This window comes from Eisenibacter elegans DSM 3317 (assembly GCF_000430505.1).
Taxonomy (GTDB): Bacteria; Bacteroidota; Bacteroidia; order Cytophagales; family Microscillaceae; genus Eisenibacter; species Eisenibacter elegans.
In genome coordinates this window covers 115,344-346,029 of record NZ_AUMD01000011.1, presented here as the reverse complement: position 1 = coordinate 346,029, position 230,686 = coordinate 115,344, and the positions used below count along the sequence as shown (strand labels likewise).

Here is a 230,686-nt window from a genome sequence, read left to right as displayed (position 1 = left end):
TTCGATTTCGAGCTGCATCAGCTTGCGTTGCACTTCGTCTAGCTCTTCGGGCATAGAGTCGATTTCGATACGGAGTTTGGCGGCGGCCTCGTCCATCAAGTCGATGGCCTTGTCGGGCAAGAACCGCTCAGAGATGTAGCGGTTGGACAGCTCTACAGAAGCGATGATGGCATCGTCCTTGATGCGTACGCCGTGGTGTAGCTCATACTTCTCTTTCAGTCCGCGCAGGATTGAGATGGCATCTTGCACATCTGGTTCTTCGACCATAACGGCCTGAAAGCGACGCTCCAGCGCCTTATCTTTTTCAATGTATTTTTGATACTCTTTGAGCGTAGTAGCGCCGATGGTATGCAGCTCTCCACGTGCCAGCGCGGGCTTGAGTAGGTTGGCCGCATCCATGGCGCTATCGCCCCCTGCGCCGGCACCAATAAGGGTGTGTATCTCGTCGATAAAGAGGATTATTTCCCCGTCAGAGTCAATCACTTCTTTGATGACAGCCTTGAGACGCTCTTCAAACTCCCCTTTGTACTTTGCTCCGGCTACGAGCAAGCCCATATCGAGGGAGACAATCTGCTTTGACTGCAAGTTTTCGGGTACATCGCCTTCTACAATCCGCTGTGCGAGCCCTTCTACGATAGCTGTTTTGCCCACTCCCGGCTCACCGAGCAGCATCGGGTTGTTTTTGGTACGTCGGGAGAGAATCTGTAGTACCCGCCGGATTTCATCGTCGCGGCCAATGACGGGGTCGAGTTTGCCTTTTTTGGCCAAATCATTGAGGTTTTTGGAGTAGCGCTCCAAGGACTTGTATTTGGCCTCGGCATTGGGGTCGTTTACTTTTTGCCCACCGCGCAGCTCGTGGATACCTTTTTGGAGCGCCTCTTCTGTTACGCCTGTTTCTTTGAGCAGAGAGGCCGTACGGTCATTGCCTCGCAACATCGCCCAAAGCAGATGCTCTGCGGCAATAAACTCGTCCTTTTGCTCTTGGGCTATTTTTTCAGCCTGCCGAAACACATTGCCCATACTATTGGCCCAAAAAGGCTCTCCGTTGTTACGGGGAAACAACTGCAAAATACTTTCTAATTTCTGTTGTAGGTGTGTGGGGTTAATTTGCATTTTTTGTAGCAAAAACTTTATCCCGTCCTCTCCTTCTTGGAGCATCGCCTGAAGCAAGTGAGCCGCTTCTACAGCTGTATGCTGATGGCCTGCAGCAATTTGTGTGGATTTTTGAATCAGCTCCTGAGCTTTGATGGTATATTTGTTCAAGTTCATAGGTTTGTAATTTTTAGTGGGTATATCATCATCTGTACTCAATAGAAATTAGTCTGGGGGCTACACATCATTGAGCATCAAATACATCTTGGTACAAAGTCGTACGGTTACCGTTTTAGCTCCCTATTACAAGCCTTAGGCCAATACCTCAACAAGGAATAGAAGCGGTTATTTTGTCATTGATACCTTTGGAGAAAGTGTTTTTATCGGAAAAAATGGCATTTCAGCCAAACCCAAGCCTCTAATGACTGTCTTATTGGCTTACTCACGATGTAAGGGTGATGAGGGTATCAAGACTTCAAAAAAACAGCCCCTCAACACGTGGTTTTGGGGCTATGGTATTTTTTGTGGAGCGCTGTTCCTCAGTTTTACAAACCTCTAAACATTCGTCCGGCTTCGTTCCAAGGAATACGCGACAACACCAGCAAAAAGCCGATAGCATAAAAAATGAAAGCTGTACGGTGCTTGGCGGCGGCCTCACGCATACGTTTAGAGCGGCTTCGGCCTATTTGAATAACCACCGCCCCGATAATCATCATCGTAATGTGCTCTACGGCCCAGTAACGCACTGCGCTGTTACTCATCACAGCACCCATTCCTCCTTGGAAAGCCTGCAGACCAAGGGGGCTAAAGGCAAAATAAAGTACCAGCCCAATGAGGAGTTGTAGGTGGATAGTGCCTACAAAAGAAGCGCTGAGGGCGTTGTCGGCCTTGGTATACTTACCTCCGCCCAGCCACCCGGCCAGCGACTTAAAAATAACAATAGCGGCCAAAATCAACACTACCCAACGGAGCCAAGAGTGTGTTGTAAGTAATAGAGGGTACATAAGGTTTGGGTTAATGAAACAACTGGAAGTAAAACTTCAGATTCGGCCTAAAGGTTTCCCTTTTAGCGAATACTGCTATATTGGGAAGAGGTGCGGTCTTGCTCCAGATCATCGAGGCTGACCTTTACGGCATAGTTGGCGGTATCTTCCAATATTTTATCAAAGGCATACTTGATACGGTTGACCTCGTCGAGGGTAACAAAGGCACCCCCCAGGGTGAGGTATTCGAGTAGGGCGCGTATTTGGGAGAGTTTGTACGAGGTTTCGGTGTATTTGGCGCGCAATGCATCCGAGTCATAAAAAGCGCGTAAATCGCTCAATACAGTCAGAAATGCACTGATGACCAAGGCTATGGTATTGATAAACCAGTCTACCTTCAGACCCAGAATAATTTCGTGTGTGGCCAAGACTCCGGTAATATTAATCCCCAACAGAATCGTAACCAAGGCCGCCAAAGCGGTAGAAATCAGCCTGAAGAATAATGCTCCGAGCCTAGTTTTGTGTCGGCGGCGGTCGTAGAGCTTATGCATTTTAGCTATTTCTTCTTGTAAGAATTTAATCTTCCGCTCAATCTCAGCGCGCTCTTCAGGATCTTCTACAGGAACACGGTCTTTCTTGCCCAAGAGTTCGTCGGCCAGTTGGCGGATGTCGCTCTTGCCGGAGTCAAGGTGCTCGCGGTATTGCCTTGTGGTGGCGGTAGCCCCATAGTTTTGCTGTGCTGCTGCCAGTAGTTGTTGTATGGCCGACGTATCGAGGGCTTGATACGGCATCCCAAAATGTTGTTGTGCACTGCCGCCGCCAGCCATCCCTACCCCGAGTGTATTTTGGCAGTATGGGCAGCTTTGGCCGGGGGTGCTTTGTTGGCCAAACCCTTCCGGAGGAGGAATGGCCTGCTGCCCTTCACCGGCAGCCGAGGCAAGGGCTTGGAAAGGGTCTTGGTCTACACTCCCAGAGCTTTGATCGGGATTGGTTGTCGAACTATCCTCAAATTGGCGGGCAAATGCCTGTATTGGATCCTCTTCAGGATTGGGGTTGGTAGGGTCTGTTGTTTGGCTCATAGGCTTCAATGGGCACAAGCGATGTTAAAAAAATAGCTTTTGCGAAGTTAAGCTTTTTTCGTGGTCTTGCAAGATTCGTTATCCAAGAGCGGGCGCTATTTTGGAAAAATCCACCTAAGTCTTGTATATTTGCGAAATTATGCCAAAATTTATTTGATTTAAGGATTACTTGATTTGGTTTTCTTGATTCTCAAGAATTTTCAGCGTGGATATTCCCCAAATTAATTTTGGTTGGGTATAATGATTTTTAGAACATCAATTCCCAAAACTAGTTTCTGTTACGTCTATCACACACATATGCTGCTTTTTAGGTTGATATAACTTTATTTTTAGCCAATGCAGCCCTGCCAAAAAACCGCTCCAAAAATAGTATTATGAATATATTTGTTGTAGGTGCTACCGGCTATGTAGGACTACCCTTATGTGAGGCGCTGCTCGCCGCCGGTCATCAAGTACGAGCGCTTTGCCGCTCTGAAGCCAAAGCCGCCCCGCTCAAAGCCTTAGGCATCACCTGTATCAGCGGGGACTTGTCGGACGTAGAGAGCCTGCGTCGTGGGATGGAAGGCTGTCAACAAGCCTATCATTTGGCCGCTTTTGCCTCGGCTTGGCACAAAAACCCGCAGGTGTTTTATGACATCAATGTTCAAGGGACGCTCAACGTGCTCGAAGCCGCCCTAAGTACTGGGTTGGAAAAGGTCGTTTTGACTTCTACAGCAGGGGTGATTGGCGCTTCGCCTTCCGCTCAAAGCAGCGTACACGAAGCCAGCAACCCTAACGTACAACCCACCACCCTATACGAAATCACCAAGCTCAAGGCCGAGCGTGAGGCCATCGCCTTTGCCAACCGTAGCGGTCTAGCGGTTACGATTGTCAACCCCAGCCGTATCTATGGCCCCGGACAACTGACTGAAAGCAATGCCGCTACCAAGCTCATCAAGAGGTGTTATGAAGGTAAATGGCGCATTCTGCCCGGCAATGGAGAGAGTATGGGCAATTATGTTTACATAGATGATGTGGTACAAGGCCACTTACAGGCGATGCAATATGGCCAAAGTGGGCATCGTTATATCTTGGGTGGAGAAAATGTGTCGTTCAAGGAATTTTTTGGCCTGATTCGTGAACTCTCTCCCCACAACAAACGTCTTTACAAGCTGCCTGTGCCTATTATGATGGGATTTGCCCACAGCCAACTGCTAATGGCCGAGTGGTTTGGCCGTCATCCGCTCATTATCCCTGCTTTTGTTCGCAAATACAATTATCATTGGAATCTCAGCAGCCAAAAGGCTATACAGGAGCTTGGGTATCAGATTACCCCCCTGCGTCAAGGCGTGATGCAAACAATCGAATGGTTCAATCAAAATCAGTACGAACGTGTCTAGAAGCAAAAAATATGCGCTCATTACCGGCGCTAGTGCGGGTATTGGCAAAGCCCTCGCCGTCGCTTGCGCACAACAAGGCCGAAATGTCATTTTGGTCGCGCTGCCGGGAGCGCTTTTGGAAGAGGCAGCCCGCGAAATTCAGACCCAATACTCCGTAAAAGTACAGTACTACGGCATTGACTTGAGTAGCCAAGGAGCAGCGCTCGAAATATACCAGTGGTGCAAACAAGAGCGGCTGTCTGTAGACTTGCTCATCAACAACGCCGGTATGGGTGCCGCCGGAGCCTTCGATGAGTTTGATTACCGTTTTTATGAGACGATGCTCCAGCTCAATGTGATGACCTTGGTGCTGCTCACACGCCTATTTTTAGATGATCTCAAGGCACAACCCAAGGCCGGTATCATCAACCTTGGCAGTGCGGCATCGTTTTTTGATGTGCCTTATAAGCTGGTCTATTCTTCAAGCAAGAGCTTCATCTACTCCTTCTCTCGCGCCCTACGCCAAGAGCTGCGGGGCAGCAATATCCAGGTAACCGTTGTGTGTCCGGGAGGGGTCAATACCAGCCCCGAGGTGATGCAACGCACCAAAGAGGCCGGTAAATTTGCAGAGGCGATGTTGTTAGAGCCTTCTTTTGTAGCCGAAAAAGCGCTCAGCGCTCTTGCCAAAGGCAGGGCTGTATCTACTCCAGGGTTTATTGGTACGGTATACCGCTGGGCGAGCTGGATAGTACCCTACAACCTACAGATGCGCTGGCTGTCGGCGATCTTCTCCAAAAGCAAGAAAAATACGCCTGTAAAGGCTGTTCCTGAAGGGCTCCAAGCACCCAATGCAGCGCTGATGCCACAGCCCGTAGAAATCACTAATTCTCAAAAACAGGCTCTAAACTAACACCTGTCGAAAGAAATCTGCCGTAGCAGCACATAGCTGCTCAGCCAAAGGCGGCAAGGAAGTCTGGTCGTAGGGGTGATATCCCCCAAAAGTATGGGCTGCCTCCGGAATAAGCAGCAGGCGGCTGTCGGGCTTCCAGCGATGTAACTCGTGGGCAAAATCCACCGGCACAGAGGTATCCGCAGTGCCATGGGCAAATAGCACAGGAATACGCAAACGCCTCACTGCTGCCTCCACGTCTAGTCGCTCGGCATTGTCTAACACATCTTGGTAATAAGCCTTGTAAAGGGGCAGTTGCTGTTTGGTGCGCCCATTGTGCACATAGACTACCCCATTTTTTTCTACTTCTGCGATGTTGGCGGGAGTCCAAAAATGCCGGCTTGACTTGATAGCCGCCCAAGTAGCCACAGCCTTGATACGAGCATCTTCGCCTGCCTTGAGCAATACCAAGGCTCCCCCACGGCTATGGCCTATCAGTGCTACCTTCGAAGCATCGAGGGCAGCGGCAAAAGGCCGCTCTGCTTGTGTTAAAAAATCAATGGCTGCACCAATATCATCCAAATCTACCGAAAACAAATCGTTGCCATAAGCCTGCAAGTCTACTATCTGTTGGGGGCGTAGTAGGGTTGTTCCGTTGCGCGAAAGATTCATCCGCACAGCCACAAAGCCAGCTTCGGCCAAATACTCCGTTATCAGAGGGAAGTGTCCCCAATCTTTGAAGGCATTGAAACCATGTACAAAAAGCACTAAAGGGCGTTTTTTTGCTCCGTCTTGGTGTTGTATGTCTAGCGTAAAAGGCCGTCCGTCACTCGGAGAGCGTAATACGAGATTGTTGTATGAGGTATGTAGCATAAGTTTGGATTGACGAGTTTAGATTGACGATTGACGAGTTTGGATTTTGACGATTAAATCGTAAGTCCCAAATCGTAAATCATAAGCTGTTTTATTGCGTCGAGAGCCGTAAGGGGTAAGCCTATATGTGGGGCTTCTATTTCGGGGTAATCAGGGTTGATGCGTATGACTAAGGCTTCTTGTTGGCGCATCAGTCGCTGACTAAAAGCCCTGATTGCTTTGATGTGGATGCCAGCCCCAATTTCGAGCGCCACCCAGCGCTTATGGGCGTGTAGGTCCAAAAAACGTTCCCAAACTTGTTTTTGTGCTTCTACCCTTTCCCTGACAAACGTGTCGTCTTGGAAGAGTAAGACATTGGGTCGAGCTAAGGCTCCACAGTTAGGACAATGTGGAAGGTCTGAGAGTTCAAGCCTTGGAGCCTCTGGATCAAACCGGAAGTTTGCCTTCCAGTAGGTGGGTTGGCAAGGCCTACTACACTGCCAAAAAGCACCGCTACCGTGTATTTCGTAGATGTGTATAGGATCAAAACCAGCCTTGGCAAACAAGCCGTCGACATTGGAGGTGATGCAGAAGTGAGGCAAGTCTCGCTGTTCGACATAGGCTTTGAGCCAAGCAAAGCCCTCGTGCGGGTCAATACTGAGACTACGACGGTAGCCCTTGGCAAACCTACGCCACATATACAGCGGGTGTTCGAGGATGTAGGCCGGAGTCATTAGGTGTCGGATATCGCCTTGGCGCTCCCCTTCGAGCTGCCCCCACAAACCGTTGTTGCCCCTGTAGGTTGGGATTCCGGAGTCGGCACTCATCCCTGCGCCAGTATTGATCAACAATACCTCGGCTTGCGCCAGATATTCCCTAGCTTCTTGAACAAGTACCTGAGTTGTTTGGTGGTTGTGCATACGCTACTTTTGTAGTATCTTGAAGACGTTTTGGTCAATTGCTCCTATTTGAACAAATGTTGTGCAATGAAATACTCCCATTTGCCATTTTTTTGTCTGATATTGCTCCTTGGGCTGTCGGGTTTGCAAGGTTGTAAATTTCGCGCCGACAGCACCGATGTGTTGGCCCGCAAAGTATTTGAGGCATTCCAAGAAGATAACTTTGAGATACTCGAACCCATTTTGCCCGACAAGCGGGTGTTGGAATTGATGTATTATCAGCTCCAAGCCACCCAAGAGGCAGAGGTTACCCTCCAACATAATGATATGGAGCAGCTATCGCAAATTGTTCTTCAGGGGCTGAAACGAGGCTTTCAACAACTACAACGGGAAAGCATAACCAAAGGACTGAATACGACCCAGTGCCGATACTTAGAAAGCAAGGCCCGCGCCACCAACAGTCAAGGAATAGAGACGACAGAGGTTACGGTTTTTTTTCAATATGGTAACGAGCAGCTTAGCCTACTCTTTACGGCGGTAAAGGTGTATGATGGGTGGTATTTGTGGGAAGGGCTACGCCCCGGTTATTGGTATAGCGTCTCCTAAATTTTGATTTTCTATTTATAGCCCAAAGCATACTTCCTTTATGAACGAACCCTCTCGCCGTCGATTTATCCGCCAAACAGCCCTGAGCGGCGCTGCCTTGGCTGCCGCAGGCTTGGGCGCGTGCCAGAGCAACAGCAGCCCCGCCGAGAAACAAGTCAATATCCAAACCTCCGACAAGAAGTACCAATGGCGGATGGTAACTACTTGGCCGCCCAAATTCCCCGTATTGGGAGAAGGCCTAGAGTTGTTGTCGCAATGGGTTCGGGAGGCTTCTGGCGGGCGGCTCGAAATCAAAGTATACGGCGGTGGAGAGCTAGTGCCGATTTTGGAGTGTTTTGATGCTGTCAGCCAAGGCGCAGCACAGATGGCCAGCGGCGTTTCGTATTATTGGGCAGGCAAAGCCCCCGCTGCGCAGTTTTTTGCAGCCATTCCTTTTGGGCTTAATGCCCAACAAATGAACGCTTGGCTCATCAATGGCGGCGGGCTGGCGCTATGGGAAGAACTGTATGCCAACTTTAACCTGATTCCTTTTCCCGGGGGCAATACCGGAATGCAGATGGGCGGATGGTTTCGGAAAGAAATCAAAACAGCTGCCGACCTCAAAGGACTGAAAATGCGCATCCCCGGCCTCGGCGGTAAAGTTTTGGCCAAGGCTGGCGGTACGGCAGTGCTCTCTCCGGCTACCGAGCTGTATACCAACTTAGAGCGGGGTATCATTGATGCCACAGAGTGGATAGGCCCCTATCACGACTACCTGATGGGCTTCTATAATGTGGCCAAGTACTACTACTACCCCGGCTGGCACGAGACCGGCCCTACCCTCGAAGTCTTTGTCAACAAAAAACAAATGGAAGCCCTACCACTTGACCTACAGGCCATCCTGCGGGCTGCTATCTATCGCCTAAACTTGTGGACTTTGGGTGAGTTTGAGGCCAAAAACAATTTCTACCTCAACAAACTCATCCGCGAAGAAGGAGTCCAATTGAGGGCCTACCCCAAGCCGGTGCTCGATACCCTGTACACCCATACCCAAACTGTATTGGAAGAACTAACCTCCAAAGACCCTTTCAGCAAAAAGGTCTATGCTTCGCTAGAGCGCTTCCGCCAAGATATTCGGCCTTGGAGCGAAATTACAGAAAAGGTTTTCTACAATCAGATCCAACGCTAAGCAGGAAGGATTTGAATGCAATAGTGCCAAATTTTGACGAACTTGACTATCTTTGTAAGGGAGGCATCGGCTACTCTGCCTTGTGGTAGTGCTAATGGGCACAATCCTTGCACTTTCTCCCCCCAACACAGACTTTTGATGCAAGCGCAACAACAGTATATATGAAACAGATTCGTGGGATACGTTTGTTATTTCGGAAAAATGCCGTTACAGCGCGGCTTTTCTGGCTGTTTTTTGTCTTATTCGTTATGTATCTCAGTGCGGCTTCGGTCATGTGGGTACGGGTAGGAGAAATCAACGCCAAAGCCAAAAACATACGCCAAAAAAGCTTGCTGATTAGCAATTACAGCCTCCGGCTGAATATTGCGATTGGGCGCGGGGTGTATTTTGCCCAAAACAACCTCATTACCGAAGATATTCTAAGCATAACAACCTACCAACAACTATGGGGCAACCAAGTCATCCCCTTGGCCGACTCGCTTGTCAATACAGCCGCAACGCTACAGAGCCTCGACCTCCAGCAGCGCGTCCAACAGCTCCGCGAAGATATTATTTTGCTCCAAGGTGAGATAGACCGTTTCCTCAATACCCCCCGCAACAATACCACCCGCCTTCGACAAACAGACAACCGCATCAATATCCTCTTCAAAAATATCAACAAAGAACTGGTCGACATTTACCAACTCGAAGAAGAAAGTGTACGGACAGATATTACTGAAATCGAAAACGAAAGCTGGCGCATCATCTATGTCTCGCTCTTGGTAGTGTTTGTGATTATCTTGGTAGGGGTGATTGCCTCCAACCTCATTATCAGCCGTGTAAACAAAGGCATGCGTACTATCGACGAATACCTCAAGATATTGATTGGTGGCAATATCCCTACCGAGGCTATCGACCAGCAAGTCTATGAGCTTTCGGTGATAGACCAAAGCCTATCCCGACTGACACGGCGCTTCCAACGCCTCAAAGTATTTGCCGAAGAAGTAAGCCAGGGCTATTACAACACCGAAGCCATTGTGTTTGACAATGAGGGGGAGCTAGGGCAAATCATCGCTTCTATGCGCAATAGCCTCCACCAAATTTCTATCGAAAACAGCGAACGCAACTGGATTAACGAAGGTTTTGCCAAGTTTAGTGAAATCTTACGTTATGATGATCAAGACTCTCAGGGCTTTTATGATCGTATCATTGCCGCCATTGTAGATTATTTGGACATCAACCAAGGGGGGATTTTCACGGTAGAATCTAAAACCATTAGCGAAGGCGAAGGCCGCAATCAAACAACCCGCCAAGAGCATTATATGCGCCTACAGGCAGCCTATGCTTTTCAAAGACATAAATTTTTGCAAAAACAAATCGCCGAAGGCGAAGGCCTCGTCGGCAGGGCTTGGCGCGAACGCGATAAGGTATACCTCACCGAAATACCTGAAGACTACGCCCACATCACCTCGGGCTTGGGCGGCTCACGCCCTAAGAGCATCTTGATTATGCCTCTTATCAGCAACGAGCAAGTTTTTGGTGTATTAGAGTTAGCCGCCTTTGAGGTACTCCCTGCCTACAAAATTCAGTTTGTGGAGCGTGTCAGCGAGAGTATCGCCATCGCTATTGCCAAGGCCCAAACGGATGCCAACAACCGCCGTATGATGAACGAGTCAAATGTAATGTTGACCCAAATGCGCATCCAAGAACGTCAGTTCAAGAAAATTGTGGAGCAGCTCCAACGCTCCGAAAAAGAAACCAAGCACGCCCGTATGGAGCTAGAAAGCGAACGTGCCGCCCTAGACCAAGTGTTCTCTATTGCCGAAATCGATAAGAATGGGCGATTCCGCACCGTCAATGATGTGCTCAAGCGCCTGTCGGGGTATAGCCAACAAGAACTCATCGGCCAACACTTTGAAATACTGCTCGGAGATGCCAAAAATAGCATAGAACTGAGCCGCAGACACTGGACTCAGGTGCTGGATGGCCAAATACTCAAAAGCGAGTTTGTTCGCTTCAACAAAAACGGCAAACCTTTCTGGATGTATGAGGTCGTTTATCCAGTAATAGATACAGAGGGAAAGGTCGAAAAAATATACTCTATCGGCTATGACATCACCAAGCAAAAAGAACAAGAGATGGAAATCAAACGCCAGCTCGAAGAACTGCAAGAGGCCGAAGAACAAGCCCACTTTGAAATCGCTCAGCTCAAACTAGAGTATGAAACCCGCTTGGGAGAAAAAGAAAAACAATTGCAGGAGCTCAAAAAACAAGTCAATATCGACTAAGGAAATGTATGGAAGCAGACAAGCAAGCGCTAAATCCCTCTAAAGATATGCTGGCACAGTTGTGGCAGCCTAGAGCCATCTTGTCTATCCGGCAACGTATCTGGATTGGGATGGGAGCGGTGTTGGTGCTGATTGTGCTCTTTATAGGCATTATCTACACACAAGGGATGTTGGTACGCCAACAAACCTTGCGCTACGAACAACTCTTTGACCGTGTGCCAACCAACTCCGCACAAATCCAGCTAGCGCTGTCAGATATTCGCTATCAACTTCAGGGGCGCATTTTTGTGCCCCCCGACGAGAAGCCTAGTGTCAGGGTTGGTGTTCGGAACAAACTAGAAGAAATCTGGGAAGAGCAAGTCCGGCAATATTTCAATACCAATGACCAGTGTTTTGCCCAACATACCCTGCCCGCCCACCTTCATACCCAACACCAACAAGTAGCCAAGCTGCTCAACCAACTCTACTTGGTATTAGAAAAAGCCAAACCCTTGGTGGCTCACCCGCCCTCTACGGCCATCAGCAATACAGACAGCAGCACAGCGGCCATTGTTCGGTATTACCATGCTCCCCTCGACTCGCTCTACCAATCGGAGTTTTTGCCTATACTGCAACAATGGCAAATAGCACAACAAAAGTCTCTCAACCAACTTGATACACAGCGCAACATCGAAGCCCAAAGTATGGCTACAAGCCTTTGGATGTTGCGTTTTTTGGCCATCATCTGCTGGGTATTGATTTTTGCTGTTTTGGGTGCAATGGGCTACTTTTTGAGTAAGCAAATCCGGGATGAGGTACAGCGTTATGAAATCTATACCCAACAACTCATCCACGGCCATATCCCTGATACCTTACATACACACAGCGCCGAATTTGCTACCCTTACCCAACAACTCAATATCCTACAGCAAAATTTTGCGCAGCTAAGCCACTACGCCCACGACATCAGCCAAGGCCGATACAATACCCAAGCCCTACAATGGGGAAATCAGGGTACGCTGGGACAGGCGCTCTGGGAAATGCACAGCAGCTTTGCCCAAACCGCTACCCAAAATGAAATGCGCCTTTGGCGCAACCAAGGCCTGGCTATCTTTGCCGAATTACTCCGCACCTACCAAGATAACCTCGTGAACCTTGCCGAGCGCCTCATCACCCGCTTGGTAGCTTATCTGGAAGTAGAGCAAGGGCTGTTTTATTTGCTCGAAACAGAAACCTTTGAGACCAAAGAAAAAGATGGCGGCTCGCTTAGGTTTGTTGCCTCTTATGGCTTCGAACAACCGGTGGACTTCCGTGAGTTTGTACGCCTAGGGCAAGGCCTGGTAGGCCAAGCTTGGCAAGAAGGGCAAACACTATACACCGAAAACATTCCGGCAAGCTACCTCCATAACATCAGCTCCAGCCTCGGCAATGCCACCCCTGCCTGCCTATTGGTAGTACCCCTGCGTTACAATGAACAGACCTACGGTGCGATAGAACTCAGTAGCTTCAAGCAAATTCCGGCAGCGCGGGTAGCTTTTGTAGAAGAAATTGCCGAAGATATTGCCTCTACCATAGCTGCCTCCAAAAGCTACCAACAAACCCGCGAGCTGCTCACAGCCTCTCAGCAGCTGACCAAAAACCTACGCACCAAAGAACTCGAAACCCAACAGACACTCCACGAACTGCAAGAAACCCAAGAACGGATGGCTATCGCCCAGCGTACACTGGCCGAAAAAGAAGCCAACCTCGATGCACTTATCAACAACACCTCTCACGCTATCTTGGCCTTCGATACCCGATACAATATCACGGTGCTCAACAAGGCGATGAAAGAAATATATGCGGCTGAAGGCATTCACCTCAATCCCGGCAAAAACTTATTGCGAGACCTGCCTTCACAGGATATCAACCGACACCGCCAAGAGTATGAACGCGCACTTGCTGGTGAGAAGTTTGACGTAACCCGTGTATCTCAACAAAAAGGATATCCCCGTTTTCATAAATTGAGCTACAACCCCATCCACGACGACAGCCAGCGCGTTATTGGGGCTTCGATATTCATCGAAAATATCACCCAACAGATGAGCGCCGAAATAGCGCTCAAAAAAACAGAAGCCAGCCTACAGTCGCTCATCAATGATACCGAAGACCTGATTCTGTCGCTTGATAGCCAATACCAAATCATCGTAGCCAATGAGGCCTTTATCAACTACTACAAACACCTAGGCCGAACTGTAAAGCTAAATCGAAACTTGCTGGACATAGCCCTCGATGAGCGCGAACGCCGCTTTTGGAAACGAAACCTACAACGCGCCCTCAAAGGTGAACGCTTTGTAAAGCAAATCAGCTTCAAAGAACAACAACGAAAGCAGTATTGGGACTATTGGTTTAACCCTATCCACGACGAAAACCAGCAAATAAGTGGCGTTTCGGTGTTTGTACGCAATGTAACTAGCCACAAAGAAGCCGAAGTAATGCTCAAATATCTTTTGCTCGAATCATTAGAAAACGACCCTGGCTTCCATAACCCACACCCTGATACTCCTTCGTCCATCAACGACGGCAGTCAAGGCTAGCGCCCCCTACTCAGCCAGCCCCAAGCATTTCCATAGGGTTTGTTTTGGCCTATTTTTTTAGTATGTTAGCTGTTCAAACTTGTATTTTGATTACACTAACCTACCCACTGCCCTATGACCCGTTTTATTACCCCCAAAAATAACCCTACCCAACTCCAAGCCCAACAATCAGAAGCTATGCCTGATGTGTTGGAAGATGAGGTGCTTTTTCGAATAGAGAAATATGCGCTTACGGCCAATAACTTGACTTATGCTGTGATGGGCGAACGACTACGCTACTGGGAGTTTTTCCCTGAAGCCGATACCGCCAACGGTGTCATCCCAGTATGGGGATTTGCTGAAGTGATGGCCTCCAATCATCCCGACATCAGCGAAGGCGAACGGTTTTATGGCTATTTTCCAATGGCCAAGTACCTCAAAGTGTTGCCCGGACACGTCAGCGATTTTGGCTTTACAGATACGGCTCCCCACCGTCGAGAATTGGCCTCTGTATACAATTATTACAACCAAATCCACCACGACCCCAGTTACCAAGCGGAAGTAGAAGATTATCTGCCAGTGCTGAAACCGCTATTTGTAACCTCCTTTCTGAACTATCACTTCCTTTATGACCAAGGGTTCAAAGGCGCTACCCAAATACTATTGACCAGCGCCTCGTCCAAAACTGCCCTCGGCTTGGCTTTTATGCTCAAACAACAGCAAGTATACCACAACAAACTCATCATCGGACTGACCTCAGAGGCTAACCTTGATTTTGTCCGACAAACAGGTTATTATGACCAAGTATATACTTACCAACAATGGGCAGATATTGCGCTAAAGCCTAGCCTTATTGTCGATTTTGCGGGCAATGCTGAGCGGCTACAGCAGCTCTCACTACACCTTGGCGAACTCCTCAAGTATATTTCTCTGATAGGCTTGGCCGACTGGCAAGCCGCGCATAATTTCAAGACCCTGCCACAGTCTGAGTTTTTCTTTGCGCCTACTGTGGCCAAACAAAAGTTTGCCGAGTGGGGAATTGTCGAAGCCAATCAAAAAATAGCCACTCAGTTTTTGGCCTTTGTAGACCAAGCCAAGCAATCGTTAGCCATACACTATCTGCAAACGCCCGCAGCCGTCGCAGAGGTCTACACCCAATTGGTCGAGGGTACTGTAGATCCATCCAAAGCCTATATCGTGCAGATTTGAGCAATCGTTGCGAGTAACTCCTCAAGGGTTTACCTTCCTCGAAAGTTGCTCATCGACCCCTAAGTTCTCAAAATATCTTGTGCGTCAAGCACTTACTCATATGTCCAACCCAATCTAATACAAAAAAGCTGATGTTCAAAGAACGTCAGCTTTCCACATACTAAACCTTTTTCAAAACTAAACCTCAAATGAAAACTCTACTCTACGCTTGCGTGAAGCAGAAGAACTTTGCACTAACTTGGCAAAACTCTTCTGATTACTCTACAAAGTTAGGGATTGTCGCCCTCTGGTACTATCGGGCAAAAAACGTAATTTGAGTGGCTAAAGGCTGGAGATGTTTTAGGGGAAATACCCTATGCTGGCCCTATTCTTGGCTGAGCTAGTCCTGAAACCCTACGCGCTTCCGTTCATTGGCTAATTTCCCTCTCAAAATATAAGGCGCATACACAGCCCCAATGAGCAGGTCATCTTTGTAACGTACTGCCGTACTAGCGCCGGAGAGCAGCTCTCCGGTATCAATAAACACTTCTTCTATGTCATATTTTGCGCTTCCCGGCTGCGGGGTGATGCGCAATACCTGCGAGGGCGAGGGCTTGGCTGCGTCCTTGGCGTGTGCAAGGAAAGACAACATCTTGGGATGAGCCGCCACCCATAGCTCTCCTTCGGGCGTAACGTGGATATTGTCCACTCCTGTATTACAATAAATCCGGCTTTTGAAGGACAGCTCCCCTGTAAAGGGCTTGCGGTCGAAGATTAGGATACGCCTGCCGGTCGAAGAGGCTACATAAATCTCTTTGCCATTGGGGCTGACCCCAATCCCGTTGGCGTGTAAGATGCCGCTGGCCGCACGGCTAAAAGACAGCCCGTCGTAATAATACACCGAAGCAAGAGGGAGGCGCAAAAAATCCTCGACCCGGCGCATCCAGCGTGGGTTGCTGGCGTGGTCATTGGTAATATAAAATTGCCTAGGGCCGACGGCAATCACACTGTTGGGATGAATGAGCGCCTCGCTGCGGATGGTTTCGCGGTGTTGTAGCGTTTCCCCATCCCAAGCAAAAATCTCGATACTATGGCTAGGTTGCTCCTCTTGGTAGAGATGATTGACAACGAAGAGATACTGCGTGCCATCGCCGGCTCTATAGAACGACAGGCCCTGTGGGTGAAATTCCCGCTGCATCGTTTCGCTGACCCATTCTGGGCGCGCTTCGGGTGCATTGAGATCCAACACAAAAATCCCTCCCTGTGTCTCGTGTCGTTGGTTGTTGGCGCGGCGGTCATCGCAGGAGATAAAGGCCAAACCCGACTCGTGGTCTATTTCGATATCGCCAGGGCCGGGCTCGGTGACAATTTTGACCAAACTATCCCCCTGAAAGTAGGGTGTGATTTTTTTGAACCCACCGGCATCATAAAGTGTTTGTAAGACCAAATAATTGCCTAGCAACACCAATGCACCAAAGGCATACAGCCATTGTCGATAACGTGATATATTTTGCATACGGGTGGGGTAAGGTATCTTTGAAGTATACAAGATGCGAAATATTTTTGGTTTGCAATATGTATTCAAGCTTAGTTTTAGAGATTACTCCTCAAATTCAACTTTATTACCAGTGTCTCCTATTTTTAGGAGAATCTTGTGAGGTTTCCTAAATACTACCCAAAATGCGTATCTTGCGTGTGCATACTAACCCTTATACATCATGAAAAAACTCCCTTACGGCCTTATCCTCAGCGCGATATTGCTACTGACCAACCCCCTGACAACTATGGCACAACAGTCTATGCCGCCCAAGGCGGCCAAGAAGCCCTTCACAATCACTGCCCACGGCCACGAACGCGTGGATGATTATTACTGGCTGCGTGAGCGCGAGAACCCCGAAGTCATCGCGTATCTTGAAGCCGAAAACGCCTATACCGAAGCCAGTACAAGCAGCTGGAAGCCCCTACAAGAGAAAATCTACCAAGAGATTGTAGACCGTATTGTCCAAAAAGACGAATCTGTCCCCTACAGCCGCGAAGGGTATTTCTTCTACAACCGCTACGAAGAAGGCAAGGAGTATCCTATCTACTGCCGCAAAAAAGGCAGCTTAGAAGCCCCCGAAGAAATTTTGCTTGATGTCAACGTATTGGCCGAAGGGCTTGATTTCTGTGCCGTAGATGGGCTGACCATCAGCGACGATGGCAAAATACTGGCCTATTTTATCGACACTGTAGGCCGTCGACAGTATGTCGTCCGGTTTAAAGACCTGAGCACTGGTGTGCTCCTGCCCGATGAGGTTCCCAACGCTACATCTTTCGCTTGGAGCGCCGACAACCAACACTATTTTGTGGGTACTCAAGATACCGAAACACTGCGCGGCGATAAAATCTGGCGCAATAAGCTGGGGCAAGATTTTGCCAAAGCCAGCCTAGTATTTGACGAAAAAGATGCTACCTTCAATGTACGCGTTGGACGCGGCGCTTCTAAAGAGTATATCTACATCTCTACCAGCACGACCCTCTCCTCAGAAACTCGCTACTTGCCTGCTAACCAACCCTTGGGGGAGTTCAAAGTTTTCTTGCCCCGCGAAGAAAAACACGAATATGCTGTGGCCGATGTTGCCGGTGAGTTTTATATCCATACCAACTGGCAAGCCGAAAACTTCCGTATTATGAAGGCATCTGAGGCCGACAGCCAAAATAAAAATGCTTGGAAGGAAGTCATTGCCCATAACCCTGACATCCTCATTGAGGGGCTAAAGGTCTTCAAAGACTACTTGGTGCTTTCGGTTCGTAAAGATGGTTTTACCAAGCTCGAAATACGCCCTTGGGATACCCAAAAAACGCCTCACTACATCGATATGGGCGAAGAAGCCTGTACCATTTACCGAGGTACCAACTTCGATTTCGATACCGAGGTTTTGCGCATAGGCTATACCTCTATGACCACGCCTTCGTCAGTATATGATTACAATATGCGCACTCGCGAAAAAACCTTGCTCAAGCAACAACAAGTACTGGGTGGCTTTGATGCGTCTGCATATGCTTCGGAAGTGCTCTATGCCAAGGCTGCCGACGGTACGAGCATCCCCATCTCGATTGTATACAAGAAAGGAATGATGCGCAATGGCCAAAACCCTGTTTTGCTTTATGGATATGGCTCTTATGGCGCATCTATGGATCCGGGCTTTGGGCTTTCACGTTTGAGCTTGCTTGACAGAGGGTTTATTTTTGCGATAGCTCATATTCGTGGGGGCTCCGAAATGGGTCGACAGTGGTACGAAAACGGTAAGATGTTCAAAAAAATCAATACTTTTACCGACTTCATTGCCTGTGCTGAGCATCTTATTGCCGAAGAGCTTACCAATCCCCAACGCCTCTTTGCCGAAGGCGGCAGCGCCGGTGGTTTGTTAATGGGCGCTATCATCAATATGCGTCCCGACTTGTTCAAGGGCGTAATTGCTGCTGTGCCGTTTGTAGATGTCGTAACTACGATGCTCGACGAAACCATCCCACTGACTACCTTTGAGTATGACGAATGGGGCAACCCCAACAACAAAGACTCTTATGAGTATATGCTCTCATACTCGCCCTACGACCAAGTAAGCGCGAAAAATTATCCCAATCTCCTCGTTACTACAGGTCTACACGACTCGCAGGTACAGTATTGGGAGCCGGCCAAATGGGTAGCCAAATTGCGCGAACTTAAAACCGACCAAAACCTGCTCTTGCTCAAAACAGATATGAGCGCCGGGCATAGCGGCAAAACAGGCCGTTTCAAATACTATGAAGATACTGCTTTTGACTATACCTTTTTGTTACACCTAGCCGGTATCAAGGAGTAATAAGCTCTTCGGCATTGCACTATATTATAAGCCATCCGATTTTTTGGATGGCTTTTTATGTGTTCTGTGTTTGCAAACCTACCACCTGTGCTGCTAGTGGATATTTTTGGGAAATGTTTGCGCTGAAAGCCCTGTAAGTCCTCAAACCTTGTGAATCTTGGGATAGTCATACGCCATCCTCCCTCTAGCACACTTGGCATTGCGGCTGATAAGTGGTATTTTTAGACCATACAAAACCGCAAAGAGCCTATGCAAGCTATTTTGATCAGACAACCCGGCGATGCAACCCAACTCTACCTTGGGGAGTATGAACGCCCCAAACCCGCTCCCGACGAAGTGTTGGTGCGGGTAGCGGCTACAGCCCTCAACCGCGCCGATATCCTACAGCGCGAAGGCAAATACCCTCCTCCTGCCGGAGCCAGCCCCATACTGGGCTTAGAGGTTGCCGGAGAAGTCGCCGCTATAGGCAGCCAAGTAAGTCAATTCAGCCCCGGCGACCGTGTGTTTGGGTTGCTACCCGGCGGAGCTTATGCACAATATGCCACTATTAAAGCATCGATGGCGCTACCCATTCCCCAAAACTGGAGTTTTGAAGAAGCAGCAGCCATTCCAGAGGTATTTCTGACCGCCTATCAAGCCTTGATGTGGTTGGCCAAACTCCAAGCCGAAGAAACCATACTCATCCACGCCGGAGCCAGCGGGGTAGGTACTGCCGCCATCCAACTAGCCAAGCTCATAGGTGCAAAGGTAGCCGTTACGGCTTCCGCCGCCAAGCACGAAACGTGTCGGCAGCTGGGGGCAGACCTCTGCATCGATTATCACCACCAAGATTTTGTGTACGAAATACGCCAACATCTCCGCCCCTCTGGAGTCGATGTGGTGCTTGATTTTATGGCTGCCGCTTATTTTGAGCATAATTTACAGGTGCTCAATACCGATGGCCGTTTGGTGATGTTGGCACTCTTGGGTGGCCATCGCCTCGGCGAAACCAATCTAGCACCCATATTGAGCAAACGCCTGAGTATTTTGGGCAGCACTTTACGCTCTCGAAGCCTGAGCTACCAAAGCCAGCTCACCACAGATTTTTGGCGGTTCTGCGCCAAAGCTTTTGCCCAAGGCCAATTGCGCCCCGTGATAGACAGTGTCTACCCTTGGCAGCAAGTCCAAGAGGCTCACCAGCGGATGGAGCAGAACCTCAATGTGGGTAAAATAATCCTGAAAGTTGCGCATTGATAAAGGGAAGGAGCTATACCCAATCAAAATTGGTTTGGGAAGTTTATCGGCTAAAAACCTTTGAACAACAAGAAAATCAATCTTGTGAATCCTCCAATCAAGCAGACCTTGGTATAAAAATCATTCTTGATGTTAGCTTTGTATGTTCTTATCCACAAATCAGTCTACTAAACAATGCATCTACTCCGTATTTACTGTTTTTTAGTGTTGGGCTTATTGTTATCGACAAAAGGCCACAGCCAGAACCTAAGCCTCCAAGGCCGCCTCACAGATACCCAAGGTATGGGGCTTCCCTATGCCAATGTGTATGTGCAGGGCAGCAGCCGTGGCGTAACGACCAATGAGCAGGGATTTTACAGCCTAAGCCTTCCGGCAGGCACCCACACAGTGGTCTTTCAATACATTGGCTACCGCGCCGAAACCCGTACGGTTATGCTTCAAGCTGGTAATCAGACCCTGAATGTCAGCCTAGCTGATGAGAGTTTGACCCTCAAGGAAGTTACGGTCAATGCCAAAGACCCTGACCCTGCCTATGCCATTATTCGAGAAGCGCAGCGGCAGCGCAAACGCTACCTACGTGAAGTATCAAGCTACCGCAGTATGGCCTACCTCAAGGGTTTGAATAGGCTTACCAAAGCACCCAAAAAAATACTGGGTGTAGAGCTGGAGCTGGATACGGGAGTTGTATACCTCTCAGAATCGGTTTCGGAGTTGAGTTTCCAACAACCTGACCGTATCAAAGAAGTGATGCTTTCGTCGAAGGTCAGTGGAGATAGCCGGGGGTTTAGCTTCAATCAAGCCTCACAGATGAATTTTAACCTCTATGAGGCCGTCATCGCCAACGATGATTTCAGCCGCCAAGGGCTGGTATCGCCTATTGCCCCTGATGCGATGAGCTATTATGACTATCAGCTCGAAGGAGTCATCCAAGAGGGGGGCTTGCTACTCAATAAAATCCGTATTACGCCCAAGCGCGACCAAGCCCCAGCCTTTCACGGCCACATCTATATCATCGAAGACAGCTGGCGTATCCACAGTACGGATATACATCTCAAAAAAGGCATCATCGATTTTATCGATTCCGTACGGATTCAACAAACCTATATGCCCCTCGACAATGGGCGGGTTTGGGTGTTGGCCTCCCAAAAACTTGACTTCACCTTCAGTGTGTTGGGGATTGTGGGCGACGGCTATTTTGTCTGTCTCTATTCCGACTATGTGTTGGAGCCTATCTGGGAGCGCCGATTTTTCAACAACGAGGTGTTACGGGTAGATGCACAGGCCAACAAACGAGACTCGCTGTATTGGGAAAGCGTTCGGCCTATCCCCTTGACAAGCGAGGAGCAGCGGGACTATTTGCAAAAAGACAGTGTGGAGTTGGTCAAAAAAAGTAAGCCTTATCTCGACTCTGTAGACCGTGCCAACAACAAACTGACCTTCGATAAGGCTCTCAGCACAGGCTACAATTACCAAAATAGCCACAAAGATATTTCTTGGATAGTTCCGGGGCTAAGCTCTTGGGTACAGTTCAATACGGTGGAAGGTTGGTTGGCCGAAGCAGATGTCCAGTTCCGAAAGACGTGGGAAAATAAACAAGTCTTGCGCCTCAACCCTAGGCTGCGCTATAGTTTTGATAGCCCGCTATGGAACGCGTCTTTGGCAGGCTCTTGGGACTTTGCACCCAAATCTTTTGGTCGTCTGTCCCTCGAAGGGGGGCAGTATATCGAGCAACTCAGCCGTGACAACTCCATCGCCCCTTGGGTCAATACCCTCTATACGCTGGCATTGCAAGAAAACTACCTCAAGATTTACCAAAAACAATATCTCAAAGCAAGCTATCGGCAGGAACTGCACAACGGGATTTTGTTCAACACTTCGGTAGAATATGCGCGACGTAATCCATTGGAAAATCTAGAAAACCCTTTTCGGCTGACTTATTTTCGCAACCAGCCCTACAGCCCCAATACACCTCTGAGGCCACAAGGAGAATTGCTTGAAAATGAAGTATTTACCCCTCATAGCGCTTTGGTATGGTCAGCAGGGCTGCGGTTTCGTTTCCGACAAAGCTATCTCAACTATCCTGACCGTAAGTACTTGGGGGATTCTAAATACCCTACCCTCCGTCTGCAATACCGCAAGGGCCTGCCTTGGGCAGATAGTGATGTTGATTATGACTTGGTAATCGTTGGTGCCAACCAAAGCTACCGACTTGGGCGTTTGGGTATGGGGCAATGGGAGGCCGAAGCCGGATGGTTTTGGCGACAGGAGCGTCTCTTTTTTCCAGATTATCGACACTTTTTGGGCAACCAAACGATTTTCCGCAGGCTCAACTTTGGCTTGGGCGATTATCAATTACTGGACTATTATGCCTTCAGTACCGACCGCTATTATCTCAAAGGCCACTGGGAGCACCAGCTCAACGGCTTCTTCCTAAAGGCTATTCCGCTCATCCGCAAGCTGCGCCTGCGTGAGGTCGTCGGCATCAATTACCTCTATACCCCCGACCTTCCACACTACTTCGAAGGCATCATTGGCTTAGCCAATATCTTCAAAGTAATTCGTGTAGATTATGTGCGCAGCTACGAGCAAACCCGCTTTTTGCAGCAAGGCCTACGTGTAGGGATTGGGTTTTAGTGTTGGTAGTTTTCTTTACAGCGGGTACTTTGCCACGAATGTACGAGTGTATTTTATTCGTGTATTCGTGGCCGATTTTGATGCGTTTTATTTTTGCGGGGGCTTTCTCTTTCGGTTGCGGAGCTTTTTGTCGTCTACAGCTTTGTTCAGAAATTCGTTAAGTTGGTCGATGCTATAATTCGACAAAATTTCCCCAAAGCTATTGATTTGAATATCGAGCACATCATCGTTGGGGTCGAAAGGCCGGGTATCTTCCGGCTGTTCCGCCTCAGGGAGTTTGGGTTCTTCCTTACTTTTGGAGTTATTTTTCTTTGGAGTTGCCATACATTTAGGGAGTCAAAGTTACTGCATTACGTCTGAGAAATAGGTAGAGCACAGGGGTTACACCATCTTTTTGTTCGCTAAGGGTAACAAAAGCATCTTGATCAGCACTCCATGCGATACTTTCGCCCTGCGGCTCAGGCATATAAGGGATGCGAAAGGGAGGCTCATTTTTGAGCCATTGTGGGAGGCTGCGGTTGTTGCGGTCTTTATAACAATAGATGTTGTCATAGTCTTTTAGTAGGAGTATGTACCCGTTTACACTGATGTCGGCCCCGACAATTTTATGAAAAGGCAACTCTTGTTCAAAAACCAAGGTATGTTGTTGTTGATTTTTGAAAGGAAGCGGGCAACTATACAGGCGGATACTTTTTTCTCTCTTGGTAAAGAGGTAGAGTTTCTTGTCGATTGGGTCTAGGACAAAAGCCTCTGCATCACGTGCGCCATCGGGGTATGTCAGATGATACCTTTCAATGTTGGCCGCCTTGATGTGCTGCTGGATTAGCTGATTGGTGTTTTTAGGGCCTTGCTCCTCTTCTTCTTCAGGCCGAAGATTTTCGGCTTTGAAAGCTCCTGTATCCCCTTTTTCAAACTTTTGCATTGCTTCATCAAATCGTTTGCGGGCTGCTTCGATTTTGGCCAAGTCCTTCTGAAGTTCTTCGGTCAATGCCTGGGGCTCAGGAAATTCGGTGTTGTTTTTTTTACTAGCTTTAGCCGGCTTGCGGGCGTTTTCCAGCTCTTTTGGGCTAATAAGGGGCACACTGAGTGTTGGTTCTTCGATACGATAAAGCGTAATCTGCTTGTGTTTGGCCGCATTGTCCCCTATTTCGCCTATGTAGAGATAGGATTTGCGGCTAACGGAATCTTGGTAATACCCTAGTTCTTCCCAATCGCGGTTTTTCAACCCTTCTAGTGTAAGGGTAGCTAGGTGTTGAGCCTGCTCATTGATAAGATACAACGCTGCTTCACCGCCGCTGTCGTTGTGTACCCAATAGTAGCCCGGCATCGTTCGGCTGGCGATGATGCCCGATATTTCATCAAGTTTGGGGTTGGCGATTGTCCCCATTGCCTTCTGAGGCTCAAAATAGCTGCTATTGACATATATCGTCTCCTGAGCGCTTGGTTGGCTACAACTTACCAAGAGCGTTATTATCAACACAATAGCCGAGATTTTTTTCATCTTTGAGTCGCGTCTTTGAGTGATGGCGTGTTTAGACCTTATGGGTATAGCCCTGTATTACACCTTTTCGGAAGGAACATTAGGGCGGTGTTCGCAGCTTTGGCGGTTACACTTACCATAAAAAATCAGGGAATGGTGCATAATTTGAAACTCCAACAACTCCCCCACCATACTCTGGATATTCTGGACGCGAGGGTCGCAAAACTCCACCACACGGTGGCAGTCGGTACAGATTAGGTGGTCGTGTTGTTTGTATCCATACGATTTTTCGTATTGCGCGATATTTTGGCCAAACTGATGCTTGGTTACCAAATCACAATCTACAAGAATATCAAGGGTATTGTAGACCGTAGCACGGCTGACGCGGTAGTTTTTGTTTTTCATATTGATATACAAAGACTCTACGTCGAAGTGCCCTCCGCGTTGGTATATTTCTTCCAAAATAGCAAAACGCTCGGGGGTTTTGCGCAGCGCTTTATTTTCGAGATAAGCCGTAAAAATTTTTTTTACTTCTTCGAGAATGTTACGTTCGGTAGTAGGGGGGGTGTGTTCCATAGAAGAGGGTATTTGAGAGCGCCACGCAGCAAAAAAGCTAGCCACTTGACCTCTTGTTGCTGCCAAACAATCGTGCTCTTGTTGGTTTGATTATACCTAATCAACATTGGTTTGGGAAATGTTTGCGCTGAGAGGTCTTGAGAATCAAGAAAATCAAATCGAGCAAGTCCTCAAATCAAATAAATCTTGGTATATTTTTGTACGGCCAAAAGTTAAGAAGCCGTTTTGGACGATGTTGGCTTGGTTCTAAAATATAAGGTTTCGTTGATAAAACAAAAAATCTTGGGGGCTAATTCCCTCAAAGTGGAGGGTGTTTATGAATTTAAAACAAATATCAGTATTCAACTTCAAAAATTACGCATCATTGGCGCTTGTTTTTAGTGCCGATATTAACTGTCTGGTGGGGGAAAACGGCAGCGGTAAGACCAATTTGCTCGATGCCATTCATTATTTGACCTTGACCAAGAGCGCCTTTAATGCCATAGATGGGCAGAATATCCGCCACGAAGAGGAGTTTTTTGTCGTCAAAGGCATTTTTGAGCAACCCCAAGCCCGTCCTACAGAGGTCGCCTGTAGTGTCCAACAAGGGCAGAAAAAAACGTTTTTGGCCAATCAAAAGCCTTATGAGCGTATCAGTGAGCATATTGGTAGATTTCCTGTGGTGATGATTGCCCCACAGGATATGGCTCTCATCCAAGAAGGGAGCGAACAGCGGCGTAGTTTTTTTGACAATATGCTCTGCCAAATCGATGCCGAATACCTAGCGCGACTAATGCGTTACAATTATGCGTTACGCCAACGCAATGCGCTACTCAAGCAGATAGCCGAACAACCCCGCGCTGACCTCACCCTCATAGAGGTCTATGACCAGACGATCTTGCAAGAAGGTGCCATACTCTACGCCCAAAGAGCGGCTTTTGTCGCGGAGTTCGTCCCTATATTTGCCACACATTACCAAACGCTGAGCCTTGGAAAAGAAGATGTCAAGATAGATTATCGCTCTGATTTTGCTGCCCAAGACTATGAAGCACAATACCATAAGGCCTTGCTCAAAGACCGTGTGTTGCAACGCACCACTCAGGGAATACACAAAGATGAGTACCAGCTACTGATGGATGGCTATGCCCTCAAAAAGTTTGGCTCACAGGGGCAGCAAAAATCTTTTTTGATTGCTCTCAAGCTCGCTCAGTTTGACTGTATGGCCGCTGCCAAAGGCCAAAAACCCCTCCTGCTCTTAGATGATATTTTTGATAAACTCGATGATCACCGAATGCAGCAGCTCATCGCGCTGGTAGCCGGCGGGCATTTTGGGCAGATTTTCATTACCGATGCCCGCCCCGAGCGTACCCGAACCCTACTTCAAACTGTAGCCGCCGAAAAACGCCTTTTTACCCTCCAAAAAGGAGCACTAACGGGGCAGGAGATACTGTAAATCAATACGTTATTTGCACTTGTGGATATGACAAGGCCGCCACAAATCGGTATTTTGGTGCAGAAACCCGCCCCCATCTCCTGCCCTAACGGTATTATTGCTAACTTTTTGTATGTTTGCGGCCTATCTGACAAAATAATATGATGGTTCTTTCTACACTGGACTGGTGGGTGTTGGGGGTTTTTGTGTGCTTCTCGGTGGGCTTGGGCGCTTGGTTTGCCCGTAGCGCCGGGCGTGATATCCAAAGTTTTTTCTTGGGCAATCGGAACTTGCCTTGGTGGATTGCCGGCACCTCGATGGTCGCCACGACCTTTGCCGCCGATACCCCATTGCTCATCACCGAACTCGTAGCCAACTACGGCATCAGCGGCAACTGGATTTGGTGGAATGGATTGATTGGGGGGATGCTAACGGTGTTCTTTTTTGCCCGACTCTGGCACAAGGCCGACATCCTGACAGATGTAGAGCTGACCGAGATACGCTATTCGGGGAAGGAAGCCCGCTTTTTGCGCGGTTTCAGGGCACTCTACTTGGGTATTTTTCTCAATGCAGTGATTATTGCTTGGGTCAATGTGGCCTTGGGAGCCATTCTGACCGTTTTTTTTGATATTCCGCCCAAAGAAACGCTCTACTACGTGGCGGGGGCGATGTTGGTCGTAGCGGCTTACTCCAGCCTATCGGGTTTGTTGGGCGTGGCTTTTACAGATTTTTTCCAGTTCTGGATTGCGATGGGTGGAACGATTGTCTTGGCTTTTGTCGTCTTACAATCGCCCGAAGTAGGGGGCATCAGTGGATTACAGGCCAAACTTCCGGCGGCTACATTTCAGTTTTTGCCCCAGCTCAGCTGGAGCAGCACCAGCCTCCAAGAGGGCGCACAGGTATTCAGCATCAGTTTGAGTACTTTTTTGGCCTATGTGGGCTTTCAGTGGTGGGCCAGTTGGTATCCGGGAGCCGAGCCGGGTGGGGGCGGCTATGTAGCCCAGCGGATGATGAGCGCCAAAAGCCCTACCGAAGCCCTCAAGGCTACCCTTTGGTTTCAGATAGCGCACTATGCCGTGCGGCCTTTGCCCTGGGTGTTGGTTGCGTTGGCGGCCATGGTCTTGTACCCCGATTTAGCCCCCGAAGACAAAAAGCTGGGCTATGTAATGGCGATGAAGGACTTCCTCCCTAGTGGGCTGCGGGGGTTGCTGTTGGCGGCCTTTTTGGCGGCATATATGAGTACTATTTCTACCCAGCTCAATTGGGGGACGGGCTACCTCATCAATGATGTTTATGCGCGCTTTATCGCTCCCCAAGCCTCTGCACGGGGCTTGGTATTGGCCTCGCGTTTAGCTACTTTCTTGGTCATGGCTGCCGGGCTGTGGGTTACGGCCCAACTCAGCACAATGGAGCAGGCCTTCAAGCTGATGATTCAGGCCGGAGCCGGGCTTGGCGGGGTGCTTATCCTGCGCTGGTATTGGTGGCGTGTCAATGCTTGGAGTGAAATAGCCGCTACGCTTGCCCCCTTTGTGGGGATATGGCTTAGCAGCTATGTATGGCCGCTGCCCGAGCCTTACGGCTTTTTCTTTACAGTGGCTTTCACTACGGTGGTCTGGTTGTTGGTTACTTATCTTACTCCCCCTACAGATGCGGCGGTTTTACAACAGTTTTATGCCCGCGTGCGCCCCGAAGGCTGGTGGGAACCCATAAGACTACAAACTGGCCTGAGTGCCCAAAAACCCCAATGGCCCTTGCTTTGGAGCGGGTTTTTAGGAGCTATGTTACTGGCCTACAGTCTATTATTTGCTTTAGGGAAATGGATTTTTGCGGCTTATACCGAGGCTTTATGTTATACGCTATTGGCCTTAGTAGGCCTGTGGCTGGTGAGGCGTTGCTTGCAAAAATTGGCGCTGTCCTAAGTACAGCTACAGATTGGCAGCGCAGCCGATGCCAGAAGACAACATTTTTGGTCGTTCGCACCACTGAATAAAGCATTATCACCGACAACAAAAGGATACTTATCGCGGTATAGCCTCGCCGGAGGGTTTTGGTATGGTGACCGCAAGCCGTTGCCAACAACCCCAAGGTACACAAGTACAAACCTGGCACCAACACAGCAGCAAAGCGCTCTAAATCAGAAAAATAGAGTGCATAAGGCTTGATTAAGACCAAGCCCAACACATATATGGCGTGGGTAATGAATAGTAGTTGGTAGCTGCGGGGGGCTGTCTGCCAAGCCCACGCTATCAGGCTTGTCAACCATACCAGCACAAGGCTGGCTCGCAGCCACTCCGGCCAGGCCAGAGGCAGCCACCAACTCCCTAGGTGGGCACTCAAAATAAAGCTGCTTTGGCCAATGGCCTCCACGAAGTCCCAACCCGGCCGGTGTTGATACGAGCCGCTGATACGGTATTGTATCCACCAGCCATAGCCCAAAAGACCAAAGACAAACAAACCCAGCACAGCCTGATAGGTCCAATGTTTCAGTTTGCCTTGATGCCATACCCATACCCCAGCCCCTATGCTCCACCAAATTCCGGCGTGGCGCTGTGCCATCAACAGCATACAGGCAGCTAGAAAAAAGACAACATGCCTTGACTGCCAATGTGCAGGGCTTCGATACAAGTAATAAAAGTTACCCCAGAGGAGTGTAACAAACAAGGCCTCGGACCACAAGAAGCTGTGTATTAGCAAAAAAGGAGTACTCAAGACCAACAACCATACAAACGCTAGGCTGAGATAATAATTTGCCAGCAGTCGGTGCGCCCAGTATCCCCACAGCCCAAGGTTAAGGAGGTACAAGAAGCCCTGTAGCCAAATCACCAAGGAGAGGCGTGTGTTGCCCAACGCCGCCAATACGAGCGGATAAAGCCAGGGGTAATCTCTAAAGGGGCTGCCATCGGCCATTCGGGGAGCTTGGCCGGCGGCTAAATCTTGCGCGGCTTGTAGGTATTGGAGCGAGTCGAAGGTCATCCCCAACCCACACTTACCCGCATACACATAGGCTATCAGACCCACCAACAGTGGCAGGCTATAGGCCAAAAAGCTCGGGACAGTAGTAGGGAAAACCTTAGCGAACAAAAATCAGATTGATTTCTATAGTAGCCCGAATTGGGATAAGAAACCCTTCGGGCTGTATGGTCTGCTCCACACTGGTTTGGAGATGTAGGCGACTTGCGGACAAGCTTATGATCTTCAGCCGGTCGAGTTGTTGGCCTTCAAAAAGCTCTATCGGGACATCCGTCTGAAGCAATATTTGGCGCTCCCGCTCATCTACTTGCCATCTAAATGTAACCGACTCCTGTGGGCTGATAAGCGCGCCCGTGCCGTCATTGTTCAACAATAGATTTAGCGAATCAATAGACTGAGGCTCCAGCAGTTCGTTGATTGCTCCGGCATCTGCCGAAAACTGCGCCAGTTGCGTAATCGATATTCCATTGGCGCTCAGGCCTAGGCGCAGCGTATCGCCTTGCCAGAGGTGCGCCAGTTGTTCTTTGAGTGAGGGGGTGCGGTCTTTGGTGTTACAGCCGGCCAAAAACATCAGCAGTATTGCGCTGTACAACAGCCCATAATATGGCCATCTGTTATTAAAAAATAAAGTAAAAGCTTGCATAAGAGACAAGTTTTTAGACTGATTTAGAGGGCATTAAGGTACTCAAATAAACGGATGAGGTCTTCATCGTTGTTGAAGCTGAGCTTTTCGGCTTTGATAAAGCGTTCAGCCGCCGTTTGCGTTTCACCAGACAAGAGCGCCAATACTTGCTTTTTGTTGGGCTTAAATTTTTGCAACTCCGTTGTATGGATATAATAATAGCTCTGTTCGTCGATTAGCTGGTCATAAGGTCTGTTGGCATTATAAGCCCCCTGATAATCAGCAGGCAGGAGGCGTTTGCCGTGCCTAATGCCGATGGTGTGCGTTCCTGTTACCAAGATTCTCAAATAGGTAGGCCTTAGTTTTTGCCCTTCGAGCATGTAACTTTGGTCAAACTTGCTAAAATAATAGACTTTATTATTCTGCAGAATCTCAAAGCCTTTCACCGCAACCTTGGCGGCCAACACCGAGTCGCCGGCCCTGTTGCGCATTACTAGTTCATCTGCATATCCATCATACTTGACAGTGGTTTGGATGGTGTCTTTGCTCAAAAAAATACGCCCTTCGTACCAAGTGTCGAGCCAATAGGGTGAGCCTTGTATGCCTTGGTAACGGTTGTTGTAGGTGCGGGCTATACCGTTGAGATCACCATTACTGATAGCCTCTAGGTTTTGCTGGCCGTCTATGGTGTTTTCCTGAACAATTTGCGCTGCGAGGTGCTGGCCTAAAATCAGCCAACTCAATAGGGCTATAATCAATGGGATGTGTCTCATAAGTAGGAAGCTTAGGTGTGAGGCATAACGGGTCTAAAAAACGCTTAAAGTTAGTATTTTCTATTGAAAATTCCTTGAAAATTGAGACATCTCCCAAAAAAAACACTGCGAGCGCCAAAGTTATGGGTTTTGTATGCTGTGTAGTGATGCTCAATAGCTCCAGCGCTTTGCCGTGGTGGAAGCCATAAAAAAACCACCCAAGAGATTTGAGTGGCTTCTATCTGTAGTCATACTTATTTTTTTAGTAGCTGTTGTTCAGCATTACTGGCATAATGAGCAGGAGCGTATCCTCATAGTCAGGCTGCTCTTTGGGTTTTACGATGCCAGCCTTACGGGGGGTAGACATTTCCATCGTCATCTCCTTGCAGTCGATATTAGCCAATACATCAGACAAGAGGCGTGCGTTGAAGCCAATCTCCATTTCTTCGCCGTTGTATTCGCAAGCAAGGCGCTCGTTGGCCTCGTTGGCATAATCTTGGTCTTCGGCAAAGATTTGCATCTGTGTTTCTGATACCTTTAGGCGGATTTGGTGGGTAGCTTTGTTGGCATAAATCATTGCTCGTTTGATGGCATTGTAGAAGTCGCCACGCTCAATTTCGAGCTTATTGGGGTTTTCTACAGGGATGGCGTTGCGATAGTCGGGGAAAGTCTCGTCAACGAGGCGGGCTACCAAGTGGTATTGGCCAAAAGAGAAAAAGGCGTTGGAGGTGTCAAACTCAGCGTGTACATCCACATCATTGGGGAGGGCTTTTTCGAGTGTAGCCAATGCTTTTCGGGGCACAATCACGCCAATGGCTTGGCTTGACTGCACATCCTTGCGGGTGTAGCGTACAAGGCGGTGGCCATCGGTAGCGACCAATACCGCCTCTTCGGGGCTGAGGTCAAAATATACCCCTGTCATTGCAGGGCGCAGCTCATCTGTGCTTACGGCAAAGAGCGTATGGTGGAGCGCCTTGCCCAGCACCTCTGAAGGAATTACGAGGCTAGCTTCGCTCTTCTCTGCGCTAGGGATACGCGGGAAGTCTTCGGCACTTTCGCCCGGCAGCTTATAGCGACCGCTGTAAGAAGTGATTTCTACGGCGTGCGTATCAGGGTCTACAGCGAAGGTAATCGGTTGCTCAGGCAGGCTTTTGAGCGTATCAAGCAAAATTTTGGAAGGGACGGCCACACGACCCGTATCCGTAGACTCTACGCTCACACGGGTAGTCATGGATACATTCAGGTCAGAAGCGCTGACTGTCAGCTCATTTTGGTTGAGGTCAAACAGGAAGTTATCCAAAATTGGTACTATCGGATTAGAAGGCACTACGCTACTCAAAGCAGCCAGTTGCTTTTGGAGAACAGCAGAAGAGACGATTAACTTCATATCAGTGGTGGGTTTTCGTATACGGGTAGTCTATGTTACAAAGATACAAACAGAAAGGAGGAGATACAGCCACGCAAAGGCCTGATTTTTCGCCCTATTTTTTACGGAAAAACACTTGAATTGGCACGCCCTCAAAGTCGAAATGCTTGCGGATTTGGTTTTCGAGATAGCGTGCATACGGCTCCTTGATATACTGGGGCAGATTGCAGAAAAAGGCAAACGCCGGGGTAGCCGTCGGCAATTGGGTTACATACTTGATGCGGATGTATTTGCCCTTGGTTGCCGGAGGTGGATAACGCTCTATCTCGGGCAAGAGGGCGTCGTTGAGCGCCGAGGTGGGGATACGCTGGCTGCGAGCTTCGTATACTTCCATCGCCTTTTGGATGCTCTGGAATACGCGTTGCTTGTTGAGCACAGACGTAAACAAAATAGGGACATAGGTCATTGGGGCGATACGTTCATAGATTTCTTTCTTGAACTCATCGGCAGTGCGATGGTCTTTTTCAATCAAATCCCACTTATTGACCATCAATACGATGCCCTTCTTGTTGCGGTCGGCCAGCCCGATGAGGTTTACATCTTGAGAGGCGATACCACGCTCGGCATCTATCATAATGATACAAACGTCTGTGCTTTCGAGCGCACGCAAAGAGCGCATCACGGAATAAAACTCTACGTCTTCGTGTACCTTACTTTTGCGGCGGATACCGGCAGTATCTACCAAGACAAATTCTTGGCCGAAGGCCTTGTATACAGCGTGTACGCTGTCGCGGGTAGTACCGGCGATATTGGTAACAATGCTGCGTTCTTCGCCCAAAAGCAGGTTGACAAACGAGGACTTACCCACATTGGGACGACCTACCACGGCGATATGGGGCAGCTCTAGCGTTTGGGGAATCTCGTCTGGAGAGGGCAACAAACTCACAATCTCGTCGAGCAAGTCACCTGTGCCGGAGCCACTTTGTGCTGCAATGGGGAAAAGCTTATCCCCCAGGCCGAGGGCGTAAAACTCTACTGCCGACTGCTGGGCTTCGTAGTGGTCAGCCTTATTGGCTACAATAATGACCGGCTTGTTGTATTGGCGTACGATATTGGCGAAATCCTTGTCCAAGTCCATCAATCCGGTCGTACAATCGACCATAAACAACACCACATCCGCCTCCTCCATCGCGATGCGTACTTGATTGCGGATGGCATCCTCGAAAGTATCATCAGAGCCAACGACATAGCCGCCCGTGTCTACAAGGGTAAAAAAGTGCCCAGTCCACTGCGCCTGACCATAGATACGGTCGCGGGTAACGCCGCTCTGGTCGTCTATAATCGACTGGCGCTGCTCTATCATGCGGTTAAAAAACGTAGACTTGCCAACGTTGGGGCGGCCTACGATGGCTACAATATTCGACATAAAACAAAGGGGGTATCAACAATGAAAGCGCAAAGATACGAAGCTTTATGATAAAATGTTTTTTTTGTGTACATCTCTTGCCCAACCGATTACCTCTGCTTGTGCAAACTGGCCGTTGGTCGAATAGTATTCTACTTTGATACTGATAAATCAAACTTTTGACGGACAGATTAGGTTTAAATGTGTTGTGATACTGACTGCCACAATGGCAAATATCTCTACAAACTACCTAGCCTATGGGTCCTATCAAGGAAGGCGATGCGCATACCAAGCGTGTTTTCAAAATTCAGCAAATACTCAAACGCCTAGGCCACTACCACGGCACTGTTGATGGCCTCTACGGCCCGCTAACTACTGCTGCCGTACGTACCTTTCAAGAAGTCCAATTTGTAACAGGGCAAGTAGATGCCCATACTTTTGAGGCGCTCTTACAGATTCGCCAAGAATGGGAGCACCCACAAAGTACCACCCTCGACCACAGCCTGACTGCCGAACAGAAGCAAATATTCCTCCAAGAAAAAGGGTATTACTACGGAGCCATTGATGGCGAATATGGGCCTTTTTCGCAAAAAGCAGAAGAAGATTTTTGTAAGGCTCACAGAATAGAAAGCCAAAAAGCATTTATCGAAAAACTACAGCAGCCTGATTACCCAGGTGTAACGCCGGCTTTTTTGCGGGTGGGGCAATATTTTCAGACTGTAAGCGCCAAAAAACAAATTGTCATTCACCATACTGCCGGAAGTGGCTCGGCTTGGAATACCAAGCAGTGGTGGGATATGCACCCTGCCCAAGTAGCGACTGATTTTATCATTGATGCTGACGGCAGCATCCTGCGGGTCATCCCCAAGGGCTACTGGGCTTGGCATTTGGGCGTAGGGCGGATGGATTTGGACTCCCGCGCCATTGGTATCGAGCTTTGCAACTATGGCTTTTTGGTAAAGGCTGGCAATACATACCACAATGACTATGGTGGCATTGTTCCTCCCGAAAGGGTATACACCCTCAAAGAACAATGGAAGGGGCATTGGTATTTTGAAAAATATACCCCCCAACAACTCCAAAGCCTCTACGGTTTGCTCAAGTGTCTGGTTGAAGAATATGGAATCAATTTTGACAAGAACACCTTCCACGATGGTAAAAGCGGAGTTTTTGACTGGAGCCGCGACGCAATGAACGGGCGTGAAGGCATTTATACCCACAACTCTTACCTGCTCTACAAAACGGATGCCTACCCACACCACGAGCTCATAGACCTCTTGCAAGCATTATAACACAAGCATACGGCTGAGTATTTGTATGTGTTATGACCCATCAACGTAGGCGTTTGAAAAAAGCCTGTAAAAGCGCTTTACAGTCCTCTTCTAAAACCCCTGCGATGATTTTGGTTTTAGGGTGCAGCCCCAGCGCTTGGCTTCCAAAGCCGCGCTTTTCGTCGGCAGCGCCATAAATGACAGCGCCAAGCTGAGCCCAATAACAGGCCCCTGCGCACATCACGCAAGGCTCTAGCGTTACATAGAGCGTACACTGTCGTAGGTATTTGGCGCCCAGATGTTGTGCGGCGGCAGTAATGGCCAACATTTCGGCGTGGGCAGTTACGTCTTGCAGGCGCTCGGTTTGGTTATGGGCTTGAGCCACGATGCCCTTGGGCGATAATATGACCGCTCCCACCGGAATCTCTCCAGCTTCGTAGGCCATCTGCGCCTGTTTGAGCGCCAACTGCATATAATATTCGTGGGTAAGTTCGAGCATAGTCGTTTACATTACTTCTGCCGGAGGGATAATCGCCGCCCGCCAAGCCGGCAACACAGTAGCCGCCACATAGGGCACTACCGACAACGCCAAGATAGTCAACCAAGAAGCATAGTCGAGCGTGGGGTGCAAGACATACTGAGGATACAACACGGACCAGCCCATCAGCAGCTGCTTCAGCATAGGTGCGCCAAGCACAAATACATGCCCATAGGCCAACATCATCCCGAGCATTGTGGCTGTAAACGAGAGTACAATTGCCTCCCAAAATTTAACCTGCAGTACATCTGATATTTCCCAACCAATGGCCTTGAGCACGCCCAACTCACGCCGCTCCTCGGCGGTCATTCCGGTAGCCTGTTGCCATATCAAAATCAAAAAAGCTAGGAGTGATAGTAAGGTGCCATACGTAAACAAACCCCCACGCCAACTAAAAAGGGCTGTGTAGGTACTGCGCAGCTCGTCGGCAGTAACAACCCTTATTCCGGCAAATTGTCGGTCTATTTTGCGGCCTATGTTATTGATTTCGTCCGGGTTGTGAATGCTGATGGCTAGGTCTGTAATTTCATCTTCTGCCAAGCCCAACATCTTTCGGGCGCTGTATGGATGGAGCACAATGAGGTCGCGGGTGAGCAAGTCGGCGGCGGCTTCAAAAGCACCTACAATGCGAAAGCTACGAATCTCACCACTATCATCAAAGAGTGTGATATCATCGCCTAGGGCAAGCTCCCTCATTTCGAGCAGCCCCGTGCCCACCCAAGCCGTTTCGGGCTGTAGCCTCTGCCCTTGGGGCAAGGTCTTGAGCAAGCTCAAGCCCTCTGGGGGGAGGGTATCAGCAGCCATGAGGGTAAATACTGCTCCTGTGGGCGAATCGTAATTGTAGCCCCAAAGACGCGGCTGTATCTGGCGCACCCCTCGGATGCCTTGTAGGGAGTCTACCCAGCTTTGCTTCATTGGTACAAGCCGGCCTCCGGCCAGCTGTTGTACCCAAAGCTCAGGCAAATGCCCCAATGCACGGTCGCTCTCTTGTTGGAGCGCATTGACAAAAAACACCACCGACGCATAAAACCCCACCACTAGGGTATATACTCCGATGATGGCCACGACACGCCAAGGCCGCCGCCATAATGATTGAAGCGCATATTGTAAAAAGTACAGCATAGAACAAAGGTACAAAGCCTTTTTGTCTAAAGTTTGTATAGGAGCTGATTTTCTTGAAGCACAAGGATTTTCAGCTCCTCTCCTCAGATACACTGGCTTGGAGAAACCTTATGCCATCAATATGTGTCGCCCATAAGTTAGCCAAAATATGCCGCAAAAGCCTTGGCAATATCTGTAGGACATCGCATCACCTTGCCCGTTTTTTGGTCTACAAAAACGAGTGTTGTGCTTCCGGTATTGAGCAGCACTCCGTCTTGGTTATAGCAGCGGTATTCAAAATCAATTTTGGCACTGGGCATCTGCGCCACCTTGACCTCTAGGCTCAACAAATCATCGTATCGTGCGGCTTGTAGGTATCGGATGTGCATTTCACGGACGGGCAACATCACCCCCGCTGCTTCTAACTCGACATATGGGAACCCCAGCACCCGCAGCGCCTCCGTACGGGCTACTTCGTAGTAGCTAGCATAGTTGCCATAATACACATAGCCCATCTGGTCTGTTTCGGCATATCGTACACGTATCTGGGTTTGATGTATGAACATTGGTTTCAATTTTTTGTAAAAAAACTATACTCCCGTGTAATGAGCACTCGTTTAGGCAGTAACCCTGATCTGTAGCGCTATTGATGCTACAAAGACACGCATTATTTTAGGTTTTTGCAAAAAAGTCGTAACTTGTATTACATACCCATTCTCAAATGAGCAACTTTATGAAACATTTATTAAAAACAACCTTCTTAGCGAGCTTAGCCATCCTGCTAAGCTTTGCTCACAGCTACGCAAACGGCATTACGTTCTTCAAAGGTACTTGGGAACAAGCCTTGGCAGAAGCCAAAAAACAAAACAAACTCTTGTTTGTAGATGCCTACGCCGAGTGGTGTGGCCCCTGCAAAATGATGGACAAAGAAGTGTTTCCTGACAAAGCTGTGGGAGAGTTTTTCAATGCCAACTTTGTGTCTTACAAAATTGATGTAGACGAAGACCGTGGTGGAGAAATTTTCGCAAAATATGGCGGGCAAGCGATGCCTACCTACCTCTTTGTTGATGGAGATGGCACATTGGTTTACAAGCAACTCGGTTCTATGCCTGCGGCTTCATTTATAGAAGTAGGCAAAAAAGCCCTCGAAATGCCCGAATTGAGCAAAAAATACAAAGCAGGCACCCTTAGCGCCGAAGAAAAACTACAATATTGGGTCTTGATGGATGGCGATGAAGCCTACAGTGCGGATGTGATGGCTCATTTTGCCAAGCTCGACAACAAAGCCCTGCTTGAGCCTACCAACTTCAGCCTGATGAAAAGCTATATCAAAGATTCGGACAGCGCTCAATACAAGTACTTCATCCAAAACGCCAGCGCATTCAAAACAGCTTTTGGCGAAGAAACGATGATGTATCTTGAAAGCGTTTTCACCCACGCCTATGAGAACGGCGACAAAGCCAAAACCCTGAGCGTAATAGACGACCTGAAGCTCTTCACTGAGTTTTTGCCCGACGGCTTCAACCTAGAAGAGTTCAAAGAACGCATCAACCAAGAGTTTTAACCAACTCCACTACACAAAATCGCCGGTGTTGCTCTAAAGTACACCGGCTTTTTTTGTGCTAGGCTACAAGCCAGATACCGACCTGTAGACGAAATTTTTCGCCTCTCATTGTCGTTTACCCTCCAAAGAGCCTAACGTATCCGGCATTTGTTGGCAGGCAAAATCAAGCCAACAAAAAAGCCAACTTGTCAGAAGGCCGTACACGTGCATAAAAATTGAAAAGAAAATCGTATCTTTGGAAAGGTCTAGCCTTTGACCGCCTACCTCTAAAACCCTAAGACGGATATGCAGCTGTTCGGAGAAATTCAGAAGTACAAACAAAAGCTTTATACCAATGCCTTGTTGAAAGGTACACTCATTGCAGGAGGCATTGTATTGGCCGCCGTGCTGTTTTTTAGTACCTTAGAATATTTTGGCCGTTTCGACTCTACGGTTCGTGCCGTATTTTTCTATAGTTTTTTGGCCTTGCTTGTGGGAGCGGTCAGCTGGTATGTCTTTACCCCATTGAGCTATCTGCTGAAACTACGCCAGCCTATTTCGGACGAAGAAGCCGCCCAACGGATTGGCCGCCACTTCCCTACTGTGCGCGACAAGCTGCTCAATACCCTACAGCTACACAAAGGCGCCGCACAACTACCCTCTAATATGTTGCTACAGGCCAGCCTCCAACAACGGACAGTGGAGCTTTCGCCCATTCGTTTCACAGAGGCAGTAGACTACAACGAAAACCGCAAATACCTGCGCTATCTGTTGCCCTTGCTGTTGTTGTTTTTGGGAATATGGGTCATCCAGCGGGAGTTTTTTACGGAGAGTGCTCGCCGCATTATCCAATATGAGCGGGAATTTGCTACACCGGCTCCTTTCCAGTTTGTCTTACAAAACAAAAAACTAGAAGCCTACAAAAACGAAGACTTCACCGTTTCGCTCAAGCTTGAAGGCTATGCCCTCCCGCCCGAAGTATACCTGATGAGCAGCGGCAACCGCTACAAAATGCAGGCCGAAGGAGGCGGGCAATACCGCTACACCTTTAGCAAGCTCCAAAAAAATACGGCTTTTTATTTTACGGCAGAGGGCTTCAACTCCGATCAATACGATATCGCCTTGCGCTTGCGCCCCACACTGCTGTCGTTCAAAGCATCGCTCAACTACCCTGCCTACCTAGGCAAGCCAGCTGAGGAGTGGAGTAATATCGGCAACTTGGTAGTACCCGAAGGCACCCAAATCAAGTGGGAGTTTAAAACCGCCGAGGCCGAAAGCCTTAGCCTGCAATTTGGCCAAGCCCAACCCGAAAAGATACAGAAAGTAAGCAACCGAAGCTTTGTATATCAAAAAACCGCCAAAATAGCCGAAAGCTACCAAATCAAGCTTCAAAATCAACATAGCAGCAACAAGGAAGAAATCAGCTATCAGATTACGGTCATCCCCGACCAACACCCCAAAATCAATATGCAGTCCTTTGAGGATAAAGCTATTTTCCAGTACCTCAGCATCGGAGGGAGTGCCTCTGATGACTATGGGCTGAGTGCTTTGCAAATAGGCTTCCGCATCGTACGTAAGGGCCGAGCAGGCGCTTACCAAACCGTCAAGCTGCCTGTCAGCCCCAACCAAACCATCCAAAACTATTATTATCAGATAGACCTGATGCCGCTACAGCTGGCTCCCGGCGATAAGATAGAGTACTATGCGCAAGTATGGGACAACGACGGCGTAAACGGAGCCAAGAGCGCCCGTACAGGCGTGGCAGTGTTCCAGCTACCCGATGAGCAAGCCCTGCGCGAAGAAATCAATACTGCGGCCTCTCAAACTAGCTCCCAAATTCAAAAAACCATCGAGAAAACTCGTAAGGTACAGCAAGACATCAACAAACTCCAGCAAAAACTACTGCAAAAACAGTCGTTGGATTTTCAGGATAAAAAAATGCTCGAAGACCTGCTCAAACAACGCGAAGAGCTGATGGAGGAGCTGCGCCAAATACAAGAAAAAAACCAACTCACCAACCAAAAACAAGAGCGTTTCTCCGAACAAAGCGACGAACTACGCGAGAAAATGGAACAGCTCAACAAGCTAATGGATGAGCTAATGGATGAGGAAACACGCAAACTCTACGAAGAGCTGCAAAAGCTGCTAGAACAAAACCGGCAGAATGATGCCATACTCCAACAACTTGACAAGCTCCAAAACAGCGAACAAAGCCTCGAAAAAGAGCTCGAACGCGCCCTAGAGCTTTTCAAACAATTGCAAGTAGAACAAAAACTCGAACAAACTACCAAAGACCTCAAGCAACTTGCTGAGGAACAAAAAGCCTTGTCCGAAAAAACCGAACAAAAACAAGCTGACCCACAAACACTAGAAAAAGAACAAGAGGCGCTCAACGAACGCTTTGAACAGATACAAGAAGAACTCAACAAGCTCGAAGAGCTCAACAACAGCCTCGAAGACCCCAATGACCTCAAGGACTTCTCAGAGCAAGAGGAGCAAATCAAACAAGAACAACAAAAGAGCTTAGACCAACTACAAAAAAACCAACAGAAAAAAGCAGGAGAATCGCAAAAAAACGCAGGCCAAAAAATGCAGGAAATGGCCGAGGAAATGGAGCAAATGCAGGCCGACATGCAACAAGAGCAAATGCAAGAAAATATGGACGACCTCCGCGCACTGCTCGAAAATATCGTCAAACTCTCTTTTGACCAAGAGTCGCTGATGCAAGACTTTAGGCTTGTGAGTATGTCTGACCCACGCTTCAAAGACCTCACCCAGCGCCAACTCAAGATGAAGGATGATGTCAAAATGGTTGAAGACAGCCTCCAATCGCTGGCCAAGCGTGTCTTCCAGATAGAGTCTTTTGTAACCAAAGAAGTAGAAGCGCTCAAAAATCATCTCAACGAAAGCCTTTACTTCTTGCGCGAACGCAATGTAGGCATGGCCGTGGGCAAACAACAATTTGCCATGACCTCGCTCAATAACCTGGCCCTACTACTCAACGATATCCTCCAGCAGATGCAAAGCCAAGCCCAACAAATGCAACAAAATGCCGGAGGCAAACCCAACAAACAGCAAAAAAGCGGCAAGCCCAATATAAGCCAATTACAACAACAGCTCAACCAACAAATCCAACAATTGAAAGAAAGTGGAAAATCAGGTAGAGAACTTTCAGAGGAACTTGCTAAATTAGCAGCCGAACAGGAGCGCCTACGTCGTGCGCTTCAAGAAGCCGCCAAAAAAATGGGCAAAAACGAAGGAGGAAAAGAACTTGAACAACTCCAAAAACTGATGGAAGAGACCGAGAAAGACTTGGTAAACAAACGCCTCTCTGACGAAACACTGATGCGGCAGAAAAATATCGAAACCCGATTGCTAGAATCAGAAAAAGCCATGCGCGAACAAGACGAAGAAGAAGAACGCAAGGCCGAAACAAGCAAAAACAAAAATAAGCGGACTCCGCCCAACTTAGACCAATACCTCAAACAAAAAGAAAAGCAAGTAGAACTGCTCAAAACCGTACCCCCGGCGCTCTCGCCCTACTACAAAAAAGAGATAGACTTGTACTTCGAAAAAATAGACCAATAGCCCCCTATGCAGACTTTTCAGATACAAATCCCCTCCTTGGTGGAAAACATCCGAATAGTGGAAAGCTTTATTGATAACATCAAAAACCAATGCCATATCAACGATGATATCTATGGCAATATTATGGTTGCCGTTACCGAATCTGTCAATAACGCCATCATTCACGGCAATGCCCAACAAAAAGACAACCTCGTCAGGCTCTCTGTACAAGTCAACCAAAACCAAGTCCGCTTTATGGTAGAGGACGAAGGGCCAGGCTTTGACTACACCAACCTAGCAGACCCTACCGCCCCCGAAAATATCGACAAACCCGGCGGAAGAGGTATTTTCTTGATGAAACACCTCTGCGACGAGGTCAACTTTACCAAAGAAGGGGCTTGTGTTGAAATGATTTTTTATGTCTGAGCAAAATACCCTACCCCCAATTGATTTTTTTGTGGAGGATATTGATTTTGCCCTCCCCAACCCTACCCAAACAGCCGATTGGATTGCCAACGTAGTAGACACCGAAGGCGGGCAGCTCGAAGAGCTGACCTATGTCTTTTGTTCTGATGAGTATCTCCATAAGATAAACCTCGAATACCTCGACCACGATACCTATACCGATATCATCACCTTCGATAATTCGGAGGACGAAGAGGGTATCGTAGGCGATATTTTTATCAGCATAGACCGTGTACGCGAAAACGCCCAGCAACTGCAAGTACCCTTTGAGCAAGAGCTACACCGAGTCCTTATCCACGGTGTACTACATCTCCTAGGCTATCCCGACAAAACTGAGGCCGAAGCACAGGCCATGCGCCAAAAAGAAGACCAGTGCCTAGCCCTGCGTTTTGGCTCCTGAGCGCTGCCTGCGACACCGCTCGCTACAATAGCGCACCTCTTCCCAACATCGCTCCCATTTCTTGCGCCAAGCAAAAGGCCGCCCACAAACAAGGCAGACCTTGGTAGGTAGGTCAGACTTTTTTCTCATAGGCATATAACCAAACCAAGCCCCCAGAGGTTTGCAGCCAAAAGAGATTAAAATACATAAAAAGCCATGTAAGGATGGTGCGAAGTTGGTGCTTTTTTGCTCAAAGCTGCAAAAGTATCGCGCCCTGAGCTAGGAACACTAAAAAATATTTTGTGCGAAAATATTGACTAGCCACTTTTTTTTATATCTTGCATTCAATTGCTTACATCCAACGCACAGCGCCTACCTTTTTTTCTTGTTTTACTGCTAAAGCTGCTAATCCCACTACAATCTTATGGCAAAGCTTAAGAACATCATTCGGCAATTATCACAAGAGGATTTTGAGAAAATCTACCAAATCCTCATGGATAGCAATGCGGAGAAATCGGCTTACTTGCTCAAATTTATGCACCAACAGCAGTTTTCGGATGAGAAAATTATGCAAGAGCTGGATGTGAACCCCAACGCATACTATACTTTGCGCTCACGCCTCAATCAGAAAATAGAAGAATATTTACTTTCTCAAATTGAAAGCCCTCGAACAGACCTACTCAGAAAAGTTGCTAATATCAACGAAATTATCTTCACCAAGAAACGCACAATTGCGATTACTACGCTCAAAAAGCTAGAAAAAGAGCTGATAAACTACGACTTGTCTTACGAACTTACACAAGTCTATAAAGCACTACGAAAGCTAAGTTTACACTCCGAAGAAAGTTTCAACTACTCGCAGGCCTACAATAAAAATGTGGCTTATATGCTTTCGGTAGATAAAGTGGAAGGGATGTTGACGGAGTATTTTAAGAAGTATGGCAACTTCCTGTTTTCGGACAATGACTACGACCGAGAAGAGCTTTCACTGACCAACCAAGAAATTATCAAGATTTGTAAGGCCTATCCCGAATCACACCGCCTTTATATTTACCAAAGCTGTGTGGGTATTTTCCACCGCCTTTTTGTAGAACCCGAAGGCGAAATGATGCCCGATGATGAGATTGAGCCCATAGAAGACATTTTCAATAAGATGGAGCGCATCTTTGGAACATATACCATGGATGCCAGCTATTTTCATCTCAATGTGTTGCTCGACTTCCTGCGCCTAGAATACTACAACCACTACCGCCTCTATCGTAAGGCCGAAAAATATTTTGATGAGGTCAATGATACCTCTGAACGCCTGCTGACCTCCTATAACGCCTACACATACCCTTCGCGCTTCTTGTTGACCAAGCTCGAACGCCACAACCGTATGGGTACTTCTGACAGCCTCTACGCAGAGAATGAGGCCATCTTCGCTGATTTTGAGCCAGACCCTCAGGATGTGGCACAGTATACCATCTATATGTGTTATAGAGCGCTGAGCTGCTACCATGTCAAGCGTTATGACCAAGCCGCCAAATGGATTAACCAACTGCTCGACACGGTCAGCCTCAAAAAATACCCTTATGTATATCTCGAAGTAAAGCTGTTGCTGTCCATTCAGTATTGCCTCATGCGTGAGAGCGACTTGCTGGCGCAACTCATCAACAGCATCCAACGACAAATCCGACAGCTGGGCAAAGAAACCTGCATCCACGTGGTGATGATGGTCAAGATACTCAAAGCCTCTATGCAAAGCAGCCGCAGCGACAAGGAGGGAAAAATCCGCGCCCTGCTCGATAAGCTGCGCAAAACAAGCTACCAAGGCTTCTCAGTAACAACCTATGTCAAGGCTGATGACGACTTCGTGGCCCGTCTCAGCGCATAACTGGATAGATTTTAAAAAAATATTTTTCGATTTTGTTGGAAGTACCCAAAAATAGACCTACCTTTGCAAACCCATTCGGGAAATACCAATGCGCACGTGGTGAAATTGGTAGACACGCCATCTTGAGGGGGTGGTGCCTTAACTGGTGTGGGAGTTCGACTCTCCCCGTGCGCACAATACGTGAAATTAATTTTCACAAAGTGATAAGCAAATACTTGCACCTTTTGTGTGTGAGTATTTGTTTTTTTTTGTTGGCCTGCCATCAATCTCCTTCCGAACAACACACGCGCCAAAGCGCCACCCTACACTATTACTACTGGCGCAGCACATGGCAGCCAAGCCCCTTCGAGCAAACGGCACTCGCCCAAAAGGCCGGCAACCCGCTATATCTGCGTTTTTTTGACGTAGATTATCCACCGAATGCTACACAACCCATTCCTGTAGCGCCCTTGCGCCTGCTAGACAGCCTGCCCGTGGAGCGCGCCTTGATTCCGGTTGTCTTTATTACCAACCGTACCTTTTCCCGGCTTAGCCCTGCGGGAGTAGACAGCCTTGCACAACGGGTAACACACAAGCTCAAGCAGATGCTGCCCACAGCAACTACCTGCCATACAGTACAGTTTGATTGCGACTGGTCGCAGCAGACCCGTGAACGTTATTTTCAATTCCTAAAGGCTTTCGCCCGCTTATGTCCGGAATACCGACTATCGGCTACTGTCAGGCTACATCAGGTCAAGTTTTTTGAGCACACCGGCACGCCTCCTGTGGCTGAGGGCGTATTGATGTTTTATAATATGAGCGATGTGCGCGCCAGCGATACCCAAAACTCTATTCTAGACCTAAAGGCCGCCAAAGGCTACCTCAAAAACTTTGACCGTTACCCGCTCCCCCTACATCTGGCACTGCCTGTGTTTGGCTGGGGAGTAGTACAACGCCAAGGGCAAACCGTACAACTACTACATGCCCTCAGTCCTCTGGCACTCCAAGATAGTCTCCGCTACCAAACTCTCGGAGGCGAACGTTACCGCGTAAGGCAGAGCCATTATCAGCAGGGATATTATTTGTACAAAAACGATGTTATTCGCTTAGAAATGCCTACTTTCGCCATGTTAGAAGAGGCCGTAACGCTGCTCAAACCCCACCTGCGCCAAGACCCACTACAAGTTATTTTTTATCATCTTGACGAACAAAACCTCCGCTATTATGGCACGGATGCACTTCAAACCTTGGTCAACCGCTTTACTGACCCTTAATGCCCTCTTTTTTCCTGTCTTAATGAATGCCATCTGTGGCTATTATGAGGACTATTCGGAGCAATATTACACCTTTGTACAGCCCAAACTACTGCTTGCTGATACTCACAAGCCGCTGTTTTTCACTGTTGACCGGCTCTACGACTACGACTGGAACACGCCCAACGCCCAACGCGCCGATAACTTGGCCGAGTGGCGTAATTTCGTACAAGGCCAAGCCACCACAGAAGACTTGGAACTGCTTATCTACACCGCCGAAGCCGAAACGCTCAGCGCCCTTGCACAAGGCCAAACCCCTACGGGATGGGCTAGCAATAGCGCCGTAAAAGCCATTCGTGCACAGCTCAAAACAGAAGCCTTTGCCTACCTAAGCTATGCCAAACAATGTGAGTCCATCAATGTGATTGAAGAACGCCATTATTGGGAAGAACTACGCACTGACCAACCCAAAGCCAAGGCACTCATTGCCGAAGGCCAGAAACTATACACCACACTCAAAGCCAACTGGCTCAAGTTACGGGTGGCTTACCAAATGGGGCGTTTGGCACATTATCATCATCTAGGCACTGTAGAAAGCCTCTACAAACAATATGCGCAGCCCTTGGCCAAAGAACAAAGCCTGATTCAAGATTGGATATTAAGCGACTTGGCCGGCGCTATCCACGCCGAGCGACCTGCCGAAGCGGTTTATCTATTTGCAAAAATCTATGACCGTTGCCCCAGCCGTCGTGTGCAAGCCTACTATAGCTTCAGAGTCGCAGATGACGATACTTGGAATGCTGCCCTAGCCCTTTGCCAAAACAAACGCGAACAGATTGCGCTCTACTTCCTCAGGGCAATCAAGCCCTTCAGCAACTCTCTCGAAGAGATGGATGCTATTTGGGCACTAGACCCCAACAGCGAATACCTCGAAACCCTGCTAGTGCGCGAAATCAACAAACTCGAATACTTGCTGCTCAATAAATATGACAAGGAGAATTTTTTGTTTATAGACAAAAACACTCAGATGAGTCTCTCCGAAAAAGAACGTTACCTACACCAAACAACCGCCTGGGTGCGTAAGGCCATTGACTCCAAACAACTCCAACGGCAAACGCTTTGGCAAATCGCCCATGGGTACTTACAATACCTCGCACTTGACTATGACAATGCCCAACGAGTACTCGACCAAGCCCTAGCCTCTACCACAAACCCCAAAGTCCAAAAACAAATCCGCTTGTTGCAGCTAGCCATCAAACTCTCGACCCTCGAAAAAACCAGCCCCGAAATCGAAAACCAGTGGTTCCAACAACTGATGGACGACCAAGACCAGGAAAATTTCAGCCTCCAATATTTCTATAAACAACGAATGGCCATCCTCTATGCCCGCGAGGGGCAGGGAGCCAAGGCCTTCCTAAGCAACCCCCAAGTTTGGGGAGATGTATGGACAGCAGGCAAGAACGCAGCGTTTGTGGACGAGCTGCTGGACTTTGTGCGCAAACCTAACAAGACAACCTACGAAGAGGTATTGATGGAACGCCTGCCCACACGTGATGAGGCATATTACATAGAGCTCAAAGCGGCTTACCTCATCCGTGAAGACCGCCTCAAAGAAGCCGCGCAATGGTATGCGCAATACCCTGAGCAAACCCAAGAAGAACGTTTACCAGAAGACCCATTCTACGCCAATTTCAAACACAACAACGTCCGCGAAGAACGACAAGCGCGGTATACCCGCCGCCAATGGCTTCAGAAAATGCTGGAATATATAGCTGAAAGCCAGAAAAATGGCAAAGATGCCGCTCAAGCCGCCCTACTTGTAGGCCACGCTTATTACAACCTGACTTGGTTTGGCAACAGTTGGCACATCCTCAATAACTACCGCAGCAGCGCAGATCTTTGGCTGATACATTACTACAAAAAATACCCCGAAAACGCCTCTGAGCAGCAGCTCTCCGGACATCGATATGACCAAAGCCTAGCCATCCAGTATTACACCCATGCGCTAGAGCTTGCCAAACGCAACAAACAGCCCGAAATAGCTGCCGAGGCGCTCTTTATGATTGCCAAATGCCAACAAAACACTTACTATATCCAATTTGAAAGCGACCCCAACAGCTATGACTATAGCCCCGGGCCACGCGCTCCCCTGAGCGCAAAACCTGCCTTTGAAGCCCTCAAAAACTATCGCAATACCAAGTATGTACAGCAGGCCATTGGCGAGTGTTGGTACTTGGATGAGATGTTTTGACAGAATATTTTACTAAAGGCTTGAATCCCTTGGGAGATTCCCTTATCTTTGCAGTCCTTTTGTAGGAATAAGGCATTAAACACGTATAGCATAATGAAAAGAACGTATCAACCCTCTAACAGAAAGCGCCGTAACAAGCACGGTTTCCGCGCTCGTATGGCTTCTGTCAATGGCAGAAAAGTATTGGCTAGCCGCCGTGCTAAAGGTCGCAAAAGATTGACTGTTTCTAGCGAGCGCCGCCACAAAGGATAAGGATAATGTTGTCCTTAACTCCTTACAAATGCATTTGGTAGGAGTTGGGCGGGTTGGCAACAGCCATAAGTTCAGCTCCCACTTTTTTTCATCCGCTTGTGGTTACACGAGCCTGCAAGCCCCAGTGGTATGACATATCATTTTCCAAAAACACAACGGCTTTGCAGCCAAAAAACCATCGAAGAACTTTTCTCGCAAGGCAAAGTTCTTTTTTTGTACCCCTTCAAGCTCTATTACCTGCCTGCGGCTGTGCCCAGCACTGTTCCCCCTCAGTTGCTCTTTACTGTGCCGCGCAAACGCTTCCGCAAAGCAGTTACACGCAATCTGCTCAAGCGCCGAATGCGCGAGGCATACCGCCTACAACGCACCCTCTTGCAAAACGAACAAGGGCTGTATACCGTTGACTATGTGGCAATGGTCTTGGTAGCCAAGGAGGTCGTTGACTATTCGTTTATCGCTAAAAAAATGGCCAAGTTGCTGAGCCAAACCACCAAAGAAGCAGGAAACTATACCAAGATTGACAAGATTTGATTTTCTTGATTCTCAAGGATTTTCGGCAGACACATTTCCCAAACCAATTTTGATTGGGTATAATTACTAACATAATCGCATATCACATTGAAAATCAAACACTTAAAACAAATAGGCGCTCAAAATTAAAACCCCATAACTACTTACCCCGCCCTAGGTGTGGAAACAATATCGGCTTTTTCCTTCAGCCTCCGAACTCTTGGGTATTGCAAATAGTTCCGTATTTTTGGAGAGGCATTAGACCAATGCCTTAATCTGGCTTTTTACTTTATCCAAAAACTTATGGCACATACCATTGTCAATAGCGCCCAAGCGCCCACGCCTGTAGGCCCTTATAACCACGCCGTTCTAGCACAGGGCGTATTGTATGTTTCGGGGCAAATAGCGCTCGATACTGCCGGCAACTTCCATAACCAAGACATCCGCACCGAAACCACCCAAGTGATGCGCAACCTAGCCGCTATCTTAGAAGCCGCCGGAATGAACTGGAGCAATGTGGTGAAGTGCAGTATTTTTTTGCGCGACCTCAATGATTATGTCGCTGTCAATGAAGTGTATGGCAGCTTTTTTACTGAGCAAGCCCCCGCACGCGAAGCCATGCAGGTAGTACGCCTCCCTAAGGACGCGAATGTGGAGATTTCTTGTATCGCTGTACAAAGCTAGTTGCCGATGCGTCGTGGATGGTGGGCTAGGCAAGGCGAACAAATAAGCCATTGGCGCTTGCAGCGCCCTCAATGGTGGCTCTACCATACCGAAACCTTGGTGCTGCAAATCTCCCCTAACCGGCTAGTGCAGGGGTTAGATGCCGCCTTGGCTACTACTGCTCCCCTTCCACACAATTGGGCACGGCCAGCGCCCCCCTACCGATTTCGTTTTTGGGGTGTTGTCAAGCCTGACAGCTTCAGGCTCTACACCCTCCCTCGTGAGCAAGCACTGTTCGCTCCCTTGGTTTTGGGGCGTATAGAGCCTACCTCCCAAGGCTGTCTGGTATTGGTGCGTTATCGCCTTTTCCCAGATATGCGCTTCTTGTTGGGGATGGGGGCGTGCATTTTGGCCGTATTGTTGTTGCTCTTCGGCACAGACCCCGACCGCCGGCATTATGCCTTGATAGCGGCAATGGTCTCGTTGGCAGGCTATATTGGCATTTGCCTGAGTTTTGCCCAACAATGCCGTATTCACCAAAAAAACTTGCACCAACTTGTCAATCACCTTAACACAAACAACCACTAACGCGCCCCTAGTGCTGAAAGCTAGGCCTTATCAGCCTAGGATGAGAACCCTGTGGGATACGTTTGTACGAAATGCTTACAATGGGCATTTCTTGTTTGAGCGCGCTTACGTCGATTATCACGCAGATCGGTTTGTGGATGCTTCTTGGATGTTTTGGCAAGAGGAGCGCTTGGTCGCTGTATTGCCCGCCAACCAAAAAAACGGAATATTGCACGCCCATAGTGGACTGAGTTTCAGCACCTTTATCTGTCTCAAAGCCCCCGACCCCTTGTTCTTAAAGGCTTGCTGGAGCGCATTGTCTACCGCCTGCCTGTCTTTGGGGCTGGCACGATGCCAATACCGTCCTATCCCTGGCTATTATAATGCGTCGCCCTATGCTTGGGGAGCCGAAACAGCTGCCCTAGCCTTGGTCAATGCTACACGAAATTTGGTACAGACCGGAGCTGTAGTAGACCTACAAAACCCACGACGGATGCAGCAACGCCGCTACAGGGGCTGGCGTAAAGCCCAAAAAGCCGGCCTATACACAGGCCGTAGTTTCGACTTTGAGGGCTACTGGAACGAAGTGTTAGAACCCAATCTACACCAGCGCTATGCAACACATCCCACACATAGCTTGCTAGAAATCAGCACCTTGGCCGCTAACTTTGAGCAACACATCCGCCTTTATGGCACTTGGACAGCCAAGGGACGGTGGCTGGCCGGAGTAGTGATTTATGCCAATGCTGATGTGGCCCACACCCAGTACATCGCCTCTACGCCTCAAGGGAGGGAGCTAGGCGCACTGGACTTGCTGTTGATAACGCTGATACGGCGCTACCAAGATGCGGGCTACCGATGCTTGAGTTTGGGGACTTCCAATAGCCCACCACTGCGCCAAACCCTCAACCAAGGGCTATGGGAGTGGAAACAAAGCTGGGGAGCGGTAGCCTACCCACACGAATGTTATCAGATTGATTTTGACCTTTAACACCATATGGACACAACCAAAATATTGATAGAATTAGCCGGTTGGACTGGCTCTGTTGCCATCGTAGGGGCTTATGCAGGACTTAGCTATGGCAGGCTTTCGCCTCACTCTAGCTTTTATCAGGGGCTGAATTTTTGGGGCAGTATCGGGCTGATTCTCAACACAGGCTACTACAAAGCCTACCCTTCTATGGTAGTCAATATCATCTGGGTGGCTATTGCAGGATGGGCGTGGTATACGCTTTATAAGAAAAAACAATCGGTCGTATAAAGTGAGGCCATAGCCACTCAAAAAACAACCTAAGGGGGTTGGCCTTAGAGTGTACTTACTCAACCCTGATTCCCCTCTTGACAATAACCTATACCTAGCTTTAGCTGATTTGATTCTCAAGGATGTTTGGCACATCCATTTTCCAATTTTCATTGAGTACAATTATGATGATACAAGCAACACAACTATACAAATCCTATCAGGCGCGAGAGGTACTACGCGGGATAGACCTAGAAATCCAGAAAGGCGAAATTGTGTCTATCGTCGGGGCTTCGGGCGCAGGTAAAAGTACGCTGCTACACTTGCTGGGTACACTCGATACGCCCGACAAAGGAAGCGTACAGATAGATGGGGTAGATGTTTGGGGCTTGAAATCGCGCAAGCTGGCCAAGTTTCGCAATGAGCGGATTGGCTTTGTGTTCCAATTTCATAACCTGCTGCCAGAATTTAACGCTCTAGAAAATGTATGCTTACCGGCTTGGATTGCTCAGAAACCCAAAAAAGAGGTGGAAACAAGAGCGATGAGCTTGCTGGAGCGGCTGGGAGTCAATCATATTGCCCAACAAACCCCCGCACAGCTATCAGGCGGAGAGCAGCAACGTGTGGCCATTGCTAGGGCACTCATCAACGCACCCGCAGTAGTATTGGCCGATGAGCCTAGTGGCAACCTTGATGAGCGCAACTCCGAAGAGCTGCACCGCTTGTTTATTGAGCTGCGGGAAGAGTTTGGGCAGACCTTTGTGATTGTAACACACGACAAGCAGCTGGCGGCAATGGCCGACCGCACGCTCGAAATCAAAGCTGGCCAGCTACTGCCCGCTACTCCTTCACCGGCTTAGCGCGAGCTGTACCCAAATTCTTGGGGCTGATAAGGCCATCCAAAAATCCGAGGCCATAGCCTGTCATCTGTACCAATACTGTAGGCACTGCCATCAGACCCACGCTCAGGCTTTGGTTGCTGGTAATGGCATCAGACAGTACCAAGGTCAGATAAAACAATACCGCCGAGAGCTGAATTTGAAAAAAAGAAAAACTCAACAACGGGGTAAAAATCATCGATAGGCAGAAAATAACGAACAAGGTGGGGAAGGTGTGTACCAAGCGCGCTTCTGATGGATATATTTTGGCAATATTGACCCTGCCTTTGCCGAAGGCATATGTCTGAAAGAAAAACTGCCGTAGGCTGGTGCGGCGCTTGTGGTATACAAAGGCCTCGGGGATGAGTACAGTCTCAAAGCCGGCCTTGCGGATACGGATACTGAGGTCGATGTCTTCGCTGACACGCAAGTTGCGGAAGCCGCCGGTGGCCTCATACACCTTTCTCGAAAAACCCATATTGAAGCTGCGGGCTTGATAAGGCCCTATGCGTTTTTTCTTCCCTCTGATGCCGCCGGTAGTGAAGTAAGAGGTCATCGCATAGTTGATGGCCTTTTGGGTCAGCGTAAAGCTGGGCAGGGAGGCATCGGGGCCTCCGAATGATTGTACTTCGTTGTACTTGACGTGCTTGTGGACGATGTTGAAATAGTCGGGTGGGATGAGACAATCAGAGTCAAACATCAGGAAAAAATCGCCTGAAGCCCGCTCAAACCCATAGTTTCGAGCGCTACCCGGCCCTGAGTTGGTCTTGTAAAAATAATGTATATCGAGCCGCTCCGCATATTGAGCAGCCACTGGCTCAGCACGTTGGCGCGAGCCATCATCTACCACAATGACTTCTATCAGCACAGAGGGGTCTTTGAGCGTTTGGCGGGCAAGGCTTTCGAGCAGCTCTGCCAGCTCTTGTGGTCGGTTATATACCGGAATGATGACGGAGTATTTCATAAGAGGGTTTGGGTATGCGCATTTTGAACAAAATACGCAAAATTTAGCATCTTGGCCAATCGGCATTAGGTATTTCGGGCTTGAGTACAAAAATAGTACCCATTAGCCAATGCAAAACAAGCAAGGAATCCGTTTTTTTGCGTAACTTTCAACGCAAATACCTATCTACCAATTGCCCATAGCCTTGTTTCTAAGGTACCTAGGCCTATTGATATGCACCTGAATAAGTACCCATACGCCCTATTTTTTTGCTTGTTGTGTAGTTGTTATGTTTGGTCACTAAGAGCGCAAGCGCAAAACTCGCTGGCTGCTGTTTCGCCCATTCCCGAAAACATTCAACAGATGCCCGCCGACACGGCCAAGGTACTGGCCTTGATAGACTTGAGCACCCAAAGTCTAGGCAAAGAATTTTCCAATGCCTTGATATATGCCAAGGCCGCCTACGAGCTGGCACAACAGCTGGGCTATGCTGATGGCCTTTCGATGGCACAAGACCGCATTTCGAGCGCCTATGAGAACCTTGGTGATTACGAAAAATCGCTAGAATATAAGCTCAAATCCCTTCGTACTTTTGAAGAAACCAACAAGCCCCGTGGCAAGATGAACCAATACAACAACATTGGTGTATGGCATTTCCGACGGGGCAATTACCAAGAAGCGCTGACACACTATCTCAAAGCCTATGAGCTGGCGCAAACTGTAGGGAAGCCCGCAGATATTTCTATCTACCTGCTCAATATCGGAGAGGTGTACCAAGTATTGGGAGATAACGAAAAAGCACTAGACTATGAGCAACGCTGTATCGAGCTGAGCCAAAAGCTAGGCATTGAGGACAATATCGCCTATGCCAAAGGCATTATGGGCAAGGTATACGAAAGCCAAGGCAAATGGAATCAGGCACTGGAGTACCAACAAGAAGCTTTACGCATTTTTCGCGAACTCGACGACCCGCTTGGCGTGGTAGAATACCTCATCAGCATCGCTGAGCTGCACCAACGCCAAGCCCGGCCTATGCTGGCCGAGCGTTATGCGCAAGAAGCTGTAACCCTAGCCGATGAGCTAGGGAGTATGTACTGGAAAGTGAAAGCCCTGCAAGTATTGGCTCAAACCGCTGTCACTCGTGGCGACTTTGGCGCGGCCTACCGCTACCAAACAGACTATGTTGCGCTACAGGACAGCCTAGAAGGTATCGAAAAACAGAAAAACATCCAACGCCTACACGCCCTCTACGAGGTAGAACAAAAAGAAACCCAAATAGCGCTACTCCAACAACAGGCCGAGCTGGCGATGGCTGCTCAACAGCGTGCTGCGCTCCGAACACGGATTATAGCCCTTGTGGCTGCCGGGGTGATGCTCCTACTGGTGTTGAGCTTGGTGTTTATGTCGCTGCTCCGTAAGAATATCCAAAAACGTAAGGAAGCCCATCAGGCTTTGTTTGAAAAAAATCAAACCTTGCAAAAGCTCTACGCGGAGCTCAACCAACAAAAAGAAGAAATAGCCGCCCAACGCGACAATATCGAGCAACAAAACAAACTGCTCTCCGAAAAAAATCACCGCATACAGTCCCAAGCCTTACAGCTACAACACAAAAACGAGGACATTATGGCCGGCATCCAATATGCTAGACGCATCCAAGAGGCGATTTTGCCTCCGGCCTCCCAGCTCAAAAACTGGCTGCAAGATGGGTTTGCTTGGGTAAAGCCCCGCGATATGGTCAGTGGCGATTTTTATTGGTTTAGCCAAGTTAGTGCTACGCCCACCGAGCTGCTGGGAGTGGCTCCAGCAGCCACCAAGGTTGAGGGGCTACGCACACAGGCGCGCAGCGCTCAAATCAATGCCATAAGCAAGCCCCGTACCCCCATCGGCACGCCCACAGAAGTCAGCAAGATTTCAGGTGGGCAACCCCCTCTCGCTCATAATACCATCCGCAAAACCATCGTGGCCGCTGTAGATTGTACAGGACACGGCGTACCGGGGGCATTAATGAGTATGATTGGGGACGTGTTCCTCAACCAAATTGTCCATACTCAGCAGATTAGTTCACCCGAGCATATCTTGGGTGAGCTACACCGGCTGGTGCGCAAATCTTTGCACCAAGAGCAAAACCAAAACCGCGACGGGATGGATATCGCCCTCGTAACCATAGACCATGCCACCAACCTGATGGAGTTTGCCGGAGCCCGAAGCCCGATAGTATACATCCAAAATAAGGAACTACACTACCTCAAAGGAGATTTACACCCTATCGGCGGCCACGAACGCGGCGCAGAACGATACTACACCAAACATCAAATCGTACTTACACCTGATACAGTGGTATATTTGTTTTCGGACGGTTTTCAAGACCAGTTTGGCGGCAAAAACGACCGCAAATTTATGAGCAGGCGCTTCCGTGAGCTACTCCTAGAAATACACGAGCTGCCATTGGCCGAGCAACAAAAAACCCTCGAACATACTTTTAGCCAGTGGATGGGCGCACGTTTTCAGGTAGACGACGTCTTGGTTATTGGCTTTAAACCCTACACCCCTCAAACTACTGTATAGCTTATGAGCTTTGACGAAATCGCCCAGCAACTGCAACAAGCCTTCACTGATGTTGCCTTTGAGTTGCCCGACACCAAGGCGCTACAGCCAGCCTTGACCCTGCCCCCACACGCGCTACCACTAGTAGCCGCATACCTACACGATACCCAAGGGCTTTATTTCGACTTCTTGTCTTGCTTGACAGCACTCGACAATGGTTCGCAAAAAAACAGCTTAGAGGTGCTTTATCATCTATATTCTATTCCATATCACCACCAATTCGTGTTGCGTGTGTTGTTGCCACGCAATGCCCCCGATGCTGCGTTGCCGAGCGTCCCTACGGTCAGCACGGTATGGCGCAGCGCCCTTTGGCACGAGCGCGAAGCCTATGACTTGGTCGGCATCCATTTTGAAAATCACCCCGACCTGCGCCGCATACTTCTCCCCGAAGATTGGGAAGGCCACCCTCTCCGAAAAGACTACCAACACCAAGACTATTACCACGGTATCAGGGTGGCATATTGAGCCTGCCATAGCACAGGCTGAAAACGGGGCTAGATTGCCATGCATTTTTATGCCCAATCACCATTGGTTTGGGAAATCAAATCCTGTAAATCTCCAAGTCTTGTGCATCTTGGTATAAAAATGCTGCCTAATTTGGGCTGCGACCTATGAGCAACAGGCGCAACCCCTGAAAAGCCATCACAACTGCCCATAAAGCCAATAACAGCCACTTGAGCTGTGTAGACAAGCTCGCCCAAATTACCACATTGGGGTACTGGATTGGGTATTGGGCTGTTAAATAGAGCATACAGAGGTTTTCGCTCATATCAACAAACGCAATCAGAAAGGGTAAATACACCCAAGACCGAGCGCGCACCCCCACCAATAAAAATGCAAACAAAAACGCATATACCACAGGGTAGAGTGTGTCGAGCAGTAAGGTAGTATAAAAATAAACCTGCCGCCCTGATTCGCCAAAGGCCTCTAGCCACGCATACAGTTGGACTTGGGTATAGCCAAAGCTGATGTCAGGGATGTGTGCATCAGTAGCCCCTACAATCTTGGGGGTCAGGAAGGCAAAACATAGGTTGATGGCTATCACCACCAAAAATAACAACCCTGTTTTGCGCCAAGTGAATTGTTGGATGAGATAGGTTTGCATAGTGTATTGGGTTAAAATCGACCGCCATAGCCGATGTGTATTTGGAAAGGACTGTGCTTAAATCTATCACATTTGTAGCGTTTTCTGATGAGCACTCGCTAATTTACACCAAGATTCACAAGATTGGAGAATACAGGGTTTGATTTACCTGCTCGTCAATGATTCCCACAGGCACGATTGAGCACTTGAGGAGCCACAAGATTTGATTTTCAAGTATCCACACATTCACTCTCATTACGTATAAGTCAGTCTGTACTACATCTACGAACACTCAAAGCAAGAGATGCCCTACAGCGCATTCTCCAAGCTAGTGGCTGTCAATGGGAGTATTGTGGCTGCGCCTGCACTGAATAGCCCCTTAAGAGGTATACCTTCTATTTTTGTGAGCTGCGTATCATACAACAGATTGAGGATATCGATGGGCGTAGGCAGCAAACCAAAGAGGTTTGGCACGAACGCCAATATGTGCCTTTTGCCATCAGCGATGGTAAGCTACAAATAGCCATAGAAATACCCCATACAGAAAAAGACATCCTGAAAGAACTCAAAACCCACTCCTATTTACACCAAGTAGAAGACACACACCTAAAGTTGGCTGAGGGCAAACATATCAAACTTCCCTCGCCTCCGGAGCTATTCTTACACAAAAACTACCGAACAGAAGAGCACACCGTTCAGCTGGATTGCCAAATGTTTGTTTTTGGGGAGCTACACAATCGCCAAGGATTCCTTCAAATAAGCCCGCCCTCGCAATTCTTAGCCCCCTTGTATATGAGCAGCTACAACCACGAAAACACCATCGAAGTCAAAAAACAACTGCACATGTTTGGCCTAATCATTTAGCTGGACAATCCTTGGCTACTGACTTCATCGCCGGAGGTGTTTAGTGCTTTTTTTAGCAGTTGATTCGAAGATTCACAGGGTTTGATGCTCAAGGATTTTCAGGATACACATTTCCCAAACCTATTTTGATGTGGTATAATGAGCAGATGAGTAGATTTTCGCCCCATTTTGACAATTATATTAGCAAATAGCGCTCAAATAATTTTCAAATGACAAGATTAAGCTGTATGTTTGTCAAAGTTTAGGGCGGCCGTTTTAGGCTTGACTCATTAGACAAAAAATACCAATAATTTTGTAGATTGCAACTACATACCCTTATCAAGCTGTCAACTAAGTGACTATCTTTTTTGGACTTGTGGCTCTACGCTTTCGCTTCGAGGAAGCGCAAAATGGACTACGTACCACTCCACACAAAGACTATCTAAATCGACTACACTTAGCTTGCAGCGCATTATAGCACTTACCCATTGCAGAATTAAAAACCGCACCCCCCCATGGACAAGGCAGAAAAACTCAAATCTCTCCAAACCACTATCGACAAGCTCGAAAAGACCTATGGTAAAGGCACCGTGATGAAGCTCAGCGACGAGAAAGTAGTGCCTGTAGAAGTTATCCCAACCGGCTCGCTCGGCCTTGATTTGGCCTTGGGCGTGGGCGGTATCCCACGTGGCCGTGTGATAGAGGTATATGGCCCCGAATCATCCGGTAAAACAACACTAGCGCTTCACTGTATCGCAGAGGCGCAAAAAAGAGGCGGCATTGCAGCCTTTATTGATGCTGAGCACGCCTTCGACCGCAGCTATGCCGAGAAGCTGGGCATCGATACCGACAACTTGCTCATCGCCCAACCTGACCACGGCGAGCAGGCGCTCGAAATAGCCGAACACCTTATCCGCTCTAGCGCCATCGATATCATCGTGATTGACTCGGTAGCCGCCCTCGTTCCGAAGAGTGAGCTCGAAGGCGATATGGGCGACAGCAAGATGGGGCTGCAAGCCCGCCTAATGTCACAGGCGCTTCGCAAAATCACCGGCGCACTGAACAAAACACACTGCTCTTGTATTTTCATCAACCAATTGCGTGAGAAAATCGGGGTAATGTTTGGCAACCCCGAAACTACTACAGGCGGTAATGCGCTCAAGTTTTATGCTTCGGTGCGCCTTGACATCCGCCGCATCAGCCAAATCAAAGAAGGTACTGACAACATCATCGGTAACCGCACCCGGGTGAAGGTAGTCAAGAATAAAGTAGCGCCTCCTTTCAAAACAGTAGAGTTTGACATCATCTACGGTGAGGGGGTTTCTAAAGTCGGTGAAATCCTTGACCTTGGGGTAGATATGGATATCATCAAGAAATCAGGTTCTTGGTTTTCGTACAATGACTCTAAGCTGGGCCAAGGCCGTGAGGCAGTCAAACAAATCATAAAAGACAACCCTGAGTTGATGGAAGAGTTGGAAAACCGCATCAAGGCCGAAATTCACGGCGGGAATGCCTCTTTGCAAGAAATCCCTGTTGAGGAGCGTGAGCTAGACGAAGACGAAGAATAGGACTTATATTGCTTATTTGAAAACACCCTAAAGGTCTTGTAAGACTTTTAGGGTGTTATTTTTTATGCGCCTCTGGGCTGTTGGGTATTCCTTAGGAAGCTTTTTGAGGCTGGAAAATCCGCAACAACACCGATACAGCGTTAGTGCTATTGTCTTTGAGGCCTAGGTGTATGGTCGCATTAGCCTTGCCTTGTGCGTCTATTCCAGAAGCGCCAAAGGTCAGAAAAGTCATTTCTTCTGCCATTCGTTTGCTAGCGCCTTTGGTTTCTTTATTGAGGTTGAGCGCATCGTCCAGCTCCGGTAGTAGTTGGGGGATATTGATATATAGCGCCACCGTACTGTTGCCTACGGCAGCTTGGAAGCTTTGAGGCAATGGAGCACCCTTGGCCATCAGGGTCTTTTCGGAGAGCGCCATATTGATAGAAGTAGGCGTTTGGCGGGCGTTGAGCATCACCCCAAAGCTAATCGGTAGGGTGAAAAGCTCCCCTCGTTTCTGTAAGACCCCTGCTTTGCTGAAGCCATTCAGGGCTTTTTGGGCTTGGGCTTCGCTAGAAGTTCCTAGGCTAATGGCCGCATCAGCACCCATAAACAAGCTGGAAGGGCTGAGCTGTTGAGCACTCAAAAGCAGGCTACCGTCGAGGGTCTGTAGTATGTCGGTGGCTGATAGGCCGATAAATTTAGCAAACATTTCAAAATTCGTCCAGGAGGCCTTATCCTCCTGCAATACCTTGGTTAGGGTCGGGATGTCCGTTTGTAAACCCAACAACAAAGCAGGGCTATCATAAGGCATTTGCTTCAAAACAGTAGATTGAGCTAAAGGCTTTGCGGCTATCTTGCCATACTTCTGCACAAACAGCTCACTGAATTGGACTTCGAGCTGTACCAGCGTCTCCCCTTTTTCAAAAGAAACCCCGCCCGTCAGGTGGGCTAGGTTTTCGCTGGCGCTTTTCAGCCCTTCGGTATTGATTACTCCACGTCCGGCAGACTTCATCCCGACATTGTCGGCTAGGCCTGCGGCCAACACCCAGTAGCTGATATCATAGTTTTTGGCTAAGAGCGCCTGGTAGGCGGGGTGTTGGAGCTGGGCTTCAGGCTGGACATCGAGCTGGCTTATCAGCTCGGCTAAGAGCGCCTTTGCTTCAAGCTTTTCTCCGTCTTGCTTCATCAGCAGGTATGCTGTCCCCTTGCGCCAAGCCACCAGCGTATTATCAGAGAGGGCATAGTTATATCCTTCGGCTTTTTGGGGAGTTATTTTGAGTTGGTCTTTGAGCATTTTGACAAAACTGCTCTCGCTCTTGAGCTGTATGCCCAATAGTGCACTTTTGGAAGTAGTATAGAAGGTTGCGGTAGTTTTAAAATCAATCCCCGAATATAAGATTTTCTGTAGGCTTTCGTTGGCATTGCCAGTACTCCAAGCCCCGATATAGTCTAGGATATTTTGCCAGTCATTGGCTTTTCCCGAAATCTGTTTGAAGTCAATATGTACTACTGCTAGTGCATCTTTGGGGACGAGCAGCGGATCTTCTTGCTTCTCAGTACTACAGGCAGACAAGCAAGTGATACAGCATAATAGGCAGTAAAAGCCTGCCAATAAGCCTTGAGAGCGGGGTGGTTGATTCATGGTTGCGCAGGGTTTATGGGGTATCTGATAAAAATAGCGGACAAACAGCCTTTGCAAAGCTACTAATTTGTCAAGGAAAATTAATACACACAAACCCCATTTGCAAGTACCTAGCCACATTATACGCCATTGGCTGTCAATCTTTCGTATAAATGATTAATTTTGCCCCTTATCACAACCTATACAAGCCTTAGCGTAACTATGATTGTAGTAACAGGAGCCTCAGGCTTCATCGGCAGCTACTTGGTCGCTGCCCTGAACGCTGCTAATTTTAAGGATATCATCGCAGTAGATGATTTTTCGGCCAGCCCCCGGAACGCCTCTAAACTAGCCAACCTCGAAGGAAAAACCATCCGCCAACGTGTAGACAGAATGGCTTTTTTTGATTGGCTTGCGCAAAACCACAGCGCTGTGGAGTTTATTTTTCACCTTGGCGCTAGGACAGACACGACAGAGTTTGACCAAGCCATTTTTGATACGCTCAACCTGCATTATTCTCAACAGATATGGCAAGATTGCTGCCGGTATCAAATTCCTTTGGTGTATGCTTCCTCAGCCGCTACCTATGGCAACGGTGAGCTAGGTTATGATGACAACGAGCAGATTATCAGCCAGCTACAGCCACTCAACCCCTACGGACGCTCCAAAAATGATTTTGATATTTGGGCTTTGGCTCAAGCCGAAAAACCTTTGTTTTGGGCAGGTTTGAAGTTTTTCAATGTCTATGGCCCCAACGAATACCACAAGGGCAGGATGGCCTCGGTCGTGTTTCACGCCTACCAACAAATCAAGAAGACTGGCAGTATGCGTTTGTTTCGCTCACACAACCCCGAGTTTAAGGATGGCGAGCAGTCCCGCGACTTTGTGTATGTCAAAGATGTGGCGAGTGTGATGATGTTTTTGATGCAACACCGTCAAAATTCCGGCCTTTACAACCTTGGCAGCGGCCAAGCCCGTACCTTCTTAGACCTTACCCGCAGCACATTCAAGGCGATGGGTGTGGCCGAAGATATTGGTTTTATTGATACCCCCGAAGACATCCGCGACAAGTATCAGTATTTTACACAAGCCAATATGGAAAAGCTGAAAAACATAGGCTATAATACTCCTTTCCATACCTTAGAAGAAGGGGTTACTGATTATGTACAGCAATACTTGATGACTGAGCGCTTTCATTAGTCGCTGCTGTAATCAATATATACGCCCGCCCTAAAAACCCCGACAAAGCTTGCTGCTTTAGTCGGGCAAATAAAAGTGAGGCGCTGTGGTCTTAGTATGGCCATCATTTTATGTCGTCTCCCACTCGGTCATACTATCTTCGCCCAACAGCCATTCTTTGGCTTGAGCATCATCTTCAAAATACCAGATGACGTGTTTGGTGTTTTTTTGGCTGATTTTTTTGGCGACTACCTTACTGGCTACATTCACAAATAGTTTGGGCGAAGCCACAATGGCAAAGTAGGCATTGGTATCGAGGCTGCGCTCCATACGTGGAAACCACACTACAGACAGCCAGGCCTGTGCTGCCGAGCCTACATACTCTAGGGCAGATTGGTCTACCAAAAAGCGGCTGACCTTATGTCCGATAGCATAATCTGCACAAGCCGTCAAGGCTTCCTTGTATACCTCCAGCTCTACAGTGCCCTGCCAGAGGAGGTGTATGTAGTCTGCCTTGGGGCAATGCTCGATAGTAATGGTATGGTGGGTGAATATAGTTTTCATACGGCATAAAAGTTTAGCGAGTTTTGGTAAGAAAAAAGCCCTTCAAACGTTTGACGGTGAAGGGCTTATGTTTGTAATCCAAATGAACGATAATTAGCGGTTATCGTTGTTTTAGGTCAGAAAACGGCGGATAGCCGCGACCATATCTTTTGCCCCTTGCCCATAGAGCATCGTTTGGTGATTGCCGGCTACCTCTATGTATTGGCAGCTAGGCATAAGGGCTACTGTTTCGAGCGCCAACTCCTTGGGCAAGAGCGAGGGTGCGGTAGGCCCTCCGTAGGGAGCTGTCGCATTGAACAAAATAGCCTCGTGTGGAATTTCGCGCATATATTCTAGCCAAGGCACTTCGCCTAGCGCATTGATGGCTTGTAGAATATGTTCGGGCTTGGAGTTGGTCGTAACCTGCCCACCGTCAATCGTTTGTGTATCGGCTTGATAATAACTCAGCATCGCCTCGTCCCACTCATCCCCGATATAAGGAGCCGCCTTCATCTTTTCGATATAGGCTTCAAAAGAGGGGAAAACTTGCCCCAAACGGCTCAAGGTTGGGATCAGTAGCTCACGCGTATCGGGGTGCATTTGTGCGGCAGCATCCATCAGTACCATCTTTCGGACACGGCCGGGATAATGTTTGGCCAGATAGAAGGTCATAAACGCCCCGTATGAATGCCCGCCGACGTGGCATTGGTCGATGTGTAACGCATCCATCAGTCCGATGATGTCGCGGGCTTGTGAAGCAAAGCTATAATCATTGTCGGGCTTGTCGCTTTGGCCTCTACCGCGCAAATCTACCGAGATAACGCGAAAACTATCGCCCAATCCAGCCTCCATTAGCCCATCGAAGGCATGAGCGTTGGCCGTTAGGCCGTGCATCAGTAGTAGGGTGGGGCGGTTGTTCTCGCTATCGAGGTAGTGTAGGCGGATGCCGTTGGTCTGTACATATTGGTCGGTGGTGGTGAGCATAATCTAGCAGTTTTTGGGTAAGCAATGGCCTCAAGTTACAAAAAAAGAGGCTGTTTTTGAAAAAATACCTGTGGCAAAAATTGCCACAAGTATTTGAGCTATGAATAGTCAGTGTACTCCAAACAAGGTCTTAATCTCCCCAAGAGATAATCCTTGGGGAGGGGTGGGTTAGCGTTTTTTCTGGAATAAATCGAAACGCACTTCGGCAGAGTACAAGCGGCCAATGGCAGGAGACCCAACAAATTCGCGCTGCTCTACATTGAAGAGGTTAGATACCCCTGCTCCGATGGTGAGCCAAGGCTGAGCCTTGAAGCCAGCGCTCAAGTCGACAGTGGTAAAGCCACCTAGTGCACCGTGATCAAAGTTTTTGAGAATCTGCGTCGCACGTGGTAAACCCGTTACAGGGTTGATTCCGGGTTCTACTGCTACTACCCCACGTCTACCTTTGCCCTCCCGTGTACCGATTTGGCTACCTGAGTAAAAATCAAATTCTTGTACCCAACGAACGCTCAAGTTGGCGTATAAGCGGCCTTGGGCTAAATTTTGTACTCCAAGGCTGAATACTGCGCGATGCTCAGGGGCATTGAGTGAGGCTTCTTCGGCAGATACGTATCCATCTTTGTTTGCGTCGTTTTTAATGTTGTTTCGGTCAGTGATATCCGAGCCAAACCAAGAGTATTTCACCCCAATGTTGAGGTACTTGTTGGGGTAGTAGTTCAAGCCCAAGTCTGTGCCATAAGAGGCTACTTCGCCGTAGTTGAAGTAGGTCAAGAAGAATGCAGGGCTGGCAGGAGTAACCGGACGATCCCCTACACGCAGCGCTGTGCCAAAGAGTGTGATGGCAGGACTGAGGAAGTTGCGTGAGTTGCCATAGTAGCCGTTCAAGTCAATAAAGAGTTTTTTGTTGGCTACTACGCCTTTGTACCCAATTTCGAAAGTGCCGATTTCTTCAGGCTTCAGCGGCTCTGTCACGCGCTCTACTCCACCAGCATCGCGGTAAGTAACTCCAAAACCATTGCCAAATACGAGGTTAAACACGTTGGCAGATTGGAACAAAATAAGCGGTGCGGCAAAGGCACGGCCATAAGAAAAGCGGAAGCTACCACCAAGTGCATTGTATACCAAGGCAGCCTTTGGTGCAAATAGATTGCCAAATACACTGTGATTATCCAAGCGAGTCGAGGCCACAATCTTGAGGTTGTTCACTACTTCGCGGTCTACTTGTACTACCCCACCAAACTGAGATACGGTGATGAGGTCTTGTGTGCCGTCAGGTCTCCGTCCATCTACGAGCGATGTGCCAAAAGTATTGGGGCGGTCGAGTTGATAGCTCAAGCCTGCGATGACATTAAAACCACCAAAGTTATTATTGTACTGTACTTCGGCATTGAGACGCTGAGACATTTCGGCAAATTGGTTGCCCGGGCGGAGTGCAAAAGCCTCTGCCTGTTCTTCGGTATTGCCCAAAGCACGTCGTGTTGTATAATCACGGGTATACGGGAAGATGCCATATGTCCGCCCTACTTCTGTCCAAGTATTGTAGACTTGTGCAAACCAACGAGGGGATACAAAGCGCAATTGTGCATAAGAGAACGCCCAATCACGGATTTGGTTACGACCTACATTGTTAACAGCCAAAAAATTATTGATGCTTCCTCCCCAAGAGGCAATAATATCCATATCATTATTGATGCTATAATATGCTGCAACTTCACCACGGATATGGCGGAAATTGAGGTCTACATTACGCTCTGGCACTGCTGCGGCAAACCCCGCTACATATACACTGTCTTGAAAGTCGAAATCGCGCCCAGAGGTGTATTCGCCTGTTACTTTAAAAGCAAATCGGTCGCTGACTACTTGCCCGTGGCGCAAACGTGCAGACACGACGTTTTGGTTGCCCGCGCCCAACGCTACGGTAGTACCTTGGTATTTGCGGGGGTCTTTGGTCAAGGTATTGACAATACCGTTGTGTGCATTAGGCCCATAGAGTGATGATGAGGGGCCGAGCACTACTTCTACTCGCTCAATGTCTTCTTTGATGACTGTATTCATAATACCCGCAGGCAAGCCGCTACCACCGGCCATCATAGAATTACGACCATCGGTCATGGATAAGATTTTGGCATTAAAAGCATTGTTGAAGCCCCTAGCATTGATCCCTACCCCGTTAACACCAGTGCGTACAAACTCTACTCCTTGGAGCTTGGAGGCTAGTTCTCCTACGTTGAAAGACGCCAAACGGTCAAAATCAGTAGCCGTCAAGACACTAATTTGTGAAGGCGACTCAGTAAGCTTCTCGGGACGACGCGAAGCAGAAATTACCACCTCATCACCCATAATGACAGAAGGGCTTAGCTGAACACGGATATCACTAGTAGATCCACTAATGGTTTGCTCAAAAGAACCAAAACCTACACTAGAAACGATGATTTTGAAGGGGGGAGTCATCGTAGTCTGAAGGCTAAAATTTCCCTGCACATCCGTAATAGTACCTTGCGAAGAGCCCTTTACTACGATACTAGCGCCAATCAATCCCTCGCCGGTTTCGGCATCGGTAATTCTACCCGAAACGGTAGTTTGCGCCCAAGCTGAGGCGCTCCAGAGGCTTAGCAGCAATACCAGCGCTGCCAGCTGTGTGAGTTGTGTAAATCGTTTTTTCATGATAGTTGTACAATTTGAATGGAATTTGATTCGACCGAAGTTGAGATGTATCAAGTGTGATAAAATTTATCCGACTACAGTACCGGGGTTTGGCTAAGGACACGGGAGGCTTGGCGTTTGCGCACTACCAGCCAGACAGTCCATGCCACCACTACCGAGGCCACAATGGCCAAGGCCGAAGCCACACCGGGGTTACGCACCGCCCCTTGGGTATAGGGCGTAAGGCCGCCATAATACACACTAAAGTGTACCACTACTGCCGTTATCGAAGCACTCACCGGCACGGCCAAGGTGATATGCTTCGCAAAAATACCTACCAATACCGGCACAAAGGCGGCTGAAAAGTAGGCATAGACACCATTTTGGGCAAAGATTCCCACGCTTAGATTGGGGGCAAGGATTTGCTCGTAAGACAGCCATACTGCCGCCACACCCAAGAGTACTATCACCAAACGGTTGAGCACCATTTCGGCTATCAGGCCGCGCCCGGCTTCGTCACGGATAAGGCGATTGCCAAACAAGGGCTTCAGGATGTCTGCCGTAATCGTAGTAGAAAGGGACTGTATCAGGCCTTCGAGGGTAGACAAGCCAGCGAAAATCAGCCCCAGTACTACGACCAAACCAATGTATACCGGAAAGCGCGCCACAACATAAGTAGACATAATCTCGTCCATCTTGAGCGCCTGCCCACCTAGGGTCAGGTCGGGGAATTGCAGACGGGCATACAAACCCACAAACACCACGAAGAAGAAAATAACCTGAGCGCTCATACCCGTAAGGAGATAGCGGTTTACTTCCTGTTCTTCTTTGAGTATAAGGGATTTGGTGATGATATGAGGCTGACAAACAATGGCCACCCCTACTACTATCTGGCAGAAGATGACCTCGAAATAGTCTCTGAAGAGCAGGCTCTGTGGGTTGGTCCAGCCCACGAGGTTAGTATCGATGGCCGCCAACTTGGCTACAAAGCCTTGTACACCTTGGCTAAAGTGCTCATAGCCTGAGCCTAGCAGAACAAACGACACTACTAGCATCAATACGGCTTGGATGGTATTGGTGTAGACCATCGCATTGGCACCGCCAAACATCATGTACCCAAACACAAACACCACAATCCCAATCAACACATACAGGGGCGCTACATTGAGCGACTTAGAGAGGATGGTTGTCAGCCCAACACATATTAACACAATAAAGGTGAGCAAGAGCAAAGACAAAAAAGCAAAAAACATCGCATAGCCTTGGCTACCATAGCGGCTGCCCATCCATTGCGCCATCGTAAGAGCGCGAACTACCTGCCCTTGAGAACGAAAGCGCTTCGTCAGGACATACAACGACAACATCGCCGCCGCCGGCAATACCACCGCCAATGATAAAAAGCCACTCAGGCCATACAATGCGATAAAGCCCGGATTGATGATAAAGGTGGCTGCACTTGTCATCGAAGCGGCCAACGATAACCCTACGGCTACAGGAGAAAAATGCGTACTGCCTACGGCATAATCAGCCATACTGCCGGTGCGGCGCGCCGCCCTGATAGTCAAGACCAATACTACCGCTGCATAGAGCGAAATCAAAATCCAAGTAGCTATGATGAGTTCGTTAGAAGCCATAATTTTCGTAATTGCATTCAGCCTACACAGGGCTGTACCTTTTAATGTTTTTCACGGAATAGTTTTATCCCATATGATTATGATTCAAAGGTAGCTTGTACAAAAACAAGGATTTTTAGAACTTTAGTAAACAGCCTGTTTTTTGAGGTGAACGGATGATTTTTGCTGGGTGAATGGAGATTCTAAAGAGGGATAATATCGACTATAAGGCCTATTAGCCATATAAATAACAATATATACCGGCCAACACCCATTATTTAATTGTCAAATATCACTCAAACAAGCATTTTATCGCACTGATGGTTATCCCAAAAATAATGTATCTTTGCAAAGGTCTCCCCGAGGACTTCACACCTTACTAAACCCTCACTAGGCTTCCGTTTTGTGTATGAAAATAGTTTGTTATCGCCCACCTTTTGTCGTGTTATTGGCCTTAGGCTGTTTTTTTGGGAAGCTGCTCTCTGCACAAACCATGCTCAGCGAGCAGGAGCTACACCAACAAAAGTATGTCAACAGTTTGGCCGAGGCGCTCCAAGCGCCCGAAAAAGTATATCGCTTGCGCCTAGTGGGGCAAGAGCTAAAGACCTTCCCCCGCGAAATACTGCTTTTGCCCAACCTACAAGAGCTAGACTTGAGCAACAATGCGCTGCGAACCCTGCCCGACGATTTCTACAAACTACATAAGCTTGAGTACCTCAACCTTTCGTTCAACTCTCTACGGTATTTGCCTAAGGTGTTAGACAGCCTCGAACACCTGCGAGAGCTGGAGCTCAACAACAATATCTTCGATAGCCTACCTGCCCAATTGGCACAGCTACCCGCTCTAAAGTCGCTTTCTGTCAATGCCAACCGCCTGCGCCATTTCCCCCCGGTATTGGCCAAGATGGAACATCTGGTGGCTTTGTCCTTGGCCGACAACCAAATCAGTGAAATCCCTGAAACACTCAACCAACTACGCCACCTAGAGCGCCTACAGCTAAGCGGCAACAAGCTGATGACCCTACCTCATACCATCGGAGGGCTGAGCCGCCTACAAAGCTTAGACCTTAGCCGCAACCTGCTCCGAGCGCTCCCTGGCGACATCGGTACTTTGCAACAGCTGCGCTCCTTGTACCTCCAAAACAACCGCCTCCAGCAATTGCCCGAAAGTATTGTCAACCTCAGGCTACTCGAAGGACTGTACTTATCCGAAAATCACCTCCCCCGACTGCCCGAAGGCTGGGCACAACTCCAAGAACTACAAATACTAGACCTGGCCCATAACCAGCTCACGGCCTTGCCCGCAGGGCTGATGCGTACCCCAAAGCTGCAGAAACTATCGCTCAACCACAATAAAATCAGCCAACTCCCTGCTTGGACCGAAGCTTGGCCACAGATGCGCTTTTTGGACATTGGCTACAACCAACTCAGCCAACTCCCCGATTGTTGGAAGCTTTGCCCCAATCTGCAACAACTCTCTGCGCCCGAAAATGCCCTTAGCACACTCCCCCCCAGCCTGACAGAGGTCAGTACCTTGCAGTACCTTGTGTTGTACAACAATCAACTCACGGCCTTGCCCGAAAACCTCGGACAGCTACAACAACTGCTGTACCTAAGCCTCACCAACAATCAGATTACGGAGTTGCCCAAACGCTTTATCCAGCTCGAAAATCTCAACTACCTAGAGCTGAGCTACAACCAGTTGGCAGCCTTGCCCAAAAATTTTAGCCGCCTCAACAAGCTACAAACACTTGGCCTTGGACATAACCGGCTCAATCAACTCCCTAGTGATTTTTTTAAGAAAATGACCGGCCTACAACAGCTCTTCCTTGATGGCAATCAACTCAGCCAACTCCCCGACGGATATCAAGGACTAAGCGCGCTACGAGAGCTGTATATAGGCCAAAACAACCTCAGCGAACGAGACAAAAACCGCCTCACACAGGCATTACCACAAACTATGGTGGTTTTTTAACCCCCCATCACAATGCCTTCTGTGTGATATTGCCCTATTCACCACCCCTTAGCCCTCTCTCCCACAATGTCGCTTCATATTTTAGAGCACCACTCCCTATTGCCTTACAATACCTTTGGCATTGATGTCAAAGCACGCTATTTTGTGTCTGTACATACCCTCGACGACCTCCGTGATGCCTTACGTCATTTTAGCCAAACACCCACCTTGATTCTGGGCGGCGGAAGCAATGTGTTATTTACCCAAGATTTTGAAGGCCTTGTGTTGCACATTTGTCTCAAGGGCATCGATTTACTCGAAACCGGCGAAAATGGACGGGTATGGGTATCGGCAGCTGCCGGAGAGCCTTGGCATCCCTTCGTACAACATTGCTTGGCGCAGGGCTGGGCTGGTTTGGAGAATCTGTCACTCATCCCGGGGACTGTTGGGGCTGCCCCTCTACAAAATATAGGTGCTTATGGTATGGAGTTGAAGGATGCCGTCTATCAGGTCAAAGCCCTCAATAGGCAAAGCCTTGAGATAGAGGTTTTTGAGGTCAAAGACTGTGCCTTTGCTTATCGTGAAAGCGTTTTCAAACGCCAACTCAAAGACCAATATGTGATTACGGAAGTGGTGTTTGAGCTGACAACAGGCATCCCTACCCTACGCCTTGGCTACGGTGATATTCAGGCAACTTTGGAGGCGATGGGCTGCCAAGACCCTAGCCCTCTAGAAGTAAGCGAGGCTGTTTGTCGGATTCGCCGGAGCAAGCTCCCTGACCCGGCAGAGATTGGTAATGCAGGTAGCTTTTTCAAAAACCCCATTATCCAAACAACACAATTTCTAAAGATTTCCCAACAATACCCTCAGATGCCTTCTTATCTGCTAAACCCGATGGAGGTCAAAGTACCTGCCGGATGGTTGATTGAGCAAGCCGGATGGAAAGGGAAGCGCCTTGGGGCTATCGGGGTACACCCCAAGCAAGCACTGGTATTGGTCAACTATGGTGGCGCGGCCGGACGGGAAATAGCTGCTTTGTCTGCTGATATTCAGGCGGATGTGATGCAAAAATTTGGCATCCAATTGCAGCCCGAAATCAATATTATCGGCTGATTGTGTCTAGATATTTTTGTACCCCACAGTTCGATGGAACATAGCCTCGTAGCCTATACACAAGCCGGTCTGGAGTGCTAGGTTACCTTTCCGAAATGTCCGCTGCCCAGTGCATCACCTTAGCCCAAAACACATGAAAATCAACAGCGTAACCCTAACAACTAGCAAATTAGCAGCTTTGCGGTCTTTTTATGCCGATACCTTGGGCTTGCCCTTGTGCTTGGACGAGGCGCAACGTTTTGCTGTAGTCATAGGTCAAAGTACGCTTTGTTTTGAGCATAGCCCTGAGGCTGCTTCGTATCATTTGGCTTTCAATATTCCTGAAAATCAACTGGAGGCAGGGCTTCTTTGGCTCCAACAACAAGGTGTCTCAGCGCTGGATTTTGAGCAAAACATCATCATCGACTTCCCCAATTGGAACGCCCACGCGCTGTATTTTGTAGACCCTGCCGGTAATGTGTTGGAATTGATTGCCCGCCACGATTTGGACAATGCCCAAACCAAGGCATTCTCAGCGGACAGCTTGCTCAATATCAGCGAAGTAGGCCTTCCTTGTCCTGATGTAGGCCAACTCTATGCGTGGTTATCAGATTTTTGCCGCGTGCCGGTCTATAGCCATATCAGCAATATGACCAAGTTTTGCGCAGCCGGCGATCCCCAAGGCTTGTTCATCATTGTTCCTTTGGAGCGGCCTTGGTTTCCGACCTCTGTGCTCAACGGCCTGTATCCCTTGAGGGTTACGATTGAGGGGACGGAGGCTGTAAAGGCGATGCCTCCTGGGCTTCCGTATCAATTTGAGTTGCTTGCCCCTGCGCAAAAATAGGCAAGATGATATAAAAACAAGTTCCTTTGCCTACCTCGCTCTCTAGGCGTATCTGCCCGCCCATCGATTCTACCTGAGAGCGGATAAGGTACAGCCCCATCCCGCGCCCCTCGCGATGGAGGTGAAAGCGTTTGTAGAGCTTGAACAAGTGCGGCCCAGCAGCCTTGAGGTCAATCCCGAGGCCATTGTCGCGAAAGGTCAACTCGAAACGTGTCTCATCAGCCCGTCGGAGATTGACTTGTATATGGGGCGGCTTACCCTCTTGGCGGTATTTGAGCGCATTGCTGAGCAAATTGAGGAAAATACTGCGCAAATAAGGGCGTACAGACTGGATGATTTTGAGCTCAAATACTGCCTCAATACAGGCGTTGGTCTGCTCGATATCAGATTTCAGGTTGAAGCAAGCCTCATCAAAAACCTCTTCCGGATCTAGTGCCTCAAAGGCTGTGCTCAAGCCTTTTTTGACTTCGAGCAACATATTGAGGTCTCGGATGATATTATCAAGGCCTACGGCTTCGTCGTGTATTTTTTGGGTAATAAATCGGCTGTCTTCATTGAGCGTTGTGGGGTCAAGGATGCGTGAGAGTCCGATAATGCGCGCTACAGGTGCTCGCAGGTTGTGTGCCATCAAGAAGCCCGATTGTTCGAGCTGATAATTTTGCTGCATCAGCTCATCATTGATAAGCCGGATTTGATGTAAGCGTTCGGCTACTTCTTTTTCGAGGTTTTCGTTATATTGTTGGAGCAGTTGGTTTTGTGCCTCAATGGTATCCTTGGCTGACAGGAGTTGCTGGTGTTGGCGCTCAAAGATGTCATATTGTGTTCGTAGCTCTTGGCTATATTGGAACAGCTCCTCGTTTTGGGCAGTGATTTCTTCGTTTTGCTTCTGAATCTCCTCCTCCCTATTTTTGAGCATCAAGTAGGCCTTGCGCAGCACTCCTTCGCTGGCTTGGATACGCTTATACAAGAGTTCCAGCTCTTCTTGTTTGGCACTGATAAGGTAGTTTTGCTCTAGGAGATGTTTGTTTTGTTCGGCTATTTCGATTTGTGAGGCTTCTAGGGCTTGGGTACGTTCGCGCACTTTTTGCTCAAGTATTTGTTGTTGTTGGGTAAGCGAGTCGAGGGCCTCCTTCCGGTCGTGCGCCATTTGTTTTTGGTGAATGTACAGCTGCGACGAAACACTCAAACCCAAAAGCACTAATTCTACAAAAAAGCCCAACTGCGGCACCTGAAGCATCAGTTCTGTGCTAGGAATCACTCCCGTTCTGCTAAGAATAATGATGATGATGGCCAGCAAATAGGTGAGCCTTGAGGCCAAGAAAAGCCCATTTTGAAAGGGGTTCTTGGGCACTAGGTAGGCCGATTGGATTGTCATCACCAGAATGGTGATGAATATCGGCCAAACCGTTGGGATGGGGGCATTGACAAACACCGCGTTGTATGCGGCCAAACCTAATAAAATCAAAGCCCAAGCGCCAAGCCCTCGGTGAATGATTGGGGTGTGTCTCTGTGTTTCTAGCAAACTGACCATCAAACCCATTGCCGGAATAAGGCAAATCAAATACAGACTCAACCGGTAAGCTTGGAGCCATTGTGCCAGTGCCGGCCATATATACATCAGCTGATTGGTATACAAGCCTGTAAGTGTGGTAAAGCTAACAATATGGAGGCAATACCAGCCCAAACTTGCCCTAGGCCGGTACAAAAACAACAATAAGTAATACAGCAACATCACCAATACCAGACCCCAGTACATCCCTTGCCTTAAAATATCACGCTGTAGATAGCGTAGTGTTTGGGCTTCGGTACGGAAGCTAGAGGTCAGGACACCCACATCTTTGACCCAAATACGGACATAATAGGTTTGGATATTGGGGGGAATGGGGAAAAATAATCCACTATGTGGCAGGTATCTTTCGGACAAAGGCCAGTAAGCCCCACCTTCATACTGGTGTAACTGCCCATCTTGAGTCAGTGCATAGATACTGACACTATCCGTGGTAGAGAGCGCCAGATGAAAATAGGTCAAGGGTTCTTGGGTATTGGGCCAGTGGCTGATTCTGAGCCAAAGGACATCGGTAGGTTTTTGTTTATTAAACACCAAACTCTTATTGCGTTTCAGCGACTCAAAGCCGGTTTGCGCATCAGTAAGGCCTTGTAATTCTTGCCACGAGAGCGCCGCAGGAGCCGAACTCCAAACGTATATTTTGGCTCCGGCAGCCTGTAATCCATCCAATGTATAGGGCTGCGCCGAGAGCTCGTGCTTTCCCAACCAAGTTATCAACCCCACACAACATATCCCATAACACAGCAAGCAGAGTATCCCCTCGGCCGGTCGTCTGGCCGGCGTTTTGGGAGATCTGTGCGCATCTAGGTTATCCATTTGTTGTATCATAGGGTCAATAGTCATTCCGAACTGCTAGGTGGTGCAATGTTGGATAAATAACAAACGACTTTTTGAGGAGAAACATACACCCAAACATCCATACCATACAAATACACCGCCTAAGACAGGGACAAAACTCACTGCTTGGCCATCGTCTGGCTATGTATGCCTACATTGCCAAGAGCTGATTACAAGGGTAAATCTACCAAATACCTTTGACTAAAACGCACAACTTAGTCAAAAACTTACGTCAAAAGCCTTATAAAACTACGCAAACATTTGGTATTTGCGCAATAAGTACGAATGTTATCACATTCAAGTACACTTTTTGCTATATCTTTGCTTGCTCTACAACAGCCTTGTATATTCGTCAAAATACCAATTCCAAAAGTCGCATAAGAGGCAACTATCAAGCACTGGCCAAAACTGTTTATGTGGGTAAAAAAAATATTGCTTTTGTATCTATTTGTTGCGCTAAGTTGGGGAGCCCTTTGGGCGCAAAACCCCTACGTAGACAGCCTACAAGCCCGCCTAGCCTCCAGTAGCCCTTCGCGCCAGAGTATAGATTTGCTCAATGAGTTGGCGGAGATTTTTATGGCGATAGACCCTCGCAACAGCAGGGACTTCTTACAACAAAGCACCCAACTACACGACCAACTGTCTCAAAAAGGAGATTCCTATGCCGCAGGCAAAGGTTATTCGCTCAATCTTTGGGCCTTACTGGCCATTTATGAGGGCGACTACGCCAAGGCCGAAAGCTATACTTACCGCGCCAACCAGCAGGCCATCCAAAGCCGCAGTACCAAGCTCGAAGCCAAGATATACCAAACACGCGCCCAGCTCAAAATCGTGCAAGGGGATTATGCTGATGCTTTTGACTATGCCTTGACGGCGCTCAGGCTGAGTGAGCAGCTACAAGACCGCCTCTTGCAGGCCGAAGCACACTACACCCTCGGAAAGGTATACAATGCGCTCCAAAAATATCCCGAAGCCCTCAAGGCTTTTCAGCAGGTACTGAGGCTACTGCCCCACAAGCAGTCGCCAGTCTTATTGGCCAAAACTTATAACAATATCGGCGATACACACCTGCGCCAAAAACAATACCACCAAGCGCGCACAGCGCTCAATACGGCTTTTCAGCTCAATGACAGCCTTGGCTATCAAGCGGGCAAAGCGGCCAACCTTATCACTATTGGCGAAATATATGCAGCACAAGAAAACCACTACAAAGCCCTAGAGTATTACCAAAAAGCTTTTGAGCTTGACCAAGCCCGCAATAGCCGCTACGAAATCATCTACGACTACAACAACTTTGGTGAAGCATACCAAGCGCTCAATGACTACACACGCGCCATAGAATACCACCAACGCGCACGCCGCGCCGCCGAGGAGATAGGGCTGCGTAATGAGCTGCTTCGCGCCTCCAAAGGGCTGGCCGATAGCTATGCCGCACAAAATAACTACCGTCAGGCCTATTATCATCACAAGCAATATACAGCGCTGAGAGAGCAGATTTTTGGCAAAGATGCCACCGAGCAGCTACTAGACCTCCGCAGCAGGCTCGATAAAGCTTCGCTCAAAGAAAAAATAAAAAGCCTAGAGCAAGAAAAAACCTTACAACAAGCCAACGAGCGCCAACAAACCACATTGGCCTACAGCGCCCTGATTGGCTTAGGGCTGGCGCTCATTATTGTAGTGTTGTTGGTATTGAACATCAGGCAGGCCAAACGCTCCAATCAGTTACTCGAAACCCAAAAGGCAGCTATAGAAGCACAGCGTGCAGATATTTTACAAAAAAATATTGAAATAGAAGCCCAACGCGACATTTTGAGGGATAAAAACGACGAAATCGAACGCCAAAACCTTGATATTACCAATAGCCTGCGTTATGCACAGCATATCCAACAGGCGATGTTGCCCTTGCCCGAGCGCATCAGCCGCCTGATTCCCGAGTTTTTTATCTTGCTAAAGCCCAAGGCCATTGTCAGTGGTGATTTTTATTGGTATAGCGAAATCGACCCCTCACCCATATTTACCCCCGCTCCGGCCAATACACCTGCCTCTGTGCAAAGTATTTTCCAAGGCTTCGATGGGCGCAAATGCCTCATAGCCTGTGTAGACTGCACCGGCCACGGTGTGCCCGGCGCTTTTATGAGTATGATAGGCAATGAGTTGCTACACCAGATTGTCAATGATCGGCGCATTCATTGTCCAAAGCAAATTTTGGAGGCATTGCACACTGGGGTGCGCGCCGCCCTCAAACAAGAGGACTCCGGCAATGATGATGGCATGGACATCGCCCTCTGCCTCATCGACCCAAGTAACCAAACCTTAGAGTTTGCTGGTGCTAAAAGCCGTATCTTGCTCGTAAGCCCCTCTAGAGTACAGGAGGTCAAAGGTGGGCATAAACCCGTAGGCGGTAGGCAGCGCGAAACATACCGGCAGTTCGAAAAACAGACCTTGGCCATTGCCCCAGATACGACGCTGTATATGTTTACGGATGGTTATGAAGACCAGTTTGGAGGAGCCAATGGGAAAAAATTTATGCGCAACCAACTCAAAGAATTGCTCGTGTCTATTGCCCCACTACCGATGCCCGAGCAGCGCAAACGCCTTGAGCAGCGCTTCACCCACTGGCGGCAAGGGCACGAACAGATGGATGATGTGTTGGTAATGGGCTTTAGAATGCAATTCAATCACATAGACGATGAAGAGCTATAACTCCTTCTTTTGTGTCAGCTGGGTGCTGGCAACCCTAGTTTGGCCTTATGTTACCCTGACTGCGCAAAGCGCGCAACCGCATTTTGGCGCGGCCCAATACCAAGGGCTGCCCTATCGGATTTACTCGCCCTCACACCAAGATGAGGCGGTAAAATACCCCTTGATTGTGTTTTTGCACGGCGCGGGAGAGCGCGGCCACGACAACAACGCACAACTCACACACGCAGCGGCTTGGCTCACCCTCACACAGCTACAAGCCAAGCCTTGTTTTGTGTTGGTTCCTCAATGCCCTCCCAATGCCCGGTGGGTCGAAACAGACTGGGGAGCCGAACATCACACCCAGCCCATAGCCCCCTCAATCCCTCTCGGCTGTACAATGGAGCTGCTCGATTCTCTCCTGACGGCCTTGCCTATCGATACCAACAGGCTATACTTGGTCGGCTTGTCAATGGGTGGATTTGGTACTTGGGACTGGATTGCGCGCCAACCTCATCGCTTTGCCGCCGCTGTACCCATCTGTGGAGGGGCTGACGAACAAACCGCCGCCCGGCTAACACATTTACCCATCTGGGCTTTTCACGGTGCGCTAGACAATGTCGTCAAAGTAGCCCGCAGCCGCAGGATGATTGCTGCCATCCGACAGTATGGCGGCCAACCTATCTATACCGAATACCCCGAGGTCAAGCACGGTAGTTGGATACCGGCACTCCAAGACCCCAAACTACTGCATTGGCTGTTTGCCCAACAAAAAAACTAATGCCACATTACTCTTCCTCCTCCTCTTCTTCTGGTGCTATCCAAACAGTTTTTTTCCAAAAATCAGCCCACACCTTGGCAATATCTACCTGATTATCAGTCATTAGTACAAAGTGATACTGTTGATTCAGGCTAAAAAAAATACAGTGCCATAGGCGGTACAGTTCCTCCCCCCGCTGCCAATCATAGCGCAAGGTGAGGGCTTCATAGGCCTCAATGAGGGTGTCTGTAGTCGATACCAAACGCAAACCCTCCTCCTTCATCTGCCGGGCAATCTGTTGTCGCATTTTTTGCAGATAACGTTTATGAAACTTGGGGTGATAGCTTTTCTGTACTTCATTGTAGCTCAACAACAATAGGCTGTGTTCGTCCTTGGCTTTCAGGCTATGTTTGCCCTCGACAAGCTGCCACGAGGTATCTGCCGGTACCCACACCTGAAGCTCTCCAGACAGTATCACGGATACAGTGGTGTTATTTTGCCCCTGTACTCTTAGGGAGCCCCCCAAAAACATACCGGCAATGATAAGACAAAAGAGCTGCTTCATAAATCGAAATAGGGGTTTCATAAAAATGCCGTAACCTTTACCTACCTAGCTATCGTACAAACGAGCGTAAGTAAGGGACAAGTAATCATACTGACGAGAGCCCTCAAGCTCCAAAGATGATTGTTCATTTGTGAAGTATATGCTCAAAACTTCTGCCACCCAATGGGTAGCAGAAGTTTTTATTTTATGTTTCCTCTATTTTTGGGTCTATTCCCAAGTAAAGAGAGGGAAAGTTTGCATCCACTCGTTTACTTCGTGTTTGAGCAAACCAAGCTTGGCCTCATTGTCGTGATTCATCAAGGCTTGGTCAATCAAATCAGCGATTCGAGCCATATCCGTTTCCTTGAGCCCTCGTGAGGTAACAGCAGCCGTACCGAGGCGCATCCCAGAGGTTACAAACGGCGACTTGTCGTCAAAAGGAACCATATTTTTGTTGATGGTAATATCAGCTTGAATCAGAGAGTTTTCGGCCAGTTTGCCGTTCAAACCCTTAGAGCGCAGGTCAATCAACATCAAGTGATTGTCTGTCCCGTTGGAGATGATTTGGTAGCCTTTGTTGAGCATCGCCGTGGCCAAAGCTTGGGCATTGCGGCGCACCTGCTGCGCATAGAGGCCAAAATTATCAGAGAGCGCTTCGCCATAGGCGATAGCCTTGGCAGCAATAACGTGCTCCAGAGGGCCGCCTTGGGTACCGGGGAACACCGCAGAGTCTAATAGTGCCGACAACATACGCAGGTTGCCCTTAGGGTCTTTGATGCCGAAGGGGTTCTCGATGTCGTGGCGGAGCATAATCATCCCGCCGCGAGGGCCGCGCAAGGTCTTGTGAGTTGTGGTAGTTACGATATGGCAGTACTCCAGCGGGTCGTTGAGCAAACCCTTGGCAATCAAGCCGGCAGGGTGTGCAATATCGGCCAAGAGCAAGGCACCCACTTGGTCGGCAATACGGCGTAGGCGGGCATAATCCCAATCACGCGAATAAGCCGAAGCACCACAGATAATCAGCTTAGGCTGCTCTTTGCGGGCAGTAGCCTCCACCTTGTCCCAATCAATCAGGCCTGTTTCGGGCTCTACTCCATAAAAGGAAGGCTGATACAGCTTACCCGAGAAGTTTACGGGCGAACCGTGTGTCAAGTGCCCGCCGTGCGAAAGGTCAAAGCCAAGGATTTTGTCGCCTGCATTCAGTATGGCCAGCATCACGGCCGCATTGGCCTGCGCGCCAGAGTGTGGCTGTACATTCACCCAAGTAGCACCAAACAGCTCCTTGGCACGGTCGATGGCCAACTGCTCTATCTGATCTACAACTTCGCAGCCACCATAATAACGCTTGTTAGGAAGCCCTTCGGCATACTTGTTGGTCAAGACAGTACCCATCGCCTCTATCACTTGCGGAGAGGCAAAGTTCTCAGAAGCAATCAGCTCAATCCCGTGAGTTTGGCGATGGCGCTCCTGCTCAATAAGGTCAAATATTTGGGTGTCTCGTGTAATAGAGACGGGTGTGAGGGTAGACATAAGCAAAGGGGGATAATTTTAGCCAAAAATACAAAAAAAATCCTAGAGCTGAAGGGTATCCCTCGCCACACTAGGGCTTCCACACCAAAAATACAGCCTTGTAGGCTTCCCATTATCAAGCATTCGCCCCCTTCCCAAACACTCAAAATCGAGGTATTTGACTTTCGTAGAGCGTTTTGATGCACAAACCCTGCCTCCATACAAGAATCTACCAAGGAATCTCTTCCACACACGAGGCTAGTACACACAAATTCACTAACTTTGCTCTCCAAAAACAAGCCGTCAAAGGCGCTTGTCTTTGTTTGTTTTGGGGCTTCCCCTTCGGGGTCGGGCTATCACCAGTAGCTTGCGGCAAGCCGCAAGGCTACTTGGCAGGGCTAGCGCCTGCATCCTTCGCACTCTCGTGCTCGGATGTCCCTAAGCCGCTTGCGCACGCATAGGGGGCGCACACCCCTAGGCTTTTGCATACAACTGTGTAGCCCACCCCACACAAGCCCCCTCTGGTACAAACGCATTTCATAGTTCATCCGTCCTACTTCATACTCAATAAAAAATGTTGCTCAGCGAACAAGAAATCGTCCGACGCGAAAAACTCGAACAACTCCGCGCCCTAGGCATCGAACCCTACCCGGCAGCGCTTTATCCCGTATCAGCCCTTAGCCAAGACCTCAAACAGGCCCTTGAGCCACAGCTCCAGCCCGGCGAGCAGAGCCAAGACCCTCAGTACCAAGAGGTGTGTATGGCCGGTAGGCTGATGAGCTTCCGTATTCAGGGCAAGGCTTCTTTTGCAGAGTTGCAAGATGCCCAAGGGCGCATCCAGATTTATGTCAACCGCGACGAAATCTGCCCCGGCGAAGACAAAGAGCTGTACAACACCGTTTTCAAAAAACTGCTCGACCTTGGCGACTTTATCGGCGTGCGTGGGTTTATGTTCAAAACACAAATGGGCGAGTTGACCCTACACGTCCGCGAGCTACACCTGCTGAGCAAGTCTTTGCGCCCCTTACCCCTGCCCCGAACTGACAAAGACGGCAATGTATATGATGCCTTCACCGACCCTGAGCTACGCTATCGCCAGCGCTACGCCGACTTGGTCGTAAACCCACAGGTCAAAGAGGTATTCCTGAAGCGTACCAAGATTATGCAGGCCATGCGCCGCTTTTTCGATGAGCGCGGCTACCTCGAAGTCGATACGCCCGTCTTGCAGCCCATTCCCGGAGGAGCCAGCGCCCGCCCCTTTATCACCCACCACAACACGCTCGATATGCCCCTCTACCTGCGTATCGCCAACGAGCTGTACCTCAAGCGCCTTATCGTAGGCGGATTGGATGCGGTGTATGAATTTTCGCGCAACTTCCGCAACGAAGGGATGGACCGCACCCACAACCCCGAGTTTACTGTCATGGAGCTATATGTAGCCTACAAAGACTACCGCTGGATGATGGAGCTCACCGAAGAGCTACTCGAAACAGTGGCCTTGGCCGTACACGGCACTACCGAAGTACAGCTCGGCGACAAGGTCATCAACTATCAACGTCCCTACCGCCGCGTGTCTATGTATGATGCCATCAAGGAATATACCGGCATCGACATCAGCCAGATGGACGAAACCCAGCTGCGCCAAACTTGCCAGCAACTCCAAATCGAAGTAGACGATACAATGGGCAAAGGCAAACTGATAGATGCCATCTTTGGCGAAAAGTGCGAGCCTCATTTTATCCAGCCTACCTTCATCATCGATTACCCCATCGAAATGTCGCCGCTCTGCAAACGCCACCGCGACAACCCCGACCTCACCGAACGCTTCGAGCTGATGGTCAACGGGAAGGAGCTGGCCAATGCCTACACCGAACTCAACGACCCCATCGACCAACGCGCCCGTTTCGAAGAACAACTCAAGCTCCAAGACCGAGGCGATGATGAGGCGATGTTTATCGACCAGGACTTCCTGCGCGCCCTCGAATACGGTATGCCCCCTACCTCAGGGATTGGGATTGGTATCGACCGTCTGACGATGTTTATGACCAATCAGGCCTCTATCCAAGAAGTGCTCTTCTTCCCACAAATGCGCCCTGAGAAGTTTGCCAGCGTTGCCAAAGTCGAAGACTATGTGGCCGTCGGCGTGCGTGAAGAGTTAGTCCCCATTCTGCAAAAACTTAAACTCCTGACCATCGAGGAGTTGCGCAAACAAGACCCCAACAAGCTCCACCAAGAGGTATGTGGAATGCGCAAAAAACTCAAACTCAACGATGTACAAAACCCCAGCAAAGAAGAGGTCGCTGCTTGGCTACAGGCATAGCCCCTCGACACAGCGCAGGGCTTGATCTATAACAACCTACCATCCCTCAAGGCTCGATTGCCTTGGGGGATTTTTTGTGTGCCGACAGATTAGGGGCTATTCCACGCCACTAGACATTTTCCAAACCCTATACTAGTTAAAACTACGGGTTAAGTCTCATTTTACCCCCAAAAATAGGGCCTCAGCTTGTCTCGGAGCTGGAGCACCGAGCCACCTTTCCAAGAATGTTCAGTAGCAGATAACCACTCTTTACTTCTTTGGTTTTTGTAGAGATTGTATTGCTAAAAATCTACAAAAATCAATTTATGTGAAATTTTAGCCGATTAATAGGAACTATTGCATAGATTTTGTTTGTTCAATATTGAATTAGAAATTACACACCTACATCTTAGCTCCTCAATGTTATGGTTCGTGTCATCAATAGCAAAAACTTAAACTCTGCGCTCCCTGAAGTACTCCAAAACTACCAACAGATTTGTGACAAGCAAGCGCAACGTATCCAGAAAATCCAAGCAAAAAAGGCTACTTTCTCCAGATAACAAGTTCTCACACTGTTTTGTACCAATCCAGTTCTAGAATAGTCACCTCTCAAAAGGTGGCTTTTTTGTCATTGGGGAGGGTAAGAGGCTGGTGCTGATTTTGGACTTTTTCTTTTTTAAATGTTAGCTTTTTTATGTAGACTTGTGCCATCAATCGGAGGGGCTTTGGCCTCTCCTGCTCATTTGAACCACAAGATACGATGGACATAACATTCAACAAAAACGAAGATGCTAACAAACAACTGGTCTTTCAGTTGCGCCAAAAATTCAAACAAGTAGCGCTTGGCGGGGGCGAAAAAAAAATAGCCCAACAACACGCCAAGGGCAAACTCACCGCCCGAGAGCGTATTGACTACCTACGGGATGAGGGAAGCGATTTTTTAGAGATTGGCGCTTTTGCCGGCGAAAAGATGTACCCCGACGAAGGAGATGTGCCCGCCGGGGGCGTGATTGCCGGCATCACCAAGGTCAGCGGGAGAACGTGTGTGGTACTGGCCAATGATGCGACAGTGAAGGCTGGAGCTTGGTTTCCGATTACAGCCAAAAAAAACCTACGCGCCCAAGAAGTAGCTATCGAAAACCGCCTACCTATTATCTACCTTGTAGATAGCGCCGGGGTATACCTCCCGCTACAGGCCGAGGTTTTTGCAGATAAAGAGCACTTCGGGCGAATGTTTCGTAACAACGCCCAGATGTCGGCCAAGGGTATTGTACAAGTAGCCGCCATTATGGGCAGCTGTGTGGCCGGCGGGGCATACCTACCCATTATGTCAGATGAAGCACTGATTGTCGAAGGAACAGGCTCCATTTTTTTGGCAGGCCCTTATCTTGTCAAAGCCTCTATTGGCGAAGAGGTAGATGCCGAAACACTGGGCGGAGCTACCACCCAATCTGAAATCTCGGGCGTAACGGACAATAAGTATCCTGATGATAAGAGCTGCCTCGATGCCATCAAAAAAATATTTGACAAACTGGGCGAAAACCCCAAGGCTGGGTTCAATCGCGTTGCCCCGCAGCCCCCTGCGGCCAATCCTGCGGATATTTATGGCATCCTACCCGACGACCGCGTGAAGCCCTACGAAATGCGCGAAATCATCAAACGCTTGGTAGACAATTCCGAGTTTGAAGAATATAAGGCAGGCTATGGGCAAACCATCCTCTGTGTACGCGCTCGCATCGAGGGCTGGGCCGTGGGGATTGTGGCCAACCAACGGACAGTGGTCAAGTCCAAAAAAGGAGAAATGCAGATGGGCGGTGTAATTTACTCTGATTCGGCTGACAAGGCAGCCCGGTTTATCATGCTCTGCAACCAACAAAAAATACCCTTGGTGTTTTTGCAAGACGTTACGGGCTTTATGGTCGGTAGCCGCTCCGAGCAGGGCGGTATCATCAAAGACGGGGCGAAGATGGTCAGCGCGATGGCCAACTCTGTCGTCCCCAAATTTACCATTGTGGTGGGCAACTCGTATGGAGCAGGCAACTATGCCATGTGTGGCAAAGCTTATGACCCCCGCCTGATTTATGCTTGGCCTACGGCTCAAATGGCTGTAATGAGTGGCGCTTCGGCAGCCAAAACCCTACTCCAGATACAGGTAGCCGGGCAGAAAGCCAAGGGCGAAACCCTTAACCCTGAAGCCGAAAAACAACTGCTTGACGAAATCACACAGCGCTACCAAGAGCAACTCAGCCCCTACTATGCTGCTGCACGCCTTTGGGTAGATGGCATCATAGACCCTCTCGAAACCCGCCGCGTCATTGCTACAGGGATAGAAGCAGCCAATCACGCCCCCATCACAGAGCAGTTCAATGTAGGCGTTATTCAAACATAAGCCCTACAACACTGTATTGACTAAAAACCCACGGTTTCACCGTGGGTTCATTCTGTTTATTGTAAGGCTCCGACCAAGTAATTGAGTACGGGGTTTTCGGGTTTTTGGGGTGTTACAAAAGGCAGGGTTTTGTAAGTAGGAGGCAAAATAAGTTGGCGCTCGACCATTTCGTTGATGGTCTCGATATAGCGGATATTGGTCTTGCCTACCAGCAAGTTATCTAGCGACTTGCCTGCTTCAAAATGATTCAACAACTCTTTAAAGCCTTTGAGATAGAGGTAGTCTTTGGTAAATCCTCCCCCCCGATATACCCTCGTGGTAAGATAATAGGCCTTGTCGGCTTCCATTTTGTGCTCTTCGTGGAGGCGCAAGAAAGTTTCTTTGAAACTAAATCCTCTGATCATCAGCGAGATAGCCACTACCCTCAGCGCCAGCTCCTTGAGCCGAATGGTGCTGAGATTGTCGGAGAGGTATTCGCTCAAAATCGCCAAGCCCTCTTGTGTTTGGGTATTGACAGGCAGGCCGATGCGGAAGATAGACAGCGGTTGCTCGCGGGCGTTCATCGTCGTAACCATATGTACGCCTATCTCGTGGTGTACGAGTGCACGGAGGTTACGCTTCGAGAATACAATCCCCTTTTTGAGCAGTAGTAGTTTCTTGCTGCTATTCACCTCGGCCTTGGCCGATAGTTGGTCTGAGATGCGGATGCTGAAATCGAAGTTGTAGTCTTTGGCGCTTTCCATAAAAATATGCTTGGCTTCTTCGGCAGGCACCACCTCTTCATCTTCCGCGTCTCGAATATCGGGTGCATAAAGAAGAAAATAGGCGTTGTTGAGCGTATGCTCGTCAGGCTCCCCAAAATAGCGCAGGCAGTTGTACAAAAACCGTGGTGTTCCCAAAGACGAAAGCAGATCCACCTTGTCGGCATAGGCGTTGATTACATCGATGTAGAGCTGTCGGATGCTGACATCCGAGATATTTTGCACGGGCAGCTGATAAAACTGCCGCTTTAGCTCATACGGATTGATCACAATAGGCCGATAGCGAAACTCAGGGTCACGTTTAAACTTAGAGGCAAAAAACCGCTTTTTCTCTGTTTCTGTATTCATTGGGTTGACATAGGCCAAGACCTCAAAGTTCTTGACTAATTTCAGCAAAGCCTCATCCACTTTCAGAATAGCGCTATCCATCTCCGATGAAAGCAAGGAGCTCTTTTTGGTGATTTTGAGACTGGTTTGTTTGCGCACAAAAAACGACGCATTATTGACAATAGCCCCTTTGAGCGCCTTGGTCAGCTCCTCGATCACTAGCGGGTAGGGCTGGCTAGTGTCGGGGTTGCTGTATACCTTTTTGAGGTGTGTAGAGAGCACCAAGGTCTTGTGGAAGTGTTGTAAGAGATACTGCTGTAGATACCCCTCCCCTTTGAACCGCTGATTGATGGCTGCTCCGGCCTGAAAATTACGCCCTTCGATGCCGGCCAGCTCCTCGTACCAGTGGGCAATAAACTTGGCAAATTTTTTCTGCAGCTTAGGACTAGCCCCTATATCAAACAATGGCGGTTCGGTGGGCAAGTGTTGATAGGTATAGGCCTGAAAGTCATAGACCAAACAGGCCTTGAACTTCTGCTCCAGCTTTTGTACGAGGGCTTGCAAGACCCTATAAAATCCATTATGCCGCAGCAATGTGCGCTCTTGTGTGTGCTTATTGGGGGCAGGATGCCACACGGCCTGTTCTCGGTATTTTTGGAGCAAGGCATACTCAGGTGGCAGGTCAAGGTTGCACTCAAAAAGCGATACCCGCCCTACAATACTGATGGGAAGCGAGGCAACAAATGTGGCCGTATGCGGAGCCTGCGCCTGATTGCGAACGGCTTCTTCGAGCATAAAAGCTTTTTCGAGCGAGGGGTGCATCCCTTGCCCTGCGTGCAACGCCACACAGACAAAGGGCGCATACTCTTCTATTTTGAGGGTAAAGGTCTGAAGCTCATCACTGACCTCCATAGGTTCTTCGGCGGCAATGCGTGCCAGTATTTCATCAATGGGCAGTAGTTCCATAGAAGCGGGGGGTGTTACGTTGGATGCTGAAAAGTAGCAATAAAAACGTAAATCCCGGTGGTTTGGATATGGTTATTAGCTACAACACCTGCCTCAGCCACAAGTAGGCCTTATGCTGCTCTTCGGCAGTGCCAAAAAAGAGCAAGTGATAAGCATAATTGCGGCGATGAATGGGAGAAGGGTCAAGGGTGAGCAGCCGCTCATAAACCAAAGACTTGAGGTGTGGAGGCAATGCCGCCAAGGTCTTGTCACATTCAATCTTATCAAGCAAGGCTTTGGGTGTTTCACACTGCCCTAAGGCCTGTATGAAGGCCTGTTCGGTACTCTGCTCGGTGTAGGCAGTCAAAAATTTTTGGCGGCAGAGGGTATAGAGTAGTTGTTCGGCTACCCCACTGCGGGAGAGGGTATCGTGTGTGTTCATATCCGCACAGTCTAAGTCAATACTACGACGCACGTGCCTTGAGGGGAGGCAAGGTTAGTGAGTCAAAAATTGCGCCCAATTTTGTACCTGTGAGCGCTGCTCGGGCAATGGCTGCTGGAAAATAACTTGGCGGCGTGCTTGCTGTATTTTGAGCATCCATTCGCGCACGGTGGCGTATTGGGGGTGTGCCCAAGTGTATAGTGTTCCATTGCGTAGGCACAACACCAACTGGTGCCGGGTTGCCGCATTGCCTGCCCAGCCTAGGCCTATAAAAAACAGACTCACCCCAAGCAAGGGATTGAGCAATACGCCTATCAGCCCTAGGATAATCAGTACGATAGCCGGGTAGTTGGTGCTCCGAACCACATTGTACTCCACCGAGTCCAAGTCTGCTAGTAAGATACGCTGATTGTCCAGCCACAAATAGCCTTTATCTAGTTTTAAATCAACAGGAGGAGTGTTTTGAGTTTGCATTTGATGAGTAGTTTTGTTCAACCATTGGTACAAAACTAAAGAGCCGGTGCGCACTCTATTTGCACACCGGCTCAGGGGGGAGAATTACTTGTGATTTTTTACAAAGCTTGTGACTCTTTTTGGAGGCTTTCGATCATTTTGCGCAAATCTTTTTCATCTTTGAAGACATTGGCATAGACAGCGCGAATCATTCCCTGCCCGTCGATTAGATAGGTAATGCGGCGGGTGAACTTGATGAGGGGGTCAAACGCATCGTAGCTGCTGGCTACCCGACCGTCTACGTCGGCCAAGAGCGGAAAGGGGATGTTGTGGGCTTCGATAAAACGATGGTGAGTCTCCAAATCGTCCGTACTGATACCCACGACAGCCACTCCGAGATTGTTGAAAAACTCGAAGGTATCACGAAAAATACAGGTTTCTACCGTACACAAAGGCGTAAAGTCTTTGGGGTAAAAATATAGAATCAGAGCCTTGCCCCGTAGGGCTTCTGAGAGCTGGAAGTCGCTGCCGGCAGTAGAAGGCAGCCTAAAATCAGGGGCGGGAGTGTTGATGGTGAGTGCCATAGTTTGGGAAGTGTTAAGTATCTGTGTGATAAAAAAAGCTATTGAAAAATGAAACGGTGATGCCAACCAATCGCACCAAAGACTATTGTAGCCAAGAAGCCAACATCCACGAGACCTTTTCTTGTTCCCTAATATAGTCGCTCAACATCGCCGTTGTTCCCTCATCGCTCAAGGCTTGGGCTTCTTCGAGCAAGCTACGTTCTAGCTCCAACAAAGCCGACAGATTTTCTACTACCAAGTCCACCGCTTCTCGCGCTTCGCTGATGTCTTTGCCAATACGCAAACGGTTGAGCGATAGGTATGCCTCGAAAGTATGGACAGGGCGCGCACTCAAGGTCAAGATACGCTCAGCGGTCTCATCGATTTTTAGCTGTGTATCGGTATACAGCTCTTCAAACTTAGTGTGGAGTTGAAAAAAATGCTCTCCTTTGATATTCCAATGTAAGCCACGCAAATTCTGATAGTATATCTGCATATTGGCCAAAAGTTGGTTGAGACCTTCAGCTAATTTGCTTGCTTTTTCGGGGTTAAGACCAATGTGGTTGATATTTTTGCTTGTGTTCATAAAATTAGACGTTTGTTTAGTGATATTGATAGGCAAGATGTTTCGCTCCTGAGGAGGCATACACTTGCTTGATTAACACTACAAAGGTAGCACAAATTAAGATATAATAAAAATCGATAGTTATTATAAAAAAATAGATTTTGATTATATTTGCCAGCTAAAGCTTGAAACATATGCTCACTTCTGCCCAATTCACACTCATACAACTAGAGTATATCATTGCCCTAGATACCTACCGGCATTTTGTAACCGCCTCCGAAAAATGTTTCGTAACCCAACCTACGCTCAGTATGCAAGTCAAAAAGCTGGAAGAAAGCCTAGGGGTTACGATTTTTGACCGCAGCAAGCAGCCTATCGTCCCTACAGATATCGGCGAAGAAATCATCGCCCAAGCCCGTGTGATTTTGCGCGAGGCCAAGCGTATCGACGAACTGCTCCAACAATACCGTCAAGAAACGAAGGGGCAACTGCGCGTGGGAATTATTCCAACCCTAGCCCCCTACTTATTGCCCCGGTTTGTGGGTAATTTTATCCGACAATACCCAGAGGTACAGCTGCATATCCAAGAACTTCAAACACACGACATCATCCGTGCATTACAAAACGACAGCATTGATGTCGGCCTGCTTGTCAGCCCACTCAAAGAGCCGGGACTTCGGGTGAGGCCGGTATTTTATGAAGGTATCTTGCTCTACTTACACCCTAGGCATCCGCTGCGTGCACAAGAAACCGTTGCGCTAGAGACCATAGACCTAGAACAACTCTGGCTGCTCAACGAAGGGCACTGCTTCCGAAGCCAGATGATCAACCTCTGCGCCCCCAAAAGGCAACAAGTAACGGCTACACAAAGGCTCTCGTTTGACTATCAGAGCAATTCGCTCGAAACCCTGCGCCGAATGGTCGATGCCGAGGGCGGATACACCCTGCTACCCGAGCTGGCCACACTCCAAACAGAAGAGGCACTACCACAAGTACGAGCCTTTGCCGGAGAGATGCCCCTGCGCGAGGTGAGCCTCGTTACCCTGCGCGATGCCGTCAAGCGCAAACTCACCGAAGCACTCTATGAGGCCGTCCGACAGGCAGTGCCGGAGTATATGCATCCCGCAGCCCGTGGGCAGGTCGTGCAGTGGGCTTAAGCATTTGTTTATAACCAACCCTCAATACCCTCTCCTCAATTGTAATCGGTCTGTAACAATTTTGTATTTCCCTCTCTCTGTTTTCAAAAACTCTTTACAATGCTCGATATAAGCGTCAATTTGTTTGTCATGTTCTTTGCTAAATTCAGCAGCAGTTATAAACTTTCGGCTGTTCGGAAAATCTTCTATCAAAACCGCCAAGTAGCTGTAAGTAACAAAATACGCTGAGGGGAAATACAAATTGTACTCGTTACGGATTTGAATTTTCTTATCGAGCTGTGCTGCAAAAAAATCTACCAACTCTTGGCAAGGCATAAAAGTCAGAGTTTCAAAAATGGTATAAAGATAAACGTCCGGCCCACCCATGTCGTCTAAACGCTTAATACTGTCTGTTACGGAACTCAGCAATGTTTCTATGGCTTGTTTGTCGCCCAACCTGCCCAAAGCCATCAAGGCATACATATCAGGGATATGAAAAGTTGTTCTTGGGTCAAATGAGCGAGAGTAGTTTTTACCCCCATAGAGTTCTCGATAATGTGCGGCAGCTTCCCAAAGTTGGGGCTTGAGGGTATCCAAATCTAAAAAAGCGATTAAAGAAAGTTCTGTCTCGCTCAAATCAGGAGCATCGGCAAACATCGTCTGCATAAACAAGTCCCTTGCCTTGGGGCTAAAATACTCCCTTCGTGACTCAAATCTGAGAGGGTTTAAAGCCCGCTTATTGGGTTTATTACCAATAAGTCCTGCTCGCCATTTGACTAAGGTATAAGTTACATGTTGTTTTTGGTAGAGGGGGGATTTGGGGTCATATTATTACTCCGTTAAGTATATCCTGTGCAGCGTTACGAATAACGCGCACGGTATCATTTAGCATATAATTTTCCAATACGCTCAGTGCTGTCATCTGCCCTGCACTGTCTAAAGAGGCAAAGTACAACTCTTCCTCGGATGGGTACTTTCCGCTGCCGGGTTCTTGCCTGCGCAATTTTGAAAAGCGTATTTCTTCAAACTGCTCTGCTATCAAGAGTGAGTCTTGGTTGGGCACTTGGGCATAGCTTGTGCAAAAGAAGAAAAGATGAACTGCTAACAAAGCATATTTTTTTGGCATAAGTATGTGATTTTATATCCAATCGGAATTAGTTTGGAATTTGGGAAATATAGGAGCCACCGGACATTTTTCAAATCCATTTTGTCCCAAAAATAAGGCTGCAACTTATCTTGGAGCTGGAGCTCCGAGCTACTTTTCCAAAAATATCCAGTGGCGTGTAACCAAACGATACACAAGACCTTTGCCCCCTTCTTGCTTTGCTATCAAACTACCCAAAACCAAGCGTGTTTTTGTGCCCATACTAGGCAAAAAACACAGGCCTAACAGCGCATTGTGGAGAGAATTTGATAATTTAAGCCAGCATTAGCGGCTATTTTGCCCAAAAACCTCCTCAAACCCTCCTCTTATATGAACCAAATTTTTACCTACTTACTATGCTTTTACTGGCTTTATGCGCTTGGGCTACAGGCCCAAACGGCCAAGGTATCGTTTGAGCTGCAATTTCCTCAAGCTCAAAACAATGCGCTGCTCGATGGCCGTGCGATGGTGTTTCTGTCCACCCAAGACGGTGCCGAGCCACGGTTCTTAGTCAAGGATGGCCCGGATACCCAGCTGCTCTTTGGGGCTGATGTAGAAGACTGGCCTTCGGCCAAAGCCTTCAGTGTACACAGCGACAACAGCTTCGGCTACCCTATCGAAGCGCTCAGCGCTTTGCCCGCAGGTACCTATTATGTACAGGCGATGTTGCACCATTATGAGACCTTTCGCCGCGCCGACGGGCACACCATCAAACTACCCATGGACAGGGGTGAGGGGCAAAACTTCCGCATCGCCCCCGGCAATTGGTACAGCAAGCCAATGCGCATAACCATTGAAGCCAACAAGGCGCAGGTCGTCAAGCTAGTGCTAGACCAAATCAACCCACCCATCCGTGACCCTGAAGAAACCCGCTATATCAAACACATACGCATCCGCAGCGAGCTGCTCTCCAAATTCTGGGGGCGCGATATGTATCTGGGCGCACACGTGCTGCTGCCCGAAGGCTTCGACCAACACCCCGAAGCGCGCTACCCGCTCATTGTCAATCACGGCCACTTCTCGGCAAAGTTTGAAGGCTTCCGCGAAACGCCGCCTCCTGCGGATATGGACACCACCGACTATAGCGAACGCTTTGGCATTTATGGATACAACAAAATCATCCAAGAAGAGGCCTACCAGTTTTACAAAACTTGGACAAGTGCTGACTTTCCCCGCTTTATCATCATCGAAGTCCAACACGCCAACCCTTTTTATGACGATTCGTATGCGGTCAATTCGGCCAACATCGGCCCCTATGGCGATGCGATTATGTATGAGCTGATTCCACATATCGAGCAGCGTTTCCGAGGTATAGGCGAGGGCTGGGCACGCTTTACCTATGGTGGCTCTACCGGTGGCTGGGAAGCGCTCGCCGTGCAGGTGCTCTACCCCGATGAGTTCAATGGTTGTTTTGCAGCCTGCCCTGACCCTATCGACTTCCGCGCCTACACGACGGTCGATATTTACAAAGACAAAAATGCCTACTTCTACGAAAGCGCCTTCAAACAAACTCCACGCCCCGGAAAGCGCAATTATTTGGGGCAAATCGAGGCTACGCTACAAGAGATGAACTACCGCGAGCTGGCCTTGGGCAATCGAAGCCGCTCCGGCGACCAATGGGATATCTGGCAGGCGGTTTACTCGCCGGTAGGAGATGATGGCTATCCCAAACCTATTTGGGACAAATACACCGGCGACATCGACCGGTCGGTAGCCGAATATTGGCGCGAAAACTACGACCTAAGGCATATTATGGAGCGTGATTGGGCTACCTTGGGGACGAAGCTAAGAGGCAAAATACACCTTTATTGTGGCGATATGGACAATTTCTACCTCAACAATGCGGTGTATTTGGCAGAAGAATTTCTCAAAAAAACCAGCAACCCGCCTTATGAAGGTTTGGTAGATTATGGCGACCGCGCCGAACACTGCTGGAACGGCGACCATAGTCAGCCCAACTATATCTCTCGTTTGCGCTATCACACCATGTATGTCAAGCGCATCTTGGAGCGCATCGAACAAAGCGCCCCCAAAGGCGCAGACCTCAAAAGCTGGCGCTATTAGCCAAGGACGTTGAAACACACCACAGGATATTTTCCTAAACCCCACCCTTAAAACGATGGGTTAAGGCTCATTTGATTCCCCAATAAGACCTCGGCTTGTCTCAGACATAGGGTAAATGGTTTCGGGGTGATTTCCATTGTTTTTCAGTATTAGTTAGGGTAATCAAAACCAAGCTTTTGTAGACTTTCTAGGCGCTTCCGTGATTTTGGCAATCAGGTTCTCGAAAACCTCTTTAGTGATTAGTGGTAGATTTGAGCCAAATTTATGATAGAGCCATTTTCTACTGCTTGTGTTTCACAAATTTTGCTGTTTTTCCCACAATTTATTGGTGATTATAATCATACAAGATTGTATTGATTTTTTAGATACATTCATTGACTTTGTCTATATCTTCGCTCGTTTTGTTGTTCCTATAGCTGCTGTATATGCCTTATACCCCTCAGCCAAGCTTGACTGAGGGGTTGGGAGGTTGAGGGCTGCCGGTTTTATTTGCCCTTGGGCTGAGCTTTGAGCTGGTCTCCCAGTAGTTGAGTAATCGACTGCAAGGTCTGTTGTTGGGCGCTGCCATCTATGGCCTTGATAGCCAAGGACTGTACCTGAGCCATGGTGGTTTCGAGGCGGGCGTTCAGTCGGTCGATTTGGCTCTGCTGAACAGTCAGAGTTTGCTGCAAGTTATCGACCTTGAGCTGGTAGATGCTCTCTTGGGCTTCTACTTCTTTGGCCAATAGCTCAGCCTTAACACGCGCATCCTTCTCGGCGATGGCTTTGCCTTCGGCCTCAGCCTTTTTGAGAGCGCTGTTGAGCTTATCGGAGACTTCCTCATACTCCTTTTTGTATTTTTCAAAATCAGCTTCGCGGTCGGCCACTGTTTTTTCCTCTTTGTCCCAGCCCTCTTGCGCCTGTTCCAGCTGCTCGTCGAGGTTTTTCTGAAGGGCTTGTTGTTTTTGACTGTATTCGTCTTCTTGAAGCTCCCGTCCAAGCTGAAGGTCGTAGTCATATTTTTCGAGGTCGCGTTGCTTGTCTGTTTCATCTTGATAGGCTTGTACTTGGGTTTGTTCCTGATGAGTTTTGTACTCCTGTTGCCATGCATCTTGTTGTGTTTCCCATTGGTCGTCGAGCAGTTGGGTTTTGGTACGAAGCTCTAGGGCAAAAGCCTCTTCTTTTTGTTCAAACGAGGCGATAAGCTCTTCTACCAATCCATCGCGGCCTTCGGCTTGGTAGAGCTGCCGGAGTTGGGTACGTTGCTCTTCGATTTCGGCACGCAGTTCGGCCAGTTTATCTGCTTTGAGGGCGAGCTTATCCGTGATTTGGCTGACGGCCACGCCCAAGCCTTCTCCTACTTGACTCAGCGTCTGAATGATACCCTGCAAGGTCTTGGGTGTCATCTGGGCCTGACCGTTGTCATGGGAGCTGCCATTGCTGCTAGGCTGTGTTTCTGACACAAGGTACTTTTCGAGCTTTTGCTCTAGAATGTTGATGGCTGCGCTTTCAAAAGACTTCAGGCTTTCACCTTGCGTTTTTGGAGCAACGGTTTCGGCTATTTTGCGCGCTGCTTCGGCCTTTCGGAGCTTGCCGAGCAGCTCGTTTTTCTCCCGCATCAGGTCATTGTATGCCTGAAGAATGTCGTTCTTGGTATTTTTCAGAGTTACTTTGCTCATCGATGTTGTTTTTGAGAGGTGAATAGGGAACTCAAATTGGCCTTGTTTTATCAGATTTAGGAAACCTCGTTGCTGTCATCACCTTTGGCAGTTTTTCGGCTGCGGGCAGCGCTCGTAGCAGCGACAGTCGTAGCGGCAATACTTCGGGTTTGGCTCAGCGCCTGAGCGGAGAGCTGCTGTACTTGCAGTAGGGCTTCGCGCAATTCGGTATTGAGCTTTTCGAGATACTGTTGGTTTTTCTCTACTTTTTGCTCTAGGTCAGCGATTTGGGCTTCGAACCGTTGTTTGCGGCCTTCGGCGGCTTTGAGCACGAGGTCAGCCTGATTTTTAGCATCTCTGTGCGTATCTTCGGTGGCTTTTTTGCGGGCTTTTTCCGTTTCTTGCTTGAATTCGGCCTCAAATCCATCCACCCGTGTTTTATATTTTTCGTAATCAGCCTTCAGCTCATCCAACTTTTGGCGGCGTTTGTTCCAATCTTTTTGCTTTTGGGCGGCTTGTAGGGCAATGAGTCGGCCTTGCTTTTTCTTCTTTTCGTCAAAAGCATCGGCTTCCTCTTGATAGCGCCTTGCCAAGTGATACTGGTGTGCTTCCAGTTCTCGCTGGCGTTTTTGGTTGAGTTCTTCTTGCCAAGCTTGTTTGGCTTTGGCATATTGGGTAGCTTGTTTTTCCCAAGCATTGCGGAGCTGCTCGGCTTCTTCTTCGAGCGCCTTGAGGCGTGTGCGTTGTTCTTCTTCGAGGGTTCGGAGTTGGAGATTGTGTTCTAGCTCCAAGACGTGGAGGGCATCAGCAGCAATTTTGGTATCGCGCAACTCTTGGAGTTGTTGAGAGGCTACCGTCAGGGCTGTGTCCAAATCCTGTAGCTTTTGTTCTTCGGCTTCGAGCTGTTCTACGAGGCTGCGTGTGGTATTGACAAATCCCACTTGTAGTTCGGCCAAGGATTTGAGAATCACCTCGGCGGTGTAGTCGGCGGCCTTTTCGGCAGTTTGGCGGTCTTCGTCGCGACGAGCTTGTTCCTCCTTGGTGAGGACGAGGCGGGCTTTGGCTTGGCGCTCCTGCTTGAGTTGCTCAAAAGCATCCAAGAGTGCTTCTTTGGCTTGGAGAGGTGGTTTTTTCATCCAACTGTACGTTTAGGGTATGACCATCATCTTGATACTTCAAAGGTATTGACCAAGGATGCAGCCTATATGTACAGTGCTTATTTTTTGAGCAAGATGCCATAAAAAAATCCGATACTTTCGAAGGTATCGGACTGTATGGGTAGATGCCTAATCGACCCTTGAGCATCAAGAAGCGCTAATGGCTGTGAAGACACAGCCAAAGGCGGATTTTTTCGGAGATATAGACGCTAAAGGGTCTTGTATATCAAGAAAATTCATCCTAATAAATCTTGACCCAAAATCGCATTTGAGGCCTAGTTTGGTTGATAAGACGGTGTGTTTTTTCAACAAATGTTTTTTACTTGAGCGGCGCATTTCAGGGTCTTAGGATTTCCCACCAAAACAAGCTGCTTTTCGAGCCTATATCAATACCAGCGTATAGAGGTAGTCGGCAGCCATTCTTTGATTTTACTCCGGAACTGTTCCTCCCAAGGGTTTTGGCCTAAGTGCAGCTCTATGAGGTTGGTAAGGCGGCAAATGTCTTCAGGGATCTGTCGAAGTTGGTTGTTTTGCAATTCCAATTTTTGGAGGTGTGTCATCTGAAAGACACTACCAGGCAAGCTAGCAAGCTGGTTATTGGCAAGATTCAGCTCTTTGAGTTGTTTTAGCCCACCGATAGTGAGGGGCAAGCTTGTGATTTCACAAAAAGAGAGGTCTAATGTCTGTAAGTTGCCCGGTTGGGTGAGCAACTGTAGGGTATGTCGCTTATCGAGGGCGGGGGTATGGCTTAGAGAAAGATGTTGGAGCGAAGCCAAGCGCCCAAATGTAGGAGGGAGCTCCTGTAATGGCGTTTTGGCTAGCGAGAGGGTATGTAGCCAACGCAAGGCGCTGATGCTCTCAGGCAATTGGCGCAGCGGAGTTTGATGTAGATACAGCTGGCGCAGTTGTGTGAGTTGATGGATATTGATGGGAACTTCTTCGAGGGTATTGTTAGCTAGGTAAAGTGTCTGTAAATTGTGTAATCCTACGATGACCTCCCAGGCTTGTGTCCACTGTAATTGGTGGTTTTGCCCCAAATACAGTTCGCGCAACTGGGCGAGCTGCGTCAGTGAAGCTGGTAACCGTGTCAGTTGGTTTTGGCTAAGGTTCAACATACGCAGCTGGGGCAACATCCCAAGGCTATGGGGTAATTGCTGGAGTTGGTTGCCCGAAAGGTCAAGCACTTGTAGGCGACGCAAGGCCGAAAACTCCTCCGAAAGTTGTTGGAGCATATTGGATTGCAAGTACAACTCTTCGAGCATTGGCAGTCGGAAAAGCGCTTTAGGAAGAGATTCGAGCGTATTTTGGTACAAATCCAAGGTTTCGAGGCTCGCCAAGAGCGCAATCTCTTCGGGTAGTGTTTGGAGTTGGTTATTGGCTAGGTGTACTTTTTTGAGGGAGGGGATTTTCCCCAACACAATAAAAGCCTGTGCCATATCCAAGTGAGGGTTATTGCTCAAGTTGATTTCACGCAGTTGGCTGAGTTGGGCAATGGCTTCAGGCAATTGGCTCAACTCATTGCCATACAAATCCAACACTTCTAAGGCTTCAAGCGTTGCTATTTGGTTGGGCAAAGTCTTGAGCCGCAGCTCGCTAAGGTCTAAGTGCTTGATTTGCTTGGGGTGGAGCAGCGCATCCTCCAAAGAAGTAGTGTAAGTGCCGGCAAATGGGGATGTGGTAGCCCGTGCGCTTTGTTGCTCTTGCGCCCATACCTCTACACTGAGCAATAATAAAATGCTACAAAGTAGGTATACCGTATTGTTGAAAGTACTCATAGAATATCAACGCTATAATTTGTGGTGTCGCAAAGGGGATTGCCCTTCTTATCAAACGATGGTATATCCCCTTGTGTCCCTGAAAGTAAGTATGATAGCCAGAGGGTAGATGTACCTAAGTACCCCAATATCGTATAAGTCGAGGTTTGAGAGGAGTACTTTGGCACTTACTTGTGTACCAAAATCTTGTGTTTTCTTGTGTATTCAACTGATTTCAAAGTCTTTTGGGCTAATTGAAACTGTATTATACTTGTATGCCTGTAGTCTGTCGACGTATGATTTTGAATGAATACGTAGCAAAGTAGCCGCGTTTTTGGGCTAATACAACACTTTGTATTTTAGCTGCATCTGTTCGAGAGATTGTAACAGGTCATCGTCATAGCGGACTTGGTACTTGGTAGCGCGTGTCGAAAGCTCTAGGTCTTGCTCCAAGGCCGCAATGTTGATAAGTAGTTGGGCATCGCCGGGATATTTTTCGATTTCGCTAACAAAGCGCTGTAAGAAGCTTTCCTCTTGCAGTTGTTTGGTAGAGAGCAACACGGCAATCCCTCGGCAGAGCTGTGTTTGTTGGTCTTCGATGGGGTTGATGCTACTGATACGAAACTCCTGTTGGTCGGTGTTGTAGCGGGTTTGTACCTTGCCTTTGAGCAAGACAATATCACCGGCTTGGAGGCTTTGGCCATATTCCATATGCAGTTCGTTGAAGAGCGCAAAATCTGCCGTACCATACTCATCCTCAGCGATGAAGGTCGTAAAACTGCTACCGTTCTTGGTTTGCTTTCGGGCTACTGTCTGTATAACGGCAGCAATGGTCAGGCCTTGCCCTCCTTTGCCTACGGTCATATAGTTGGTCAAGTTGGCATTGCAAAGCCGCTCTACCACACCTTTGTACACGCCCAGCGGATGGCCGGAGATATAAAAACCAACCACCTCTTTTTCTCTCTCCAACTTCTCAATAGCACTCCACTGTGGTACATCGGGCGGTGGGGGCTCGGAAATACCGCTGCCTCCAGCGCCAAACAACGAAACACTATCGGCCTCCTCTTGGCAGGCAGTACCATAGCGCAAGAGTTTTTCAAGAAAAGTAGTGGCCTCTGTAGGATATGGGACAAAATACTGTGCTCTGTGGAAGCCGAAGGAATCGAAGGCGCCGGCTTGGGCTAGGCTTTCAAACGATTTTTTGTTGACCGTCCGAAGGTTGAGCCGCTTGGCTACTTCGTAGATGCTGCCAAAAGGTCCGTTGGCCTCCCGCTCTTGGATGATGGCCGATACTGCCGCCTCGCCAGTACCCTTGATGGCAGCCAAGCCAAAGCGAATCTGCCCTTGGTCATTGACCGAAAAGGTAGCCTGACTTTCGTTGATGTCCGGCCCGAGGACTTGCAACTTCATCGACTCACACTCCTTGATGAAGAAGGTGATTTTCTCGATGCTGTTCATATTGTGTGTCAGCACAGCAGCCATATACTCTGCCGGGTAATTGGCTTTGAGATAAGCTGTTTGGTAAGCCACTACTGAGTAGGCCGCCGAGTGTGAGCGGTTGAAGCCGTATTCGGCAAACTTCTGCATCACATCAAAAATCTCGTTGGCCTTGGCGGCGGGGATGTTGTTTTTTTCGCGGGCACCCGTAACAAAAATCTCCCGCTGCTTGTCCATCTCCTCTTTCTTTTTCTTACCCATCGCTCGTCGGAGAATATCCGCGCCGCCGAGGGTATAGCCGGCCAAAATCTGCGCCGTCTGCATAATCTGCTCCTGATAGACCATAATGCCGTAGCTATAGTTCAGGATGGGTTCGAGCAGGTCGTGTGGATACTCTACTGGTTCTTTGCCGTGTTTGCGGTTGATAAAGTTGGGGATAAACTGCATCGGCCCCGGACGGTAGAGGGCGTTCATCGCAATCAGGTCTTCAATATTAGTCGGCTTGAGGTCGCGCAGGTACATCTGCATCCCTTCAGACTCAAACTGAAACGTACCGATGGTTTGGCCTTTTTGATACAGCTCGAAGGTCTTGGGATCGTCCAGCGGGATGGTATCGATGTCAATCTCGATGCCTTTGTTCTGCTTTATCAGCCTTAGCGCATCCCGGATAATGGTCAGGGTTTTGAGCCCCAAAAAGTCCATTTTCAGCATCCCGGCAGACTCTACCACCTTGCCGTCAAATTGGGTAACCAACAAATCAGCATCTTTCGACACACAGACGGGGATGTACTTCGTAATGTCGTCGGGGGCGATGATGATACCCGCCGCGTGGATGCCTGTACCGCGTACAGAGCCTTCTAACACCACTGCCTGTTGGAGCACCTTGGAGGCAAGGTGTAGCTTGGGGTCGCCTTGGTAAATCATGCGCAGCTCGGCCTCTTGCTCGATGGCATCTTTGAGCTTAGTACCGGGCTTTTCGGGCACTAGTTTGGCAATTTTGTTGCCTTCGGCCAAGGGCAAGTCCATCACCCGCGCCACGTCTTTGATTGACATCTTGGCGGCCATCGTACCATAGGTAATGATTTGAGCCACTTGGTTTTTGCCATACTTCTCGACCACATAGTTGATTACCTCCTGACGGCCTTCGTCGTCAAAGTCGATGTCAATATCAGGCATCGAGACCCGCTCAGGGTTCAAAAAGCGCTCGAAGAGGAGGTTATACCGGATAGGGTCAATGTTGGTAATCCCGATACAAAAGGCCACTGCCGAGCCGGCAGCCGAACCACGTCCCGGCCCTACCGAAACACCGCGCCGGCGAGCTTCGTTCATAAAGTCTTGCACAATCAAGAAGTAGCCCGGAAAGCCCATATCCTTGATGACCTTCAGCTCTAGGTCGAGGCGGTCGCGTATTTCGGGAGTAATCTCTCCATATTTTTGCTTCGCCCCCTCGTAGCTCAGGTGGCGGAGGTAATCATCTTGGTCTTCAAACTCAGCCGGAATTTCATAACGGGGCATCAGAATATCCCGCGAAAGCTTGATAGGGCTACATTTGTCAATCACCTCTTGTAGGTTTTCGAGCGCCACTGGAATATCCGAAAACAGCTCGTTCATCTCCTCTTGGCTCTTGAAGTAATAGTCGTCATTGGGCATTCCGAAGCGTGTACCACGGCCAAACCCAATGGGAGTGCTCTTTTTCTCCCCATCCTTCACACAGAGCAGTGAGTCGTGTGCGTCGGCATCCTTACGGTCGAGGTAATAACAATCGTGTATGGCCACGGGCTTGACATCGTACTTGGCTGCAAACCTGAGCAAAACGGCATTGACGCGGTCTTCTTCGGGCAGGCCGTGCCGCTGTAAAGACACATAAAAATTGTTGCCGAAGGTCTCCTTCCACCAACGGAAAGCCTCTTCGGCCTCGTGTTCGCCCCTATTGAGGATGAGGTTGGGTATTTCGCCCGAAAGCCCTCCTGTGAGCGCTATCAGTCCTTCGGCGTGTTCGGCTATCAGCGCCTTGTCTACCCTTGGGAAGCCTGCATAATATCCCTCGGTATAGCCCAACGAAACCAACTCCGACAAACGATGATAAGCCGCTTGGTCAGTAGCCAGCAAAACCTGCTGAAAACGACGGTCGGGGTTGCCCTTGGTAAACTGCTTTTTGAGTCGCTCTTCGGCCACATATACCTCACATCCCATAATCACCTTCAGGCCCTGGGCTGCGCCTTCTTCTACGGCATTGTAGGCCACGTGCATATTGCCCAAGTCAGTAATGCCGATAGCCTCCATCCCGTTGGCCTTGGCCTTGGCGATGAGCTTTTTGATATTGGCCGTGCTCTGCAAAATAGAAAACTGTGTATGCACATACAGGTGGCTGAAGGGTACGGGCTGTTCCAACTGGCCACGAAACTGCGCCGGGATGGCATTGGCACTGCTTTTTTTCTTGACAAAATTAGCCTCTTCAAGCACAGGAGCCTCATAGCGGATATCGACCAGAGGTGTTTCGTCTATAGGTTGTGCGATGCCCTGGTGTAGAAGTCCGAAAAAACAACGGGCGGTAGCGGCTACGTCATAGGCTGCGTCGTGTGCTGCGTCAAAGCCCTCTCCAAATAGTTTTTCGTGCAGCTCGATGAGCTTCGGAAACTTAAACTTCCCCCCACGCCCCCCGGGGATTTGGGTAAATTCTGCTACAGCCTCGCTGCTGCTGTCAAAAACGGCGCGATCAAACAAGGCGCTCTCCATATTGGCACGCAAAAACTCCGCGCCCATAATGTTGAGGTCGAAGCCCACATTGTGGCCGATGAGTAAGGAGGCTTGGGCAATATCTTGGGCAAACACCTGCAGCACCTCTGCCAAGGGCAAACCCTCTTCTTTGGCCAGCTCGGTGGAGATGCCGTGTATTTTTTCGGCGTTGAAGGGAATGGTAAACCCGTCGGGTTGTACAATCAGGTTTTGTGCCCGCACAAGCCGCCCCTGCGCATCGTGCAACTGCCACGCCAACTGAACCAGTCGTGGCCAGTTGTCGAGGTCGGTATGAGGAGCGTCGTAATTTTTGGGAAGCCCGGTGGTTTCGGTGTCGAAAATGAGGTACATACAGCCAGCGCGTTGGTCTACAGAAAAGCTGAAGGCAAGTTACAAAAAACAGGTCAAATGCGTAGCTTTTGCCTAGGTCTTTGGGCGTAATAGCAGACATTTTTTGTGATACGAAACCCATCAAGCCAAGGCAAAATCAGCAACACCAATTTTGATTGGGTATACGCCGCTGTTTATCACACAATCCAGTGGATTTTCAAATCAAATAAACCTTGGTATCACTTTCGATTAAGTATATATCTCACCGTTTATTGTTACTTTAGCGAGGTTTACCTCTCTCACATTGTGTTGTTCAAGTCTTATGTCTATTCCCCCGATTACCCAACTATCTTTTGGGAGCGCTTGGCGCTTATTGTTTTGCAAATTCATTGGCACCAGCCCATCTGCCCCTTCAGACTGGCATTTGTTTGTGTATTTGGCACAACAGACTTACCGTATGCTTTTTGGATTGGGGGTATTTTTTTTGGTTTTATGGCTGCTTTCGTTGTTGTCCAACATCCCCTACACTCAATTTGGGTTTGATTTTTTTGTTAGTATTTTGCCTCCCCTGTGTATTTTGGGACTATGTATTTGGCTTGCCAATAATGGACAAAAAGCATTTTTGGCGCATCACCAAGCACTCAAGGCAGGGCAGGCCTCCCCTATCTTCAGCCCAACCAAGCGCTGGGCGGTGTTCGTATGGCAGTTGGTTTCTATGTTGCTTTTGTTAGAAGCACTAATCTTATTCTTGACGATTGTTACTGTCGTTCTGGCGGCGATAATAGCACTTGCTTTTGCTTCTTGGTATCTTTTGCAAGGCAATTTCGAACGTCCATTTTGGGCCGTCATTCAGCTTATTTTTGGCTATGGCACCTTGCCGGCGGCATTGCTGCGATGGCAAGCAACCGTATTGGCATATGTCGGCATTTCTATCACACATCTGTTTGGTGTGATGTTGGCCTTGCTATTACTGTTGCCTCAGTGGATTCTGAAAGGACGCTAGATACACTTGCGTTTTGCAACTAATTTATCCCAGTGCCCAACATCTCTACAACTTTGTCGTTTATCTTGTTTGGGAGTGCCGATTTTTTGTGAGGCGGCTTTTGTAGAGGGTAGGTACAATATGCCTAACTCCCCAAGTTTATACCAAGATTCGCTGGATTTTGGCGAATTGACAGGGTTTTATTTTCTTGATTCTAAAGGATTTTCAGCGTGTAGATTTCCCAAACCAATTTTGATTGGGTACATCACTATAAGGTATTGTTATATGGGTTGGAACAGAACACAGATACTTGCCCTGATGGGGACTTTGTGGTTGGGGACAGTAGGATACGGTTTTGCGCAAGGGCTTAACCCCCAACTGGCTTTGACACAATACATCGCCGATAACTGGGATGTAAACAAGGGGTTGTCGTCGAGTATCATCAATGAGGTCAAACAAAGCAAAGATGGGTATCTATGGGCAGGCTCGTTTATGGGGCTGAATCGATTTGACGGGGCTAATTTTCAGTTGTTTACCCCTTCGAATGTGGAGGGGCTTACGTCTATCACCTTTGATGCGGCATATGAAAGCGCCAACGGAACATTGTGGTTTGGCACTACGGGTAATGGTGGGCTTACCGCTTACCAAAACCAGCAGTTGGTGCATTATGGAAGTAGACAAGGGTATCCCAACCGTCCGGTGATTGCCATTACCGAAGACCCTCAAAACTCTCAGCTTTGGATAGGTACGGTAGGCTATGGGGTTTTTGTGATGGATAAGGCGAAGGGGGCGTTTACACAAGCCAAACAACTAGCACCACTCAACGGCCAAACGATATCAGCCTTGCTTTTTGATGATGAGGGGCGGCTATGGGCTGCCACCGAAAACAACGGGTTGGTCATTGCCAAGGGCAATCAATATCAACACTATACGACGCAAAACGCCGGCCTGCCCAATGCGCCTATCCTGAGTTTGTACAAACTCAAAACTGGCCAAGTGTTGGTAGGTACTTCTAAGGGCATCTACACCAAAACTCCTACCGGATTCAGGCTAAAGCCTAATACCGAAAAGTATGCCGTCAATACTCTTTTGGAAGATGCTCGGGGCACGCTTTGGTTTGGTACTACTACCGGCTTGGGGCGCATCACGGCCAGAGGCATCGAGTTTGTAGAAAAGCTCAACGAAATCCCACTTTATGTAACCTCTCTCTGCTACGACCACGAGGGCTCACTGTGGATTGGCCTCTACCGCCACGGGCTCTTGCGCCTGCGCGAAGGGAAGTTTTTGAATTATACCTATAGGGAGGGCTTGGCCTCAATCGCCGTCAATGGGGTATTGGCCGTAGGGAAAGACCGTTTTTATGTAGGCACAGACAATGGTGTGGTCAATGTCATCGAAGCCAACGGGCGCATCAGTACCTTACCCACCAAGCAACAGTTTGGCACAGAGCGCATCCGCCATTTGGCAATGGCTCCAGATGGCTCCCTATGGATTGCTTCATATAAAGGTGTGTTGCAACTACGCCCCGATGGCTCCGAAACCTTCTACAATACCAAAAATGGCCTCAAAGACGAACAAGCGCGCTATCTATGGATAAGCCCCGACGGGCAAGTATGGATTGGCAGCCGTGCCGGCGGAATTGCCATTCTCAACCCCACAACCAATCAGTTCAGGTATCTCAACAAAAGCCAAAATACCCTCCACTCCGACTTTGTGATGCAGATAAAACCCCTGGCCAACGGTGAGGTGGCCGTAGTGAGCAATAATGGCGGCGTGGCCATATTGGATAAAAACCTGCGCATAAAAAAGGTATGGAACACAGAAAGCGGAATGCCCGACAACCTGACCTTTGCCGTGTATGAGCAAGTAGCTCAAAAACAACTGTGGATTGCCACCGGCAGCGGTTTGGCCATTGTGATGCCCAATGGCACTATCAACACCATCACCAGTAAAGAGGGCCTACCGAGTGAGAGTATTTTCGATTTGGTGGCCGACAACAAAGGCTATCTTTGGTTGAGTACCAATATGGGATTGAGCCGGGTGGCGCAGCAAGAAATACAAGATTTCCTCACAGGCAAAAATACCCGAATACACCCACAGGTCTTTACAGACAAAGACGGGATGGCTAGCAGCGAATGTACGGGCGCAGTACACCTCTGCCAAACGCCTGACGGACGGATTCTCATTCCGACGCTGGGCGGGCTTTCGATTATCAACCCCAACAAAATCCCACAAAACCCTCATAAACCCGCTGTATACATCGAGCGCATTGCAACCGAAGGCCAAAGCTTTGCACCCGCCCAGTACCTGTCTCAAACCCTCAGCTTAGCCCAAGGCTGGCGACGACTCAACTTTGAGTTTACGGCGCTGAGCTTCATAGCCGCCGACAATGTGTTTTTCAAATACAAGCTCGAAGGCTTCGACAATGAATGGACGCTGACCCAAGAGCGTAGTATCAGCTACACCAGCCTACCCCCCGGCCAATATACCTTCAGGGTACAAGCCTCCAACAATGATGGCTTATGGAACGAAACCGGAGCCAGTGTAACGCTTTATATCAAGCCCTATTTTTATCAATACACCGCCTTCCATATGTTGGTGATACTGTTGGTATTGGCCACCCTCTATGGGATTTATCGTTGGCGCATCCGTGTGATTAACCAACAAAAAGAAGCACTCGAACTCATCGTACAAGAGCGTACCGCGCAGCTCAACCAACAAAATGAAGAACTGCACGCACAACGCGATTTTATTGAAGCCCAAGTACGCGAACTCCAAAGCCGAGAGCTGAAAATCAATGCCAGTATCAACTCTGCACGAACCATCCAACAGGCTATCTTGCCACCAAAAACCAAACTCGACATGTTGTTGAGGAATTATTTTATCCTCTACAGACCTAAAGATGTGGTGTCAGGAGATTTTTATTGGCTCAACAAAATCGAGGACGAACTCATATTTGTCGTAGCCGACTGTACCGGCCACGGTGTCCCTGGGGCGTTTATGACCCTTATCGGCAATACCTTGCTCGATAAAATCATTCGCCTAAAACGCATCACAGACCCTGCCGAAATCTTGACCGAACTGAACGAAGAAGTACAGACGGTCTTGATGCAGCGCGAATCCAAAAACAATAGTGGCATGGATGTAACAGTTGTGAAGGCCAAAAAACAAGACCGAGACAGCTACCTCATTACTTTTGCCGGAGCCAAGCACGATGTCTTGTACTATGATAGCGCCGATGATCAACTAAAAGAACTAAAAGGAGATCGTAAAGCCATTGGTGGCTTACAAAACCCTCGGCTACGGTTCAACAACCACACGGTTGTTTTACAAAAAGGCTCGGTGGTATATACTGGTTCGGATGGTTACGAAGACCAAAACGATGTGCGACGGCGCAAAATCGGTCGCGCACAATTCAGAACTTTGCTCGGAAACATCGCTGCCCAACCACTCGACCAACAACAACAAGCCCTCGAAAAATACCTCGACCAATATATGAAAGATACCGAACAGCGGGATGACATCCTGCTGATTGCTGTCAAGCTCTGAACAATGTATTCTTTGCCCGTGGAGTAACTACGGGCAAAAGACAAAATTTGTAGTTCTCAAAAAACTAGACCAACTTTGCATACGCCAAAGTATTGGCTCAATACTCACAACTTTGATATTGCCCCCCTCGATTATGAGCAAAGGACTGCCCAAACGTAGCGAAGATTATTCTGCTTGGTACAACGAATTGGTCAAAAAAGCGGATTTGGCCGAAAACTCCCCCGTGCGCGGCTGTATGGTCATCAAACCCTATGGGTATGCCATTTGGGAAAAAATGCAGGCCGAACTAGACCGGATGTTTAAGGAAACCGGCCACGTCAATGCCTATTTTCCGTTGTTTATCCCCAAGTCTTACTTGAGCAAAGAAGCCGCTCACGTCGAGGGCTTTGCCAAGGAATGTGCTGTGGTAACGCACTATCGCCTCAAAAACAGTGAAGATGGCTCAGGTGTCATCGTCGACCCCGACGCCAAGCTTGAAGAGGAACTAATTGTGCGGCCTACGTCTGAGACGGTCATCTGGAGTACTTATAAAAACTGGATACAGTCGTACCGCGACCTGCCAATCCTTGTCAACCAATGGGCCAATGTGGTACGTTGGGAAATGCGCACGCGCCTGTTCCTGCGCACCGCTGAGTTCCTTTGGCAAGAAGGACACACCGCCCACGCCACCCGCGAAGAGGCCATGCAAGAGGCCGTACAGATGATGAATGTGTATGCCACCTTTGCCGAAGAGTTTATGGCACTACCCGTGGTCAAGGGCGTAAAATCAGCCAACGAACGCTTTGCAGGCGCTGAGGAAACTTTCTGTATCGAAGCCTTGATGCAAGACGGCAAGGCGCTGCAAGCCGGTACTTCGCACTTCTTGGGGCAAAATTTTGCCAAAGCCTTCGATGTGCAGTTTGCCAACCAACAAGGGCAGCTGGAGTACGTTTGGGGGACATCTTGGGGCGTAAGTACCCGCCTGATGGGTGCCCTCATTATGGCGCACTCCGACGACCTCGGCCTCGTACTGCCGCCACGCCTAGCCCCCCACCAAGTGGTGATTGTGCCTATCTTCAAAGGAGATACCCAAAAGGCCGAGCTGCTCGACCACTGCCACCGACTCAAAAAACAACTCACCGCGCAGGGCATCCGTGTCAAGCTCGACGACCGCGACACCCAAACCCCCGGCTTTAAATTTGCCGACTGGGAGCTGAAAGGAGTACCCGTGCGCTTGGCTATTGGCTTGAGAGACCTCGAAAACCAAACCGTAGAGCTAGCACGCCGCGACAAACCCAGCAAGGAAGACAAACTTTCGGTACCACTGGCCGACGTGCTGCCTACCGTCACCCAAATATTGGAAGAGATGCAACAAAGCATATATCAAAAGGCGCTCGACTTCCGCCAAGCCAATACACACACGGCCAACAGCTACGAAGAATTCAAAACACTGCTCCAAACCAAAGCAGGCTTTATTGCCGCTCATTGGGACGGAACGCCTGAAACCGAAGAGCGCATCAAGGCCGAAACCAAGGCTACCATCCGCTGCATCCCCTTAGAGGGGCAGCCTGAGCCCGGCAACTGCATCGTTACCGGAAAGCCTTCTGCACAGCGTGTACTTTTTGCCATTGCCTACTAATCCACCACATAGGGAAAGGCCTCACCGCTGGTGAGGTCTTTTTCGTAACTCCGCATCCACCCGTGAACCACTCCCAACTCGAACAGACTTTTAGACAAATAGGGGCGCAGTTTGTGCCTGATTTTGAGAATTTTGCCCAACGCCTTGGGCGTATCCGTGCTTTTGTGTTTGACTGGGACGGGGTGTTCAATGCCGGCTACAAAGGCGAGGGCACTCCTAGTCCTTTTTCTGAGCCCGACTCTATGGGAACCAACTTATGGCGCTTTGCCTATTGGCTCCAAAACGGAATGCTGCCCGTATTTGCCGTCATCACGGGTGCCCCCAACCCCACAGCCATTGAGCTAGCCACCCGCGAACATTGGGATGCGGTGTATTTCAAAATTCGTGACAAAGCCACCGCCGTCAAACACCTGTGTCAAGCGCATCAACTCAGCCCCGAACAGGTAGCCTGTAGTTTTGATGACATCAATGACCTCGGAATGGCCGAAATCTGCGGCCTGCGCTCCTTGGTACGCCGCCAGTCAAGCCCGCTCTACAGGGCTTTCGCCCTGACACATCAGCGCTGTGATTACATCACAGCTTCGGAAGGTGGGCAACACGCCGTGCGCGAGCTGTGCGAACTCTGGATGGGTACGATAGGTCAATATGAGGCCGCACTCCAATCACGCATTGCTTTTGACCAACACTATCAGCAGTATTTTGCCCAACGCCAGCAACGTAACACCCTGTTTTTTACCCAAAACACACCCGAAGACATCATTCCGGCAATGGTGTAGGGCTTATCCCCGCCGCACCCACTCCTGAATCGTGAAGGGGTATTGGTTGTCGGTATCGGCGGCTACGGGGGTTTCGGCGGTGAGCTGCCACTGCGCAGGGTCGGGTGTGGGGAAAAACGCATCGCCTTCGGGCTGGGCGGCTACGGCTGTCAAGATGATTTTGTGTGCCAAGGGAAGGGCTTGGGCATACAACTCTCCCCCACCTATCACAAACAGTTGTGTGTAGCCTTGGGCGGCGGCTAGGGCTTGGGCAGCGGCTAGGGTTGTACAGGTGGCTATGCCCTCCGGAGCAGGATAATTGGCTTGTCTGGTCAGGACAATGTTGAGCCGCTTGGGCAGCGGCCTGCCGATGGACTCAAAAGTTTTGCGCCCCATCACGATGGCTTGACCAAGGGTAGTGGCTTTGAAATGCTTAAGGTCTGCCGGCAGGTGCCAAGGCAGTTGGTTTTTATGACCAATAACGCCGTTTTGGGCTACGGCGACAATCAGAATCAGTTGCATAGGCGAAGTTAGCAAGGAATAAGCAACCGGCACAATGGCTGAACAAGAAAATATCCCACGCCACTGGATATTTTGCAAATCCCACAGTTAAAACTGTGGGTTAAGTCTCAGTTTACCCCCAAAATGAGACCTCCGCTTGTCTCGGAGCTAGAGCTCCGAGCTACTTTTCCACAAATATCCGGTGGTGTGAACTCTGAACTACTTTTCTGAAAATGTCTAGTGGCTTACAAGCGCAGTGTTAATTTTCTGTTATTTTTTGATAAATTTATCCTCTATAGTGCGTATCTTTGTGGCCTATTATCGAAAATTACCGCCGCCATGACTGATAAAGCCCCTAAACCTACTACTCGGACAACAAACACCAAGACAGCAAGCAAGCCTTCGCCTGCTCCCAAAACAGCGGCTAAGCGCTTGGCGCAAAAAGCGAGCAATGTTCCTGCTCCCGAAGTATCTCCTACCGCCCAGAACAATACAGCTAACTCTGTATTGGCACCCATATCCTTGCCCCCTGTGGCGGCTCACATTATCTATACTGGTTTACCAAGTAATGCCAAACAAGATAAAACCAAGAAAGGCAAAAGAAAGCGCTAAAAGCGCATCAAGATACATTGTAAAGCACTTGGGTACGTAATTGGTTTGCAGTTTTCATTACGAACACCTGAAAGCCAAGTGCTTTCTAGCTTTTTTACACGATCACAATTTGTTAAACATACTACATAAGCCCCGAGCAATGCTTGGGGTTTTATGTTTGCGTAGCATGAGACAAAACAAGGCTGCACAGCTATTTAAATACATTCTAAATAGTGTTTGTAGCTATGGATATGCCTTTGATTTTTTATTTTTGCTTAAACATTGTTTGTTTATTTTCTCAAATTTCACTATTCCAATAAAGACTATGGCTTTTGATATTGATATGATTAAGGCTGTCTATGCTCGTATGGGCGAGCGTATAGAGTCAGCACGCAAAGTAGTAGGCCGCCCCCTTACTTTGGCCGAGAAGATTTTGTATACCCACCTCTATGATGGCATCCCTACGCAAGCCTTCAAACGCGGTGCTGATTATGTAGATTTTGCCCCTGACCGTGTAGCTATGCAGGATGCTACCGCTCAAATGGCTCTGTTGCAGTTTATGTCTGCCGGCAAACCCAAGGTAGCTGTTCCGAGTACTGTACACTGCGACCACTTAATCCAAGCCAAGCAAGGCGCTGCCAAAGATTTGGCCACTGCCAAAGACATCAACAAGGAGGTTTATGACTTCTTGTCTTCGGTATCAGACAAGTATGGCATCGGCTTCTGGAAGCCCGGCGCAGGGATTATCCACCAAGTAGTACTCGAAAACTACGCCTTTCCGGGTGGTATGATGATCGGTACAGACTCTCACACGCCCAATGCAGGCGGCCTAGGAATGATTGCCATCGGTGTAGGTGGTGCAGATGCAGTAGACGTAATGGCCGGTATGGCTTGGGAGCTGAAGTTCCCCAAACTCATCGGTATCAAACTTACCGGTAAGCTGAGCGGATGGGCTTCTGCCAAAGATGTAATCTTGAAAGTAGCTGGCATCCTGACCGTAAAAGGCGGTACCGGTGCTATTGTAGAATACTTCGGAGAAGGCGCAGACGCACTTTCTGCTACCGGCAAAGGTACTATCTGCAATATGGGAGCTGAAATCGGAGCTACTACTTCGGTGTTTGCCTTCGACCAACATATGAAGGAGTACCTAGAGTCTACCGACCGTGCAGATGTAGCCGCCCTCGCCGAGCAGTATAAAGCCCACCTCCGCCCCGACGAAGAAGTGTACGCCGATCCTGCCAAATATTATGACCAACTCATCGAAATCAACCTCTCTGAGTTGGAGCCACACATCAACGGTCCCTTCACGCCCGACTTGGCTTGGCCTCTCTCTAAGTTTGCCCAAGCGGTTAAAGACAACGGCTATCCACAGCGCCTCGAAGTAGGACTCATCGGCTCTTGTACCAACTCTTCTTACGAAGACTTGACCCGCGCTGCCTCGCTCGCCAAGCAAGCCATCGACAAAAAACTAAAGGTAAACGCTGAGTTTACCATCACCCCTGGTTCTGAAACCGTTCGCTATACTGCCGAACGCGACGGCTTGCTCGATACCTTCGGTCAAATAGGCGGCGTAGTATTGGCCAATGCCTGCGGCCCTTGTATCGGTCAGTGGTCGCGCCATATCGACGACCCAGAGCGCGCCAACTCTATCATCACCTCGTTTAACCGTAACTTTGCCAAGCGTAACGATGGCTTCACGGCCACACACGCCTTCGTGGCCTCGCCCGAAATCGTAACGGCCTTTGCCATTGCCGGCGACCTGACCTTCAACCCCATGACCGACAAGCTTGTAAACCAAGACGGTCAGGAAGTGATGCTCGATGAGCCTACCGGCTTGATGGCTCCCCCCAAAGGTTATGCCGTAGAAGACCGTGGCTACCAAGCCCCCGCCGAAGACGGCAGCAAGGTACAAGTACAGGTAAGCCCCAGCTCTGACCGCTTGCAGCTCCTAGACCCTTTCAAAGCTTGGGAAGGTACTGACCTCACCGGCCTCAAGCTGCTCATCAAAGCCAAAGGCAAGTGTACTACCGACCATATCTCGATGGCCGGCCCTTGGCTCAAATATCGCGGACATCTCGACAATATCTCCAACAACCTCCTCATCGGCGCTACCAATGCCTTCAACGGCGCTACCAACAAGGTGAAAAACCAACTGGATGGCAGCTACGGAGAAGTACCTGCCGTACAGCGTGCTTACAAAGCCGCCGGTATTGGATCGGTAGTCGTAGGAGACGAAAACTACGGTGAAGGCTCTTCGCGTGAGCACGCTGCTATGGAGCCACGCCACCTCGGCGTGCGTGCCGTGATTGTAAAATCATTTGCCCGTATTCACGAAACCAACCTCAAAAAGCAAGGAATGCTGGCGCTTACTTTTGCCAACCCAGCCGACTACGACAAAGTCAAGGAAGACGATAACATCGATATCGTAGGCCTGACTACTTTTGCCGAAGGGCAGCCGCTCAAAATGGTGCTCAACCACGCCGACGGTAGCAAAGACGAGGTAACCCTGAACCATACCTACAACACTGCTCAGATTGAGTGGTTCAAGGCTGGTTCGGCGCTCAACCTCATCGCCGCACAAAACGCCTAAGCACGAGGTCGGCGCATATACCGACTTTCCCCCAAGAACCATCCCGAACTTTTCGGGGTGGTTTTTTTGTATCGCATTCTCAAAGTAAGTCCCCCTATGGTCTGTAGCATTGCGTTAATACCATTTAACCCCCTAAATATTAGATATTTACAAACCCACCGAGCCCTCAGAGCCTTTGCATTGCGAGGCAGGATAATATACATTTTTTAACACGCACCAAAAACCAAGTATTTACATTATTCATAACACACTAGTAATCAGTGTTTTAATAATTCAGGCACTGGACATTTTTGGGTTCTATCGTTGTTGTGCCCATTTTACCCCCTGCTCTTGGCACATATTCAACTGCAAAGGCCTCAAAGGAGAATCCATATTTCGTTTTTTAGAAAATATTCAGTGGCGTGTAGTTCAGATAAAAGCCTTGGAAAGGTGGCTCGCGCAAATCTCACTTATTTTTACTCCTCTACAAAAGGCTGTACCCCAAAATCATCTGAAGCTCCTCTAAATCCTCCCCACACTCCCGACCTTCTTTATCCACATATCCGTATTTACCATTGAGTTTGATTAGAGCCAATCCTTCGCGAAAACGCTCAGCCTCGTCATACTTTGGAAGGATGACCGTTTTTTTATCTCCATAGCTGACAAAACCCCATTTGTTCCCCTTTCGGTAGGAGACAAGAGGCAGGTCTTGCACATCTGTCAAACTTGCGTTCAGCTCTTTCTTTTCATTTGTTCAATTTCCTGTGCATAGCCATCAATCAGTACACGTAAGCAGGAGTAGCACGACAAAGTTTTTACAGATAACACTGAGGTGGCTTCGGCCATACTCATAAATCTTGTGGGCGATGAGCAAGATAATTGGGGGAAGATTTGATGTTTCATTGTTGGGCTTGGGGATTAGGATTGATAAACCATTTCTAATACACACTACTCCCGCAAATCTTCTTGACTTGTGGGTATTATATCGCATCCAGTCTGTAGACAGGGCAGTGGTGTCGGCACTACATCTGGTAGATAGGAGCAAGATAAGGCCAAAAACGCAATACAGGCACCACTTTTGGAGAAATTGGGTAGCCCCCCAATATATACCGGGATGATTGAGTAACAAATATACCCAACCCTTGCTTTTGTACTGCGCCCCCGTCTAGTACGTTAAAAAAGCCTAAAGCCAAACCAAAGTCAGCGAAAATGTGTTTTGAATCAGACTGACATTTTGTCATCCCATTCCAAAGTTTTATTTTTGCACCCATACAATCGTACTCCATTTGGCACAAAGCCTCTCTGAGCATATTCTGAGGCTTTTCACGAAGTAGCAAGACAATGAGCAAGTTAATTCAAGACATTCCGGTGATGCCGGAAGGCGCAGCAAGCAGCCCCGAAGCCTGCGAGACTTACCAAACCACCCCCGATACCCATAGCGGCAAAGGCCGCAAACTGTATATAGAGAGCTATGGCTGTCAGATGAATTTTTCGGACAGCGAAATCGTAGCCTCTGTGATGAGTGAACACGGCTTCGACACCACCTCTACGCCCGACGAGGCCGATGTCATCTTCCTCAACACCTGCGCCATTCGCGACAATGCTGAGCAGCGCATCCGCAAGCGCCTACAGGTGCTCAACGATTTCAAACAAAAGCGCCCCCAGCTCACCATCGGGGTGTTGGGCTGTATGGCTGAGCGCCTCAAAGCCCAGCTGCTCGAAGAAGAAAAGATGGTAGACCTCGTAGCCGGCCCCGACGCTTACCGCGCCCTGCCCGACTTGGTCGCCGAGGTTGATGGTGGGCACAAGGCTGTCAATGTATTCCTCTCTCGCGAAGAGACCTATGCCGACATCACGCCTGTGCGCCTCAACAGCAACGGCATCACGGCCTTTATCTCGATTTCCCGTGGCTGCGACAATATGTGCTCTTTCTGTGTCGTACCTTTTACCCGTGGCCGTGAGCGCAGCCGCAACCCGCATTCTATCGTGGCCGAAGCCCAAGACCTCTTCGACAGGGGCTACCGCGAGGTTACCCTCCTAGGCCAAAACGTAGACTCCTACCTATGGAGCTCACACCCCGAGGTCATCTCTATCAAGGGTGAAGAAAAGGCCGTCAAAAAAGGGGTAGACCTAACCGGCGTGGAAGTTGTCAACTTTGCCCAACTACTCGAAAGTGTAGCCAAGGTAAGCCCCGACCTGCGCGTGCGCTTTTCGACCTCTCACCCCAAGGACATGACCGATGATGTGCTGCGCACTATGGCCGCCTACGACAACATCTGCAACTACATCCACCTGCCCGTACAGAGTGGCAGCAGCCGCGTGCTCGACCTCATGAACCGTGGCTACACCCGCGAATGGTATATGGATAGGGTAGAGGCCATCCGCCGGATAGTGGGCAACGATTGTGGCATCTCGACCGATATCATCACGGGCTTCTGCACCGAAACCGAAGAAGACCACCAAGCCACACTCTCCCTTATGGAGTGGGCCAACTACGATTTTGCCTACATGTTTTACTACTCTGAGCGCCCCAACACGCCGGCAGCCAAAAAACACGTAGACGATGTACCGCTCGACATCAAAAAACGCCGCCTCAACGAAGTCATCGCCCTACAGCAGACCCTTTCCGCCCGCCGCAATCAGCAAGATGTAGGCCGTGTATACAAAGTACTCATCGAAGGTTTCTCGAAGCGCTCCGACGAGTATTTGATGGGTCGCAACTCCGCCAACAAGGTCGTTGTATTCCCCAAAGAGCACTACCAAAAAGGTCAATATGCCCACGTACTCATCAAAGACTGTACCGCCGCCACCCTCTTAGGCGAAGCCGTAGAGTAGGCGGCTTGTTTGGGGCTGTAGAACACAGCCCTCAATACTTCATAAAAAACCGCATTTCCAACCAAACCCCACTACCCACAATGAATCGAACCCTCCTCACCCTCACGCTGCTGTTCGGAATCATAGGCGGCTATTGTTTGCAAGCCCAAAACGTCAACAGTGCTTTTCCGCGTATGACCGTTACCCAGCTCGACGACAAAGACCGCGAAATCAACGTAACACTTCCCAAAGATGGGCGTGTGCAGGTCATCGTCGTCTTGCGCCCTTCCGGAGAAGACTCTCCCGCCTTTGACCTTCTGAGCGAATGGCAACCCTTCCTCAACAACCTCTTCCGCAAAGAAGGCCAAGGTGAGAAAATCTTGGGCGGCCTGTTTGAAGACGAAGGCGGCTACGATGGTGATATTCACTACGTGGCGCTCATCCCGGGCATTTCGGTCAACAAGGTCATCAACAAAATGCGCAAAGAAGCCAAGCCCGAAGACAAAGAAAACGCCGCTGTATACCCCGTAGGCAAGAGCCAAGTAAGCCTCAAAAAAGATGAACTAGCCGTATTCTTGGTACACCGCAAAGGCACCATTGTACACAAAACCACCGGCCCCTACTCGCAACGCAAGTACCAAGGCATCGAAGAGAAAATCCAAGAAATTCGCGATAACACCCGATAAACCGTGAGTGAAGAAGAAATTCAACATATCAAACAACGCTTTGGCATCATCGGCGCTTCTCCGGCGCTGGTGCATGCCATCCGTATTGCTGTTCAGGTAGCCCCCACCGATATGAGTGTCGTCATTACGGGCGAAAGCGGCAGCGGTAAAGAATCATTTTCAAAAATCATCCATAGCCTCAGCCCCCGCAAACACGGCCAGTTCATCGCCATCAACTGTGGCGCTATCCCCGAAGGTACCATCTACTCCGAACTCTTTGGCCACGAAAAAGGGGCTTTTACCGGCGCAGTCGATGCCCGCAAAGGGTACTTTGAGGTCGTAGATGGCGGTACTATCTTCCTCGACGAAATCGGCGAGATGCCTCTCGACACCCAGGCCATGCTTTTGCGCGTACTCGAAAACGGGGAGTTTATCCGTATGGGGGGAAACAAAGTCCAAAAAACCGACGTGCGGGTCATCGCAGCTACCAACGTAAACCTTGCCGAAGCTGTGCGCGAACACAAGTTCCGCGAAGACCTCTACTACCGCCTCAACACCGTGCCCATTTATGTACCTCCTCTACGAGAGCGGGGAGAGGATGTACTGCTGCTATTCCGTAAGTTTGCCGTCGATTTTGCAGAAAAATACAAGGTCCAGCCCATCAAATATACTCCCGAAGCCGCCGAGCTGCTCAAAGGCTACCCCTTTCCGGGCAATATCCGACAGCTCAAGAACTTGGCCGAACAAATATCTGCCCTCGAACTAAGCCGGGAGATTGATGCACACACCCTGGGCAAATACCTGCCCAAAATCACTCCCAAACAATCCATACCTGCATTTTTGGGCGGAGCTGAAAACACCGGCAAGGATAGCCTCAACGAACGCGAGTTGCTCTACAAGGTGCTTTTCGATATGCGGCGCGATGTAACGGAGCTGAAAAAATTGGTCTTCCAACTCTTACACCAAGGCGATTTTAGCGCTGCCGAGCTACTGCGCGACCATCGTGAGCTCTTTACCAACCTGCCCGATGACGATGCGCCCCTGAACAGCCCCAATACCGTAGCTGCCGGAGCCAAACTCTTGCCCTACAACCAACCCAAACACGCCGGCACTGAAGATACTGTCGTCATATCCAAAACCCAAAACCTCGATGATGAGGACGAAAAAATACACGAAATCACCTACGAAGAAGCCGCTGACGAATCGCTCTCTATCGAACAAAAAGAAAAAGAACTCATCATCAAAGCGCTACGCAAAAACAAAAACAAACGCAAAAACGCAGCCCAAGATTTGGGCATTTCTGAAAGAACCCTCTACCGCAAAATCAAACATTATGACATCGATGCTTAACCTTCGCAGCCTTGGCCTCTATGGTCTGCTTTTGTGCTGTTTGACGCTTCAAGGCTGCGGTATTTATTCTTTTTCGGGTATCAGTACTACAGCCAAAACGATTTATATCGGCAACTTCTTCAACCAAGCCGCCGCCGGGCCGGCCAACCTCGGCCAACAGTTTACGGAAGATTTAAAGGGATATTTTTTACAAAACTCCCGCCTACAATTGGTCAACTCTCCGGGCGACGCAGACCTAACCCTAGAGGGAATGGTCGTAGGCTATACTGCTATGCCACAAGGTGTTACAGCCAATGACGCTGGTGCGGTAAACCGCCTGACCATTACTGTGGATGTAGATTTTAAGAATATGATAGAAGAAGACAAAGACTTCCGCCGGCAGTTTTCCTTTTATCAAGATTTCCCCCAAAACCAAGACCTCTCCACAGTCGAGGTTCGGCTGATTAGTCAAATCTTCGAGCAAATCAATCTTGACATTTTCAATGCGACCTTGGCAGATTGGTAATGTTAGTTTTTTGTCATAAATTGCTCACTATTCGTACCAATGTGGTACGAACCGGCGTTTTGCAGGTGCTGAAACCAACATCAGGCGGGAGTGTGGGAAGTATCAAACTAGGGTTAACCCAAGGACTAGATGCGCCTACTGATAAGCATTTTTGTTGGTTTTGAGCCTATAACGCACGTTTTTTGTATACTCTATCAGGCTGAATCACCCTTTCGCAATGGATGCAGAAACTTTTCTATATTGGATAGACGACCCCAACCGTATCAACGACAACGACCTAGAGCAGCTCGAAGACCTAGCTCGCGAATATCCCTATTTTCAACTTGCACACCAACTTATTGCCAAAGGGACTAAAAACAAGCCCAGCGTAGCGCTGTCTTTGCCGGTCAAGCTGCGTAAAGCTTCGTTGTATGCCTACAACAGGGCTGTCTTGAGGCAGCTGATGGAAGTACGCCCCGAAGACATCCAGATTATTCCTGCTGAGCAACCCATTGACCCCTACAGCCGTACTGCACCAGACCTAGGACAGGCCGTAGAGGCTGACTCCACAAACGAGACCTTTGCGCCAATCCCCGTCCCTACCGACGAGGAGCCTGAGGCGGCATTTGTCCCAACACCTGAAGAAGATACCACTCCTGTATCTCATGACCCTACAGCAGATATCCCCACAACACCAGCGGCGGCAGACTTGCCTGCCTCGCTCGAAGGGATTGCGCTCAATGAGGGTATCGCCATGGATTTGTTCAATGATGGACGCATCGAAGAAGCTATTTTGGTATACCAACACTTGGCTGCCAAACAACCTGACAAACATAGCTATTATCAGACGCAATTGCAGATTATGACGGACAACGACTACTTCGTCTTGCAAGTACCTGAAGATTTGCGCCAAGTGTACCATCCTACACAAGATACGCCTGCCCCACAAACTGAAACACCCGATACTACTTCGTTTTTTGATACCCTGCCGCCCGAAGAAACACCCAGCACCCCAAACAATGCGCCCGAAGCATCGTCCACTACAGGTGATGAAACAGCAGTTACAGAGTTTCAGGCTTCTCAACTCTACGAAGACGGACAGTATGAGGCGGCCATCGAGGCTTACCAGCAGCTTAGCCAACAAGAACCAGACAGAGCCGCGTTTTACGCACTACAAATACAGCGGATTGAACGCGCCATAGTCGAAGTCAATAATTTGCTGGTAGAAGACGAAACCTCTACATCAACTCAAGCTGCTGACAGTGATGTGGTAGATACGCCCGAAGTTGATACTGCAAGCGATGCCGCACAAAGCTTTTTTGACCAGATAGGCTTTGAAGAAGAAACGACAACTGCTCCTACAGAGGCACCAGCTGACAACACAGTAGTGCCAGAGACAGCGCAAAGCTTTTTTGACCAGATAACTCCTGAAGAAGAAACGACAACTGCTCCTACAGAGGCACCAACTGACAACACAGTAGTGCCAGAGACAGCTCAAAGCTTTTTTGACCAGATAACTCCTGAAGAAGAAACGACAACTGCTCCTACAGAGGCACCAACTGACAACACAGTAGTGCCAGAGACAGCGCAAAGCTTTTTTGACCAGATAAGTTCTGACGAAGAGGTGGCCGATATTGATACGCCCGTTCAAGAATCTACCCCCATCGATACAACTCCCGTAGAGGAAACAACAACAGGTAGTTTTTTTGATGCCCTCACCCCCGATACATCTCCCACAGAGGATGTTCCGGTAACCCCCACCAATCAGTGGGCTACAGAAGAGCCGCCAAATCCTACCACAGACTTTTTCGACACCATCGAAGAAGACACCACCCACGAACCAGTTGCTACACAGCCAACTGCTGAGGAGATTATCGAACCTCCTGCCCATATCAGCGAAGGCACTGCCATGCAGGCCTTCAATGAAGGAAATGTAGCCCAGGCAGTGGAGATTTATCAAGCTCTGATGCGATATTATCCAGAAAAAACGGGATATTATCAAGGGCAAATCGACATCTTGACCGACGGGCTTGACATACAAAACCTCCCTACCGGAAGCGTAGAAGAAGCACCTGATGTGCAGGATTACCATACAGTTGCCCCCCCCTAGATGCGCCCAACAACCCCGAAGAACCCTATACCCTAGCGTGGAGCATCAGCGATAGCCCCAAAAATGAAGACCCGGCAGCCCAAGTACCCCTTGACCTCGACAATACCCCAGCTCAAGAAACACCAACGCCTAGCGAACGCCTAGCGCTGCGTTATTTTCAAGATGGGGATATCGCCAAGGCTGTCGATACTTATGCCCAACTCCAAACCATAGACCCCGAAAAGGCTGACTACTACCAAAGCCAAATCGATATCCTCACCGAAGGAGTACAAGAACAAAGCACCCAAACCGAGCCCTCCAGCCCGAAAACACCTGCTGTCAGCGAGGAACTGGCCATGCGCTATTTCAATGAGGGAAACACAGACCAAGCCATCGAGATTTATAAAAAACTGATGCTCCAAAATCCCGACAAAGAGCGCTATTATCTCAACCAAATCGAAATCCTTACGGATGATTTGGAGACCCTCCCCAATACAGCCACAGAGGCTCTCCCATACACTACAGAAAAAAACATTGACAACAGCGCTATTCCCGAAGAAAATACTAACTTTGCACCCTCAAACGATGTGAGCGAATCGATGGCCATCGCCCTATTTAACCAAGGCAAGCTTGACGAGGCTGTTCTCATCTACCAACAACTGATGCAGAAGTACCCCGAAAAACGAGATTACTTCAAAGCACAAATAGACGTTCTGAAAAGCTAATTTTATTCATCTACACGATATAACCCTATGTTGTACACCCTCCTTATCGTACTGATTGCCATCGTGGCCGTATTGCTCGTATTGGTAGTATTGGCACAAAAATCAAAAGGCGGCGTATCTGCCCAGTTTGGTGGCTCTAGCACCCAAATGATTGGCGTACGCAAAACCGGAGACATCCTAGAACGTCTTACTTGGGGCTTTGGAGCCGCACTGATGGTCTTGAGTCTCATTACCAATACCGGATTTTTTGTAGACAAAACCAACCAACAAGACCGCCTCAGAAGCGTCAACGAACGCAAAGCCAAAGAACAACGGCAAGCAGCGCCTATCCAGCAACAGGGCGCCCCTGTTGAGGCTGAGCAAGATGCTACCACTGAAGTTTTGGACTTGACAGCCCCCGCTGATTCGAGCAAATAAGGCTTGGTACAAAGCACAAAAAACGAGTCATTGCTAGTATATACACTAGTGATGACTCGTTTTTTATTGTACCATAGGCTTCGTAGCCTATGTCAAAATGTACTACAACACTACAGCCTGATGTATTTTCAATATGCTATTACTGGAGCTTGAGCAGTAGGCAATTTCTCAGGAGCCTTGCCAAAAGCAGGCACATCCGTGAGGGTATGCATAAAAGCCACGAGGGCTTTCAGCTCTCGCTCGTTGAGATTGAGCGGCTCCGTGGGCAACGTTTGGTGTGGTAGGTCAATCCCGATACCGGCTCCGCCACCAAGGTTATAAAACTCCATCACTGCCTCCAGCGTTTCGTAAGCCCCATTATGCATATAGGGAGCCGTGAGCCCACTATTGCGTACGGTGGGAGTACGGAAAGCAAACTGGTTTAGGAAACCTGGCGCTATGGCCTGCTTCCCGACATCAGGGTCAATGACGGCCTTGCTCGTAACCGCCACTAGGGGAACCCCAATCACTTCGGCTTCAGTTTCGGTGAAATTTGGCGGCACTGTACCATTGAACAAAGGCATAAAATGGCAGGTGGCACACTTAGCCTTGCCCATATACAAGTTAAACCCTAGCAGCTCTTCGGGACTCAAGGCAGCCCCTTGTTCTTGACGCAGATAGCGATCGAAGCGCGAATCGAAGGAAGACAGTTGACGGGTGAAAGAAGCCAGCGCGATTTGTACATTCTCAGCCGTAACGGGCTGTTTGGCCTCGGGAAATGCTTTGGCGAACAGGGCTACATAGGCAGGCACCTTGGCCAGCTTGGCGGCGGCGGCCTCCGCAGAGGAGTGCATCTCGTCGATATTGGCCAACACATCTGCTGCTTGTTGCTCCAAGGTCTCCACACGGCCATCGTAAAATTGGTTGGCTTGAAAGGCCGCATTCACAAGGGTGGGCGAATTGCGCCCAATATGGCCTTTTTTGCCAAAGGCCACACTCTTGGCAATACCGTCAGTAAAAGCCTTGTCGGGTTGGTGGCAAGAGGCACACGAGCGCTCATTGTCGCTGGAGAGGATGGGGTCAAAAAAAAGCATCTTGCCCAACGCTGCTTTTTCGGGGCTAAGCTGCGCCAATTGGCCGGGAGCAAAATAGTTGGGGTCAAAGGCTTGGACATCAAATAGTGTTTTTACATCTGCCCGCAACATCCGCTTGTCGGTAGGGAAAGGAATGTCAAGCGCCACCTGATACTCCCAGAGCGCAGTCGTAAGAGGGTTGATGTGTGTGCGAATGAAAGCCATCCGGTCAAAAGCATCAAAATCAGCCAAGTGTTGGTCGAGGTAAGCCACTGTTTGGGTAAAGGCCTTGGCCAATAAGTCCTTCTCAGTACTGTTTTGGGATTTGGCCAGGGCAAGTACTGCGGCCTGAACAGCTTCGAGTGAGGCCTTGGCTTCGGGCAGACTATAGAGTGCCACCGGCGAATCAAACCCTACAATACCGAGCGTAATGACACGGAAAACCTGCAACCGAGCCGCATCAAGTATTTGACTCTCGGTCAAGGTCAACTGCTGGCTGTGTTGTATGAGCTCCGCAACCGTTTGGCGCATCGTAGCCAGCTCTTGCTGTAGCGCTTTTTGTTGAGTGGGGTCAGCCTCCGGAAAAAGCCATTCTTCTATTACCTGAAAACCTGTCGGAGCAATGGTTTTGGTAGTATCTTGCGCATCCATTTCGGCAATAGCCGCTCCATTGAGGGCTTTGGCGCTTTCGGGGTATTGTGTCTCAACAAGGTATTCTGTACGCTTATAGGCCAAGCGTGCACTACCAAAGGCCTCTTGCCAAGCCGAAGGGTTAGCCTGTGTGAGTATGTTTTCTAACTCTCCAAGCTTGGTGTCTAGGCTTTGGAGGTCTTGCCGAAAGCCCTGAACTACCAACGACGTAGGCGCATCTGCAGGACTTGGAGTACATTGTAGCCAAAGCACCAATCCCACAAAACAGGTGAGGCTCAGATATATATACCGCATAAATTATTGAGATAGAACAGAAATTTAAACTTAGACTAAATAAAGCACTAGCTGCAAATCTACAACTTAATCCCAAAACTAACAGTATAGACACAAGGTTTACACAAAAATCGCTCAGATAGCGCTATTATCCCATCACACGCCACTGAACATTTTTGGTTTTTGTCGTTGCTGTGCGCATTTTATAACAAGATTTGAGGATTTACAGGATTTGATTCTCTTGATACTCAAGGATTTTCAGCACTTAACGCTACCAAACCAATTCTGATTGGGTATAACAACACGGATTCTTGACACATATTTAAGCGCAAAGGAGAAACCATATTTCGGTTTTTTCAGAAAACATCCAGTGGCGTGATCCTACCACATTTGATATGACAACACGTGTGCTAAAAACGATAACTTCAGCGTATCATCCGTTGGAGGTATGTTTGCCATCATTTTTCTTCAAAATATACAGTTTGTACCCAAAATCACTATTTTTGTAAGAGCTTGCCCGAATCGTATGATGACATCAAAAGCAAGCCATTTCGTGTCTGGGTCTAGCTCCTCAAGCAAAAAAGCCCACCTATCGTGATTTTGGAGCAGCAAATCACCCACTTTCCCAAAAATCACACGCTCTCTCAATATATTCCCCTTAAAAGTTATGATACTCTACAACGTAACCATTAGTATCGAAAACGATATACACGACGAGTTTATCCAGTGGATGCTCACCGAACACATTCCAGAGGTGATGAGCACACAACTGTTTGTAGAGTACAAGCTTTTGCGGATGCTCCAAGCAGAGGAAGAAGCTCAAGGGCTGACCACCTATGCCGTACAATATTATCTGAAGGGCTTGGAAGACTTTGTACAATACAGCCAACACCACGCTCCAGAACTACAAGCCAAAACCCGCCAAAAATATGGCGAGCGCGTATTGGCCTTCCGTACCTTGCTAGAAGTAGTACACCCTTAGCGCTGTAACTTGCTGCTATTTACCCCATTCCTCATGCAAAAGCCCATCTTGCTGATAGACTCTTCTTATGGCCAAATTATTTCTTTTAGACGCAATGGCGCTCATCTACCGAGCGCATTTTGCTTTTAGCAAAAACCCCCGTATCAACTCCAAAGGCATCAATACCGGTGCTGTTTATGGCTTTGCCAACAGTGTATTTGAGATTCTCGAAAAACAAAAGCCAACCCATATCGGCATCGCCTTTGATACCCACGGGCCGACATTCCGGCACGAAAGCTTTGAAGCCTACAAAGCCAACCGCGAAGAACAACCCGAAGATATCTCTACGGCCATCCCCTATATCTATCGACTAGTGGAGGCGCTCAACATCCCGGCCTTGGTTTTGCCCGGATATGAGGCCGATGACATCATCGGCACGATCGCGAAGCAAGCCGCCAAAGACCCTGATTTGGAGGTCTTTATGATGACACCCGACAAGGACTACGCCCAGCTGGTAGACAAAAATATTTTCCTCTACAAACCCGCTATGTTTGGCAATGGGGTAGAAATTTTGGGGATAGAAGAAGTGAAGGCCAAATTCGAAATCGACCACCCTGCGCAAGTCATCGACCTCCTCGGAATGCAAGGCGACAGTGTCGACAACATCCCGGGCATCCCCGGTGTGGGCGCCAAGACAGCCGTAAAGTTTCTCAAGGAATATGGCAGCCTCGAAGGGCTGCTGGAAAATACCCACCAACTTAAAGGCAAGCAAAAAGAAAACGTAGAAACCTACCGCGAACAAGCCATTCTCTCCAAACAACTGGCAACCATTCATACCGAAACACCCATTGAGTGGAGTTTGGAAAGCCTCGAAATGGCTCCCTTCGACGACGACAAACTCAAGCCTCTGCTCGAAGAGCTGGAGTTTCGCACATACCTCAAAAAGCTCTATCCCTCGGCAGCGCCAGCCTTGGCCGAAACCCCTACCAAACGCAAATCTAAGGCCGCCGCCGGACAAATGGATATGTTTGGGGGAGGCAGCACCGACGAAGACGCGTCTGAACAACCTGCTCCGGCAGAAATATTGCCTACCAATTTCCGCAACATCCACAGCACCCTACACGACTACCAGCTCATCGATACGCCCGAATGGCGCAAGCGCTTGCTCGACCGCCTGTCGCAGCTGCCGGCTTTTTGTTTTGATACCGAAACGGACAACCTCGATGCCCTCGAAGCACAGCTCGTAGGCATTGCCTTTGCTTGGTATCCACACGAGGGTTATTATGTCCCCTTTCCGGCAGATAGAACAGCGGCTCAGGCTTTGCTCGAAGAGTTTAGGGAAGTATTAGAAAACCCCAGTATCGAAAAAGTAGGCCAAAACCTCAAGTACGACCTCACTGTCTTGGCCAATTATGGGGTTCAGCTCCAAGGCCCTCTTTTCGATACAATGTTGGCGCATTACCTCCTAGAGCCAGACGCACGACACAATATGGATATTTTGGCCAAAAACTACCTCGGCTACGAGCCCGTCTCTATCGAAGCGCTTATCGGCAAAAAAGGAGCAAAACAAGGCTCTATGCGGGATGTGCCGCTGGAGCAAATCAAAGAATATGCGATAGAAGATGCTGACATTACTTGGCAGCTCAAAATCTTGTTTGCACCCAAAATACAGGAACTGAACCTACAAGGGTTGATGCAAACTGTAGAAGCACCTCTAGTGCCAGTACTGGCCGATATGGAACGCTCCGGAGTACGGATTGATACTGAGGCGCTGGCAGACATCTCTCAAGAACTGGGGCAAGAAATAGAGGCCATAGAACAACGTATTTATACCCTTGCCGGAGAGCAGTTCAACATCGCTTCGCCCAAGCAGCTGGGCGATATCCTATTCGATAAACTCAAACTCGACGAAAAAGCCAAAAAAACCAAAACCGGACAATATGCCACCGGAGAAGAGATTTTGGTGAAGCTGGACGACAAACATCCCATCATCCACGAGATTTTGGAACACCGCGCCCTAGTAAAGCTCAAAAACACCTATGTGGATACCTTGCCTACCCTCGTCAGCCCCCGCGATGGCCGTATACATACCTCTTACAACCAAGCCGTAGCCGCAACAGGACGCTTGAGCTCGGCCAACCCCAACCTACAAAATATTCCTATCCGTACTGACAAAGGCCGCCAAGTCCGGAAAGCCTTTGTACCGGCATCGGCGGAGCACATACTGCTGGCAGCTGACTACTCGCAAATAGAACTGCGCATTATGGCGGCCTTCAGCCAAGACCAAACGATGATAGAGGCCTTCCGCCAAGGGCGAGATATCCACGCCACTACTGCCGCCAAAATCTTCAAAGTACCCTTAGAGGAGGTTAGTTCGGATATGCGCCGAAAAGCCAAAACAGCCAACTTTGGGATTATTTATGGTATTTCGGCTCACGGCCTGTCGCAGCGGCTCAACATCCCACGCAAAGAAGCCGGCGAAATCATTACGGCTTATTTTGAGGAGTTTCCAGCTATCAAACAGTATATGGATGATGTAGTCAACAAGGCCCGCAGCCAAGAATATGTCGAAACAATCCTAGGCCGCCGCCGCTATCTGCGTAATATCAACTCTCGCAATGCGGTAGAGCGCGGCTTTGCGGAGCGTAACGCCATCAATGCGCCCATTCAGGGCAGCGCTGCCGACCTTATCAAGCTGGCCATGATTCGGATACACGAGTGGATGAAGCCGCGAAAACTGCGTAGCAAAATGATTCTACAAGTACACGACGAATTGGTGTTTGATGTACACCAAGCAGAGCTAGACCTGCTCCGCCCGGCCATCGTCGAGGCGATGCAACAAGCCCTCCCCTCTTTCCCTGTCCCTCTAGAAGTAGAGCTGGGTATAGGCCAAAACTGGCTAGAAGCGCACTAATGCTGCTTTATTGCTGCACACTACCCAACCCTTCAAAGGTTTGAAAACCTTGAAGGGTTATTTTGAGAATACCCTAGGAAGTAAGCGGCATGCAATGTGTTAGCCAAAATGAAATAAGGCTGCATTTAAACGACATGGCTAACGGTATCGCTCCTACGGAGCTTTTTGTGATTGTATGTTAATTGTCTACCGACGTAATGCCCCTAAGGGGCTTTTTTTAGCAACGTAGTTGCGACAACATAGTTAGTGAATGTGGAGGGATTCGAACCCCCGACCCCCACCCTGTCAAGGTGATGCTCTAAACCAACTGAGCTACACATCCTTCAAAAATTTTTACAAAGATACACTTTTGGGGCATTCCCCCAACAAGGAAATCTGCTTTTATTCTGTGGGCAAGACCTCCATCAGCTTCATACTGCTGATACTGAGGGCACAGGCAAAATGCCCAAGAGGGCACTGTTTGTGGCCATGCGTGCCACAGGGGCGGCACTCTAGCAGCTCTTCTACTTGTACGATGGTGGCGTTATCAGACAGCGGGCCATAGCCAAAATCAGGCGTAGTAGAGCAAAATATGGCACAAGTAGGTGCATTGGTAGCCGAGGCTAGGTGTAGCGGAGCCGAATCATTCACATAATTCATGGTAGCTTGTGCCATCAGGGCCGAAGAGGCCAAGAGTGGCAACTTCCCTGCTAAGTTATGAATATTGGAGTGCTGGCTTTGTTGGGCAATGAGGGCGCATTGCTCGTGGTCTTCAGGAGCACCTATCAAGTATACTTGATATTGCTCTGGTAAAACATCAAGAAAATCTATCCACTTTTGAGCAGGAAACTGCTTGGTATACCATACCGAAGTAGGGGCAATACAGATATAAGGCTTGCGCTCAATGTAAGGCGCTATCAGTGCAAAATCGTCAGCAGTAGGGTAAAGCTTGGGGCGTAAGAAAGCACCATCAGTCAGGGGCGTAACGAGGTCGAGTATGCGCTGTACCTCGTGGATACGCGCATCATACCTGTAGGACACCCGCGTACTAAAAAAACGGGAAAGTGGATTTTTGTCAAAACCTATTGTATATTTAGCCCCTGATAAAGTTGTGAAAAGCCCAGTGGTAGCATACCGTTGCGCATTGACTACCAAGTCGTATTTTTCGGCTCTTAGGGCTTTGACCAAACGGTAGACCTCTTTGCTACGTGAGCGCTTCTTGTCCCAAACCCAGCAATGGGTAAGTTGTGGATGCCCCTGGAGCAATGATTCGTTACCTTTGCGTAACAAGAAGTCAATACGAGCCTGAGGATAATGTTGGCGCAGCTTTTCTATCAAAACCGTACTCAAAATCACATCTCCGATGAAGGCTGTTTGGATAATTAGGATTTTCTGCAAATCGGGGGGAGGGGCAGCGTTGGCGTGTATCATCATATCAAATCGACCTTCGTAAAAGTAGCGCAAAATAGTTTAAAATATCTCGCTTATGCGTACAAATATTAAGTATTGGAGTTTGGTCATTGCCTTGGTGTTGTTTGTGCCCTTGGTATTGCTCTTATCGGGTAACCCTTTTTTTGTTGCACGACTATTGACCTACCAACAGCGTAAGCCTCATATTGACATCATCGCCCACCGAGGTGCTTCGGGCACTGCTCCCGAAAATACCTTGGCTGCCATCGAAAAGGCCATAGAAGCTGAGGCCGACATCATCGAGATAGATGTGATGCTTAGCCGAGACAAACAGGTAATCGTGATACACGACTATAGCGTTGACCGTACTACCAACGGCCAAGGCTTGGTGGCAGACCTGACCTTGGCGCAAATCCGGCAATTGGATGCCGGCAGTTGGTTCAATGATGAATTCAAGGGAGAGCGAATCCCGACCCTTGAAGAAGTATTGCGCTACATCAATGGCAAAGCAAAGTTATTAATAGAACTCAAAGAATACAACAATGGTTTGGAAGAGCAAGTAGCAGAGTTGGTCAGGGCTTCACAAGCCGAAGACTGGTGCCTGTTCCAATCATTTCACAGCGAAGCTATTAGGCGACTACAAGAGATTGCGCCCAAAGTCCCCACATACCAGCTGGTCGTTGGGCCGCTGACAATATTTCCCTTACACTTCAACAAAGGCCTGAAGCTAGGATACCTTACCCGCTACCGTCCTGTACAAGGAGTCCATCCCAACTACAGGTTTATCAATGCCAAGCTAATCAAAAGCCTCAATCAACAAGCTCAAAAGGTATATGCTTGGACAGTCAACAACCCCAAAGATATGGAATCTCTAGCCGATATGGGAATTGATGGCATCATTACCAACTATCCCGCCCTTGCGAGATACACCTTGTATCCTTCTGATTTTTAGTACTTTGTATACAAGATTATGACACAGATTACGACCTATTTCACCCCGGGGCCGGCGCAACTCTACCCCGGCGTAGAGCAATACCTCACACAGGCATTGCAAAGCCACCTGCCCTCTGTATCGCATCGCAGCAGCCGATTTAAGGATATTTACCGACAGGTAGACCGAAACCTCCGCCTGCTTTTTGACTTGCCCGACAACTACCGCGTCTTGTTTACGGCCTCTGCCACAGAGGTATGGGAGCGTCTTTTGTTGAATTGTGTGGGCAATAGCAGTGTACACCTAGTCAATGGAGCTTTTTCGGAGCGCTTCTATGAGTTTGCCAGCCTACTCAAAAAAAGCTCTATCAAGTATGAAAAACCTTGGGGGCAGGGCTTTGAGCTACAAGATACCCTCCAGACCTTGGCTATCTGTGAGAGCGCCGAGATGATTGCCTTCACACATAACGAGACCAGCACCGGGGTCATCACACCCGAGAGCCTGATTCATCAAGTGGCTGACACCTTCTCCGACAAACTCATCACGGTTGATATGGTCTCCTCTGCGCCTTATCCTACACTGGATTTTCGGAAAATTGATGCGGCATATTTTTCGGTACAGAAAGCCTTTGGCCTTCCGGCGGGTTTGGGCGTGTGGTTGGTCAATGAGCGTTGCCTCAAAAAAGCTGAAGCTTTAGAGGCCTCAGGCAAAATTACGGGCACATACCACCGCCTATGCGAACTTTGGCAGCAAGCCGAACAATGGCAAACTCCGGCCACTCCCAATGTACTGGGTATCTACCTCTTGGCGCAAGTCAGTGAGGCCATGTGTCAGGAAGGTATTGGTGTGTTGCGCCGGCGCATTGCCCAGCAGGCCGATGCCTTGTATGAGGCCATCGAAAGCCACCCCCGCCTCACTCCCTTTGTGGCCAACCGCACACACCGCTCGCCTACCGTCATCGTAGCCCAAACCGACGGCGACGCAGGCGCTTGGGTCGAAGCCCTACAAGCCCAAGGCCTACACGTAGGCAGCGGCTATGCTCAGTTTAAAGCCCGACATTTACGCATTGCCAACTTCCCCGCTGTCGATGAAGCAGCCGTAGCCAAACTCATCCAAGCCCTCAAAAGCTTATGAGCAAATCTTTGCGCCTTCCAATCACCAAGCCCGTACTACGGCGCTTGGTTTATACACTGGTGGCTTGTTTGCTGGTGTTGGGAGTCAGTTATTTTGACCTGATTATCTATGGTATTGGGCAAGGCTATGGGCAATTTAAGATTCTATGGAACGCCCGCCCCATTGCCAAGGTATTGGCCGATACGCAAGTACCCGATTCTGTCAAAGCCAAGGTCAGGCTAGTACAAGAGATCAAACGCTTCGCCATAGACTCTCTAGGTATCAAGCCTTCCGACAATTATGAGCACCTCTACGACACCCAAGGCAAACCCGTGCTTTGGGTCGTAACGGCTGCACAGCCCTATGCGCTCGAAGCCAAAACTTGGAACTATGGCTTCTTGGGAGATATGAGCTATCGCGGCTTTTTTGAAGAACAAAAGGCCCGTAGCTATGCTCACAAGCTTCAGGAGCAAGGCTATGATACTTATGTGGGCACGGTGGCGGCTTGGTCTACCTTGGGCTGGTTCAAAGATCCTATCTTGAGCCACATGCTCGACTGGCCCGAAGGCGCACTGGCGGCGCTTATCATCCATGAGCTCACACACGGCACCCTATGGGTCAAAGACAGTGTAGACTACAACGAAAACCTAGCTGACTTTGTCGGCGACCAAGGCGCACTACGCTTCCTACAGGTCAAATATGGAGCCGCCTCTCCCCAAGTACACCAATACGAAGCCTCCAAACGCGACCAAGAGCGCTACGACCAACATTGGCTCGGCGCAGCTAACCAGCTCGACAGTCTGTACAAAAGTTTTGGCCCCAATACCCCCGAATGGCTCAAAGCCCAACGTAAACAGGCTTTCTTACAAAAAATAGTTACTACCTTGGATACAGTTAGTTTTGAATACCCGGCATATTACCGAGGGCGATTCCGCAATAGCCTGCCCAACAACACCTACTTGATGACCTACCTCACCTACAGAGGGCAGCAAAATGTATTTGAGCAAGAATGGCGCGAGCGCTTTCACCAAAACTTTCAAGCATATTTATCGTATCTAAAGCAGAAATACCACAAATAGTCCCTCGTTCAACCTTTATGTTTTTCCAAAAATTATGGCTACTATGTTGAAGTATGTATATTATAGCCTCGGACTGCTACTGCTCGGTACGGGCTTGTTTGTATTTTCGCACCAAGGGTCTCAAGCTGATGACCTACACGCCAAGCTACACAATGCCAGCTATCGTGTGATTAAAAACCACAACTTCGGCAGGGGAGAATACATCGAATACCTGCTGCACTACGGGGTCATCAATGCCGGAATTGCCCGTATCAATGTCGACAATAAGCTCTGGCTGGTCAATGATCGTATTTGCTATAAGGTCGACGTAGCCGGAGAAACTACCGGCGCACTCAAACTATACCGTGTGGAAGACCTCTGGCGCTCGTATATCGATACGGCGGCCATCGCCCCACACCGCTTCTACCGATACATCGCCGAAAACAAATACCGCCGCGAAGAACGTATTGACTTCAACCCGCTCCAAAACAAAGCCAAGCTTTCCTTTGAGCAGTTTACGGTTCAGGACAAAGAGAAGAAGAAAAGCACTACTGCCGAAACCGAAAAACTCGAAAAAACATCAGAAATTAAGGATGTCGTGTTCCCGGCCAACTTCCGAGACCCACAAACCGGGCACTATTACCCCCAAGATATCGTCAGCGGATATTATTACTTACGCACTATCGACTATGATAAGCAAATAGGTGTGGGAAATAAAATCACTATCCCGGCTATTTTTGAAGACCAGACCTATAACTTCTCTATCCGATATGATGGACGCGAGGTCGTCGATACTAAGTTTGGCAAAGTAAATGCCTTTAAGTTTACACCAATGATGGGCGAGTTTGAAAACGATATCTTCACCGGCGATGGTTCGCTGGTGTTTTGGGTGTCGGACGATGCCAACCGCATCCCGGTTAAAGTAGAAGCCAAGATATTTCTAGGAAAGGTAGTGCTTGAAATCACCAACCACCGCAACCTCAAAGCACCTTTTAACTTTGCCAAATAAGCTCCCGAAAACATCCTGACTGACCGCTCCCTTTCTGCTTAAAGCGCTAAGGGAGCGGTTTTTGTTTTTGGTATTTTGCAACAATTTGCTGGATTTTTCGTAACTTTAAACCCTTAGACTAAAAATAATTATCCGCATTTTCGTTGGCCCATAAGGTATCCATTCCCTACACAAGAAGTACTCCAAACCACTAGAATAAGCAGCTTTTGTTTTGTATGAAAAATCAGATTAGCAACGCTAAGCCCGACAATGTATCCCTCACGCTTCGTTACGACGACCTTGTCGATTACCAAAGCAAGATAGAATACGCCAAATATTTCATTGCCATCAATGACCAAGCCCCCAATATGGTGGTGTTTTACGATTCGTTCAATACGGATAAACTTTTTGAGACCCTCTGCCAAACCCATCAGGTGTCGGACGAGCAGGTCTGCCGCTACCGCCGCTTTGATAAACGCGAAGAGCGTATCCGTTTGGTAGGTTTTCTGATGCACATCGAGCAAGATTTGATGGTATACTTTGATGAGGACGATGGCGAGTTCAAAATCCTACACGGCGACCATACCCCCGAAGAGCGTATCCAGGCACTAGTCCAAACAGCGCGCAACACTGTAGAGGCTCCCAAGGCCGAAAGTAAAATCTTTTTGCTCTACGAAAGCCAAAAGACGCTCTGCCTGCGTGATTTTGAGGTCAAAAAAAACAACCTCAATATCCAAGAAAACTACAATGATGACTTTGAGCCTGTCCACGAAGTCATTATCAACCGACTCAATTCGGCCAATGACAAAGGGCTGGTCTTGCTCTATGGCGCTCCCGGTACGGGCAAAACAAGCTATATCCGATACCTGACTTCGCGTATCGACAAAAGGATGATTTATATCCCACCCGAGTATGCCTACAAAATCGCATCGCCGGATTTTCTGCCTCTGCTTATCTCCAACCCCAACTCTGTGTTGATAGTAGAAGACGCTGAAAGCATTGTAGAAGCACGCGAAAACGGGCGCAACATGTCGGTGTCTAATTTGCTTAACTTGGCTGACGGCCTCCTCTCGGATTGCCTCAACATCCAAATTCTCTGTACTTTCAACACACATATCAGCAAAATAGACAAGGCGCTTTTGCGCAAAGGCCGCCTGATTGCTACCTATGAGTTTCGCCCACTCGATGCCGAAAAAGCCCAGCATCTTTCTAATAAGATTGGCTATAATACGGCCATTGACAAGCCGATGACCTTGGCAGACATCTACAACCAATCAGATCTTGGCTTTATCAAAGAAGATAAGGTCAAAATTGGGTTTTAGATAGCTAGCCCCCTATCATTGGATATGCTTGCAAACCCACGACCCAACCCGTGGGTTTTTGGCTATGGATACCTAGCGCTTCGAGACGGCCCAAAACCTTGTTTGAGTACAACATAGCTATCTCCATAAAATATTTGCCTTTTATATTATCTGAGCCGCTATATTTGTTGGTCAATGATATGCTTCCCTATGAACAAGCAAAGAATAAAAACCGACCAGTGTCTCAATTGCGGCTATATATTTGATACTCCGGTTAACTATTGCCCACAGTGTGGACAAGAAAACCATCAGAAAGTACGCCCACTGCGCTATATTGTCTACGATTTTTTGAATGATGTCGGCCAGCTCGATAATAGGCTGTGGCGAAGTTTGTGGCCTTTTTTGAGCAAACCCGGCTATCCGAGCCAAGCTTATATTGAAGGTAAGCGCACAAAATATGTAACCCCTATCCGGTTGTATGTGGTGTGTAGTTTTTTTATTTTTTTACGATGGCCTTCGTTACGCAGTCGGTCTTGTTTAAAAACAACCCCAAGCTCGGCAGCCAGACCATAGAACAGCGGATACTGGCCGGGGAAAAAGAGGCGAAGGGCGATTTTAATTTTTTTAAAATTTCTGCGAGCAAGGCCTTGTTTTTGCGAAACCAAGGCATTCGCTCCAAGGCGGCCATGTGTGACTCGATGGGAGTAAGCCCCTCGGTAATCAACCAACTTCTGGTGGGGCAGGCCTTGCGCTTGGCTTCGGCTACGCCAAAAGAATTGCTGACTTCGGTCATCAACAAAGGTTCTGTGATGATGTTTTTCTTAATCCCGATTTTTGCCTTTCTCTTACAGATGAGCTATAGTCGGGTGAGGTGCTATTATGTGGAGCACCTTATTTTGGTATTGCACCTACACAGTTATCTCTTTCTGATGGTGGGGCTGACGTTTTGGATCAACCATTGGTTTACGGGCTGGTGGCTTGTTACGACCGTCTTGTTAAGCTCCGTAATATGGTATGTATACCGAGGCTTTAGGGTGTTTTATGGCCAAAGCCGATGGTGGACTATTTTCAGGCTTTGGTGGTTGAGTAACTTGTATGGGTTTACTTTGATGATGGGCATTGTGCTGTTAGTGGCATTGGGTTTGCTGTTTTTCTAATCAGGCATACAAAAAAGACGCACATTGCTGTGCGTCTTTGTTTTTAGGCGGTATTGTTCTTACGAATGGAGGTAGCCCGAATTAGTATTCGTCCTCATTGAAGAAAAAATCCTCCTTGGTGGGATAGTCGGGCCAAATCTCCTCAATACTTTCATAAGGTTGCCCATCGTCTTCAAGCTCTTGAAGGTTTTCTACCACTTCTAGGGGTGCTCCCGAACGAATTGCGAAATCAATCAACTCTTCTTTGGTAGCAGGCCAAGGGGCATCTTCTAAATAAGATGCCAGTTCTAACGTCCAGTACATAGGCTACTATGGTTTAACAAATACCTAATTAACGTTTTTGAGAAGGAACTCAATCGTATACACAGAAGATAGGCAAATTGTTTTAGAAAAACAAGCTTTTCGCCAAATTCCGTAAGATGAGATACGCAATTATTGCGCTAATTGTTCCTCAAGCTCTCTCAAAATTTGTTTTTTTACTTCAAGTTTACGTCTTTGGACGTGGACAGTGCTGGCTAGTTGCCGCAGATTACGGTCTATAGGGGGTTTTTGGGGGAATCTTCTCTGATATCCGCCATATCCACCGCGTGCTTGTTGAGCGTTGAATTGCGCTTGTTGGCGGGCATTTTCTTGCTCCATTTTATCGAGTCGCTCCTGATTGATGCTCAGCTCCTGCTCTTCGCGTCGGATGAGGCCGCGCATACATTCTATCTGCAAGCTGAGTTGCTCTAGGGGGAGTTTGGTTTCAAATAGCGGATATTTGCGCTTCATCACCCGCGTTAGGTAGTTCTTCTCAAACACCTTGTCGCAGTTATTACGAAACTTGTAGACAATACCCGGGTCAAGCTGCTGAAAAGTCGAGGTCAGCTGTTTCCATTCTACGAGCAGTTCTTTGGCGGCTTCGGTAGCATCGGGCGAGAGATCTTCGAGCAGGGTTATCGATTGGCCATAGAGTTTTTGTACAATTTGCTGTTTGATTTCTTCGCTGCTTTGATCGGGGAACTGTTCTTGGAGGGCGCGGAAGTTTTTGTATCGGGTAAAAAACACTTCGTTGGCCGCCTTGAAGCTTTCCCATAGGCGCGTAGCTTTGCGGTGGGGGACTTTGCCTGTCGTTTTCCAAGTTTGTTGGAGGGTACGGAAGCGTTGGAAAGTCTCCTCAAAGTTATCAGAGTTTTTCAGCCCGTGGGCTTCAAAGATAATGTTTTTGTAGGCGCGCAAGCGGTCTTTGATTTCCTTGTTGCGGGCTTTATATACCTCTTTGCGCTCTTCGAAATAGTTTTCGATGGTTTGGTTAAACTCCTCCTCTAGGTCATCATTAAAGGTTTCTACCGCAGCGCCAGTCTTGATCCACTTCATCTTAATCTCCTTCACCTGCTCGATAGACTCACGGCTTTCGAGGTCTTTGATTACTTCTTTGAGCTCTTCGAGCAGTGCTTTTTTGATATCAAGATTCTTGAGACGGTTATTGGCAATAAGGTCGCGCAGCTCGACCTCCAGCACATCTAGCTTGGCAAAAAGCGCCGGGAAATCGCCCAAACCATCAAACTCCGAGAGGTACTTGCGCATGTGTACCAGCTTCATCAAGTAAGAGCCTTTATTTTGAGCGCTGTAGATGAGTTTTTCGAGCTCTTCTACTTTCTGTTTGGCCAACTCAAAGCGCTTTTCGAAATAAGCCAAGGCAGCAGCAGCAGTCTCTTTTACAACGCCGATTTGCCTGTCTTCAAATGTGAGAAATCCTTTTAGAAATACTTTGTCGTCTTTGATATATCCAAATTGATGGTCAGTAGTGGTGTTCATAATACATTTGGGCTTTTGTGATGGGTATGTTTGGTTGTTGTTAAAAAGGCTAAATGCCTAAGGGACTGTTTGAAAGAGTGAAAATTTTCGAACCTTGGGAATACCCCAAAGCGAAAATTACGCATCTCAATGCCTCCACTTCCCTGCGATAATCGTGCAAAAATGCCTAAATTTGGGCAAAATGCACAACGAATCGTAGCTTGGTGGCTATCATACGTAAAAATAAGAAAAAACCATGAGTAACGAAACTATTATTTTCTCTATGGCGGGGGTAAGTAAAATTTACCCTCCTAAGAAGCAGGTGCTCAAAGATATTTACCTCTCCTTTTTTTATGGCGCTAAAATCGGTGTCATTGGTCTGAACGGCTCAGGTAAATCTTCTCTACTGCGCATCATTGCAGGATTGGACAAAGAATACCTCGGAGAGGTTGTTTTTTCGCCCAACTACACCGTAGGCCTGTTGGAGCAAGAACCGCAGCTCGACCCCAACAAGACCGTCCGAGAGGTTGTCGAAGAGGGGGTACAAGAAGTGGTAGACCTGCTCAAAGCCTACGAGCAAATCAACGAAGCCTTTGCTGACCCTGATGCTGATTTCGACAAGCTCCTAGCCAAACAAGGGCAAATCCAAGAGAAGCTCGACCAACACGATGCTTGGAACCTTGACAACAAGCTCGAACGCGCTATGGACGCTCTCCGTACGCCATCTGGCGATGCCAAAATCGAAAACCTCTCTGGGGGCGAAAAACGCCGCGTGGCGCTCTGCCGCCTCCTACTCCAAGAGCCCGATGTACTCCTGCTCGACGAACCTACCAACCACCTCGACGCAGAGTCTGTCCTCTGGCTTGAGCAGCACCTCCAACAATACAAGGGTACTGTCATTGCCATTACCCACGACCGCTACTTCCTCGACAACGTAGCCGGATGGATTCTCGAACTAGACCGAGGCGAGGGTATTCCTTGGAAGGGCAACTACTCCTCTTGGCTCGAACAAAAGCAAAAGCGCCTAGCCCAAGAAGAAAAACAAGAGTCGAAGCGCCAAAAAACGCTCCAACGCGAGCTCGAATGGATTCGCCTCAGCCCCAAAGCCCGCCAAGCCAAGGGCAAGGCTCGTCTGAATGCCTACGAAAAAATGTTGGGCGAGGAGGCCAAAGAAAAAGAAGCCAAACTCGAACTATTCATCCCTCCTGGACCACGTTTGGGCAGCAAGGTGCTCGAAGTACGCGGCGTAGCCAAGGGCTTTGGCGACAAACTGCTCTACGAAAACCTCACGTTTTCGCTGCCTCCAGCCGGTATTGTAGGGGTAATCGGGCCAAACGGCGCGGGTAAATCTACCCTCTTCAAGATGCTTACCGGACAGCTACAGCCCGACGCAGGGGAGATAGAAGTAGGCGAAACCGTCGAGATTGCTTATGTAGACCAAGAGCACGACGACCTCAAACCTGACGAGACCGTATTTGAGGCTATCTCTGGCGGCAATGAGTTGATTATGCTCGGCGGACGCGAAATCAATGCCCGCGCCTATGTGAGTAAGTTTAACTTCAACGGCACAGACCAGCAGAAGAAAATCAGCAGTCTCTCTGGTGGAGAGCGCAACCGCGTACATCTAGCCATTGCTCTCAAGCAAGGCGGCAACCTCATCTTGCTGGATGAACCTACCAATGACCTTGACGTAAACACCCTCCGCGCCCTCGAAGAAGCTCTCGACAACTTCGCCGGTTGCGCTGTGGTGATTTCCCACGACCGCTGGTTCCTTGACCGTATCGCCACACATATCTTGGCCTTCGAAGGCGACTCAGAGGTGTATTGGTTTGAAGGTAATTTCAGCGAGTATGAAGAAAACCGCCGCAAACGCCTCGGCGATGTTACGCCTACACGCATCAAGTACCGCAACTTGAAATAACATTATCTGAGACCGCCCCAAAAGAGCCCATGCTTCTGGGGCGGCTCTTTTTGACTTTATGCCACAATGCAACTCACACACCATCATCAAGGCCTCGCCTGGCAGGCCAACCTATACCAAGGTACAGATCTCTGCATCCCCTTACGGGCTGGAGAAGCCAACCCCAACTGTTACTACGCAGATGCCCCACGATTCGAAACCATACGCCAAGGTGATTTTGTAGGCAGCGTGGCCGAAGGAGGGAGCGTCAATTACCAAAAAATCACCCTTACGCCACACGGCAACGGCACTCACACGGAGTGTTATGGCCATATCAGCCCTGACCGCGCTGTCAATATTGCCTCCTTGCCCAGCCCTGTATGGGCTATAGCCCAATTGATCAGCCTCACTCCACAACCCGCCCACCATCCCACCAATGACAAAATAGTGTTGGAGGCTGATTTGAAAAAAAAACTTGGAAAAATTACCCCCGAAGCCCTGATTATTCGTACATTGCCTAACGGTTCAGAAAAACTGCAAAAACAATACTCAGGTACCAACCCCCCGTTTCTGGAGCCTTGTATAGGAGCGTACTTGGCCGAGCTTGGGGTAAAGCACTTGTTGGTTGATTTGCCCTCAGTAGATAAAGAGCAAGATAATGGCACACTTTTGGTGCATAAAGGATTTTGGAATTATCCGCCAAAGCCCCGCATAGATGCAACCATTACAGAACTAATATTTGTACCAAACCACCTCCCCGACGGCTGGTACTTGCTCTGCCTACAAATAGGAGCTTGGGAAACGGACGCAGCCCCCAGCCGCCCCGTAATTTACCCAACAACCCCTCAAAAATAGCGCAATGAAATGACAGCCTGATACTTTTTTGCGAGTACTACTACCTAAGACAAGGATAATTTGCTTTTACATTTTATATTTGTAAAGTAAGAAATTACTAAACTATCAAGGACAATGGCTTTAGACAAGAACACAATGACAAGTGACCAGAAGAAGGCAATCCTCTTGCTGAAATCTGTTATTTTTCACTATCACGGTCTGGATAAAGAAGAACAAGAAATACTCAACAACACCGCCGAGCGCTTCGATGCTTGGGATGAAATGAAATGGGCCAATGAGTTCATTGCAATTGACTATTATACTGCCTTTGAGCGCGCACGCGAATACCTCAATGATGTTGTAGGCAGTGTCGACAAAGAGACGCGCTTGGAGTTTTTGAGTATGGTTTGGGAAGCCAACAACAACAAGGGCTATGTAACCGAAATGGAAGCAACCGCCCTGCTCAAGCTGGCCAAAGACTGGCACGTACAAAAAGAGCTGATGATGCTGGTACGTAAGAAAAAATAGGCGATTTTGTTGCCCTCTCTTGTATTTGTAGAGAAGGGGCGCACCTGCCGCTGACTGTCTTACTAAGATTTGTTGCGCCTCTGCACAAGCTTCGGCTCTTGCATAGGCTTTTTTTGTTGGATATGCACCAAAATATCACTACACACACGGCGTATCACACACGTTGGTTTTTTGTACAACAACGTATTGGCAAAGGTGAGCGCCCCTTTTGGATGTATAAGTTTCGTACAATGCGCGAAGCATACAATGCCCAAGGAGTTCCCTTACCCGACGAGCTTCGCCTCACCCCTTGGGGGCGATGGTTGCGCAAATATTCTTTCGATGAGTTGCCACAACTGTGGAATATCCTTCGAGGAGATATGCGTCTTGTCGGGCCGCGACCACTGCCCGTAGCATACTTATCCAAGATGACCCCCGAACAGCGCCGCAGGCATCACGTAAAACCGGGGCTTACAGGCTGGGCACAAATCCACGGGCGCAACGCCCTGCCTTGGGAATCCCGATTTGCCCTAGACGTTTGGTATGTCCAAAACCGGTCTCTCCTACTTGATATTTATATCTGCTGGCAAACGTGGCTACAATGGTGGCGCAACCCTGATGGAGATACCCCCGGGCAGGTCTTATAAGCCGCCCCCCTCAGATATGACAGACAAATAACCCTCTATTTTGGTATCAAACCACAGAGGAGCCTGTGTACTAGGCATTGGCCAAAAGCATATCTTGTAGGTCGCTGTGGCGCATCCACCCCGTCAGGCTATACCGTGGTGCTTTGGTAGGCCGCACCTCATGCAGTACCTCCGTACTTAGAAAACAAGCCAAGGTGCCAGCCAAAGGCGCAATGTCGATGGGGGCTTGCCCCTCAAACAACAAACGAAGCTCTCCTTCGTGTTGGGGCTGCCAGTCTGGGTTTAGGTACAATACAAACGACACTTTGCGCCGCCCTACACCCTTGAAAGCATCATAGTGCGCCTCATAATGCCCCCCAATAGGGTAATAAGCATAGTGCAATTCTGTATAGTTGATACCTAGATACAGGCTACGGTTGAGGCAAATACGAAGTGCTTGTAAACGCTCATAGAGAGCAATTTCTACTGGATTTTGTAGCTTTTGTGGCTCCCACCACACAATTTTATCGTTGCGTACATCCGGACGGACTTGTTGCTGCTCACCTCGGCCAATGGCGGCTTGCTGCATTGCCCCTGCCTGCTGTTGCGCCAGAAGCGCTTGACGAAGTCCTAAAACCTCTTCGGGAGAAGCAAAATCGGCACAAACCGCATATAAGTCTGTTGCCAAGGCATCGGCTATCTGCTCAGGGCTAAGAGAGGCATTGTCATTCCACATAAAATCATCATATTGTCAAAAAAGAAAGTAACATCACAATCGCCTGATAATCAATTTATTATAAATAAATCAGACAAAAGCTTGCGAAGATACAACACAGGCCGGTTTGTAATGCGTTTTTGACCGATAAAATTTGTGTAGTACCTCTCCCAAGATACACTTGTTTTGATTGGGGACAAATGTCTACAACAGAGAAAATTTCTAGTGTGTCTATGCCATATACTCCCAGGCGCTTTGGTATGCCCCGATACGCTCCACATAATTCAAAAAAGCCTCATAAAAGGAGTGCCCACCAATGGTGGCGCTGTCCCCGATGACGACTAGGCGCTTGCGGGCACGGGTGAGGGCTACGTTCATCCGGCGGGTATCAGATAGGAAGCCGATTTCGTTGTCTTCATTACTGCGCACAAGGGAGAGGTAGATGATGTCGCGCTCTTGACCTTGAAATCCGTCAATCGAACTAATTTGTACAAAATCACGGATGCCTTGCAGAAAGCTGTCTTCGGCCAATAGCTGCTGCAGTAACTCTACCTGAGCAGCATAGGGGGATATAATCCCAATCGAAAAATCGGTTTTGAGCTGCCCCTTGGGGGTCCACTGTAAGGCTTGTATTAGTTGGGTAAGGTGTCGGAGCAAGAGCTGCGCCTCTTCTTGGTTGGCACGGCTGCGTGTTTTGGGGTTTTGTTGCTCCTCAAACCCACACCCTGCTGTATCGATAAAGCTCACTGCTTGGCTGAGGATAGGCTGCGGTTCGGCTTCGGGCGAGAGCAGGCTGTGTTGGGCTACGTTTTCATCGGCAATGAGCTTGCCTTCATAAAATTGCTCATTGGAAAACTGCATCACTTGCTCGTGCATCCGGTACTGGGTGCGCAGCAATGCAGAGGCTTCGGGCTGGGTGTGCATCAGTCGCTCAAACAGCGTACGGCTCAGGCCCTGTTGCGCGGCTTCAAAGGACTTGACCGTAGGGGGCAGCTGTCGGTGGTCGCCGGCAAAAATCACCCGTTCGGACTTCTGAATCGGAATCCAGCAGGCCGGTTCTAGGGCTTGCCCGGCTTCGTCAATAAATACAGTACTAAACTGCTTGGCTCGGATGTATTTGTTGACACTCCCCACTAGGGTGGCAGTGATGACCTGCGCTTTTTGGAGCAGATCGTTGAGCATATATTTCTCCAACGCCTGAGCGTCTTCGCTTATTTTTCGGGCTTCGGTATAGAGCAGTTGGCGTTGCTCGCGCTCATCTTTGCCAAACTTACGTTTGTATTTTCCGGCCATACGGCGGTACTCGTCGGCCTGTTTACGGAGTTGTTTGAGGTAGCGATAGTCGTCGTGAGCCGATAGTTGGGCATCGAGACTGTACTGCACCAAGTCTTCATCGATACGAGCCGGGTTGCCAATACGCAGTACCCGCAGGCCTTTTTGCGCCAAGCGCAACGTAAGTAGGTCTACGGCGGTATTGCTGGGGGCACATACCAACACCTGCTTTTCGGTGTCGAGGGTAAGTTTGATTGCCTCGACTAAGGTGGTGGTCTTGCCCGTTCCCGGAGGGCCGTGTACTAGGGCTACATCTTTGGCAGCCAGCACCTGTCGCAGCGCCTCATTTTGAGACTCATTGAGCGTGGCTATGTGATAATAATGTGGTACCTCTGCCGCAAAACTTGCGGGCTTCTGCCCTGTGAGGGTGGCTCGCAGTTCGGCCAAACGTCCTTCTTTGGCTCTGATAACTTGCTCAAGGGCGGTTTCCATCTCTTGGTAAGTGAGGTCATCAAAGAGCATATCGACCCCTAGGCGGGGCTCGTCGAGCCAATCGGGCAGCTCCTCGACACTGAGCGCCACCCGCATCCGGTCTTTCCACAGCGCCACAATGACCCCGGGGAGTGTGTCGGCAGCCACCCCATTGGCATCAAGATGGAAGATAGACACCCGCCCCCCAACCTGAAAGGCCGAGGCATCGGCTTGGTAAGGGCGCTCAAGGCTGAGCTGATACTGTTCGCCCAGTCCAATATCGCTGCCGGCCAGCCGCACCGGATACCAGCTCCAACCCTTGGTCTTACGCTCCGACAGTGGCGTTTGAATCATCTGGCTGTGGTACTGTTGGCGGTCAGCGTCGCGCTCCATCTTGAGCAAGCGCTGGAGGGTATCGAAAGAAGGGAAAGACATAATATCTAAGAGCGTTTATACGTACGTAAGCGGCTTTTTATAAAGTAGAAACCACGAATGGTGAAGTACTATGATGCAATCTTGCGCGAAGCTATGTAGGCGCAAGCAGCCTAGAAGCCTTCCGAGCACAAGGGTACGAAGGATGCGAGCCTCACGTTCTGCAAATAGCTCCCCGCGCCTGCCGAGATGTGTGAGCAAACTATAAACGCTCAGCGCGGGGACTATGGGCCGCAAGACAAGCTCCAAGAAAATGCTAGTACCTAGCAGACCCAACATCCGGCATAGAGGAGTGTTAGGCAATCAGGAAGTCCCAAGAAGATGAGTGTGGATGCGCTACAGGCTTGGTTGGTCAATCAAGTATATAGCGCAAATCGAGAGATTAGCGGGCTAACGCAGTGGTTTATTCGTATTTGCGAAAGCGGATACATTTTTCGATATAAGCATCGAACATCTCCTGCTCTTGTTCATCCAAAATACGGTAGAGAATGGTGGTATTGCTACCGCAGTTTTGGGTAAATTTATGCCATAGAATCAGCCCTGCATCGGCTCCGAATATTTTTTGAAACTCGCGTTTGGTGATTTGCGCTTCAAAGTCGATGAGGGTTTGCATAAAGGCCGAGATAGAGTGGGCTTTGTGCGTAGTGGGGTCGTAATGTTGGGTTGGCTCTGAGGAGGGCATTGTTTTTTTCTGAAGCGGTAAAAATATTTCTGACATCATACACCGGGCGCTGCCGCCACCGTTGCGCTCGATTGTGGGGATTGCACAGGGCACGAGGGTGGCCGCCTGTGCGAGGGTTTCGCGTTGTTCGTCGGTGAGGGCATCATAGGCTGTTTTTGACATCACGAGCAGCGCCTCATCGTCTTCATTTTGCACTTCGAGCATATTGCCGGCAAACTGCTCCATTTGTGTCCATGAAATATCAACGACAGTTTTTCCGGTACGCTCAAAATGTGCCAAGAGCATCGCCTTTTCCTCGGCCTTAGTAACGGCTTCCATACAAATCACCGCTATTTGTGTTCCCAAACACATCAAGACATTGGTATGATAAATCTCCTGCCCTTGGCGGTCTTGCGCCTCAAACCCTACAGCCGTATAGCCCAAGTGTTGGGCGAGCTCTTCGAGCAGCTCACGGTCAGTACGCGGCGAATAGCAGGCATAAATAAGCTTATTGGGACGATCAAAGATGACACTACCCGTACTTTCCAAAAATTTGCCTTGCGTTTCATAATGTGACATATCGATAATCCGGCTGACCTCATAGCGTTCCTTAAAGCGCTCGATGATGTCCATACGGCGCTCTAAACGGCGGTTGGGCGCATACATTGGGTATAGGATGACAGTCCCATCTTCGTGATAAGAAGCCCAGTTGTTAGGGAAAATAGAATCTGGTGTATGGGGCTCGGGTGTATCTTCTATCACTGTCAGTTGTACGCCTTTTCGCCCAAGGGTGCGCACCATTGCGTCAAACTCTTGCAAGGCTTTGGCTTGGGTATCGGCGGCGTGTTGTTGGGAAGCATCCTGAAAGGCGTTATTGGCCGCCGTTTGCTCATTATAAGCAAAGCGCACCGGGCGAATCATCAAGATATGGTTAGTCGTTTGTTGGGCCATAATGCGACTTTTTTGCAGTATTTTCGTGTGTATATATGCTTTGTAATGATGTGTGTGGGTATGGGCTGCTTTTTGCCCGAAGTTGACGTTTTTATTCGTCTTTGTTGATGGGAACTTGTTTGAGGATATTATTGACAATTTGGGAGGTAGTTACGCCATCGGCTTCGGCCTCATAATTGAGCAGAATCCGGTGATTGAAAATATCGTGCGTCATTTCTTTGATATCTTCGGGCAACACATAGTCGCGCTCATCAAGATAGGCGCTGGCCTTGGCCGCTAGGTTAAGGTTGATACTAGCGCGTGGCGAGACACCATACTGTACATAATAGCTCTCTTCTTTGAGGCCATATTCTAGCGGTTTGCGGGTAGCAAATACTAGCTCTACGATGTATTTTTCGAGCGAAGGCGAAATACTCACCTTGTTGATTTCTTGTTGGATGGCAAAAATATCCTCCTGTGAGAGTACGGCATTGACATTGCCCTTAAAACTCATATTGGCCATTCGTCGCATTACCTCTAGCTCCATATCCTTGTCGAGGTAGTCAACATAAACCTTCATCATAAAGCGGTCTATCTGTGCTTCGGGCAAGGGGTATGTTCCCTCCTGATCTACAGGGTTTTGGGTAGCCAATACCAAGAAGGGCTTGTCGAGCTTGTAGGTTGTCTCGCCGATGGTTACCTGCTTTTCTTGCATCGCTTCTAGCAAGGCCGATTGAACCTTGGCCGGGGAGCGGTTCACCTCATCGGCCAGGATAAGGTTGGCAAAGATAGGGCCTTTCTTTACGTCGAAGGTGCCCGTTTTTTGGTTATAAATCATCGTGCCGACCAAGTCAGCTGGCAACAAATCAGGCGTAAACTGGATGCGTTGGAAACGCAGGTCTAGTACTTTGGAGAGGGTGTTGATGGTCAAGGTTTTGGCCAAGCCCGGAACTCCTTCGAGCAAGACGTGCCCATTGGTAAATAAGCCCACCAGCAGCCTGTTAATCATATAAGACTGCCCCACGACGACCTTGCCCACTTCGGTAAAGGTTTGGCGGATTTTTTGGTGATAATGTTGTTGTAAGTCTGTTGTTTCCATAGGTATCAACAAAGATAAAACTTCTTGACCAGTTGGGCGCAAAAGTATTTATTTTTTTGCTAGATATAGCCTGCGCCCTCGAATACTAGGGTAAACCTTGCTAAAACTCCACGATTATCAACACCCGACACTTTTGATGTAGAAGCCCTGTACAGGAAGTTCTTTTTACCAAAAGATCTGTATTTTTGCAGCCCTTTACAGCAGTTGTAGGGCGATTTTCAGTAAGCTAAAATTATGGGCAGACAAAAACTCAAGAAATTCGAAGACAATGACAAGGCCGGCAATATCGTGCAGGCTGGCAAACCAATTTATGAAACTATCAAGGGCAACTGGCGTGCTTTTTTTGGCAACGACAAGCCGCTAGTCGTAGAGCTGGCCTGTGGCCGAGGGGAGTATAGTGTTGGCTTGGCGGGTGTATTTCCCGAAAAAAACTTTGTCGGGGTCGATATCAAGGGCGCACGTCTCTGGACTGGCAGCCAAGCGGCTTATGCCCAAGGTTTAGATAACGTAGCTTTTTTGAGGGCTTATATCCAAAACTTGACTGATTTTTTTGCTCCACAAGAAATCGATGAGCTCTGGATTACTTTTCCTGACCCTCGCCCCCGAAATAGCGATGAGCGCCGCCGCCTCACACACCCACGGTTTTTGGCTATGTACCGCCAACTACTCAAGCCTGAGGGTTGGCTACATCTTAAGACAGATAGCGACAGCCTTTTTGAATATACCCTCGAAACGCTGGCCGAACATCCTATCAAAGATTTTGTACATACATCTGACCTTTATAGCTCTAGTATGGCCCAAGACCATCACGGGATTAAAACCTACTACGAGCACCTTTTTTCTGCGCAAGGGTTCAGTATCAAATACTTGCGATTTAGATTTGCCTAAGTGGAGCCCTTGGCTAGTTTTTGTAAGGCGATGACATTCTCGTAGCCTGTTCCAACAAACGACAGCCTACGAGACTATGGATAGATTTATAAAAATCGAATTGCCAATACGGTATGGTCATCGTGGATAGGGGTATCCTGTGTGAAGCGAGCCAAATCTTGCAAAATTTGTTGGTTGATATCTTGCACAGAATGTGTAACATAGCTCGAAATCAAGGTTTTGAGTCGGTCATAACCATATTCTTCGCCCGTTTGGTTTTTGGCCTCTACCACTCCATCCGTATAAAAGAAGAGCATATCGCCGGATTGATACGAAAATATTTGGGGGTCTACGTGTGCGGCATAGCTGCCATTGCGCAAAATCCCTAGGCCTAACCCTTCGCCCATCAGGTAGCGCAGCGTTTGGGTATGCGCACAATAATAAAGCGTAGGACAATGCCCTGCGCGGGTCAGCTGTACGGTATGGGCCTCGTTATCAATGAGGGCAAGCGTAGCGGTAGCAAACGCTTTGCGGTCAAAACAAGCGCTGACGGCTTGGTTAAGCGAAGGCAGCAACTCTTGAGGACTAAGACCTAGCGAAGAGACCCCGTGGAAAATACCCTTGAGCTGCGCCATATTGAAGGCCGCCGAAGTTCCCTTGCCCGAAATATCTCCGATAATGAGCAAGGTGCGGTGCTCATCAATACGGTAAAAATCATAATAGTCTCCCCCGACCTCATAGGCCGAGTCTGAGAATGCATCGACTTCGATATTGGGTGCTATAAAAAGCGATTTGGGCAATAGACGTTGTTGTACTGTACGGGCAATTTTGATTTCTTCTTGGTAACGTTCTTGTCGAATAGTTTTATGTAGTAGGCGGAAATTCTCAATCGAGACCCCTGCCTGCATCACAAATGTGCGGGTCAGCTTTTCCTTGTCGAAAGCATCTTTGAAACGATGGAGCAGAAATAGACTGCCCATAGAGCTTTGGTGCGAGACCATCGGGATAACCAAAAGTGAGTGATAATTATGCCCAGACAGGTCGGGCGCTTCGTCGAGTGTATGCCGGCGCTCAAAAGCTTGGTGTAGCGCCTGTTTGAGTCGATGGGCCAAGAGTTGTTGTTTGATTTGATGAACGGTATCGGCAGTAATATGCCGATAGACTGTATCTTTGAGGTTGCCGTGGTCGTCGTGTATATCGAGCCAAGCTGCATCAATCTCGATAGTACTGACCACTGCATCGAGCAAGGTTTGGTATACCTGCTCTTCTTGTTCTTCGATGCGCAAGGAGTGAGCTAGCTTTTGGAAACTAACAATCTCCTCCAACTTTCGCTCAAAAACCGAAGTAGTAGGCAGGTTGAAGATAATCACCAAGAGTGAAAAAATTGTATAAAACAGCACAAAAGACCCCAAAGAGAGGATATACAAGCTGTGGGTCAGGTCTACGATGAGGTGCTCGTTTTCGGAGTGTGTGATGACCGTCCTGAAAAAATAAAAAGTAAATGCCGCAATAAAAAGGAGTAGCAAGATACCTTGCCATTTTTCTTTGGCATTGAGATAGGCTACCCATTTAAGATTAACAGAGAGGCGCAAACCCAGCAAGGTCAACGCAATAAAGGAGAGCGCAAAAACGGTATTGCTAAAGCCAAGGTCGAAAAAATTGAATATCAGGCTGGCCAGCAAGATATACTCAAAAGTATACCAAGTACGCGCTATTTGGGATGATTTCTGGTGCAAAATCATCCGTTTCCAATAAAAAAAGGTTTGAGTAAGAAAGATAGAAACAAAAACAATATTGAGATAATACAGCCAATTGATCAGCTGGATTTTAGAGGGTGTTATTGGGGGAACTTGCAGGGTTGTGGAGACAAACTGCACCACCAGCGCACCTGTATTGGTGAGCAAACCTGTGATGAATAGCTGTGTCAGTTGTTCGATAAAATCAAGCGGCTTTTGGCGCTCTATCTGCACGCTAAAATAGAAGAACAGCACCAGAAAGAGCAAATTGAGCAGCAGCCCTTCCAAATAAAAATTAATATTTAGGAAGGGCTTGCCACCAAAGCCAATCAGCGCGATGACATTGGAACCTATCAATAAGAGCCAACTGGCAACATTGGCATATAGAAAAATACCAAGGGCATTTTTAGGGTAACGCATAGGGCGAAGTTAGCAAGATAGGAGCCAGCGACCAAAGTTTATCGGCTATAATTCGGAGCTTCTTTTGTAATGAAGACATCGTGGGGGTGGCTTTCGCGTACGCCGGCGGCTGTAATCTTCACAAACTTAGCCTCTTGTAGGCCGGCAATGTCGGCGGCACCACAATAACCCATTCCGGCTTTCAGCCCGCCTACGAGTTGGTAAAGTACTTCCGATACCAAGCCTTTGTAAGGTACTCGCCCGACAATACCCTCAGGAACGAGCTTCTTCACATCTACTTCTTCTGACTGGAAGTAGCGGTCTTTGGAGCCATCTTCCATCGCTTCGAGCGAGCCCATCCCGCGATAGCTCTTAAACTTACGCCCTTCATAAATCATCATTTCGCCTGGCGCTTCTTCTGTTCCGGCAAAGAGCGAGCCGGCCATCACACTGCTGGCTCCGGCGGCAATGGCCTTGGCTATATCGCCCGAAAAGCGGATACCGCCATCGGCAATGATAGGAATGCCCGTGCCTTTGAGGGCTTGCGCGGCAGTATACACCGCCGAAAACTGTGGTAACCCTACGCCTGCAATCACGCGGGTAGTACAGATACTACCCGGTCCTATGCCTACTTTTACGCCATCAGCACCAGCATCGGCCAAAGCCTTGGCTCCTTCGGCAGTAGCGACATTGCCTACAACAATCTCTAGGTCGGGGTGCATTTCTTTGAGCGTACGTAGGGTCTGGATTACTCCTTTGGAATGTCCGTGTGCTGTATCAATACTGATTACATCTACCCCTGATTTGCGCAGCGCCTGCACCCGTTCGATTACGTCGGCAGTGATGCCTACAGCAGCTCCTACACGCAAACGCCCGTATTCGTCCTTGCAGGCATTGGGCATATCGCGGCGCTTGAGGATATCTTTGTAAGTAATCAGGCCTACGAGCTTGTGTTGTTTATTGACAATGGGCAGTTTTTCGATTTTGTGTTGTTGCAAGATTTCTTCTGCCTCTTGTAGGTCAAAACCTTCTTGAGCGGTAATGATATGCTCTTTGGTCATCACTTCTTGCACAGGGCGGCCTAGACGCTTTTCGAAGCGCAAGTCACGGTTGGTGATGATGCCTACCAACACGCCCTGATTGTCAACAATAGGAATGCCCCCAATTTTGAACTCGCGCATAATGCGGTGTGCCTCTTCTAGTGGGGCTTCGGGGTGGAGGGTAATGGGGTCTAAAATCATCCCACTTTGCGAGCGCTTTACCTTGCGTACCTGTTCGGCTTGCTGCTCCACACTCATATTCTTGTGGATAAACCCGATGCCGCCTTCCTGAGCCATAGCTATCGCCATTTGGTACTCCGTTACGGTGTCCATAGCAGCAGAAACCAGAGGAATATTGAGGGTGATGTTGCGGCTAAGCTGGGTGATGGTTTGGGTATCTTTCGGAAGGGTTTCCGAATAAGCCGGAATCAACAGTACGTCGTCGTATGTGAGGGCTTCAAAGAGAACTTTGGACGCGTCTAGCATGGGGCAAATAATTTTAGGGTATACTATTTGCCACACAAAGGTATAGCTTTTTGGGGAATGTATTGACTTTGGCCCAAACTTTATTTTATCTCCGGCCTATCTGTGGCTCAAATCTCTTCTTGGGTAGAAATTCGGAGATACTAAGTTATTGTATATCAAGGATATGTGCTGATGATTTTCATATCGCTGATGGTTTTTATAAAAACCGTCAAGATGGAGGCAAAGGTGAATGGTTGTAACTACCAATGTGTGTTTTGGTACCGAAGCCCTCACCCGACGTTTCTGATTCTGCCTGAGATTTTGTAGGTTTGTATGTTGTGTAGAACCCTCTCTTTCCAGTTGGCAAACAAATATGATTGATTATCTCGAAGGCCTGAACGAACCGCAGCGCCAGGCCGTGCTTCATACCAATGGTCCTCTAATGATTGTGGCCGGCGCAGGCTCCGGCAAGACCCGTGTCCTCACCCACCGCATCGCCCACCTCATGAAGCAGGGCATAGAGCCTTTTAACATCATGGCGCTGACCTTTACCAACAAGGCCGCCGGAGAGATGCGCCAGCGTATCGAAAAAATAGCCGGTACTGATGCCCGCAGTCTATGGATGGGGACTTTCCACGCCGTATTTGCCCGTATCCTCAGGGTAGAGGCGCAAAAGCTCGGCTTTGATTCCAACTTCACCATCTACGATACTGACGACAGCAAGTCGCTCATCAAAACCATCGTCAAGGAAATGAACCTCGACGACAAAATCTACCGCCCCAATACCGTCTTGTCGCGCATTTCGACAGCCAAAAACAGCCTGATTTCTGCCCAATACTACGCCGACCACCCCATTTTCCGCGCCGACGACGAGGCTTACCGCCGCCCCTACATTGCCAATATCTACGCCCAGTACCAGCAGCGGTGCTTCAAAGCCAATGCGATGGACTTTGACGATCTGCTCTACCATACCAATATCCTGTTGCGCCAGCACCTCGACGTGCTCCACAAATACCAACATAAGTTTCAGCATGTACTCATCGATGAGTTTCAGGATACCAACCACTCACAGTACATGATTGTCAAACGTCTGGCTGCCGTACACCAAAATATCTGTGTAGTGGGCGACGACGCACAGAGCATCTATGCCTTCCGTGGGGCTGACATCCGCAATATCCTTGATTTTGAAAAAGACTACCCCGAGCTCATCACCATCCGCCTAGAGCAAAACTACCGCTCTACCGGGCATATCGTGGAGGCCGCCAATTCGCTCATTGCCCACAATCAAAAGCAAATCCAAAAACGCGTATGGACTGACAACGAAGAGGGGGAGCGCATCCGTGTGCTCAAGGCCTACTCCGACACCGAAGAGGCTACCCGCATCGCAGAATCTATTTTTGAAGAAAAAAACCACCACGCCCTGCGCAATACTGATTTTGCCATTCTCTACCGCACCAACGCCCAGTCGAGGGCGCTTGAAGAAGCGCTGCGCCGCAAAGAGATGAAATACCGCCTCATCGGTGGGCTGTCGTTTTATCAACGCAAAGAGATCAAGGACTTGGTGGCCTACCTACGCTATGTAGTCAACCCCAACGATGAAGAGGCCTTCAAGCGTATTGTCAATTACCCCAAGCGCGGCATTGGCAGCAGCTCTATCCTCAAGCTCCTAGTAGCCGCCCAAGACCACGACCTGCCCCTTTGGGAGACCGTCCTCAAGGCCGAACACTTCTTGCCTGCTCGCGCCAGCAAGTCTATCAGTGAGTTTGCCGTCATGATTAAAGGCTTTCAGCTCAGTGTGCAGAAAAAAGATGCCTACCACGCCGCCGCCGAGATAGCCCGGATGTCGGGATTGCTCGAAGAGCTTTACGAAGACAAAACCGTAGAAGGGATGGCTCGGTATGAAAATACCCAAGAATTGCTCAATGCCATCAAAGAGTTTGTAGACAACCCTGAGAACGAAGACAAAGGTCTTGCCGCCTTTTTGCAGCAGGTCTCCCTACTCACGAGCGCCGAAGACCCCAAAAACCAAGATGAGGACTGTATCACCTTGATGACTATCCACGCCTCCAAAGGGCTGGAGTTTCGGAATGTATACATCACCGGGATGGAAGAAAATTTATTCCCTTCCTCGATGATGATCAACAGCCGCGCCGAACTAGAAGAAGAGCGCCGCCTCTTTTATGTGGCCATGACCCGCGCCCAAAAGCGCCTCACACTATCCTACGCCAATACACGCTATCAGTATGGCCAGCTCCAAAACTGCGAGCCAAGCCGCTTTCTCGACGAAATAGATGCCAAGCACCTCTACACCGATCACGGGCGCGCCTCCAGTAGCTTTAGCACCAACCAGTCTTTCGTACGACAGCTTCAGCAGAAGCCCTCTGCGCTCAAGCCCTCACAGTTGGCTAAGCCACACACTCCTTCCGAAAATTTTGCTGCCTCCGATCCTACCGCCTTACAAGTAGGGATGCGTGTGGAGCACAAAAAGTTTGGCTATGGAACCGTCCAGGCTCTAGATGCCCAAGGCTCGGATCGCAAAGCCCGCATCGACTTTGAGCATCACGGCGAGAAAACACTCCTGCTCAGCTTTGCCAAGCTCAAAATCCACTCCTAGTAACGGCGGTATGTCGTGTTGCATAGGCTTCGAGCTGGTGTTTTGAGGGGGTTGTTGCAAACGGCAAAATGTTTGATTATCAAAAAGTTGATATTGCTAAACGCGATGATTTCTAAGAAAAAACCATACTTCGCCATCAGCCCGGAGCTGCGCCAATACCTTCATCAGTATGGCCGCACAACCGACTTACCCCTGCGCTACGACGACCTCCTGCGCCATCAAGATTCGTTCCCTGTGCTTGATGCCCAAGGCAAGGATACCCTGTGGGAAACGATGATTTATCCCCAATACCTCATCGAAGAGCTACACAAACAGCTTGTTACCATCTATGCCCTACTCAAAACCGATGGCGACCTGACCGTGATGGAGCACCTCTACATTGACCGTATCGACTATTGCACCTTTGGCAACTCCTTCCCTTTTCGGATTCGGGTGGTCAACCATTACAACGATAACTACGACCACTTTTATGTCAAACGTGCGGATGCCTCACGGGTCTACGGCCTCGAACTAGAGCATATTCTATCGCCCGACCGCATCAATTTTTTTGTACACCAAGAGACCCTGATTGAGGAGCACATTACCGGCATTCCGGGCGATGTATTTATCAAGGACTACGCCCAAAGCCCCACACTCAACAGGGTACGTATAGCCAAAGAGTTTGTCAAATTCAACGAACGCTGTTATGTCAAGCTCTTAGGCGATATGCGCTCGTACAACTACGTCATCATCATCACCTCTGATTTTGAAGACCAACAGTACCGCGTCCGTGCAATCGACTTCGACCAACAGGCCTACGAAGGGCGGCGTATTACCTATCTGCCCCAGTTTTTCAAAGACAATAACCCCATTGTGGCGCTCTGCTCGAAGGTCATCAACCGCAAGACCCTTTTACAATACCAACAAGAGGAGCGCACCCTCATGGCGCGGCGCTACCGAGGAGCCTATGAGCGCCTCAACGACCTCTTGGTGGTGATGGAGCAAGATACCCTCTCCACCCCACAAAAAACAGAACAACTGCGCCAAGAGCTGGCCGATTTTTATAAAGAGTCTGCTTTCTTACAATGTGAGGGGATGGGAGCTATCGTGCGCAAGCACTTGGAGTATTCGTTTAGTGGCATCAAACCATTACGTGTATGAGCCGTGGCTTCTATCTTGGGTGTTGGTGTGTGGCCTTATTTTGCTTACATACGGCCTGCGAAAATGCTTCTAGCCAAGCACCACAGCACCTAACAAGCGCTGCTTCAGGCTATGCTCCGGCTTCTGATAAGTGGACAAGAGCGGGGCTGCTCCCTATTTTGGGCGCACCTTATCCGGAGCAAGTCCCTACGCCTTCTATGCAAGCTCGCCGCACAGAGGCGCAGCACTTGGCGCTTCGGCATCCGGGCAAGGTCTGGATTAATGGCCATCTCCAACGCAAGGCTGTAGCACTTACCTTTGACGACGGCCCGGAGAGTGTCGTAACCCCTCAGGTTTTGGACATCTTAGCACGCTATCAGCTCAAGGCTACGTTCTTTTTTGTAGGGTTTATGTTGCGCAAACACGCCGCAGTAGTCAAGCGTACATACCACGAAGGGCATCTGATTCTGAACCACAGCTATGACCACCCCAGCTTCGATGCTCTGAGCAACGCCCAGATACAGTCTCAACTACGGCGTACCGAAGACCTGCTTTTCAAACTTATCGGCAAGCGCCCTGCGCTCTTCCGCCCACCGGCAGGGGTCATCGACAATCGCATACAGGCCGAAATAGACGCAGCAGGCTACCAAACCATTTTATGGTCTTATGACCCTTTCGACTGGGCAGGCTTGCCCGTCGATACCTTGGTGCAGCGTGTGGTAAGCCAAGCCCGCAATGGTGAAATCATCTTGCTCCATAGCCGCCTCCATACCGATAGCACTGCCGTGGCTCTCCCTCGCATTATTGAAGGCCTACAAGCGCGAGGCTTCGAGTTGCTGCGGTTAGATGAGCTGATTCCGGTACAAGCTTACCGCTAAGGGTGTTGGCAAAATCTGACACGCCACTGGACATTTTTGGGAAAGTAGCTCGGAGCTCCAGCTCCGAAACAAGCTGAGGCCTCATTTTACCCCAAAATAAGACTTAGCCCATAGTTTTAATTGAAGACCCTTACACAAACAAATTCAGTGAATCCCCAATCCAATAAACCTGAATCTAATTCACTTTGCTTCTTTTGACCAAGTAAGCATACAAAATTTGCTCAAAAGGCTGGGCGATGTCAGCTTCTATCAAATCAATCCGAAACTGCCCACACCGCAGCTTGAGATCTTGCATAAAGGCGGCTTGCTTGCGGAGATACTGTTCTCTAATATCAGCAGGTTGTAGGCGTATTTTTTGCCCTGTTTCGAGGTCAATGAACTCATAGGGGCGGTCATCGAAGGCAAAGGCTTGCTCGGTTTGGCGGTCGGCCACGTGAAAAATCAGTACCTCGTGGTGGTTGTGGCGCAAGTGCTGAAGCGCAGAGAACAATTGCTCGGCTTGGTCGCTGTTGTCGAGCATATCGCTAAAAAGAATGACCAAGGAACGCCGCTGTATCTTTTGGGCTATTTGATGCAGGGTGTCTGTTACGGCAGAGCGGCAGGTAGGCGGTTGACTATGCAGCAGGCGCTCCAAAGAGAGGAAGCACTTGTGGATATGCGATGGTGTCGATTTGACTGGTGTCTGCTCCAATATCTCATCGCTGAAGGTCGTCATCCCTACCGCATCCCGCTGTTGTTGGAGCATATACATCAGGGCGGCGGCAGCCATCACACTGAAGGTCAGCTTTCCGTAGTTATGCGTTGGGTAATACATCGATGAAGACACATCGAGCAGCAGGTGGGCGCGTAGGTTTGTTTCTTCCTCGTAGCGTTTGGTGTAGAGCCTGTCGGTTTTGGCAAATACCTTCCAGTCAATATGGCGAGTGCTTTCGCCATTGTTGTAGAGGCGGTGTTCGGCAAACTCCACCGAAAACCCGTGAAAGGGGGAGCGGTGGAGGCCTGTGATAAAGCCCTCGACCATTTGTTTGGCCAAAAACTCAATATTGCCAAACTCACGTATTTGGGAAAGACTTAGGGTTGGGGCATTGCGTTTGGCCATAAACAAGATGATTTGGAATGAGGTAGAGTAAGAGGGTAGTAATGAGGGCGGCTAATATGGCTTGACAAGGGTTTCAAATCCGGCTTGTTGGAGCCTTTGCGCAGTGCTTTGAGCCTGAGTTTTATCGGCAAACTCTCCCACCAATACGCGGTAGACGGGGTTGTTATTGAGCAGACTTACTTGGATAAACAACGCGCTGAAACCTTTGTTTTCAAGTGTTTCACAATGTTTTTTAGCATTGTCGAGGGTGCTGAAAATACCTGTTTGGATGCCAAAGCCCTTGGGACTGCGAGGAGTTCCCCACTGGCTGTAGGTGTGCCCTACACGAAATGCCCCCGTAGTTTGAGCATCGCGATTGTCGTCGTTTTTTTGCTTTTCGGGCTGTGTGAGCTTTCGCTCAGGGTTGGCTTCTTCGGGACTTTTTTGCCCAAAAAGATTGCCATTCATCCCCACCACCTTCAAGTCTACCTTGGCAATACCAGTGCGGGTAAGGCCAATTTTTTTGGCAGCTGCCTTAGAGAGGTCTATGATGCGGTCGTGAGCATAAGGTCCCCTGTCGATAATCCGTACTACAACCGACTGCTTGGTAGAGGTATTGGTTACTTCTACCAAGGTATTGAAAGGCAGCTGCTTATGAGATCCCACCAAGGCGATATTATTCTCTAAACGCTCGCCACTGGCAGTTGTACGGCCATCAAATTTATCTACAAAATAAGACGCAATACCAGACTCTTTGTAAGACTCATATTGCCCATAAACTTCAGCCACTTGCAAGTACGCAAGCGATAGCCAGACGTAGCAAAATAGGCTCCATTGTTTCATCGTAAAATAGGGAGTAGGGGTTAGAATTTATCTCAAATCTATGAATTTTGCGCCAAAATTGTGGAACTTTCTTTTTAAATCGTTTTTGTTAGTAAAAATTATCTTCTAATTTTACCCCGCCAAAACAAAACTTTTAGACGAGTGGAAGATAACCGAGATAAAGCAGAAATTTACTCTAAAAGAGTACGCGCGGGCAAAAGAACCTACTTCTTTGACATCAAGTCTACCCGCTCTAATGATTACTACCTAACCATCACCGAAAGCAAGCGCCGCTATCACGATGAAGGCTTTTCTTATGAGAAGCATAAAATCTTTTTGTATAAAGAGGATTTTGAAAAATTCATCGAAGCATTGCGTGAGTCAGTAGAGTTCGTAAAAACGGATTTGATGCCTGATTTCGACTTCTCACAGTTCGACAGCGACCCTAGCTACGAAGGGACCGAGCGCGACGAATTGAGTTGGGACTAAGCCTCAAGTCTTTTGTTAGGTAACTAACCATCAAAAATAACCCTCGGCTGTTTTTTAAACGAAATAGCCGAGGGTTTTTGTATTAGGAGGGGCTTACAACTTTGCCTGACCCTTATCGTCAGTAGTAGTGAGTTATGACAGTACCTTGGCGCTAAAGGCTGCCTGAAGCACCTTAGCGATATCATCTTCGAGCTCGCGACATTCTTTCAGCAATTTGGGTAGTTGGAAAAAAACGTGTACCATATTCTTAAAGCTGCGGTATTGTACAGGCACCCCTGCATCGCGCAGCTTTTGAGCATATGCTTCGCCCTCATCGTGTAGGGGGTCATATCCGGCGGTAGCGATGTAGGCCGGTGGCAGTTGGCTGTGGTCGCTAGCCCAATAGGGCGAAAGGTACGGGTCTTTGAGGTCAGTTTTGGGGTCGCGATAATGGTTGAGAAACCACTCCATCATCTCTTGAGAGAGCAAGTATCCCTTGGCATTGGTCTTTATAGAGGGGAAGCTCATTGTAGCATCCGTTACAGGGTATATCAAAACCTGTTGGCAGATAGTAGGCCCTTTGCGGTCGCGGCTCATCATCGCCACTACGGTGGCAAGGTTGCCCCCGGCGCTGTCTCCACAAGTTGCTAGGCGCTGCGGGTCGCCACCATAGGCTGCGATATGCTCATAAGCCCAGCAAAGCGCTGCATAACAATCCTCGGGGGCTGTTGGGAAGCGATATTCAGGAGCTAGGCGATAGTCTACCGAAAGCACAAGGCAGCCAGCCTTGGCAGCCAAACGACGACACTGTTTGTCGTGGCTTTCAACGGAGCCAATGACATAGCCCCCGCCGTGAAAAAACAACATCAAGGGTAGCGGCTCAACACTTTTGACAGGCGTGTACAGTCGGGCTTTAATTGGTGTTCCATCAGCCGTTGGAATCGACACATCCTCCACACGGTGCATCTCCATTGGCGGGTATTGCACCAGCTTGTCGAGCTGCTCTAGGCTCTTGCGATTATAGTTGCGAAACTTCTCTACGCTTACCTTGTGCATAGGAGGTACAGGGCGCAAAGCCGTCGCCCAAAGTAAAAGCCGTAGTTTGAACGGTAAAGAGGCCATAGAAGTAGGGTAGTTTGGGAGTTTACAAAATCCAATATTTTTCCGAATATAATCATTATCAGTCAAATACAAAACCTCTTCCTTATAAGGTCGAGGCTTTGCGCTCGGAGAGACTTGTAAACGCTGTTGTCCAATACACTACCAAAACCCCTATGGGGGCAGCACTGGCGTTTGTCCAAACATTAAAACCTGAAATTGTAGGTAACCGACGGAATGATTGGGAATAGGGCTACTTGGCGGGCGGTAAAGCCGGTGAGGTTATCTGCTGTATCCCTATCTTCCCTAAAATAAATGAAGTAGGCATTGCGTCGATTGTAGAGGTTGTAGACGCTGAAAGTCCAATCAGCCTCCCCCCATTTGGGTTTCATTTTCCAGACCAAGCCCAAGTCCATCCGGTGATAGGCCGGCAGGCGGAAGCCATTGCGCTCCAAATACACGGGGGCTACGATGGGGCGCGTACCTTCTACATTTTGTACTATGAAGCGTTCGGTGGGCAGCGAGATTGCCTCGCCGGTGTTGTACACCCAAGTACCGGAGAGACTTAGGCGGTCGCTGAGCTTATGAACAACGACCAGCGAGATATCGTGCCGGCGGTCGTAGCGAGGGAAGAAAGGCCGCCCTTCATTGATGGCCGGGTTGCCGTTGCTCTCCCCAAACTGCCGCCAAGTCCACGAAAGAGTGTAGCCTAGCCAGCCCGTGGTTCGTCCTGTTTTTTTCTCCAAATAAAACTCCGTACCATAGCTCCAGCCCCGCCCAAAGACAAACTCGCGCTCTAGTTGGGGGTTTGCAAATAACTGTGCGCCATCGCGTAGGTCAATTTGGTTTTGGAGGTTTTTGTAATAGTATTCATTCGAGAAAAACAACGCTCCATTGGCCAGCGACATACTCAGGCCAAAGGCTACCTGATCAGAGATTTGTGGGCGTACGACTTCGCTCGAAGGATACCAAATATCAGTCGGGAGCGATGCCGCCGAGTTCGACACTAAGTGGATGTATTGGTACATCCGCGCCAGCGCTGCCTTGAGCGAGATGCGTTCATTGACCTTAAAGCGCAGCGCCGTACGTGGCTCAAAACCACCATATACTTGACCGCTGTTTTCAAAGCCCGAATATCGCAGCCCTATGTTCCAGCGCCAGCGGCTGTTAAACTCGATATCATCCAAGAGATACGCACCAAACTCGTTGGCTGCTAGGCGGCTTTCGTTGCCAAAATTGACTGTACCGTCTTGGCTCCCGGCTTGCAAGCGCCCTACCAAAAAACGATGGTGTGTGAAAAGCGCCCCTGCACGGAAGCTGTGCCGACTGCCCTGAGGAGTCCATCCCCAATCGTTTTGGATGGTCAAATCTTGGACATTGGAGCCTACATTGAAGGCGAAAATATCAAACTGGTTGCGTATTTCATACTGATACTCACTGTAGTAGCCCGTTAGGCTCGACGACAGTTCTGGACTGAAGATATGGTCCCATCGTGCAGAGGCAGTGGTATTGCCCCAATTGAAATCGAAGTTGAATTGGTCATTGCGGAAGCCAAAAACATCGCGACCAAGATAGCCCGACACCTGCAAAAAATCTTTCTGCCCGAGCTGAAAGCTCAGCTTGGCGTTGAGATCGTAAAAATAATAATCGGGGATGGGCGAAAAGTCCTCTACTCCTTCGTTGGCTTGGTTGATGAGGCGCGTAAACACATCAAAATAAGTCCGCCGGCCACCGATGAGGATAGAAGATTTACCTTTTTGGATGGGAGCTTCTACCGTCAGGCGCGACGAAATCAGCCCTACGCCGCCCGTGGCCGAGAAGCGCTCCTTGTTGCCTTCCCGAACGCGGGTATCGAGCACAGAAGACAGCCTGCCACCAAACTGAGCCGGAAAATCTCCTTTGTAGAGTGTTACGTCTTTAATAATGTCAGAATTGAACACACTGAAGAAGCCAAACAAGTGTGCCGCATTGTATACAAGAGCATCATCGAGCAAGACTAGGTTTTGGTCGGGACCACCACCGCGCACATACAAGCCCGAGGAGCCTTCGCCTCCATTGGTAATGCCGGGTTTGAGCTGAAGGATTTTGATGATGTCGATTTCCCCAAAAATGACCGGAATGTTTTTCATCTCCTGCATCGTGATGCGCTCTGCGCTCATCTGGGTGGCATCTAGTTTGGCCTGTGCTGATTCTGCCGAAACCACGACTTCTTGCAGCTGTTTGGTATCGGGTTGTAGGGCGATATTGAGGGTTTGGTTTTGTTGTAGGCTGATGGTCTGGGTTTGGGCTTGATAGCCCACGTAGGCCCAGCGTAGGGTATATGTTCCGGCAGGGAGCTGCAATCTGTAATTGCCATCTATATCAGCCACGCTCCCTTTTTGGGTTTCTTGTGCAATCACCGAAGCGCCTATCAGGGCTTCTCCCGTTTGGGCATCGGTCAAGCGACCGCTGATGGTATATTGGGTAGTTTGGGCAAAAGCCCCTGCAGAGTACCCCAACAAACAGAGGAGGCATAAAAATAGCTTGCGTAACATTGCGCTAGGGTTTATCAGAGGGATGAAAAGTTTGGGAAAAAGAATAAAGCTAGCAATAATACACCACCGCCGCTGCTTTTGTTCGGGCTTTGGTCAGTTTTAATAAATCTTTAATGTTTTGGGGAGCCAAATGTTTCATCAGCCCCCAAAATATACCAAGATTCACAAGATTTGGGAATTTGCAGGATTTGATTTTCTTGATTATCAAGGATTTTCCAAACCAATTGTGGTTGAGTATCATATTCCTTTGGCAAGCAGGCTATGACAAGCGCTTAGCCCTCTACCAAGCGCGTGCCCTCGTTGTCCAGCTCTGTGATGACACTCTGTGCCTCGACCTCAAAGCGCAAAAACGTCCGAACAATCGCGTCTTCGATAAAGCGTGCCTTGCTTCGCTCATTGGTAATGGCAAAGATTGTTGGTCCCGAGCCGGAGATTGTCAGTCCGTCAGCCCCGGCTTGGAGTGCGTTTTGTTTTACCTGCCCAAAGCCCGGAATGAGCGAGGAGCGTGCCGGCTCGATGATGTCATCGTTGAGGCTACGAGCAAAAAGGCTGTAATCGTCCTTGGCAAAGGCCGCCGTTATGAGACAAGCATTGGCCATATTGAACACAAACTGCTTCATCGAAACAAGCTTGGGCAAAATCTCCCTTGCTTCTTTTGTTAGGATGGTGATTTTGGGCGTTACCAATACCACTATCAGGTTAGAGATAGCGCCTATCTTGGTTACGTCTAGGGGCAGGCAAGAACGCGTCAGGGTAGCGCCGCCCAAGAGCGAAGGAGCGGTATTGTCTGCAAAAAAATCGCCCGAAACCTGCTCTTCAGCCTTGGTAGCCGGCAGTATCAACTCTTCTTTGCTTAGCTTTTGGCCATAGAGGTAATTGGCCGCAAATGCGCCGGCGGCTGCCGAGGCCGCACTAGAGCCAAGCCCCGAGCCCGAAGGCATCCCCTTGTGGATTTTCATTTCTACCCCTCCCTCTGCGCCTATTAAGCGGAGCACCTCTTGGGCAGCAATACCGGCAGTGTTTTGGGTGGGGTCTGTGCTGAGCGGATAGTCGGCATATATCTCACTGATTAACACCGTTTTTTCGGGAATACGGCGCGCCTCAATGGTGTCGCCTAGGTACTTTACTGACATTCCTAGTACGTCAAAGCCCGGCCCTATATTGCCGATAGTGGCCGGCGCAAACACTTTTATCCATTCTTGTTGTGCCATAATTTTTGAGTAAATCGAAGGTGAATATGATGGAGCTTGAGGTTGTTGTTTATATCCAATGGAGATTGGGTTGGGCAATGTGTGTGCTGCAAATTTTTGGATATCAAGAAAACCAAACAAAATCTACCACAAATCATTGGTTATCAGACCATTGTAAGCAAATAACTCTTCAAAGCGATATAATCTGCAGATAAGGTAATCTCTTGGGTATCAGCAGGTAATTCGCGCAAACTTGGGGGGAGCTCCGGTACAATACCCAAACAAGGTTCGACAATCTCCCCAAACTTGGCCGGGTGTGCCGTCGAAATCAAGATTGTTCGGGTATGGTCTTGGGGGTAGTCTTGGCGATAGCGCTGCAAGGCTGCATAGCCTACAGCCGTATGTGGCTCTAAGACAACCCTTTGGCCTTGGTAGACCGTTTTCATTGTTTGGAACGTCTCCTCATCACTGATGGCATAGGCGCAGAGCGTCTGCTGCATTGCCTGTCGGTCGGGCGATGTCAAGATATTGCCTTGATAGTCCATCAAGCCATTGGCTAGGGCAAAATAGCGGGCCAAATTGCTCGGATGCCCTACATTCATCGCATTGGACACACAAGGGCGCGAGGGGCTGATAGGCTGATAATGGCCTGTTTGGAGCCATTTAGGGAAGGCATCATTGGCGTTGGTTCCAATCACTAGGCGGTGTATGGGCAGCCCCATCCTGCGGGCCAATTCACAGCCTAGAGAGTTGCCCAAGTTGCCAGAAGGAATACAGAAAGATAGTTGCTCCCCTGCTTCGGCATACTGCAAGTAGAGGTATACATAATAAACTAACTGTGGCAACACCCGCCCGATATTGATAGAGTTGGCCGAGTTGAGTCCAAGATGTTGTAAAGCTTCATCAGCAAAGGCTTCTTTGACCAGCCGCTGGCAATCGTCAAACTTGCCATCGATGGCCAGCGGGAAAATATTATCCCCTCCCCTTGCGAGTTGTAGGCGTTGTATGGCGCTGACTTCGGCCTGTGGATAGAGCAACACCACCCGAATGCCGTGCAGCCCTCGAAAAGCTTCTGCTACGGCGCTGCCCGTGTCGCCCGAGGTAGCAACGAGGATGGTCAGCTGTTTGCCTTCAGGCAAGTAATACTGCATTGCTTTGGCCATCCATTGGGCGGCAAAGTCTTTGAATGAGGCCGTAGGGCCTTGGTCGAGATGGGCGACGGTCGTGTGTGTATCGAGTGTCGTCAACGGAATGTGCAGACCCTGCGCGCCCCAGCGAGGGTTTTGATAGGCTGCTTGGCAAAGGCTTTCGAGGGTAGAGAGCGGCATATCATCGCCCACAAAAGCAGCCAATAGCGCCGTAGCCACCTCGTGGTAGGGTCGTTGGCGCATGGTGGCGAGCCAGGCCGGCGTGATGATGGGCGGTATCTCGGTAGGCATATACAGCCCCCTGTCGGCGGCCTGCCCCCGCAACAGGGCTTGCCCAAAGCACAAGGTCTCTGCATCGGCATTGTCCAAAAGTTGGTAGGTGCTGCGGTAACGTACTTGCACAGCTTTGGCGGTCAGCATAATGGTCAGAAAAAGCGTCGTTAGGGTTCAAAAAAAGCACTATTATCCAAAGCTGCGCATTATTCGCCGCAAATACAATCATCTCCCAAATAAATCAGCTGCATTATCCATAAAGTTCAAAATAATCTATATATAGCTTAATTTACCCATAGAGCTTGCTGTTTATATGTCCCAAAACTTACACAAGGCAAACGAAGTCAAGCAGTTGCGCGTTTAGCCAAGAGTATTAAGTTGATTTGTGATTATGATTAATGATTTCTTTTTCAGGGATTTGCGCTTTCATTACTACATTGCGCACAACACACAACAAGCTCAGATGAGCCTGTGTTTTATTCCTTATGGTGATACCAATGAGCAAATAACACGCTCACACACCCGCAAGGATGCTCTTTTATATGAGTTGTATGTTTGGTTGGATGAGTGGTTTGAGGAAGACCGTATTTTTGACTTGCGCCCCAAGTTTGCGCTAGAAGAGGGAGAGGAGTTGGAGATTTTTGAGTTCTTCATCGAAAACCAACAAGTACCCAAGCCTGATATTTCGACCCACATCCGGGCGCATTTGCCTAAGCAGGCTCAAGCGGCCTAAGCAGGGAAAGCGCGAAGCCGGAGCTTGTCTAAAATTCTCTTCATCGACACCAAAACGCCGCTTTTTGGCTGCTAATTCGTTAAAAATGCTCGCCGTAGCCCTCCCACGATTAAAATCGTGGACTATATATAAGGCCAGCGCTTTTTGCCTAGTATCAGCGCAAAAATCAGCTGTTTTTGAGTGCCGCGCTGAAAATTTAGACAAGCTCTTACAGGATTTGTTTTTTGATGTTCAAGGGTTTTCAGCATATACATTCCCCAAATCCCATAGTCAACACTGTGGGTTAAGCCTTATTCATCTCCCAATAAGGCATTAATTTGCCTTAGAGCTGAAGTTCCAGACTACTTTCCCAAAAACGTCCAGTGGCTTGTAATCAAGATTTATTTGATTTACTGACATCAAAACGATTAGCCTGTTTCTCGCGTTCTAACATTGGTATACTCCATACAACTACTTATACTTGTTGCTTTTTATGAAAATAGGCATTAGTCTTTCGGGAGGGGGTGCTCGCGGCATCGCCCACTTGGGCATTTTACAAGCGCTGGCTGAGGCCAATATTCATCCTGACAAAATCGTGGGCGTAAGCGCCGGCTCCTTGGTGGGAGCGCTCTATGGGCAGGGCTATAGCCCCTTCGAAATCCTTGAGATTGTCAAGCAAACCAACCTATTCCGCTTTATCCGCCCGTCTTTCAGCATCAAAGGTCTGCTCGACATCCGCACCATTGCGCCCTTGCTCAAAGAATATATCCCCCACAATAGCTTTGAAGGGCTACAACGAGGTGAGTTGGTTATTCTGACGACGGATATTTATGAGGGAGAGCCGCAGCTTTTTTCTAGCGGCAAGCTCATCCCTCCAATGCTGGCTTCGTCGGCTATACCGGTGATTTTCAACCCAATAGAGTTTGAAGGCAAAACCCTTATTGACGGGGGCGTAATCGACAACCTTCCCTACACCCCGGTAGCGGATTGTGATTTTACGATAGGCGCACACATCAACCCTTTTCACAAACACGTAGAGCCTTCATCTATTCGTTCGGTATTGGCGCAGTCTCTGCTATTGACTATCCACCGGAATGCGCGGCTGAACTTCAAAAAGTTTGATGTGGTCATAGAGCCGCTTGCGCTGATGCCCTATCACGTGTTTAACCTCAACAAAGCCGACGAGATTTTTGAGATTGGCTACCAGCATACTTTCAAGCAGCTGCCCGCTATCACTGCCGCCATCGAAGAAAAGAAGCAGCGACTAGCCATCACACAGGCCGTATCTTAGGGCATTCTCTGCGCCCTATCCGGCGCTGCTAGTAGGTCTTGGTCATAGTATTGGGGGTAGCGATGATAAAATCAGCTTTTTGCTTGGCATCCTCTTGTAGGGTTTGGATAGAAGCCTGCTCTACAGTACTGATAGTCAATATCTTGAGCTTAGGTGCTTGTTTGCGCAAGTACCATACAATCCCCTCGTGATTGTCTGAATGATACGCACCGTTGAAGTGCAAAAAGGTTTTGTCTTTGTGCCAATTGGCCAAGATACGGTGCGCCATTGTAGCATCCTTGATGGCCTGGGCCTGGGCAAAGTTGGCTGCCTTCATTCCGCCTCCGTGCCCCTGCATCATTTCCATCATTTGAGCATACCCGGGCAGGCTAAGGTCTACCACAATCGGTAGAGGCGCGATCCATTGGCGTACTTCAGAGGGAAGCTTTTCGAGCACCTCCAAGCCCGAGCGGGAGACCATCGAGGCATAGCGACGGGGGATATTGGTAGCTATAAAAGGGAGCTGTTTTTGGGCTGCAAAAGCGATTAGAGGCTTATAATCTGTTTTGTAGTTTGTCCAAATTTTGGTTTCAGACTCAAAGTTAGCATCACTCAACAAGCCCGTAAGGTATTCATTGAGCGCCAGCTGATCGTCGGCTTCGAACATTTCTCCTCCCAAAACCAAGGCATTTTCACGGGCTTGGTGAAGGTCTTGTGCCAGCTCTATCTGTAACCAATGGCAGATGGGGTTGTTGTGCAATTCCCCAAAAAGCACTACATCAGCCTTGACTGCTTCTTTGAGCAAGGCAGCATAGTTGCTCTCTTGTCCGTTGCTGTCAAATAATCTGTAGGCAGGTTTGTCTAGTTGTTGGGCTTCTAACGCAGACATCCAAAACAGGGTAAGTATCGTATGACAAACGATTGATTTCCAAAGAGTCATATACGTATCAGAAAGGTGAATGGGTTTTGTTTTCTTAACAAAGATAGCATTTTTGTGGAGCCTGTGGCAATATCATCAAGCCCCCGTTAGATTTGTTGCCCGAGGGTTTTTCTGTGTACACACTTCCCACAACACCAGATATTTCTCCACTTATTTCGATTAGAGGGTCAAGCTCAAATCGTTTGTACTTGAAATATTTTATAAATAACTGAAAACCAATTTATTAGCCTATAAAAGTACACAAATAGGCGCTATATGTCTGTTTAGGCCTATGCCTCTGTCTGCCAATTTTTTAGACACTTCGGCTATCTTTTATGCTAACCTATAACCCACAAGCGGCTGCGACTGTTTTGATACAGTACAAGGCGCACTTCAACTGAAGGATAGCAGAATACGTCATTACTTTTGAAGGAATCCCTCTCGTATTCTACTTTGAGGGAGCCTCCAAACGCCCAAAAAATTAGTCGGTAACTTGAATACTGAAGTTTCAAAACAATCACCACAATGGTTTCACTTACTCCCTTTCGGGCAACATACTCATATTTTGAGTACTAGGCTTTCTATGTAAGCTAAAATATTGATAATGTTTTCTTTAGTCAGGAAATCAGCTTGCTTGCAAAGTACTTTGATACGTTCTTCAAACTCAGCTAATCCGGTTTTACAATCCGCGTGATACAAAACTTTTTGCCTAATCCAGTGAATGGCATATTCCACCAGATTCAACTTGGGTGAATAAGCAGCTATGAAATGGAGGTTCTTCTGTAAGTTTAGCGACTTCTGCTCGGCTTTGCAGAGCGCCTCAAACTCACCTCATATATAGGTATTGATGTATTTACGGACACTCTGCCCGTGAATCCCAAAATAGACAGCTATTTCTGAAAACTCCTTCCCCAATTGATAGCGCTTCAACACACGTAATTTTTTACGTATATATACTCGGGCCTGATGACGACGAAAGTATCGCTGGTATTCTGATTGGTTAAAGCCTCTGTTACCAATTTTTTTCGTTGGTAGCCCATACGCAAATATACGGATTTATAATCCTAAAGAGGGTATTTTACCCTCCCCAAAGATACCCAAACATAAGCCCTGCTCCTTGGAAGAAACAAACTGCCAAATCAAACGAAGCTAAAACTTTGTTTTGGCAGATAAATTTCGTTACTTGTCGAAGCTGTCCAACACTCCTATGGCACGTTTGCCTTCCAACAATTGTTATAGGGACGTATTGCAGCGATTGTTTACACAAGTGTGGATTATGAGAAGAGCTACCTTTTTGCCTTCTGGATTAGTAGCTGTTTTTTGCAGTTGGGCTATCAGCGTAGGATGTGAACAAAAACTATGGGCACAACGCTTGTACCCCCCTCCTAATATTCCGGGGATGGGCTACACCAACGCCCAAGAATCATCCTCAAGAGCTATCCGTACCGCAGTGCCGTTTTTGCTAATTTCTCCTGATGCGGCCAGCACCGCCCTAGGAGGCAGCGGGGTGTCTACACTTACGTTATCTGCCAATGATGTCTATTGGAATGGGGGCAAACTGGCGCTTATCGACAAAAAAGCGGGTGTCAATCTCTCATATACGCCTTGGCCACAAGACCTGAGCAACGAGATGTTTTTGGCCAATATAGCCGGCTATTATAAGCTAGGGCGGCTACAAACACTTGGGCTATCATTACAGTATTTCAACCTTGGTACTTATGACCTACTCAACCAACAAGGCGCTGTTTTCCAGCACCTCTCCCCTCGGGAGCTGGCGCTGAGCTTGGCCTATGCCCGCCGCCTCAGCCCGTATGTTGGGCTGTCTTTGAGCGGGAAGTTTATCCATTCTAATCTTGCTCCCGACTTTGTCTTTAGCAACCAACTGGATGCGCAGGCAGGCCAAGGCTTTGCTTTTGATCTTGGCGTGTATTATCGGCGCGTTTTTGACAATACCTTGGCCGAATGGCAATGGAGTTGGGGGCTGGCTATCCAAAATATCGGCCCCAAGTTTTCGTATGGCCAACTAGGAGATGCGCAATTTCTCCCAACCAATTTGCGCTTGGGCACTTCTTTGGGCTGTAATTTGGATTTTTTCAACCGACTAACGGGTACGGTAGAGTTGGGCAAGCTGCTAGTACCTACCCCACCCAAACGCGACGCTCAAGGACTGCCGCTACGCGGGATGGATCCCACACGGATGGGGGTGCTACAAGGAATGCTCAGCTCATTTGCAGATGCACCCAACGGGATGCGGGAAGAGTTGCAAGAGCTGGCTTTTTCGCTAGGGCTACAGTACAGTTACGACGAGCTGCTTTTTGTGAGGGTAGGCTACCACCACCAACACGTACAAAAGGGCAACCGCCGTTTCCTCAGTACGGGCGTGGGGGTAAAGTTTGATGTTTTTTCGATTGATTTTGCCTACTTATTTAATTTTTCCTTTGATCAAGCCGCCCACGAAACCTTGCGTATTTCTACAGGGCTAGATTTTCCAAGCCATGCTGCCCGTCCTATTCAGGGTTCGCAGGCCCACCTGCCTCTATCTATGGGAGACCAAGGCGTGTTGAAAAATTCGCAAGGCTCATCTATCAGTCCTATTCAATAAGACCTGCTAAATAGAAGCTATCAAGAGATTTCGAGTATTATTTATCTGATAATCAGGCGCTTACATACCTATCAACACAAGCTCTAGCATACTATAGCTTTGCCCTGAGGGCACAAAAAAACCATCCCAAATTGGAGATGGTTTCAGTTGTTCTGAGGGTAATGTTTATTTGGTGCTGCTTTCTTTATACTCGTCGTTCAGCCCTTTCAATATTTCGCGGGTAACGTCGCGGGTACTATCAGCAAACAATATTCCGCTGCCGACAATAGCACCTCCACGTTCTAAGATAAAGGTATAGCCTTTGTCTTGGGCGTATTTCTGAACATACTCACGGATATTTTTGAAAACCTTCTCCGTATTTTTCTGCTCTTCTTCCATGTATTGGCGGCCAATGCTCTCGCGGTATTGCATCAGACCTTGTTGCTTTTGCATCAGTTGCTGTTCTTGTTCTTTGGCCGCTTGGATAGTGATGCTTCCTGAGTTGACATTTTGTTGGAAAGTAGCGATTTCGCGCTCAAGCTGTGATGCACGCCCATTGAGGTCTGTTTCGATGACGCTTTGCTTGCCCTTCATTTCCTTTTCTACTTTTTTGAAGAATTCATAATTGCGCAGCAACGTATCAATGTTGACATAAGCAATGCTTAGTTCTGCTACAGCGTCTTTCTTAGACTCCTCTGTTTTAGCAGTCTGTTGGTTGTTGTCAGCGGATTTGTTTTGGTTGCAAGCAAACAGCACTACTGCTGAGAAAAGACCGATAAGTAAGGCTTTTGGCGCACGAGGTAGATTTTTCACGTTATAATGAAGCGTTTATGGTTGGTTAATACTTGTGTCAAAAACGAGGGCAAATATATAAAAACCCCAAAGGAAACCACTATCTACACTATGTTTTTTGGAAAAAAGCAATGGTCAAAGCCTCACAAACACAAAGTTCTAGGGGTTTTATGGTTTTGAGAGGGCTATTATTGTATGTCGCTAGACATTTCGGACAGCTAGAGGTGATGGTATTGTTTCACAGGCCAACCACTTTTCCAAAATGCCTGTGAGCCTATTGTAGGCTTATGAGGTTGGCGGGTCTTGGTTGTCAGTGTTGGAGGTTTGTTGTTGTGCTTCCATTTTTTGTTTGACCTGTACAGTAGCAAAGGCCACATTGATTTCAAAGCCCAAGAGCAATACCCAAGCCAACATATAGAGCCAGAGCATAAAGGCTATCATGGTGCCAATGGAGCCATAGAGGCGGTTGTAGGTAGCAAAGTTGGCCAAGTAATAGGAGAACAAGTTGGTGCTGACAATTATCAAGATGGCGGCTATAGAAGCCCCCATTGACACAAACCGGAAGCTGGTTTCGGTAGCAGGAGCTACATAATAAATCACACTAATGCCGGCAAAAAACACCAAGAACACAACCACATAGCGCAGTATCCAGAAGAGGTAGTAGAGGAAAGTATCAGTAAGGAGTTGCCAGGCTACCAACGCTTCGAGTACAAAATGTCCGACAATTTGTACAGCAACAATAATCAGGAGCAAAAAAGCAAACAAAAATGCCAAGCCTACAGCCAGCAGGCGTTTGTAGAAAAAGCTGCGCTTTTCGGCATAGCGGTAGTTGCTGTTGAAGGTGTCTATCAGCTCGATTACCCCGCTGGTGGCGGCATAGAGAGCGAACACAAATCCAAACGAGAGTAAATCGCCTCGGGGTCGGTCTACAATGTCGTAGATAGTCTCTACACTGAGCACATAGAGCGCCTCGGGCAACACATCGTGTACCAACTCCATCACTTGGGCTGTGAGGTTAGGAATAGGAATGTAGGGAATAAGGGTAAAGAGGAAAATAAGGGTCGGAAAGATAGAAAGCGTAAAGCTAAAGGCAATGGCATTGGCTTGGTGGTGGAGGTTGGTTTGGGTAACCTTGGCCAAGAACACGCGCATAGAGCGGTAAAGAGACACATTGTTGACAGTAGCGCGCTGCATCCGCCGCAAGGAGTGTTGATACCACGGGTGTTGTTGAATTTTGTTGCGCCAAGATGAAGACATAGGCCGTGTCGATTAGATTCCCCGCAAACGCGCTACTTTGAGCAGTCCTGCTAGGCTGAGTGAGTCGGTGATACGTCCATCCATAGCCATGGCTACCGCTTCGGCCAAGGGCAAACGTTTGATTTGCAGGTCTTCGGTTTCTTCGAAAGCTGTTTGCCCTTGTGTCAGTCCTTCGGCCAAAAAAATAAACCCTTCTTCATCCGTTACGGAGTTGGAGGTATGTATGCGCATTATCAGCTCCCAACGCTGCGCCGTCAGGCCTGTTTCCTCTTGTAGTTCGCGCTGTGCCGACTCCAAGATGGGCTGCGCTATAGGCCCTCCTCCCATAGGTATTTCCCAAGAGTATTCTTCTAACGGATAACGGTATTGCCCCACTAGGTAGGTGTAGCCTTCTTCGTCGATGGGAATGATGCCGATGGCTTTGTTCTTAAAATGTACCACCCCATAAATCCCCGGATTGCCGGCAGGGTTGCGCACCTGCGCCTCTGTAAGGCGTATCCAAGGGTTTTGATATACTTCCCGCACCGATTCGGTCTGCCAAGGATTGGTATAAGTTTCAGAAGGAGAGGGATTTTGTGCCATAGGGTAAGCGTATTGAGCAAAAATTGATATGCCAAAGATACACCCTTTGCCCACAAAAGGCAAAGCACGGCCAAACTTGCCAAAAAAATACCCGGCAAGGCTTGGTTTTCTGATTCTTTTGGCTAATTTTGAATAAGACAAAACTTTCTATGAGTACAAGATTCATACCAAGTTATCAGCAAAAACCACTTGTGTTCGAGAATATTTCTACCGAGCCATTGGTCTATGACCGTGCCGACTGGCATTTTTTGGGGCAGTTTCCTACAGACTTACCCATAGAGCAGGCGCACGTGCATATCGGTCTGTTTATGGGCTGGCTGATAGACCAAGAGTTGACCGGCGTTGATTGGGAAGATGAGCTGCACTGGCTGGCGCGTTTCAAACGCCGCGAGGTTTCGTGTGCGCTCCTAAGTGCGCTTTGGGACGGCACGCTCCACGAGGGCTTGCTCAATGATACAGCCAATGCCTTTGCGGCATATTATTACCAAAACGGGCTGTATTATCAAGATTATCTTGATATACTCTGCCAAGAGCTGCCTAGTATGTATCACACAGCCGATACTTGGGAAAACTATGAGCGGCTACGCCAACGTCTCAACGAACGTTATGCTGCATGGAGCGAGGGGCTTTTTTTGCAGATAGCCCAACTCCTGTTGGCTACCAACAGCCTCAAACCCTCTCCCACAACCCTCGTTACGGGCTTTGCCCTCCCCTCTGATGCCTCGTTGCGTCTTCCTGTACCGTATAGGCCACAAACACCCTCTTTTGAAAAATTAAGCTTTGCCCCGCCCGAACAAAATAGACACCTGGCCGAATAGGCCGTCCGAACAAAAATGCCCCCTCCTCAAGCGCCTCTCCCTAAGAGGCGTTTTTTTTGCCTAAAACTCCTATACCCAAACCAGGCCGCGCCGCAAAGGAGCAAAACAATGATTTTGGCTACACAACTGTCTTTGTCTAGATGCGAAAGCCCTATTTTGTCGATGCCGTTTTTTTGGCTATTATTACGGGTTGTAACGATGGTTTTACCACAGCTCAATCCCAGATGACAAAAAGTACAGAACAAAAATTCGAGATATTAGACAAGAAAAACGCCGAAGCCCTCCTCGGAGGAGGCCAAGACCGTATCGATGCCCAACACGCCAAAGGCAAGCTCACCGCCCGTGAGCGTATTGACCTCCTGCTCGACGAAGGCTCTTTTGAAGAGATAGGCCGCTTCGTGATGCACCGATGCAAGGACTTTGGTCTTGACAAAGAGTACTACCTTGGGGATGGCGTGGTTACTGGATACGGTACTGTAAGTGGGCGCTTGGTCTATGTCTTTTCGCAAGATTTTACCGTATTTGGCGGCTCACTATCCGAGACCTATGCCGAGAAAATTTGTAAGATTATGGATCTTGCCCTCCAAAACGGAGCGCCCGTCATCGGACTGAACGACTCCGGCGGAGCGCGTATCCAAGAGGGTGTACTCTCGCTGGCCGGCTATGCCGATATTTTTTACCGCAATACCTTGGCCTCTGGCGTAGTGCCACAGATTTCGGCCATTATGGGGCCTTGCGCCGGCGGGGCGGTCTATTCCCCTGCCATTACAGACTTTATCCTGATGACCGAAAACACCTCCTATATGTTCGTAACAGGCCCCAAAGTGGTCAAAACGGTTACCAACGAGGAGGTATCGTCTGAAGAGCTGGGGGGTGCTATCACCCATAGCAGCAAGAGCGGCGTGGCGCATTTTGCCTGTGCCAATGAGGTACAAACCATCGAGCATATCAAGCGCCTCTTGAGCTACATGCCTCAAAACTGCGAAGAAATTCCGGCCAGCCTGCCCTATGAGCCAGCCGATGAGCTGCGCCCTGCGCTCAACAAGCTCATCCCCGAAAATCCCAATCAACCTTACGATATTCGCGAGGTAATCGAAGGCGTGATTGACGAAGGCTCGTTTTTGGAAGCGCACCAAAATTTTGCCGAAAATATCATCGTAGGCTTTGCCCGCCTCGGAGGCCGCAGCATCGGCATCGTAGCCAATCAGCCTGCGGTATTGGCCGGTGTGCTTGACATCAACGCCAGCACCAAGGCCGCCCGTTTTGTGCGATTCTGCGACTCTTTCAACATCCCGTTGCTGGTATTTGAAGACGTACCGGGGTTCTTGCCCGGCACTGACCAAGAGTGGAACGGCATCATCACCAACGGAGCCAAGCTGCTCTATGCCTTCTGCGAAGCTACCGTGCCTCGCATCACTGTCATTACGCGCAAAGCCTATGGCGGTGCCTATGATGTGATGAACTCCAAACACATTGGAGCAGATATGAACTATGCTTGGCCTTCGGCAGAGATTGCCGTCATGGGAGCCAAAGGCGCTGCCGAAATCATTTTCCGCAAAGAAATTATGGAAGCCGCCGACCCCGAAGCCAAGCTCCAAGAGAAGGTCGATGAATATACGGAGAAGTTTGCCACGCCTTATCGTGCCGCCCACCGAGGCTATATAGATGAGGTAATAAAGCCCGAGCAAACCCGCCAAAAACTCATCCGTGCCTTCAAAATGCTCGAAAACAAGGTGGCTGCCCTGCCCAAGAAAAAACACGGCAACATCCCCCTCTAGCCCTTCACACAAGTCGCGCCACCATTTGCCCCCTCCTGTGGGGGTTTGGTGGCGTTGGCCTAAGCTCATGTAACCGCGCTGAACCACTAATAAAAGTACGACTTTAGCCAATATGACCGCCATCAGTCAAATTTGGTAAATCAAAAAATGGCACTTATTTAGGGTAATTTTCTGACGACTAACCTAAACAAAATGCCAAATTTATTAGGAGCACTCTTAGTCTTGCAACCAGAAGTATCCTTTACAAACATAGTCAAATCATCCTCACTATACTATTCTTCGATTATCTGTTCCCGTTACTACCCGTGCCATAGGGCGCTTTGGGGTCTTGGGATTTCGGACACTAGAGCGATTTTATGCCCAAGCCCCACTTGCGTGGAACAGTATTCGACTTCTTCTTTTTAAGGCATATCTACTTGATTTAGAGACGATTTATTTGTTAGTTTTGGATGAAACTACGGAAAAAAATCAGGTAAGTCTTCGTATGGACTCGCTTCTTTTTATTCTTCTCTAGCCGGCAAAATGATTCCTTCGGTTAGTTTTTTAGGCGTCAGTTTGGTGAATGTGCAAGCACAGAAGTCACATTTCTTGTCTTGTCTCCAACTCATCAAAACTACCAAAACAGAGGCTGCTGTCGTGTCATCAGCTCTCAGTGAACCCTCAAATACAGGCTTCAAGCAGAAAAGGGGCAGACCTAAGGGCAGCAAAAATAAGCCCTATACCGAGCCCGAGAGTCTGTCGTTCGTAACTTTTAAAAGCCCTGTTGATGATTTGCTGCTTCAATTAGCAAGGCATTGCGCCAGTATAATCTTACCCTATATTGTTTTAGAAGGCTTTTATGACAATCAGCACTATCTCAAGTATGCACAAAGTAAGGGGCTGAAGATGATTTCCAAACTCAAGTGCAACGCACACCTGATTTTACCCTACCTGAGCGAAAAAACCAAGGCAGAGGCAGACCCAAAAAATATGATAAAAAGCTAGAATACGCCCAAATCCCCCAAAAATATCTATTGAGCCTGCCTGAAGACCACAATCTCCAAGAACCAAATACAAAAGTATGGGCCTTGCAAGTCTATGCCGATACCATCAAAGAACAACTCATTCAAGTAGTCATCATTCAACGAAGCAATCCCAAAAAGTAGGTCAGACCATTCTCTTTACAGATGATCTTACGCTCAGTCCGTTGTTGCTCATCAAGTATTATGTCCTCAAGTTTCAGATTGAGTTTGATTTTCGGGATGCCAAACAGTTTTTCGGACTCTCAGATTTCAAAAACTATAAGCCAAATCAGCTCACCAACGCTGTCAACATCGCCTTTACCTGCAAGTTGGCGAGTCAAATATTATTAGAAAAATGCAAAAAACAGCTCAACAACCCAAACCTTTCTACTACAGCTCTAAAAGCAATTCAAAAGGCTCAAATGTGCTATGAATATTTTTTAAATACCTCCCCAGATAGTACCTACAATTTTTTTAATGACGAAATATTTCTAAATTTCGTTAAATTATACGCTGTCAGTATCGAATAGCTATGGTATTGGCGATCGTATTGAAAGACTTCAAACAACAAAAAATACTGATTTGATGACACTCCTATCTACTACGGTTACCGTGCTTATCCAAAACGATGCTGTTTTGTTGGGCATCTTACTAGGGCTGCTGGCCTTGATTTTTCACACGGCGAGTTTGCCACGGTTTGCCGGTTTTTACCGCTATGTACCTACCGTATTGTTATGTTATTTTCTGCCCTCCCTGTTGAGCATCACTTGGGGCGAAGGACAGGATTGGGCTTTTCGGGCAGTAGATCCAGGGCAAAGCCAGCTGTATATGGTAGCTTCTCGTTATCTGTTGCCGGCCAGTTTGGTGTTTTTCACCTTGGGTATCGATTTGGCCGCTATCGCCAAGCTGGGTTTCAAGGCCGTTGCGATGTTCTTGGCCGGCACCTTGGGTGTGATTTTGGGCGGTCCGGTGGCGCTGTTGGTCGTGGGCAGCCTGTTCCCCGAAACCTTGGGAGTGGGCAGCGATGCCCTTTGGCGCGGCCTAGCCACCATTGCCGGCAGTTGGATAGGGGGCAGTGCCAACCAAGTGGCGATGAAGGAAGTCTTTGGTGCCAGCGACCAGCTTTTCTCGCAGATGATAGCCGTCGACATCCTGACGGGCAACCTCTGGCTGGCAGTCTTGCTCTATGGGGCGGGCATCCATCGTTATATCGATCGGAAGCTCAAGGCTGATAGCAGCAGCATAGAAGCCGTACAGCGCCAGGTAGAAGCCTACCAAGCCACTGTCGCCCGCCTCCCAACCCTCACCGATTGGGTCAAGCTCAGCGCCACAGGCTTTGGCTTGGTAGGTTTGGCCTATTGGATGGCCGATAGGATTACACCCTACATCAAAGCACACTACCCGTCGCTGGAACGCTTCAGCCTCACTTCGGGCTTTTTCTGGGTCGTGGTATTGGCTACCACCTTTGGTCTCTTGGCTTCTATCAGCTCCTTGCGTAGGCTCGAAGGCGCAGGTGCCTCCAAGTTGGGCAGTTTATTGCTCTATATTTTGGTAGCTACGATTGGCTTGCAGATGGACTTGACGGCTATCTTCAAAGCACCCGTCTTGTTTTTGATTGGTGCGGTATGGATGCTGACCCACATCAGCGTCTTGCTCTTGGTAGCTTGGCTGATTCGAGCGCCTTTTTTCTTCGTGGCCGTCGGCAGTCAGGCCAATGTCGGTGGGGCAGCCTCTGCTCCTATCATCGCGACGGCTTTTCACCCCTCCTTGGCTCCGGTGGGGGTTTTGCTGGCGGTATTGGGGTATGCCGTGGGGACTTATGGTGCTTGGCTCTGTGCTGTGATGATGCAGGCTGCCAGCGGCGGCGTATAATAGATTGCCGAAATTTCGTATCTTGTCTTCATACTAAGACCCTCTTGTTATGCAAATCTTCAAAACCAAATTTTTTTGGGGGATACTGCTGCTAAGCCTAGCTGCTTGGATTGCATTTTGGCTATTTCGGGACATTGTCGTCTACCTGTTGATTTCGCTTATCTTAGCCTTTATCTTGCGTCCACTGACTGACCGGATTGACGACTTTGAGTTTTTCAGGCTTAAGTTACCGCGTTTTATGGCCGTTTTTTTGTCTTTCAGTGTGCTGATTGGCTTCTTGGCGCTTGTCTCCCTGTTGTTTATCCCCTTGGTTACGGAGCAGGTGGAGGCGCTCTATGCTGCCCAAGCCAAAATACAAGAAAACCCTGCCTCGCTCGATCGTGTGCTCAAGAATAGTGAAAAATGGCTTCGCGACAATGTCGGTGTCACAGAGCCGGATGGTTTCTTGCTGGAAAGCATTCGGAGCTTTTTTACTGGTATTTTTGATTATCACAATATCGGAGGGCTGCTCAATAACTTGCTCAACATCACCGGAACGGTGTTTATTTATTTGCTGGCCATCAGCTTTATCACCTTTTTTCTACTGTATGAAAAGGGTATTCTCCGTCGCAATATGTTGGCACTAGTACCCAACGCCTACTTTGAAGTAGTCATTACGACGGTCTACAAAATCGAGCACCTGCTTTCCAATTACCTAGCGGGCTTGTTATTACAGATTTTGGCGATGTTCAGCATCATTTCTGTCGGTCTGTATATTGTAGGAGCCAAATACGCGTTGACCATTGCCTTGTTTGGCGCAGTCATCAATCTCATCCCCTATTTAGGGCCTGCGCTTGGCTTTTTGTTTTCGTTGTTGGTTTCTTATACCATTGTCGGATTTGAACTTTCCCCACAGGAGTATCTCTTTCTGACACTCAAAAACGCCGTGGTATTTGGCATTGCTCAGTTTACAGACAATGTGTTCTTACAACCGCTGATTTTCTCCAAGAGTGTCAAAGCCCATCCACTGGAGATATTTATTGTCATCTTTGCCGGTGCGTCTATCGCCGGGGCTGTCGGGATGATTGCCGCCATACCGGTATATACCATCCTTAGGGTCAGTGCCATAGAGTTTTCAAAAGGCTATCGACATTACTATATCTTCAGGGTGCAGCGCTCTTTTTTGGTTGAAGAATAGGCCAGCCAAATTAGTCCAGGGTACCTCTATGGAAATAGGGGAGATTATTTATTGAACAGTTCACGCCACTGAACATTTTTGGGAAAGTAGCTTGGAACTCCGAGACAAGCGGAGGCCTCATTTGGGGATAAAACGAAACTTAGCCCACATTTTTAACTATGGAGTTTGAAAAATATAGCAGTGTGGCCTGCGAAAAACTCCTAAAACCAACAACCCCCTCAGTGCTTATATAGCTTGAGGGGGTTATTTATTGATTGTCCAACCGTGCTTTCTAGTTGCTCAAGCGCGTGCTTTGGGTATTGAGAATGGATTCGTAGCGTTTGGCTACTTCTTCTTGTCCTTCGCGGCGCATAATATCAGCCAACTGCCCAATGATAGAGAAATTAATGCGGACTTCATACTCGTCGAAGCGGTTGCGGCTGGCAAGATACGTAATCATCTCATTGGCACGGCGCACCATCGTATCTGCTACCTTGATTGCTTTTTCGGTTTCCCCTACCTTGAGCAATATACTCACCAACGGCGGGGTGTAGAAGTCGTAGGGGTGCGCCTCGTCGGGCAATACTTCAAAAGCTTTGTTGATGACTTCTTTGGCCTTATCTGGTTTGCCTTCGCGAATCAATTGGCTAGAGAGCTGATAAAACGCATTGCGCAAGCCCAACGGGAAAGAACGATAAGTATCGCTATAATACACATTAGGGTTGTTTAGCTCCCGATAGTGGAAGTTTTTCATCATATTCTCATACATCAGTTCGCTATTCACATAACCATTGCGTGCACCTTGTATTCTGACAGGCATCAAGCGGTAGGCCAATCCCTCTTGTTGTAGGTACTCGTGCAAGTTGAGATAGCTAGAACGCCCCAGCGTTGTAGAGAAGTAAATAGGCCGTTTCCAGCCCTCGCGGTTGTTGGTCGCGATAAGGTCAAGCACCATCAAGTCGCTCTTGAAAAGGTCATTGGCTTCCAAGTCCCATACCATATAGCGTTGCAAGCCGGGCTTGAGGTTCTCAGGCACAAAGCCTTGTGCTACGATTGCCGCGCTGTCTAGCTCCAATACCATCCGCTTGGTAGGGAGGGTATTGAGGGTTACGGTGCGGAAATTCACACGGACGAGGTTATTATTTTCGCGAATGAGCTGGATATAGGTCTCTAGGTTCATCCCGTTTTGGCGCAGCGCCTGAAGCCTCGCCGGGTCGATATTGGGGTGTTCTTCGAGATAAGGAACTTGGTCGTTGGTGCCTTCGATAAAGTTTTCGTATTCCAAAGAAATCGGTAGCGCTTCTGACTCATACACAGGGCGCTTCATCTGCTTGATGTACCAATCAGTACCTAAGAGGCTGAGGTTACAGACCCGCACATCTGTGCGGAAGCCTTCTACATCCTGCACATACCACAGCGGGAAGGTATCATTGTCTCCACCAGTAAACAAGATGGCATTGGGTGCGCAGGAGGCGAGTAGGTTACGGGCAGAGTCTACAGAATAGTAGCGGTTTTGGCGGTTGTGGTCATCCCAACCCTGTTGCCCCATGAGCACTGGCGGGATAAGGCTCAGGACTATGGCAATTGCCGCTGCCGGCAGCGGCAATTTGATGGCCTTTAGCAAGAGGTCATACAAAAACATCACCCCTAGGCCTATCCATATCGCAAAAGCATAAAAAGAGCCGACATAGATATAGTCCCGTTCTCGTGGTTCTACGGGTGGGGAGTTGAGGTAGATGATAAGCGCCACACCAGTCAAGACAAAGAGCATTCCGGTCATAAAAGTCAGCCGTGGGCTGTGCATACTGAGGTATACCAAGCCCAAGATGCCCAATATCAGTGGTAGGGCATAAAACTGGTTGCGGGCTTTGTTGGTGGCTATCAGCTCGGGTACATCCTTGTTGCTGGCAAATGGCGAGAGGACTCCTGCGCCTTCGTAGTCGCTTTCGCGCCCCACAAAATTCCACCCAAAGTAGCGCCAATACATATGCCCTAGCTGGTGGGTAAAGAAGAAATACAGATTTTGCCCCATACTTGGGTGCTCGCCTTGCGGCACATTGATAAAGTTGGCATAGAGCTGCTTGTGATTTTCGGAGCGGCTGTATACCCTAGGGAAGAGCATTTTGTGGTCAAATTCATTGACTGTGCGGTAGTCATAGATTTCGTATTTGCCCGACTCATTGTTTTTACGGTATTTGGCTGCGCCGCGCTTTTGGTCTACAAGCCGGGAAGTATATACCGGTCCGTACATCAGCGGTCGATCGCCATACTGCTCACGCTTGAGGTAATATACCAAGCGCATAATATCGCTAGGGTCATTTTCGTTGATGGGCGGGTTGTGTAACGCACGTACCGCAATGACCCCATAAGATAAATACCCAATCAGGATAAAGGCCAAGCAAAGTAAGCTGGTATTCAAAATAGGTTGTTGGCGCTGTTGGCTTAGCCAAAGCCCAAAAACTAGCGCTCCCAGCACAATTAGTATAAACAAGCTGATACCTACTCCAAAGCCCGTACCTAGGGTATTGACAAAGAATATTTCAAAGTTTCCGGCCATCGTAGGCAGCCCTACGATTACGCCTTCGAGTACAATGCCGATAATCACCAACCCGACAAACAAGGCGATGCCCACACCCACGAGGTTGGGCTTGGGATATTTTTTATAATAATACACCAAGGCCAAGGCAGGCAGGGTAACCAAGTTGAGGATGTGTACCCCGATAGAAAGCCCCATCATATAGGCCGTCAGGATGAGCCAACGATTGGCTAGCGCCTCATCATCGATTCTGTCCCACTTCAAAACAGCCCAAATAACAAAGGCCGTAAAGAATGAGGACATTGCATATACTTCGGCCTCTACTGCCGAAAACCAAAAGGAGTCTGAAAAAGTATAGGCCAATGAGCCTACAACCCCTGCCCCCATCAGGGCGATGATTTGCCCAAAGTCTGGGCTATCTTGTTGGGGGTGTGTAACCTTGAGTACCTTCAGGCCGATGAGGGTGATGGTCCAGAAGAGGAACAAAATCGTCAGACCACTATACAACGCCGAAGAGACATTGACCCAATAGGCCACTGTGAGTGGGTCGGAGGCCAAGAGCGAAAACAAGCGGCCTGTAAGTAAGAAAAACGGCGCTCCGGGAGGGTGAGGTACTTGTAGGCGGTAGGCCGATGCGATAAACTCGCCACAGTCCCAAAAGCTGGCTGTCGGCTCTAAGGTCAATAAGTATACTAAGGTAGCCAACCCAAACATCACCCAACCGGTGATGTCATTGATACGGGTGAATTGTTGCATAATGATTTGGTTTTCAATCAATAAGAATAGCTTATTGCCACTTGAATGATTGCTAAAACGGGGCAATGTTTGTATTTACACCCGCGAAAATAGCAAATATTACTGAAGGTAAGCCAAGTCATTGCGTTAAAAGTTGTTAAGCCAGTAGGCAATACCCCTCCAGACAGCAGATACACGAAGCTCACCCAGTGTATCAGAGGATGGTAAACTCAATCCGGCGGTTTTTGGCACGCCCTGCCTCGGTGCTGTTGTCGGCGGCGGGCTTGGTAGCTCCATACCCTTGAAAGCGCAGCCGTTCGGCAGCAATGCCTGCATTGATGAGGTATTCATACACAGCCTTCGCCCGGTTGATAGAAAGTGCCTGATTGGCTTCGGCAGTCCCCACATTGTCGGTATGGCCAGAGATTTCGCCACGCAATGCCGGGTTTTGTTGCATAAACTTGACCAACTCATCAAGCGCAGCCTTAGATTTATCCTGTAGGGCATACTTGCCGGTTTCAAAAAAGATATTTTCTAACACGAATACCGTTCCGGCCTCGATAGGGTCGAGGGGAATGTCCATCTCCAAAGGCTGTGGGTTGTCTTCGAGTACATAGTTGAAGGGCAGACTTTTGAAAGTAAAGCCTTCTTTCCGTACTTGTAGGGCATACTCTGCGCCAGCATTGAGCACTATGAGGTATTCGCCTGTTTGCGCATCTGAGCTTACCAAGGCCTGCCGTTGGTTGTTATTGATATCTATCAGCTCGATACGGGCGGCAAGTTTCTCCTTTGTTTTGGCATTGTATACCATTCCGCGCACATAGTTGGTCTTGATGCTGGGGCGAACCTCTTCGGGTACGTCCAACTCGTGTAACACACTGCTCACAATACGCCGCCCCTCAAAACGCTCTACAGAATAATAGCCCTTCTGCCCGTCGGCAGTGATGAAAAGGCCTATTTGGTCTTCGTGGGTGTTGATGGGGTAGCCTAGGTTACGTACTTCTCCCCATTGTTCGTTTTCCCAATCGGCAGCATAGAGATCAAAGCCGCCATAACCGGGATAGCCTTTGGAAGCAAAATAAAGCACACGCCCGTTGGCGTGTAAGAAAGGGGCTACCTCGTCTTCGGGGGTATTGAGGGCGCTCACATTGACGGCCTTGCCCCAGTCGCCGTTTTCGTCCATACGGCTCATCCATATATCATTGCCGCCTTTGCCCCCACCTCTGTTAGAGACAAAGAAGAGGGTCTTGCCATCGGCAGATAGTGTAGGATGCGACTCCCAGGCCGCAGTATTTACCCCCGGCCCCATATTGACGGGCTTCGACCAAGTGTCGCCTTCTTTGAGACTGACATATAGGTCGCATTTGCCATAATTTTCTTTGTTGGGGTCTTCGCAGGCCGTAAACACCAACACCTTCCCATCGCCCGAAATAGAGCAAGAACCTTCGTTGTTGGGGGTGTTGATATTGCCCGAAAGCGATTCGGGAGCAGACCATTGGCTACCGTTCCAATAGCTGCGATACATATTTTCGTCGCTGCGCTCTTGGGCGCGAGCAGTAAAGATGAGTTGCTTGCCGTCGGCAGTCAGCACGGGGAAGTATTGCACAAAAAACTGATTGATTGGCGCAGGCAGCGGACGGCTCTGATAGTTGAGCGGCTGCAGCATCCCTTTGCGGGCATAGGCCACATCGGCTATTGTTTTACGCATCAGGCGGTTGGCGGCTTCGTCTTTACTGCCGAAGCGCAAAAATTGCTGCGCCAAGGTCTCTGCTTCGGCATATTTGCCCTCACTCATTTCTTTATGAAGCATCAAAGGATAAGCGGGCGCAAAGCGTTTGTCGTTGGGCAGGAGGCGGATTGCCTCCGCAAAGGCCGGATACATCGAAGGGCGCTCAAACAACTGATGAATGACCCCAATCTTATAATATGCCTCGGCAAAGCGCGCATCTTTCTCGATGGCCTTGCGGTAGGCGGCTTCGGCTTGGTCAAATTGACGAGCTTTGACTAGGGCATTGCCCGATTCATAGGCTTTGATGGCGGCCTTGTTGTTGGTACTATACTCCTGAGCGTGCACAAGTACCCCTTGGCACCAACACCAACAAAGAGCTATGAAAAATAAATTGCGTATGGTCATATCAAAAAACAGTAAGCAGGTTTTGGAGCAAGTTAATAAATATTGGCCACAATGCAGGCAGCACTCACCCAAAAGCCTGCCCTTCGCCCCGATAGGTAGGTACGGTACGGAGTTGGTCGCCGTCGAGCAAGTACAAATGATTGAAATGTTCGCAAAGCTCGCCAGCCTTGGCGTGCCGCAAAAACACCGGGTCGCCTATTTGTAAGTTGGTAGTTTTGTCAAACACAATAGGAGTTTGAACCTCTCCTGCACCTTCGGTAGAGAGCAGCTTGCCCCCTTGAGGTAGGTAAACAACGGGGGCTTTGATAGGCGCTACCCCGCCAGAGGCTGTAAAGCCGCCTCCGTGGCAGGTATACATCCCGTCTTTGGGCTGACGCACTACTTGGATGCCATAAAACAAGGCCGGACTGAGCGAAAAAGCTTGGTAATAGTCAAACAAATGTGGCGTATAAAACCCTGAGCCAATCGTGATTTCGGTAACGGCGGACTCTAGGGTAGTGGTTTCGGCGCTGCCTGTTCCCCCACCGTTGACAAAGCGCAAGTCAAAACCCATGGAGGCAATCAAATCTACCGCCTCTTGTCGCAAACGACGGGCTTTTTTGACAGACTTTTGCTTGAGCCACTGCACAACACTGTTTTTCAACGCTTGTCCTTTGAGCTTATCGCCCAATCCTGCTACCTGGGCCTCATAGCCCATAATCCCATCTAGGCGCAGGTAATCTAGGCCGGACAAATGCTTGAGTACAGCCTCTAGACACTGTATATTGCCAATGCGCGAGCGCCATACGCCAAAGTGTAGCGGGCCATAATCGGAAGACATATCGATATCTAGGCATACAGGCAACTGTATTTGGTGTTTTTTACCAGCTTCGTTGAGTAGGTCCAGATGTACCTCCAAATCAGCCATAAAGCAGATATAAGCTCCGTTGGCCACGGCCTTGGCCATCCGTTCGAGCAGCCCGGGGTCTACTACAGGGTAACCCAACAGCAGGTTGTCAAAGCCGGCTTGTAGCAAGAAAAGGGTTTCTTCGCCGTGGTAAGTCATAACTCCCTCAAACTGCGGGTCGTAGGCCAATAGCTCCCGCATCACTTCTGTACAACGGATAGACTTGGAAGCAATCCGTACTTTCTTGTCTTTGGCTCTGTCGAGATTTTGTTGGCAATTTTGGCGCAGCAGTTCCATATCTACACAAGCATAGGGAAAAGACAGCCCTTGGAGTTTTTCTTTGTAATAAGGGTAGGTTTTCATCATTAGCCGAATAGGGTTTGGAGATAAGGACTAAGAAAAATGCCTTCAGGATCTTGTTCCTGACGGATGCGTCGGAAGCGGTCAAACTCTGGATAGCGGGCTTGTAGTTCTTCTTGGCCAAGGGTATGCATCTTGCCCCAGTGTGGCCTCCCTTGGTAGGCCTTCATAATTTCTTCGAGGGCTGTAAAATAAGGCTTGAAGTCCTTTTTGTGGTATACGTGTGCGGCAATGTAGGCCGAGTCGCGCCCATAAGCAGGGCTGAGGTAGATGTCATCTCCTTTGACAAATCGGTTTTCGAGTGGAAAAAGTATTGTTTTATTATGTTTGTTAATCCAATTGACCAACTCTTTTTTGGCATCCAAATAGGCTTCTATAGGGAGGTTGTACTCCATTTCATTGAAACGTACGATACGGCTAGTAGAAAATACTAATCCGCTCTCGTTTACCTTTTTGAATGGGCTGACAGTACTGGCAGCAAATCGGCTCAGCCGATGTGTCAGAGAGGGAAAATAGTAGGAAGTATCGCAAATCATTTTGAAGGCATAGTTTTCGAGCAATACCTCTTGGAAATAATCTTTGAACGAGCGTTTGTCGGCTGGCTCTTGGGTCAGCTCTATGCGTTTGCTGAGCACATAGGGCGTGTTGGGAAACCAATAAAACTCAAAATTACGACAGCTTTGGTTGATTTCCTGATAGCTGCTGAGCACCTCCTCTAGGGTTTCTTGTTTGATGTGGAGAGCCAAGCGATAGCTGGGTACACATTGCAGAGTGATTTCGGTCAAGATACCCAAGGCTCCCAAAGACACTTGGGCAGCTTTGAACAACTCGGGGTTTTCGGTGGGTGAGCAACTGAGCAACTGCCCTTGTCCATTGATGAGCTTGAGCCGCACTACTTGGGTACTCAGATTCCCAAAAGCTGTCCCTGTGCCGTGTGTGCCCGTACTGATGGCTCCGGCAATGCTCTGAACATTGATGTCGCCTAGGTTTTCCAACGCCAGCCCTTCCTTGGCCAGCAGCTCGTTGAGGAGGTGTAGCTTTGTCCCAGCCTTGACAGTGGCCTGCAACCGCTCTCGGTCGATAGAGATTAGGCCTTGGTATTTGTCTAAAGAGATTTGGATACTGTCGGTAACGCAAAGCGGCGTAAACGAATGAGCCGAACCAATGAGCCGAATGTTGTGCTTTGTAGCTAACGCTTTTTGAACCAAGGCCACCAAGGCCGCTTCTGTTTCGGGATAGGCCAACTCCGAAGGATTCCAGCGCAAATGTGTAGACCAGTTTTTCATAATTCTTGTATTGAAGTAGTACTCACAGGTATGCAGGCTTTTTAGTTTTTCTGTGATGTAGACACTAAAGTTATCATAAATCCCCTTAGACACGAATTATCCGGAATTTTTTTTGGATACTTTTAGCGTTTGCCTGGTTTTGGGTACTAGAGGCAAGTAATCAAGCCCTGCTTTCTAAATAAGCCAAACGCTTGACCACACCTCACGCATCCTTTGAACACCTCCCATTGCTCGTAGAATCTCATCAAGGATATTATACTTGGAATATCGGTGTTTTAAAAAAATGTGCTGACCAAGTAGTGAATGGCTATCAAATATTTACTGTCTTGTACTACCGGGCAACTCAATATCCTCTTCTGAGTACATACCCAAAATCATGCATCCGCACCAGAATTAATACACTGATAATCAATGGCTTAATATGATAAATAAGATACTAAGCCCAGTAAGTATATTTGCTTTGGCAAAACAAGATATATTATGTATCTTTCAAAACATTTGCGTTTTGACAAATTATCTGTGTTAATTCATCTACTTTTGGAACTACCATCATCAATTATGACTCACCAAACCAAAGGTTCGGGTACTTTTACTTATCCAACCAGAGTGGTAGCATACTTAGCCAACCTAGGGCTGACAGGCATCTTTCAACACAGCATGGGGTATCCTAATGCTTTGTGGTGGTTTTTTGTAGGATGGTGCTTGATATACCCACACCTTTTTTGGATAGTTTATACCCAAGCTCAAAACAAAGGCTTGGTAGAGCGCAGTGCGTTAAGTATTGATATTTTTATGGTTGGTATTGCTTGTAGTATACTACATTACAGCTATCTACCTAGTATCATTATCTTTATCACAATCAGTACAACTATACTGATGATTGGAGGGGTAAACCTCCTTATGTGGGGTTTTGTCTGGGTAGTGTTAGGGGGGCTTATCGGAGGACTAGCCACAGGTTTTGCTTGGGTTGGAGAGGCTGATAGACTTTTACAGTTGAGTAGTAGTGTGTATCTCTTGTTATATAGCTATTTTTTTGGGTATATGAACCATCAAGGGGTGATTGAAGTAAAGCGAAACCGTGCCAAAATTCGCGAAGCCCATCAACAATTGGCCAAACAAACAATACTCATACAAGAGCAGGCAGAACATTTGCGTGACAAAAATGATGAAATAGGGGCTCAGTCAGAAGAACTACAGCAAACCAATGAAGAACTCCTTGTCATGCTTGATATGCTACACAAACAAAAAGAAGAGTTAGATTTCAAAAACAACGCCCTGACAGAAAGCATCACCTATGCCAGCAGGATACAAGTAGCAACACTACCCAGTGAAAATACTTTGCATCGGATACTTGGCCCGCATTATTTTATATTTTTCAGACCAAGAGATATTGTCTCTGGAGATTTTTACTATTGCGTTCTCAAAGACGAGCATATTGTATTGGCAGCAGTGGATTGTACAGGCCACGGGGTACCGGGAGCATTTATGAGCCTTATTGGTAATGACCTACTCAATGATATTATTCTGAATCGGGGGGTTTTACAGCCAGCCCAGATTCTTGAACAACTTCACGAAGGAGTACAGCGAGTTTTACAACAAAAGGAAACCAATAACTATGAAGGTATGGAGATTGCACTGGTTGTCATCCCTCCTGACAAAAGGCATATCCATTTTGCTGGAGCAAAAAGACCTTTGGTGTTCTGTAAATCTGGCGAACTACAACAACTCAAGGGCTCTTCTACCCCTATCGGAGGAGCACAATATTTTGGCCGGACTGCCTTTGAACAACATACGCTTCCAGTTAACTCAGATACTTGGATTTACTTGTTTTCCGATGGGTATCAAGATCAATTTGGTGGTAAGAATAATAAAAAGTTAGGCAGCGCCCAACTCCGCCAATTGTTTTTACAAATTCATCAGTTCCAAGCTAGAACACAAGCAGAAAAATTACAGACACACCTCACCCAATGGACGAATGCCTCATCGGAAAACCAAGTAGACGATATTTTAGTGATAGGACTGAAAGTAGCCTAATACTCCCGACAAGTTTGTAGGTACTATCTTAAAATCTAAGCAACAAATAACCATCACGTTCTTATCAAACCCTACTCAATCAAAATTAGCTTGGAGAGTGTATACAGGAGGGGCGCTTGATAATCAAGAAAATCAAACCCTATGACTCCTCAAATTTGGTGGATTTAATAGGTCGTACGTCGGTTTTTGTAAAACTGTGGGCATTTCAGCCCTGTATCCAAGAAAAATGCCAGCCTTATAGTGGTAAAGAGATACAGGTCTCGTTGGAAATTCCCACGTACTGTGCCGGGCTGAAACCCGTTGAGTGTAGCATAGCTACCACCATTCCGCCCATCATAAGTAAGCAATCCATATTGGTTTACCAAGGCCTGTAGATCTCGCTCCCCACCACGCCGATTGCTAGACGCTAGGGTTCGGTTATGAAGCCTTTGTGCCAAGGGGCTAGCCAGCTCTGAAGCATCCGCATAGCGTCCTCCTACATCATCGATATAGTCAGACTGTACAAAGCGCAGCCCCGTTTCGATAGAGAGGTCAAAGCGGTCTCCTAAGCTAAAGGTAAGCCCTCCGCCCAACGGAAGGGCAAGCAATACTTTGGAATAAGGCTGGGCATAGCCAGGTTGGCCTTGGCCTTCGGTACGGAGGGGCTGTAGCTCTACCCACTCCCCTTCGATGCGGGCTTTGGGGTTATGATGTATGAGGGCTATCCCCCCAAAAACATAGGGCCTTACCGCCCGTCGCTGGTCATAACGCCCATAGCTAGGGAAAATCTCATACACACCGACCAAGGAAAGCTCCTTAACATCGTTGCGAAAGTGTAGGTTGCGCGCATAAAAAGCAGTATTGGGGTCGGCTGCCGCATCATCTGCTAGGAGTCTTCCCCAGAGTAGTTCGAGCCTGGTGTGCCAATGGGCGCTGAGTTTACGGCTTACAAAGGCGCTCAAGCCGGGGCGCGTATGGGCTACAGTGCTGTATACATCTCCAAAATAATTCATTGCCCCTATCGAAACACCTCCGGTTACATACCCCTCCACATAATATGGGTTACGGGTATTGGCATAACCCCCACGTTTTTGGGCTTGCAGCGGCAGGGTGGTGAGGCAGGCCAAGCATAAACCGAAAAGCAAAAATAGGATCCGCATGAGATGAAATGTTGGTGATCAATGTCTGGCGATGTGTGAAGAAGTGGGCGTGTTTTACAAACAAGCGCCTACCTAATCCATAACTCAACGAGATATAGTATTGGTATGTGTTTGGGCTTGTTGTGCCGCTTTTATTTCTCGCCTGAGGGCACGCTCTACGAAAAAGGGAGCTATAGGCACTACAGCGCTGAGCGCATAAAGCGATAGCCGTTCCAAAGGCCATCGACACTGCCAAGCCGCCCAAGCAATTGCTCCCAGATACCATACAAAAAGCAGGCCGTGTGCCCAACCTACTAGTTTTACGGCCTCGGGTATTTGCCATACATACTTGAGAGGCATCGCTATGCCCAAAAGTACGACAAAAGAAATCCCTTCGATAAGCCCCAAAAGAGCAACATGGCGCAGGGCATTGAGTTGTGTTGAGGTCATCTGTTGTGGGTTTTAGGTTCGCTTAAACATCTGTACCCGATGAGCATCGAGCTTGAGCAAAATAAACAAAAGTATCGAAAACGCAATCAGGGAGGACCCGCCATAGCTGAAGAACGGCAGCGGAATCCCTACTACAGGAAACAGCCCGATGGTCATCGAAATATTGATGGTAAAGTGAAAAAACAGAATGGAGGCTACACCGTAGCCATATACCCGCCCAAAGGTATCGCGTTGGCGCTCAGCGATCATCACTACCCGGTAGAGAAGGGTCATAAACAACCCCACAGTCATCAGGCTGCCTAGCCAGCCATATTCTTCGCCCACAGTACAGAAGATAAAGTCGGTACTTTGCTCCGGCACAAAGTTAAACTTAGTCTGTGTGCCTTTTAGGAACCCCTTGCCCCAGATACCACCGGAGCCGATGGCTATCTTGGATTGGTTGACATTCCAAGCCGCACTCAGTCTGGCTGCATCATTTTCGGGATCCAGCAATACCATAATACGGTCGCGGTGATAGCCTTTGAGCACATTCTGCACCACATACTCTACACTAAAAACAAAGAAAATAGAAGACAAGGCCACCAAGGCCGCAATGGTAAAGGGGGCGATTTTGTCTTCAAAATAATAGGTAATGAGCAGGATTGCTGCCAATAACAAGATCAAGATGCCGATGGTGATATAAATGGGCTCAAAAATAAGTGCCAAGACAAAGAGCAACACAAGAATCAACCGGCCAAAGAAGAGCCAATGTGGCATCCCTTCTCGATACAACACCAAGGCAAAAGACGCAAATACCATTGCCGAACCAAGATCGCCTTGTAGCAAAATCAGTCCCGCCGGAAACCAGATAATGGCTTCTGCTATGACGAGCTGCAGGCGGTTGGTCATCTTGATGTTGATCCCGCTGAGGTACTTGGCTAAGGCTAGCGCTACCGCCAGTTTGGCAAATTCGGCAGGCTGAATTTTGACAAAGCCTATCTGAAACCACGACTTCGAGTTGTTGGTAACCGACCCAAAAACCAATACGCCAAATAACAATACCACGGCTCCTAAATAGACAAAATAGGCCGCTACCTCAAAGGTGCGGTAATCGATGACCATAATCACTGTAATAATAATCAACGAGACCCCTATCCACAGCACCTGTTTGGTCGCGTTGAGCGAGAGGTCAAAAAACGGCGTAACACTGTCAGGCTGATGGATGGCGGCAAAGATATTGAGTACGCCCCAACAAACACAGAGTACATATATCAGGGCGGTGAGGGTGTCGAAGCTACCGCGTAGGTATGGGCTTTTAGGAGTCATAAGCTATTGGCCTGTCGTATGGTAGAGGGCGGGGTGGTGATGCCCTTCGTGTTGATGTTCGGGTTTGCGGAGGTCAAGCCTGCGGGTAGTGGTATTGTCGGGCTGCTCTGTGGGGGCACTTTGTTGCTCGGGGTCGCTGTCTTCGCTTCTGAAAGAACGTCGGGGTGCAGGCCCTAGGAGCTGCTCCGGCTTGGGCTTGGTATAGCGTGTGATGATGTTTTGGGTAAAGCTTGCCGCCATCATTTGTTCTTCTACGTGTTTGCGCTCTACTTTGCGTTTGAGGTATTTTTCGATGACCAAGCTGGCGATAGGTGCAGCCACTACCCCCCCAAAGCCGGCATTTTCTACATACACCGAAATGGCAATCTTGGGATTGTCACGCGGGGCGAAGGCAATATAAATCGAGTGGTCTTCGCCGTGAGGGTTTTGGGCAGTCCCTGTTTTACCACAAATTTCGATATCAGGAATACTGCCCGTGAACGCTACAGTACCCGCCCTGACGGCATCGCGCATACCGCCAATGACCAATTCGTAGTGGGCTATATCGATGCCCGTTTCGCGTTTTTGGAGATATTCGGGGCGTTTGGTACTGTCGCGCCCGATAGATTTGACCAAGTGTGGGGGGTAATAATGCCCTTTGTTGGCAATAATGGCAGCCACATTGGCCATCTGTACAGGCAAGATTGACATCTCGCCTTGCCCTATCCCCAGCGAGTATATATTGCTAAACTGCCACTTCCCTTCGCCGTGTTTGCGGTTATAGAAGTTGAAGTCAGGGATAAACCCGGTTTTGGTGTTGGCCAAATCCAAGCCTATCTGTGTACCCAACCCAAAGCGCTGCATATATTCTGTCCAACGCTCAAAGCCTATCTTACCGTCACCGTCGGGAAGTTCGCGCCAAGTACTGTCAGTAGTTCGGACAATCTTGTTCTGATAGATAATACGGCGCAATACCTTGAAATAATAAGGGTTACACGAGTATTGAATCGACTGGTGTACGTTGGCCGGTGAGGGGTGTCCGTGGCATTTTACCAAGCCTTGGTCGCAGCTCAGGCGTGTTTCGGGCTGTAATACTCCCTCTTGCAGGCCTACCAAGGCCTGTACTACTTTGAATGTAGACCCCGGCGGGTATACGGCCATCACAGGGCGGTTGAAGAGCGGTTGGTCTTCTGCATTGACCAACTTGGTATAGTTTTTTGAGTATTTGTTGCCCACCAGCAAGTTAGGGTCATAACTTGGAGCCGAGACCATCGCCAGTACCTCACCCGTAGACGGTTCTATGGCCACAATACTGCCACGTTTGTTGGCCATCAGCGCCTCTGCATACTGTTGTAGCTCTAGGTCTATGGTCGTTACAAGGTCTTTGCCGGCTTGAGCCAAGGTGTCATAGCGCCCTCCTTGATAAGCCCCTTTGGTAGCCCCATTGACATCTACAAAGAGGTATTTCACGCCCACACGCCCGCGTAGCTCCTCCTCATAGGATGCCTCCAAGCCGCTGATGCCGATAATGTCGCCGGGCTTGTAGTAGCGCCCTGAGTCTTGTTGTAGTTTGCTCTTGCTGATTTCGCCGGTGTAGCCCAATACGTGCGCCAAACTACTGTGAGGATAAGAGCGGATGGTCTTGAAATCAACAAAAAAACCTGGAAAATTGATGAGTTTGTCCTGAATTTCGGCAAACTCTGTCTGCGAAAGTTGGCTGATAAAGGTAGTAGGGCGGCGGGGAGAAAGACTTGCCCGCTTCATTTTTTCCAAAAATTCTTTCTTCGAAATCTGAAATAAGTCACACAAGGCCGCCGTATCGAGGTAGCGCACCTCCTTGGGCAAGACCATAATATCGAAGTTGGGCTCATTGGCCACCAAGAGCTTGCCATAGCGGTCATATACCAGCCCGCGATGTGGATAAATCACCATCTTCTGAATGGCGTTTTGGTCTGCTTTGAGTCGGTAGCGCTCATCCAGCACTTGTAGGCTGAAAAGACGCATTAAGAATATAGCACCTACCAAGAAAAACAAACCAACAATCACCCAACGTCTTGACTCATTATTCATAGTTTAGCTTTTTTAGGCACATACAAGAATTGTACTATCATCACTACCGTAAAGGTAAACAAAGTGCTTGCCACAACCCGCAGCAACGAGGCAAAGAAGCGGCTCATATCGGCGGTCTCTATCAAGACTACCAGCAGGCTATGGATAAATATCAGGCTCAGGGAATAGAGGCCAAAAGCGCCATTGCCCATTACCTCTCGCGAAAACTCTTGGCTACGTTCACGCTGCGCCACCAAGTTGGCAATATAGGGCCGCAGGAACATCACCAATACACAGGCACTGGCGTGTGTGCCCCAAGTATTTTGGAAAATATCCACCACCAAGCCTATCAAAAAGCCAACAGCCTGCGCAAGGCTGTGGTCAGTTTCTTTGGGTAAAGTCAACAAGAAGGCCACATATAAATAACAAAAAGCCAACTCGAAAAGTACCAAGTTGCTCACAAAAAACACCTGCAAAGCGGCATACACCACAAACGAGATAAGGTAGGTAAATACGGTACTGCTCATAATGGGTTAGCGTACATTGTCTAAATATTCGACTGTGGCCTGCTCTAGTGAGTCTTGCTCACTTTTGCGCAGGTATTTGATAACATAAACATAGGTCAGCGTATTGAAGTCGGTGCTGAGCCGAAGGTCTACATCGTGGAAGGTTTCGTTGGGCTTTACTTCCAGTTTGTGAATTACGCCAATGGGCAAATCAGGGGGGAATACCGCATTGTGCCCAGAGGTCAATACTGTATCACCGACCTGTATTTTGTAATGGCTTGGCATATGCATCAGTTTGGCATAGAGCGGACTGTTGCCCTCCCATTTCACCGAGCCGATGTTATTGGTATTTTTGATAGCTGCCGATACCCAAGTACGCGAATGGAGTAAGGAGGAAATTGTGGCAAAATGCTCCGAACACATTTCGACCTTGCCTACAATGCCCTTGGGCGAAATCACCCCCATCCCCGGGCGGATGCCGTCGGCGCTGCCCTTGTTGATGGTCAGATAGTTATTACTGCGGTGTGTCGAATTACGCACGACCTTGGCTGGAATAAACTCATACTCGCTCTGAAGCGTAGTATCATAAGAGGCATATTCGCGCAACTTAAACTCGTCTAGGAGCTGTCTTTGTTTGTAGAGCTGATAGCTCAAACGGGCGTTTTCTTCGGCTAGTTGGCCACTGATATGTTTGAGTCTAAAAAACTCCCGAAGGTTATTGCTTACATACAGCGTGCGCGCCGAGCTTTCGTCCAATACGCGCCCTAGCCAACTACGGTACGAACTGTGGTTGCTCGACAGCAACACAAAACACAATAACTGCAAGCTGATAAACACCAGCAAGCTTCGGTAATATTGCAAAAAATCAAGTAATGCGCGCATATCAGCTAATCAGCAACAACAGAGCCTCTAAAAACGGTGTCAAATGAAATAAGTGCTTGTTCAAAACGAGTTTGCTACCCACAACCATAGCACCAAACCGGTGTAGACCTGCTAGGCCTACACCTAATGGTTTGTCTTCTATGAGCTGTGTGTCAAATGACTAGGTAATCAACACAGACTTAAACATCTCCAGATTTTTGAGGGCAATCCCTGTTCCACGTACTACGGCGCGGAGGGGGTCATCGGCAATATGGATTGGTAACTTGGTTTTGAGGGCCAAGCGCTGTTGTAGCCCACGCAAGAGCGCCCCACCGCCGGTGAGGTAAATCCCTTTGCTGTAGATATCAGCAGAAAGCTCCGGTGGAGACATTTCGAGCGTCTTCAAAATAGCGTCTTCAATCTTAGAAATAGACTTATCTAGCGAGAAGGCAATTTCAGGATAGCTGACCTTGATTGTCTTCGGGATACCCGTCATCAAGTCACGCCCTTTGGCATCAAAATCTGCCGGCGGATTATCCAATTCTGACAAGGCCGAGCCTACCTCTATCTTGATTTGCTCTGCGGTACGCTCCCCAATCAAGATATTGTGTTGGCGGCGCATATAATCTACAATATCGCGCGTAAACACATCGCCGGCAATCTTGATAGACTGCTCACAGACAATCCCCGATAGGGCAATCACGGCAATCTCGGTAGTACCCCCACCGATATCTACAATCATCGACCCGATAGGCTCTTCGATATTGATGCCGATACCGATGGCCGCAGCGATAGGTTCGTGAATCATATATACCTCACGAGCGCCTGTGTGCTCACAAGAGTCTTTTACGGCGCGTTTTTCTACCTCTGTAATGCCCGAAGGAATACAGACAATCATACGGTATGAGGGGGTAAATAATCGATTGCTGCCTTGTTGGAGCATCTTGATCATCCCACGAATCATCTGCTCGGCGGCTGTAAAGTCGGCAATAACCCCGTCTTTCAGTGGGCGGATAGTCTTGATATTTTCGTGTGTTTTTTCGTGCATCATCATCGCCTTTTTGCCGATGGCCAATACCTTGTTGGTTACACGGTCGATAGCGATGATAGAAGGCTCATCCACGACAATTTTATCCTTGTGGATAATGAGGGTGTTGGCGGTGCCGAGGTCAATGGCTATTTCCCCCAAAAATAAATCTCTTAGTCCCATTTCATCAAGGTTTTCAAATGCTGAGTATTTTGTTTAATGTGTAAGTGCTTTTTAGTGCTTAAAATGCCGTATACCGGTAAATACCATCGCTACTCCGCGTTCGTTACAGGCATCTATCGAGGCCTGATCTTTGACAGAGCCTCCAGGCTGAACAATTGCCTTGATGCCGGCGGCGGCGGCAATCTCGACACAGTCGGGGAAAGGGAAAAAGGCATCCGAAGCCATCGCCGCGCCTTGGGTATTGAAGCCGAAGCTTTCGGCCTTGGCTAGCGCTTGCTTGAGCGCATCTACGCGTGAGGTTTGCCCTACACCGCTGGCCAGCATCTGCTGGTCTTTGGCCAATACGATGGTGTTTGACTTGGTGTGTTTGGCTATTTTGGCGGCAAAGAGCAGGTCTTCGGTTTGGTCGGCAGTAGGAGCTGTGGTCGTAACTACCTGTAAGTCCTGAGCCAGTTCGCTGCGTTGGTCTTTGTCTTGCCATAGTAAGCCATTGAGCAAGGTTTTTACCTGTGTGCCTTGGGGTAAGGCTTGTTTTTGGCGAAGCAATATCCGGTTTTTCTTCCCACTGAGTAGCGCTAGGGCTTCGGGGGCAAAATCCGGTGCTATCAACACTTCAAAAAACAAGCTGTTCAATTCTTGTGCCACCTCCATATCTACAGGGCGGTTGGTAGCGATTACGCCACCAAAAGCCGATACAGGGTCTGCGGCAAGAGCGCGTAAATAGGCTTCTTTGGGAGTGTTGCCCAAGGACATCCCACAGGCGTTGGTGTGTTTGATGATGGCATAGGCTGTCGTGTCAAACTCTTCGACCAAGGCCACGGCTGCGTCCACATCTACCAAGTTGTTGTAAGATAGTTCTTTACCGTTGAGCTGCTCAAAAATCTCTTCCAGCGCACCATAAAACACCCCACGTTGGTGAGGGTTTTCGCCATAGCGTAGGCTGCGCGCCTGAGGGTAACTGGCTTTGAAGCTGGCGCTGGCCTTGGTTTGTTGGTTGAAATAATTGAAAATAGCCGAATCATAATGCGACGATACGTCGAAGGCAAAAGTGGCAAAGCGTTGGCGTGTGGCCAAATCAGTGGCTCCGCCATTGGCCTGAAGTACTTCGTAGAGCGCTTGGTACTGCGCCTGTGAGGCAACAATGAGCACATCGCGAAAGTTTTTGGCTGCCGCACGAATGAGCGATATACCGCCAATATCAATTTTCTCGATAATGGCTGCTTCATCAGCTCCCGAGGCTACGGTTTGCTCAAAAGGATAGAGGTCTACAATCACCAAGTCAAGCGCCGGAATGTCATATTGAGCGGCTTCGGCTTGGTCGTTGGCTTCTTCGCGACGATACAGGATTCCGCCAAAAATTTTGGGGTGTAGCGTTTTGACACGCCCCCCAAAAACAGAGGGATAGCCTGTTTGGGCTTCTACTGCTTGTACGGGTATTTGCAGCGATTCGATGTACGTCTGTGTACCGCCGGTAGAGTATAACGTTACGCCTTGTGCGTGTAGTAAACGGATGATTTGTTCCAGCCCCTCTTTGTGATATACGGAGATGAGCGCCGAGTTTATTTTTTTGTGTTGCATCGGGATTTTGAAGAAGATAGCTATCCTTAACAGCACGCAAAAATAGACAATTTTACGAGAAACCGACGGGCAGGGTTCTAAAATTTTGGCTTTTTTGAGTTAGGGGCGGACTTCTTCTTCTGAAGGAACAGAGGCTACCGGCAACTGCACTTTTTTGGGGGGGAACACCAAAGACAAGATGATGCTAGTCGCTAAAATTCCCAAGATAATGATGAGCGAATGGTAAGTTTTGAAGCCTATGGGCTTGAGCACATAATCATAGGCAATCATCTTGAAGCCGATAAACATCAACAAGAACGAAAGACCCGTCTTCAGATAGTGGAAGATGTGCATAATATTCGACAAGAAGAAGAACATCGAGCGCAGCCCCAAGATGGCGAAGATATTGGAAAAGAAGACGATGTAAGGATCTTTGGTAACGGCAAAGACCGCCGGCACTGAGTCAATGGCAAAGACCAAATCCGTAAACTCGATGATAATCAATACCACAAAAAGCGGTGTAATCATCGTTTTGCCGTTTCTCAGAATAAAAAACCGTTCGCCCACATAGCGCGGGAATACCGCAAAGTAGCGCGACACCAATTTGACTATCTTGTGGTTTTGCGGGTCTATGGTGTCATCTCCTTTATTGAACAGCATTTTTGCCCCCGAAAAGAGCAAGAACACTCCAAAAAGGTACAGTATCCAGTGCGCCTTTTGGATAAGCGCCGAGCCGGCAAAGATGAAGGTAAAGCGCATAATAATTGCTCCCAAAATCCCCCAAAACAAGACTTTCTTGAAATATAGCTCCCGCACACCAAAGGAGGCAAAAATCATAATGATCACAAAGATATTATCAGCAGAAAGAGAGTACTCCAGTAGGTAGCCCGTCAAAAACTCAAGTGCTAGGTTACTACGATAGTTTTGGAGGCTGCTTTCAAATGTTTGAGGGCTGATTTTCACCTCATCATCGTCGTGGTAACGCTCGATAATTTGGGTCAGTTTTTCATAACTGTCTATATCGTGGATGATATGCCCGTGGAAATAAAGTACAGTATAAAAGCCTAAGGCCAAACTAATCCATACGGCGCTCCAGATACCGGCTTCTTTAAAGGAAATTACGTGCTGCTTGCGGTTGAGCACGCCCAAATCTAGGACGAGCATCGCCGTTACAAAAAGCAGGAATGTCGAAAAAAACAAAAACTCGTTGATACTCATTTACTTACAATTAACTCCTTTGCAATCGGTAATTAGGTTGAGGGCAAAATTGATTTATTGGTCGGGCTGTGATTGGGTGGCCAACAATTGTTGGGTTTAATGGACTTTTGGATACAAAACACAGTTGAAGCCTGTATTGTTGAAGGGTTTTTGGACAAGAGCAACAAAGGATTGTTACTTTTGTACAAAGTTACCTCCGTTTTACCTATAAACCAAATAAGGGGGTTTTCCTTGGTTTTAATCGATAGCAACACAAGTGATGAACTGTATCTCACGGAAAGATATACAATTTTGTTACCAAACCTACGGTAGCGGTCAAAAAAAACTTATTGCTTTTCACGGAGTGGGGCAAGAAGCTACAGTGTTTGCCGCATGGGGAGAGGCTTTTGAGCAAAGATATACGATTTATGCGTTTGATGTATTTTTTCACGGAAAAAGTTTTTGGAATTGCCCAAAAACTTACTTAAGTACTGATTGTTGGCAATCACTCATCGAAGCTTGGCAAGCGAAGGTGGGCACAGAGACGTTTGAGGTCTTGGGCTTTAGTATGGGTTGCCGTTTGGCGGTAGCTACGGCAGTATTATTTCCTCAGCAGGTCAAGGCCTGCTACCTGATTGCGCCAGAAGGGCTGCCTCCTAGGTGGGTTTATCGTTTGGCTACTGGCTCTTGGTTGGGCAGGGGCTTATTTCTGAGTCTGATGCGGGCGCAGTGGCCTTGGCTACTCCTAGGGCGTTGGGCAACCTACCGCACTAAGAGACAACGTAAATTTTGGCTTTTTATTAGAGAACTTACACAAAAGCCTGCGCAGCGTTTACAGATATATCATACTTGGCTGCTGTTGCGTCGTTTTGGGGGATGGCTAAACCCGCTGGCCACACAAGCGGCTCAGGGGGCGATGTCGGTCTATATTTGTGAGGGTAGCCGCGACAAGCTAGTGCGCCCCCGCGACTTGCGCCGCTTGCGCCGCGCCCTGCCTGAGGCAGTATATCTTCGTTTTCGGGTGGGGCACGCCCCACTATTGGCCGCTAGCTTGAAGTACTTCACCCAACAAGGGCTACCGCCCCACAAGGCTAGTGAGGCATCTCAACGGCAGCCGTAGCCAGATTCTGTTTGCGCAAGCGTTTGCGCTCTTGGCGGCGCAGGTACATTCGGTCGAGATAGGGGTAGGCCAATACAGCCAACAAGATAATCAGTGTTCCGAGATAAAACCCTCCGGTCATCTTCTCAGATTCTCCAAAGATCATAAAGGCGAGAATAATGCCATATACAGGCTCTAGATTTACGGTGAGGTTGATGGCAAAGACCGAAAACTTCTTCATCAACTTGACGCTAAGGGTGTAGGCATATACCGTACATACTCCGGCCAGCACCAAAATCAGCATCCAATCCCAGCCCTGTGGAACGACATCAAAGCTATCGCCACCGCTGATATACGGATAAAATGGGATGAGTAGCAAGATACTCAGGGCAGCGCCAATCATTTCATAAAATGTAATGGCGTAGTGGCTGTGTTTGCGGATAAAGCGCCCATTGATTACGCCAAAGAGCGCTCCAAAGAAGGCCGAAGCAACGGCCATAATGCCGCCGATGATATGGTTGAACTCGAACAAGAAGATGACATACAGCCCCACAATCATCAGGAGGCCAAGCCCTATCTCATACCACTTGATAGGCCTGCGGTTGATGAGTGGCTCCAGCAAGCTAGTCCAGAGGGAGTTGGTCGCTACCCCCGCCAAGCATACGGAAATGTTGGCCACCTTTGCGGCAGCAAAAAACAAAATCCAGTGAGCCGCAATGATGGCTCCCGTTCCGAGGATATAGCCAAGGTCTTTGCGCGGCACATCAAAGGATTTGCGCGCCGCATACATAAACAAGCCCAACAACAAGGCCGCCCAAGAGGTGCGATGCAACACCAACGCGACGGCATCAATGCTAGTCAGACGGCCTATGACAGCCGTAAAGCCCCAAATAAGTACTATCAGATGAAGGAGCAGGTGGTCTCTTTTTTCAGGCATAAACTACCAACAAACAAAAGTGTCTAACAAGGTTTCAGGTTGGGGGGCAAAATACCCGAACATTACAATCAGTCGGCAAGCTACAACAATTTAGGACAAATCATCGGTAGGAATCATCTCAAAGCTCACTTTGGTGAAGGCCTTGAAATCCAGCCCGAGGTCATACATATCATCGTCATCTTCTTCGTAGTACCATTTTACGTGAATAGGATAAACAGGGTCTTGGATTTTCTCAAATAGTTGTAGCAATTGTGAGATAATGGCCGTAGTACTGGTGTTGATATACAAAAACATGAACGAGACTGTCATCCCAGATTTGGCCAGCTCACCTTGGTTTTGCTTCAAAAAATCGAACAATACCCGATAAAAAGCCTCACTGTCTTCGGGCAACGACACTCCCTTGATTTGCAAAAAAGCACGTTGGGCGCTAAAAGTGATTTCGGGAGTGGAGGCAGTTTCTTTGACAAATAAGTTTTCCACAGGGCTCTTGGTTGTTTGGTGATGGCAAGATACGGTTATTGATTGATAACCCTACAAGAGAGCAGGGTAATATCATCCACATATTCACAACTTTGCTTGAATGCGTTGATGGTTTGGATGAGGTTTTGGTGTAGGGCGCTGAGGGTGTCTTGGCGTTGGGTCTGCATAAAGTCTAGCAGTCTATCAAGGCCAAACTCTTCTCCTTGGGGGTTGCGCAGCTCCGTGATGCCGTCAGTATAGGCGACCAACAAGAAGTCGTTGAGCGTCTCGATAGTGGTTTCTTCCAAAAACGGCAGCGGGTGAAAAGCGCCCAAGACCGTCGTTCCTTTGTCGAGGGCTATAGGGTCTTCTTGGTGTTTAGCAAACAAGAAACCCGGGTTGTGGCCTGCATTGACATAGCTCAGGCTCCGGTTGTAGCGGTCGTATTTGGCCAACAAAAAGGTGATGAAATGGTCGCCACCGGAGTTTTGGTATATGAGATAGTTTAGCTCCTGTACAATCTGCTTGAGGTCTTGGGTTTGGCGTGCCAATGTACGCAGAGAGGCTTGGAAGTTGGACATCAGCAAGGCGGCTGGGATGCCCTTGCCCGATACATCAGCAATACAAAACAAGAAGCTGCCGTCGGCTAGGGGCAAGTAATCATAATAATCCCCCCCTACGAGGTCGTGGGGGAAATAGCTCGCCTCTACCTGTAGGTCGTCGGTGTAGGGCAGCGCCTTGGGGAAAAGCCCGGCCTGTACGCGCCCGGCAATATCCATTTCTTTTTTGTAGGCCTCTTGGCGAAGCTGCCTGCGGACAAGCTTTTTGTTTTCTACCGCCACAATAATCACATTACTGAGCGTTTGAACGAAGCGCGTGTCGAGTTGTTTTTCGAGGTCTTGAATCACTCCTCCCTTATTCTCCATAAATACATAGGCCAAGACCCGGTCTTTGTGGAAAACAGGGATAATCAAGTCAAATTCTCCAAAAGCAGGGTTTTGGAAGGTATAGTCGTCCGTGCTGACCATATCGCGCAGCTGGCTGATATGGTGATATTCTAGCGGGATATGCATAAAGTTGGCCTCTGTTCCGAAATTGACCTTACACTGCCAAGTTTCAGTGTCTTCCAACACATACATCGCCAACTTTTCGATGTTGAGGTTTGCGCGTAGCGTAAACTTATACATCATATACAGTGCATCTTCAGGCATATTATTATTAATCGCCTGAGTAATTTCGAGAATAGAGTTCAGCTCCAGCTCTATGAGGTGGAACTTGGTTCTAAACTTATCACTATTTTGCTGTACCTTTGGGGTCATATGCATCTCGTAAGCCATTCCCGAACAAATTAAAAGCCAATACCATCAAGCTAATACAGATACTCGGAAAGAGTACCAAGTAGGGATATGAGGTTACTGTTTTGAAGCCATCATTGACCATCGAGCCCCACGAGGGAGTTGGGGGCTGTACCCCTAAGCCCAAGAAGCTCAGGCCGGCCTCTATCAAGATAGCCGAGGCAAAGTTAGAGGTGGCCACCACTATCAGAGGTCCAATGATATTGGGCAATATATGCAAATAGATGATGTGGAGGTTGGTAAAGCCCAATGCGCGCGCTGCCTCCACAAACAACTTTTGCTTGATTTCCATAATTTGCCCCCGCACCAAACGGGCGATTTCGACCCAAGTAGTCAAGCCTACAGCAACAAAGGCCACCCAAATGCCCTTACTATTGAGCGCTAGGCTGATGGCTATTACCAAGACAATACCGGGGATAGACCAGACTACCGACATAAACCACATCACTATCGAGTCGACCCAACCGCCAAAGAAGCCAGCGATAGAGCCTAATGTAACACCTACCAACAAGGCAATAATCACCGAGACAAAGCCGATACTAAAAGAGATCCGTAGCCCCAGAATCAGCCGGCTGAGCAAGTCGCGTCCTTGGGAGTCTGTGCCGAGGAGGTATGTTTTTTCGCGAAGGCAATCTCGATAAAATTGGTCGATGACTTCTTTGCGGGTACGTGTTTTGACCTCTCCGTCTTCGTGGGTTTTGTAGGTTACGATATCGCCTTCTACCTTATAGATAGGTTCGGCATTATCTTCGTTAAGGGCTAAGTCCTCGATAAGGTCTATGATGGGCTTGGAATCTTCGATGTTGCCGTGGTCAAACAAGGTATAATACACAACCAAGTTTTGCTCATCAACCCGGTAAGAGGTAATGGGATAGGGTTTGTAATTGCTTGGCTGCCCCCAAATCATTTTGCTGAAAAACCCTCGTTTTTCGAACTCCCTCAAGTCTACTCGTTCGCGCAATAAAGTTACTTTGAACCCTGGTGGTTGGGTTTTGATTTCGATAGAGCCATCTACAGCGTTGGGGGTTTGGTCGGGCATAATACTATAGCCCAACAAGGCCACTACTCCCAATAAGAATACTATCCCCATCCCGATGACTGCTGGTGGGTTAGAAAAAAAACGTTTACGGATGTAGTAGTTGGGGGAGTGATGCTCTTCTTCGGCTGTATTGGCTTGTTTGCTTCTAAACATAAGTGGCGTTGCTTGTAGGTTTATAGACTGTTGTGGGCCAACAACCCTGCTTTGGTAGCAATATAGTAATATGATTCGAATTTTGTGTCAAGGTCTACTAGGCTTTCGTCGAGTATTTCTTCTGACGCAGTAACATAACACCGAATCCAACCTTTGCTCCACAGGTTTTTGAGGGTTTGTTGGAGTATGTGGGAGGGGTATTCGAGTTGAGCTGTAAGGTCGGCAAATGACTGCAAAAAGTACAGCTCTGCCATCAGGTCATATTCTTCGTCGCTCATAACAAAGGCGCTAGTGTTTGGGTGTTTGGGGTTAGGTTAGTGTCATTGCCAAGCACGGCCTTTCCATTGGTATTTACCTTTGCCGGCAACAAATCCAAACAAAGATACATAAAACGGATAGATTATTTGCAACAGCGGGATATATCCTGCTAGCGGTTGTAACCTCAAAAAGCGAAGGATAGGCATCAGCCACCAAAATTCGGCGAGGCATTTTAGCCCCCAGATGCCTATCAAAAGCTTCCAAGGATACTGTTGCATTACCGACAAAATTAGCGCCAACACGGCCATGGCGTGCCCAATAAATATGAAAAAGGCCAATATTTTTGGCACAGGGTTTTGATAATGAGGCCACTTGCTTGCCCAACGTTTGCGTTGTTGGAAAAAACTATGCCAAGTAGCTTGGGCATAGGTCTGTACGACAGCGGCAGGGTGTTGGGCAAAGCAAATCCCTTTAGGGTAAGCCTTGGCCATTTTGTGCATCAAAAATTCATCATCGCCGGAGGCTATATGTTGCCAACCTGTATATCCATCAACACTTTCGAAGCTTTGCCGGCGGAAACTCAGGTTGGCTCCGTTACACATTTGTGGGAAGCCACCCATCACGCCAATAGCGCCCACCCCCACCAAGGTCGCAAATTCTAAGGCCTGAAGCCGCCGGAAAAGGGGGCGCTCAAGAATAAATGCTACCCCACCGCTGACAAAATGGGCTTGTCGACTCTGCCCTATAGACAGCATCGTGGAGAGCCAAGCCGGGGGTACGCGGCAGTCGCCATCCGTACAGGCTATCCATTCTCCAGCCGCTTGGCTTACGGCTTGGGCTATCCCCCGCTTTTTGGGCGATAGCGTCGCCTCACCTTGAAGCAGCCGATAATGGAGCGTGTAGGGCATCAGCTCTTGGTATTGACACACAAGGGCGGCGGTGTGGTCTTCGGAGTAATCATCTATCAGCCATACTTCTAGCTGCTCAACAGGGTATTGTTGTTGTGCCAAATCTTCAAACAGGGCTGGCAGGTTGGCTGATTCATTGCGGGCTACAATCACGACACTCACCGTAGGTAAGGCCTCCGGCAATATGGCCACAGATCCGCCGTTGGCCTCCCGAAACCATAAGCGCCGCATCCAGACCAAGGCCAAGACATACAGCAATGCCCAAAAACCTAAAAAAATGGAGTACCATATCACCCACCAAGAGTAACCCCAAAGAGAAACAAAACCGAACACCGATAAAACTGTGTATGCATTCATAAAGACTATGCTAAGGCCTTGCAAAGGTACGAAAGCTATTTTGCTTAAAAATGAACTATTCCAATAAAGGCTTGTACTATTACGGATATGAACCATAAACAGCCACATACAAAAAACAATATATTCTGCATTCCTAATAATTACCAAAAACACGCAAAAACTCAAGACAAAGACACGACTATTATGTGAAAAATACAATTAGCCTTAGCAATTATATAAATCATAGCCATTTATGAGATGTTTTTATGATTTTATCCATCAAAAAAGTTTAAACTACTTTTTTCTTCATTATCTTTGTATCAAACATTAACCCAAACCCTAATTCCTATGAAAAGTACAAAAGAAATCACCACAGACTACACTGAAATCCAAAAGAAGGTAGTTGAAAACTTCGTAGAAAGCACCAAGAAAGTACGCGAAGTAATGGGCAAAGAGAATGCCCTTGAGCACTCTGCAGCTATCCTCAATGAGTGGTTTGATAAAAACCAAGCCATCACTACTGAGGCTGTAGCCAAAATCAAAGAACAAGTAAACTTTGATTCTGCACCTGCTTTCGTAAAAGAAGTCCTCAATGCACAAGAAGAATTGCTCGTAAGCTGGTTGGAGCTTGCCAAAGCCCTCACCCGCAGCAAGTCTATCAGTGAAGCTTCTGACCTTTTGAGCAATAATGTGAAAAAAGCGCAAGAAAACTTAAAAGAAATCTATGGCGAATGGATGGAGAAAGCTACCAAGCCTTCTGTGTTGAAGATGCCTACCATCGACGATGCTAAAGACACTGTCAAGAAAACTATCGAAGTGTTGAAGCCTGTGCTCAACTAAGGCCACTACATCACTTGCTGATTTGATTGTGTAGTACACGCTATTTTTGCAAAAACGTGTTTCGATATGAAACACGTTTTTTTGTTTTTGGCGCTTTAGCCTGCTGCAAATCAATACTTTTGAACCAAGCCAAATTATATCAAGATTCACAAGATTTGAGGATTTACAGGATTTGATTTTCTTGATTCTCAAGGATTCCAGCACACATACTTACCCACGATTAAAATCGTGGGTGCGCTACGAAGAGCATTTTTAACGAAGTAGCAGCCAAAAAGCAGTGTTTTGGTGTCGATGAAGAAAATTTTAGACAAGCTCTAAACAAGTTCTTAGACCTTTGGCTCTTGCTGACTGAGGCAATGGAAGCTCCCTAGTCCCCAAATAATTTCTGTAGAATCAATACCTACCACTGGTCGGTCTGTAAAGCACTGCGAGAGCAAATCGAGGGCTACTTGGTCTTGCGGGCAGTTAAAGGTAGGGACAATCACTGCTGCATTGGCAATATAGAAGTTGGCATATGAGGCAGGCAGGCGCTGGTCATCCCAAATAACAGGCGCTGGCATTGGCAACTCTACAATATTAAGCTGTTTGCCGGTGTGGTGCAGTCTCATTTTTTTGAGCGCCGCTAGGTTTTCTTGCAACAATGCGTAGTTTTCGTCCTGTTTGTTGTGTTCTACCACCGTAATGACCGTATCTTCATTGACAAACCTCGTGATGTCATCAATATGCCCATCGGTATCATCTCCTACAATCCCTTCGCCAAGCCACAATACTTGCGCTACACCATAAAACTCATAGAGGTACTGCTCGATTTGCGCCTGGCTAAGCGTTGGGTTACGGTTGGGGTTGAGCAAGCAGGCAGTGGTTGTCAGTACGGTTCCGGCTCCATTAAAATCTACTGCCCCGCCTTCCATCACAATCCCGGGCGACTGTACGGGTAGGTCGAGGTATTGGGCTACGTGTAGCGGAATCTGGGTATCAAGCTCATAGGGATATTTCCCGCCCCATGCATTATGGTTCCAGTTTACAATCATTTTGGGCTGCGCTGCCTTAGGGTTGATGACAAAGGCCGGCCCGTGGTCTCGACACCAAGCATCGTTGGTGGGGTGTTGACAAAAAAACACCTGCTCCATATCTACGCCGGCTTGGGCGAAAGTTTGGCGGGCGTGTTGTTCCATCGCCGCATCATTGACATTGAGGTATACCTTCTCGCCCTGAGCCAATACCTTGACAAACTCCCCATAAGCGGGATAGATGGTGTGTATTTTGCCTGGGAAAGAGGCTTCGTTGTGTGGATAACTCAACCAAGTAGCCTCATGAGGTGCCCATTCGGCAGGAAAAGTATAGCCTAAAGCCTTGGGAGTGGGTGTTGAAAACTGCATCGTCCGACGAATAATGAGTGTGGTGAAATATTGACCACACAAAATTACGCTTTTCTCTGAGTTCAGTCCAAACTTTGAGCAATGACCTAAGTCGCCTCAAACAAGATTACGCCATTGGCCAAACACTAAAAAACCACCCCAAGCAAGTTTGGGGTGGTTTTCGTTTGGCAAACGCCCTAACCGTTTAGACCTTAGATGGTCATCAGCTCTTGTTCTTTTTTGGCAAACAATTCATCGATTTTGGCGATAAACTCATCTGTCAGTTTCTGTACCTTTTCTTCGGCGCGTTTTACTGCATCTTCGGCAGCTCCATCTTTTTGGAGTTTTCGCAGGCTTTCGTTGGTATCTTTACGGATATTACGCACACTGATTTTACCGTTTTCGATTTCTTGTTTCACTTGTTTTACAAGTGTTTTGCGGCGTTCTTCGGTCAATGGGGGGATAGTAAGGCGGATATTCTCGCCATCGTTTTGGGGGGTGATTCCCAAATCGCTGTTGATAATTGCCTTTTCGATTTCGCTAATCAGGTTGCGCTCAAAAGGGCGGATGGCGATAGTGCGGGGGTCAGGAGTAGTAACCGAAGACACTTGGTTCAGCGGCGTAGGCGTACCATAGTATGACACCAAGATTCCATCAAGCATGGCCGGAGAGGCCTTGCCAGCGCGGATTTTGGTCAACTCTTGGGCAGTATGGTCTACAGACTTCTGCATGGTGCTTTTTGCGTCATCAAGAACGAATTTTATATCTTCTTCCATGTTTGTGGTGTTGGTTTGGAGGGTGAATAAAAGTTTTCACTATTTAACAAGCATCCGTTGGTGTGGCTTACATCGTGATGAGTGTACCTACGTCTTCTCCTTTCACGATTTTGAGTAAGTTGCCCGGCTTGTTCATATCAAATACGATGATAGGCAGGCCGTTTTCTTTGCAAAGAGTGAAGGCCGTCATATCCATCACATTCAGTCCTTTGGTGTATACCTCGTCGAAGGAGATATTGGAGAATCGGGTGGCAGTAGCATCTTTCTCGGGATCAGCAGTATATACCCCATCAACACGAGTACCCTTGAGCACTACATCGGCCTCGATTTCGATGGCGCGCAAGCTGGCGGCGGAGTCTGTGGTGAAATAGGGGCTGCCAATACCGGCACCGAAGATGACAATACGCTTTTTCTCCAAGTGTCGTACGGCACGGCGGCGGATAAAGGGTTCACACACCTGCTCCATCTTGATACCTGACATCAGGCGGGTATACATCCCGTGTTTTTCGAGGGTAGCTTGGATGGCCATGCCATTGATGACCGTGGCCAACATCCCCATATAATCACCTTGTACACGATCTATGCCGCTTTCTACGGCATTGATGCCTCTGAAAATATTGCCGCCGCCAATCACGATGGCTACTTCGATGCCTAACTCTACTACTTTTTTGATTTCGAGGGCATACTGTTCGAGCATATCCGGGGCGATGCCGTGGGTTTTATCGCCCATAAGCGCTTCGCCGCTTAGCTTGAGCAATACACGTTTGTATTTGGGGGATTGGTCTGTGGGGGTTGTCATAATACCTGTTCTTTGAGAAGTCGGAGCGTATGGGGAGATACGCAAAAATGATGCACACAAAAAAGGTTAATCGAACTGATTAACCTTTTTTGTGTGCGGTCTGTTAGAAAAACTTATAACGGTGATCTTTAATCTTAGCCGCCTCACGCACAGCCCCTGTGGCTTTGAAAGAAGTCTGTGCGCGCTGCACTTCCTGTAGCTGCGATTTATATTGTGAGTAATCGGCAATTTCGGAAGCCTTGACAAACTTGATAGGGCGCAACACAAATACGCCTGATTCATCAGCAATAGGCTGGCTGTTGGTATTTTCCTTGAGCCCGAAGATAGTGCCGATAGCACGTGGGTTGAGGCCGGTGTTGCCCAAGCTACCCGAGGCCAGTGTCAGCTCGTCGGCTTGGCCGATAGCTGCGCCTGCGCCATAAGCTTTGGCAATGGCATCGAGGTCGCCTTTGGTGTTTTGCAGTTTGGCTATAATTTGCATCTTTTTACGCTCTTTGAGCACTTCGGCGGTCAGCTCTTCGCGGAAAGACTCGATGTTAGGCTCTTTTTCGGCGGTACGTCCGGTGAGGGCAGCAATGATGTATTTGCTTTGCTCACGCATCTCGAACACCTCTGATACCTCTCCTACTTTGGCATCATTGAAAGCCCAGCGGATGATAGCGCGTGCGTCACTGATATCATTGATATTATTAGCCGATGTAGGCAGGCGCTCTGCTTTGAGCAATACAAGCGCAGGGTTTTTGTTAACTTCTGCCTCTAGTTGGGCGAGATTCGTTACGTTGCTGGCTAGCTGCTCGGCTTTGCGGTAGGCCTCGTCGTTGGTGGCTTCGCTAGGATCTAGGATTTTTTCTACTACGGCGAGTTTGTATTTAGTGCGCGTTTTGGGGTGCGTTACTTTGACAATATGATAGCCAAAGTCTGTTTCCACAATATTGGGTAGTAGTCTGGGTTCGTTCACACTGAATGCCGCATCTTCAAAGGGCTTCACCATACGGCCACGGCTGAAGAAGCCGAGGTCGCCTCCAGTTTCCTTAGTGCCATCAGTGCCGTGTTTGCGCGCCATTTCGGCAAAATCAGCGCCTTCTTGAATTTCTTTCAACAGCTCTTCAGCGCGTTGGCGGGCTTTTTTCTTGTCGGCCTCGTCGGGGGTTGCCCATTTGACCAAGATGTGGCTGGCACGAACATAATCTATGCTATCTTCTTTGGTGTCGGCTACTTTAAAGATTTTGAAGTTGTTGCGATTTTCTACAAATGGCCCATAAACACCTCCTTTGAGGAGTGTGGTGTTTTTGTCAAAAAACACGCTTGGCAGCCTGTCAGGGCTTACATACTCAAACGGGATAGTGTTGCCTTCGGTCTGCGCCTGAACAAAGGCCGAATCGTCTTCGGCAGTAGCAAGTGCCTTGGCCATTTGGCGCAGCTCTTGGTATAGGGCAAGGCTGTCTTCGGTAGAAGGAGCTACATCAAACACCACATAAGCAAGGCTGCGCGTTTCGGTGGCGCGGTCTTGATAGCGTTTGAAGTTTGCCTTTAGGTGTACCTCTAGGTCTTTGTCTGTGATAGTGATTGCTGTATCAGGGATACTGCTATAGGGTATGTGTACATAAGTAGCCGTGGCCTTGGTGTTTTGCGCTTCGTATTCGCGCTTGGCTTCAGCTTGTGTTACATATACTGATGATTTGAAGAGTGCTTCGTATTTGGTACGTAGGCGGTCATTGCGGAGGTTTTCTTCAAAATTTTTCCATGCAAGGCGTTGCTCAGGCGGGAACTGATCGAGGTTTTGAAGAAATCCGATGAGCTGGTCTTTCTGAAACACACCATTGCTATCAGAAAATTGCTGCCGAATTTCGGGGTGAATGAAGAGGTCATCGCCTTGCACCATCTCTCCTAGCTCATCATCGCTTACTTTGATGCCGATTTTTTTGAACTCATCCAAAAAAATACGGTTGTATACGAGGGTGTTCCAAGCCTGCTCACGCAAAAAAGTCGATTGCTCTTCACTGGGCGCTTGGCCTGTTTGTAGGGCAAAGTTTTGCTTGAGCATTTCTAGCTCTTGGTTAAACTCTTCGAGGGATACATCACTGCCGGCGATACTGCCCACCACTTGGCGGCCTGTGCCTAAGAGCATTGAGTTGGGGCCTAGCAAGTCGCCTCCCACGATAAAAAGGATTAGCCCCACGGCAATTACGCCGATAGCCAAGCCGGAGCGTTCTCTGATTTTGTTAATAATAGCCATATCACTATGTGTGTTTCGAGACCAACAAGGCTAGGCCTCTAGGTGGCCTCAACTTTGTTGTAAAAGTACTTACGTTTGGATGCGTTTGAGAATTGTGTGGATTTTTAAAATCTCGCAAATATACGAATTACCTCCTAATCTCAAGGTCTTTGTCAGATTTTAGTAGGATTTTCTGTCGCAGCCTCAAAGGCTTGCCTTATTTTTGCAAAATCATCTTTTGGCCATACAAACAAGTCGCCCCAACGGCGGGTTTATTGGGGTAGTGTGGCTATATACCGCCAACACTTCATTACCCGATTGGGCTTCTGTACTAAAACCAAGTGGGGGCTATCATTCATCGATGATTTTGACTGCCGTGGAGTATTTTGGTGTCGAAGTACTGTTATCTAATCAAAAAAATATGGCTAATTTTTGGGAACAAGTATGGCACCGTGTTTTTGGAGACCAAGCCCCGCAGCGTGCGGCTTATGAAAAAACCCTGCTCAAACGCAGCCCCAAGGAGCAGGCCTTGTACCAAGACTGGCTACAAACGGCTGCCCCTCAACAATGGGTCGCAGAGATTCTGAGGGTATATCGATTGGCACAAAAGGACTTGGAAGACTTCCCGCGCATACACCTGTTCCGCTCACATACTGCCAACGGCTTTGCGGTGATGTATGATACCAAGCGGATGCCTGCCAAAACATTGTTACACTTGTTGGAATATTTCAAACAAACAATTCAAGGATGGGGCTACCAAGTCAAAGCCTCGGAACGTATATGGCAAGACGGTGGGACAATAAAGGTGGTAGAAAAGTATTATCTAAAGCCCCCCTTTGTGCTTACAGAGGCCAAAGTGGTAGAGCAACAATATGGCAATGTTACCCTAGAGTATGTTCACGTAGATGGCCAACCCTCCTACCTCAAAGTACTCAATACCACTTATCAAGACCGCAACTTCACAACCGCACACCAATTTGAGGATTTTATCCATAGGCTGCTGAGCCATCAAAGCACCTAAAACATCTTGCCTTTTGTCGATATAAGCAGCAGTTTTAACGAATTTTTGGGGTCTTTGGGAGGGGTTCGGCCAACTTCTTGCTATATATTGCCCAGAACTTGTGTTGGGGAGAAAAACTTTAGCCAAAGCTGTTCCCCAATACCCAAAAGCACGTATATTTACTTTAAAATTTTGACACCCCTATCGCTAAATCTACCCTTATCAGGGCTTTAAGGCTTTTTTTGAGCCTTTTGAGTGCTGTCGGGTCTGCTTGATTGTATGGAGATAAGCCAACAAAAATACCCCCGTGAGGGCCTTATAGGTCTCAGAAGATATTTACGCGCAGATATGTATGCCGGACTTATCACTTTTTTTCTGAGCATTCCTTTTTGTTTGAGCATTGCCTTTGCTTCAGGCTTCCCCTTGATGTCGGGTATCCTAACTGCGGTGGTGGGAGGCTTATTAATCAGCCTTGTTGGTGGCAGTTCCTTGGGCATCAAAGGTCCCACGACCGCCTATATGCCCTTTCTGTTTTTGGCGATTCACCAACTAGGCCACGGACACTGGAGCACGGGGCTGTCCTATACCCTGGCCGTCATCGTGGCCGCAGGGATAATACAAATCATTTTTGGTTTATTACCTATTTATCACTGGCTCAAAATCATTCCCGAAGCAGTTACCTATGGGGTACTCTCTGCGGTAGGGGTGTTGGTCATTGTCCACGAACTACACTATTTGCTGGGTAGCGATACAGGCAGCTACTATTTCTACGAGTTGCTCTTGCTGCTGCCGCAGGCGCTGTATGAGCTCGATTTGGCCGCCCTGAGTATAGGCTTGGTTACTTGCTTGGTCTTGTTTTCTTCCTTGACCTTCCAATCACAACTAGCCAAGCTCGTGCCTACTCCCTTTATGGCTTTGCTGATAGGGACTGGTCTGGCTATTTATTTTGACCTACCCAACGACGAGCAGCGCCAGCACCTCCTTGCGCCAATGCCTCAAAACTGGCTGTCGGTCATCATTATGCCCGACTTCAGCAAGGTTTTCCAGACACGCTCCCTGCTCTATGCCTTGGTATTTGCTTTGGTGGGCAGCCTCGAAACCATCACCAACCTCAAAGCTATTGATGCCATTGACCAATACCGGCGCAAATCCAATCTTCGGCGTGAGCTGATTGCTATTGGGCTGGGCAATGTCGTTTGTGGGCTTATTGGCGCGCTGCCAATGATTACGGTGATGCTCCGCAGTATCAATAACGTCAATAGTGGGGCAAAAACCCGTTGGTCGGGCTTTTGGATGGGGCTGTTTTTGGCACTTTCTGCCAGCCTCTTGTTTGTGGTCTATGCTATCCCCAAAGCCGCCTTGGCGGCAGTAATGATTTACACGGCCTACCGCCTCAATTCGCCCCGCTTAATCGGCAATATCTATCGCCTAGGCACTGAGCAGCTACTCTTGTTTGTAGTAACGGCCTTGGCTACCATATTTGGCGGTGTCTTGTGGGGCATTGGCTGCGGCCTCTTGGTCTATCTGATGGTATACTTGTTTTGGGGTGCAAGCCTGAAGACGCTTTTTATACCAGAGGCCAAGCTGATTTCGTACAGCCAAGAACGGAATGCCATCAAAATTCGCTCTGCTGCCGTGGTAACCATATTCCCCTACCTAGAGCGGATGATCAAAAAAATATCGCCTACCGGTATTATTTATATCGACTGTGCGCGCAGCCCCGTAGTAGATTACAACTTTATGGAGCTGATTTATAACCACGCCAACAACTTCAACCCCAAAAGCCAAGGCATAGAGTTGCAAGGACTAGACGACCACCTCTCTGTATCGTCTAACCCGCTGGCAACCCGCATCAAACCTGAAAAGCCAAGTGTACCCAAAAAAGGAAGCACAGGCAAAAAGTCTATTCTGACACGACTTTATGACCAGACCATTGACTACTTCAAACGCAAACAAGTGTTTACCTTTACCTCTCACCAAGCAGATATTTGGGGGGTAGCCACCATCAACAATGCTAAGCTACGTACACAACTAACCTACGATGGTGTTCAGCTACAAGCCTTTAGGCTTGCCGCCGGATATGAAATCAAATACAGGGAAAATAAGTTTCGTAAAAAATATCGAGAGGTCAATATCGAGTTTTCGGAGCTTTTCTTGTCCAAAGGAATGCGCCTAAGTGAGCAAAACCTAAAGATATCGGTGCTTTCTGTAAAGGATTTGCCGCTAGAAGTGCCCGACTTCCTCCTCGAAAAAGAATCCCTGCTCAAACAAATCAGCCTCTTTCAGCCTATAGAACAGGAAGAGGACGAAGCCGATAGCTATCTCACAACCCTCAGCGGTTATAGACTCAAGGGCAATGACAAAGAGGGTATTTATCAGTTTTTTAACCCTAGGCTTGTCAATGCCATTGAGCAACACCCTATTTACAACCTAGAGGCTGTCAATGGCCAGGTGGCGATATATATTGCCAAAAATTTGATGAACCGTATTGAGCTAGAAGATGCCGTATTGCTGGCCGAAACTATCGTAGATAGCCAATATGAGCAGATTCAGGGCTTAATCATCAGCCAAGAAGTACAAGAACCGTGATGTACTGGATACGCACTCTCCTCTTGGTGCTCTGCTTTTGGAGCCTTGTATTGTTGCCCGCTTGGGCACAACAGTCTTTTTTTGATGCCCCAACAGGCTTGCTTTTGGTAAGCCCGACAGCGGAGTTTCCTATCAATCCTAACACTACCGCACACCTAAACTATTGGGCTACGGTTTCTATAAAAGCGCAAAAACATTTGCCCAAAGCCCTCCGCCAAGAACGGAACGCTATCAAACGAGAGCGTATCCCCAAAAACCTGCCTGCTGAGGCCAAACGGCTTACTTTTACCACGCTCGACGGCCTACAAAACCAATCGCTTGTAGCGCTCGAATACCAAATACACCATAGTAGTGGATGGCAGCAATTCCTGATTTTTTATCATCAAGCATTCCGTATCGAAATCATCGTCTATGGCCAGAAAACGCAAGGTACAGAAGCGCAATGGGAGCAGTATTACCTAACGCTATTGACCGAGCTGCGCCTGACCAAGGATGAGCTGTAATGGAAAAACAACGCTGAATCATCCATCAAACCTCAACCTTGGCCTCAAACAACAAACACTAAGACAGCGCTTTGGCAATATCTATAAAATCGCGGGCTACGAGTGATGCGCCTCCAATCAGGCCTCCGTCTACATCAGGGCAAGCAAATAACTCTGCGGCGTTTGAAGGCTTGCAGCTTCCCCCATAAAGAATTGATATCTGAGCGGCAGAGGCTTCTCCATATTGTTTGGCGATGCTTTGACGGATGAAGGCGTGCATTTCCTGAGCTTGGTCGCTGCTGGCGGTTCGCCCGGTACCAATCGCCCAAACAGGCTCATATGCGACGACGACCTGCTGCATCTGCTCGGGGCTGAGGTCAAAGAGGCTTTCTAGGAGCTGTTGGCCTACGACTTCAAAATGGTTGTCAGCTTCACGGGCTTCGAGGGTTTCGCCACAACAGAAAATGGGGGTTAGCCCCTCTGCCAATGCTGCTTTCACCTTTTGGGCTATTAAGTGGTGGTCTTCGTGAAAATAGCTTCGGCGCTCGCTATGGCCTATCAAGACATAGGATACCCCGATACTTTGGAGCATTTTGGCCGATACTTCCCCAGTATACGCTCCTTCGGTTAAGTGGTGGCAGTTTTGGGCGGCCAAGGACACCTTGCTGTTTTGAGGCAACAAGCGTGCTACAGCGCCGAGGTGGATAAATGGCGTAGCCAAAATCAGATGAACATTGGGGAGGTGCTCCGAGGCAGCCATATGAATTACCTCTGAGGCTAGTTTTTGCCCTTCTTCAAGGGTTTTGTGCATTTTCCAGTTGCCGGCTACTATTTTTTGTCTCATATTGATGGTCTTATGGGAGGGAAAAACAAAGCATAAAAACCTCTTATTAGATTAATAAGAGGTTTTCGAGTGTTTCAAAACAATCCTAAAGTTAGCTAGCTTTCTCTTGGGCGTTCTTGATTTCTTGAACTTCGAGGCGGATTTCTTGAGCAAGGTTTTTGAGGTCTTGCATCCCTTTACGCACTCGCGTACCGGCAGCTTGATTGTTCTTAGAGTAGAACTTGTCGAAGTCACCTTCAAGACTCATGACGAGGTCACGAATTTGTTCAAATCGATTCATAATGGTACTTTTTGTTTAGTGTGAATGAACGGAAGTTTTTTGTTAGCAATTAGCAATAACTATGCGTAATAACCCAAATATAAGCCTTCAGGCAACATATTTTCACATATTTACGCTTTTTTCTTTCGCTAACCTTGGCTTGGGCAGAAATTTTACCTAAAAAGTTCCCTCTGCTAGACCAGCGGGTATCTCTTTTCGGTATTCGCCTGCTTTGAGTTTGGGCAAAACGGCGCGGAAAGCCTTGAGGGTTTCTTCTACATCAGCCAGGCTGTGTGAGGCTGTTGGGATAAGGCGCAACATAATCACTCCTTTGGGTACTACAGGATAGGCTACTACTGAACAGAAGATGCGGAAGTTTTCGCGCAGGTCTACTATTAAGTTTGTGGCTTCTTCGGCTCCCCCTTGTAAGAACACTGGCGTTACGGGCGACTCTGTCTTGCCGAGGTCTAGTCCCATATCGCGCAAGCCGCTTTGGAGCGCATTGACCACATCCCATAGTTTTTGGCGCAATTCGGGCATATTGCGGAGCATTTCGAGGCGCTTCAAAGCCCCGATTACCAAGGGCATAGGGAGTGATTTGGCAAAAATTTGCGAACGTAGGTTGTAACGCATATAGTTACACACATCGCGGTCAGCAGCCACAAAGGCTCCGATGCTGGCCATCGACTTGGCAAAGGTAGAGAAGTATACGTCGATACCGTCTTGGATACCTTGGGCTTCGCCAGTACCTGCGCCGGTAGCGCCCATAGTACCGAAGCCGTGCGCGTCGTCTACCAAGAGGCGGAAGTTATATTTCTTTTTCAGCTCAATGATGTCTTTCAACTTACCCATAGCGCCCGACATACCAAACACTCCTTCGGTAATCACGAGGATACCGCCGCCGGTTTGTTCAGCCATTTTGGTGGCGCGGACGAGCTGCTTTTCGCAGTTCTCAATGTCGTTGTGTGGGAATACATAGCGTTTGCCAAGGTGCATGCGCAAGCCATCGATGATACAAGCGTGTGACTCAGAGTCATACACTACCACATCTTTGCGGTCGAGCAGGGTATCTACAATAGACACAATGCCTTGGTAGCCGAAGTTGAGCAAAATCGAGTCCTCTTTCTGTACAAACTCGGCCAGCTCAGCCTCTAACTGTTCGTGATAGCGGCTATTGCCCGACATCATACGCGCTCCCATTGGGTAGGCCATTCCCCACTGCGCGGCAGCATCGGCATCGACCTTACGGATTTCGGGGTGGTTGGCTAAGCCAAGATAATTATTCAAACTCCAAGTGAGTACTTCTTTTCCTCTAAACTGCATGCGTGGATTAATCTCCCCCTCTAGTTTTGGGAAGGTAAAATACCCATGCGCTTTGTCTGCGTGTTCGCCAAGCGGACCCCTACTTTTCTTAAATTTTTCAAATAAATCCACAGTACTTGTATAAGTTAAGTTTGAAGATAAGTTGCGATGTAATTGTCAAAAAACGGACAAAATTACCTCCTAGAGGCTAGATTATCAAAAAAAGCCCAAGTATTTCTCCTAACTTAGGCTTTTGATATGATTTTTTTGATAAAAACTTTCACTATACCGATTTTACTTGCCCGTACTCTTCTTAATAGCCATATTTTTCTTGCCATCGTTCTTGCAAGAATCGGCGCATTTCGGCCTCCATAGGGCTTTCACCGGGCTCAAAAAGTTTGGTATTTTTAAGGGTTTCAGGCATATACTCTTGGGGGCTAAAGCGTTTGGGATACTCGTGCGAATATTCATAGCCTTTGCTATAGCCTTCCTGCTTCATTAGTTTGGTGGGCGCGTTGCGCAAATGTAGTGGTACGGGCAGGTCGCCGGTCTGGCGCACCAGTTGGCGGGCTTGTTTGATAGCTTTGTAGCTTTCATTGCTCTTGGGGGAGGCAGCCAGATATGTGGTTGTTTGAGCCAATACAATCTCTGCTTCGGGATACCCTATCATTGTTACGGCCTGAAAACAATTGGTAGCCAACACCAAGGCCGTAGGGTTGGCATTGCCAATATCTTCGGAGGCGGATATAAGCAGTCTTCGAGCGATAAACTTTGGGTCTTCGCCTCCATCTATCATACGTGCCAGCCAATAAATCGCCGCGTTGGGGTCGCTCCCTCGGATAGATTTGATGAAGGCCGAGATGATGTCATAGTGTTGCTCACCGTTTTTATCGTAGCGGCTGCTACGCTGTTGGGCGATTTGCTGTACAGCAGCATTGCTAATCTGTATAGGCTCGGCAGGGGCTAAAGCCAATACCACCATCTCCAATAAGTTGAGTAGTTTGCGTGCGTCTCCGCCTGAGAGTTGTAGCAACGCCTCCGTTTCGGCCAGCTCTATGGTATATTGCTGTAAGTATTGGTCGGTACGAAGTGCTTTTTCTAATAAGCCCAGCAATACTTCCTCGCTCAGGGGCTGTAGTGTATATACCTGACAGCGGGAGAGTAGGGCTGAGATGACTTCAAAAGAGGGGTTTTCGGTAGTAGCACCAATCAGCTTGATAAGCCCTTGTTCTACAGCGCCCAAGAGGGCATCCTGCTGTGCTTTGTTGAAGCGGTGTATCTCATCGATGAAGAGCAGGCTGCCGGGAGCGCGGCGTGCCTTTTCGAGCACTTCCCGCACCTCTTTCACGCCCGCACTGATAGCGCTAAGAGTAAAAAAGGGCACCTGAAGGTGTTCTCCTATCAATCGGGCGAGTGTGGTTTTGCCTACTCCCGGCGGCCCCCACAAAATAATCGAAGGGATTTGCTGTCGCTCCAGCCACTGGGCAATAGGGCTACCCTCGGCAGTGAGGTGTGTTTGGCCTACAAACTCGCTGAGCTTACGTGGGCGCATCCGTTCTGCCAAAGGCAAATGATGGTCAGTGTTGGGCTGGAATAAGTCCATAGTATGGGTGGGGCTACATCTGCTCCGGCACACCAATGCCTAACAGTGTCATTGCTTCATAAATAACACGCCCGCTGAGGGCTGTCAGCGCCAAGCGGAAGCGCATCAGTTCGGCACTCTCTGCCTTGAAAATAGGGCTTTCGTGGTAGAAGTGGTTATAGGTTTTGGCTACCTCATACGCATAATTGGCTATCAATGAAGGCGCATATGCTGCAGCAGATTCGCTGATTTTGGCCGGGAAGGCGCTCAAAAGCTGTATCAGGGCTTGCTCGGTATCGCTGATAACCACTGATACCGGCGCTTGATAGTCTGTTTGGTCTTGGGTAGCTTTACGCAATAAGGCCGAGATACGGGCATAGGTGTATTGGATAAACGGCCCTGTGTTGCCCTGAAAGTCGATAGACTCTTGGGGGTTAAACAAAATCCGCTTCTTGGGGTCTACCCGCAGCAAGAAGTACTTCAGCGCTCCCAGCGCCAGTTGGAGGTAGAGCTTTTGGAGGGCTTCGGGGCTGAAATCGGCCACCTTGCCTAGCTCAGCGGTACGCTCAGCAGCGGTATTGACCATTTCCTGCACCAAGTCGTCGGCATCTACTACCGTACCCTCGCGCGACTTCATCTTGCCCGAGGGCAAATCTACCATCCCATACGAGAGGTGGTACAAGCCCTGCGCATAGGGGCGGCCTAGCTTTTCGAGTATCTTGAAGAGCACCGTAAAGTGGTACTCTTGCTCGCTGCCCACTACATAGACCGACTTATCTACGCCATAGTCTTGGTATTTGAGCTCTGCCGTGCCCATATCTTGGGTGATGTATACCGAGGTGCCATCGCCACGCAACACCAGCTTTTCGTCGAGCTTGTCGGCGCTGAGGTCTATCCAGACCGATTGGTCGTCTTTTCGGAAAAACACGCCCTTCTCCAACCCTTCGGCCACAATGTCTTTACCCAGCAAATAGGTGTCAGATTCGTAATAAACCTTATCAAAACTGATACCTATTGTCTGATACGTTTGGGCAAAGCCCTCATACACCCAGCCATTCATCTGCTTCCAGAGGGCTACGGTTTCGGGGTGTCCTTCTTCCCATTGGCGCAGCATGGCCTGTGCGGCCTGCATCCATTCGGTTTTGTTTTGGGCTATTTCTTTGATAGCGCCCTTCACCTCGGCGATTTTTTGTTCTATGCTGACTACCTTCTTGAGCTGCTTGAGCAACTCTTTTTGCTCGGCATTGAGGGAGAGCTGTTCGGCAGCACGCACCAAGTTTTTGTAGCCTTCGGGAGCATCTTCTATGCCTAGCTGTGTAGCAAGGTCTGCGGGCAAGGCGGCCACATCACGTTGGTAGGCTTGGTCGAGGTCGTTGAGCTTTTGTTGGTGCGTTTGTAACTGCTCCCACTCTTGGGCATTGAAAAGCCCTGTGTTGCGCCCTTCGGCAATGTCTTCCAGAATAGGCTTTAGCGCTTCGCGCAATGATTGCTCAAACTTTACGTAGTATTTACCCACCAGTTTATCGCCTTTGAGCCCGGCGCTTTGGGGCGTTTCGCCCTGAGCAAGGCGCTGATAGGCCAACATCGACTTGCAGATATGAATCCCCCGGTCATTGACCAAGTTGGCCTTGACCACTTCGTAGCCATCGGCTGCTAAAATACGGGCGATGCTGTCTCCCAAGAAATTGTTGCGCAAGTGCCCCAAGTGCAAGGGTTTGTTGGTATTGGGCGACGAAAACTCCACCATCACCCGTTGCCCCTTGGCGGGCACTACCCCAATGCGTGGCTGCGGCAACAGCGCATACAGTGTGTTGACCCAAGCCTCCGGACTGATGACGAGGTTCAGAAAGCCATTCACCACGTTGTAGTCTGCCACAAGGGCGCTGTTGGTTTTCAGATAAGCCCCCAGTTGCTCAGCCACCGCATCGGGGCGCTGCCGTAGTTGCTTGCTGTAGCCAAAAGTAACAAAGGTGTAGGCTCCCTCAAATTCTTTTTTGGTGGCCTGTAGTACCATTTCTTCAGCGGCGGCTTGTAGCCCAAAACAATCCATCAGCCCTTGCGCAATGGCTGCTTGGAGAGACTGCTCGATATTCATATCCCTTAGATAGTGTCTGCAAAATGATTAGCCCTGCAAAATAAACAAAAAAAACACCCTTTTCCGAATAGGGTTGTTGTATTCGGGTTGCTGCCCCCAAAACGCCATATCGTAGGCGTGGCAGATTGGTATCCTCATTGATTGATACCCAATCAAAATTGGTTTGGGATGTGAAGCCTCAAATCTTGTGCATCTTGGTATAAACACAAAGCAGAAGCAAACGCCAGCGGTTTTGTGCGTTTTTCGGAGATTCTTTGTACTGGTATTGACTTAACCGACTTCTTAGAAAATATCCAGTATCGCGCTTGACGTTCTGCCTGCCTTTCTCTCAAGGCCTTAGGGTGTATTTGTTTGAGTAAGCGCTTGGAATACGTGTTCTAGGGTTTGCTGCTCTTGCTGCATTTCCAAAATAACCCAGCCTTGTTGGGCGGCAATCCTAGAGATTGTAGCGGCAGCGGCATCAGGCTGTAAGGTGAGCGTGTAGTGTCCGGGGCTGTGCTCTTGGGCTTCGGCAATAGGTGGCAGGCTGTGCCAAGTACTGAGGGCCACAGGCGCTTCCAGTTTTAGGTGTAGGCGGGTTTGTCCTTGTTGGCGGCGCAGGCTTTCTACAGTATCATCGGCCACAATCTGGCCTAGATGAATAATCACGGCTCGTTGGCAGATAGCCTGCACTTCTTGCATGATATGCGTCGAAAAAATCACCGTTTTCTCCCTGCCGATGGTTTTGATGAGTTGCCTGATTTCTAAAATTTGGTTAGGGTCTAGGCCGGTAGTAGGCTCATCCAACACCAATACGGGAGGGTTGTGGATGAGCGATTGTGCCAAGCCCACACGCTGACGGTAGCCTTTGGAGAGCGCACCTATTTTTTTGTGTTGCTCACGACCAAGGCCACAAATGTCTATCATTTCGGTCACGCGCTGCCTCAAGTGTTGCCCCCGTAACTGGTGCAAACTACCAATAAAGCGGAGATATTCTTTGACATACATCTCCAAGTACAGCGGGTTGTGCTCGGGTAGGTAGCCGATATTACGCCGTACATCCATGGCATGTGTACGGACATCATAGCCCTGTACGGAGACAGTTCCTGAGCTGGGCGATAAATAGCCGGTGGCAATCTTCATAGTGGTTGATTTGCCGGCTCCATTAGGGCCTAAAAAACCAACAATTTCACCACTTTTGACTTCAAAAGAGATATTGTTGACGGCATGTTGTTGGCCGTAAATTTTACTAAGCGCACTGACAACTACAGACATAAGCTAAAAGCAAAAAGGTATGTGGAGTGCTGTAAAGGTACAGCAAATATGGGAGATAAGCCACAGTTTTGATAACTTGCCCCTCCAAGGCATCGGGTCTGGATACGATACTGCGACAGCGTCCGTTTTATCACAAGATTCATATGATGCGCATACCATCAATTTCCCAACTCGGTTCTACTGGGTTTAACTCTTGAAACATTCAACGACACTTCACCCCCAACTGATATGCACAGACACAGCTTATGGTTTGTTTTGACCCTTGTTTTTTTTACTGCTCCGCTCAATATGAGCGCTCAAGCCGAAAGTCAAGAAAATTACCGCCGTTGGCAAGAGGATGCCTTTGTGACACATACTCGGCTGGCTGCTGCGCCTGATAGCGCCGAGGCTCTAGTCCGTTTCTTTTTCTCACAACGCCGTAGTGCCCGCCGCAGCTTGGTGATTGCTGCCGGTTCGGCAGCCGTATTTGGCTCGGTGTTTTTGCTGCCTGCCGGCAATCTAGCTGTAGAGGCCATCGGCTTGGCCGGCCTAGCTGTCAGCGCACCGGGGTTAGTGCTCAGCCCCCTGACATTCAGGAGATACTCTAAGAAAAAGCTGTTTTTCTTGCTTCAAGACTATCGCGAAGGGCGGGGGATACCCGAAAAATACTATCCGGCTGTTGAGCGATACCTAGAGAAAATGGCCGAAGATACACCTACGAAGTAATAATAAGGCTCCACTCAGGCGTTATCACTTTTGTTGTTTCCCTTAGCAATAGGACTATGAGCCTATTGCTAAGGTGTGGTGCTTCAATTGCGCACCGGCCTTTTGTTGTTGCTCTTAGCGCTGTTCTATTTTGATATTCCCATATTTCGCATCAATCTTGAGTTGTGCTTTACCATTCCCAAAAACCCCCTTATACGTCGAGGTATAGTCTTGTACTATCTTTTGATTGAACTTCCATTGGCTGGTATTGCCTCCCAAAGAGCCATATTTCAGCACCACATCAAACTCATAGCCACTACCTGAGGCAAAATTAAGTTGGCTGTTGGTGTATTGAAGGAGCAGCTCTACCAACTCAAACCCTGAATTAATCTCTGTAACGCTCAACGCGCTGTTGTATTTGGCCTCAAGCGCCAAAATCTTGAGTAGTTGTTTGATTTGCACCCCTGAGTAGGCTGATGTTCCGCGCAGCGAGCCTACCTTCCCGAGTTTGAGCTCACTATAACGGATGTTGCCCAAAACCTCCTGTACTTCTTCTATTTCGCATTTGGAATAACTCAACAAGCAGTTGAGGGTATTAGCTGTGCCCAAGCGTAGTTTGGAGTATTTGAGCGTTAGGTCTTGGCCACCCCATTGCTCCAGGCCTCCATCAGAATAGGCCAAGATCAGTATATTTTTGGCATTGGTCAAAGCTTTACCTACAAATGTACCATAGGCAATATTGATATTGGATTCTCCGCTATGATTGGCCATGTAAACCGCTCCGTATTTTTGGGAGATATTGATATTGAGATACATTGGTATTTCGACCTTATACTTGACCTCAAAATCGACATTGTTAGGAATTTTGCCTATCTGGGTTGTAAATTTAATGGGATTGGCGGGGTTGAGCGCAATGCGGTCGTCTACATTGATGCTGATATTGTCAAAAACTGCTTGGGCCTTGGTTTGGGTGGCGGCTTTGGTTACGATTGTAACTGTAACCTTCAGTTCATTCCCGTTATTGGTCAGTACATCTACTGTACCATAACGATTATCTATCGCAACAGACATTCCTTTGTTGACACGGTAGTTTTTTTGGAGTACTGTTTGGCTTATTTGCGCCTGAAGTGTAGTTGCATAGAGCAAGAGGGTGCCATAGGCCAGTCCGTATAGAACCCCATTAAATAGCCACTTTTTCATTTGTTCCATTTGTTTGAGATGTTTTCATTTGTTCTATCTTCTGCAATACCTGTAGTTGTCGGTTGAGGAGTTCTACCCGTTTTTGCAGGTTTTCTATCATCATCCCCACGATACGGTCTTGCTCCAGTGTTTGGGGTAGCTCTTTTTTGAGCTCCTTATACATCTGGTCTAGCTCGTCGAGCGCCAGCGCCAAGTCAGTATCCATTTCGTCTGTCTGTACAAGATGTGCCTTGATTTCAGCCTGTTTTTGTGATACTAGAGAGGCATAGTAGGTCTCGGCCTCCTTTAGCTCTTGTCTGACATGCTTGGGCAGCTTGGTCGTTGTCTTGTTGGCGCTACTAGTTTGGATGTTAGCGGCTTCTTCTTCGTTTTGAGCAACAATCTCTATTGGGGTATCTCTGAGAGGCATCAATGGCGCCGCACTCCATTGGTATATACTAAAGCTGCTGACAAAGACCGCTACCGCAGCTGCAGCGCGCCATAGGGTACGCTTGTGTAGGCGAATAGTGATGGTTTCGGAAGGGCTAGGCTTTGTTGCAGGCAGATATGTTTCTTCGTCGAGCTTACGGGCGATATTCATCCATATCCTATCTGAGGGTTCGTGCGTATCCCAAGCCTCTTTGTGATCACGAAAGAACTCTTCCAAGCGTCCTTTGGGTTGGTCTGATGTGTTCATAAGCTTTTGAGTATTTCGAGGAGCTTCTTTTTAGCTCGGTTCAACTGCGATTTAGAGGTAGAAGTAGTAACTTGTAGGATTTGGGCAATCTCGGCGTGGTCATAGCCTTCGATGAGGTACAAAGAGAGTACCGTTCGGAAGCCGTCGGGCAAGAGCGCCATAGCTCTATGAACCTTTTCGACTTCGAGGGCAAGGTCGTCCTCATCGGGAGTTGGCTCATCGGGCACCTCTGCCTGTTCGTCAAGCGGGCTGCTTTGCTCTTTGCGTTTGCGCAATTGGTTGATAGACCTATTGACCACAATACGCTTGAGCCAAGCCCCAAAGGTAGCCTCCCCTTGAAAGCTGTCGATTTTTTGGAACGCATCCAAAAACGCCTCTTGTAATACATCTTCTGCCTCGGCTTGGTCATTGAGTATGCGCATACTCACATTAAACATCGCCTTGGCATATTGTTTATAGATGTAGTACTGTGCCGCTCGGTCTCCTTGCCGGCAGGCATCTACCCACTTTTGATGTGGATATAGATATGCTTGATTCAAAGCCACTGATTTTTGTATTCGCAACATTTGCTTTGCCTTTCGTCCAAAAGCCTTCTTCTAACTCAAAGACAATCGCTTTGCGCAGAGGTTGCACTCAGACATCAACAAATATCGTTTTTTATGAGTGCAATACCGAAACTTTAAGGCAATCTTGGATGTTTGCACACAAAGCCCTATATTTGCATCCCCTTACCCCTGTGTGGGTTAGCTTTAGCTCTAATTCAGTGAAGAAGGCGCGGGGCATAAAGGGGAAATCATTCAAATACGCATCATCGTAGCTCTTTTCACATTTACATTCACCCAAATCTGAAACAGTCATGGCGGTAACTCGATTGCAACGCAAAGACAAAAAAAATAAGGCACGCGCTACCAACCGTGTCGAGAAAGTAAAGATTCTCAGCCGTAAGCCCGTAATCCGTCGTGTAGACGTAGAGGCTATCAAGGAAGAGTTTGCCAAGAAAAAAGGCGAATAAATGCCTGCTGAAAAGGCTTCCTGCCTGTTTTTTTGTGAATCCGTTAGTACCCTTTGTGCTAGCGGTTTTTTTGGCTCCAAACAAAAACCGCCGCCAAATATAGGCCGACGGTTCGGGGCTTGGGTATAGGCTGAAGCGCTGAGGCTAGGGTTTGGATTTTCGCTTGCTGATTGCTTCAAAATAGCTTTCCATCACAAATACGATACTTCGATAAGAATTTTCGAGTGCTTTTTTGACCTCGGCCTTGCTCATCCATACTGCTTCCTCGATGGCCTCCTGTGTTTGTGGTTTGAGCGCCGCCTCATCGACTGACTCCATCGCATACCAGTTGGTTTTCTTGAGGATGGGCGTATGGTCTTGGGTGTAATAATGCCATGTTGTGGCTATTTTTTTGCCCAACGCCACTGTAATGCCACATTCTTCGGCTACTTCACGTACGGCGGCTTCCTTAAACTTTTCACCTGCTTCGAGTTTGCCCTTGGGCAGGTCCCATTTGCCCAAACGGTGAATCATCAGGTACTGCTCCCCTTTGCGGGCTACGCCTCCGGCAGCATGCATCAGGGTAAACTCTGCTCGAATCATCTTGGCTACCCGCCGGGGGTGTTTTACCAACAGGCTCAGCGTATGTAAGGCCGGAAAACGCCGCTGCAAAATAGCCGAAAGCAACACCTGAATCAGCAAATCAGATGCATTGCAAATAGCCACATCCCCTATGAGGGTCTCATAAATCAGTGCCTCTTCGGGCATATTGATCCAAAGATCGTGTTTGGGCAAGCGCTGGCGGTCATCAATATCATAAAGATTGATTTGGGTTTCGTGTATGAAGATATGCATCGTAATTCGGTCGGGAAAAGTTATCTTTGCAAAGCTAACCAATTTTTTTGGGAACTAAAACGCGCCATCATTATGTCCACACATATAGCTAACCCTCAGATTGCTAGTGAGATAGCAAAATATTTATTAGAAGTAGATGCCGTTCGGGTACAGCCTGAGCAACCCTTTCGTTGGAGCTCGGGTTGGTTGGCTCCTATCTATTGCGATAGCCGTCTGACAATTTCCTACCCCGAAGTCCGTAGCAAAATCACGGAGAGCTTTGTCAATATCATTCGAGAACGCTTTCCCCAAGTAGAAGCCATTGCAGGCGTAGCCACAGCCGGCATTCCCCAAAGCGCCCTTATTGCCGGCGCGATGGGTTTGCCCTTGGTATATGTGCGCTCCAAGCCCAAAGGACACGGCATGGCCAACCTATTGGAGGGCAAAGTAGAAAGCGCCCAGAAGGTTGTGGTTGTTGAAGACGTGGTGTCTACTGGTGGTAGCTCTTTGCAAGCCGTAGAAGCCCTACGCGAAGCTGGAGTACAGGTCATCGGGTTGGTAGCTATCTTTAGCTATGCCTTCCAACAGACCATCCAGCGCTTTGCTGAGGCGCAAGTAACCCACTATACACTGAGCGATTACCCTTCGCTACTAGAGCTATACAAAACCCAACATCAGCTCTCTCCCGAAATAGCCAGCTCTTTGAATGCTTGGCGCAAGGCTCCCGAACAATGGCAAGGGCCTCAGATAGCCGAATAACTTCATCACAAATCGCCCCCTACGGCCAACACCGTGGGGGGCAAAGTTTTCGTACCCCCCTAGCAAATAAGGAATAAGCCTCAGCCTTTGTAAGCGTCGATAGTTTAGACTCCATCATAGTGAGTTGTAGCAAGGAGTCGTTTTTATTTGGAACTTTTCCAAACTAAATCAGTGTTACAACAACGACTTGATATACTAACCCTTACTCACTCAAAATTTAATACTACGATGGGAAAACTTGCATTAGGATTGACATCGGTGAACATTGTGCTCCTTGTCATCTTTGCTTGGGTGGCCTATCGGCGCAATGTCAAGGCGATTGCCAAGCTTTGGGTACTTTCAAAACAAAACAAAAAAGTAGCCAATAAAGCATCTACCAAACCTGTTCAAGGAGTCTCTAGCAAGCTACACCCCAAGCCCCAAAAACGCGTCGTGGCCTAGTTGTTGTTTTTCAATGGATATTGAGCCCAAACTTGGGCGGCATTTTTACCCGAAGCATAGACATACTTATCGGGGCGAAGTAAAAAATATACTGCTTTTTGGCGCTTGACCCACTGGTTGAGCGCCTTTTTTATGGCTATCTCTGCCGGCTGCGAAGCCACCCATACGATTACTCCAAGGCGGGCGGCTTCTTGGACAATCTTTTCGGTACAGTTCCCTTCCATACAAACCAAAGACCAGCCCTGCCCCAAAAAATCATCTGATAAGGCTCCAGACTCGTCGCGCCATTGGGGAAAAAGCTGCCGCCGCGCCTTCCCTTTGCCCCAAAAGCCGGCTCCTAAGCGCTCAAAAGGGATGGGTAGGGTGTGTAGCTTTCGTTTTGCCCATGGCCAAAATTGTAGCAACTCCAGCACTCTATACAAAGGAGTGGTAAACAATAGGCCTACCAATATCGCCAAGGACGTATGTTTGATGGCGTGGGGCAGACGCTCCGAGGTATAGGTCTGCAGCAGCGCTTTGTCCGCTTGTTGTGTATGGACAGCCTGTAGTTTCCAGCTTAGGTTGGCAATATCTCTAAATCCGGCACACATCCCTTGCCCGATATAAGGCGGAGTGGTATGGGCGGCATCTCCGGCCAGAAAAACCCGGTTGTTTTGCCAACGAGTACAAAAACTCCCCTCAAATCGGTATTGTGCTACGTGTAGTAGGGTCAGGTCTTGTGTTTCGACCCTCAAGGTCTGCAACAACGCCAGTGCCTGAGCCGCAGGGTCGGCGGTTTCTTGCTGCTGGGTTTTGGAGAGGGTAAACTCCCAACGCCTATGCCCTGCTATGCCTGCCATCCGAACCCACGCCCTCGTAGGGTGGCAAAACTTCTGTACGGCTCCTTGGGTTGGGTCTTCTTGGCTGTGCAAGCGATCTGACAGTATTGCGTCTACCTTCAGGTTGACTCTTTGGTAGGGCAGCCGTACCAAAGGCCTGCCTATCAACTGTCTCACAGTACTGTTGGCTCCGTCACAGCCTAGCACATACCTAGCCCGAAGCAAGTGCTTCAACCCCTGTGTATCGTGGGCTATCAGGCTCACCACCTCCCCCTCTTGCTCGATTTCCTGAAGTAAAAGCCCCTCACGCAAGGTTACCTGCGCAAAACGCTTGCAGCCCTCTCTCAGACATTGTTCTAAAGTCGGTTGGAAAAACAGGTAGCTATTGCTTCCATAGCCGCTCAACCCTGCCAGTTGTCCTTTGAGCAACAAGCGATTGTGGATATTGCGCAGCTCTAAACCACTACTTGGCTTGAGCTGAGACCACATTTTTGCAGACAATGCAACCATCTGTAGTAGGCGTACAGCCTCTGTGTCGAGGTGAATGGCTCGCGGAAAATCAACTGGGTGGCTATGGCGCTCGATGGCCAAAACCCGCCAACCCATTTGCCCAAAAAAATTAGCCGCCAATAGCCCTACTGGCCCCATTCCTATAATGGCAAGGTCGTAAAGGTTATCAGTGGCTTGAGTAGACATTATGGATATAATCACCTCAACACAGGCCTAGAGCAAGTGCATGGCTAGGAGGTTGAAGTACTGATAAGACGGCACATTGTCGAAATTATGATCAAAAGTAATGCCCAATGCAGGTCGCTCGTGGAAGTGTAGGTGCTTAATATAGCGATAGGCGATATCATATACCTTAGACTGGCGGTTGATTTGACCCAAAAAATTGACATGGCAGGTAGCCGGGTCGCGCTTCAACTCATCTATCACAAAGAGCAGATAGTAGATAAAATCTTGCGCCGTTCGGTATTGGAACATATTACAGTACTCCAAAGTACTGCCCTGTGTAACGGCAATAAAAAACTGATTGGCTTCTACCGCTACGTGAAACTGTACAGGGGTGGCATTGTAATCATACTTAAAAATACCCTCTAAAAAGCTACAAACCGCGTGAGAAAACTGCACCTGCCGCGAAGGGTAGGCAATGTTTTCGAGCCACAGAACCAGTTCTTTGGGAGCTTTGAAGAGTGTATGTGCATCGATTACCTGTTGGGGGGTAGCGCACACCTCTTCGTTGGGGAGTGGAGGGCTAATCCAGCGCAAGTACTTTCGATTGGCCTTGGAGTCAAACAACTCATTGGGCACCAAAGTAAAAGGCGTATTACGAAAAGCAGCCCGGATGTTATTCCAGTAGTTGGCTTTCAAGAACAGGTGATTTTCGTAAATACGGTTAAGCACTGCAATCAGCTCCTCCTTGGAGAGTTTTTTGAAAAAGGCATAATCTTCCAGATAGAGACACTGCTTGGTAGAGGCATCTATCACGGCAAACCGAAAGGCATCCTCTCCAATGGAGAGGAATAAGTCATATTCAGCGATAGCATCTACGTCAAAGCGTTCGGCACGCACGCTGAGCCTTTTTTCAAATACGTCGTTGTATGTTTCCAAATGTTATTCCCAGTTACCGGCGGTAGTAGGTTCATCTAGTGAGCCTACGCGAAGTGGTTGTTTGTTGTCTTTGCCTGTACGGCGATCGGGGTTGATAGGTTCAGGGTCTTTGATTTCAAATACCGCCACGCTCACACCGCTCACATCGATGCGTTTTGCACCAATCAGTAGGCGCTTGTCGGTATGAGGCAACACAGGCAACGCACGGATATTTTCTAGGACACGGATATAGGCCTCCCGGCGATCTGCCTGTAGGTTTTTGTTGTTACGGTATACATTAGGCAAAGAGTCTTTGACAGCTACATAGCCCAAGGTATCGATTTTGACCAGCACACTGTCATTGCCTAGGTCGCGCTCGCGGCGTTGTGTCAAGACAAACTGCCCTTGCTCATAAAACCCGATGAGCTCTGACCAAGTAGCGGCATACTCGCCTTTCTGGCTGATGTAGGCCAATTGGAGTTGGCGGGCAATTTCGAGCTTACGTACGACTGTTTCTTCGATGCGTTTGATCTCGGCCTGTTGGTCGATGGGAGCCTTGATGGCCAAAATCAACCATACGGTTAGGCCAATGATGGGTATCCACAGGAGATAAGTAATGAGTTTTGTGTTCATTGGAGCTTTTTTTTGATTGCAATAATAAAAAATTTATAAATCTCGCCATATCAGAGACCAAAACTTTTTTTGTCTGGCCTAGCTGTTTGCAAAGAAATAGCCAGTGCTTTGGCCAAATTCAGCCAAGGTGTTGCTTTGGCGCAGGCGGCTGTGTAGGCAGTACGGCGGCTCAGCCTTGAGCGCCTCCCAAGGCATAAAGGCAACCTCTCGGATAATTTGAGCCTCTGCTCCCAGCTCAGGGTCTTGGCCTTGGGTAAGTGCCC

Annotated in this window: 187 protein-coding genes and 2 tRNA genes (2 of these 189 only partly in view); 91 read left to right on the top strand and 98 right to left on the bottom strand. The window is 48.6% G+C overall.

What is annotated here, in order from left to right; translation table 11 throughout:
• The 3 genes from clpB to G499_RS0102150 all read right to left on the bottom strand — a co-directional run.
• Positions 1-1,269, bottom strand: the beginning of a protein-coding gene (gene clpB, locus G499_RS0102165) for an ATP-dependent chaperone ClpB (protein WP_026998581.1). It extends 1,338 nt beyond the left edge of the window; only the first 1,269 of its 2,607 coding nucleotides appear in the window; its start codon is at positions 1,267-1,269; its stop codon lies beyond the left edge, outside the window.
• Positions 1,270-1,637: 368 nt separating this feature from the next.
• Positions 1,638-2,096, bottom strand: coding sequence for a hypothetical protein (locus tag G499_RS0102155; RefSeq protein WP_026998580.1), 459 nt, complete (start codon positions 2,094-2,096; stop codon positions 1,638-1,640).
• 62 nt (positions 2,097-2,158) lie between these two features.
• Positions 2,159-3,154, bottom strand: coding sequence for an SLATT domain-containing protein (locus G499_RS0102150; RefSeq protein WP_154658280.1), 996 nt, complete (start codon positions 3,152-3,154; stop codon positions 2,159-2,161).
• A gap of 374 nt (positions 3,155-3,528) precedes the next feature.
• Between G499_RS0102150 and G499_RS0102145 the strand changes: the two genes are divergently transcribed.
• Positions 3,529-4,533 (top strand): SDR family oxidoreductase, encoded by a 1,005-nt coding sequence (locus tag G499_RS0102145; protein ID WP_026998578.1) that lies wholly within the window; start codon positions 3,529-3,531, stop codon positions 4,531-4,533.
• On the top strand, positions 4,526-5,422 hold the full coding sequence (locus G499_RS18405; protein ID WP_051295839.1) for an SDR family NAD(P)-dependent oxidoreductase: 897 nt from the start codon (positions 4,526-4,528) through the stop codon (positions 5,420-5,422). Before G499_RS0102145 ends, G499_RS18405 begins: the two co-directional genes overlap by 8 nt.
• On the opposite strand, the gene G499_RS0102135 is transcribed toward G499_RS18405, so the two are convergent.
• On the bottom strand, positions 5,414-6,274 hold the full coding sequence (locus tag G499_RS0102135) for an alpha/beta hydrolase family protein (protein ID WP_026998577.1): 861 nt from the start codon (positions 6,272-6,274) through the stop codon (positions 5,414-5,416). The two genes, G499_RS18405 and G499_RS0102135, sit on opposite strands and share 9 nt — an antisense overlap.
• Positions 6,275-6,327: 53 nt before the next feature.
• Positions 6,328-7,173 (bottom strand): SIR2 family NAD-dependent protein deacylase, encoded by an 846-nt coding sequence (locus G499_RS18400; protein WP_051295838.1) that lies wholly within the window; start codon positions 7,171-7,173, stop codon positions 6,328-6,330.
• 66 nt (positions 7,174-7,239) lie between these two features.
• Here G499_RS18400 and G499_RS0102125 point away from each other — a divergent pair, with 66 nt between their 5' ends.
• The 5 genes from G499_RS0102125 to G499_RS18395 all read left to right on the top strand — a co-directional run bounded on the left by G499_RS0102125 (position 7,240) and on the right by G499_RS18395 (position 14,936).
• On the top strand, positions 7,240-7,758 hold the full coding sequence (locus G499_RS0102125; RefSeq protein ID WP_026998576.1) for a hypothetical protein: 519 nt from the start codon (positions 7,240-7,242) through the stop codon (positions 7,756-7,758).
• Between the two features lie 40 nt (positions 7,759-7,798).
• The gene (locus G499_RS0102120) at positions 7,799-8,926 is read left to right on the top strand and encodes a TRAP transporter substrate-binding protein (protein ID WP_026998575.1); all 1,128 of its coding nucleotides are present in this window, start codon (positions 7,799-7,801) and stop codon (positions 8,924-8,926) included.
• A 161-nt stretch (positions 8,927-9,087) separates the two neighbouring features.
• The gene (locus tag G499_RS0102115) at positions 9,088-11,193 is read left to right on the top strand and encodes a PAS domain S-box protein (protein WP_026998574.1); all 2,106 of its coding nucleotides are present in this window, start codon (positions 9,088-9,090) and stop codon (positions 11,191-11,193) included.
• An 8-nt stretch (positions 11,194-11,201) separates the two neighbouring features.
• Positions 11,202-13,748 (top strand): PAS domain-containing protein, encoded by a 2,547-nt coding sequence (locus G499_RS0102110; protein WP_026998573.1) that lies wholly within the window; start codon positions 11,202-11,204, stop codon positions 13,746-13,748.
• A gap of 114 nt (positions 13,749-13,862) precedes the next feature.
• The gene (locus G499_RS18395; protein WP_035726259.1) at positions 13,863-14,936 is read left to right on the top strand and encodes a DUF2855 family protein; all 1,074 of its coding nucleotides are present in this window, start codon (positions 13,863-13,865) and stop codon (positions 14,934-14,936) included.
• 379 nt (positions 14,937-15,315) lie between these two features.
• Here G499_RS18395 and G499_RS0102095 read toward each other — a convergent pair whose 3' ends face one another.
• A complete protein-coding gene (locus G499_RS0102095) occupies positions 15,316-16,431 on the bottom strand; it encodes a strictosidine synthase family protein (RefSeq protein ID WP_026998572.1) in 1,116 nt (371 codons plus the stop codon).
• A gap of 202 nt (positions 16,432-16,633) precedes the next feature.
• Here G499_RS0102095 and G499_RS0102090 point away from each other — a divergent pair, with 202 nt between their 5' ends.
• From G499_RS0102090 to G499_RS0102080, 3 genes are all read left to right on the top strand, one after another.
• Entirely contained in the window at positions 16,634-18,757 is a 2,124-nt protein-coding gene (locus G499_RS0102090; RefSeq protein WP_026998571.1) for a S9 family peptidase, read from the top strand.
• A gap of 249 nt (positions 18,758-19,006) precedes the next feature.
• Positions 19,007-19,990, top strand: a complete 984-nt coding sequence (locus G499_RS0102085) for an NAD(P)H-quinone oxidoreductase (RefSeq protein WP_026998570.1) — start codon at positions 19,007-19,009, stop codon at positions 19,988-19,990.
• Positions 19,991-20,164: 174 nt separating this feature from the next.
• Complete coding sequence (locus tag G499_RS0102080) at positions 20,165-22,624, top strand: DUF5686 and carboxypeptidase regulatory-like domain-containing protein (protein ID WP_026998569.1); 2,460 nt, start codon at positions 20,165-20,167, stop codon at positions 22,622-22,624.
• A gap of 87 nt (positions 22,625-22,711) precedes the next feature.
• Here G499_RS0102080 and G499_RS0102075 read toward each other — a convergent pair whose 3' ends face one another.
• Genes G499_RS0102075 through G499_RS0102065 form a run of 3 tightly spaced genes read right to left on the bottom strand, consistent with a single transcriptional unit; the run spans position 22,712 to position 24,680 of the window.
• The gene (locus G499_RS0102075; protein WP_026998568.1) at positions 22,712-22,948 is read right to left on the bottom strand and encodes a hypothetical protein; all 237 of its coding nucleotides are present in this window, start codon (positions 22,946-22,948) and stop codon (positions 22,712-22,714) included.
• A gap of 4 nt (positions 22,949-22,952) precedes the next feature.
• Positions 22,953-24,125, bottom strand: a complete 1,173-nt coding sequence (locus G499_RS20825) for a hypothetical protein (RefSeq protein WP_026998567.1) — start codon at positions 24,123-24,125, stop codon at positions 22,953-22,955.
• A gap of 57 nt (positions 24,126-24,182) precedes the next feature.
• Positions 24,183-24,680, bottom strand: a complete 498-nt coding sequence (locus G499_RS0102065; RefSeq protein WP_035726257.1) for a Fur family transcriptional regulator — start codon at positions 24,678-24,680, stop codon at positions 24,183-24,185.
• A gap of 316 nt (positions 24,681-24,996) precedes the next feature.
• On the opposite strand from G499_RS0102065, the gene recF reads away from it, so the two are divergent.
• The gene (gene recF / locus G499_RS0102060; RefSeq protein ID WP_026998565.1) at positions 24,997-26,112 is read left to right on the top strand and encodes a DNA replication/repair protein RecF; all 1,116 of its coding nucleotides are present in this window, start codon (positions 24,997-24,999) and stop codon (positions 26,110-26,112) included.
• A 140-nt stretch (positions 26,113-26,252) separates the two neighbouring features.
• A complete protein-coding gene (locus tag G499_RS0102055; protein ID WP_245576627.1) occupies positions 26,253-28,010 on the top strand; it encodes a sodium:solute symporter family protein in 1,758 nt (585 codons plus the stop codon).
• 1,151 nt (positions 28,011-29,161) lie between these two features.
• On the opposite strand, the gene G499_RS0102045 is transcribed toward G499_RS0102055, so the two are convergent.
• The 4 genes from G499_RS0102045 to der all read right to left on the bottom strand — a co-directional run bounded on the left by G499_RS0102045 (position 29,162) and on the right by der (position 33,227).
• Positions 29,162-29,704 carry a hypothetical protein gene (locus G499_RS0102045; protein WP_026998562.1) on the bottom strand — a complete coding sequence of 181 codons (543 nt, stop codon included), beginning with the start codon at positions 29,702-29,704 and terminating at the stop codon, positions 29,162-29,164.
• Between the two features lie 23 nt (positions 29,705-29,727).
• A complete protein-coding gene (locus tag G499_RS0102040; RefSeq protein WP_026998561.1) occupies positions 29,728-30,456 on the bottom strand; it encodes a hypothetical protein in 729 nt (242 codons plus the stop codon).
• 241 nt (positions 30,457-30,697) lie between these two features.
• A complete protein-coding gene (gene dnaN / locus G499_RS0102035) occupies positions 30,698-31,822 on the bottom strand; it encodes a DNA polymerase III subunit beta (RefSeq protein WP_026998560.1) in 1,125 nt (374 codons plus the stop codon).
• A 94-nt stretch (positions 31,823-31,916) separates the two neighbouring features.
• Complete coding sequence (der, locus tag G499_RS0102030; RefSeq protein WP_026998559.1) at positions 31,917-33,227, bottom strand: ribosome biogenesis GTPase Der; 1,311 nt, start codon at positions 33,225-33,227, stop codon at positions 31,917-31,919.
• A 236-nt stretch (positions 33,228-33,463) separates the two neighbouring features.
• On the opposite strand from der, the gene G499_RS0102025 reads away from it, so the two are divergent.
• A complete protein-coding gene (locus tag G499_RS0102025; protein ID WP_026998558.1) occupies positions 33,464-34,498 on the top strand; it encodes a peptidoglycan recognition protein family protein in 1,035 nt (344 codons plus the stop codon).
• A 40-nt stretch (positions 34,499-34,538) separates the two neighbouring features.
• On the opposite strand, the gene G499_RS0102020 is transcribed toward G499_RS0102025, so the two are convergent.
• From G499_RS0102020 to G499_RS0102010, 3 genes are all read right to left on the bottom strand, one after another.
• The gene (locus G499_RS0102020) at positions 34,539-34,976 is read right to left on the bottom strand and encodes a nucleoside deaminase (protein WP_026998557.1); all 438 of its coding nucleotides are present in this window, start codon (positions 34,974-34,976) and stop codon (positions 34,539-34,541) included.
• 6 nt (positions 34,977-34,982) lie between these two features.
• Positions 34,983-36,137 carry an ABC transporter permease gene (locus G499_RS0102015; protein ID WP_026998556.1) on the bottom strand — a complete coding sequence of 385 codons (1,155 nt, stop codon included), beginning with the start codon at positions 36,135-36,137 and terminating at the stop codon, positions 34,983-34,985.
• Positions 36,138-36,274: 137 nt separating this feature from the next.
• The gene (locus G499_RS0102010; RefSeq protein WP_026998555.1) at positions 36,275-36,682 is read right to left on the bottom strand and encodes an acyl-CoA thioesterase; all 408 of its coding nucleotides are present in this window, start codon (positions 36,680-36,682) and stop codon (positions 36,275-36,277) included.
• Between the two features lie 167 nt (positions 36,683-36,849).
• On the opposite strand from G499_RS0102010, the gene G499_RS20820 reads away from it, so the two are divergent.
• From G499_RS20820 to ybeY, 4 genes are all read left to right on the top strand, one after another.
• Entirely contained in the window at positions 36,850-37,680 is an 831-nt protein-coding gene (locus G499_RS20820) for a thioredoxin family protein (RefSeq protein ID WP_161627672.1), read from the top strand.
• A 285-nt stretch (positions 37,681-37,965) separates the two neighbouring features.
• On the top strand, positions 37,966-41,247 hold the full coding sequence (locus G499_RS0102000; RefSeq protein WP_026998554.1) for a DUF4175 family protein: 3,282 nt from the start codon (positions 37,966-37,968) through the stop codon (positions 41,245-41,247).
• Positions 41,248-41,253: 6 nt separating this feature from the next.
• Entirely contained in the window at positions 41,254-41,652 is a 399-nt protein-coding gene (locus G499_RS0101995) for an ATP-binding protein (protein ID WP_026998553.1), read from the top strand.
• Positions 41,645-42,091, top strand: a complete 447-nt coding sequence (ybeY, locus tag G499_RS0101990; protein WP_026998552.1) for an rRNA maturation RNase YbeY — start codon at positions 41,645-41,647, stop codon at positions 42,089-42,091. Before G499_RS0101995 ends, ybeY begins: the two co-directional genes overlap by 8 nt.
• Here the strand turns inward: ybeY and G499_RS21410 are convergent.
• Positions 42,068-42,220 (bottom strand): DUF2256 domain-containing protein, encoded by a 153-nt coding sequence (locus G499_RS21410; protein ID WP_081413621.1) that lies wholly within the window; start codon positions 42,218-42,220, stop codon positions 42,068-42,070. The two genes, ybeY and G499_RS21410, sit on opposite strands and share 24 nt — an antisense overlap.
• Before the next feature lie 274 nt (positions 42,221-42,494).
• Here G499_RS21410 and G499_RS0101985 point away from each other — a divergent pair, with 274 nt between their 5' ends.
• The 11 genes from G499_RS0101985 to G499_RS0101940 all read left to right on the top strand — a co-directional run bounded on the left by G499_RS0101985 (position 42,495) and on the right by G499_RS0101940 (position 51,521).
• Entirely contained in the window at positions 42,495-43,946 is a 1,452-nt protein-coding gene (locus G499_RS0101985; RefSeq protein ID WP_026998551.1) for a hypothetical protein, read from the top strand.
• Positions 43,947-44,036: 90 nt separating this feature from the next.
• A tRNA-Leu gene (locus G499_RS0101980) sits at positions 44,037-44,120 on the top strand.
• 56 nt (positions 44,121-44,176) lie between these two features.
• The gene (locus G499_RS18375) at positions 44,177-45,199 is read left to right on the top strand and encodes a hypothetical protein (protein ID WP_154658278.1); all 1,023 of its coding nucleotides are present in this window, start codon (positions 44,177-44,179) and stop codon (positions 45,197-45,199) included.
• A gap of 22 nt (positions 45,200-45,221) precedes the next feature.
• Positions 45,222-47,429 carry a hypothetical protein gene (locus G499_RS0101970; RefSeq protein ID WP_161627671.1) on the top strand — a complete coding sequence of 736 codons (2,208 nt, stop codon included), beginning with the start codon at positions 45,222-45,224 and terminating at the stop codon, positions 47,427-47,429.
• A gap of 93 nt (positions 47,430-47,522) precedes the next feature.
• Positions 47,523-47,681 (top strand): 50S ribosomal protein L34, encoded by a 159-nt coding sequence (rpmH, locus tag G499_RS21405; RefSeq protein WP_081413602.1) that lies wholly within the window; start codon positions 47,523-47,525, stop codon positions 47,679-47,681.
• A gap of 129 nt (positions 47,682-47,810) precedes the next feature.
• Positions 47,811-48,212, top strand: a complete 402-nt coding sequence (gene rnpA / locus G499_RS0101965; protein WP_026998549.1) for a ribonuclease P protein component — start codon at positions 47,811-47,813, stop codon at positions 48,210-48,212.
• 282 nt (positions 48,213-48,494) lie between these two features.
• Positions 48,495-48,875, top strand: coding sequence for a Rid family detoxifying hydrolase (locus G499_RS0101960; protein WP_026998548.1), 381 nt, complete (start codon positions 48,495-48,497; stop codon positions 48,873-48,875).
• A 6-nt stretch (positions 48,876-48,881) separates the two neighbouring features.
• Positions 48,882-49,442, top strand: a complete 561-nt coding sequence (locus G499_RS0101955) for a hypothetical protein (RefSeq protein WP_026998547.1) — start codon at positions 48,882-48,884, stop codon at positions 49,440-49,442.
• Positions 49,443-49,482: 40 nt separating this feature from the next.
• On the top strand, positions 49,483-50,412 hold the full coding sequence (locus tag G499_RS0101950) for a GNAT family N-acetyltransferase (protein ID WP_026998546.1): 930 nt from the start codon (positions 49,483-49,485) through the stop codon (positions 50,410-50,412).
• Positions 50,413-50,418: 6 nt separating this feature from the next.
• Entirely contained in the window at positions 50,419-50,682 is a 264-nt protein-coding gene (locus G499_RS0101945; RefSeq protein WP_026998545.1) for a CBU_0592 family membrane protein, read from the top strand.
• Positions 50,683-50,849: 167 nt separating this feature from the next.
• Entirely contained in the window at positions 50,850-51,521 is a 672-nt protein-coding gene (locus G499_RS0101940) for an ABC transporter ATP-binding protein (protein WP_026998544.1), read from the top strand.
• On the opposite strand, the gene G499_RS18370 is transcribed toward G499_RS0101940, so the two are convergent.
• Positions 51,502-52,503, bottom strand: coding sequence for a glycosyltransferase family 2 protein (locus tag G499_RS18370; protein WP_051295835.1), 1,002 nt, complete (start codon positions 52,501-52,503; stop codon positions 51,502-51,504). The two genes, G499_RS0101940 and G499_RS18370, sit on opposite strands and share 20 nt — an antisense overlap.
• Before the next feature lie 213 nt (positions 52,504-52,716).
• Here G499_RS18370 and G499_RS0101930 point away from each other — a divergent pair, with 213 nt between their 5' ends.
• Together G499_RS0101930 and G499_RS0101925 are read left to right on the top strand one after the other, a co-directional pair.
• Positions 52,717-55,047, top strand: a complete 2,331-nt coding sequence (locus G499_RS0101930; protein WP_081413601.1) for a tetratricopeptide repeat protein — start codon at positions 52,717-52,719, stop codon at positions 55,045-55,047.
• 3 nt (positions 55,048-55,050) lie between these two features.
• Complete coding sequence (locus G499_RS0101925) at positions 55,051-55,551, top strand: NADH-quinone oxidoreductase subunit C (protein ID WP_026998542.1); 501 nt, start codon at positions 55,051-55,053, stop codon at positions 55,549-55,551.
• A 127-nt stretch (positions 55,552-55,678) separates the two neighbouring features.
• Here the strand turns inward: G499_RS0101925 and G499_RS0101920 are convergent, their stop codons facing one another.
• Positions 55,679-56,191: a hypothetical protein gene (locus tag G499_RS0101920; RefSeq protein WP_026998541.1), complete on the bottom strand. Its 513-nt coding sequence runs from the start codon at positions 56,189-56,191 to the stop codon at positions 55,679-55,681.
• Positions 56,192-56,578: 387 nt separating this feature from the next.
• Here G499_RS0101920 and G499_RS0101910 point away from each other — a divergent pair, with 387 nt between their 5' ends.
• Both G499_RS0101910 and recA read left to right on the top strand, forming a co-directional pair.
• Positions 56,579-57,034: a GIDE domain-containing protein gene (locus tag G499_RS0101910; RefSeq protein WP_081413600.1), complete on the top strand. Its 456-nt coding sequence runs from the start codon at positions 56,579-56,581 to the stop codon at positions 57,032-57,034.
• Positions 57,035-57,528: 494 nt separating this feature from the next.
• A complete protein-coding gene (recA, locus tag G499_RS0101905; protein ID WP_026998539.1) occupies positions 57,529-58,581 on the top strand; it encodes a recombinase RecA in 1,053 nt (350 codons plus the stop codon).
• A gap of 91 nt (positions 58,582-58,672) precedes the next feature.
• Here the strand turns inward: recA and G499_RS0101900 are convergent, their stop codons facing one another.
• Positions 58,673-60,202 carry a DUF4836 family protein gene (locus G499_RS0101900; RefSeq protein WP_026998538.1) on the bottom strand — a complete coding sequence of 510 codons (1,530 nt, stop codon included), beginning with the start codon at positions 60,200-60,202 and terminating at the stop codon, positions 58,673-58,675.
• A 201-nt stretch (positions 60,203-60,403) separates the two neighbouring features.
• On the opposite strand from G499_RS0101900, the gene rfaD reads away from it, so the two are divergent.
• Positions 60,404-61,381, top strand: a complete 978-nt coding sequence (gene rfaD / locus G499_RS0101895) for an ADP-glyceromanno-heptose 6-epimerase (protein ID WP_026998537.1) — start codon at positions 60,404-60,406, stop codon at positions 61,379-61,381.
• Positions 61,382-61,489: 108 nt separating this feature from the next.
• On the opposite strand, the gene G499_RS0101890 is transcribed toward rfaD, so the two are convergent.
• The 4 genes from G499_RS0101890 to G499_RS0101875 form a co-directional block, all read right to left on the bottom strand.
• Entirely contained in the window at positions 61,490-61,924 is a 435-nt protein-coding gene (locus G499_RS0101890; RefSeq protein WP_026998536.1) for a hypothetical protein, read from the bottom strand.
• A 111-nt stretch (positions 61,925-62,035) separates the two neighbouring features.
• Complete coding sequence (locus tag G499_RS0101885) at positions 62,036-62,887, bottom strand: alpha/beta fold hydrolase (RefSeq protein WP_035726253.1); 852 nt, start codon at positions 62,885-62,887, stop codon at positions 62,036-62,038.
• A gap of 168 nt (positions 62,888-63,055) precedes the next feature.
• Positions 63,056-65,551, bottom strand: coding sequence for a TonB-dependent receptor (locus G499_RS0101880; protein ID WP_026998534.1), 2,496 nt, complete (start codon positions 65,549-65,551; stop codon positions 63,056-63,058).
• A 74-nt stretch (positions 65,552-65,625) separates the two neighbouring features.
• The gene (locus G499_RS0101875; protein WP_026998533.1) at positions 65,626-67,164 is read right to left on the bottom strand and encodes a sodium:solute symporter family transporter; all 1,539 of its coding nucleotides are present in this window, start codon (positions 67,162-67,164) and stop codon (positions 65,626-65,628) included.
• A gap of 388 nt (positions 67,165-67,552) precedes the next feature.
• Between G499_RS0101875 and G499_RS18365 the strand changes: the two genes are divergently transcribed.
• From G499_RS18365 to G499_RS18360, 3 genes are all read left to right on the top strand, one after another.
• Complete coding sequence (locus G499_RS18365; RefSeq protein WP_051295834.1) at positions 67,553-69,118, top strand: leucine-rich repeat domain-containing protein; 1,566 nt, start codon at positions 67,553-67,555, stop codon at positions 69,116-69,118.
• A 66-nt stretch (positions 69,119-69,184) separates the two neighbouring features.
• A complete protein-coding gene (gene murB / locus G499_RS0101865; RefSeq protein ID WP_026998532.1) occupies positions 69,185-70,210 on the top strand; it encodes a UDP-N-acetylmuramate dehydrogenase in 1,026 nt (341 codons plus the stop codon).
• 133 nt (positions 70,211-70,343) lie between these two features.
• The gene (locus G499_RS18360; protein ID WP_051295833.1) at positions 70,344-71,033 is read left to right on the top strand and encodes a VOC family protein; all 690 of its coding nucleotides are present in this window, start codon (positions 70,344-70,346) and stop codon (positions 71,031-71,033) included.
• Here G499_RS18360 and G499_RS20815 read toward each other — a convergent pair.
• Complete coding sequence (locus tag G499_RS20815; RefSeq protein ID WP_051295832.1) at positions 70,948-73,443, bottom strand: sensor histidine kinase; 2,496 nt, start codon at positions 73,441-73,443, stop codon at positions 70,948-70,950. The genes G499_RS18360 and G499_RS20815 overlap by 86 nt on opposite strands.
• Positions 73,444-73,875: 432 nt before the next feature.
• Between G499_RS20815 and G499_RS0101850 the strand changes: the two genes are divergently transcribed.
• The gene (locus G499_RS0101850) at positions 73,876-76,140 is read left to right on the top strand and encodes a tetratricopeptide repeat protein (RefSeq protein WP_161627670.1); all 2,265 of its coding nucleotides are present in this window, start codon (positions 73,876-73,878) and stop codon (positions 76,138-76,140) included.
• Entirely contained in the window at positions 76,127-76,897 is a 771-nt protein-coding gene (locus G499_RS0101845) for a carboxylesterase family protein (RefSeq protein ID WP_051295831.1), read from the top strand. Before G499_RS0101850 ends, G499_RS0101845 begins: the two co-directional genes overlap by 14 nt.
• A 7-nt stretch (positions 76,898-76,904) precedes the next feature.
• Here G499_RS0101845 and G499_RS0101840 read toward each other — a convergent pair whose 3' ends face one another.
• Positions 76,905-77,441 (bottom strand): hypothetical protein, encoded by a 537-nt coding sequence (locus G499_RS0101840; protein ID WP_026998529.1) that lies wholly within the window; start codon positions 77,439-77,441, stop codon positions 76,905-76,907.
• Between the two features lie 207 nt (positions 77,442-77,648).
• Positions 77,649-78,950 carry a serine hydroxymethyltransferase gene (locus tag G499_RS0101835; protein ID WP_026998528.1) on the bottom strand — a complete coding sequence of 434 codons (1,302 nt, stop codon included), beginning with the start codon at positions 78,948-78,950 and terminating at the stop codon, positions 77,649-77,651.
• A gap of 553 nt (positions 78,951-79,503) precedes the next feature.
• Between G499_RS0101835 and lysS the strand changes: the two genes are divergently transcribed.
• Both lysS and G499_RS0101815 read left to right on the top strand, forming a co-directional pair.
• Entirely contained in the window at positions 79,504-81,249 is a 1,746-nt protein-coding gene (gene lysS / locus G499_RS0101830; protein ID WP_026998527.1) for a lysine--tRNA ligase, read from the top strand.
• A 739-nt stretch (positions 81,250-81,988) separates the two neighbouring features.
• Positions 81,989-83,617, top strand: a complete 1,629-nt coding sequence (locus G499_RS0101815; RefSeq protein WP_026998526.1) for an acyl-CoA carboxylase subunit beta — start codon at positions 81,989-81,991, stop codon at positions 83,615-83,617.
• Positions 83,618-83,673: 56 nt separating this feature from the next.
• Here the strand turns inward: G499_RS0101815 and G499_RS0101810 are convergent, their stop codons facing one another.
• The 5 genes from G499_RS0101810 to G499_RS0101790 all read right to left on the bottom strand — a co-directional run bounded on the left by G499_RS0101810 (position 83,674) and on the right by G499_RS0101790 (position 87,694).
• A complete protein-coding gene (locus G499_RS0101810; protein ID WP_026998525.1) occupies positions 83,674-85,671 on the bottom strand; it encodes a flavohemoglobin expression-modulating QEGLA motif protein in 1,998 nt (665 codons plus the stop codon).
• Between the two features lie 79 nt (positions 85,672-85,750).
• On the bottom strand, positions 85,751-86,092 hold the full coding sequence (locus tag G499_RS0101805) for a hypothetical protein (protein WP_026998524.1): 342 nt from the start codon (positions 86,090-86,092) through the stop codon (positions 85,751-85,753).
• A 54-nt stretch (positions 86,093-86,146) separates the two neighbouring features.
• Positions 86,147-86,566, bottom strand: a complete 420-nt coding sequence (locus G499_RS0101800) for a hypothetical protein (RefSeq protein ID WP_026998523.1) — start codon at positions 86,564-86,566, stop codon at positions 86,147-86,149.
• Positions 86,567-86,664: 98 nt separating this feature from the next.
• The gene (locus tag G499_RS0101795) at positions 86,665-87,129 is read right to left on the bottom strand and encodes a peroxiredoxin (RefSeq protein WP_026998522.1); all 465 of its coding nucleotides are present in this window, start codon (positions 87,127-87,129) and stop codon (positions 86,665-86,667) included.
• 82 nt (positions 87,130-87,211) lie between these two features.
• Complete coding sequence (locus tag G499_RS0101790) at positions 87,212-87,694, bottom strand: Dps family protein (RefSeq protein WP_026998521.1); 483 nt, start codon at positions 87,692-87,694, stop codon at positions 87,212-87,214.
• 173 nt (positions 87,695-87,867) lie between these two features.
• On the opposite strand from G499_RS0101790, the gene G499_RS0101785 reads away from it, so the two are divergent.
• A complete protein-coding gene (locus G499_RS0101785; RefSeq protein ID WP_035726252.1) occupies positions 87,868-88,830 on the top strand; it encodes a hydrogen peroxide-inducible genes activator in 963 nt (320 codons plus the stop codon).
• Between the two features lie 21 nt (positions 88,831-88,851).
• Here the strand turns inward: G499_RS0101785 and G499_RS0101780 are convergent, their stop codons facing one another.
• Together G499_RS0101780 and G499_RS0101775 are read right to left on the bottom strand one after the other, a co-directional pair.
• A complete protein-coding gene (locus G499_RS0101780) occupies positions 88,852-89,475 on the bottom strand; it encodes a hypothetical protein (RefSeq protein WP_154658276.1) in 624 nt (207 codons plus the stop codon).
• 157 nt (positions 89,476-89,632) lie between these two features.
• A complete protein-coding gene (locus G499_RS0101775) occupies positions 89,633-89,935 on the bottom strand; it encodes a hypothetical protein (RefSeq protein ID WP_026998518.1) in 303 nt (100 codons plus the stop codon).
• Positions 89,936-90,283: 348 nt separating this feature from the next.
• On the opposite strand from G499_RS0101775, the gene G499_RS0101765 reads away from it, so the two are divergent.
• Positions 90,284-92,017, top strand: coding sequence for an alpha/beta hydrolase (locus tag G499_RS0101765; RefSeq protein ID WP_026998517.1), 1,734 nt, complete (start codon positions 90,284-90,286; stop codon positions 92,015-92,017).
• A 485-nt stretch (positions 92,018-92,502) separates the two neighbouring features.
• On the opposite strand, the gene G499_RS0101755 is transcribed toward G499_RS0101765, so the two are convergent.
• From G499_RS0101755 to dnaE, 4 genes are all read right to left on the bottom strand, one after another.
• Positions 92,503-93,675, bottom strand: coding sequence for a coiled-coil domain-containing protein (locus tag G499_RS0101755; RefSeq protein WP_026998516.1), 1,173 nt, complete (start codon positions 93,673-93,675; stop codon positions 92,503-92,505).
• Positions 93,676-93,731: 56 nt separating this feature from the next.
• Positions 93,732-94,790 (bottom strand): coiled-coil domain-containing protein, encoded by a 1,059-nt coding sequence (locus G499_RS0101750; RefSeq protein WP_026998515.1) that lies wholly within the window; start codon positions 94,788-94,790, stop codon positions 93,732-93,734.
• 407 nt (positions 94,791-95,197) lie between these two features.
• The gene (locus tag G499_RS0101745; protein WP_026998514.1) at positions 95,198-96,586 is read right to left on the bottom strand and encodes a leucine-rich repeat domain-containing protein; all 1,389 of its coding nucleotides are present in this window, start codon (positions 96,584-96,586) and stop codon (positions 95,198-95,200) included.
• Positions 96,587-96,904: 318 nt separating this feature from the next.
• A complete protein-coding gene (gene dnaE, locus G499_RS0101740; RefSeq protein WP_026998513.1) occupies positions 96,905-101,089 on the bottom strand; it encodes a DNA polymerase III subunit alpha in 4,185 nt (1,394 codons plus the stop codon).
• Positions 101,090-101,390: 301 nt separating this feature from the next.
• Here dnaE and G499_RS0101735 point away from each other — a divergent pair, with 301 nt between their 5' ends.
• The 4 genes from G499_RS0101735 to G499_RS0101720 all read left to right on the top strand — a co-directional run bounded on the left by G499_RS0101735 (position 101,391) and on the right by G499_RS0101720 (position 107,993).
• Complete coding sequence (locus G499_RS0101735; RefSeq protein WP_026998512.1) at positions 101,391-102,071, top strand: hypothetical protein; 681 nt, start codon at positions 101,391-101,393, stop codon at positions 102,069-102,071.
• A gap of 264 nt (positions 102,072-102,335) precedes the next feature.
• The gene (locus tag G499_RS0101730; protein ID WP_161627669.1) at positions 102,336-105,599 is read left to right on the top strand and encodes a two-component regulator propeller domain-containing protein; all 3,264 of its coding nucleotides are present in this window, start codon (positions 102,336-102,338) and stop codon (positions 105,597-105,599) included.
• Positions 105,600-105,732: 133 nt separating this feature from the next.
• Entirely contained in the window at positions 105,733-107,217 is a 1,485-nt protein-coding gene (proS, locus tag G499_RS0101725; protein ID WP_026998510.1) for a proline--tRNA ligase, read from the top strand.
• Positions 107,218-107,279: 62 nt separating this feature from the next.
• Entirely contained in the window at positions 107,280-107,993 is a 714-nt protein-coding gene (locus G499_RS0101720; protein WP_026998509.1) for a hypothetical protein, read from the top strand.
• Between the two features lie 3 nt (positions 107,994-107,996).
• Here G499_RS0101720 and G499_RS18350 read toward each other — a convergent pair whose 3' ends face one another.
• The gene (locus G499_RS18350; protein ID WP_035726250.1) at positions 107,997-108,494 is read right to left on the bottom strand and encodes a dihydrofolate reductase; all 498 of its coding nucleotides are present in this window, start codon (positions 108,492-108,494) and stop codon (positions 107,997-107,999) included.
• A 318-nt stretch (positions 108,495-108,812) separates the two neighbouring features.
• On the opposite strand from G499_RS18350, the gene G499_RS0101710 reads away from it, so the two are divergent.
• Both G499_RS0101710 and G499_RS0101705 read left to right on the top strand, forming a co-directional pair.
• Positions 108,813-109,085, top strand: a complete 273-nt coding sequence (locus tag G499_RS0101710) for a hypothetical protein (protein ID WP_026998508.1) — start codon at positions 108,813-108,815, stop codon at positions 109,083-109,085.
• Positions 109,086-109,389: 304 nt separating this feature from the next.
• Complete coding sequence (locus G499_RS0101705; protein ID WP_026998507.1) at positions 109,390-111,654, top strand: aconitate hydratase; 2,265 nt, start codon at positions 109,390-109,392, stop codon at positions 111,652-111,654.
• Positions 111,655-112,117: 463 nt separating this feature from the next.
• Here the strand turns inward: G499_RS0101705 and G499_RS0101700 are convergent, their stop codons facing one another.
• Positions 112,118-112,348, bottom strand: coding sequence for a WG repeat-containing protein (locus tag G499_RS0101700; protein ID WP_211231576.1), 231 nt, complete (start codon positions 112,346-112,348; stop codon positions 112,118-112,120).
• Between the two features lie 626 nt (positions 112,349-112,974).
• Here G499_RS0101700 and miaB point away from each other — a divergent pair.
• The 7 genes from miaB to secG all read left to right on the top strand — a co-directional run bounded on the left by miaB (position 112,975) and on the right by secG (position 120,177).
• The gene (gene miaB / locus G499_RS0101690; protein ID WP_026998504.1) at positions 112,975-114,468 is read left to right on the top strand and encodes a tRNA (N6-isopentenyl adenosine(37)-C2)-methylthiotransferase MiaB; all 1,494 of its coding nucleotides are present in this window, start codon (positions 112,975-112,977) and stop codon (positions 114,466-114,468) included.
• An 80-nt stretch (positions 114,469-114,548) separates the two neighbouring features.
• A complete protein-coding gene (locus G499_RS0101685; protein WP_026998503.1) occupies positions 114,549-115,133 on the top strand; it encodes a hypothetical protein in 585 nt (194 codons plus the stop codon).
• Between the two features lie 3 nt (positions 115,134-115,136).
• Positions 115,137-116,462, top strand: a complete 1,326-nt coding sequence (locus G499_RS0101680; RefSeq protein WP_026998502.1) for a sigma-54 interaction domain-containing protein — start codon at positions 115,137-115,139, stop codon at positions 116,460-116,462.
• Entirely contained in the window at positions 116,455-116,967 is a 513-nt protein-coding gene (locus G499_RS0101675) for an LptE family protein (protein WP_051295830.1), read from the top strand. Before G499_RS0101680 ends, G499_RS0101675 begins: the two co-directional genes overlap by 8 nt.
• Before the next feature lie 217 nt (positions 116,968-117,184).
• Positions 117,185-119,056, top strand: coding sequence for a tetratricopeptide repeat protein (locus G499_RS0101670; RefSeq protein WP_026998500.1), 1,872 nt, complete (start codon positions 117,185-117,187; stop codon positions 119,054-119,056).
• A gap of 335 nt (positions 119,057-119,391) precedes the next feature.
• A complete protein-coding gene (locus G499_RS0101660; RefSeq protein WP_026998499.1) occupies positions 119,392-119,760 on the top strand; it encodes a tetratricopeptide repeat protein in 369 nt (122 codons plus the stop codon).
• 27 nt (positions 119,761-119,787) lie between these two features.
• Positions 119,788-120,177 carry a preprotein translocase subunit SecG gene (secG, locus tag G499_RS0101655; protein ID WP_051295829.1) on the top strand — a complete coding sequence of 130 codons (390 nt, stop codon included), beginning with the start codon at positions 119,788-119,790 and terminating at the stop codon, positions 120,175-120,177.
• Between the two features lie 128 nt (positions 120,178-120,305).
• Here secG and G499_RS18345 read toward each other — a convergent pair whose 3' ends face one another.
• A complete protein-coding gene (locus G499_RS18345; RefSeq protein WP_051295828.1) occupies positions 120,306-122,174 on the bottom strand; it encodes a cytochrome c peroxidase in 1,869 nt (622 codons plus the stop codon).
• Positions 122,175-122,820: 646 nt separating this feature from the next.
• Here G499_RS18345 and G499_RS0101640 point away from each other — a divergent pair.
• Complete coding sequence (locus G499_RS0101640; RefSeq protein WP_026998496.1) at positions 122,821-123,135, top strand: DUF4286 family protein; 315 nt, start codon at positions 122,821-122,823, stop codon at positions 123,133-123,135.
• Between the two features lie 67 nt (positions 123,136-123,202).
• Positions 123,203-126,028: a DNA polymerase I gene (polA, locus tag G499_RS0101635; RefSeq protein WP_026998495.1), complete on the top strand. Its 2,826-nt coding sequence runs from the start codon at positions 123,203-123,205 to the stop codon at positions 126,026-126,028.
• A 247-nt stretch (positions 126,029-126,275) separates the two neighbouring features.
• On the opposite strand, the gene G499_RS0101630 is transcribed toward polA, so the two are convergent.
• A tRNA-Val gene (locus G499_RS0101630) sits at positions 126,276-126,350 on the bottom strand.
• Between the two features lie 59 nt (positions 126,351-126,409).
• Complete coding sequence (locus G499_RS0101625; protein WP_245576625.1) at positions 126,410-127,471, bottom strand: glycosyltransferase family 9 protein; 1,062 nt, start codon at positions 127,469-127,471, stop codon at positions 126,410-126,412.
• A gap of 22 nt (positions 127,472-127,493) precedes the next feature.
• On the opposite strand from G499_RS0101625, the gene G499_RS0101620 reads away from it, so the two are divergent.
• The 7 genes from G499_RS0101620 to G499_RS0101590 all read left to right on the top strand — a co-directional run bounded on the left by G499_RS0101620 (position 127,494) and on the right by G499_RS0101590 (position 133,965).
• A complete protein-coding gene (locus tag G499_RS0101620; RefSeq protein WP_051295827.1) occupies positions 127,494-128,369 on the top strand; it encodes a glycerophosphodiester phosphodiesterase in 876 nt (291 codons plus the stop codon).
• Between the two features lie 18 nt (positions 128,370-128,387).
• A complete protein-coding gene (locus G499_RS0101615) occupies positions 128,388-129,482 on the top strand; it encodes an aminotransferase class V-fold PLP-dependent enzyme (RefSeq protein WP_026998492.1) in 1,095 nt (364 codons plus the stop codon).
• Positions 129,479-130,540, top strand: coding sequence for an aminopeptidase (locus G499_RS0101610; protein WP_051295826.1), 1,062 nt, complete (start codon positions 129,479-129,481; stop codon positions 130,538-130,540). Before G499_RS0101615 ends, G499_RS0101610 begins: the two co-directional genes overlap by 4 nt.
• A gap of 34 nt (positions 130,541-130,574) precedes the next feature.
• A complete protein-coding gene (locus tag G499_RS18340; protein WP_051295825.1) occupies positions 130,575-131,528 on the top strand; it encodes a DUF3108 domain-containing protein in 954 nt (317 codons plus the stop codon).
• A 215-nt stretch (positions 131,529-131,743) separates the two neighbouring features.
• The gene (locus G499_RS20810) at positions 131,744-132,829 is read left to right on the top strand and encodes an AAA family ATPase (RefSeq protein WP_051295824.1); all 1,086 of its coding nucleotides are present in this window, start codon (positions 131,744-131,746) and stop codon (positions 132,827-132,829) included.
• Between the two features lie 174 nt (positions 132,830-133,003).
• Positions 133,004-133,381: a DUF3667 domain-containing protein gene (locus tag G499_RS22485; protein ID WP_081413595.1), complete on the top strand. Its 378-nt coding sequence runs from the start codon at positions 133,004-133,006 to the stop codon at positions 133,379-133,381.
• On the top strand, positions 133,318-133,965 hold the full coding sequence (locus tag G499_RS0101590) for a hypothetical protein (protein ID WP_026998489.1): 648 nt from the start codon (positions 133,318-133,320) through the stop codon (positions 133,963-133,965). Before G499_RS22485 ends, G499_RS0101590 begins: the two co-directional genes overlap by 64 nt.
• 81 nt (positions 133,966-134,046) lie before the next feature.
• On the opposite strand, the gene G499_RS0101585 is transcribed toward G499_RS0101590, so the two are convergent.
• Positions 134,047-134,268 (bottom strand): DUF2795 domain-containing protein, encoded by a 222-nt coding sequence (locus G499_RS0101585; protein WP_026998488.1) that lies wholly within the window; start codon positions 134,266-134,268, stop codon positions 134,047-134,049.
• A gap of 129 nt (positions 134,269-134,397) precedes the next feature.
• Positions 134,398-135,762, bottom strand: coding sequence for a DUF349 domain-containing protein (locus G499_RS0101580; protein ID WP_026998487.1), 1,365 nt, complete (start codon positions 135,760-135,762; stop codon positions 134,398-134,400).
• Positions 135,763-135,997: 235 nt separating this feature from the next.
• Between G499_RS0101580 and ettA the strand changes: the two genes are divergently transcribed.
• The 4 genes from ettA to G499_RS0101560 all read left to right on the top strand — a co-directional run bounded on the left by ettA (position 135,998) and on the right by G499_RS0101560 (position 139,629).
• On the top strand, positions 135,998-137,662 hold the full coding sequence (gene ettA, locus G499_RS0101575; RefSeq protein WP_026998486.1) for an energy-dependent translational throttle protein EttA: 1,665 nt from the start codon (positions 135,998-136,000) through the stop codon (positions 137,660-137,662).
• A 66-nt stretch (positions 137,663-137,728) separates the two neighbouring features.
• A complete protein-coding gene (locus G499_RS0101570; protein ID WP_026998485.1) occupies positions 137,729-138,496 on the top strand; it encodes a cyclase family protein in 768 nt (255 codons plus the stop codon).
• A 135-nt stretch (positions 138,497-138,631) separates the two neighbouring features.
• Positions 138,632-139,003 carry a hypothetical protein gene (locus G499_RS0101565; protein WP_026998484.1) on the top strand — a complete coding sequence of 124 codons (372 nt, stop codon included), beginning with the start codon at positions 138,632-138,634 and terminating at the stop codon, positions 139,001-139,003.
• A 122-nt stretch (positions 139,004-139,125) separates the two neighbouring features.
• Positions 139,126-139,629 carry a sugar transferase gene (locus G499_RS0101560; protein ID WP_051295823.1) on the top strand — a complete coding sequence of 168 codons (504 nt, stop codon included), beginning with the start codon at positions 139,126-139,128 and terminating at the stop codon, positions 139,627-139,629.
• A 70-nt stretch (positions 139,630-139,699) separates the two neighbouring features.
• On the opposite strand, the gene G499_RS18330 is transcribed toward G499_RS0101560, so the two are convergent.
• The 4 genes from G499_RS18330 to G499_RS0101540 all read right to left on the bottom strand — a co-directional run bounded on the left by G499_RS18330 (position 139,700) and on the right by G499_RS0101540 (position 145,188).
• Complete coding sequence (locus G499_RS18330) at positions 139,700-140,344, bottom strand: 2OG-Fe(II) oxygenase (RefSeq protein WP_051295822.1); 645 nt, start codon at positions 140,342-140,344, stop codon at positions 139,700-139,702.
• A 210-nt stretch (positions 140,345-140,554) separates the two neighbouring features.
• Positions 140,555-142,501, bottom strand: coding sequence for an AAA domain-containing protein (locus G499_RS0101550; RefSeq protein WP_026998482.1), 1,947 nt, complete (start codon positions 142,499-142,501; stop codon positions 140,555-140,557).
• Positions 142,502-142,901: 400 nt separating this feature from the next.
• On the bottom strand, positions 142,902-144,110 hold the full coding sequence (gene ctlX / locus G499_RS18325; RefSeq protein ID WP_081413593.1) for a citrulline utilization hydrolase CtlX: 1,209 nt from the start codon (positions 144,108-144,110) through the stop codon (positions 142,902-142,904).
• Between the two features lie 91 nt (positions 144,111-144,201).
• The gene (locus G499_RS0101540) at positions 144,202-145,188 is read right to left on the bottom strand and encodes an AAA family ATPase (protein WP_026998481.1); all 987 of its coding nucleotides are present in this window, start codon (positions 145,186-145,188) and stop codon (positions 144,202-144,204) included.
• A 234-nt stretch (positions 145,189-145,422) separates the two neighbouring features.
• On the opposite strand from G499_RS0101540, the gene trmB reads away from it, so the two are divergent.
• A complete protein-coding gene (trmB, locus tag G499_RS0101535; protein ID WP_026998480.1) occupies positions 145,423-146,076 on the top strand; it encodes a tRNA (guanosine(46)-N7)-methyltransferase TrmB in 654 nt (217 codons plus the stop codon).
• Between the two features lie 86 nt (positions 146,077-146,162).
• Here trmB and G499_RS0101530 read toward each other — a convergent pair whose 3' ends face one another.
• A complete protein-coding gene (locus tag G499_RS0101530; protein ID WP_026998479.1) occupies positions 146,163-148,211 on the bottom strand; it encodes a PP2C family protein-serine/threonine phosphatase in 2,049 nt (682 codons plus the stop codon).
• Between the two features lie 38 nt (positions 148,212-148,249).
• The gene (gene guaB, locus G499_RS0101525) at positions 148,250-149,716 is read right to left on the bottom strand and encodes an IMP dehydrogenase (protein WP_035726380.1); all 1,467 of its coding nucleotides are present in this window, start codon (positions 149,714-149,716) and stop codon (positions 148,250-148,252) included.
• 352 nt (positions 149,717-150,068) lie between these two features.
• On the opposite strand from guaB, the gene G499_RS0101520 reads away from it, so the two are divergent.
• From G499_RS0101520 to G499_RS0101510, 3 genes are all read left to right on the top strand, one after another.
• Complete coding sequence (locus G499_RS0101520) at positions 150,069-152,309, top strand: ATP-dependent helicase (RefSeq protein ID WP_081413592.1); 2,241 nt, start codon at positions 150,069-150,071, stop codon at positions 152,307-152,309.
• Between the two features lie 105 nt (positions 152,310-152,414).
• The gene (locus tag G499_RS0101515) at positions 152,415-153,449 is read left to right on the top strand and encodes a hypothetical protein (RefSeq protein WP_035726248.1); all 1,035 of its coding nucleotides are present in this window, start codon (positions 152,415-152,417) and stop codon (positions 153,447-153,449) included.
• Positions 153,446-154,306, top strand: coding sequence for a polysaccharide deacetylase family protein (locus G499_RS0101510; protein ID WP_051295821.1), 861 nt, complete (start codon positions 153,446-153,448; stop codon positions 154,304-154,306). Before G499_RS0101515 ends, G499_RS0101510 begins: the two co-directional genes overlap by 4 nt.
• Before the next feature lie 175 nt (positions 154,307-154,481).
• On the opposite strand, the gene G499_RS0101505 is transcribed toward G499_RS0101510, so the two are convergent.
• Both G499_RS0101505 and G499_RS20805 read right to left on the bottom strand, forming a co-directional pair.
• Positions 154,482-155,405: a DUF58 domain-containing protein gene (locus tag G499_RS0101505; protein WP_026998474.1), complete on the bottom strand. Its 924-nt coding sequence runs from the start codon at positions 155,403-155,405 to the stop codon at positions 154,482-154,484.
• A 51-nt stretch (positions 155,406-155,456) separates the two neighbouring features.
• Positions 155,457-156,227, bottom strand: a complete 771-nt coding sequence (locus G499_RS20805) for a septal ring lytic transglycosylase RlpA family protein (RefSeq protein ID WP_051295820.1) — start codon at positions 156,225-156,227, stop codon at positions 155,457-155,459.
• 141 nt (positions 156,228-156,368) lie between these two features.
• On the opposite strand from G499_RS20805, the gene G499_RS0101495 reads away from it, so the two are divergent.
• On the top strand, positions 156,369-156,695 hold the full coding sequence (locus tag G499_RS0101495) for a DUF3276 family protein (RefSeq protein WP_026998473.1): 327 nt from the start codon (positions 156,369-156,371) through the stop codon (positions 156,693-156,695).
• Positions 156,696-156,827: 132 nt separating this feature from the next.
• On the opposite strand, the gene G499_RS0101490 is transcribed toward G499_RS0101495, so the two are convergent.
• The 4 genes from G499_RS0101490 to thrC all read right to left on the bottom strand — a co-directional run bounded on the left by G499_RS0101490 (position 156,828) and on the right by thrC (position 163,064).
• On the bottom strand, positions 156,828-157,796 hold the full coding sequence (locus G499_RS0101490) for an alpha/beta hydrolase (protein WP_026998472.1): 969 nt from the start codon (positions 157,794-157,796) through the stop codon (positions 156,828-156,830).
• A gap of 182 nt (positions 157,797-157,978) precedes the next feature.
• Positions 157,979-160,306, bottom strand: a complete 2,328-nt coding sequence (locus tag G499_RS0101485) for a TonB-dependent receptor (protein ID WP_026998471.1) — start codon at positions 160,304-160,306, stop codon at positions 157,979-157,981.
• A 272-nt stretch (positions 160,307-160,578) separates the two neighbouring features.
• The gene (locus G499_RS0101475; protein ID WP_026998469.1) at positions 160,579-161,517 is read right to left on the bottom strand and encodes a homoserine kinase; all 939 of its coding nucleotides are present in this window, start codon (positions 161,515-161,517) and stop codon (positions 160,579-160,581) included.
• Positions 161,518-161,660: 143 nt separating this feature from the next.
• The gene (gene thrC / locus G499_RS18315; protein WP_051295819.1) at positions 161,661-163,064 is read right to left on the bottom strand and encodes a threonine synthase; all 1,404 of its coding nucleotides are present in this window, start codon (positions 163,062-163,064) and stop codon (positions 161,661-161,663) included.
• Positions 163,065-163,308: 244 nt separating this feature from the next.
• On the opposite strand from thrC, the gene G499_RS0101465 reads away from it, so the two are divergent.
• Complete coding sequence (locus G499_RS0101465; protein WP_026998468.1) at positions 163,309-163,650, top strand: hypothetical protein; 342 nt, start codon at positions 163,309-163,311, stop codon at positions 163,648-163,650.
• A 472-nt stretch (positions 163,651-164,122) separates the two neighbouring features.
• A complete protein-coding gene (locus tag G499_RS0101455) occupies positions 164,123-164,920 on the top strand; it encodes a patatin-like phospholipase family protein (RefSeq protein ID WP_026998467.1) in 798 nt (265 codons plus the stop codon).
• A gap of 28 nt (positions 164,921-164,948) precedes the next feature.
• Here the strand turns inward: G499_RS0101455 and G499_RS0101450 are convergent, their stop codons facing one another.
• A complete protein-coding gene (locus tag G499_RS0101450) occupies positions 164,949-165,788 on the bottom strand; it encodes a ChaN family lipoprotein (protein ID WP_051295818.1) in 840 nt (279 codons plus the stop codon).
• Between the two features lie 1,306 nt (positions 165,789-167,094).
• On the opposite strand from G499_RS0101450, the gene porV reads away from it, so the two are divergent.
• Entirely contained in the window at positions 167,095-168,420 is a 1,326-nt protein-coding gene (gene porV / locus G499_RS18310) for a type IX secretion system outer membrane channel protein PorV (protein ID WP_161627666.1), read from the top strand.
• A 165-nt stretch (positions 168,421-168,585) separates the two neighbouring features.
• Here the strand turns inward: porV and G499_RS18305 are convergent, their stop codons facing one another.
• The 3 genes from G499_RS18305 to G499_RS0101425 form a co-directional block, all read right to left on the bottom strand.
• Positions 168,586-169,212: an OmpH/Skp family outer membrane protein gene (locus tag G499_RS18305; RefSeq protein ID WP_081413591.1), complete on the bottom strand. Its 627-nt coding sequence runs from the start codon at positions 169,210-169,212 to the stop codon at positions 168,586-168,588.
• Positions 169,213-169,476: 264 nt separating this feature from the next.
• Positions 169,477-170,448 carry a YihY/virulence factor BrkB family protein gene (locus G499_RS18300; protein ID WP_081413590.1) on the bottom strand — a complete coding sequence of 324 codons (972 nt, stop codon included), beginning with the start codon at positions 170,446-170,448 and terminating at the stop codon, positions 169,477-169,479.
• 12 nt (positions 170,449-170,460) lie between these two features.
• The gene (locus G499_RS0101425) at positions 170,461-171,030 is read right to left on the bottom strand and encodes an NUDIX domain-containing protein (RefSeq protein WP_035726365.1); all 570 of its coding nucleotides are present in this window, start codon (positions 171,028-171,030) and stop codon (positions 170,461-170,463) included.
• Between the two features lie 149 nt (positions 171,031-171,179).
• On the opposite strand from G499_RS0101425, the gene G499_RS22100 reads away from it, so the two are divergent.
• The 5 genes from G499_RS22100 (at position 171,180) to G499_RS0101395 (ending at position 177,676) form a co-directional block, all read left to right on the top strand.
• Complete coding sequence (locus G499_RS22100) at positions 171,180-171,848, top strand: DUF7832 domain-containing protein (protein WP_211231575.1); 669 nt, start codon at positions 171,180-171,182, stop codon at positions 171,846-171,848.
• Between the two features lie 224 nt (positions 171,849-172,072).
• Positions 172,073-173,626 (top strand): acyl-CoA carboxylase subunit beta, encoded by a 1,554-nt coding sequence (locus G499_RS0101415; protein ID WP_026998464.1) that lies wholly within the window; start codon positions 172,073-172,075, stop codon positions 173,624-173,626.
• 902 nt (positions 173,627-174,528) lie between these two features.
• Entirely contained in the window at positions 174,529-174,771 is a 243-nt protein-coding gene (locus G499_RS21645; protein WP_154658272.1) for a hypothetical protein, read from the top strand.
• Between the two features lie 441 nt (positions 174,772-175,212).
• Positions 175,213-176,499 carry a DUF819 family protein gene (locus tag G499_RS0101400; RefSeq protein ID WP_035726239.1) on the top strand — a complete coding sequence of 429 codons (1,287 nt, stop codon included), beginning with the start codon at positions 175,213-175,215 and terminating at the stop codon, positions 176,497-176,499.
• 49 nt (positions 176,500-176,548) lie between these two features.
• On the top strand, positions 176,549-177,676 hold the full coding sequence (locus G499_RS0101395; RefSeq protein WP_026998461.1) for an AI-2E family transporter: 1,128 nt from the start codon (positions 176,549-176,551) through the stop codon (positions 177,674-177,676).
• 271 nt (positions 177,677-177,947) lie between these two features.
• On the opposite strand, the gene G499_RS0101390 is transcribed toward G499_RS0101395, so the two are convergent.
• From G499_RS0101390 to G499_RS0101375, 4 genes are all read right to left on the bottom strand, one after another.
• Entirely contained in the window at positions 177,948-180,947 is a 3,000-nt protein-coding gene (locus tag G499_RS0101390) for a glycosyltransferase family 117 protein (RefSeq protein ID WP_026998460.1), read from the bottom strand.
• A 193-nt stretch (positions 180,948-181,140) separates the two neighbouring features.
• Positions 181,141-183,000, bottom strand: a complete 1,860-nt coding sequence (locus G499_RS0101385; RefSeq protein WP_161627665.1) for an OmpA family protein — start codon at positions 182,998-183,000, stop codon at positions 181,141-181,143.
• Positions 183,001-183,124: 124 nt separating this feature from the next.
• A complete protein-coding gene (locus G499_RS0101380) occupies positions 183,125-184,312 on the bottom strand; it encodes a type III PLP-dependent enzyme domain-containing protein (protein WP_211231574.1) in 1,188 nt (395 codons plus the stop codon).
• On the bottom strand, positions 184,312-185,592 hold the full coding sequence (locus G499_RS0101375; RefSeq protein ID WP_026998457.1) for a D-arabinono-1,4-lactone oxidase: 1,281 nt from the start codon (positions 185,590-185,592) through the stop codon (positions 184,312-184,314). The genes G499_RS0101380 and G499_RS0101375 overlap by 1 nt, the downstream gene beginning before the upstream one ends.
• Before the next feature lie 558 nt (positions 185,593-186,150).
• Here G499_RS0101375 and G499_RS0101370 point away from each other — a divergent pair.
• Entirely contained in the window at positions 186,151-187,626 is a 1,476-nt protein-coding gene (locus tag G499_RS0101370; RefSeq protein ID WP_026998456.1) for a SpoIIE family protein phosphatase, read from the top strand.
• A gap of 164 nt (positions 187,627-187,790) precedes the next feature.
• Here G499_RS0101370 and G499_RS20800 read toward each other — a convergent pair whose 3' ends face one another.
• From G499_RS20800 to G499_RS0101325, 9 genes are all read right to left on the bottom strand, one after another.
• Entirely contained in the window at positions 187,791-188,765 is a 975-nt protein-coding gene (locus G499_RS20800) for a DUF6089 family protein (RefSeq protein ID WP_051295813.1), read from the bottom strand.
• An 84-nt stretch (positions 188,766-188,849) separates the two neighbouring features.
• The gene (locus G499_RS0101360; RefSeq protein ID WP_026998455.1) at positions 188,850-189,194 is read right to left on the bottom strand and encodes a DUF3817 domain-containing protein; all 345 of its coding nucleotides are present in this window, start codon (positions 189,192-189,194) and stop codon (positions 188,850-188,852) included.
• A 12-nt stretch (positions 189,195-189,206) separates the two neighbouring features.
• Complete coding sequence (rodA, locus tag G499_RS0101355) at positions 189,207-190,499, bottom strand: rod shape-determining protein RodA (RefSeq protein WP_026998454.1); 1,293 nt, start codon at positions 190,497-190,499, stop codon at positions 189,207-189,209.
• 3 nt (positions 190,500-190,502) lie between these two features.
• On the bottom strand, positions 190,503-192,548 hold the full coding sequence (gene mrdA, locus G499_RS18280; RefSeq protein WP_081413587.1) for a penicillin-binding protein 2: 2,046 nt from the start codon (positions 192,546-192,548) through the stop codon (positions 190,503-190,505).
• The gene (locus G499_RS0101345) at positions 192,545-193,054 is read right to left on the bottom strand and encodes a hypothetical protein (protein ID WP_026998453.1); all 510 of its coding nucleotides are present in this window, start codon (positions 193,052-193,054) and stop codon (positions 192,545-192,547) included. Before G499_RS0101345 ends, mrdA begins: the two co-directional genes overlap by 4 nt.
• A gap of 6 nt (positions 193,055-193,060) precedes the next feature.
• A complete protein-coding gene (gene mreC / locus G499_RS0101340) occupies positions 193,061-193,915 on the bottom strand; it encodes a rod shape-determining protein MreC (RefSeq protein WP_026998452.1) in 855 nt (284 codons plus the stop codon).
• A 160-nt stretch (positions 193,916-194,075) separates the two neighbouring features.
• Positions 194,076-195,104, bottom strand: coding sequence for a rod shape-determining protein (locus G499_RS0101335; RefSeq protein WP_026998451.1), 1,029 nt, complete (start codon positions 195,102-195,104; stop codon positions 194,076-194,078).
• A 51-nt stretch (positions 195,105-195,155) separates the two neighbouring features.
• Entirely contained in the window at positions 195,156-196,682 is a 1,527-nt protein-coding gene (gene purH / locus G499_RS0101330; RefSeq protein WP_026998450.1) for a bifunctional phosphoribosylaminoimidazolecarboxamide formyltransferase/IMP cyclohydrolase, read from the bottom strand.
• 99 nt (positions 196,683-196,781) lie between these two features.
• A complete protein-coding gene (locus G499_RS0101325) occupies positions 196,782-197,879 on the bottom strand; it encodes a TerC family protein (RefSeq protein WP_026998449.1) in 1,098 nt (365 codons plus the stop codon).
• A gap of 259 nt (positions 197,880-198,138) precedes the next feature.
• Between G499_RS0101325 and G499_RS20795 the strand changes: the two genes are divergently transcribed.
• Complete coding sequence (locus tag G499_RS20795) at positions 198,139-198,978, top strand: alpha/beta fold hydrolase (RefSeq protein WP_051295812.1); 840 nt, start codon at positions 198,139-198,141, stop codon at positions 198,976-198,978.
• Here the strand turns inward: G499_RS20795 and G499_RS0101315 are convergent.
• The 6 genes from G499_RS0101315 to G499_RS0101290 all read right to left on the bottom strand — a co-directional run bounded on the left by G499_RS0101315 (position 198,950) and on the right by G499_RS0101290 (position 204,423).
• Complete coding sequence (locus tag G499_RS0101315; RefSeq protein WP_026998448.1) at positions 198,950-199,894, bottom strand: DMT family transporter; 945 nt, start codon at positions 199,892-199,894, stop codon at positions 198,950-198,952. The genes G499_RS20795 and G499_RS0101315 overlap by 29 nt on opposite strands.
• Before the next feature lie 90 nt (positions 199,895-199,984).
• Positions 199,985-200,374 carry a SiaC family regulatory phosphoprotein gene (locus G499_RS0101310; protein WP_026998447.1) on the bottom strand — a complete coding sequence of 130 codons (390 nt, stop codon included), beginning with the start codon at positions 200,372-200,374 and terminating at the stop codon, positions 199,985-199,987.
• A 35-nt stretch (positions 200,375-200,409) separates the two neighbouring features.
• Positions 200,410-201,678 (bottom strand): PP2C family protein-serine/threonine phosphatase, encoded by a 1,269-nt coding sequence (locus G499_RS0101305; RefSeq protein ID WP_245576623.1) that lies wholly within the window; start codon positions 201,676-201,678, stop codon positions 200,410-200,412.
• Entirely contained in the window at positions 201,647-202,900 is a 1,254-nt protein-coding gene (locus tag G499_RS0101300) for an ABC transporter permease (RefSeq protein WP_026998445.1), read from the bottom strand. Before G499_RS0101300 ends, G499_RS0101305 begins: the two co-directional genes overlap by 32 nt.
• Positions 202,901-202,920: 20 nt before the next feature.
• The gene (locus tag G499_RS0101295) at positions 202,921-203,178 is read right to left on the bottom strand and encodes a hypothetical protein (protein WP_026998444.1); all 258 of its coding nucleotides are present in this window, start codon (positions 203,176-203,178) and stop codon (positions 202,921-202,923) included.
• Positions 203,179-203,220: 42 nt separating this feature from the next.
• Positions 203,221-204,423, bottom strand: a complete 1,203-nt coding sequence (locus G499_RS0101290; RefSeq protein WP_026998443.1) for a glycosyltransferase — start codon at positions 204,421-204,423, stop codon at positions 203,221-203,223.
• A 327-nt stretch (positions 204,424-204,750) separates the two neighbouring features.
• On the opposite strand from G499_RS0101290, the gene G499_RS0101285 reads away from it, so the two are divergent.
• Entirely contained in the window at positions 204,751-205,242 is a 492-nt protein-coding gene (locus tag G499_RS0101285; protein WP_026998442.1) for a hypothetical protein, read from the top strand.
• 326 nt (positions 205,243-205,568) lie between these two features.
• On the opposite strand, the gene G499_RS0101280 is transcribed toward G499_RS0101285, so the two are convergent.
• The 4 genes from G499_RS0101280 to G499_RS0101260 form a co-directional block, all read right to left on the bottom strand.
• Positions 205,569-206,621 carry an agmatine deiminase family protein gene (locus tag G499_RS0101280; RefSeq protein ID WP_026998441.1) on the bottom strand — a complete coding sequence of 351 codons (1,053 nt, stop codon included), beginning with the start codon at positions 206,619-206,621 and terminating at the stop codon, positions 205,569-205,571.
• Positions 206,622-206,812: 191 nt separating this feature from the next.
• Positions 206,813-207,376, bottom strand: a complete 564-nt coding sequence (gene frr, locus G499_RS0101270; RefSeq protein ID WP_026998440.1) for a ribosome recycling factor — start codon at positions 207,374-207,376, stop codon at positions 206,813-206,815.
• 67 nt (positions 207,377-207,443) lie between these two features.
• Positions 207,444-208,175: a UMP kinase gene (gene pyrH, locus G499_RS0101265; protein WP_035726235.1), complete on the bottom strand. Its 732-nt coding sequence runs from the start codon at positions 208,173-208,175 to the stop codon at positions 207,444-207,446.
• A gap of 103 nt (positions 208,176-208,278) precedes the next feature.
• Positions 208,279-210,411 (bottom strand): peptidylprolyl isomerase, encoded by a 2,133-nt coding sequence (locus G499_RS0101260; RefSeq protein WP_026998438.1) that lies wholly within the window; start codon positions 210,409-210,411, stop codon positions 208,279-208,281.
• A gap of 202 nt (positions 210,412-210,613) precedes the next feature.
• Between G499_RS0101260 and G499_RS0101255 the strand changes: the two genes are divergently transcribed.
• The 3 genes from G499_RS0101255 (at position 210,614) to G499_RS0101245 (ending at position 214,482) form a co-directional block, all read left to right on the top strand.
• Positions 210,614-211,411 carry a hypothetical protein gene (locus G499_RS0101255; protein ID WP_154658269.1) on the top strand — a complete coding sequence of 266 codons (798 nt, stop codon included), beginning with the start codon at positions 210,614-210,616 and terminating at the stop codon, positions 211,409-211,411.
• A gap of 258 nt (positions 211,412-211,669) precedes the next feature.
• Complete coding sequence (locus G499_RS0101250) at positions 211,670-213,979, top strand: SulP family inorganic anion transporter (protein WP_081413584.1); 2,310 nt, start codon at positions 211,670-211,672, stop codon at positions 213,977-213,979.
• Positions 213,979-214,482 (top strand): hypothetical protein, encoded by a 504-nt coding sequence (locus tag G499_RS0101245; protein ID WP_026998435.1) that lies wholly within the window; start codon positions 213,979-213,981, stop codon positions 214,480-214,482. The genes G499_RS0101250 and G499_RS0101245 overlap by 1 nt, the downstream gene beginning before the upstream one ends.
• 58 nt (positions 214,483-214,540) lie before the next feature.
• On the opposite strand, the gene tpiA is transcribed toward G499_RS0101245, so the two are convergent.
• From tpiA to gldA, 6 genes are all read right to left on the bottom strand, one after another.
• Complete coding sequence (gene tpiA / locus G499_RS0101240) at positions 214,541-215,305, bottom strand: triose-phosphate isomerase (protein ID WP_026998434.1); 765 nt, start codon at positions 215,303-215,305, stop codon at positions 214,541-214,543.
• A gap of 91 nt (positions 215,306-215,396) precedes the next feature.
• Complete coding sequence (locus tag G499_RS0101235; RefSeq protein WP_026998433.1) at positions 215,397-215,585, bottom strand: hypothetical protein; 189 nt, start codon at positions 215,583-215,585, stop codon at positions 215,397-215,399.
• Between the two features lie 156 nt (positions 215,586-215,741).
• On the bottom strand, positions 215,742-216,998 hold the full coding sequence (locus G499_RS0101230) for an aminotransferase class I/II-fold pyridoxal phosphate-dependent enzyme (protein ID WP_026998432.1): 1,257 nt from the start codon (positions 216,996-216,998) through the stop codon (positions 215,742-215,744).
• A 181-nt stretch (positions 216,999-217,179) separates the two neighbouring features.
• Positions 217,180-218,469 (bottom strand): replication-associated recombination protein A, encoded by a 1,290-nt coding sequence (locus tag G499_RS0101225; protein ID WP_051295810.1) that lies wholly within the window; start codon positions 218,467-218,469, stop codon positions 217,180-217,182.
• 13 nt (positions 218,470-218,482) lie between these two features.
• The gene (argS, locus tag G499_RS0101220) at positions 218,483-220,543 is read right to left on the bottom strand and encodes an arginine--tRNA ligase (protein WP_026998430.1); all 2,061 of its coding nucleotides are present in this window, start codon (positions 220,541-220,543) and stop codon (positions 218,483-218,485) included.
• A gap of 336 nt (positions 220,544-220,879) precedes the next feature.
• Positions 220,880-221,797, bottom strand: coding sequence for a gliding motility-associated ABC transporter ATP-binding subunit GldA (gene gldA, locus G499_RS0101215; protein WP_026998429.1), 918 nt, complete (start codon positions 221,795-221,797; stop codon positions 220,880-220,882).
• A 228-nt stretch (positions 221,798-222,025) separates the two neighbouring features.
• Here gldA and G499_RS0101210 point away from each other — a divergent pair, with 228 nt between their 5' ends.
• Positions 222,026-222,502, top strand: a complete 477-nt coding sequence (locus G499_RS0101210) for a hypothetical protein (protein ID WP_026998428.1) — start codon at positions 222,026-222,028, stop codon at positions 222,500-222,502.
• Positions 222,503-222,616: 114 nt separating this feature from the next.
• On the opposite strand, the gene G499_RS0101205 is transcribed toward G499_RS0101210, so the two are convergent.
• The 3 genes from G499_RS0101205 to G499_RS0101195 are packed head-to-tail and all read right to left on the bottom strand — an operon-like array spanning position 222,617 to position 224,923.
• A complete protein-coding gene (locus tag G499_RS0101205; protein WP_154658268.1) occupies positions 222,617-223,681 on the bottom strand; it encodes a hypothetical protein in 1,065 nt (354 codons plus the stop codon).
• Entirely contained in the window at positions 223,662-224,357 is a 696-nt protein-coding gene (locus G499_RS0101200) for a hypothetical protein (RefSeq protein ID WP_026998426.1), read from the bottom strand. The genes G499_RS0101205 and G499_RS0101200 overlap by 20 nt, the downstream gene beginning before the upstream one ends.
• The gene (locus tag G499_RS0101195; protein WP_026998425.1) at positions 224,354-224,923 is read right to left on the bottom strand and encodes an RNA polymerase sigma factor; all 570 of its coding nucleotides are present in this window, start codon (positions 224,921-224,923) and stop codon (positions 224,354-224,356) included. The genes G499_RS0101200 and G499_RS0101195 overlap by 4 nt, the downstream gene beginning before the upstream one ends.
• 290 nt (positions 224,924-225,213) lie before the next feature.
• Between G499_RS0101195 and G499_RS22075 the strand changes: the two genes are divergently transcribed.
• Complete coding sequence (locus G499_RS22075; RefSeq protein ID WP_169721314.1) at positions 225,214-225,369, top strand: hypothetical protein; 156 nt, start codon at positions 225,214-225,216, stop codon at positions 225,367-225,369.
• A 144-nt stretch (positions 225,370-225,513) separates the two neighbouring features.
• On the opposite strand, the gene G499_RS0101185 is transcribed toward G499_RS22075, so the two are convergent.
• The gene (locus G499_RS0101185; protein WP_026998424.1) at positions 225,514-226,203 is read right to left on the bottom strand and encodes an NUDIX hydrolase; all 690 of its coding nucleotides are present in this window, start codon (positions 226,201-226,203) and stop codon (positions 225,514-225,516) included.
• Positions 226,204-226,275: 72 nt separating this feature from the next.
• On the opposite strand from G499_RS0101185, the gene pyrE reads away from it, so the two are divergent.
• Complete coding sequence (gene pyrE, locus G499_RS0101180; protein WP_035726348.1) at positions 226,276-226,941, top strand: orotate phosphoribosyltransferase; 666 nt, start codon at positions 226,276-226,278, stop codon at positions 226,939-226,941.
• Positions 226,942-227,169: 228 nt separating this feature from the next.
• On the top strand, positions 227,170-227,382 hold the full coding sequence (locus G499_RS0101175; protein WP_026998422.1) for a hypothetical protein: 213 nt from the start codon (positions 227,170-227,172) through the stop codon (positions 227,380-227,382).
• On the opposite strand, the gene G499_RS0101170 is transcribed toward G499_RS0101175, so the two are convergent.
• The 4 genes from G499_RS0101170 to G499_RS0101155 all read right to left on the bottom strand — a co-directional run.
• Positions 227,379-228,896, bottom strand: a complete 1,518-nt coding sequence (locus tag G499_RS0101170; protein WP_081413583.1) for a bifunctional 3-(3-hydroxy-phenyl)propionate/3-hydroxycinnamic acid hydroxylase — start codon at positions 228,894-228,896, stop codon at positions 227,379-227,381. The two genes, G499_RS0101175 and G499_RS0101170, sit on opposite strands and share 4 nt — an antisense overlap.
• A gap of 27 nt (positions 228,897-228,923) precedes the next feature.
• Positions 228,924-229,811 (bottom strand): DUF3822 family protein, encoded by an 888-nt coding sequence (locus tag G499_RS0101165; protein ID WP_026998420.1) that lies wholly within the window; start codon positions 229,809-229,811, stop codon positions 228,924-228,926.
• 3 nt (positions 229,812-229,814) lie between these two features.
• Positions 229,815-230,423, bottom strand: coding sequence for a hypothetical protein (locus G499_RS0101160; RefSeq protein ID WP_026998419.1), 609 nt, complete (start codon positions 230,421-230,423; stop codon positions 229,815-229,817).
• Between the two features lie 78 nt (positions 230,424-230,501).
• Positions 230,502-230,686: the final stretch of an NUDIX domain-containing protein gene (locus tag G499_RS0101155; RefSeq protein WP_035726229.1), read on the bottom strand. The gene runs 316 nt beyond the window's last position; only the last 185 of its 501 coding nucleotides appear in the window; its start codon lies beyond the right edge, outside the window; it ends in the stop codon at positions 230,502-230,504.

Coding starts and splice junctions, on each gene's coding strand:
- G499_RS18395 (WP_035726259.1), top strand. CDS start 13,863: ATGACCCGTTTTATTACCCCCAAAAATAACCCTACCCAACTCCAAGCC.
- G499_RS0101345 (WP_026998453.1), bottom strand. CDS start 193,054: ATGAGCAGTACCGTATTTACCTACCTTATCTCGTTTGTGGTGTATGCC.
- G499_RS0101160 (WP_026998419.1), bottom strand. CDS start 230,423: ATGAACACAAAACTCATTACTTATCTCCTGTGGATACCCATCATTGGC.
- G499_RS0101285 (WP_026998442.1), top strand. CDS start 204,751: ATGAAAAGTACAAAAGAAATCACCACAGACTACACTGAAATCCAAAAG.
- G499_RS0101475 (WP_026998469.1), bottom strand. CDS start 161,517: ATGGCACAACAAGAATGGATAAAAGTGTTTGCGCCGGCCACTATCGGC.
- recA (WP_026998539.1), top strand. CDS start 57,529: ATGGACAAGGCAGAAAAACTCAAATCTCTCCAAACCACTATCGACAAG.
- G499_RS0101375 (WP_026998457.1), bottom strand. CDS start 185,592: ATGAAAAACTGGTCTACACATTTGCGCTGGAATCCTTCGGAGTTGGCC.
- G499_RS0101370 (WP_026998456.1), top strand. CDS start 186,151: ATGACTCACCAAACCAAAGGTTCGGGTACTTTTACTTATCCAACCAGA.
- rfaD (WP_026998537.1), top strand. CDS start 60,404: ATGATTGTAGTAACAGGAGCCTCAGGCTTCATCGGCAGCTACTTGGTC.
- G499_RS0101585 (WP_026998488.1), bottom strand. CDS start 134,268: ATGTACTGGACGTTAGAACTGGCATCTTATTTAGAAGATGCCCCTTGG.
- G499_RS0101335 (WP_026998451.1), bottom strand. CDS start 195,104: ATGGGACTAAGAGATTTATTTTTGGGGGAAATAGCCATTGACCTCGGC.
- G499_RS0101765 (WP_026998517.1), top strand. CDS start 90,284: ATGAACCAAATTTTTACCTACTTACTATGCTTTTACTGGCTTTATGCG.
- G499_RS0101750 (WP_026998515.1), bottom strand. CDS start 94,790: ATGAAAAAACCACCTCTCCAAGCCAAAGAAGCACTCTTGGATGCTTTT.
- G499_RS0101425 (WP_035726365.1), bottom strand. CDS start 171,030: ATGGCACAAAATCCCTCTCCTTCTGAAACTTATACCAATCCTTGGCAG.
- G499_RS0101415 (WP_026998464.1), top strand. CDS start 172,073: ATGACAAAAAGTACAGAACAAAAATTCGAGATATTAGACAAGAAAAAC.
- ctlX (WP_081413593.1), bottom strand. CDS start 144,110: ATGGCCCAACAAACGACTAACCATATCTTGATGATTCGCCCGGTGCGC.
- G499_RS18400 (WP_051295838.1), bottom strand. CDS start 7,173: ATGCACAACCACCAAACAACTCAGGTACTTGTTCAAGAAGCTAGGGAA.
- ybeY (WP_026998552.1), top strand. CDS start 41,645: ATGTCTGAGCAAAATACCCTACCCCCAATTGATTTTTTTGTGGAGGAT.
- G499_RS0101400 (WP_035726239.1), top strand. CDS start 175,213: ATGACACTCCTATCTACTACGGTTACCGTGCTTATCCAAAACGATGCT.
- G499_RS0101225 (WP_051295810.1), bottom strand. CDS start 218,469: ATGGACTTATTCCAGCCCAACACTGACCATCATTTGCCTTTGGCAGAA.
- G499_RS0101675 (WP_051295830.1), top strand. CDS start 116,455: ATGCTTAACCTTCGCAGCCTTGGCCTCTATGGTCTGCTTTTGTGCTGT.
- G499_RS0102110 (WP_026998573.1), top strand. CDS start 11,202: ATGGAAGCAGACAAGCAAGCGCTAAATCCCTCTAAAGATATGCTGGCA.
- G499_RS0101200 (WP_026998426.1), bottom strand. CDS start 224,357: ATGAACACATCAGACCAACCCAAAGGACGCTTGGAAGAGTTCTTTCGT.
- G499_RS0101930 (WP_081413601.1), top strand. CDS start 52,717: ATGCACCTGAATAAGTACCCATACGCCCTATTTTTTTGCTTGTTGTGT.
- G499_RS0102095 (WP_026998572.1), bottom strand. CDS start 16,431: ATGCAAAATATATCACGTTATCGACAATGGCTGTATGCCTTTGGTGCA.
- G499_RS0101450 (WP_051295818.1), bottom strand. CDS start 165,788: ATGTCTGCGTTAGAAGCCCAACAACTAGACAAACCTGCCTACAGATTA.
- G499_RS0101885 (WP_035726253.1), bottom strand. CDS start 62,887: ATGCTCACCACCACCGACCAATATGTACAGACCAACGGCATCCGCCTA.
- G499_RS0102080 (WP_026998569.1), top strand. CDS start 20,165: ATGCATCTACTCCGTATTTACTGTTTTTTAGTGTTGGGCTTATTGTTA.
- G499_RS0102155 (WP_026998580.1), bottom strand. CDS start 2,096: ATGTACCCTCTATTACTTACAACACACTCTTGGCTCCGTTGGGTAGTG.
- G499_RS0101465 (WP_026998468.1), top strand. CDS start 163,309: ATGATTAATGATTTCTTTTTCAGGGATTTGCGCTTTCATTACTACATT.
- G499_RS0102075 (WP_026998568.1), bottom strand. CDS start 22,948: ATGGCAACTCCAAAGAAAAATAACTCCAAAAGTAAGGAAGAACCCAAA.
- G499_RS20810 (WP_051295824.1), top strand. CDS start 131,744: ATGAAAAATCAGATTAGCAACGCTAAGCCCGACAATGTATCCCTCACG.
- G499_RS0101300 (WP_026998445.1), bottom strand. CDS start 202,900: ATGTTTAGAAGCAAACAAGCCAATACAGCCGAAGAAGAGCATCACTCC.
- G499_RS0101880 (WP_026998534.1), bottom strand. CDS start 65,551: ATGAAAAAACGATTTACACAACTCACACAGCTGGCAGCGCTGGTATTG.
- G499_RS18345 (WP_051295828.1), bottom strand. CDS start 122,174: ATGCGGTATATATATCTGAGCCTCACCTGTTTTGTGGGATTGGTGCTT.
- G499_RS18365 (WP_051295834.1), top strand. CDS start 67,553: ATGAAAATAGTTTGTTATCGCCCACCTTTTGTCGTGTTATTGGCCTTA.
- G499_RS0101620 (WP_051295827.1), top strand. CDS start 127,494: ATGCGTACAAATATTAAGTATTGGAGTTTGGTCATTGCCTTGGTGTTG.
- G499_RS0101660 (WP_026998499.1), top strand. CDS start 119,392: ATGCGCTATTTCAATGAGGGAAACACAGACCAAGCCATCGAGATTTAT.
- lysS (WP_026998527.1), top strand. CDS start 79,504: ATGTTGCTCAGCGAACAAGAAATCGTCCGACGCGAAAAACTCGAACAA.
- frr (WP_026998440.1), bottom strand. CDS start 207,376: ATGGAAGAAGATATAAAATTCGTTCTTGATGACGCAAAAAGCACCATG.
- G499_RS0101640 (WP_026998496.1), top strand. CDS start 122,821: ATGATACTCTACAACGTAACCATTAGTATCGAAAACGATATACACGAC.
- G499_RS0101970 (WP_161627671.1), top strand. CDS start 45,222: ATGAATGCCATCTGTGGCTATTATGAGGACTATTCGGAGCAATATTAC.
- G499_RS0101810 (WP_026998525.1), bottom strand. CDS start 85,671: ATGGAACTACTGCCCATTGATGAAATACTGGCACGCATTGCCGCCGAA.
- G499_RS0101955 (WP_026998547.1), top strand. CDS start 48,882: ATGCGTCGTGGATGGTGGGCTAGGCAAGGCGAACAAATAAGCCATTGG.
- proS (WP_026998510.1), top strand. CDS start 105,733: ATGAGCAAAGGACTGCCCAAACGTAGCGAAGATTATTCTGCTTGGTAC.
- G499_RS0101380 (WP_211231574.1), bottom strand. CDS start 184,312: ATGATGAAAACCTACCCTTATTACAAAGAAAAACTCCAAGGGCTGTCT.
- dnaE (WP_026998513.1), bottom strand. CDS start 101,089: ATGTACCTCATTTTCGACACCGAAACCACCGGGCTTCCCAAAAATTAC.
- G499_RS0101670 (WP_026998500.1), top strand. CDS start 117,185: ATGGATGCAGAAACTTTTCTATATTGGATAGACGACCCCAACCGTATC.
- G499_RS0101985 (WP_026998551.1), top strand. CDS start 42,495: ATGGCAAAGCTTAAGAACATCATTCGGCAATTATCACAAGAGGATTTT.
- guaB (WP_035726380.1), bottom strand. CDS start 149,716: ATGCTAGACGCGTCCAAAGTTCTCTTTGAAGCCCTCACATACGACGAC.
- G499_RS0101890 (WP_026998536.1), bottom strand. CDS start 61,924: ATGAAAACTATATTCACCCACCATACCATTACTATCGAGCATTGCCCC.
- G499_RS0101515 (WP_035726248.1), top strand. CDS start 152,415: ATGATTTCTAAGAAAAAACCATACTTCGCCATCAGCCCGGAGCTGCGC.
- pyrH (WP_035726235.1), bottom strand. CDS start 208,175: ATGACAACCCCCACAGACCAATCCCCCAAATACAAACGTGTATTGCTC.
- G499_RS0101945 (WP_026998545.1), top strand. CDS start 50,419: ATGGACACAACCAAAATATTGATAGAATTAGCCGGTTGGACTGGCTCT.
- G499_RS0101520 (WP_081413592.1), top strand. CDS start 150,069: ATGATTGATTATCTCGAAGGCCTGAACGAACCGCAGCGCCAGGCCGTG.
- G499_RS0101735 (WP_026998512.1), top strand. CDS start 101,391: ATGTCTATTCCCCCGATTACCCAACTATCTTTTGGGAGCGCTTGGCGC.
- polA (WP_026998495.1), top strand. CDS start 123,203: ATGGCCAAATTATTTCTTTTAGACGCAATGGCGCTCATCTACCGAGCG.
- G499_RS21410 (WP_081413621.1), bottom strand. CDS start 42,220: ATGAGAAAAAAGTCTGACCTACCTACCAAGGTCTGCCTTGTTTGTGGG.
- G499_RS0102085 (WP_026998570.1), top strand. CDS start 19,007: ATGCAAGCTATTTTGATCAGACAACCCGGCGATGCAACCCAACTCTAC.
- G499_RS0102000 (WP_026998554.1), top strand. CDS start 37,966: ATGCAGCTGTTCGGAGAAATTCAGAAGTACAAACAAAAGCTTTATACC.
- G499_RS0102125 (WP_026998576.1), top strand. CDS start 7,240: ATGAAATACTCCCATTTGCCATTTTTTTGTCTGATATTGCTCCTTGGG.
- G499_RS0101250 (WP_081413584.1), top strand. CDS start 211,670: ATGGAGATAAGCCAACAAAAATACCCCCGTGAGGGCCTTATAGGTCTC.
- purH (WP_026998450.1), bottom strand. CDS start 196,682: ATGCAACACAAAAAAATAAACTCGGCGCTCATCTCCGTATATCACAAA.
- mrdA (WP_081413587.1), bottom strand. CDS start 192,548: ATGAATAATGAGTCAAGACGTTGGGTGATTGTTGGTTTGTTTTTCTTG.
- G499_RS0101315 (WP_026998448.1), bottom strand. CDS start 199,894: ATGCCTGAAAAAAGAGACCACCTGCTCCTTCATCTGATAGTACTTATT.
- G499_RS0101590 (WP_026998489.1), top strand. CDS start 133,318: ATGGCCTTCGTTACGCAGTCGGTCTTGTTTAAAAACAACCCCAAGCTC.
- G499_RS18350 (WP_035726250.1), bottom strand. CDS start 108,494: ATGCAACTGATTCTGATTGTCGCCGTAGCCCAAAACGGCGTTATTGGT.
- G499_RS0101960 (WP_026998548.1), top strand. CDS start 48,495: ATGGCACATACCATTGTCAATAGCGCCCAAGCGCCCACGCCTGTAGGC.
- G499_RS20800 (WP_051295813.1), bottom strand. CDS start 188,765: ATGCGGATCCTATTTTTGCTTTTCGGTTTATGCTTGGCCTGCCTCACC.
- tpiA (WP_026998434.1), bottom strand. CDS start 215,305: ATGAGACAAAAAATAGTAGCCGGCAACTGGAAAATGCACAAAACCCTT.
- G499_RS20825 (WP_026998567.1), bottom strand. CDS start 24,125: ATGAAAAAAATCTCGGCTATTGTGTTGATAATAACGCTCTTGGTAAGT.
- rnpA (WP_026998549.1), top strand. CDS start 47,811: ATGACATATCATTTTCCAAAAACACAACGGCTTTGCAGCCAAAAAACC.
- G499_RS0101845 (WP_051295831.1), top strand. CDS start 76,127: ATGAAGAGCTATAACTCCTTCTTTTGTGTCAGCTGGGTGCTGGCAACC.
- G499_RS0101260 (WP_026998438.1), bottom strand. CDS start 210,411: ATGGCTATTATTAACAAAATCAGAGAACGCTCCGGCTTGGCTATCGGC.
- G499_RS0101205 (WP_154658268.1), bottom strand. CDS start 223,681: ATGAAAAAGTGGCTATTTAATGGGGTTCTATACGGACTGGCCTATGGC.
- G499_RS0101925 (WP_026998542.1), top strand. CDS start 55,051: ATGAGCTTTGACGAAATCGCCCAGCAACTGCAACAAGCCTTCACTGAT.
- G499_RS0102145 (WP_026998578.1), top strand. CDS start 3,529: ATGAATATATTTGTTGTAGGTGCTACCGGCTATGTAGGACTACCCTTA.
- G499_RS0101580 (WP_026998487.1), bottom strand. CDS start 135,762: ATGAACACCACTACTGACCATCAATTTGGATATATCAAAGACGACAAA.
- G499_RS0102055 (WP_245576627.1), top strand. CDS start 26,253: ATGATGGTTCTTTCTACACTGGACTGGTGGGTGTTGGGGGTTTTTGTG.
- G499_RS0101785 (WP_035726252.1), top strand. CDS start 87,868: ATGCTCACTTCTGCCCAATTCACACTCATACAACTAGAGTATATCATT.
- G499_RS18360 (WP_051295833.1), top strand. CDS start 70,344: ATGAAAATCAACAGCGTAACCCTAACAACTAGCAAATTAGCAGCTTTG.
- G499_RS0102010 (WP_026998555.1), bottom strand. CDS start 36,682: ATGTTCATACATCAAACCCAGATACGTGTACGATATGCCGAAACAGAC.
- G499_RS0102025 (WP_026998558.1), top strand. CDS start 33,464: ATGGGTCCTATCAAGGAAGGCGATGCGCATACCAAGCGTGTTTTCAAA.
- G499_RS0102120 (WP_026998575.1), top strand. CDS start 7,799: ATGAACGAACCCTCTCGCCGTCGATTTATCCGCCAAACAGCCCTGAGC.
- G499_RS0101245 (WP_026998435.1), top strand. CDS start 213,979: ATGTACTGGATACGCACTCTCCTCTTGGTGCTCTGCTTTTGGAGCCTT.
- G499_RS0101195 (WP_026998425.1), bottom strand. CDS start 224,923: ATGTTGCGAATACAAAAATCAGTGGCTTTGAATCAAGCATATCTATAT.
- G499_RS0101175 (WP_026998422.1), top strand. CDS start 227,170: ATGGGAAAACTTGCATTAGGATTGACATCGGTGAACATTGTGCTCCTT.
- G499_RS18370 (WP_051295835.1), bottom strand. CDS start 52,503: ATGAAATACTCCGTCATCATTCCGGTATATAACCGACCACAAGAGCTG.
- G499_RS0101360 (WP_026998455.1), bottom strand. CDS start 189,194: ATGACCTCAACACAACTCAATGCCCTGCGCCATGTTGCTCTTTTGGGG.
- G499_RS0101995 (WP_026998553.1), top strand. CDS start 41,254: ATGCAGACTTTTCAGATACAAATCCCCTCCTTGGTGGAAAACATCCGA.
- G499_RS0101835 (WP_026998528.1), bottom strand. CDS start 78,950: ATGTCTACCCTCACACCCGTCTCTATTACACGAGACACCCAAATATTT.
- pyrE (WP_035726348.1), top strand. CDS start 226,276: ATGTCCACACATATAGCTAACCCTCAGATTGCTAGTGAGATAGCAAAA.
- G499_RS0102045 (WP_026998562.1), bottom strand. CDS start 29,704: ATGCAAGCTTTTACTTTATTTTTTAATAACAGATGGCCATATTATGGG.
- recF (WP_026998565.1), top strand. CDS start 24,997: ATGAATTTAAAACAAATATCAGTATTCAACTTCAAAAATTACGCATCA.
- G499_RS0101940 (WP_026998544.1), top strand. CDS start 50,850: ATGATACAAGCAACACAACTATACAAATCCTATCAGGCGCGAGAGGTA.
- G499_RS0101390 (WP_026998460.1), bottom strand. CDS start 180,947: ATGCAACAATTCACCCGTATCAATGACATCACCGGTTGGGTGATGTTT.
- G499_RS0102020 (WP_026998557.1), bottom strand. CDS start 34,976: ATGCTCGAACTTACCCACGAATATTATATGCAGTTGGCGCTCAAACAG.
- G499_RS22485 (WP_081413595.1), top strand. CDS start 133,004: ATGATATGCTTCCCTATGAACAAGCAAAGAATAAAAACCGACCAGTGT.
- G499_RS0101705 (WP_026998507.1), top strand. CDS start 109,390: ATGGCTTTTGATATTGATATGATTAAGGCTGTCTATGCTCGTATGGGC.
- G499_RS0101920 (WP_026998541.1), bottom strand. CDS start 56,191: ATGCAAACCTATCTCATCCAACAATTCACTTGGCGCAAAACAGGGTTG.
- G499_RS0102015 (WP_026998556.1), bottom strand. CDS start 36,137: ATGCTGTACTTTTTACAATATGCGCTTCAATCATTATGGCGGCGGCCT.
- G499_RS18300 (WP_081413590.1), bottom strand. CDS start 170,448: ATGTCTTCATCTTGGCGCAACAAAATTCAACAACACCCGTGGTATCAA.
- G499_RS0102115 (WP_026998574.1), top strand. CDS start 9,088: ATGAAACAGATTCGTGGGATACGTTTGTTATTTCGGAAAAATGCCGTT.
- G499_RS0101815 (WP_026998526.1), top strand. CDS start 81,989: ATGGACATAACATTCAACAAAAACGAAGATGCTAACAAACAACTGGTC.
- dnaN (WP_026998560.1), bottom strand. CDS start 31,822: ATGAAGTTAATCGTCTCTTCTGCTGTTCTCCAAAAGCAACTGGCTGCT.
- G499_RS0101295 (WP_026998444.1), bottom strand. CDS start 203,178: ATGAGCGACGAAGAATATGACCTGATGGCAGAGCTGTACTTTTTGCAG.
- G499_RS0101780 (WP_154658276.1), bottom strand. CDS start 89,475: ATGCAGACGATGTTTGCCGATGCTCCTGATTTGAGCGAGACAGAACTT.
- G499_RS20805 (WP_051295820.1), bottom strand. CDS start 156,227: ATGAAACAATGGAGCCTATTTTGCTACGTCTGGCTATCGCTTGCGTAC.
- G499_RS0101730 (WP_161627669.1), top strand. CDS start 102,336: ATGGGTTGGAACAGAACACAGATACTTGCCCTGATGGGGACTTTGTGG.
- G499_RS0101840 (WP_026998529.1), bottom strand. CDS start 77,441: ATGAAGCAGCTCTTTTGTCTTATCATTGCCGGTATGTTTTTGGGGGGC.
- G499_RS0101685 (WP_026998503.1), top strand. CDS start 114,549: ATGAATCGAACCCTCCTCACCCTCACGCTGCTGTTCGGAATCATAGGC.
- G499_RS0102040 (WP_026998561.1), bottom strand. CDS start 30,456: ATGAGACACATCCCATTGATTATAGCCCTATTGAGTTGGCTGATTTTA.
- G499_RS0101615 (WP_026998492.1), top strand. CDS start 128,388: ATGACACAGATTACGACCTATTTCACCCCGGGGCCGGCGCAACTCTAC.
- G499_RS0101795 (WP_026998522.1), bottom strand. CDS start 87,129: ATGGCACTCACCATCAACACTCCCGCCCCTGATTTTAGGCTGCCTTCT.
- G499_RS0101550 (WP_026998482.1), bottom strand. CDS start 142,501: ATGTCTTTCCCTTCTTTCGATACCCTCCAGCGCTTGCTCAAGATGGAG.
- G499_RS0101490 (WP_026998472.1), bottom strand. CDS start 157,796: ATGGCCTCTTTACCGTTCAAACTACGGCTTTTACTTTGGGCGACGGCT.
- rodA (WP_026998454.1), bottom strand. CDS start 190,499: ATGACTCCTAAAAGCCCATACCTACGCGGTAGCTTCGACACCCTCACC.
- der (WP_026998559.1), bottom strand. CDS start 33,227: ATGTCGAATATTGTAGCCATCGTAGGCCGCCCCAACGTTGGCAAGTCT.
- G499_RS0102150 (WP_154658280.1), bottom strand. CDS start 3,154: ATGAGCCAAACAACAGACCCTACCAACCCCAATCCTGAAGAGGATCCA.
- argS (WP_026998430.1), bottom strand. CDS start 220,543: ATGAATATCGAGCAGTCTCTCCAAGCAGCCATTGCGCAAGGGCTGATG.
- G499_RS0101170 (WP_081413583.1), bottom strand. CDS start 228,896: ATGTCTACTCAAGCCACTGATAACCTTTACGACCTTGCCATTATAGGA.
- miaB (WP_026998504.1), top strand. CDS start 112,975: ATGAGCAAGTTAATTCAAGACATTCCGGTGATGCCGGAAGGCGCAGCA.
- G499_RS0101235 (WP_026998433.1), bottom strand. CDS start 215,585: ATGAATCGATTTGAACAAATTCGTGACCTCGTCATGAGTCTTGAAGGT.
- G499_RS0101875 (WP_026998533.1), bottom strand. CDS start 67,164: ATGGCTTCTAACGAACTCATCATAGCTACTTGGATTTTGATTTCGCTC.
- G499_RS0101710 (WP_026998508.1), top strand. CDS start 108,813: ATGACTGATAAAGCCCCTAAACCTACTACTCGGACAACAAACACCAAG.
- gldA (WP_026998429.1), bottom strand. CDS start 221,797: ATGTCTGTAGTTGTCAGTGCGCTTAGTAAAATTTACGGCCAACAACAT.
- G499_RS0101395 (WP_026998461.1), top strand. CDS start 176,549: ATGCAAATCTTCAAAACCAAATTTTTTTGGGGGATACTGCTGCTAAGC.
- ettA (WP_026998486.1), top strand. CDS start 135,998: ATGAGTAACGAAACTATTATTTTCTCTATGGCGGGGGTAAGTAAAATT.
- G499_RS22075 (WP_169721314.1), top strand. CDS start 225,214: ATGGCGGTAACTCGATTGCAACGCAAAGACAAAAAAAATAAGGCACGC.
- trmB (WP_026998480.1), top strand. CDS start 145,423: ATGGGCAGACAAAAACTCAAGAAATTCGAAGACAATGACAAGGCCGGC.
- G499_RS18340 (WP_051295825.1), top strand. CDS start 130,575: ATGGCTACTATGTTGAAGTATGTATATTATAGCCTCGGACTGCTACTG.
- G499_RS0101280 (WP_026998441.1), bottom strand. CDS start 206,621: ATGCAGTTTTCAACACCCACTCCCAAGGCTTTAGGCTATACTTTTCCT.
- G499_RS0101510 (WP_051295821.1), top strand. CDS start 153,446: ATGAGCCGTGGCTTCTATCTTGGGTGTTGGTGTGTGGCCTTATTTTGC.
- G499_RS0101745 (WP_026998514.1), bottom strand. CDS start 96,586: ATGAGTACTTTCAACAATACGGTATACCTACTTTGTAGCATTTTATTA.
- secG (WP_051295829.1), top strand. CDS start 119,788: ATGTTGTACACCCTCCTTATCGTACTGATTGCCATCGTGGCCGTATTG.
- G499_RS0101560 (WP_051295823.1), top strand. CDS start 139,126: ATGCACCAAAATATCACTACACACACGGCGTATCACACACGTTGGTTT.
- mreC (WP_026998452.1), bottom strand. CDS start 193,915: ATGCGCGCATTACTTGATTTTTTGCAATATTACCGAAGCTTGCTGGTG.
- G499_RS0101570 (WP_026998485.1), top strand. CDS start 137,729: ATGCAACTCACACACCATCATCAAGGCCTCGCCTGGCAGGCCAACCTA.
- G499_RS0101530 (WP_026998479.1), bottom strand. CDS start 148,211: ATGCGTTACCCTAAAAATGCCCTTGGTATTTTTCTATATGCCAATGTT.
- G499_RS0101755 (WP_026998516.1), bottom strand. CDS start 93,675: ATGAGCAAAGTAACTCTGAAAAATACCAAGAACGACATTCTTCAGGCA.
- G499_RS0101325 (WP_026998449.1), bottom strand. CDS start 197,879: ATGAGTATCAACGAGTTTTTGTTTTTTTCGACATTCCTGCTTTTTGTA.
- G499_RS22100 (WP_211231575.1), top strand. CDS start 171,180: ATGAGTACAAGATTCATACCAAGTTATCAGCAAAAACCACTTGTGTTC.
- G499_RS0102090 (WP_026998571.1), top strand. CDS start 16,634: ATGAAAAAACTCCCTTACGGCCTTATCCTCAGCGCGATATTGCTACTG.
- G499_RS0101505 (WP_026998474.1), bottom strand. CDS start 155,405: ATGGCCAAACGCAATGCCCCAACCCTAAGTCTTTCCCAAATACGTGAG.
- G499_RS0101485 (WP_026998471.1), bottom strand. CDS start 160,306: ATGTTACGCAAGCTATTTTTATGCCTCCTCTGTTTGTTGGGGTACTCT.
- G499_RS0101900 (WP_026998538.1), bottom strand. CDS start 60,202: ATGAATCAACCACCCCGCTCTCAAGGCTTATTGGCAGGCTTTTACTGC.
- G499_RS20820 (WP_161627672.1), top strand. CDS start 36,850: ATGAAACATTTATTAAAAACAACCTTCTTAGCGAGCTTAGCCATCCTG.
- G499_RS0101565 (WP_026998484.1), top strand. CDS start 138,632: ATGACAAGTGACCAGAAGAAGGCAATCCTCTTGCTGAAATCTGTTATT.
- G499_RS0101775 (WP_026998518.1), bottom strand. CDS start 89,935: ATGCCAAAAAAATATGCTTTGTTAGCAGTTCATCTTTTCTTCTTTTGC.
- G499_RS0101185 (WP_026998424.1), bottom strand. CDS start 226,203: ATGCATATCTTCATACACGAAACCCAAATCAATCTTTATGATATTGAT.
- G499_RS18330 (WP_051295822.1), bottom strand. CDS start 140,344: ATGTGGAATGACAATGCCTCTCTTAGCCCTGAGCAGATAGCCGATGCC.
- G499_RS0101950 (WP_026998546.1), top strand. CDS start 49,483: ATGAGAACCCTGTGGGATACGTTTGTACGAAATGCTTACAATGGGCAT.
- G499_RS0101805 (WP_026998524.1), bottom strand. CDS start 86,092: ATGAACACACACGATACCCTCTCCCGCAGTGGGGTAGCCGAACAACTA.
- thrC (WP_051295819.1), bottom strand. CDS start 163,064: ATGCTGACCGCCAAAGCTGTGCAAGTACGTTACCGCAGCACCTACCAA.
- G499_RS20815 (WP_051295832.1), bottom strand. CDS start 73,443: ATGACTATTGACCCTATGATACAACAAATGGATAACCTAGATGCGCAC.
- G499_RS0101305 (WP_245576623.1), bottom strand. CDS start 201,678: ATGCATATGACCCCAAAGGTACAGCAAAATAGTGATAAGTTTAGAACC.
- G499_RS0101610 (WP_051295826.1), top strand. CDS start 129,479: ATGAGCAAATCTTTGCGCCTTCCAATCACCAAGCCCGTACTACGGCGC.
- G499_RS0102065 (WP_035726257.1), bottom strand. CDS start 24,680: ATGGAACACACCCCCCCTACTACCGAACGTAACATTCTCGAAGAAGTA.
- G499_RS0101290 (WP_026998443.1), bottom strand. CDS start 204,423: ATGAATGCATACACAGTTTTATCGGTGTTCGGTTTTGTTTCTCTTTGG.
- G499_RS0102135 (WP_026998577.1), bottom strand. CDS start 6,274: ATGCTACATACCTCATACAACAATCTCGTATTACGCTCTCCGAGTGAC.
- murB (WP_026998532.1), top strand. CDS start 69,185: ATGTCGCTTCATATTTTAGAGCACCACTCCCTATTGCCTTACAATACC.
- G499_RS20795 (WP_051295812.1), top strand. CDS start 198,139: ATGAACTGTATCTCACGGAAAGATATACAATTTTGTTACCAAACCTAC.
- G499_RS0101210 (WP_026998428.1), top strand. CDS start 222,026: ATGCACAGACACAGCTTATGGTTTGTTTTGACCCTTGTTTTTTTTACT.
- G499_RS0101800 (WP_026998523.1), bottom strand. CDS start 86,566: ATGCAAACTCAAAACACTCCTCCTGTTGATTTAAAACTAGATAAAGGC.
- porV (WP_161627666.1), top strand. CDS start 167,095: ATGAGAAGAGCTACCTTTTTGCCTTCTGGATTAGTAGCTGTTTTTTGC.
- G499_RS0101790 (WP_026998521.1), bottom strand. CDS start 87,694: ATGAACACAAGCAAAAATATCAACCACATTGGTCTTAACCCCGAAAAA.
- rpmH (WP_081413602.1), top strand. CDS start 47,523: ATGAAAAGAACGTATCAACCCTCTAACAGAAAGCGCCGTAACAAGCAC.
- G499_RS0101455 (WP_026998467.1), top strand. CDS start 164,123: ATGAAAATAGGCATTAGTCTTTCGGGAGGGGGTGCTCGCGGCATCGCC.
- G499_RS0101540 (WP_026998481.1), bottom strand. CDS start 145,188: ATGGAAACAACAGACTTACAACAACATTATCACCAAAAAATCCGCCAA.